214 protein-coding genes, 1 tRNA gene, 2 riboswitches and 6 other annotated features (2 of these 223 running past the window's edge) are annotated in these 230686 nt (G+C 38.4%); of the genes, 42 read left to right on the forward strand and 173 right to left on the reverse strand.

The features are described 5' to 3' along the window. The 4 genes from safA to nadB form a co-directional block, all read right to left on the reverse strand. Window positions 1–850: the 5' portion of a SafA/ExsA family spore coat assembly protein gene (gene safA, locus RRV45_RS16205; RefSeq protein ID WP_315665716.1), read on the reverse strand. The gene continues 1049 nt to the left of window position 1, outside the view; 850 of the gene's 1899 nt are visible here — the first part of the coding sequence; it begins with the start codon at window positions 848–850; the stop codon falls past the left edge of the window. Between the two features lie 207 nt (window positions 851–1057). Then, entirely contained in the window at window positions 1058–2164 is a 1107-nt protein-coding gene (gene nadA / locus RRV45_RS16210) for a quinolinate synthase NadA (RefSeq protein WP_315665717.1), read from the reverse strand. Window positions 2165–2223: 59 nt separating this feature from the next. Then, window positions 2224–3063, reverse strand: coding sequence for a carboxylating nicotinate-nucleotide diphosphorylase (gene nadC / locus RRV45_RS16215; RefSeq protein WP_315665718.1), 840 nt, complete (start codon window positions 3061–3063; stop codon window positions 2224–2226). Next, on the reverse strand, window positions 3032–4621 hold the full coding sequence (gene nadB, locus RRV45_RS16220; RefSeq protein WP_315665719.1) for an L-aspartate oxidase: 1590 nt from the start codon (window positions 4619–4621) through the stop codon (window positions 3032–3034). The genes nadC and nadB overlap by 32 nt, the downstream gene beginning before the upstream one ends. 152 nt (window positions 4622–4773) lie before the next feature. Between nadB and RRV45_RS16225 the strand changes: the two genes are divergently transcribed. Further along, entirely contained in the window at window positions 4774–5916 is a 1143-nt protein-coding gene (locus RRV45_RS16225) for an IscS subfamily cysteine desulfurase (RefSeq protein ID WP_315665720.1), read from the forward strand. A 71-nt stretch (window positions 5917–5987) separates the two neighbouring features. Continuing rightward, on the forward strand, window positions 5988–6524 hold the full coding sequence (locus RRV45_RS16230) for a transcription repressor NadR (RefSeq protein ID WP_315665721.1): 537 nt from the start codon (window positions 5988–5990) through the stop codon (window positions 6522–6524). 42 nt (window positions 6525–6566) lie between these two features. On the opposite strand, the gene pheA is transcribed toward RRV45_RS16230, so the two are convergent. The 28 genes from pheA to RRV45_RS16370 all read right to left on the reverse strand — a co-directional run bounded on the left by pheA (window position 6567) and on the right by RRV45_RS16370 (window position 31830). Further along, window positions 6567–7445: a prephenate dehydratase gene (gene pheA, locus RRV45_RS16235; RefSeq protein WP_315665722.1), complete on the reverse strand. Its 879-nt coding sequence runs from the start codon at window positions 7443–7445 to the stop codon at window positions 6567–6569. A gap of 139 nt (window positions 7446–7584) precedes the next feature. Continuing rightward, complete coding sequence (locus tag RRV45_RS16240; protein ID WP_315665723.1) at window positions 7585–8040, reverse strand: ACT domain-containing protein; 456 nt, start codon at window positions 8038–8040, stop codon at window positions 7585–7587. 27 nt (window positions 8041–8067) lie between these two features. Further along, entirely contained in the window at window positions 8068–9354 is a 1287-nt protein-coding gene (obgE, locus tag RRV45_RS16245; RefSeq protein ID WP_315665724.1) for a GTPase ObgE, read from the reverse strand. Between the two features lie 80 nt (window positions 9355–9434). Continuing rightward, the gene (locus RRV45_RS16250) at window positions 9435–9977 is read right to left on the reverse strand and encodes a sporulation initiation phosphotransferase B (protein ID WP_315665725.1); all 543 of its coding nucleotides are present in this window, start codon (window positions 9975–9977) and stop codon (window positions 9435–9437) included. A gap of 147 nt (window positions 9978–10124) precedes the next feature. Next, on the reverse strand, window positions 10125–10418 hold the full coding sequence (rpmA, locus tag RRV45_RS16255) for a 50S ribosomal protein L27 (protein WP_315665726.1): 294 nt from the start codon (window positions 10416–10418) through the stop codon (window positions 10125–10127). After that, a complete protein-coding gene (locus tag RRV45_RS16260) occupies window positions 10419–10763 on the reverse strand; it encodes a ribosomal-processing cysteine protease Prp (RefSeq protein WP_315665727.1) in 345 nt (114 codons plus the stop codon). A gap of 10 nt (window positions 10764–10773) precedes the next feature. Beyond that, on the reverse strand, window positions 10774–11082 hold the full coding sequence (rplU, locus tag RRV45_RS16265; protein ID WP_066292891.1) for a 50S ribosomal protein L21: 309 nt from the start codon (window positions 11080–11082) through the stop codon (window positions 10774–10776). Between the two features lie 13 nt (window positions 11083–11095). Continuing rightward, window positions 11096–11187, reverse strand: a sequence feature (ribosomal protein L21 leader region). Between the two features lie 49 nt (window positions 11188–11236). Continuing rightward, window positions 11237–12709: an Rne/Rng family ribonuclease gene (locus RRV45_RS16270; protein WP_315665728.1), complete on the reverse strand. Its 1473-nt coding sequence runs from the start codon at window positions 12707–12709 to the stop codon at window positions 11237–11239. A 95-nt stretch (window positions 12710–12804) separates the two neighbouring features. Then, complete coding sequence (locus tag RRV45_RS16275) at window positions 12805–13671, reverse strand: M50 family metallopeptidase (RefSeq protein WP_315665729.1); 867 nt, start codon at window positions 13669–13671, stop codon at window positions 12805–12807. Further along, the gene (locus tag RRV45_RS16280; protein WP_315665730.1) at window positions 13664–14440 is read right to left on the reverse strand and encodes a M23 family metallopeptidase; all 777 of its coding nucleotides are present in this window, start codon (window positions 14438–14440) and stop codon (window positions 13664–13666) included. The genes RRV45_RS16275 and RRV45_RS16280 overlap by 8 nt, the downstream gene beginning before the upstream one ends. A gap of 161 nt (window positions 14441–14601) precedes the next feature. After that, entirely contained in the window at window positions 14602–15405 is an 804-nt protein-coding gene (gene minD / locus RRV45_RS16285) for a septum site-determining protein MinD (protein ID WP_315665731.1), read from the reverse strand. Window position 15406: 1 nt separating this feature from the next. Further along, complete coding sequence (minC, locus tag RRV45_RS16290) at window positions 15407–16084, reverse strand: septum site-determining protein MinC (protein ID WP_315665732.1); 678 nt, start codon at window positions 16082–16084, stop codon at window positions 15407–15409. Window positions 16085–16403: 319 nt separating this feature from the next. Next, window positions 16404–16919, reverse strand: coding sequence for a rod shape-determining protein MreD (gene mreD, locus RRV45_RS16295; protein WP_315665733.1), 516 nt, complete (start codon window positions 16917–16919; stop codon window positions 16404–16406). After that, window positions 16916–17800 carry a rod shape-determining protein MreC gene (gene mreC, locus RRV45_RS16300; RefSeq protein ID WP_315665734.1) on the reverse strand — a complete coding sequence of 295 codons (885 nt, stop codon included), beginning with the start codon at window positions 17798–17800 and terminating at the stop codon, window positions 16916–16918. The genes mreD and mreC overlap by 4 nt, the downstream gene beginning before the upstream one ends. Window positions 17801–17933: 133 nt before the next feature. Beyond that, window positions 17934–18950, reverse strand: a complete 1017-nt coding sequence (locus RRV45_RS16305) for a rod shape-determining protein (RefSeq protein ID WP_315665735.1) — start codon at window positions 18948–18950, stop codon at window positions 17934–17936. Window positions 18951–19118: 168 nt separating this feature from the next. Further along, on the reverse strand, window positions 19119–19808 hold the full coding sequence (gene radC, locus RRV45_RS16310; RefSeq protein ID WP_315665736.1) for a RadC family protein: 690 nt from the start codon (window positions 19806–19808) through the stop codon (window positions 19119–19121). 55 nt (window positions 19809–19863) lie between these two features. After that, on the reverse strand, window positions 19864–20439 hold the full coding sequence (locus RRV45_RS16315) for a Maf family protein (protein ID WP_315665737.1): 576 nt from the start codon (window positions 20437–20439) through the stop codon (window positions 19864–19866). A gap of 362 nt (window positions 20440–20801) precedes the next feature. Next, window positions 20802–21881, reverse strand: coding sequence for an SPOR domain-containing protein (locus tag RRV45_RS16320; RefSeq protein ID WP_315665738.1), 1080 nt, complete (start codon window positions 21879–21881; stop codon window positions 20802–20804). A gap of 117 nt (window positions 21882–21998) precedes the next feature. Then, window positions 21999–22754 (reverse strand): pilus assembly protein PilO, encoded by a 756-nt coding sequence (locus RRV45_RS16325; RefSeq protein WP_315665739.1) that lies wholly within the window; start codon window positions 22752–22754, stop codon window positions 21999–22001. Then, window positions 22751–23380, reverse strand: coding sequence for a fimbrial protein (locus RRV45_RS16330; protein ID WP_315665740.1), 630 nt, complete (start codon window positions 23378–23380; stop codon window positions 22751–22753). The genes RRV45_RS16325 and RRV45_RS16330 overlap by 4 nt, the downstream gene beginning before the upstream one ends. A 2-nt stretch (window positions 23381–23382) precedes the next feature. Next, window positions 23383–24360 (reverse strand): type IV pilus biogenesis protein PilM, encoded by a 978-nt coding sequence (gene pilM / locus RRV45_RS16335; RefSeq protein ID WP_315665741.1) that lies wholly within the window; start codon window positions 24358–24360, stop codon window positions 23383–23385. Window positions 24361–24381: 21 nt separating this feature from the next. Continuing rightward, window positions 24382–25137, reverse strand: coding sequence for a prepilin peptidase (locus RRV45_RS16340; protein WP_315665742.1), 756 nt, complete (start codon window positions 25135–25137; stop codon window positions 24382–24384). A gap of 32 nt (window positions 25138–25169) precedes the next feature. Next, a complete protein-coding gene (locus RRV45_RS16345) occupies window positions 25170–25619 on the reverse strand; it encodes a type IV pilin protein (RefSeq protein ID WP_315665743.1) in 450 nt (149 codons plus the stop codon). A gap of 106 nt (window positions 25620–25725) precedes the next feature. Continuing rightward, window positions 25726–26931, reverse strand: coding sequence for a type II secretion system F family protein (locus tag RRV45_RS16350; protein ID WP_315665744.1), 1206 nt, complete (start codon window positions 26929–26931; stop codon window positions 25726–25728). A gap of 1 nt (window position 26932) precedes the next feature. After that, window positions 26933–27973, reverse strand: coding sequence for a type IV pilus twitching motility protein PilT (locus RRV45_RS16355; RefSeq protein WP_315665745.1), 1041 nt, complete (start codon window positions 27971–27973; stop codon window positions 26933–26935). An 11-nt stretch (window positions 27974–27984) separates the two neighbouring features. Then, window positions 27985–29646 (reverse strand): GspE/PulE family protein, encoded by a 1662-nt coding sequence (locus tag RRV45_RS16360; protein WP_315665746.1) that lies wholly within the window; start codon window positions 29644–29646, stop codon window positions 27985–27987. Between the two features lie 23 nt (window positions 29647–29669). Continuing rightward, on the reverse strand, window positions 29670–30974 hold the full coding sequence (locus RRV45_RS16365; protein WP_315665747.1) for a VanW family protein: 1305 nt from the start codon (window positions 30972–30974) through the stop codon (window positions 29670–29672). 31 nt (window positions 30975–31005) lie between these two features. Continuing rightward, entirely contained in the window at window positions 31006–31830 is an 825-nt protein-coding gene (locus RRV45_RS16370; protein ID WP_315665748.1) for a hypothetical protein, read from the reverse strand. Window positions 31831–32049: 219 nt separating this feature from the next. Between RRV45_RS16370 and RRV45_RS16375 the strand changes: the two genes are divergently transcribed. From RRV45_RS16375 to RRV45_RS16385, 3 genes are read left to right on the forward strand one after another with little or no spacing between them, the layout of a single operon-like run. Further along, window positions 32050–32478 carry a prepilin-type N-terminal cleavage/methylation domain-containing protein gene (locus RRV45_RS16375; RefSeq protein ID WP_315665749.1) on the forward strand — a complete coding sequence of 143 codons (429 nt, stop codon included), beginning with the start codon at window positions 32050–32052 and terminating at the stop codon, window positions 32476–32478. A 10-nt stretch (window positions 32479–32488) separates the two neighbouring features. Next, on the forward strand, window positions 32489–32929 hold the full coding sequence (locus tag RRV45_RS16380) for a type II secretion system protein (protein ID WP_315665750.1): 441 nt from the start codon (window positions 32489–32491) through the stop codon (window positions 32927–32929). Next, on the forward strand, window positions 32926–34194 hold the full coding sequence (locus RRV45_RS16385) for a hypothetical protein (RefSeq protein WP_315665751.1): 1269 nt from the start codon (window positions 32926–32928) through the stop codon (window positions 34192–34194). Before RRV45_RS16380 ends, RRV45_RS16385 begins: the two co-directional genes overlap by 4 nt. Window positions 34195–34269: 75 nt before the next feature. On the opposite strand, the gene RRV45_RS16390 is transcribed toward RRV45_RS16385, so the two are convergent. The 3 genes from RRV45_RS16390 to RRV45_RS16400 all read right to left on the reverse strand — a co-directional run bounded on the left by RRV45_RS16390 (window position 34270) and on the right by RRV45_RS16400 (window position 40130). After that, on the reverse strand, window positions 34270–35985 hold the full coding sequence (locus tag RRV45_RS16390) for a sensor domain-containing diguanylate cyclase (RefSeq protein WP_315665752.1): 1716 nt from the start codon (window positions 35983–35985) through the stop codon (window positions 34270–34272). A gap of 84 nt (window positions 35986–36069) precedes the next feature. Further along, on the reverse strand, window positions 36070–37377 hold the full coding sequence (locus tag RRV45_RS16395; RefSeq protein WP_315665753.1) for a bifunctional folylpolyglutamate synthase/dihydrofolate synthase: 1308 nt from the start codon (window positions 37375–37377) through the stop codon (window positions 36070–36072). A gap of 107 nt (window positions 37378–37484) precedes the next feature. Then, a complete protein-coding gene (locus tag RRV45_RS16400) occupies window positions 37485–40130 on the reverse strand; it encodes a valine--tRNA ligase (RefSeq protein WP_315665754.1) in 2646 nt (881 codons plus the stop codon). 60 nt (window positions 40131–40190) lie between these two features. Continuing rightward, window positions 40191–40468: a binding site (T-box leader), on the reverse strand. A gap of 245 nt (window positions 40469–40713) precedes the next feature. Here RRV45_RS16400 and RRV45_RS16405 point away from each other — a divergent pair. Then, on the forward strand, window positions 40714–40905 hold the full coding sequence (locus RRV45_RS16405) for a hypothetical protein (RefSeq protein WP_315665755.1): 192 nt from the start codon (window positions 40714–40716) through the stop codon (window positions 40903–40905). A gap of 14 nt (window positions 40906–40919) precedes the next feature. On the opposite strand, the gene ysxE is transcribed toward RRV45_RS16405, so the two are convergent. The 8 genes from ysxE to hemA all read right to left on the reverse strand — a co-directional run bounded on the left by ysxE (window position 40920) and on the right by hemA (window position 49743). Continuing rightward, window positions 40920–41981, reverse strand: coding sequence for a spore coat protein YsxE (gene ysxE, locus RRV45_RS16410; RefSeq protein ID WP_315665756.1), 1062 nt, complete (start codon window positions 41979–41981; stop codon window positions 40920–40922). Between the two features lie 108 nt (window positions 41982–42089). Then, complete coding sequence (spoVID, locus tag RRV45_RS16415; RefSeq protein ID WP_315665757.1) at window positions 42090–43205, reverse strand: stage VI sporulation protein D; 1116 nt, start codon at window positions 43203–43205, stop codon at window positions 42090–42092. A 147-nt stretch (window positions 43206–43352) separates the two neighbouring features. Beyond that, window positions 43353–44642 carry a glutamate-1-semialdehyde 2,1-aminomutase gene (gene hemL, locus RRV45_RS16420; RefSeq protein WP_315665758.1) on the reverse strand — a complete coding sequence of 430 codons (1290 nt, stop codon included), beginning with the start codon at window positions 44640–44642 and terminating at the stop codon, window positions 43353–43355. Window positions 44643–44812: 170 nt separating this feature from the next. Continuing rightward, complete coding sequence (hemB, locus tag RRV45_RS16425) at window positions 44813–45790, reverse strand: porphobilinogen synthase (RefSeq protein ID WP_315665759.1); 978 nt, start codon at window positions 45788–45790, stop codon at window positions 44813–44815. A gap of 25 nt (window positions 45791–45815) precedes the next feature. Then, window positions 45816–46604, reverse strand: a complete 789-nt coding sequence (locus RRV45_RS16430) for a uroporphyrinogen-III synthase (RefSeq protein ID WP_315665760.1) — start codon at window positions 46602–46604, stop codon at window positions 45816–45818. Further along, window positions 46601–47536 (reverse strand): hydroxymethylbilane synthase, encoded by a 936-nt coding sequence (gene hemC / locus RRV45_RS16435; protein ID WP_315665761.1) that lies wholly within the window; start codon window positions 47534–47536, stop codon window positions 46601–46603. The genes RRV45_RS16430 and hemC overlap by 4 nt, the downstream gene beginning before the upstream one ends. A 14-nt stretch (window positions 47537–47550) precedes the next feature. Then, the gene (locus tag RRV45_RS16440) at window positions 47551–48384 is read right to left on the reverse strand and encodes a cytochrome c biogenesis protein (protein WP_315665762.1); all 834 of its coding nucleotides are present in this window, start codon (window positions 48382–48384) and stop codon (window positions 47551–47553) included. A 12-nt stretch (window positions 48385–48396) separates the two neighbouring features. After that, window positions 48397–49743 carry a glutamyl-tRNA reductase gene (gene hemA, locus RRV45_RS16445; RefSeq protein WP_315665763.1) on the reverse strand — a complete coding sequence of 449 codons (1347 nt, stop codon included), beginning with the start codon at window positions 49741–49743 and terminating at the stop codon, window positions 48397–48399. Between the two features lie 239 nt (window positions 49744–49982). On the opposite strand from hemA, the gene RRV45_RS16450 reads away from it, so the two are divergent. After that, entirely contained in the window at window positions 49983–50468 is a 486-nt protein-coding gene (locus tag RRV45_RS16450) for a LiaI-LiaF-like domain-containing protein (protein WP_315665764.1), read from the forward strand. A gap of 32 nt (window positions 50469–50500) precedes the next feature. Here RRV45_RS16450 and RRV45_RS16455 read toward each other — a convergent pair whose 3' ends face one another. The 16 genes from RRV45_RS16455 to ilvB all read right to left on the reverse strand — a co-directional run bounded on the left by RRV45_RS16455 (window position 50501) and on the right by ilvB (window position 70805). Further along, window positions 50501–51238, reverse strand: a complete 738-nt coding sequence (locus RRV45_RS16455; RefSeq protein ID WP_315665765.1) for an amino acid ABC transporter ATP-binding protein — start codon at window positions 51236–51238, stop codon at window positions 50501–50503. 15 nt (window positions 51239–51253) lie between these two features. Next, window positions 51254–51901: an amino acid ABC transporter permease gene (locus RRV45_RS16460; protein WP_315665766.1), complete on the reverse strand. Its 648-nt coding sequence runs from the start codon at window positions 51899–51901 to the stop codon at window positions 51254–51256. Between the two features lie 67 nt (window positions 51902–51968). Then, window positions 51969–52751 carry a transporter substrate-binding domain-containing protein gene (locus RRV45_RS16465; RefSeq protein WP_315665767.1) on the reverse strand — a complete coding sequence of 261 codons (783 nt, stop codon included), beginning with the start codon at window positions 52749–52751 and terminating at the stop codon, window positions 51969–51971. Window positions 52752–52990: 239 nt separating this feature from the next. Continuing rightward, a complete protein-coding gene (gene yihA / locus RRV45_RS16470; protein WP_315665768.1) occupies window positions 52991–53572 on the reverse strand; it encodes a ribosome biogenesis GTP-binding protein YihA/YsxC in 582 nt (193 codons plus the stop codon). Then, window positions 53569–55896, reverse strand: a complete 2328-nt coding sequence (gene lon, locus RRV45_RS16475; RefSeq protein WP_315665769.1) for an endopeptidase La — start codon at window positions 55894–55896, stop codon at window positions 53569–53571. Before lon ends, yihA begins: the two co-directional genes overlap by 4 nt. Before the next feature lie 250 nt (window positions 55897–56146). After that, window positions 56147–57814: an ATP-dependent protease LonB gene (lonB, locus tag RRV45_RS16480; protein ID WP_315665770.1), complete on the reverse strand. Its 1668-nt coding sequence runs from the start codon at window positions 57812–57814 to the stop codon at window positions 56147–56149. 367 nt (window positions 57815–58181) lie between these two features. Next, window positions 58182–59447: an ATP-dependent protease ATP-binding subunit ClpX gene (gene clpX / locus RRV45_RS16485; RefSeq protein WP_315665771.1), complete on the reverse strand. Its 1266-nt coding sequence runs from the start codon at window positions 59445–59447 to the stop codon at window positions 58182–58184. A 442-nt stretch (window positions 59448–59889) separates the two neighbouring features. After that, a complete protein-coding gene (gene tig, locus RRV45_RS16490; protein ID WP_315665772.1) occupies window positions 59890–61173 on the reverse strand; it encodes a trigger factor in 1284 nt (427 codons plus the stop codon). 161 nt (window positions 61174–61334) lie between these two features. After that, entirely contained in the window at window positions 61335–62363 is a 1029-nt protein-coding gene (locus RRV45_RS16495) for a tetratricopeptide repeat protein (RefSeq protein ID WP_315665773.1), read from the reverse strand. 92 nt (window positions 62364–62455) lie between these two features. After that, window positions 62456–63049, reverse strand: a complete 594-nt coding sequence (gene leuD / locus RRV45_RS16500) for a 3-isopropylmalate dehydratase small subunit (protein ID WP_315665774.1) — start codon at window positions 63047–63049, stop codon at window positions 62456–62458. A gap of 25 nt (window positions 63050–63074) precedes the next feature. Further along, complete coding sequence (gene leuC, locus RRV45_RS16505; RefSeq protein ID WP_315665775.1) at window positions 63075–64487, reverse strand: 3-isopropylmalate dehydratase large subunit; 1413 nt, start codon at window positions 64485–64487, stop codon at window positions 63075–63077. 262 nt (window positions 64488–64749) lie between these two features. Beyond that, complete coding sequence (gene leuB / locus RRV45_RS16510; protein WP_315665776.1) at window positions 64750–65862, reverse strand: 3-isopropylmalate dehydrogenase; 1113 nt, start codon at window positions 65860–65862, stop codon at window positions 64750–64752. Between the two features lie 58 nt (window positions 65863–65920). Beyond that, window positions 65921–67462, reverse strand: a complete 1542-nt coding sequence (locus RRV45_RS16515) for a 2-isopropylmalate synthase (protein WP_315665777.1) — start codon at window positions 67460–67462, stop codon at window positions 65921–65923. Then, window positions 67449–68471 (reverse strand): ketol-acid reductoisomerase, encoded by a 1023-nt coding sequence (gene ilvC, locus RRV45_RS16520; protein ID WP_315665778.1) that lies wholly within the window; start codon window positions 68469–68471, stop codon window positions 67449–67451. The genes RRV45_RS16515 and ilvC overlap by 14 nt, the downstream gene beginning before the upstream one ends. Before the next feature lie 97 nt (window positions 68472–68568). Continuing rightward, the gene (gene ilvN, locus RRV45_RS16525) at window positions 68569–69087 is read right to left on the reverse strand and encodes an acetolactate synthase small subunit (RefSeq protein WP_315665779.1); all 519 of its coding nucleotides are present in this window, start codon (window positions 69085–69087) and stop codon (window positions 68569–68571) included. Then, a complete protein-coding gene (gene ilvB, locus RRV45_RS16530; protein ID WP_315665780.1) occupies window positions 69084–70805 on the reverse strand; it encodes an acetolactate synthase large subunit in 1722 nt (573 codons plus the stop codon). The genes ilvN and ilvB overlap by 4 nt, the downstream gene beginning before the upstream one ends. A gap of 81 nt (window positions 70806–70886) precedes the next feature. Then, window positions 70887–71140 (reverse strand) — a binding site (T-box leader). Window positions 71141–71551: 411 nt separating this feature from the next. Between ilvB and RRV45_RS16535 the strand changes: the two genes are divergently transcribed. The 3 genes from RRV45_RS16535 to RRV45_RS16545 all read left to right on the forward strand — a co-directional run bounded on the left by RRV45_RS16535 (window position 71552) and on the right by RRV45_RS16545 (window position 73438). After that, a complete protein-coding gene (locus tag RRV45_RS16535; protein WP_315665781.1) occupies window positions 71552–72148 on the forward strand; it encodes a cupin domain-containing protein in 597 nt (198 codons plus the stop codon). A gap of 52 nt (window positions 72149–72200) precedes the next feature. Continuing rightward, window positions 72201–73031 carry a protein-glutamine gamma-glutamyltransferase gene (locus RRV45_RS16540; protein WP_315665782.1) on the forward strand — a complete coding sequence of 277 codons (831 nt, stop codon included), beginning with the start codon at window positions 72201–72203 and terminating at the stop codon, window positions 73029–73031. Window positions 73032–73225: 194 nt separating this feature from the next. Next, window positions 73226–73438 (forward strand): YjcZ family sporulation protein, encoded by a 213-nt coding sequence (locus RRV45_RS16545; protein ID WP_315665783.1) that lies wholly within the window; start codon window positions 73226–73228, stop codon window positions 73436–73438. A 249-nt stretch (window positions 73439–73687) separates the two neighbouring features. On the opposite strand, the gene RRV45_RS16550 is transcribed toward RRV45_RS16545, so the two are convergent. The 13 genes from RRV45_RS16550 to RRV45_RS16610 all read right to left on the reverse strand — a co-directional run bounded on the left by RRV45_RS16550 (window position 73688) and on the right by RRV45_RS16610 (window position 85405). Next, window positions 73688–73761, reverse strand: a tRNA-Arg gene (locus tag RRV45_RS16550). A gap of 292 nt (window positions 73762–74053) precedes the next feature. Continuing rightward, window positions 74054–74563: a metallophosphoesterase family protein gene (locus RRV45_RS16555; RefSeq protein ID WP_315665784.1), complete on the reverse strand. Its 510-nt coding sequence runs from the start codon at window positions 74561–74563 to the stop codon at window positions 74054–74056. After that, window positions 74560–75171: an XTP/dITP diphosphatase gene (locus tag RRV45_RS16560; protein WP_315665785.1), complete on the reverse strand. Its 612-nt coding sequence runs from the start codon at window positions 75169–75171 to the stop codon at window positions 74560–74562. The genes RRV45_RS16555 and RRV45_RS16560 overlap by 4 nt, the downstream gene beginning before the upstream one ends. Before the next feature lies 1 nt (window position 75172). Then, window positions 75173–75943 (reverse strand): ribonuclease PH, encoded by a 771-nt coding sequence (gene rph / locus RRV45_RS16565; protein ID WP_315665786.1) that lies wholly within the window; start codon window positions 75941–75943, stop codon window positions 75173–75175. A gap of 97 nt (window positions 75944–76040) precedes the next feature. Further along, window positions 76041–77105 carry a GerMN domain-containing protein gene (locus tag RRV45_RS16570; protein WP_315665787.1) on the reverse strand — a complete coding sequence of 355 codons (1065 nt, stop codon included), beginning with the start codon at window positions 77103–77105 and terminating at the stop codon, window positions 76041–76043. A gap of 158 nt (window positions 77106–77263) precedes the next feature. Beyond that, window positions 77264–79399, reverse strand: a complete 2136-nt coding sequence (recQ, locus tag RRV45_RS16575) for a DNA helicase RecQ (protein WP_315665788.1) — start codon at window positions 79397–79399, stop codon at window positions 77264–77266. 390 nt (window positions 79400–79789) lie between these two features. Further along, window positions 79790–80584, reverse strand: a complete 795-nt coding sequence (gene racE / locus RRV45_RS16580; protein ID WP_315665789.1) for a glutamate racemase — start codon at window positions 80582–80584, stop codon at window positions 79790–79792. Window positions 80585–80594: 10 nt separating this feature from the next. After that, on the reverse strand, window positions 80595–81053 hold the full coding sequence (locus tag RRV45_RS16585; RefSeq protein ID WP_315665790.1) for a MarR family winged helix-turn-helix transcriptional regulator: 459 nt from the start codon (window positions 81051–81053) through the stop codon (window positions 80595–80597). A 186-nt stretch (window positions 81054–81239) separates the two neighbouring features. Beyond that, the gene (locus RRV45_RS16590) at window positions 81240–81464 is read right to left on the reverse strand and encodes a helix-turn-helix domain-containing protein (protein WP_057771856.1); all 225 of its coding nucleotides are present in this window, start codon (window positions 81462–81464) and stop codon (window positions 81240–81242) included. Window positions 81465–81607: 143 nt separating this feature from the next. Further along, window positions 81608–82075 (reverse strand): acyl-CoA thioesterase, encoded by a 468-nt coding sequence (locus RRV45_RS16595; protein WP_315665791.1) that lies wholly within the window; start codon window positions 82073–82075, stop codon window positions 81608–81610. 120 nt (window positions 82076–82195) lie between these two features. Beyond that, complete coding sequence (sdhB, locus tag RRV45_RS16600) at window positions 82196–82957, reverse strand: succinate dehydrogenase iron-sulfur subunit (protein ID WP_315665792.1); 762 nt, start codon at window positions 82955–82957, stop codon at window positions 82196–82198. Window positions 82958–82976: 19 nt separating this feature from the next. Then, window positions 82977–84728 (reverse strand): succinate dehydrogenase flavoprotein subunit, encoded by a 1752-nt coding sequence (gene sdhA, locus RRV45_RS16605; protein ID WP_315665793.1) that lies wholly within the window; start codon window positions 84726–84728, stop codon window positions 82977–82979. A gap of 68 nt (window positions 84729–84796) precedes the next feature. Continuing rightward, complete coding sequence (locus tag RRV45_RS16610) at window positions 84797–85405, reverse strand: succinate dehydrogenase cytochrome b558 subunit (protein WP_315665794.1); 609 nt, start codon at window positions 85403–85405, stop codon at window positions 84797–84799. A 385-nt stretch (window positions 85406–85790) separates the two neighbouring features. Between RRV45_RS16610 and RRV45_RS16615 the strand changes: the two genes are divergently transcribed. Beyond that, entirely contained in the window at window positions 85791–86246 is a 456-nt protein-coding gene (locus tag RRV45_RS16615; RefSeq protein WP_315665795.1) for a YslB family protein, read from the forward strand. 50 nt (window positions 86247–86296) lie between these two features. On the opposite strand, the gene RRV45_RS16620 is transcribed toward RRV45_RS16615, so the two are convergent. The 13 genes from RRV45_RS16620 to zapA all read right to left on the reverse strand — a co-directional run bounded on the left by RRV45_RS16620 (window position 86297) and on the right by zapA (window position 101480). Continuing rightward, window positions 86297–87526, reverse strand: coding sequence for an aspartate kinase (locus tag RRV45_RS16620; RefSeq protein ID WP_315665796.1), 1230 nt, complete (start codon window positions 87524–87526; stop codon window positions 86297–86299). Window positions 87527–87696: 170 nt separating this feature from the next. Continuing rightward, a riboswitch (Lysine riboswitch) is annotated at window positions 87697–87876 on the reverse strand. 64 nt (window positions 87877–87940) lie between these two features. Further along, window positions 87941–89713 (reverse strand): excinuclease ABC subunit UvrC, encoded by a 1773-nt coding sequence (gene uvrC / locus RRV45_RS16625; RefSeq protein ID WP_315665797.1) that lies wholly within the window; start codon window positions 89711–89713, stop codon window positions 87941–87943. A gap of 70 nt (window positions 89714–89783) precedes the next feature. Beyond that, complete coding sequence (gene trxA, locus RRV45_RS16630; RefSeq protein ID WP_315665798.1) at window positions 89784–90098, reverse strand: thioredoxin; 315 nt, start codon at window positions 90096–90098, stop codon at window positions 89784–89786. A 201-nt stretch (window positions 90099–90299) separates the two neighbouring features. Then, complete coding sequence (locus RRV45_RS16635) at window positions 90300–91277, reverse strand: electron transfer flavoprotein subunit alpha/FixB family protein (protein ID WP_315665799.1); 978 nt, start codon at window positions 91275–91277, stop codon at window positions 90300–90302. 40 nt (window positions 91278–91317) lie between these two features. Then, window positions 91318–92091 carry an electron transfer flavoprotein subunit beta/FixA family protein gene (locus RRV45_RS16640; RefSeq protein WP_315665800.1) on the reverse strand — a complete coding sequence of 258 codons (774 nt, stop codon included), beginning with the start codon at window positions 92089–92091 and terminating at the stop codon, window positions 91318–91320. 200 nt (window positions 92092–92291) lie between these two features. Beyond that, on the reverse strand, window positions 92292–93065 hold the full coding sequence (locus tag RRV45_RS16645) for an enoyl-CoA hydratase (RefSeq protein ID WP_315665801.1): 774 nt from the start codon (window positions 93063–93065) through the stop codon (window positions 92292–92294). 39 nt (window positions 93066–93104) lie between these two features. Beyond that, the gene (locus RRV45_RS16650) at window positions 93105–93692 is read right to left on the reverse strand and encodes a TetR/AcrR family transcriptional regulator (RefSeq protein WP_315665802.1); all 588 of its coding nucleotides are present in this window, start codon (window positions 93690–93692) and stop codon (window positions 93105–93107) included. 234 nt (window positions 93693–93926) lie between these two features. Continuing rightward, a complete protein-coding gene (locus RRV45_RS16655; RefSeq protein ID WP_315665803.1) occupies window positions 93927–95630 on the reverse strand; it encodes an AMP-binding protein in 1704 nt (567 codons plus the stop codon). A gap of 370 nt (window positions 95631–96000) precedes the next feature. After that, window positions 96001–96408 (reverse strand): DUF350 domain-containing protein, encoded by a 408-nt coding sequence (locus RRV45_RS16660; protein WP_315665804.1) that lies wholly within the window; start codon window positions 96406–96408, stop codon window positions 96001–96003. An 18-nt stretch (window positions 96409–96426) separates the two neighbouring features. Then, complete coding sequence (locus tag RRV45_RS16665; protein WP_315665805.1) at window positions 96427–98781, reverse strand: endonuclease MutS2; 2355 nt, start codon at window positions 98779–98781, stop codon at window positions 96427–96429. Between the two features lie 55 nt (window positions 98782–98836). Continuing rightward, the gene (gene polX, locus RRV45_RS16670; RefSeq protein ID WP_315665806.1) at window positions 98837–100567 is read right to left on the reverse strand and encodes a DNA polymerase/3'-5' exonuclease PolX; all 1731 of its coding nucleotides are present in this window, start codon (window positions 100565–100567) and stop codon (window positions 98837–98839) included. Between the two features lie 103 nt (window positions 100568–100670). Continuing rightward, on the reverse strand, window positions 100671–101213 hold the full coding sequence (locus tag RRV45_RS16675; protein ID WP_315665807.1) for a CvpA family protein: 543 nt from the start codon (window positions 101211–101213) through the stop codon (window positions 100671–100673). A gap of 3 nt (window positions 101214–101216) precedes the next feature. Continuing rightward, a complete protein-coding gene (zapA, locus tag RRV45_RS16680; RefSeq protein WP_315665808.1) occupies window positions 101217–101480 on the reverse strand; it encodes a cell division protein ZapA in 264 nt (87 codons plus the stop codon). A gap of 126 nt (window positions 101481–101606) precedes the next feature. On the opposite strand from zapA, the gene rnhC reads away from it, so the two are divergent. Continuing rightward, window positions 101607–102548: a ribonuclease HIII gene (rnhC, locus tag RRV45_RS16685; RefSeq protein ID WP_315665809.1), complete on the forward strand. Its 942-nt coding sequence runs from the start codon at window positions 101607–101609 to the stop codon at window positions 102546–102548. A gap of 37 nt (window positions 102549–102585) precedes the next feature. Here the strand turns inward: rnhC and pheT are convergent, their stop codons facing one another. The 3 genes from pheT to RRV45_RS16700 all read right to left on the reverse strand — a co-directional run bounded on the left by pheT (window position 102586) and on the right by RRV45_RS16700 (window position 107354). Next, window positions 102586–105000, reverse strand: coding sequence for a phenylalanine--tRNA ligase subunit beta (gene pheT, locus RRV45_RS16690; protein ID WP_315665810.1), 2415 nt, complete (start codon window positions 104998–105000; stop codon window positions 102586–102588). 47 nt (window positions 105001–105047) lie between these two features. Further along, window positions 105048–106085, reverse strand: coding sequence for a phenylalanine--tRNA ligase subunit alpha (gene pheS / locus RRV45_RS16695; protein ID WP_315665811.1), 1038 nt, complete (start codon window positions 106083–106085; stop codon window positions 105048–105050). Between the two features lie 55 nt (window positions 106086–106140). Further along, window positions 106141–106421 (reverse strand) — a binding site (T-box leader). Window positions 106422–106601: 180 nt separating this feature from the next. Continuing rightward, window positions 106602–107354 (reverse strand): TrmH family RNA methyltransferase, encoded by a 753-nt coding sequence (locus RRV45_RS16700; protein WP_315665812.1) that lies wholly within the window; start codon window positions 107352–107354, stop codon window positions 106602–106604. Window positions 107355–107472: 118 nt separating this feature from the next. Between RRV45_RS16700 and sspI the strand changes: the two genes are divergently transcribed. Next, window positions 107473–107679 carry a small acid-soluble spore protein SspI gene (gene sspI / locus RRV45_RS16705; protein WP_315665813.1) on the forward strand — a complete coding sequence of 69 codons (207 nt, stop codon included), beginning with the start codon at window positions 107473–107475 and terminating at the stop codon, window positions 107677–107679. A gap of 52 nt (window positions 107680–107731) precedes the next feature. Here the strand turns inward: sspI and RRV45_RS16710 are convergent, their stop codons facing one another. After that, complete coding sequence (locus tag RRV45_RS16710; RefSeq protein WP_315665814.1) at window positions 107732–108817, reverse strand: M42 family metallopeptidase; 1086 nt, start codon at window positions 108815–108817, stop codon at window positions 107732–107734. A 72-nt stretch (window positions 108818–108889) separates the two neighbouring features. Then, complete coding sequence (locus RRV45_RS16715) at window positions 108890–109381, reverse strand: dUTP diphosphatase (RefSeq protein WP_315665815.1); 492 nt, start codon at window positions 109379–109381, stop codon at window positions 108890–108892. 127 nt (window positions 109382–109508) lie between these two features. Between RRV45_RS16715 and RRV45_RS16720 the strand changes: the two genes are divergently transcribed. Next, window positions 109509–109925: a sigma-w pathway protein ysdB gene (locus RRV45_RS16720; RefSeq protein ID WP_315665816.1), complete on the forward strand. Its 417-nt coding sequence runs from the start codon at window positions 109509–109511 to the stop codon at window positions 109923–109925. Window positions 109926–109955: 30 nt separating this feature from the next. On the opposite strand, the gene RRV45_RS16725 is transcribed toward RRV45_RS16720, so the two are convergent. The 24 genes from RRV45_RS16725 to citZ form a co-directional block, all read right to left on the reverse strand. Next, a complete protein-coding gene (locus tag RRV45_RS16725) occupies window positions 109956–110525 on the reverse strand; it encodes a TVP38/TMEM64 family protein (RefSeq protein ID WP_315665817.1) in 570 nt (189 codons plus the stop codon). A 69-nt stretch (window positions 110526–110594) separates the two neighbouring features. Further along, on the reverse strand, window positions 110595–110867 hold the full coding sequence (locus RRV45_RS16730; protein WP_315665818.1) for a DUF1294 domain-containing protein: 273 nt from the start codon (window positions 110865–110867) through the stop codon (window positions 110595–110597). A 180-nt stretch (window positions 110868–111047) separates the two neighbouring features. Further along, entirely contained in the window at window positions 111048–111407 is a 360-nt protein-coding gene (rplT, locus tag RRV45_RS16735; RefSeq protein WP_315665819.1) for a 50S ribosomal protein L20, read from the reverse strand. 25 nt (window positions 111408–111432) lie between these two features. After that, window positions 111433–111633: a 50S ribosomal protein L35 gene (gene rpmI, locus RRV45_RS16740; RefSeq protein WP_315665820.1), complete on the reverse strand. Its 201-nt coding sequence runs from the start codon at window positions 111631–111633 to the stop codon at window positions 111433–111435. A 15-nt stretch (window positions 111634–111648) separates the two neighbouring features. Further along, window positions 111649–112152 (reverse strand): translation initiation factor IF-3, encoded by a 504-nt coding sequence (gene infC / locus RRV45_RS16745; RefSeq protein ID WP_315665821.1) that lies wholly within the window; start codon window positions 112150–112152, stop codon window positions 111649–111651. A 151-nt stretch (window positions 112153–112303) separates the two neighbouring features. Next, window positions 112304–112432, reverse strand: a sequence feature (ribosomal protein L20 leader region). Window positions 112433–112683: 251 nt separating this feature from the next. Next, window positions 112684–114615, reverse strand: a complete 1932-nt coding sequence (thrS, locus tag RRV45_RS16750; RefSeq protein WP_315665822.1) for a threonine--tRNA ligase — start codon at window positions 114613–114615, stop codon at window positions 112684–112686. A 327-nt stretch (window positions 114616–114942) separates the two neighbouring features. Continuing rightward, entirely contained in the window at window positions 114943–115818 is an 876-nt protein-coding gene (ytxC, locus tag RRV45_RS16755) for a putative sporulation protein YtxC (protein WP_315665823.1), read from the reverse strand. Window positions 115819–115995: 177 nt separating this feature from the next. After that, window positions 115996–116925 carry a primosomal protein DnaI gene (gene dnaI, locus RRV45_RS16760; RefSeq protein WP_315665824.1) on the reverse strand — a complete coding sequence of 310 codons (930 nt, stop codon included), beginning with the start codon at window positions 116923–116925 and terminating at the stop codon, window positions 115996–115998. After that, window positions 116925–118346: a replication initiation and membrane attachment family protein gene (locus tag RRV45_RS16765; protein WP_315665825.1), complete on the reverse strand. Its 1422-nt coding sequence runs from the start codon at window positions 118344–118346 to the stop codon at window positions 116925–116927. Before RRV45_RS16765 ends, dnaI begins: the two co-directional genes overlap by 1 nt. A 130-nt stretch (window positions 118347–118476) precedes the next feature. Next, a complete protein-coding gene (gene nrdR / locus RRV45_RS16770) occupies window positions 118477–118938 on the reverse strand; it encodes a transcriptional regulator NrdR (protein ID WP_315665826.1) in 462 nt (153 codons plus the stop codon). A 151-nt stretch (window positions 118939–119089) separates the two neighbouring features. Beyond that, entirely contained in the window at window positions 119090–119470 is a 381-nt protein-coding gene (speD, locus tag RRV45_RS16775; RefSeq protein ID WP_066292566.1) for an adenosylmethionine decarboxylase, read from the reverse strand. Between the two features lie 325 nt (window positions 119471–119795). Further along, window positions 119796–120827, reverse strand: a complete 1032-nt coding sequence (locus RRV45_RS16780; RefSeq protein WP_315665827.1) for a glyceraldehyde-3-phosphate dehydrogenase — start codon at window positions 120825–120827, stop codon at window positions 119796–119798. A 174-nt stretch (window positions 120828–121001) separates the two neighbouring features. Beyond that, on the reverse strand, window positions 121002–121601 hold the full coding sequence (gene coaE / locus RRV45_RS16785) for a dephospho-CoA kinase (RefSeq protein ID WP_315665828.1): 600 nt from the start codon (window positions 121599–121601) through the stop codon (window positions 121002–121004). Between the two features lie 19 nt (window positions 121602–121620). Next, window positions 121621–122256, reverse strand: coding sequence for a sporulation membrane protein YtaF (ytaF, locus tag RRV45_RS16790; RefSeq protein ID WP_315665829.1), 636 nt, complete (start codon window positions 122254–122256; stop codon window positions 121621–121623). A 375-nt stretch (window positions 122257–122631) separates the two neighbouring features. Further along, window positions 122632–123459, reverse strand: a complete 828-nt coding sequence (gene mutM / locus RRV45_RS16795; protein ID WP_315665830.1) for a DNA-formamidopyrimidine glycosylase — start codon at window positions 123457–123459, stop codon at window positions 122632–122634. Between the two features lie 155 nt (window positions 123460–123614). Then, window positions 123615–126245, reverse strand: coding sequence for a DNA polymerase I (gene polA / locus RRV45_RS16800; protein ID WP_315665831.1), 2631 nt, complete (start codon window positions 126243–126245; stop codon window positions 123615–123617). A 300-nt stretch (window positions 126246–126545) separates the two neighbouring features. After that, window positions 126546–127481, reverse strand: coding sequence for a protease modulator HflC (locus RRV45_RS16805; protein ID WP_315665832.1), 936 nt, complete (start codon window positions 127479–127481; stop codon window positions 126546–126548). Continuing rightward, complete coding sequence (gene hflK / locus RRV45_RS16810) at window positions 127478–128443, reverse strand: FtsH protease activity modulator HflK (protein ID WP_315665833.1); 966 nt, start codon at window positions 128441–128443, stop codon at window positions 127478–127480. The genes RRV45_RS16805 and hflK overlap by 4 nt, the downstream gene beginning before the upstream one ends. 219 nt (window positions 128444–128662) lie before the next feature. Beyond that, window positions 128663–130432 carry a two-component system histidine kinase PnpS gene (pnpS, locus tag RRV45_RS16815; RefSeq protein WP_315665834.1) on the reverse strand — a complete coding sequence of 590 codons (1770 nt, stop codon included), beginning with the start codon at window positions 130430–130432 and terminating at the stop codon, window positions 128663–128665. Between the two features lie 2 nt (window positions 130433–130434). Beyond that, the gene (locus RRV45_RS16820; RefSeq protein WP_315665835.1) at window positions 130435–131145 is read right to left on the reverse strand and encodes a response regulator transcription factor; all 711 of its coding nucleotides are present in this window, start codon (window positions 131143–131145) and stop codon (window positions 130435–130437) included. 173 nt (window positions 131146–131318) lie between these two features. Then, a complete protein-coding gene (locus RRV45_RS16825; RefSeq protein WP_315665836.1) occupies window positions 131319–131795 on the reverse strand; it encodes a MaoC/PaaZ C-terminal domain-containing protein in 477 nt (158 codons plus the stop codon). A 173-nt stretch (window positions 131796–131968) separates the two neighbouring features. Continuing rightward, window positions 131969–132907, reverse strand: coding sequence for a malate dehydrogenase (gene mdh / locus RRV45_RS16830; RefSeq protein WP_315665837.1), 939 nt, complete (start codon window positions 132905–132907; stop codon window positions 131969–131971). A 122-nt stretch (window positions 132908–133029) separates the two neighbouring features. Next, window positions 133030–134301: an NADP-dependent isocitrate dehydrogenase gene (gene icd, locus RRV45_RS16835; protein ID WP_315669067.1), complete on the reverse strand. Its 1272-nt coding sequence runs from the start codon at window positions 134299–134301 to the stop codon at window positions 133030–133032. 192 nt (window positions 134302–134493) lie between these two features. Next, window positions 134494–135612 (reverse strand): citrate synthase, encoded by a 1119-nt coding sequence (gene citZ, locus RRV45_RS16840; protein WP_315665838.1) that lies wholly within the window; start codon window positions 135610–135612, stop codon window positions 134494–134496. An 878-nt stretch (window positions 135613–136490) separates the two neighbouring features. Between citZ and ytvI the strand changes: the two genes are divergently transcribed. Continuing rightward, a complete protein-coding gene (ytvI, locus tag RRV45_RS16845) occupies window positions 136491–137606 on the forward strand; it encodes a sporulation integral membrane protein YtvI (protein ID WP_315665839.1) in 1116 nt (371 codons plus the stop codon). A 49-nt stretch (window positions 137607–137655) separates the two neighbouring features. On the opposite strand, the gene RRV45_RS16850 is transcribed toward ytvI, so the two are convergent. The 8 genes from RRV45_RS16850 to dnaE form a co-directional block, all read right to left on the reverse strand. After that, entirely contained in the window at window positions 137656–138042 is a 387-nt protein-coding gene (locus RRV45_RS16850) for an FxsA family protein (RefSeq protein WP_315665840.1), read from the reverse strand. 12 nt (window positions 138043–138054) lie between these two features. Then, the gene (pyk, locus tag RRV45_RS16855; RefSeq protein WP_315665841.1) at window positions 138055–139815 is read right to left on the reverse strand and encodes a pyruvate kinase; all 1761 of its coding nucleotides are present in this window, start codon (window positions 139813–139815) and stop codon (window positions 138055–138057) included. Window positions 139816–139832: 17 nt separating this feature from the next. After that, a complete protein-coding gene (pfkA, locus tag RRV45_RS16860) occupies window positions 139833–140792 on the reverse strand; it encodes a 6-phosphofructokinase (RefSeq protein WP_315665842.1) in 960 nt (319 codons plus the stop codon). Window positions 140793–141122: 330 nt separating this feature from the next. Next, on the reverse strand, window positions 141123–142100 hold the full coding sequence (gene accA, locus RRV45_RS16865) for an acetyl-CoA carboxylase carboxyl transferase subunit alpha (RefSeq protein WP_315665843.1): 978 nt from the start codon (window positions 142098–142100) through the stop codon (window positions 141123–141125). Beyond that, a complete protein-coding gene (gene accD, locus RRV45_RS16870; protein ID WP_315665844.1) occupies window positions 142094–142963 on the reverse strand; it encodes an acetyl-CoA carboxylase, carboxyltransferase subunit beta in 870 nt (289 codons plus the stop codon). The genes accA and accD overlap by 7 nt, the downstream gene beginning before the upstream one ends. 150 nt (window positions 142964–143113) lie before the next feature. Continuing rightward, window positions 143114–143674 (reverse strand): FadR/GntR family transcriptional regulator, encoded by a 561-nt coding sequence (locus RRV45_RS16875; RefSeq protein ID WP_410489387.1) that lies wholly within the window; start codon window positions 143672–143674, stop codon window positions 143114–143116. Between the two features lie 69 nt (window positions 143675–143743). Beyond that, window positions 143744–144982 carry an NAD(P)-dependent malic enzyme gene (locus RRV45_RS16880; RefSeq protein ID WP_315665846.1) on the reverse strand — a complete coding sequence of 413 codons (1239 nt, stop codon included), beginning with the start codon at window positions 144980–144982 and terminating at the stop codon, window positions 143744–143746. Window positions 144983–145272: 290 nt separating this feature from the next. Continuing rightward, the gene (dnaE, locus tag RRV45_RS16885) at window positions 145273–148635 is read right to left on the reverse strand and encodes a DNA polymerase III subunit alpha (RefSeq protein ID WP_315665847.1); all 3363 of its coding nucleotides are present in this window, start codon (window positions 148633–148635) and stop codon (window positions 145273–145275) included. A gap of 216 nt (window positions 148636–148851) precedes the next feature. Here dnaE and RRV45_RS16890 point away from each other — a divergent pair, with 216 nt between their 5' ends. Then, window positions 148852–149184, forward strand: a complete 333-nt coding sequence (locus RRV45_RS16890) for a YtrH family sporulation protein (RefSeq protein ID WP_315665848.1) — start codon at window positions 148852–148854, stop codon at window positions 149182–149184. Then, on the forward strand, window positions 149184–149684 hold the full coding sequence (gene ytrI, locus RRV45_RS16895) for a sporulation membrane protein YtrI (RefSeq protein ID WP_315665849.1): 501 nt from the start codon (window positions 149184–149186) through the stop codon (window positions 149682–149684). Before RRV45_RS16890 ends, ytrI begins: the two co-directional genes overlap by 1 nt. 75 nt (window positions 149685–149759) lie before the next feature. Here the strand turns inward: ytrI and RRV45_RS16900 are convergent, their stop codons facing one another. Continuing rightward, entirely contained in the window at window positions 149760–150695 is a 936-nt protein-coding gene (locus RRV45_RS16900; protein WP_315665850.1) for a DHH family phosphoesterase, read from the reverse strand. 133 nt (window positions 150696–150828) lie between these two features. Here RRV45_RS16900 and RRV45_RS16905 point away from each other — a divergent pair, with 133 nt between their 5' ends. Then, window positions 150829–151122 (forward strand): YtpI family protein, encoded by a 294-nt coding sequence (locus tag RRV45_RS16905; RefSeq protein ID WP_315665851.1) that lies wholly within the window; start codon window positions 150829–150831, stop codon window positions 151120–151122. 131 nt (window positions 151123–151253) lie between these two features. On the opposite strand, the gene RRV45_RS16910 is transcribed toward RRV45_RS16905, so the two are convergent. From RRV45_RS16910 to RRV45_RS16920, 3 genes are all read right to left on the reverse strand, one after another. Next, complete coding sequence (locus RRV45_RS16910; protein ID WP_315665852.1) at window positions 151254–152570, reverse strand: CBS domain-containing protein; 1317 nt, start codon at window positions 152568–152570, stop codon at window positions 151254–151256. A 99-nt stretch (window positions 152571–152669) separates the two neighbouring features. Next, window positions 152670–152912: a hypothetical protein gene (locus RRV45_RS16915; RefSeq protein WP_315665853.1), complete on the reverse strand. Its 243-nt coding sequence runs from the start codon at window positions 152910–152912 to the stop codon at window positions 152670–152672. A gap of 167 nt (window positions 152913–153079) precedes the next feature. Further along, window positions 153080–153760, reverse strand: coding sequence for a metal-dependent hydrolase (locus tag RRV45_RS16920; protein ID WP_315665854.1), 681 nt, complete (start codon window positions 153758–153760; stop codon window positions 153080–153082). Window positions 153761–153930: 170 nt separating this feature from the next. On the opposite strand from RRV45_RS16920, the gene RRV45_RS16925 reads away from it, so the two are divergent. Then, window positions 153931–155028, forward strand: coding sequence for a M24 family metallopeptidase (locus tag RRV45_RS16925; RefSeq protein ID WP_315665855.1), 1098 nt, complete (start codon window positions 153931–153933; stop codon window positions 155026–155028). Between the two features lie 68 nt (window positions 155029–155096). Here RRV45_RS16925 and ptsP read toward each other — a convergent pair whose 3' ends face one another. The 6 genes from ptsP to RRV45_RS16955 all read right to left on the reverse strand — a co-directional run bounded on the left by ptsP (window position 155097) and on the right by RRV45_RS16955 (window position 161029). Continuing rightward, window positions 155097–156812: a phosphoenolpyruvate--protein phosphotransferase gene (ptsP, locus tag RRV45_RS16930; protein ID WP_315669069.1), complete on the reverse strand. Its 1716-nt coding sequence runs from the start codon at window positions 156810–156812 to the stop codon at window positions 155097–155099. Further along, window positions 156812–157078, reverse strand: coding sequence for a phosphocarrier protein HPr (locus RRV45_RS16935; RefSeq protein ID WP_315665856.1), 267 nt, complete (start codon window positions 157076–157078; stop codon window positions 156812–156814). The genes ptsP and RRV45_RS16935 overlap by 1 nt, the downstream gene beginning before the upstream one ends. 50 nt (window positions 157079–157128) lie before the next feature. Beyond that, window positions 157129–159003: a PTS fructose transporter subunit IIABC gene (locus tag RRV45_RS16940; RefSeq protein WP_315665857.1), complete on the reverse strand. Its 1875-nt coding sequence runs from the start codon at window positions 159001–159003 to the stop codon at window positions 157129–157131. Next, complete coding sequence (gene pfkB / locus RRV45_RS16945) at window positions 158975–159931, reverse strand: 1-phosphofructokinase (RefSeq protein WP_315665858.1); 957 nt, start codon at window positions 159929–159931, stop codon at window positions 158975–158977. The genes RRV45_RS16940 and pfkB overlap by 29 nt, the downstream gene beginning before the upstream one ends. Further along, window positions 159928–160680 carry a DeoR/GlpR family DNA-binding transcription regulator gene (locus RRV45_RS16950; protein ID WP_315665859.1) on the reverse strand — a complete coding sequence of 251 codons (753 nt, stop codon included), beginning with the start codon at window positions 160678–160680 and terminating at the stop codon, window positions 159928–159930. The genes pfkB and RRV45_RS16950 overlap by 4 nt, the downstream gene beginning before the upstream one ends. A 184-nt stretch (window positions 160681–160864) precedes the next feature. Further along, window positions 160865–161029 carry a hypothetical protein gene (locus tag RRV45_RS16955; RefSeq protein WP_315665860.1) on the reverse strand — a complete coding sequence of 55 codons (165 nt, stop codon included), beginning with the start codon at window positions 161027–161029 and terminating at the stop codon, window positions 160865–160867. 111 nt (window positions 161030–161140) lie between these two features. Here RRV45_RS16955 and RRV45_RS16960 point away from each other — a divergent pair, with 111 nt between their 5' ends. After that, window positions 161141–161593, forward strand: coding sequence for a universal stress protein (locus RRV45_RS16960; protein WP_315665861.1), 453 nt, complete (start codon window positions 161141–161143; stop codon window positions 161591–161593). Between the two features lie 181 nt (window positions 161594–161774). Next, window positions 161775–162041: a YciI family protein gene (locus RRV45_RS16965; protein WP_315665862.1), complete on the forward strand. Its 267-nt coding sequence runs from the start codon at window positions 161775–161777 to the stop codon at window positions 162039–162041. 43 nt (window positions 162042–162084) lie between these two features. On the opposite strand, the gene argH is transcribed toward RRV45_RS16965, so the two are convergent. Together argH and RRV45_RS16975 are read right to left on the reverse strand one after the other, a co-directional pair. Next, the gene (gene argH, locus RRV45_RS16970) at window positions 162085–163461 is read right to left on the reverse strand and encodes an argininosuccinate lyase (protein ID WP_315665863.1); all 1377 of its coding nucleotides are present in this window, start codon (window positions 163459–163461) and stop codon (window positions 162085–162087) included. After that, entirely contained in the window at window positions 163458–164666 is a 1209-nt protein-coding gene (locus RRV45_RS16975; RefSeq protein ID WP_315665864.1) for an argininosuccinate synthase, read from the reverse strand. Before RRV45_RS16975 ends, argH begins: the two co-directional genes overlap by 4 nt. Before the next feature lie 228 nt (window positions 164667–164894). Between RRV45_RS16975 and RRV45_RS16980 the strand changes: the two genes are divergently transcribed. Next, window positions 164895–165209 carry a hypothetical protein gene (locus RRV45_RS16980; protein WP_315665865.1) on the forward strand — a complete coding sequence of 105 codons (315 nt, stop codon included), beginning with the start codon at window positions 164895–164897 and terminating at the stop codon, window positions 165207–165209. 63 nt (window positions 165210–165272) lie between these two features. Here RRV45_RS16980 and RRV45_RS16985 read toward each other — a convergent pair whose 3' ends face one another. From RRV45_RS16985 to sppA, 10 genes are all read right to left on the reverse strand, one after another. Further along, entirely contained in the window at window positions 165273–166196 is a 924-nt protein-coding gene (locus tag RRV45_RS16985) for a S41 family peptidase (protein WP_315665866.1), read from the reverse strand. Window positions 166197–166310: 114 nt separating this feature from the next. Next, the gene (locus RRV45_RS16990; protein ID WP_315665867.1) at window positions 166311–166823 is read right to left on the reverse strand and encodes a MogA/MoaB family molybdenum cofactor biosynthesis protein; all 513 of its coding nucleotides are present in this window, start codon (window positions 166821–166823) and stop codon (window positions 166311–166313) included. Further along, complete coding sequence (locus RRV45_RS16995; RefSeq protein WP_315665868.1) at window positions 166820–167662, reverse strand: EcsC family protein; 843 nt, start codon at window positions 167660–167662, stop codon at window positions 166820–166822. Before RRV45_RS16995 ends, RRV45_RS16990 begins: the two co-directional genes overlap by 4 nt. A 205-nt stretch (window positions 167663–167867) precedes the next feature. Beyond that, window positions 167868–169058, reverse strand: a complete 1191-nt coding sequence (locus tag RRV45_RS17000) for an acetate kinase (RefSeq protein WP_315665869.1) — start codon at window positions 169056–169058, stop codon at window positions 167868–167870. A 128-nt stretch (window positions 169059–169186) separates the two neighbouring features. Next, entirely contained in the window at window positions 169187–170173 is a 987-nt protein-coding gene (locus RRV45_RS17005; RefSeq protein WP_315665870.1) for a class I SAM-dependent methyltransferase, read from the reverse strand. Between the two features lie 132 nt (window positions 170174–170305). Further along, window positions 170306–170806, reverse strand: a complete 501-nt coding sequence (gene tpx, locus RRV45_RS17010; protein ID WP_315665871.1) for a thiol peroxidase — start codon at window positions 170804–170806, stop codon at window positions 170306–170308. Window positions 170807–170964: 158 nt separating this feature from the next. After that, complete coding sequence (ytfJ, locus tag RRV45_RS17015) at window positions 170965–171429, reverse strand: GerW family sporulation protein (protein ID WP_315665872.1); 465 nt, start codon at window positions 171427–171429, stop codon at window positions 170965–170967. A gap of 18 nt (window positions 171430–171447) precedes the next feature. Then, a complete protein-coding gene (locus RRV45_RS17020; RefSeq protein ID WP_315665873.1) occupies window positions 171448–172137 on the reverse strand; it encodes a DUF2953 domain-containing protein in 690 nt (229 codons plus the stop codon). Between the two features lie 102 nt (window positions 172138–172239). After that, complete coding sequence (locus RRV45_RS17025; protein WP_410489388.1) at window positions 172240–172629, reverse strand: RDD family protein; 390 nt, start codon at window positions 172627–172629, stop codon at window positions 172240–172242. A 152-nt stretch (window positions 172630–172781) separates the two neighbouring features. Next, complete coding sequence (gene sppA, locus RRV45_RS17030) at window positions 172782–173792, reverse strand: signal peptide peptidase SppA (protein WP_315665875.1); 1011 nt, start codon at window positions 173790–173792, stop codon at window positions 172782–172784. A gap of 331 nt (window positions 173793–174123) precedes the next feature. Between sppA and RRV45_RS17035 the strand changes: the two genes are divergently transcribed. Continuing rightward, window positions 174124–174924, forward strand: a complete 801-nt coding sequence (locus RRV45_RS17035; RefSeq protein WP_315665876.1) for an NAD kinase — start codon at window positions 174124–174126, stop codon at window positions 174922–174924. A 62-nt stretch (window positions 174925–174986) separates the two neighbouring features. On the opposite strand, the gene rarD is transcribed toward RRV45_RS17035, so the two are convergent. From rarD to RRV45_RS17065, 6 genes are all read right to left on the reverse strand, one after another. Beyond that, window positions 174987–175919, reverse strand: a complete 933-nt coding sequence (gene rarD, locus RRV45_RS17040; protein ID WP_315665877.1) for an EamA family transporter RarD — start codon at window positions 175917–175919, stop codon at window positions 174987–174989. Window positions 175920–176008: 89 nt separating this feature from the next. Further along, window positions 176009–177616: an amidohydrolase gene (locus RRV45_RS17045; protein WP_315665878.1), complete on the reverse strand. Its 1608-nt coding sequence runs from the start codon at window positions 177614–177616 to the stop codon at window positions 176009–176011. A gap of 78 nt (window positions 177617–177694) precedes the next feature. Beyond that, window positions 177695–179281, reverse strand: coding sequence for an acyl-CoA synthetase MbcS (mbcS, locus tag RRV45_RS17050; RefSeq protein ID WP_315665879.1), 1587 nt, complete (start codon window positions 179279–179281; stop codon window positions 177695–177697). A gap of 197 nt (window positions 179282–179478) precedes the next feature. After that, window positions 179479–179679 (reverse strand): alpha/beta-type small acid-soluble spore protein, encoded by a 201-nt coding sequence (locus RRV45_RS17055; RefSeq protein ID WP_315665880.1) that lies wholly within the window; start codon window positions 179677–179679, stop codon window positions 179479–179481. Between the two features lie 125 nt (window positions 179680–179804). Beyond that, entirely contained in the window at window positions 179805–181010 is a 1206-nt protein-coding gene (gene thiI, locus RRV45_RS17060) for a tRNA uracil 4-sulfurtransferase ThiI (RefSeq protein WP_315665881.1), read from the reverse strand. Window position 181011: 1 nt separating this feature from the next. Continuing rightward, a complete protein-coding gene (locus RRV45_RS17065; RefSeq protein ID WP_315665882.1) occupies window positions 181012–182154 on the reverse strand; it encodes a cysteine desulfurase family protein in 1143 nt (380 codons plus the stop codon). Window positions 182155–182477: 323 nt separating this feature from the next. Here RRV45_RS17065 and brnQ point away from each other — a divergent pair, with 323 nt between their 5' ends. Continuing rightward, window positions 182478–183815 (forward strand): branched-chain amino acid transport system II carrier protein, encoded by a 1338-nt coding sequence (gene brnQ, locus RRV45_RS17070; RefSeq protein ID WP_315665883.1) that lies wholly within the window; start codon window positions 182478–182480, stop codon window positions 183813–183815. Between the two features lie 66 nt (window positions 183816–183881). On the opposite strand, the gene ezrA is transcribed toward brnQ, so the two are convergent. Next, window positions 183882–185567 (reverse strand): septation ring formation regulator EzrA, encoded by a 1686-nt coding sequence (gene ezrA, locus RRV45_RS17075; RefSeq protein WP_315665884.1) that lies wholly within the window; start codon window positions 185565–185567, stop codon window positions 183882–183884. Between the two features lie 241 nt (window positions 185568–185808). On the opposite strand from ezrA, the gene hisJ reads away from it, so the two are divergent. Further along, window positions 185809–186600 carry a histidinol-phosphatase HisJ gene (gene hisJ, locus RRV45_RS17080; RefSeq protein WP_315665885.1) on the forward strand — a complete coding sequence of 264 codons (792 nt, stop codon included), beginning with the start codon at window positions 185809–185811 and terminating at the stop codon, window positions 186598–186600. 32 nt (window positions 186601–186632) lie between these two features. On the opposite strand, the gene refZ is transcribed toward hisJ, so the two are convergent. Continuing rightward, window positions 186633–187268: a forespore capture DNA-binding protein RefZ gene (refZ, locus tag RRV45_RS17085; RefSeq protein ID WP_315665886.1), complete on the reverse strand. Its 636-nt coding sequence runs from the start codon at window positions 187266–187268 to the stop codon at window positions 186633–186635. A gap of 262 nt (window positions 187269–187530) precedes the next feature. Between refZ and RRV45_RS17090 the strand changes: the two genes are divergently transcribed. Beyond that, entirely contained in the window at window positions 187531–188010 is a 480-nt protein-coding gene (locus tag RRV45_RS17090; protein WP_315665887.1) for a GAF domain-containing protein, read from the forward strand. Window positions 188011–188175: 165 nt separating this feature from the next. Here RRV45_RS17090 and megL read toward each other — a convergent pair whose 3' ends face one another. From megL to RRV45_RS17105, 3 genes are all read right to left on the reverse strand, one after another. Continuing rightward, window positions 188176–189366, reverse strand: coding sequence for a methionine gamma-lyase (megL, locus tag RRV45_RS17095; protein WP_315665888.1), 1191 nt, complete (start codon window positions 189364–189366; stop codon window positions 188176–188178). Between the two features lie 119 nt (window positions 189367–189485). Then, complete coding sequence (locus tag RRV45_RS17100) at window positions 189486–191399, reverse strand: sensor domain-containing diguanylate cyclase (protein ID WP_410489304.1); 1914 nt, start codon at window positions 191397–191399, stop codon at window positions 189486–189488. 63 nt (window positions 191400–191462) lie between these two features. Then, on the reverse strand, window positions 191463–192059 hold the full coding sequence (locus RRV45_RS17105; RefSeq protein ID WP_315665889.1) for a hypothetical protein: 597 nt from the start codon (window positions 192057–192059) through the stop codon (window positions 191463–191465). Window positions 192060–192404: 345 nt separating this feature from the next. On the opposite strand from RRV45_RS17105, the gene rpsD reads away from it, so the two are divergent. The 4 genes from rpsD to RRV45_RS17125 all read left to right on the forward strand — a co-directional run bounded on the left by rpsD (window position 192405) and on the right by RRV45_RS17125 (window position 196292). Then, window positions 192405–193007 (forward strand): 30S ribosomal protein S4, encoded by a 603-nt coding sequence (gene rpsD, locus RRV45_RS17110; protein ID WP_315665890.1) that lies wholly within the window; start codon window positions 192405–192407, stop codon window positions 193005–193007. Window positions 193008–193171: 164 nt separating this feature from the next. Continuing rightward, a riboswitch (cyclic di-GMP riboswitch) is annotated at window positions 193172–193275 on the forward strand. 132 nt (window positions 193276–193407) lie between these two features. Further along, window positions 193408–193788, forward strand: coding sequence for a hypothetical protein (locus RRV45_RS17115; RefSeq protein WP_315665891.1), 381 nt, complete (start codon window positions 193408–193410; stop codon window positions 193786–193788). Window positions 193789–193860: 72 nt separating this feature from the next. Beyond that, the gene (locus tag RRV45_RS17120) at window positions 193861–194532 is read left to right on the forward strand and encodes an EAL domain-containing protein (protein ID WP_315665892.1); all 672 of its coding nucleotides are present in this window, start codon (window positions 193861–193863) and stop codon (window positions 194530–194532) included. A gap of 68 nt (window positions 194533–194600) precedes the next feature. After that, the gene (locus RRV45_RS17125; protein ID WP_315665893.1) at window positions 194601–196292 is read left to right on the forward strand and encodes a methyl-accepting chemotaxis protein; all 1692 of its coding nucleotides are present in this window, start codon (window positions 194601–194603) and stop codon (window positions 196290–196292) included. A gap of 88 nt (window positions 196293–196380) precedes the next feature. Here RRV45_RS17125 and tyrS read toward each other — a convergent pair whose 3' ends face one another. Next, entirely contained in the window at window positions 196381–197637 is a 1257-nt protein-coding gene (tyrS, locus tag RRV45_RS17130) for a tyrosine--tRNA ligase (protein ID WP_315665894.1), read from the reverse strand. Window positions 197638–197713: 76 nt separating this feature from the next. Next, window positions 197714–197934, reverse strand: a binding site (T-box leader). 287 nt (window positions 197935–198221) lie between these two features. On the opposite strand from tyrS, the gene RRV45_RS17135 reads away from it, so the two are divergent. Next, window positions 198222–201110 (forward strand): transglycosylase domain-containing protein, encoded by a 2889-nt coding sequence (locus tag RRV45_RS17135; RefSeq protein ID WP_315665895.1) that lies wholly within the window; start codon window positions 198222–198224, stop codon window positions 201108–201110. A 66-nt stretch (window positions 201111–201176) separates the two neighbouring features. On the opposite strand, the gene acsA is transcribed toward RRV45_RS17135, so the two are convergent. Further along, window positions 201177–202895 (reverse strand): acetate--CoA ligase, encoded by a 1719-nt coding sequence (gene acsA / locus RRV45_RS17140; protein ID WP_315665896.1) that lies wholly within the window; start codon window positions 202893–202895, stop codon window positions 201177–201179. A gap of 369 nt (window positions 202896–203264) precedes the next feature. Between acsA and RRV45_RS17145 the strand changes: the two genes are divergently transcribed. The 3 genes from RRV45_RS17145 (at window position 203265) to RRV45_RS17155 (ending at window position 205920) form a co-directional block, all read left to right on the forward strand. Beyond that, window positions 203265–203897, forward strand: a complete 633-nt coding sequence (locus RRV45_RS17145; protein WP_315665897.1) for a GNAT family N-acetyltransferase — start codon at window positions 203265–203267, stop codon at window positions 203895–203897. Window positions 203898–204103: 206 nt separating this feature from the next. After that, a complete protein-coding gene (locus RRV45_RS17150; RefSeq protein WP_315665898.1) occupies window positions 204104–204754 on the forward strand; it encodes an acetoin utilization AcuB family protein in 651 nt (216 codons plus the stop codon). Further along, window positions 204751–205920 carry an acetoin utilization protein AcuC gene (locus RRV45_RS17155; protein ID WP_315665899.1) on the forward strand — a complete coding sequence of 390 codons (1170 nt, stop codon included), beginning with the start codon at window positions 204751–204753 and terminating at the stop codon, window positions 205918–205920. The genes RRV45_RS17150 and RRV45_RS17155 overlap by 4 nt, the downstream gene beginning before the upstream one ends. A 98-nt stretch (window positions 205921–206018) precedes the next feature. Here the strand turns inward: RRV45_RS17155 and RRV45_RS17160 are convergent, their stop codons facing one another. Then, window positions 206019–208184: a cell division protein FtsA gene (locus RRV45_RS17160; protein ID WP_315665900.1), complete on the reverse strand. Its 2166-nt coding sequence runs from the start codon at window positions 208182–208184 to the stop codon at window positions 206019–206021. Between the two features lie 320 nt (window positions 208185–208504). On the opposite strand from RRV45_RS17160, the gene RRV45_RS17165 reads away from it, so the two are divergent. The 4 genes from RRV45_RS17165 (at window position 208505) to motS (ending at window position 212669) form a co-directional block, all read left to right on the forward strand. After that, complete coding sequence (locus tag RRV45_RS17165) at window positions 208505–209578, forward strand: bifunctional 3-deoxy-7-phosphoheptulonate synthase/chorismate mutase (RefSeq protein ID WP_315665901.1); 1074 nt, start codon at window positions 208505–208507, stop codon at window positions 209576–209578. Window positions 209579–210035: 457 nt separating this feature from the next. After that, entirely contained in the window at window positions 210036–211034 is a 999-nt protein-coding gene (gene ccpA, locus RRV45_RS17170) for a catabolite control protein A (protein ID WP_315665902.1), read from the forward strand. Between the two features lie 68 nt (window positions 211035–211102). Further along, window positions 211103–211921, forward strand: coding sequence for a flagellar motor protein MotP (gene motP, locus RRV45_RS17175; RefSeq protein ID WP_315665903.1), 819 nt, complete (start codon window positions 211103–211105; stop codon window positions 211919–211921). Then, window positions 211911–212669, forward strand: coding sequence for a flagellar motor protein MotS (gene motS, locus RRV45_RS17180; RefSeq protein ID WP_315665904.1), 759 nt, complete (start codon window positions 211911–211913; stop codon window positions 212667–212669). Before motP ends, motS begins: the two co-directional genes overlap by 11 nt. Window positions 212670–213032: 363 nt before the next feature. Here the strand turns inward: motS and ytxJ are convergent, their stop codons facing one another. From ytxJ to RRV45_RS17225, 9 genes are all read right to left on the reverse strand, one after another. Continuing rightward, the gene (ytxJ, locus tag RRV45_RS17185) at window positions 213033–213362 is read right to left on the reverse strand and encodes a bacillithiol system redox-active protein YtxJ (RefSeq protein WP_315665905.1); all 330 of its coding nucleotides are present in this window, start codon (window positions 213360–213362) and stop codon (window positions 213033–213035) included. A gap of 68 nt (window positions 213363–213430) precedes the next feature. Continuing rightward, window positions 213431–213901, reverse strand: coding sequence for a YtxH domain-containing protein (locus RRV45_RS17190; RefSeq protein WP_315665906.1), 471 nt, complete (start codon window positions 213899–213901; stop codon window positions 213431–213433). A gap of 16 nt (window positions 213902–213917) precedes the next feature. Further along, a complete protein-coding gene (locus RRV45_RS17195; RefSeq protein WP_315665907.1) occupies window positions 213918–214397 on the reverse strand; it encodes a DUF948 domain-containing protein in 480 nt (159 codons plus the stop codon). 280 nt (window positions 214398–214677) lie between these two features. Further along, complete coding sequence (gene murC, locus RRV45_RS17200; protein WP_315665908.1) at window positions 214678–215979, reverse strand: UDP-N-acetylmuramate--L-alanine ligase; 1302 nt, start codon at window positions 215977–215979, stop codon at window positions 214678–214680. Window positions 215980–216261: 282 nt separating this feature from the next. Continuing rightward, complete coding sequence (locus tag RRV45_RS17205) at window positions 216262–217359, reverse strand: nicotinate phosphoribosyltransferase (RefSeq protein WP_315665909.1); 1098 nt, start codon at window positions 217357–217359, stop codon at window positions 216262–216264. A gap of 91 nt (window positions 217360–217450) precedes the next feature. Then, window positions 217451–220114: a DNA translocase FtsK gene (locus tag RRV45_RS17210; protein ID WP_410489389.1), complete on the reverse strand. Its 2664-nt coding sequence runs from the start codon at window positions 220112–220114 to the stop codon at window positions 217451–217453. A gap of 222 nt (window positions 220115–220336) precedes the next feature. Beyond that, on the reverse strand, window positions 220337–221143 hold the full coding sequence (locus tag RRV45_RS17215) for a DUF1444 domain-containing protein (protein ID WP_315665911.1): 807 nt from the start codon (window positions 221141–221143) through the stop codon (window positions 220337–220339). Window positions 221144–221235: 92 nt separating this feature from the next. Further along, window positions 221236–221553: a thioredoxin family protein gene (locus tag RRV45_RS17220; RefSeq protein WP_315665912.1), complete on the reverse strand. Its 318-nt coding sequence runs from the start codon at window positions 221551–221553 to the stop codon at window positions 221236–221238. Continuing rightward, window positions 221540–222571: a PTS transporter subunit IIC gene (locus RRV45_RS17225; protein WP_315665913.1), complete on the reverse strand. Its 1032-nt coding sequence runs from the start codon at window positions 222569–222571 to the stop codon at window positions 221540–221542. The genes RRV45_RS17220 and RRV45_RS17225 overlap by 14 nt, the downstream gene beginning before the upstream one ends. A gap of 689 nt (window positions 222572–223260) precedes the next feature. On the opposite strand from RRV45_RS17225, the gene RRV45_RS17230 reads away from it, so the two are divergent. Then, entirely contained in the window at window positions 223261–224832 is a 1572-nt protein-coding gene (locus RRV45_RS17230; RefSeq protein ID WP_410489390.1) for a methyl-accepting chemotaxis protein, read from the forward strand. 92 nt (window positions 224833–224924) lie between these two features. Here the strand turns inward: RRV45_RS17230 and RRV45_RS17235 are convergent, their stop codons facing one another. Continuing rightward, window positions 224925–225434 (reverse strand): hypothetical protein, encoded by a 510-nt coding sequence (locus RRV45_RS17235; RefSeq protein ID WP_315665915.1) that lies wholly within the window; start codon window positions 225432–225434, stop codon window positions 224925–224927. 273 nt (window positions 225435–225707) lie between these two features. On the opposite strand from RRV45_RS17235, the gene RRV45_RS17240 reads away from it, so the two are divergent. Beyond that, the gene (locus RRV45_RS17240; protein ID WP_315665916.1) at window positions 225708–226154 is read left to right on the forward strand and encodes a YtoQ family protein; all 447 of its coding nucleotides are present in this window, start codon (window positions 225708–225710) and stop codon (window positions 226152–226154) included. 38 nt (window positions 226155–226192) lie between these two features. On the opposite strand, the gene RRV45_RS17245 is transcribed toward RRV45_RS17240, so the two are convergent. Both RRV45_RS17245 and RRV45_RS17250 read right to left on the reverse strand, forming a co-directional pair. After that, window positions 226193–226696 carry a DUF84 family protein gene (locus RRV45_RS17245; RefSeq protein WP_315665917.1) on the reverse strand — a complete coding sequence of 168 codons (504 nt, stop codon included), beginning with the start codon at window positions 226694–226696 and terminating at the stop codon, window positions 226193–226195. Between the two features lie 60 nt (window positions 226697–226756). Continuing rightward, window positions 226757–227830: a M42 family metallopeptidase gene (locus RRV45_RS17250; RefSeq protein WP_315665918.1), complete on the reverse strand. Its 1074-nt coding sequence runs from the start codon at window positions 227828–227830 to the stop codon at window positions 226757–226759. 165 nt (window positions 227831–227995) lie between these two features. Between RRV45_RS17250 and RRV45_RS17255 the strand changes: the two genes are divergently transcribed. Further along, window positions 227996–228310: a PepSY domain-containing protein gene (locus RRV45_RS17255; protein ID WP_315665919.1), complete on the forward strand. Its 315-nt coding sequence runs from the start codon at window positions 227996–227998 to the stop codon at window positions 228308–228310. Window positions 228311–228372: 62 nt separating this feature from the next. On the opposite strand, the gene RRV45_RS17260 is transcribed toward RRV45_RS17255, so the two are convergent. Together RRV45_RS17260 and trmB are read right to left on the reverse strand one after the other, a co-directional pair. Continuing rightward, complete coding sequence (locus RRV45_RS17260) at window positions 228373–229218, reverse strand: YtnP family quorum-quenching lactonase (protein ID WP_315665920.1); 846 nt, start codon at window positions 229216–229218, stop codon at window positions 228373–228375. Between the two features lie 105 nt (window positions 229219–229323). Continuing rightward, complete coding sequence (gene trmB, locus RRV45_RS17265) at window positions 229324–229962, reverse strand: tRNA (guanosine(46)-N7)-methyltransferase TrmB (protein WP_315665921.1); 639 nt, start codon at window positions 229960–229962, stop codon at window positions 229324–229326. Window positions 229963–230150: 188 nt separating this feature from the next. Here trmB and RRV45_RS17270 point away from each other — a divergent pair, with 188 nt between their 5' ends. Further along, window positions 230151–230429 (forward strand): YtzH-like family protein, encoded by a 279-nt coding sequence (locus tag RRV45_RS17270; protein ID WP_315665922.1) that lies wholly within the window; start codon window positions 230151–230153, stop codon window positions 230427–230429. 167 nt (window positions 230430–230596) lie between these two features. On the opposite strand, the gene RRV45_RS17275 is transcribed toward RRV45_RS17270, so the two are convergent. Then, on the reverse strand, window positions 230597–230686 hold the 3' portion of the coding sequence (locus RRV45_RS17275) for a phosphotransferase family protein (protein WP_315669071.1). The gene runs 699 nt beyond the window's last position; 90 of the gene's 789 nt are visible here — the last part of the coding sequence; the start codon falls outside the window, past its right edge; it ends in the stop codon at window positions 230597–230599.

Consider the following 230686-nt stretch of genomic DNA (forward strand, 5'->3'; position numbering starts at 1 on the left):
ATGGATACATTGGCTGATAAAACCCTCCTTGTTGTTTATGAACATTCGATTCACTTTCAATTGATTCAGGGCTTTCATGGGCAATTGGTTTAACTTGTGGAAGGATGTTTACTGGTTTGGGCGGGAGCTGTGGTACCGGCTTCTGTGCCGCTAAATTCATGTAGTAGTTTTGGTCTGATTCAGGCATAATGGGCTTTGGCATTTTTGGAGCGTATGGTTTAATGGGCATCTCTTCTTGTGGTGACACCATTTTTGGTAATTGCTTTGGTGTTTCCATCTGTGGTGACACCATTTTTGGTAATTGCTTTGGTGTTTCCATCTGTGGTGATACCATTTTCGGTAATTGCTTTGGTGCTTCTGCCTGTGGTGATACCATTTTCGGCAATTGCTTTGGCGCTTCTGCCTGTGGTGATACCATTTTCGGCAATTGCTTTGGCGCTTCCACCTGTGGTGATACCGCTTTTGGCAATTGCTTTGGTGCTTCCACCTTTGGTGATACCGCTTTTGGCAATTGCTTTGGTGCTTCCATCTGCGGCGCTTCTTTTATCGGTATTTCTTTTGGTGCTTCAACTACAGGCAATGTCATTGGTTTTTCTTTAGCAAAGGGGTGTTCTGTAATAGGCATTTCCTTTTTAGCACCCATACTGATTTTTGTTTCCGGCATGCCTCCTATTGGAGCTTCTTTTTTGATGGATCCTCCAGATCCAGGTACTTTTATTTTCATGCCGGGCATAATCATATCAGGATTACTGAGCTGTGTATTCATCTTTTTCAGCTCTTCAAAATTCACGCCGTACTTTTTGGCGATCTTCCAAAGAGTATCCCCTTTTTGTACGATATGGATCTTCACTCTGAATTCCCTCCTAGTCAAATGTCCATATAGTGTATGTCAAAGTGGGCAAATTGCTAACAATCTACACAAAAACTTATGCGATTATTATCAATAATATGATTAGAGACCTTTTTTACAACGAATTTAAATATTTTTTTTATAGGTATTTGTTAAACTTTCTTGTTGTTTGACTTTAATATAAAAGAAAACCCCCGAAACGGAGGTTTATGATTGGATTAGCATTCTTTCTAATGCAAGCTTTGCATTTGCTGCAATTGCTTTATCTACTTTTATTAGGTTATGCTCTTCACTTTGTTCAATCGTCTCCAGACACCAGACAAGATGAGGCAAATCGATACGATTCATCGTCAGGCATGGACACATATGAGGATTTAACGAGATAATATGTTTATCCGGATGCTGCTTAATAATTCGGTTGACAAGATTCATTTCTGTTCCAATTGCCCAGGATGAACCTTTCTCAGCTTTATTAATCGCATTAATAATATAATTGGTCGATCCTGCCATATCTGAAAGAGCCACTACTTCTCTTGAACATTCAGGATGGACGATAATTTTCATACCTGGATAAGTACTGCGGACATCCTCGATATTCGCGACTGTGAAATTCTCATGGACGGAGCAATGCCCCTTCCAGAGGATAACCTTTATATTCTCGATCGGACCTTCATACTCAAGGGTATCACTGATCGGATTCCACACAGCCATTTCCTCAAGGCCAATACCTAAATTATAGGCCGTATTTCTGCCTAAATGCTGATCAGGTAAGAATAAGATCCTGGATTTTTGTTCAAATGCCCATTGAACCATTTTTTCTGCATTCGAAGAGGTAACTGTAGCGCCGCCGTGCTCACCGACAAAGGACTTAATGGCAGCAGTTGAATTCACATATGTTAATGGAAGGATCGTTTCTCCAAAAAGGTTGATTAACTTTTCCCATGCTCTTTCTGTTTGGTAAATATCCGCCATATCCGCCATTGAGCAACCTGCTCGCATATCAGGAAGATAAACCTTTTGACTTTCTGTAGTCAAAATATCAGCAGTTTCTGCCATAAAATGAACACCGCAAAAAACAATATGCTCTGCCTCTTTATTTTCCTCAGATAATTGAGCGAGCTTCAAGGAATCTCCAGTTGCATCTGCAAATTGAATCACTTCATCCTTTTGGTAATGGTGACCCGGAATAAACAACTTTTTCCCAAGTTTATTTCTAATGGATTTTACTCTATTCTCTAGTTCTTCTGTTGTCATATTTCGATATTTCTCTGGAAGAACATTTGACCCCTTTTCAAGCGTTTGAAATATATTCATCTCTTTTTCCCCTTTGCGGTATTTATCTATAATAGTTGTTTGAAATATCTTCTATTGATTTACTCCCCAACCTTAACCTTTACACTGATATCTAATGATTTAGCTGAATGGGTTAAGAAGCCAAGTGAGATATAATCAACTCCTGTATCACTGTAGCTAGAAAGATTGTCAAGTGTAATTCCGCCAGATGCTTCTGTAACTATCCCTTCAGGCACGTATGGAATCCATTCCTTTATTTCTTCAGGCTGTCTATTGTCAAACATGATAACGTCCGCACTAGCTGCAGCAGCCTCCATTACTTGTGCTTTAGTTTCGGTCTCTACCTCAATCTTAACCATATGACCAATATGTGAACGAACAGCTGAAACTGCCTTTTCAATCGAGCCAGCGAAGGTGATATGATTGTCTTTAATCATCACAGCATCATAAAGTCCGTAACGGTGGTTAAAGCCACCTCCACAGCGTACAGCGTATTTTTCCAGCATTCTTAGGCCCGGCGTTGTTTTTCTTGTATCACAAATTTTCGTATGAGAACTATTTAATTCGGAAACAGCTTTATTAGTAATTGTTGCAATACCACTCATTCGCTGAATAAGATTAAGAATGACTCTTTCACCCTTTAGTAAATGGGCTACAGTTCCTTCTGCTGTTGCTAAAACTTGCCCATTCTCAATGGTTTCCCCATCCTTTATCTTCATTTCGACTTTAATTTCGTTGTCCAGAATGGAAAATCCAGTCCGAATAACATCCTCCCCGCAGAAAATTCCATGATCCTTAGCAATAAAAACGATTTCCCCTTTTTCCTCTTTTCCGAAAATAAGCTCACTCGTAATATCCCGATCACCAATATCCTCCAAAAAAAATTGCTCAAGTTGCAAGCGCAGCTTTAATTTGTTCATGCTTATCATCCTTTTCAGTTTTTCGGCGATGGATTATTTGCTTTCGCAGCCAATCCCGATCATTTTCACACGGATAATCCTGTCTGAAATGTCCACCGCGGCTTTCTGTTCTTTTTAAAGCTGAATCTGTTACAAGCCATGCAGTTATTAGCATGAATATCATTTCGATTTCTTCAATTGATAAGTTATCAATATTCCCATCCAATTGCTTATTGATATGAAAGCTTTCAAGCCATTCCTTCTGCCTAGAGAGGCCATCCTTCGTGCGCATAATTCCGACATTCTCCATCATCAATTTTTGGATGCTAGCTTGAGAAGGCAGTTGTTTTGTTATACTCATTGGAATCGATGATTGTCCATATGATTTCAAAGAAACTGAATGCAATACTGGAGAAGTATTAATCCATTCAGCGAGTTTTTTTCCGATGAATAATCCTTCCAGCAAGGAATTACTTGCAAGTCTATTTGCTCCATGGATGCCTGAACAAGCTGCTTCCCCAATTGCATAAAGCCCTTCTAAACTGCTCCGTCCTAATAAATCCGTTATGATACCGCCCATTAAGAAGTGACTGCCTGGAACTATAGGAAGAAGCCCTTCCTTTATGTTGATCCCATGTTCCTCACATAAAGCAGTTATCGTTGGAAAACGTTCTTCAAATCCCTTTACAGAAGAAATATCCAGAAAAACGGGCTCTCCATTTTCAAGATAGTGGTAAATGGTTTGAGATACGATATGTCTCGGTGCTAAATCACTTAATGGATGGATGCTTTCCATAATCGATTTGCCAGCCTTTGTTACAAGGCGTCCTCCTTCACCACGAACTGCTTCTGAGATTAATCCAACCGCTTTTCCGTTAATATGAAGCAAGGTCGGATGGAACTGGATAAATTCCATATCAGTGATCTCGGCACCTGCCCTATAAGCAAGAGCAATTCCATCTCCAGTAACTGTGTCAGCATTCGAGGTATAAGCAAATAGCCGTCCACAGCCTCCCGTTGCTAAAACAATATGTTCACCAAAAAAGACTTCTGTTCTTCCATCTGGATATTTCCCTTTGACACCGATGCATCTCTCTCCAGCATCATCCATTAATAAGTCAAATACAAAAACATTTTCCATAATGGTTATATTCTGGTTTACATTTGCAGTCATAAATTGAATGAGATTTCTCCCGGTGGCATCGCCTCCACTGTGAACTATGCGATGATCACTATGTGCTCCTTCCATCCCGAGAAGGAGTTCCCCATCCGTTCCTATATCAAATGAACAGCCTTCAGCTATTAAGCCATTTATTAATGCTGGGCCTTCTTCCGTTATTTTCTTTACCGCCTCAGGATCATTATGAAATCTTCCCGCTTCCAACGTATCCAGATAATGCTTATCTGGATGATCCATTTTCCCTACTGCCGCGGCTACACCTCCTTGAGCGAAAAATGAATTACTATTATAAACATTAGACTTTGTGAGAATAATCACATTTAAGTCACAGCGAAGACTCTTTGCTAATTGCAAAGCCGATATCCCGCTGCCAATAATGATGACATTGCACTTTTTCATATTTACCTCCTGTTTTTACAGGTGTCTTGACACTTATATTTACATAGATTTAAAATTATGACAAGAGTTTTTATAGATTTTGTTAAAGATTAGCAGCTCTATCATTTATAATTTCAGAGAATAAGAGAATATGACTATGGAGTGATCTAGGGATGAAATATTTTGATTATGCTGCTAGCTGCCCTCTCGATAAGGAGGCAGCTGAGACATTTGTAAAGGCAGCAACCCAATATTATGGAAACTCACAAAGCCTGCATGATACAGGGAGTGACGCCAGCAGCTTATTAGAAAATTGCCGAAGTGGATGGGCCAATTTACTTCAAGTTCAGAAGGAGGGAATTTATTTTACGAGTGGGGGCTCTGAAGGTAATTTCCTTGCGGTTCACGCACTGTTAACAGCGGCGAAAAAAAAGGGCAAGCATATCATAACTAGCATGGCAGAGCATTCGTCCATTCATAGCACGTTAGAAAAATTAGTCAATGATCATCATTATGAAGTATCAGCAGTCCCCTTAGATTCTAATGGAATAGTTGATTTGAATCAGTTAAGATCAACAATTAGGGAGGATACCGTGCTAATAACCATTCAACATGGAAATTCTGAGATAGGCACCCTCCAGCCTCTTGAAGAAATTAGTATGCTCTGCAAAAAGAATCAAATACTGTTCCACAGCGATTGCGTACACACATTTGGGAAAACGGATTTTAGTAAAATGGCTTTATTGGCCGACAGTCTCTCTATTTCTGGACATAAATTTTTCGGACCTAAAGGAACTGGGGCTGTTTATATAAATCCCCATTTACATTGGATGCCCTACTACCCAAAAACATCTCATGAAAGAGGCTTTAGGCTAGGTACTGTTAATGTCCCGGGTATTGCAGCAATGACCGTAGCTGCCCAAAAGGCTGACAAGAATTTAGAAAATAACACAAATCATTACCAGCAGCTGCGGAAGACCTTATTACATGCCCTTGAACCTATACAGGATCAATATATTATTTATGGCTCTGATCATAATCAACAGCTCCCTTCAACGATTGGAATGAGCTTGAAAGGCATAGAAGGTCAATATGTGATGCTTGAGTGTAATCGGATGGGCTTTGCCGTTTCAACAGGAAGTGCTTGCCAGGTTGGCATGCAAACAATATCTAAAACGATGAATGCCATGGGAATTGCAGGGAAGGAAGCGAAAGAGTTTATTAGAATTTCCTTTGGCTGGAATACAACAGAAGCAGACACAGAAGCATTAGGGAAAGCCCTTGTGAGAATAGCACAAGAATTTCTTCCGAGTTAAGCAAATTTAATATTACAGAACTTATATGTTAAAATGTATCATTATCGTCATATAAAGGGAGATATTGAAAAATGAAGGATCAGAAAAAGGTACTCGGTGAGGAAAGAAGAGAACTGCTGCTCGAGTTATTAAAGACAAATGGCGAACCGATAACAGGCAATGAGCTAGCAGCTAGAACAAACGTAAGCAGACAGGTCATTGTAGGGGATATTACATTGCTTAAAGCAAGAGGAGAGCCTATCATTGCTACAAGCCAAGGATATATGTACTTAACACAGGCTGCCATCTCCACTTCTGTTGAACGAACCGTAGCAAGCTCCCACACTCCCGAAAGAACAGAAGAAGAGCTGAATTTGCTAGTGGACCATGGAGTAACCGTAAAGGATGTGCGCATTGAACATCCTGTATATGGAGATTTGATTGCTTCTGTAATGGTTTCAAATCGAAAGGAAGTCAAGCAATTTATTGAAAAAATAAAGGCAACAAATGCTGCCTACCTATCAGAGCTTACAGAAGGCATTCACCTCCACACCCTCCAAGCGGCCTCCGAACATAAACTCGATGAAGCAGTCGATGCTTTAAAAAAAGCTAATTTTATGGTGGAATAAGAAAAAGGATCCCAATGACCGGGATCCTCTTTATAAGATAGCTCATATATAGTGAACTCGGCTTTTTTCCATGCCGAGCTGAAAGTATGGATAGCTTCCGAGAATTTTCACTTTACAGTCTAATGCTTCTAGTTCAGCGACTACTCCTGGAATAAGTACATCATCCTGCTTCATATCCACATCGATAATAAAGAAGTAATTACCAAGACCCGTTTTCATTGGTCTCGATTCAATCTTAGAAAGATTTAGTCTTCTCCAGGCAAAAGCTGAAAGAACCTGATGAAGAGCTCCGGCACGATCATCGGGCAAAGTAATCATGACGGTCGTTTTGTAGCCCTTAAATGATGCCTTCTCTTCCCGCAAATGCACATCGTTCTTCGATAGAACAATAAATCGAGTATGGTTATAGCTTACATCGTGAATATCCTCACGTACAATTTCAAGACCATATTCCTTCGCCGCAAGCTCGTTAGCAATGGCTCCCGCTTTAATGTCTGGATGTTCCTTTACAAACTGAGCTGCTGCAGCGGTTGATGTTGTTTTTTCACACGGCGTCCCCTTTAGCTCTTTATGCAGAAATCTATGACATTGAGCTAAAGCATGAGAATGGCTGTATACAACACCAGTTTCCTTCCAGTGATCTTTATTTGCCGGATGAACCATAAAATGCTGCCTAATCGGACAAGTGATTTCCCCAACGATTGGCAGATCTACTTCATGAACTAAATAATCAAGTGTAATATTAACCGATCCCTCAAGTGCATTCTCTAGTGGTACTACTGCTATTTCAATGTCATCCTCTATTAAAGCATCAAAACAATCAGGAATTGTTAAATAGGGTACAGCCTGTTCTTCGGGAAACATTTCCCGTACAGCGATGTCAGTAAATGTTGCTTTTGGACCCAAATAACCTACTTTCACGAATATCTCTCCCTTACCTACATACAATCTTTAATACTAATACTTTACCACTTTACATTAAGAATGTATGTAATCAATTTTGATTGTTTTGAAAAAAGGCCCATAAAAGAAAAAATCAAGGCCGGAAGAGGTACATAGATTATGCACCTGAACCGAGTACCTCAACTTTTTCTACAAACTCTAGTTTTCTTAAATTTGCGAGCAACTCTTCAATTTCCATAGCCATCTCTGTAATATTTAAGCTCAGGGTCACGTTTGCCCTTCCCATTAAAGGGATCGTTTGGTGAATCGTCATTACATTACATCCAGAAGAGGCAACTACAGCAAGTAAATGGGATAAAGTACCTGAACGATCTTCCAGATAGAAAAATAAAGTAATTAATCTTTCTTTGACCACAGTATGGAAAGGAAAGACAGTATCCCTGTATTTATAAAAGGCGCTCCTGCTCAAATCCACCTTTTGCACTGCATCCCAAACGGATTCTGCCTTCCCTCTCTCAATCATTTCTTTTGCATCTAACGTTTTTTTCATAGCCTCAGGAAGAACATCCTCCCGAACGAGGTAAAATTTCTTATCGAACTTCTCCTGTCTCATACCTACACTCCATTAAGCCTGAAGAGATTATTCTATAAACTCAAACTCATATTCAAGAAGCTTTACCGTATCCCCATCTTTTGCCCCTTTTTCGCGGAGAGCTTCATCAACACCCATTCCACGAAGCTGTCTTGCAAATCGGCGGACAGACTCATCCCGAGTAAAGTCCGTCATCTTGAAGAGCTTCTCAATAGCGTCTCCTGAAACAATAAATGTGCCAGCTGAATCCCTTGTAATGACAAATTCAGTTTCTTCCGCTTCATGTTTATATACTACGCGATGGACACCTGTTTCGACCTCATCATGCAGCGGGAATTCAGGTGTTTTTTCGATTTTATCAGCAACAGCAAATATTAAATCTCTTAATCCCTGCCTTGTAATTGCCGAAATCGGGAAGACCGGATAATCTTCTTCAATTTGCTCTTTGAACTTTTGAAGATTTTCTTCTGCTCCAGGCATTTCCATTTTATTTGCTACAATAACTTGGGGTCTTTCTGTTAAGCGCAAATTATATTCTCGTAGTTCTTTATTAATGGTTAAGTAATCTTCATAAGGATCTCTGCCTTCTGTAGCCGCCATGTCGATGACGTGAACGATTACACGGGTACGTTCAATATGTCTTAGAAATTGATGGCCAAGACCGACTCCTGAGTGTGCCCCCTCGATTAATCCCGGCAGGTCTGCTAGGACAAAGCTGCGCCCGTCTTCTGTTTCAACCATACCTAGATTTGGAGCAATAGTTGTAAAATGGTATTCTGCAATTTTCGGTCTAGCTGAAGATACAACAGATAATAGCGTTGATTTTCCTACGCTTGGAAAGCCAACAAGCCCAGCATCAGCCAAAAGCTTTAATTCAAGAATAACTTCTCTCTCGATTCCCGGCTCCCCATGCTCTGATAATTCCGGTGCTGGATTAGAAGGAGTGGCAAACCTTGAGTTTCCTCTTCCTCCTCGTCCGCCTCTTGCAATCACAGCTCGTTGGCCATGCTCTGTCAGGTCAGCAATTATCTCATTTGTTTCTACATCTGTGACAACTGTACCAGGGGGAACCTTAACAATCATATCTTTAGCATTTCTGCCATGCTGGTTTTTGGACATGCCATGCTCCCCGCGCGTAGCCTTAAAATGGCGCTGATAACGGAAATCCATTAGTGTACGCAGCCCTTCGTTTACTTCAAAGACAACGTCTGCACCCTTACCGCCATCTCCGCCTGCAGGCCCTCCCTTAGGAACATATTTTTCGCGGCGGAAGGCAACCATGCCATTGCCTCCATCTCCGCCTTTAACATAAATTTTTACCTGATCGACAAACATATTATTCCTCCCGTCTTAGCTGTTTCAATTTCATAAAACAGCAAGAACTGTTTGTATTCCTTATGTACAATGATGATGGTCTATTTACTAGGGGAAACAAAAAAATCAAATGATAGTTCTTGTTCAGTCCAGCTTTGAATGACAATTTCCGGAAAAGCTGATCCTTTTGTCTCCAAAAATTGCACTAGCTGAATCTTATTTAATATTATCCCTCTAAAATCAAAAAAGAAACGGGTTCCGTCTATTTGCGGATCAATTGTAACGGATAAATGATTCTCATTAAATGGCTTAATGGCTGAATTCAAATGTTTAAAGAAGGAACTAGTCCAATTTGTCAGCCAATCATCATCCAAAAAACCGCTCACTGAACTTTCCATTACATCATATTCAATTTGAAATGAATGATTTTCCCAATTATATGTAAGAAGCAAGGAGGCGAATTGAGGAATATTCAAGTTAGACAGCTTAGCTTCAGCTTGGGCATCAACAACAATTTCATTAATTATTTCTTTAGCCCGGTCAATTTTATTTAATGCCAAATTCCCTTTTATTAGTTGGATTTTGTTTAACCAGTCGTGGCGTGCGAAACGCAGCACCTCGATTACATCCCAATCTGTTTTCATACATGCACTCCTACACAGCATATTAAGTTTCAGTAAACTGCTTGCTGTTAGTATATCAAAAAACCAGGCAGACGTAAGCAAAATATACACTATTTAAACCAAAAAGAAAACTCTAACCATTTAGGCTAGAGTTATCTTAAGCATTCCTTATGCTTCTTGAGCTGCAGGATATACGCTAACTTGTTTACGATCACGGCCAAGGCGCTCGAATTTAACAACACCGTCCACTTTCGCGAAAAGTGTATCATCTCCACCTTTACCAACGTTTACACCTGGATAAATTCTAGTACCGCGTTGACGGTAAAGAATTGAACCACCAGTTACGAACTGACCATCAGCACGCTTAGCACCAAGGCGCTTCGCGATAGAATCACGGCCGTTCTTCGTTGAACCTACTCCCTTTTTAGAAGCAAATAACTGAAGATCTAATTTTAGTAACATTTATTCCACCTCCTGCTTTTTGAAGGTCATTTTTATATGCTGCCCGTATTGCTCTTCAATCGTCTGCAATGAGACAACCATTCCTTCTAAAAGAAGTTGAATTTTCTCATTTGTTTCTTCCGGCAAATGTTCCGGAATGACACAGCGGAGAAAACCGTCCTCTTTTTGCTCAATTTCGGGTGTAATGCCGATTAAAGCATGCACCGCATTAATTGCGCCAATCGATACGGCTGATACGCCTGCACAGACAATATCATTCCCTCTTTCAGCAAAAAAGGCATGGCCGCTTATTTCAAATGACTGAATTACTCCGGACTCTTTACGATTCACCGTAACTTGAATCATATTAATCGCCTTAAGCGTTGATCTTTTCAATCACAACTTTAGTGTATGGCTGACGATGACCTTGCTTTTTGCGATAGTTTTTCTTCGCTTTGTACTTGAAAACAATAATTTTCTTCGCACGGCCTTGCTTTTCAACTTTAGCTGTAACAGTAGCTCCTTCAACAACAGGGCTTCCTACTTTTACATTGTCTCCGCCAACGAAAAGAACTTTATCAAAAGTTACTGTTTCGCCTGCTTCTGCGTTTAGCTTTTCGATGTAGATAGCTTGACCTTCTTCTACACGTACTTGCTTACCACCAGTTTCAATAATCGCGTACATGAACTGCACCTCCTCTTAGACTAAGACTCGCCATCGTCAGGCGTCTCACATCACTTGAAAGTAATGCAAAAACTTATGACCTGTTCTGAGCGGTTGTAGCACGGGTGCGCTACAAACATAACATGAAAATCCTATCATAAATCGCCCTAAAATGTCAATTAGATTCTAGCTTTTTTATTAATTCAGCAAATGTTCCAAATTGCCGAATCTCATAAAATGGATTTATAGAATGACTGTTGCTAAAAATTATCTTTAGACCGAGCAATTCCTCCATCCTTTTCTTGTGGGCATTATTTTCTCCTGAGAAAGTCCTCTGAACATCCTGTGTAGCTTCAATTAAGGCAGCCTCATAGTCCCCGCCTCTATGCTCCCACAGTTCTCTTTCCAGACGAAAAGCGATTGTTTCTGGACTTAGTACCCGCCCTGTCCCCTCACAGCTAGTGCATTTTATTGTTAAGGCTTCTGACAGGGCAGGCTTGGTCTTCTTCCGCGTTAATTGCAGGATGCCGAGCGGGGTAAAGCCAATTACGTTTGTCCGTCTCTCATCTTTTCTTAGTTCTTTTTCCAGCAGGCTGAGAATCCGATGACGATCTTTCTCCTTCTTCATATCAATGAAGTCGATTAAGATCATACCGCCAATATCGCGTAGGCGAATTTGTCTAGCCGCCTCCACTGCTGCCCATTCATTTGTTTTCAGGATCGTGTCGGAAAGCTCGTGTTTTCCCGAGTATTTCCCTGTATTCACATCGATGACTGTTAAAGCCTCTGCCTCGTCAAAAATTAAATAGGCTCCATTATCTAGCCATACAATTCTCTTTAATGCTTTTTCAATTTCATGTTCAAGCCTAAAAGCAGAAAAAATATTCTCTTTCCCACTATAAAGCTGTATGGAGCATGGAAATTTTTGCTGAATTTCAGCCTTCAAAGCAGAATCATCAACAATGATTTCACTTATTTCAAGTTTCTCTACATCCTCAGAAATTTCATCAATCAATGAATTTCGCTGGAGCACATTTCCTGGTTTTTTTAAAGCACCAGCAGTATGAAGGAGTTCCCTGTTTTTTTGCCGAAGCTCTTCAAGCTCAGCTATTAATTGTTCTTTCGGTGTATTTCTTGATGATGTTCGAAAAATTAGCCCTTCTTCTGGCTCCTTTATTTCATGGCCGAGCTCACGCAGCTTTTCTCTTTCTAGGCTATCTTCAATTTTTTTTGACACAGCAACATAACGTCCTAGGGGCATGTAAATTAAATGATTTCCTTGCAGCTCAATAACACCAGATAGACGCGGCCCCTTTGTTCCTGCTGCATCCTTTTCCACTTGAATGAGAAGCTTCTCCCCTTGATGCACATAAGCGGAAATGCTCTTAGAGTCTTTTATATTTTTATCCCCTTCTGCCTGTATAAATGAAGCCAGCTTATCCCGATGTAAATATCCGCTTTTTTCCTCACCAATTTCAATAAAGGCTGCGTTCATCCCAGGAAGCACCTTTTCAACAATGCCTAAATAAATATTGCCTACAGCAGATTGCTGCTTAGGCTGCTGAATATATAGTTTTTCTACCATGTTATTTTTTACTAAAGCATAGCGTTTTTCCCTTGTTAAACTGTTTATAATTATTGTATACAAATTAGTTCCTCACTTTGAAATAAAAGCTTTGTTTAACCTTATTGATGAAATTGTCTTTGATCCTTCACGTTAGTCATACAGGCTTTTTCATAGACCTAATACATATAGAGCAAATCCCCAATTCGGGATGTAACCATTTTTTCCGTAAAATAAGCATGTAAAAGCTCGTTTTCGTCCATTGAACCCTTTTCTTTCCCGTTTTTTTCGATAATAATTGGATGCTTAAATCCTCGCTGAAATTTCTCGAGCACATGCATGACCATTTCATCCTCTTCCACTACAATCGGCTTTAACTGACGAAAGTCACTATTCTTCCCATAATACCTCTCAAGCAGAAACCGCATGAAGACGTACCGGCTTTGCTTCCATTCATGATACAGGGAAAATAGCAAAAAGGCGATAACTACCCAAATATTTAAATTGATTGGTGAAAAAGTTAAGATAAAAACAGAAAATAGCACTGTACAAGCAGCAGAAATTAGCAAAACTCTTCGATGCGCATTTGGAAATGATTGATAGATGGATAAGAGGAGAAAAACAAGTTTTCCTCCATCAAGCGGCCAAATGGGCAGCAGATTAAATAAGAGGATCATTAGATTATACTGAATGAACAGCTCGTACATGCCTTCTGAAAGAAACGAAAGCTGATAAAGAAGGTAGGCAGCGCCCATCATCCAAAGATGCTGGAGAGGACCTGATAGAATAACGACCAGTTCTTCCTTTAATGGTCGATTTCCATGCTCCTCCATTTCTGCAACCCCGCCAAATGGCAGCAGGGCAATCCGTTTAATCCTCCACGAAAAAAAAGACGCCGCTGCCGCATGCCCCATTTCATGAATAAAAATTATAAGCAAAAATAGAGACACTTCTATAAAGTGTGCGGTCATAACAGCTAATCCAATAACGACCCATAGAAGCGGGTGAATATGAATATATTTTATCAATCCTGCAAATTTATTCAAATGGGATCACCTGTATTGGGTCAATAAAATCATCACCCTTTTTTATGGCAAAATAAAAGGAACCCTTCTCTCCATCCTCCATCGCAGTTGACTTACCCAATTGGGTGCCTTTTTCAGCATATTCCATAAGATTCACGTTAATTTCTTCTAAATTTCCATACCATGATTCACTATTATCAGCGTGGCTAATAATCACGGTTTTTCCAAAGCCGTCCTTTTTCCCAGCAAATTTAACCAAACCTTCACTCATAGCGACTACAGCGGCATCCTTGCTCGTTTCAATCGTAATTCTTTGCCCATTTTCCTGAAAATCCTCAAGAATTCTAGCTGCAGCCGGTAAAGCATACTCTGTTTTAGGAGTTAATTCCTTTTTCCCTTCCTTCTCATCCTTAATTGGTAAAAGGGCAAGCGGTTTTCCGAATTTCTCTTCATACCAATTCGCGACAGCAACAAATTGAAAGTCAGTCTCCATCGTTTTCGTGACAAAGTTCCTCGCAGTTTCAAAGGTTCCAGCGCTGTTTTTGAACATAATGGCAACTATTAAGAATAGGCATGCAGAGGCAAGTATTTTAAATAAGAAATTTTCTTTTCGGAATAAAGGATGAGAGCCTTCTTCTCCTCTGCCGTCATAGGAAGAAATCCTATCAAAGCCATATCTTTCTTCATCTTCCGTCCAAAGATTTTGTTTTTTTATCGGTTTCGCCATGCGCTCTCGTTCTTTTTTTCTTCGTTCCATCCGTCTTCGAATTTCGTCAGCTCGTGATCTCATACGCCCCCACCATTCCCTTACGATTTCTTTGTACAAGTCTATGAGTTGTCCATAGGGAGTATGACTTGAAAGTTTCGTTCATATCAAGGAACTTTAAGTGGGAGTGCTGTCAAATGACTTGTTAAATCAATATAAAAAAGCCAAGGAATAATCCAAGGCTTTTACTTTACACCAAAAAACTTTTTAATTTTCGAAAAAACACCTACGTGATCTTCCTCTAGGGGCTGAAGAGGAATCGATTCTCCTAAAATTCGGCGGGCTATGTTTCTATAAGCTATTGATGCTTTGCTGTTTGGATTTAACGCAATCGGTTCTCCATGATTAGAAGCTTTAATAACTTCATCATCATCTGCCACAATACCTATTAATTCAATAGACAGATGAGCGGCGATTTCATCCACATCGAGCATATCCCCGTTTTTCATCATTTGACTGCGGATCCTATTAATGACTAGCTTTGGCGCTTCAACATTTTCCTCTTTCTCTAGCAGGCCAATGATGCGGTCTGCGTCACGAACAGCTGAGACTTCAGGTGTTGTCACAACAATTGCTTTGTCAGCTCCTGCAACAGCATTTCGATATCCATGCTCAATACCTGCAGGGCAATCAATAATAATATAATCGTAGTCTTGTTTTAATTCATTGATGAGGATCTTCATTTGTTCTGGATTTACCGCAGTTTTGTCACTTGTTTGTGCGGCAGGCAATAAATAAAGCATATCTTCAAACCGTTTATCTTTCACAAGTGCCTGATGAATTTTGCATCGACCCTCTAATACATCAACTAAATCATAGATAATACGATTTTCAAGTCCCATCACCACATCTAAATTACGGAGGCCAATGTCTGTATCGACGAGACAAACCCTTTTTCCTTGCAGAGCTAAAGCTGTTCCAATATTAGCTGAAGTTGTCGTTTTTCCAACTCCACCTTTACCTGATGTAATGACAATTGCTACTCCCATCCTATTGTCCCCCTTCCAATCTCGTAATATTTGGTCTTAGATGCATCAACACTTGCAATCTATCTACTGTTATTTGATCTAGTTCATTTATGTAAGCACATTCCATTTCTCTTTTTTCCTGGTCTTGATTTTGATCAGGAGCTCTTGTAATACAAGAGGCAATACGCAATTGTGAAGGCTTCATGCTAGATGCTGCAACGATTGCTTCTTTATTACCATAAAAGCCCGCATGTGCTATCCCCTTTAAGGTCCCCATTATAAAAATATTTCCGCCTGCAATAACGGTCCCTCCAGGATTCACATCTCCTACGAGAAGTAGATCGCCTGGTACATGCAATACTTGTCCAGACCTAATAATTCTAGCAATTGGTATTATTTCGGTTGCTTCTTTTAATTTTGCTGCTTCTTCTTTCGTTATTACATTGGAAATGATTGAATCAACGACAAGGTTTTTCTTTTGCCGAATAAGCTCTTTAACCTCTTCTTCCTGCTCGTTCGTTAAATATCTGTTGCCAACCTGAACCTTTACTGTGATTAGGTGATCTTCACGTGATCTCGAGCTTTCCGAAAGCTTAATATCCAACTCTTTTTTTAAATCTTCATAAGAACAGGAATCATCGAGATGGAGTGTTAATCCATCCTTTGTCCCTTTAATCGTTACATTTTGGAATTTCTTCATGTCAAGATGTTCACCTCTAGAAAAGCGCAAGCGCCTTTAGCTGCCATTATGCAGGAGAAATATTGACAAATTAGTCAGTTTCCTAACATTCTCCTTACATTTTTAGCACCTGTATATTCTACTTCATTTACTAACGCAAGGCACGCCTAATATAAGGATACTCCTTTAGCCATCATCAAAAGAGGTATCCTCTTATCATTAGGGTTTAAAAGATTTTTCCTTTAAATAAAAAGAATTCGACAGAAATACTAGAAAATCCTTTTTCTGATAAGAATTCATTGATAAAAAGTGTGGAATTTTATTTTTACAAAAAACAAATCTATATGTCCAAACTGGCTACTAACTTATCATAATGCTTTTTAAGCGGATAAGCTGCAATAATAATGAAAATTAAATTAAAAATTGCTGTTGGAAGAAAACGAAGTGACAGAAAAGTAGAAAATGGCATGTTTGTCCGATGAATAAGGAAATACATTTCATAAACGCCTAATTCCAAAAGCAGAACCCCAATCATTGCAACACACGAAACAATGACAATATTCGTTTGAAATATTTTCATCAGCTTTAAAATAATATAGGAAACTAATGGAAACATAAATAAATAAATCCCGATGATTTCGGTATATACAATATCAAAAAGGAGTCCAACAAAGAAGCTATAAATGATTCCATACTTTTTTGGTCCATAAACCGTTAGAAAAATTAAGGCAACCATTAAAAACCTAGGAGCAATAATATAGGATTCCCCAAAAGTTTTTTCAGGCATTAACTCAACAAAAATGCTTTCTGCAATGAAAAACAAAATGAATAAAAGAGGAAGAAGAAATTTTCTCACAGTTCCTCCTCCTTATCATCTATCATATCTTCCAAGTCAGGCTGTAAAGACTTCCTATTTACAACCATCACATGCTCAATATCATATAAATTTGCCCCTGGCTCCACATAGGCTGTTAAAGTCAGGCCATATTCAGCAGGAGCAACTTCAACTACCTTTCCGATTGGGAGATTCTTTGGGAACACCCCGCCCTTGCCGGAACTGATGACATTTTGCCCCTTTTCTACCTTTGCATCGAATGGAATTCTTTTCAGTAATAGAAGACCTTTATCTTTGTCATATCCCTCAATCAGGCCATAATAGCTGTTTCCATCTGCCTGAATTTCAGCCGAAATACGATTAGTCGGATCCATCGCACTTAATAGCTGTACTGTAGAGGTTAAAGGCTGACTACTTTTTACCTTCCCGATTAAACCATTTGCGGTAATGACAGCCATATTTTGTTTAATGCCATCCTTAGATCCTTTATTGATAATTAGAAGATCAGTCCATCTATCCGGGTTTCTTCCAATAACAGTAGCTTGTATCGGATCAAATTCACTTAATGATTCCTTTTTATCGAGAATTTCACGAAGCTCGGCATTGTCCTTTTTTAGCATTTGTACATCCGCTTCAAGGCGTGCGAGTTCATCCAGCCGCTTTTTTAACTCTTTATTTTCCGTATATGTATTTTGCAAGTCTTGCAAATTTTCAAAGAAACCAGCAACATAATGAGTTGGACGTGAAATGGCTGTTTGAATCCATCCAGTTGTATCCTTGACAAATTGCTCTGGCCAGCTTAATTTTTCACGTTCTTTTAATGAAAACCCAATCAATGCCACGAGAATAATGATGCTAACAAGCAAAATAATCAGGCGTTTATTCAGAAAGAATTGTGGCATTCTTAACACCTCAATTTACTATTTGTATAAAAATAACTAGGAGCTTAATATTTACACGTAAGTCTAAATCCTTTAAAAATCACACGATTGGAGCCCAGTCACTATTTTAGGTGAGTGGGCTTCTATCATGTTATTATCGGGAATCCCTTGATTTATTTTTAAATAAATCAATGTGATCCAGTGCTTTTCCCGTACCAATCGCTACACAATCAAGCGGATTTTCTGCAATTAATACCGGCATTTTGGTTTCTTCACTAATTACCTTGTCCAAGTTTCGAAGCAAGGCACCTCCGCCAGTTAAAACAATCCCGCGATCCATAATATCAGCTGCAAGCTCTGGAGGTGTTTTCTCCAGCGTTACCTTAACAGCATCAACAATAGCATAAACTGTGTCATGCAGAGCTTTAGAAATTTCCTCTGCCGTAATTTCAATCGTCTTAGGAAGTCCTGTTAAAAGATCACGACCGCGAATTTCGAAATTTTCAATTCCGTCCGGGTCACCTGCTGAACCAATTTCGACTTTAATCGTTTCAGACGTACGATCACCGATTAAAAGATTATAATGTTTACGAATGTAATTAATAATTGCTTCATCCATATTATTTCCAGCAACACGAACAGACTGGCTAGTTACAATGCCGCCTAAAGAAATGATTGCTACCTCAGTTGTTCCCCCGCCAATATCAACAACCATGCTGCCTGTTGGCTCCCATACAGGAAGATTTGCCCCGATTGCAGCTGCAAATGGCTCCTCTATTGGGTAAGCATCTCTTGCTCCTGCTTGACGTGTAGCATCTATAACGGCACGCTGCTCAACTGCGGTAATTCCTGACGGTACACAAACCATCACATAAGGCTTTCCTGAGAAAAGGCCTTTGCTTTTATTTGCTTGCTTAATATAGTATTTCATCATGACGGCTGTTGTTTCATAATCAGCAATTACCCCATCCTTCATAGGACGAAGTGCCACGATATTCCCTGGTGTCCGGCCGATCATGTTTTTTGCATCATTTCCGACAGCCACAATATTTTTTGTGTCCGTTTGCAATGCCACAACTGAAGGCTCTCTGACAACAATCCCTTTCCCTTTTACATAAACAAGTGTATTAGCTGTTCCTAAATCAATTCCTAGATCCTTTGTACCAAACATCGTTTGTATCTCCCTTTCTGATACGAAATGCGAAAATTGACAGAGCCAGCAGATGGCTGACTGTTACATTTATTTTCAAAAAAGTTACTTTTCGAATAGGTGATTATATTCATTCACGTAAAAAAGCATAAACAATATTATAGCTTATCGTCAAATAAAAACATAGTGTTATAAATACCCTTTTTCCTTCAGACTCACAAATTTATTTTCACCAATAATGAGATGATCGAGCACTTCAATACCAATTATCTTTCCGCATTCAGAAAGTCTTTTCGTCACCTCGATGTCCTCTCTGCTTGGAGCAGGATCTCCGCTAGGATGATTATGGGCACAAATGATTGAAGCAGCCGAACGCCGGAAAGCTTCCTTGAACACCTCCCTTGGGTGCACAATCGAGGCATTTAGGCTGCCGATAAAAACAGTTTGCTTGTGAAGGACTTGATTTTTGGTGTTTAGATAGAGGCAAACGAAATGCTCCTGAGAAAGGAAACGCATGTCGTTCATGACATATTTTGCCCCGTCCTCTGGAGAGCGGATTGTATAACGGTCGTCATAAGATAAATTGGATATTCTCCTGCCAATTTCAACGGCTGCCAAGAGTTGAATGGCTTTTGCTGTACCAATGCCCTTTATAGAAGTGATTTCATCTAAAGATGCATCCTTTAAAAGTCTTAAGCCTTCGAAATGGGTTAGCAGACGGTTGGATAATTGGAGCACCGATTCATCTTTTGTACCAGTACGAAGAAGGATGGCAACAAGTTCATGGGTAGATAAACTTTGAGGTCCATTTTGGATAAAACGTTCCCTAGGTCGTTCATCCTGCGGAAAATCCTTAATCAATAAGCTTTGTGTTTCCATAGTTCCATTTCCTCCCTTTCACTTGGGTGTAAGGGAGATTAAGATGAATTTGAAATTAAGAAGCTGGAGGGAAAAATCCAGCGCTCCTTAATTCTCGAACTGTCTTTGATAGAGGTAGGCCAACAACAGAGAAGTAATCGCCATTAATTTCCTTAACTAGGACGCTGCCGAAGCCTTGAATCCCGTAGGCTCCTGCCTTATCAAACGGTTCACCGGTGTCAATGTAAGCATTTATTTCTTCATCTGAAAGCTCCCAAAACACCACATCTGTTTTTACATAGAAAATTTTCTCTTTTTCCGGTGCAATTATGGATACCCCTGTAAAGACAGAATGGATATTACCCGATAAACTTTTTAGCATCGAAAATGCTTCAGATCTATCCTTTGGTTTACCTAGCACTATGTCTTCCAGAACAACTACCGTATCTGCACCAATGACAAATGACTCTGGGTTTTGTAAGCTTACTGCCTTTGCTTTTCTACTGCTGAGCTCCATGACAATTTCACCCGGTGTTAATGCCGGGTCAAAGCTTTCATCGACATCACTGCTGGATACTTCAAAGGTTAAATGAAGATTTTCAAGAAGTTCTTTTCGTCGTGGAGAAGAAGAGGCTAGTATGAGGTTTTTCATATAATCACCTTACCTTAAATTTGTATCATATTCGGGAGATACACCTATATCGTACCAAAATTCGGCAGGACAAACAATTTTATAGCGGCAAATATTAAAACTTTCTATTCTTTAATGAGACTAGGTGCTTTACCTCGTTACCTAACCAAAATAAAAAAAGAGTCTGTCGAATATATAGCCAACAGACTCCAATAATTTGTGTTATTTCCCAGAAAATATTCGATAAAGGGTGGTTAATGTCGAAAAATAGTAGTTTGCTTTTAATATTGGCTAAGGTTTTTAATAGGCACTTAACAGTATTGAATCTTTTATCCGAAACACCCAAATATCTACTTAAGTTATGTACATGTAAATATGTACTTTTACATCGATTGATAAACTGAAAGGAATTCGAGCAAATGCTGTTGAACCTTTGTTAAAGCTGTAATATCTTTTGACTCTTTATATGCCAATAATTGTTGATGGGCATGAGTTAGCTCATTATTTAATGAAAGAATCCCCTTGTTTTTTAGTTGATCTTCTTTAATCGACTTTATGCTTTCCATTTGGGCTGCTATTTTATCGATAATAGCATCTGATAATGTATGGGTCCTCGCCGCTTCCGATGCCCCCTCAGCTATAGCTTGATAAATGGCAGGCGCAGCATCGATTACTTTTTTCTCCTCTGGAAGAAGCCCCTCTAGTGATTTCTCCTCTAATGTGACAGGCTTTGCAAAAGCTTCATAACCTTTATCTTTAAATTGATTTCCTATTTCCTTCGCGTCTTCAATACTTGAGGAAACACTTAAATAAAGTACGGCTTGTCCATTTATTTCAATTACCTTTGAAGGAATTCCTTTTTGTATATGATCCTCTTCAATTTGCCTTGCCGCTTCAATATTAGAAAATACACCGCCTTGAATAACAAAGGTTGATAGAGGCTGTAAAACACCTGTTTCTGTATCTGCAGGTTGTTTAATATCTTCCTCTACGGCTGGCTCGGCAGTTACAGGCTGTTCAATTTCGGCTGAATTTTCAGTTATGACTAGCTTTAGCATAATAAATCCAAAACCTGTCCCTAGTAAAATAGCGAAAAACACTGTAATGAATATGGACGTTAGAAATCCCTTATGCCCATTCTTTTTAAAGCTTTGGCCAAATGTTCTAATTCCCTTTTTATTAACAGTTTTCGTTTTTGTCGCTATATTATACTCTCTTAAATCAGGTTCAATCGCGTCCTCTGGAAGGATCCAATCAAAGCTATCATCTTCAGTCGTTTCCTTAGCTGCTGCCGATTCCTTAAATGATAAATCGTCCCATTTTTCTGTTCTGTTTTCCTCTCGTAAACTCTCAATTTTAATATCCTCTATATGTTTTTCTTCCACAAGGTTTTCTTCATAAGACCGTTGCTTGCCATTTATTTTTATCGTAATCGTTCTACCTTTTTCCGGGCCTTCCACCATTCGTCCCCCTTCCATGTCGATTGCTGATTAAGTTTCATCCTAACATATCGAAAAAAAAAAATAACAAGACTTTTGTCGTCTTGTTACGGGGGATTTTCGTCAAATTTTTTATAGTTATTATTTAAGTGGAATTTCAATAACTTGACCTGTTTTGATATTTCCTGACATACTAAACGGGTTCTTTTTATTACTTGTATTTGGAACTTCCATTTTTGGCAGCTGATCAATTAAATCAGTTAATGTTGGCATGTAGAAGGCTGATATGGTGATTTCTGTCTCAATAGCCAATTTCTCTTGATCTGCAGAAATGATTTCGTCCTGTCCATAAATTTGCAGATTTTCAACAATAATAGTTCTAGTTTCTGATTCAAGTGATTGTATGAATTTTTCCAAACTAAAATAATCGGCGGACTTAACGGTTAGAACGACTGTTGTTTTTTTCATTCCTGCAGGCATTGGAATGCTTGGTTTTTCATCGGCCTTTTCTGCTGTTTCTTCATCGTCTGTTTCCTGTGTTTCTTCAGCTGATTCTTCTTCCAATTCGCTATCAGAAAAATCCATATTTGAAACAAGACTCCCTGACACAGTTTCTGCCTTTTCAATATCAAGTAGCAGCTGTTCTACTAACGGCTGCACAGGGATTTCCTTTTGGAGGGCTTCTGTGCTTTCGAACGTATCAGTTCCAGTTTCTTTAATTTGATTTTCTATAACTGAAAGCAATTGTTCTTCTGTTTGCAATTCCCTTTGCTTATTAGCTAATGTGGTCTTTAATGGCTGGATATATAAAAAGTAGAGCCCGGTAAATAGTAATATTAATAGGATGATTCCTGTTATCCCGATGAGCTTTCCTTTTTTCGATGATAGAAGGGTCATGATTCTTCCCCTCCTTCATTGAAAGCCTCTTTTTTTAGGACAGACCGATTTAACATTACTTCATATTCAGCAAAATAACGCGGAAGAATTTGCTGCTCGTCTAAATCCAGCTTTTTTTCTTCGGCTTGATTGCTGTTTTTCTCTGTCAAATCGATTGTTGCCAGTTTAAGAATCATAGCCTCTTCCACCCAGTATGAATCAAGCAAGTTTTTTAAATAATAGGAGGCTTCCCGGCTTGTATCAAATTGCACGAGTACAACAATACTACCTGTTTCTTCATAAGAAAGGGTTTGGATAAATCCCCTTTCAGGCAATAAAGCAGTTAATTTTCTTAATATAGGGACTGTTTTAATCGGGTAATCCTGAGCCCAATTAACAGCCTTATTTAGTTCTTCAACAGAATTTAAGGATTCTGCATCCATCATTTTCGCTTGTTCCGCAGCAATTAATTCCTGTATCACATTCTGCTGCTGTGTTATCGTTTCTATTTTCCCCTTATAGCCTTGTCCAAGCCAAATAGTCACCCCGATGCCGATTAACACGATAAAAGCGAGTATCCCCATTAACAATAAAAGAGATGTATTTCTCGGTTCCTTTTTTGGAAGTAAGTTAATCTCAACGAGCATGCTTACACCTCTTTCAATGCAAGCCCCAGAGTTAGATAATGTGATCGAGGCAAATTATCTTCTGTTGCTAAATGAATGATTTGATGTGGAATTTCAAACCTCGTTTGTATTTCTTTTTCGATTAGATCAAGGTATGGATGGTCGCCATTTAACAATATTTTAGACACATGCTGTTTTCCTTGATTAATCGAATAACGATAGAAGTCCATAAACTTACTAATCTCTTTATAGATGTCTTCCAATTGAAAAGACAATTCTTCTAATTCTCCATTAAATTCTATCTCCTGCATTCCTATCTTACTCGTTCTATACGTCCATTGATCTTCATCAAAATCAATCATTAAGTGATGCATAAAAAGAGGAAGCTGGTTTTCAAAGATACATAGATTGACCATATTTAAGTCAAAATGGATCATTAATAGCCGTTCATCCTTCGCAGGCATTCCTAAACGATCATAAAGCCGGTATAGGGACAGTGGAGAGATATCCGCTGCCACTGGGGCCAATTTTATATTCGTAAATAAAGAGGAATAATCTAATATGTTTTCTTCCTGCGCAGCAAATATTAATACTTCCTTGTTATCCTTATTTTTATTTACGATATACGTATCAAAAACAGGTTCATCAAACGGGAGATGTATACTAGTGCCAAGTTCCAAATATAAATATCCATTGATTTCATCATCCTTAACATCCACAGGTATGTTAGCCTTACGGATAATCACGAATGAATCCGGAACGATGAAACGAACGGAACGCTTTTGAATTTTCCAATCAGTTATACACTCTTCAAGTATTGTTTCTAAAGTGTCATGATCAATAATTTTCCCGTCTCGAACAATCCCAAACGGAATAAACCGCTCTCCCCATCTGTGGACGCTAAGCGGATTCGATTGCTTCAATTCGACAAACCGAATCGAATAGTCATTAATAACGATATTAATGATACGGTTTTTTCGCGAAAAAAGGGAAAGTGCCATCGAATAAACCCCTAACTAAATTCAAGATGCCAATAACTTAAAGTAACTTTGGATAATAAAATCACCATAAAAATAAGCGGTCAATGTTCCTGCAGCGATAAATGGACCAAATGAAATTGGATTTTTCCTTTTCAGTTTTCCGATCAATAACCCAATTATACCAAAAACCGCCCCGTACAAGGTTGCTAGAAAGAAAGATAGCAGAACGATTTTCAAACCAACCACTAGTCCTAACAAAGCAAAGAGCTTAATATCCCCGCCGCCCATTCCACCTTTGCTAATAATGGCAATCAAAAGCAGAAGAAAAAATCCGACAGCCGCTCCCAATACGGAATCCCACCAAGGATGAAGTGGGATAAAAATCCGTTCCAACAAAAAAAGCCCTGTGAAAAAAAGCAGTACTTTATCAGGGATAATCATATACGTGATATCTGAAACGAAAATAATCATAAATAATGAAATTAATGTCCAGGCGACAAACAGCTCGCTTGACCAGCCAAGGATTAATGGTGCCGCTACAAATAGCAGTCCTGTCAGCAGCTCCACAAATGGGTAAAGAGGAGAAATGCGCGTCTTGCATTGGCGGCATTTCCCTCCTTGGATAAGGTATGACAGAACTGGGATCAGTTCATAAGGCTTGAGCTGATGTTTGCATTTTGGACAGGCTGACCGCGGTGCCACAATGGATTGGTTTTTTGGGACGCGGAGGCCGATGACGTTGTAGAAGGAGCCAAATATTACACCGATTATTAAAATATAGATTAAAAGAAAGTGCATTGGCTAACACTCCTTTATTTTTATTAATTTCTTTAACTATTTGAATGTTTATCGAATTGTTGTGAATTAACCTTATTAAGATCACCCACAAATTTAGTCCCTGATACCTCACCCTTCGCTTGATGTTTTGATGTTGCATCAATAGTAATTTTCCCATCAGGTGTTATAGTCACTGTCCAAGCTGATAGATTTGCATCAGTTATTTCTATATATTCTTTGAATTTTTTGTCAGTATCAGTATCACCATTTGAATACCCTGTGCTAACACTAGGAGTACCATTAGCCGCTATAAATAACTTTCCTGCAGAAAGTAATTGAACAGCATCTGCTTTTGCTGCATCATACTTTGATTTTGCCATAATATTCCCAATACTAGGAACCGCAATCGCCGCAATAATCCCCAAAATAACTACAACTGCCAATAACTCAACCAACGTCAACCCACGCTGATCCTTCAATCTTTTTCCAATCATCTTAAACATACAAATCTCCCTCTCTATTAATTATGTAATATGACATAAGACCTACTTATAATTATACTTGAAGCTAAATAAAATAAAAGATAAAAATGTTAATATTTTGCAAACATTACCCTACCTGATTAAATATATCAAACATCGGCACCATAATAGATGTCACAATCGTTCCGACAATGCCAGCAAGAAATACAATCATTATCGGTTCGATAAGAGACTTGATTCTATCTGTACTGTTTTCTACCTCTTTTTCATAGAAATCAGCTACTTTCCCTAGCATAGCATCAAGGGAACCTGTTTCTTCTCCGATGACAATCATTTGTGTTACCAAGGGAGGAAAGGCCCAGTGCTTTTTCATTGGCTCTGTAATAGATTGTCCCTTTTCAAGAGCGGTTCTAGACTCGCGTATAACTTTAGCGATCACTTCATTATCTACTACCCTTTCAACGATTGTCATTGCCTGTAAAATGGGAACAGAACTAGTAAATAACGAGCTTAATGTTCTTGTCATCCTTGCCAATACTGCCTTTTGAAGCATCTTTCCGAAAATAGGAATTCTCAAAATAAAGTAGTCTAAATAATATTTCGTTTGAAGGTTTTTCCGCAATAAAACAATCGTTATGACAAACCCTATAAAAAGTAAAACAATTAACCACCAAAACCTCTGCATAATCTCACTTGAATTTAAAACTAATCTCGTTATTGCAGGCAGCTCCCCGCCAAAATCTTCAAACATGGCAACAAATGTAGGGACAACTGATACTAATAGGAAAATAACAACCCCTATAGCTACAATACCAACAACAATCGGGTAAGCGAGCGCAGATGAAATCTTCTGCCTTGTATTATGCTGTTTTTCAAAATGTTCCGCAAGTCTGTCGAGCGTTTCATCCATATTACCGCCAGCTTCACCAGCGCGGACCATATTAATAAACATGGGCGTAAAGATTTTTTTATGTTTGGCTGCTGCTTCTGACAATGGATTTCCTTCACGGAGGTCCTGCTCAATATCAAGCAGGGCTTTTTTCAATGCTTTACTCTCCGTTTGAGCAGATAGTATTTTCGTAGAATCAACTACGGAAACCCCTGCCTTTAAAAGTGTTGAAAACTGTCTTAAATAAATGACAAAATGCTGAAGCTTTACTGGATTTCCAATGGAAATATCTTTTGTAAGCATCGATTCAGGGACTTCGGTAATTTCTAAAACCCTGATTCCATCCTCCCTCAGCTTAAACATTGCTTCCCTTTTGGAGGACGAGTTAATAACACCTTCTATTTTTCCTTTGCGGTCTCTTCCGGAATATTTAAACCGAGCCATATTAAATCAATATCTCCTGTAAAAATGGCTCCGCGGTTTCCTTCGAAATTATCCCTGTTTGAATAAGATCCTTGATGCTGCTTTCAAGCGTATGCATTCCTTGCGCACGGGATGTTTGCATAATGCTGACAATTTGATGAATCTTTTCATTTCGTATAAGATTCGCTACAGCCGAATTATTAATTAAAATTTCTGTTGCCGCTTTACGCCCTGCCTGATCTTCTCTACGGAACAATCGCTGGGAAATAACCGCAACAAGAACAGAAGCAAGCTGAATTCGAATTTGTGGCTGCTGTTCAGGTGGAAAAACATCGATAATCCGGTTAATTGTTGCTGGGGCACTTGATGTATGCAATGTACCCAACACTAAATGTCCTGTTTCCGCTGCAGTAATCGCAGTTTGAATCGTTTCCAAATCGCGCATCTCACCAACTAAGATAATGTCAGGATCCTGACGAAGTGCAGCCCTTAGCCCATTCGCAAAATTCCTTGTATCAAAGCCAACTTCACGCTGGTCAATTATAGAATTCCCATGCTTATGCAAATACTCAATCGGATCCTCAAGTGTAATAATATGCTTTCTCATTGAGTCATTCATATACTGGATCATCGAAGCAAGAGTTGTTGATTTACCACTGCCTGTCGGACCTGTAACTAGAACGAGTCCTTGTGGCTTTGCAGCAATTTTCCGTAAAATATCGGGTAATTCAAGTTCATCAATCGTAGGAATTCTTGTAGGAACAACCCGTATCGCCATCGCAATACACGATCTTTGATGATATGTATTTACACGAAATCTCGAAACGCCAGGAATCCCATATGAGAAATCCAATTCGCCCTTGTCCTTAAACTGCTCCCACATATGTTCTGGAATAATCGCTCGTGCCATACCTTCAGTCTCTTCCGGCTTTAATGAATCTTTCCCGTATTTCTTCAGATCGCCATTAATTCTAAAGATTGGCTGAATACCTACAGTTAAATGCAAATCTGATGCTTTTAATTCAAATGCGGCGCGTAATAAATAATCTATTTTTTCCTTCATTCCTCGCACCCCTATTCAAGTATAGCGACTCGTAATACTTCTTCAGTAGTTGTTAGTCCTTGTTTTACCTTAAGAAGACCATCATCAATAAGGAAAATTGTCTTATTTTTAATGGCTAACTCTCTTAATTTAGTAATAGAATCCCCATTCATAATTGTTCTTCTAATATCATCGCTGACGACAAGTACCTCATGAATAGCAATCCTGCCCTTGTAGCCCGTCATATTACAAGATGAGCAGCCGCGCCCGCGCGTGATTTTGTCTACACTCATCCCTCTTTTTGCAAAAATCTCTATTTCTCGTTTAGAAGGTGCATTTTCCTCTGCACAATCTCGGCAAATTCTTCTAACAAGCCTTTGAGCGACAATTCCGCTAAGAGACGAGGCAACTAGAAATGGCTCAACTCCCATATCCATTAATCTAGTAATTGTACCAATAGAATCGTTCGTATGGAGGGTACTCAATACTAGATGCCCTGTAAGGGAAGCTCGAATGGCGACTTCCACTGTTTCCTTATCCCGAATCTCACCGACCATAATAATATTTGGGTCTTGGCGTAGAATAGATCGCAATCCTGCTGCGAATGTCATCCCGATATTGGAATTTACTTGAATTTGATTTACGCCCTCAAGCTGGTACTCAACTGGGTCTTCAATCGTAATAATATTCACTTCTTCACTATTTAACTGATTTAATGCCGCATATAAAGTCGATGATTTCCCAGAACCTGTAGGGCCTGTTAACAGTACAATTCCAGTAGGCTTTTCGATCATCTCCATAAATCTTTTTAAGTTTAATTTATTGAAACCAAGCTTATTAATATCATTTAAAGAACTGCCTAAATCAAGAATCCGCATAACAATTTTTTCCCCAAAAACAGTGGGCAGTGTCGAAACACGCAAATCTACAGGGTGAAAATCAAGATTGACTTTAATTCTCCCATCCTGTGGGACGCGGTGCTCGGTGATGTCCAAGTTTGCGATTATCTTAATTCTAGCAGTTAGCACACTCTGCATATGCTTCGGTAAAACCCGTTCAACCCTTAGTACACCATCTATTCTGTAGCGGACAACAACCTTCGTTTCTTGCGGATCAATATGAATATCACTTGCCTTCATCGCTACTGCAGTCGACAAAATTTGATTCACTAATTTCACTATTGGTGAATCCTGATCAGTAATTTTCTCTTCTTGAACCATCTCAGTTGGCTGATTATCAACTAGTAACTCTTCAAAGCCTTCATCAATGTCATAATACTTATTAATGGCTCTTAAAATATCGTCTTTCGTAGCAATCGCAGTCTCAATTTGAAAGCCAGTTGATAGACGCAGATCATCAATTGCAAAAAAATCCATCGGGTCTGCCATCGCGACAAACAGCTTGTCCCCATCTTTTTTTAATGGAATAAGAAGCTGGCGTTTTGCTGTTTCTTTCGGAATAATATTGAATAGCTTTGTATCAAAAGGATACCGGTACAAGCTAATATGTGGAATACCAAGCTGGAATTCAAGTACTTCAATAAGCTGCTGCTCTGTTATGTATCCCCTTTGAAGCAAGGCATCCCCAAGCTTTTGTCCATCACTTTTTTCCTTTAAAGTCAGAAGGAGCTGATCTTCTGTAATAAGACCAGCATATACAAGTAAATCTCCAAGCCGCTTCCGAATTTGTTTCATATATTATCCCTGCTTTTTCGAAATTATTTCATTTGTTCGTAAGATTTGCCCCAAAGGTCACTATTCGATTCAATTACTCCATTAGTCTCCTTTGCATCGTCAATTTCTGGTTGATTACTGTTTTGAGGACCCTCATCTGTAGACTCACTAGGCGGGCTCTCACTGCCAACTGCATCATTGGTAAGAAGACCATACACATCTATTTGATGAATAGGGGGATAATAATCTTCAGATATCACTTCACTTATTAGGAGAGCCCCTTTTTCATCATAAATCTCACGAATAACTTTAATGAATAATCCTTCTTTTCCTTGTCTCTCAACTACCTTTTCACCAGGTTTTAATAGATTATTATATTGCTTAATAATTTTAGGCTTAAAGCTTTGCTCATCCTTTGTAAGTACAGCATACTTATTTAAAAAGGACTTCCCTTTCAGCGAAAGGATTAACGTATTGTCAATAGATTCCATATTAATTTCAAATGGCACTTCATTCGGATTAGCAAAAATAAGATCTATATTTTTTTGTGAATCTACTTTTGCTTCAAAACCTATTGGGATATATCCCGGCTTTTCAATGCCGATATTTCTTTCAATAATAGCAAAATTAGTCGGCAAAATTAATTGATAGATTCCAGAAGATATGGCATTTATGGCTTCTGCAGACTCGTTCTTAAGTCCCTTTTCTTCTATCAACTCAAGCAGTGAGAACCTTTTATTAGCTGGAATCTCAATTGTGGAAAGTTTATCCAATATACTGCTAAAATAAATTGTATCTGTTTTAACTTGAACCTCTTGAATAACAACATCTTCGTTAGTACCTGAACCTGTAATATAGTCTTCAAGCTTTAATTCAAGTTGCTCAGATTGTAAAAGTGTTGCACTTTTTAACAAGTCTGTCTGTAATTTCTCAAAGTCAATAGATTGGGAATCTATTGCTGGGTAAGAATTCAAGATAGCATCTTCTAGAGTGTACTCTTCAAAATGAACATTAACCAAATTCTCTTGCCCATTTTGTGCTGTATTAACTGATTCCATAACATTAAAACGAAACAAAGCATTGTCTAACTGGATCTGACTTTCTTTAAAACGAATATTTATAACCATATCATCTAACCAAATGGTCAGCTGCTCGTCTACCGCTCTCATCGCCTCTGATTCAGTTTTGTCTGAAATATTAACATTTCCAACCATTGTATTCTCATCAAAGGTGTCAATGTTATTTAACATCAAATTAAAGGCGGAAGCTCCATAGTGTGAGAAGGCGAAGATAAAAAAAGTACAAAGGAAAAGCACAATAAAAATTTTAACGCCCTGCTTGTTTTTCACCTAGCCGACTCCCCTTTGATCTGCTTATCACTTACTTATGAAATATAAGTTCTTCTATCTCGATTTCTTCATTCAAATCGGATTTTTCCTTGTTAACTTTTTCTAATAGAACCTCTTCAGTAAACACAATTTCCTCTATTTCTTCCATGACTGGTTGAGGAACAGGTTCAATTGTATTAGGCATATCTTCTGTTTCCTTATCCCCTATATCATTTCCTTCAAGTAATTTCTCAATTTCCGACATATAGGTGTTTTCAGTTTGATTTCCTGGATACTCTCTATTACTCACGTCTTCATTAGTACTGATATTTGCCACCCGATTCTCAAGAAATGAAACATCCTCATCAAAGTCTAGAGGATCTTCAGGTGTTTTAGTTTCAGTAACTTTTTGTTCATGTAGTTCCTCTCCAGCCTGTTCTTCCTCGTAGGGGGAATATTCTAGTTCCTTTAAGTCATCCTCTTCTTGAGGAATCTCGATTGCTGTAGCTGCCTCATTTAGTACAAGCGGTAAAGTTTCTTTTTCTATGACTATATTTGGTTTCTTATCTTCTCTATGTAAAGTTTCTTTTTCTAAGGAAATAATTTCCTCGTCTACTATTTTAGAATCAACTTTCTTTAAGGCAGTTTCCACTATTCGTTTCTCTAACAAAAGGGATACTAACAAACAAAGCAGAGAAATAATCAATATCGTTTGATACAATGGGAATTGCATATTAGCCAATAGTCCTACATTTGCTAATAAAAATGCAACACCAATTATCCCTAGTTTCCATTTCCATGAAAACCCCATCGGCAATAAAAACATAATGGGCGCAAGAATTAACAACGAAACTATCAAAAATATAACAGTTATCATTCCTCTACACCCCCATGAGAATTATAATCCCAATTTATCACAAAAACCGCAGGAAAAATGTTACAGATTATCAAAACCTACTAAAAAAGACCTAAAATAAAACATATAATGGATGATACATATTGTATAATAAAAGTGGGTATTTAGGAAGATTATTAATGTGTGACTTTTCTAGTATTCCATTAATATGCAATCGACCTCAAAAGGAGGTAATATGTTGTGCATTGTGATAATCAAAAAGGATTAACCTTGGTAGAAGTACTACTATCTATTGTTATTTTGACGATAATCCTCGGTACTATTATTAAATTTTTCCCCCAAATGGGAATGATGAACAAACAGAATGAGATTAAACAGGAGGCAGTGAATATTGCAAAAGAAATATTAATTGATTGGCAGAATAAAGGGGATGACCTGAAGAAATTCCTTACTAATCCGTCTAGTAATGTCCTTCCTGGATATAGCCATAATGATGACAAATATTTTTATTTTAATGAAACAAAAGGAAATTTAAATATTGAAGTAAAAATTAGAAAGAAACCTGATTTAGACGGTTATCCCTCTAAAGCTTATCTCGTTCATATCAAACTTAAAAATAATCAAGGAAAAAAAATAAGTGAAACTTATGGATACATAATTGTTATCTAGGGGGATGGCAATGCTTAAACAAAATCAAAACGGACTTACTTTAATTGAATTGCTTGCAATAATTTCTATCTTGTCAATTGTAGGTGTAATAATATGGAGTGTGTTTTTCCAAGGTGTAAAATATTCTAATAATGCTGTAACAAGAAACCAAATGCAACAGGAAGCTAATATTATTACTACAAAACTGAAAGAAATTCATCTAACCTCTGAAAAATATTCTATTGTTTCTAACAATGGCATAATTGCAGTAACCTATGATGATAAAAATGGTACTTCACAAGAAGTAATTTTTGAAAATAGTAATTTAGAATTTTCATCTACATCCATAAATAATAGAATTCCAAAAGAAACTGATACTCGATTTACTCTTATTGTAACTGACAAGGATTCAGGCAATTCACATTCAATCACCACCCTTCTATACCGACTGAAAGGGGGAAATAATAAATGATCGTTGAAAATGAAAAAGGTTATACACTTGTTGCTGTACTTTTGACCGTGACAATATTTATGCTTCTTGCTTTTTCATTTATGGGACAAGCAGCAAATAGTATGAAACAGAATAAGGCTGTGGAAACGAAATCCCAGTCAGTGGCTCTTGCTGAAATGGGGGTTACTTATTTTCAGCATGCCATCCAAAATATATTTAAATCCAATTATCAATCTATCGTCCAACAGGTTAAATCTATACGTGAGAGCGATAAAATAAAAAGAACAAATGATGAATATACACAAATTGCTATGAATTTAATGAAGGATATAATAAAAAATGAATTAAATCCAACCGCCATTTCAATTGATGATAACCCAGGAGCAAATTTCTCGATACAATATAATAAGAACTCAAATCTTAAACAAGATGGAAAAGTGCTTAAGATAGATTTTAAAAGTATTGGTACCGAAAATGGAAAAATCACTACGATTGAAACTGTTATGAATATTGATTTTAGCGAGTTAATGAGTGACAGTGGGACCGGAGAGACTGGTAATACCGGTGTACAAAATGCTATTTTACCTTCTGGTAATGACATTCCGGACCCAGGAAATTTAAGTGCTTGTGATAATGATAATAAGAAGGTTGATTATTCAAATATTAAATGTCAAGTAAATGGTAGCGATAGCTATGATAATAACGATCAATTAATCTTTAATAATTCTATTTTTAAGGTTACCGGTGCACTTTCTCTTCCTCAAATGAACAAGGACATAATTAATTCTACATTATATGTACTTGGAAGTATGACTACTGGGAATATGAATAGTCTTACCCATTTAAAATTACATGTTAATGGAGCTGGTCATTTTGGTCACTTTAATGGAAGCGGATTAACTGATTCAATAATTGAGATTGGTGGAAATGCTAAATTTGATAATATGAAACTTTTGCGGTCTACTATTTATGTTGGTGAATATAAAGCAAATTTTGGACAAATTAACGGAATGGAGAACTCTGTAATTTTCGTTAATTCTGATACAGATATAAAAGGTCTCGATATTGGAAGTAACTCCACAGTTTGTGTTAATGGATTTCTAAAAATCGAAAATAATTTTAATAGCAATTCAAATAGTAAAGTCTATGCTAAAAATAGCAATAACAATAATGTAATAAAAGGTGATGCGGCTTTTAAAGATGGTGGTGCGTGTTCGAGAAAATCTGGATCTCTAATATCTTGGGGCGATCTCTCGATATATGCGGACTATGATTATAAATATTAGCTCAACTTTCCCACATATTATTAACACAAATTTTTATCACTATTATAAAGACCCCCAAAACCTTGGGGGTCTTTCCTATTTCACATACTCCGCCACCCGGTTCCTGCCCGCTCTCTTCGCTCCGACATACAACGCTCGGTCGGCGTGGCGGATTAGGGCAAGCGGTTCATCGGCATCTTGAGGGGCTGATGCCACTCCGATGGAACCAGTGATATGAACTTGCTGTGGTTGGTCCCGTTTATCGATATGCTGGGTTAGGAGGAATGGATGGTTAGCGATGGCTTGTCTGACTGTTTCAGCAATTTTTACAGCATTGCTTTTCTTAACGTCTGGGAGAAGGATCACGAACTCTTCTCCACCATATCGTGCAACCATGCCCTTATCGCCGATTAAATCCATTAGGACATCTGCTAACTGGCAAAGGATTTCATTCCCGCTTTGATGCCCATACATATCGTTAACAGCTTTAAAGTGGTCAATATCAAGGATGATCAGGGAGATTTCTTCCCGCACATTTTGCAATATTTTTTCGAATTCGGTGCTTAAAAAGTTCTCAAAATAGCGATAATTGTAAAGCTTAGTTAAAGCACAGCGTTCACTTTGTGCTTTTGTTTTTTCATAATTTCTTGCATTTTCGAGTGCTATGGCAAAGTGGGAGCATAGAATATCAACGATCATTAGCTGAGATTTTTCATAGGCCCTTTTCCCAGAAGATGCTAAGAATAGTACCCCAACGGCCTCGCTATTACGGACAATCGGCATACTTAAAACGCTTTCGACCTTGTCAGGCATATAGCCTTTCACAATATTCTTCCACTCTTTTTGCGAGCTGAAAAGTGCCGCTTTCTTCTGTTGCCAAACAAGGCCGCTAATCCCTTCACTTTTCCTGAGCGGCTCCATTTTAGAACATTTTATTACTCCCTTTTCAACCTGACGAATGATTTGTAATTCCTCATTATCAATGATATCGAGAATATAGGCATAATCGACAGGCAGCATTTCTGTCAGCTTCTGAATAAATAAATCCAGTACCTCATCTACATTTAATCTTTCTGCCAGCTGATGGCCGATTTCTGTCGCGCTTTGCAATAATTTATTTATTTTTCTGCTAGAGTAATATAAATTCAAAATAACTGAAAGGCTGGCAAATGGAATTCCGACAAAAATAAGCGCAACGAGTCCCAATTCTTTATATAGAATAAAAAGTACAAAACCCATCGGGAAAGTAATAATTGTTGTAATAGTTTCCCAAATAAAATCAATTCCAAATGTCTCCCGTTTCCCATTATAAAGAACCAAATTAATGATCCAAATAAAGAAATGATTGAAAACATAATAGAGAATCGGATAAATAGGGATCAGCCAAAAAGAATGATCGATGTCCGCTAATCTTGCACCAGGGCTGCCGCCAAGCATGTAATAAGTTGCACCGCTCAGGAAAGAAACGAACATAAACATAAGTGAATTTAAAGGAATCCGAAAAAATTGTTCTTTTGGTAATTTAACTCTTATGAATAAAACAATTATCGTTAACTGAAGAATAATCAATTCAACAAACAAGCCGAATGTTAAAAATACAGCCCAGGCGACCCACTGTATTAAAAAAATAGGTGATCCGTTTATAATCATTGGAGTTGCTGCTACAAAGAACGCAAGAATTAGAAAAACGATAATGTCAATTTCATGTCCAGCTATATGAGGCGGGTATAATTGATAGATTAGCCATAGACTGGGTGGGAATATGAAGAGCCACAGCCCCCAAATCATCTTTTTCTTTATAGCACTTATCATTTATACCCCTCCTCTCTAACTTTTATAGGATAATAGTAATAGTAATATGAACATCTTATCAAATTTTCAAAATAATGTCACATATCATTTTTCTACTTTTTCTGCTAGAAAAGGCTTCATTTCCGATAAAAAGTAAAGAGAGCCTGTTATTACAAGAATATCGTTTTCCTCCAGTGTACTGACATTTTCTTCAATTTCTTTCTTCCAATCAGGATTAAAGTGCTTATTCTTATTTCCGCTTAATTCAAATAACGCCTTGGCTTTAGCAGCACGTGGGTAATCGAATTCAACAAATGTGATTTTGTCAGCAATTGCATCTAAATTCCCAATCATTTTATCCAGTTTTTTATCGGCAAGAGCTGTAAAGATAAGGTTTATTTTTTTATCACTAAAACGCTTTTTAAGCTCACTTACTAATGCTGCGACTCCTTCTTCATTATGAGCGCCATCAATAACAATGACAGGATCTTTAGACATCATTTCAAATCTGCCTGGCCAGTAAGCCTTTTTTAAACCGCTGTAAAGATGCTTATCCTCGATTAAAAAGGAATAAAACTTATTTAATACTTCTGCTGCCATTACCGCTAATGCAGCATTCTCTGTCTGATGCGTTCCTGCCATCGATATTTCGAGATTGTCCCATTCTTTAAATGGTGTTTTTTGCGTAAATACTTCACCAGTTTGGCTTGATTTGTGATCTTTAATGACTATCTGGTTTCCAAGTGAATAGACAGGTGCTTTCATCTCTGCTGCTTTTTCAAGGATTACTTCTAGAGCTTCCTTCTGCTTAACAGCTGTGATCACACTTATACCTGGTTTAATAATTCCTGCTTTTTCAAAAGCAATCTCCGCATGTGTATCTCCGAGTATGCCTGTGTGGTCAAGACCGATGTTTGTAATGATGGAGAGAATCGGTAAAATAACGTTAGTTGAATCAAATCTGCCACCGAGTCCTACTTCATAAAGGACAATATCAACTGGGTTTACTCGTCCAAAATATTGAAAAGCCATGGCTGTAATGATTTCAAATTCAGTCGGACCGCCAAGCTCTGTCTCCTCTAATTCTAGGGAAAGGGGATAGATGTCATTAGCTAACCTGACAATGTCTTCATCGCTTACTGGCACCCCATTGATCGAAATTCTCTCATTAAATAGTTCGAAATAGGGTGAGGTAAACGTCCCAACCTCATACCCTGCCTCCTGAAGGATCGAGCGCAAATAGGTAACAGTTGATCCTTTGCCATTTGTTCCGCCTATATGTACAGCTTTTACCCTTCTCTCTGGGTGTTCCAGTTTTTCCATCATCCATTCCATTCTTTTTAGCCCTGGCTTAACTCCAAGCCTGAGCCTAGAGTGAATCCAAGAAACAGCCTCTTCATAAGTTGTGAACATGTTTACTGCCTCCAAAGTATGACGTAGTATTATGTATTTTTATAAACCAATTCTCAAATATCAAGAGGAAGACGAACCCAAACAATTGGATTCGCCTTCAATCAAAATTATTCCCCTTTTAATTCTTTAATGCGGGCTTCTACAGCAGCTCTTTTTTCACTGTAATCCTGCTCTTTTGCCTTCTCTTCTTCAATTACCTTTTCAGGAGCCTTTTTGATAAAGCCTTCATTGCTAAGTTTCTTTTGAACCCGTTCTACTTCTTTATCTAGCTTCTCCCATTCCTTCTGCAGACGGACGACTTCTTCCTCGATATTGATTAACCCTTCAAGTGGAAGATTAATCTCGGCACCTGTAACGATAGAAGTCATTGCCTTGTCTGGTGTATCTACTTCAATTGCAACAGTTAACTCTTCTGGGTTACAGAATCGTTCAATGTAACCGCGGTTATTTTCTAAAGTACGAAGAACAGTCTCGTCTTTAGCCTTTAAAATCATTTTGATTTTCTTGCTCATTGGCGTGTTTACTTCTGCACGGCTGTTACGAACGGAACGAATGATTTCCACTAGCAGCTTCATTTCGCCAGCCGCCTGATGGTCTGTGAAATCAGCATTTGCTTTAGGCCATTCGGCAACTGTAATTGACTCTCCTGCGTGAGGAAGGTTTTGCCAAATTTCCTCCGTGATAAACGGCATGAACGGATGCAGCAGACGCATTGTGTTGTCTAGTACATAAGCTAAAATCGAGCGTGTAGTTTTCTTAGCTCCTTCGTCTTCACCGTAAAGCGGAAGCTTCGCCATTTCAATATACCAGTCACAGAAGTCATCCCAGATAAAGTTGTATAGGACGCGGCCAACCTCTCCGAATTCGTAGCGGTCTGATAATCTTGTTACCGTTTCGATCGTTTCATTTAATCGAGTTAAAATCCATTTATCTGCAACTGATTTTTCACCAGTTAAATCGATTTCATCGTATGTCAGTCCATCCATATTCATTAAGGCGAAACGGGATGCATTCCAAATTTTGTTCGCAAAGTTCCAAGTTGCTTCCACCTTTTCCATGCTGAAACGCAAATCATGTCCTGGTGAGCTTCCCGTTGATAAGAAATAACGAAGAGAATCTGCGCCGTACTTATCAATAACATCCATTGGATCTACTCCGTTGCCGAGGGATTTACTCATTTTGCGTCCTTCAGCATCACGAACTAAACCATGGATTAATACATCTTTAAATGGTCTTTGATCCGTAAATTCAAGCCCTTGGAAAATCATACGAGATACCCAGAAGAAAATAATATCATAGCCTGTAACAAGACAAGCAGTTGGATAATAGCGTTTGAAATCCGCGGATTCAACATCCGGCCAGCCCATTGTGGAGAATGGCCATAATGCAGAGCTAAACCATGTATCTAATACGTCCTTATCTTGTTCCCAGTTCTCGATATCTTCTGGTGCCTCATGTGCAACATATACTTCACCAGTTTCTTTATGATACCAAGCTGGAATGCGATGTCCCCACCAAAGCTGACGGGAAATGCACCAGTCACGAATATTTTCCATCCAGCGAAGGTACGTATTTTCAAATCGATCCGGAACAAAGTTAACTTTTTCTTCCTTCGATTGTAGGGCAATGGCCTCATCTGCTAATGGCTGCATTTTTACGAACCACTGTGTTGACAAATAAGGCTCTACTACGGCGCCGCTGCGCTCAGAGTGGCCAACTGAATGCATATGTTCTTCAATTTTGAAAAGTACCCCTTGCTCTTGCAGATCCTTAACAATTTGCTTACGGCATTCGAAACGGTCCATATCCTTATATTTTCCCGCTCTTTCATTCATTGTGCCATCTTCATTCATGACAAGAACTCGTTCAAGATTATGGCGATTTCCAATTTCAAAGTCATTCGGGTCATGCGCTGGTGTAATCTTAACTGCACCTGAACCAAATTCCATATCAACATAATCATCACCAACAATTGGAATTTCACGTCCAACAATCGGAAGCTTAACTGTTTTACCAATTAAGTGCTTATAACGATCATCTTCAGGATGAACAGCTACTGCCGTGTCACCTAACATTGTTTCTGGACGTGTTGTCGCAATTTCTATATGTCCTGAGCCATCTGTAAGCGGGTATTTCATATGGTAGAACGCACCCTGAATATCTTTATGGATTACCTCGATGTCAGAAAGTGCCGTCTTAGTTGATGGGTCCCAGTTGATAATATATTCGCCCCGGTAAATTAGCCCCTTATTATACAATGTAACAAATACTTCACGAACAGCCTTTGATAAGCCTTCATCAAGTGTAAAACGCTCACGGGTATAATCTAAACCAAGTCCAAGCTTAGACCATTGCTGGCGGATATGGCTGGCGTATTCCTCTTTCCATTTCCAAGTTTCTTCAACAAACTTTTCACGGCCTAAATCATAGCGGCTTTTTCCTTCTCCGCGAAGCTTTTCCTCTACTTTTGCCTGTGTAGCAATCCCAGCGTGGTCCATCCCTGGAAGCCAAAGGACATCATAACCCTGCATACGCTTCATCCGCGTTAAAATGTCTTGAAGAGTTGTATCCCATGCGTGACCTAAATGAAGCCTTCCTGTCACGTTTGGAGGTGGAATAACGATTGTATACGGCTCTTTATCCGCATCATCCTTAGCCTCGAAAAATTTCCCCTTAAGCCACCATTCATAACGTCCCTGTTCAATTGATTGAGGGTCATATTTGGTTGGCATAGTTAATTCTTTTGTTTCCATTACACACATTCCTTTCTGATACATTCATTCTCTTGAAAAAACAAAAAACCCCACTCGTCATAAAAGGACGAATGGAGTTTGCTTCGCGGTACCACCTTTTTTTCAACCGAAAATAGAAATGCGGATGCGGCTTTATTTAAAAAGCATCTGCAATCTACATTTGATTGACTCTTAACTAGATAACGGATTTCCCGTCCTTCACTACTCGAAAATACATTCTTTCATGAAAGAAGCTCAAGGGCGACCTTCCAACGGTTCTGCTTAGAAAACCTTTCAGCTAATAGTTTTCCTCTCTTTAAGCAAATGGCCATCGTACTCTTCCCTGTCGTAGCTGTTCATTTATAATTGTCTAGATTTAGCGCCTAGCGCCTATACTTTTCTTTATTCAATATAGTACCTAATAAATAGGATGGACGTCAATCATTATTCCCTATTTATCAATATATTATACGATTGGACTTCATTGGTGCATCAAGTTTGATCAATTTGCCATTTGACAGTTTAGATTAATCCAAATTAAAAAGCACGATCATTGGGGATAACACATAGTATGATATGAGAAATGTTGGAAAGGGGCATGTAAATGAGAAGAAGGTATAATCCTTATACACTGCCGCCGTGGTTAAAAACAATAAGAGGGGCCTGCTCCCAATTCATTATTCCATTTTGCTGTTTTCAAGGAATACGTGTTATTATATTTCCAACTACCTTTGACGTACTATTCCTTGCTGTTTTAATATTTATTGCTGTTGCCTTTCGTCTTGAGTTATTATAGGGCCCAAAATCCTTTTAATTTTGGGCTCCTTCTTGTTGTGCAGCAGCCTCAGCCTGTGCTTTTGCTTCCTGCTTTTGCCTCTCGATCTCTTCCATCCTCGACAATACGTATTCCGTATTTTTTACTCGCCAATATTGCTTTTGATAGTGCAAAAGAATCTTTCGTTCATGATGGCTATAAGGATTTTTATAATATTTCTCAGCTGCACGAATAACCGCTCCTGGATGGGCAAAATAGCTTTGAAATAGCAGCAGTTCATCCTCCTTTAATGGGAAGTATTTCAAATAAGTATAAATCCATTCAATACAATCCTCTGCTCTCCTCGGAAAGGTTTTCAACGTACGTGACAAAAACGGCAGCAAGTCATGCAAAGGTGATCCTTGCTTAGCACGTTCAAAGTTTGAGAAGTAGCCATAGCCTCTTTCATCATATAAAAAATGGTCTGTTGAAATTTTCCCATGAACGGTTACAATTCTCGCTTTTTCATGATCCTTCGTTTTTTCATACCACTCTTTAAGTTTTCTAATTGAGAAATCTAAAGCCTGGTTCATTTCGTTATAGGAAAGGACAAACATTAATTCAAAGGGGGACAAATAGTCTCTCTGTTCACAGGCTTCCATAAATCCTTCCAAAAATTCCTTTTCCTTTTCCCTTTCTAACAGTGTTTTTTCAAAATGCTCAGCTCTATCTTCTTTACTAATCTTTAATTCAGTTGCTGATAAAGTATGGAGTCTAGCTAGTTCACGAAAGAGCTGATGGTGGCGTTCATGGCTTAATTCATTTGCTTCATTCATCATCCAGGGCATGAGGTAATAAAGTTCATTTTCATGTAATACAGCGTACCTTCCATCTAGAGTTGGAAAAACAGGTACGATGCGGTTATAGCCCTTTTGATATAGACTTTGGATTTGCTTGACAAAATCTCCCCCGTGTCTTGGGTCGATTTTTTTTAAGGCAAAAACTCCTTTATTGGAATAGACTTTTTGAATCCTTCCCATTTCCTCAACAAAATGCGGTTCTATTGCATAATGCTTTAAAATTGGAGAAACCTGTCGTAATCGATTCTTTTCATTCATAAGAATCACCTGCCTTTATAGAGGAGCGTAAACGCCAATGTGCTGGAGCTAGACAAATAGAAAAACTGAGCAGGTTCGTATTTACCTGCCCAGCCTGTTATTTAGAAATTATTTGTGGGCAACGGCTACAGGGATATAAAGGACCTGCCCCTCATATATATCTTGACTAATTTCCAAATGATTCACACTAAGCAACCGTTGAACAGGAATTTCATATCTTTCTGCAATGATATCGATCGTATCACCAAGCTGAACGATGCATACCTTAAGCTTAGCCACATCATCCTCTGACTTTCGGGCAAAAAATTCAGTTAAAGACATGCTTTTCTTTTTCGATGGCTTTTTCTTCTTTTTATCAGCAGCTTCCTCTTTTTCAGCAGCCTTTTTGGCTACATGATCAGAGGATTCGTCACTGCTGGATTCTTGATGATTTTCCATCTCAACTTCCTGCATCGGGCTTTCTTCCACATTTGGCATCGAATAGATTTCTTCGGCAGAAGGAGGTTGTTGTTCACTTCTTTGGGCCGAGAAGGAGATTTCTGGCTGTATTTCAATCTTTTCCGCAACAGCCTCTTCCTGAACTACTTCAATTCTTACTGCCTCTTCAGGCTGTTTTTTTGCTTCAGCCTCAAATGGAACAAAAATTGGATTTTTTTCCTTTTCTCCAAATGTCTCTCTTTCCTCTGCTGATTCTTCCTCTGCTTTTAAATTCCAATTTAATTCAGGCGTTGCCTCTTCTATATGATAAGCAGGCTCTTGATCCTCAGTCTCTGTTCTTGGAGGGGCATGCTGCTGTTCCCCGTACAAACCAGAAATAGTAAGATTCGCAGTTAACTTCATACAGCTTCTTTCGGGAAAAACATAATCAAAAGATTCGACTAACACATCAATATCATGAACACTTTCGATTCTATTTCTAGGTATCGTTATGTCTACCGGGAAGAAGTGAGTGAATTCACATACTCCTTCATCTCTTTCTTCGACTACTTGAATAAATTTCGGAGCTGTAAAGGAATCCTCATATTCTATTTCTGCTGTTTCGTGCCGCTTAAATTCACCAGATAGCTCGAGTGCTCCTTGAATCGTTACATATTGATCATTTTCTTGAATAAGAATATCTGGATCAAGTGAAATTGAAATTAATTCAGATACTTCCTGTCCTTTTTGAAACCATACAGATTCCTCTAAAGAAAATCGTAAGCACGATGGGTTTCCTTGAGACAAAGCGACTCCTCCTTTCATAACCTTTACGTTTAATCACTATGTCATTTACACTTTATGAGAATGATAATTTTTTTATGATTGAAAATAACACAGCTCGGCAAAAAACTAATAAAAAAACACCCATCTAAAAAGATGAGTGTCAGGTATTTAGCCTTTAAGCTTTGAAAATGCAATTTCTGTTGCTTGCAGCGTTTTTTCAATATCTTCATCACTATGTGCCGTTGATAGGAAGAGGCCTTCAAACTGTGATGGTGGAAGGAATACTCCTTGATTAGCCATTTCTTGGTAATAGGATGCAAAATAATCTAGGTTTGATGATTTAGCTTTGTCATAGTTAATCACATCTTCATTTGTAAAGAAGAAACCAATCATTGATCCAGCACGATTAAAAGTGTGCGGGATTTCATATTTTTCCGCAGCCGCTTTTATGCCAGCTTCCAATAAATCCCCTTTACGCTGGAATTCTTTATATGAATCTGGAGTTAACTGACTCAATGTTTCATAGCCAGCCGTCATTGCTAATGGATTTCCAGACAAAGTTCCTGCCTGATAAATAGGACCGCTCGGTGCGATTTGCTCCATAATTTCCGCTTTTCCGCCATATGCACCAACTGGTAGTCCTCCGCCGATTACTTTACCTAGACAAGTAATATCTGGTGTAACATTGTAATAGCCTTGAGCACAATGGTAGTCAACACGGAAGCCTGTCATAACCTCGTCAAAGATTAAGAGGGCACCATATTGACTTGTGATGTCTCTCAAGCCTTCCAAGAAGCCTGGAAGCGGCGGAACAACTCCCATATTCCCAGCAACAGGCTCTGCAATGATACAGGCAATGTCTTCACCAAATTGTTCAAATGCATATTTAACACTTTCTAAATCATTATAAGGGACAGTAATGGTGTTTTTCGCAACACTTTCTGGAACACCTGGGCTATCAGGAAGTCCAAGTGTAGCGACCCCAGACCCCGCTTTAATAAGCAGGGAATCGCCATGCCCGTGGTAGCAGCCTTCAAATTTCAAAATTTTATTTCGCCCCGTATAGCCGCGTGCAAGTCTTAAAGCACTCATTGTTGCTTCTGTACCTGAAGAGACCATGCGGACGACCTCAATTGAAGGTACTCTCTCCTGGACTAGCTTGGCTAAGTCATTTTCTTGAACAGTCGGTGCACCGAAGCTAGTTCCCATTTCAGCAACCTTTTTAATTGCTTCCACAACTCGATCATTCGAATGTCCGAGTATCAGGGGGCCCCAAGATAAAACATAGTCAATATATTCATTGCCATCAATATCATAAATTTTAGAGCCTTTTCCTCGTTCCATGAAAATTGGATCCATCTTAACGGATTTAAAGGCACGAACTGGTGAGTTGACCCCGCCTGGCATTAATTTACTTGCTTCCTTAAAAGCCTGAATAGATTTTTCGTAAGAGCGCATTTAATCCCTCTTCTCAATTTAATGTATTTCTGAATTCCACTTAGTCTTAACTCCCTTGAATCTGTATTCTTACCATGAAGGGCGTTATACAGCTCCTTTAACTACCTTCAGTCCGAACTTCTTGCACTGAAGGGCGTTTTATAGCGCTTCATTCATAGGAGTGAATTTTATTATTTGTTTCGAAGCCATCTAGCGGCGTCTTTAGCGTGATACGTAATAATTAAATCACAGCCGGAACGCTTCATTCCGACTAACATTTCCATAACAATTCTCTCTTCATCAATCCAGCCATTTTGAGAGGCTGCTTTCACCATGGAATATTCTCCGCTCACATTATAAATAACTAGTGGGAGATTAATATTATTTTTCACATCACGGACGATATCGAGATAAGGCATTCCGGGCTTTACAATTATAAAATCTGCGCCTTCCATTAAATCGGATTCAGCTTCACGCAGAGCCTCCATGCGGTTTGCCGGATCCATTTGGTAAGCTTTACGATCACCAAATTGAGGTGTACTGTCAGCCGCATCACGGAATGGGCCATAGAATGCTGATGCATATTTCACGGCATAAGACATAATAGGTACATTTTCAAAGCCAGATTCATCTAAGCCCGCACGAATCGCAGCAACAAATCCATCCATCATATTTGATGGAGCAATAATATCTGCGCCTGCTTTTGCTTGACTGACAGCGGTTTGCACTAATAAATCAAGTGAAGCATCATTTAAAACTTGTCCATTCTCAATTACACCGCAATGCCCATGGCTCGTGTACTCACATAGACAAGTATCTGCAATAACAATTACTTCAGGAAACTTTTCTTTAATTAATCTAGTCGCCTCTTGGACAATTCCATGATCGTGATACGCCTGGTTGCCGCATTCATCTTTTTCAACTGGGATTCCAAAAAGCAGCACAGATTTAATCCCTAATGAAACAACCTCATTCATTTCTTCTTCTAGATGATCTAATGATAAATTGTAAATTCCTGGCATTGAGGAAATTTCTCTTTTAATATCTTTTCCTTCAGCAACAAAAATCGGATAAATCAAGTCGTCTGTAGTTAGATGGTTTTCACGAACTAAAGCTCTCATGTTTGGACTTTGGCGAAGTCTTCTATGTCTTGTAAATTGGATATCCATCAGAATCACTCCTTTTTTTGAAAAATTACATTTTCATGTTTACGTATTCAATAATACTTTCGAGCATATGGTCAGATGTATAGATGGCTGGCTCACAGTGGACATCTAGTCCGTATGATTTTATTCTATCCTTTGTAATAGGGCCAATCGTGCTAATAATACTATTTTCAAGCCTATGAAAAAGCTGATTTTCCTTCATCACTCTCATAAAATGATCGACAGTAGAGGGACTTGTGAAGGCAAGGATATCAATCTTTCCTTTAGAAAATACCTCTATTAATTTTGTTCTGCTTTCATCAGGAAAGAAGGTCTCATACATGATTACTTCGTCCACATTCGCGCCTTTTTCCGTTAAGGATGTATAAATAATATTTCTAGCTAGATTCCCTTTAGGGATTAAAATATTCATCCCGGCTTTCACAATTGGCAAGAAATCCTTAACAAAACCTTCCGCTACATATTCATTCGGAATAAAATCCACTTCTATTCCTGCTTTTAGCAGACAGGCTTCTGTTCTTTTTCCAATAGCTGCGATTTTAGGCAATTTCATTTTTTCCGGAGAGTCAATAAAAGACAGAAAAGTCTCAACCGTGACATTGCTCGTAAAAATAATCCAATCATAAGTATGTAACTGATTAATAATCTTAATAATCTCTTCCGAAACATTTACAGGCTTAAAAGCGATGAGAGGAATTTCAACAGGAATTCCTCCATAGCCTTTAATTAAATTTGAAAAGGTTTTTGCATGCTCTTTTCCTCTTGGAACGAGGACCGACATCCCCTTTAGAGGATTGCCCTCGCCTCCACCGGTCATTCGCGATCCAGCTCCTCTTTCACCTGATCGATTAAATCTTTAGCTCCCTGCTTAATTAAGCGATTAGCCGCTTCAATTCCGACTTTCTCAGGATCTAAGCCTTTCACTTGTTCTGAGTAGATTATTTTTCCATCTGGAGATCCGACTAGGCAGGTTAACACAATTTCTTCGTCTCCGTTAAGCTCTGCAAAGCCCGCAATTGGTACCTGGCAGCCTCCCTCCATTTTGTGAAGGAATGCTCGCTCTGCTCGAACCGTTGCATCTGTTTTCTTGCATGTAAATTTATCTAATAAGCCACGAAGCTCTTCATCATCGCCGCGGCACTCAATTGAAAGTGCTCCCTGCCCGATTGCAGGCAAGCAAATATCTGGGTCTAACAATTCTGTCACGACGTCACTTGCCCATCCAAGTCTCTTTAACCCGGCGGCAGCCAAAAGAATCGCATCATAATCATCTGTTTCAAGCTTGGCAAGTCTTGTATCTATATTTCCTCTAATCCATTTAATTTCTAAATCTGGACGGCGAGCAAGCAGCTGTGCCCCTCTGCGCAAGCTGCTCGTTCCGATTACAGCCCCTGGTTTAAGATCAGCGAAACGAATATGGCCTTTGGAAATTAGCGCATCCCGGTGATCTTCTCTTTCAGGAATACTGCCGATTATGAGCCCTTCAGGAAGAACTGCGGGCATATCCTTCATACTGTGGACAGCCATATCAATTTCTTTATCCAGCATGGCCTGTTCGATTTCTTTCACAAACAAACCTTTCCCGCCGACCTTTGAAAGCGTCACATCTAATATGCGGTCCCCTTTAGTAACAATTTCCTTCACTTCAAAATCAAAGGATGGATCAATCGCCTTCAATTGATCGATAACCCAATTTGTTTGTGTTAATGCAAGTTTACTTCTACGAGAACCAACGATAATTTTTCTCATGACAGCCTCCTAATTTACGAATACCAGAAATGGAAAGATGATAGTGAACCGAATAAAAAGAAGTTAATCAAAACAATTAGAAAGGAAGCAATATTCCATAATGCTAATTGCTTCCCAGCAAGCCCCTTGCCTACTTTTAAATAAAGATAAATGCTGTATGCAGCAATCACAATAAAAGAACCGACTACTTTAGAATCGTACCAATTCATATCTGGGACCTTAAGATATGCCCACTGAACACCTAAGATTAAGCTGATCATCAACATGGGAACACCGATTACATTTAATACATATGAGGTTTTATCCAGCTTCGATAAATCAGCAACCCTTAATAGCCGTGGGCCCCATTTCTTTCTTTTCAAAAGATCGTACTGAATTAAATATAATACGGAAAATACAAAAGACAAGGAAAATGCCCCATATGACAATATAGCAACGGTAATATGAATAAGCAGCAATTCAGAAATCAGCTTTTGTGCCATCACATGTGACTCATATTGAACAGGAGCAAATGTGTGTATGGCCATTATGATAAAACCAAGTACATTCGCAAAAAAGACAAAAAAATCGACTCTTAGTAAACGGTTGAATGCTAATGACAAGGTAATAAGCACCCAAACATAGAAATATAATCCTTCAAAAATTGTGAGGACAGGAAATCTGCCTGTTTGTTTCATATACAAAAAGAGAAAGACCGTTTGTAAAAGCCATACAAATGCAAGTAACCAGAAGGCAATTCGGTTTGCCTTCCGGTTATGATGTAAGAAATCAATAAAGTATAGTAAGACACACAAGGCATACAGAACGACAGTGGCTTCGTGCAGCCTTGTCATATAAATATCGATCATATCCAAGTACTCCTACGATTGAAAGGAAGCCTGTGACATATGAGCGATAGAGTTTTGTGATTCGGCTGTTTGTGTGATTATCCGCTCGGAAACAAGTTCTTCGATATTAAAAATTTTTATAAATAAATCTAACGACTTATCAGCATCCTTACCCCCAGCCATTTCCTTCGCCTGTAAAATAGGATCCTTTAATAGCTGATTAATAATGCTCTTTGTATGTTTATTTAATACCTTTTTATCTCGTTCACTTAAGTTTGGCAGCTTTCTTTCAATACTTTCCATTGTTTCAGCTTGAATGGCTAATGCTTTTTCCCTTAAAGCAGAGATAACGGGAACGACACCAAGTAAATTCAGCCATTGTTTAAATTCAATAATTTCCTGCTCAATCATGAGCTGAATGGTTTCAGCTGCCTTCTTACGTTCCTGCAGATTTGCTTCAACAATACCTTCAAGGTCATCTATATCATATAAGAAGACAGTATCTAACTCAGCGAGGGCTGGGTCCAAATCACGCGGCACTGCGATGTCAACCATGAATAAGGGCTTCCCTTTTCGCATCTTTTCAACGCCTGTCATCATTTCCTTAGTGACAACAAATCCTTTTGCACCAGTGGAACTGATTAGAATGTCCGCTTCAATTAATGAGCACTGAAGTTCTTGAAGAGTTTTCGCCTGGCCAGCGTAACGGCCAGCTAAATCCTGCGCTTTTTCAAACGTACGATTAATAACGGTTACCTTACTTGCACCGTTTGCATGCAGATTTTGAATAGCAAGCTCGCCCATTTTACCGGCGCCCAGAATAAGCACATGCTTATTCTCTAATGAACCAAATATCTTTTTTGCCAGCTCCACAGCTGCATAGCTGACAGAAACAGCGTTGGCACCAATTTCCGTTTCAGAATGAGCACGTTTAGCCAACGTAACTGCTTGTTTAAATAAATGATTAAACACCGTTCCAATCGTATGATCTGCCTGTGCCTGCAGAAAGCTTGTACGGACCTGTCCCAAAATTTGAGTTTCCCCAAGGATCATGGAATTCAGCCCGCAAGAGACATTAAATAAATGCTCAATAGACCCTTCCTGCTCATAAATAAACAAATAAGGAGAAAATTCTTCTTTTTCTATTTTAAACCACTCTGATAAAAATTCTTTAATATAGTAACGGCCTGTATGAAGCTGATCCACTACCGCATAGATTTCAGTCCGATTACAAGTAGACAGAATAACATTCTCAAGGATGCTTTTTTTATTCTTAAGCGTTTTCATAGCATCTGGTAATTGAGAAGGGTTAAACGTCAATCTCTCCCGAATTTCAACAGGGGCCGTTATATAATTTAGACCAACAACGACTATATGCATTTAAATTGACACCCCCAAATTAATTGCACAATATTATCTTAATTGTAGCACTTATTTCCCGTTAAATTATGCGAAAATGTGAACAGATCTTGAACTCCTATGATAAAATATTCATTGAATTCTAATAGATTCGTTCAAGAAATTTTTTTCTGTATTTATATTCGACAAAATACTCCCTTATGTACAGTATCAAAAATTACTAATAGATTCAAGTGAACCTTATTGGAAGCGGTGTAAATATGAAAAATCAGAGAATATTTCCTGGAATTATCTTAATTGGCTTCGGAGCTTACTTCTTTCTCCAGCAATCTGATATCACTCTTTTTCAGCCTTTTTTTACATGGCCAAGCCTATTAATCATCATTGGGATCGCTTTTTTATTCCAAGGCTACGGAGCAAAGGATTATCATGCCATCTTACCTGGAGTCATCTTAACGGGCTTTGGCTTGCATTTCCATGTCGTAAACCGTCTTGAAATATGGCCAGATCATATCGGAGCATTTATATTAATTATTGCTTTAGGTTTTTTACTTCAGCACCAAAAATCTAGAACCGGTTTATTTCAAGGACTACTATTTTTAATTTTAGCTTCCTTGCTATTATTTTATGACCGGATTGTTGTATGGTTTGGTTTATTGGAAAACGGTGTTTCAACCGCCTGGAAGTTTTGGCCTGCCATCTTTATTCTTGCGGGTGTTTATTTCCTGTTTTTTAAAAAGAAATAGAGGACAAGGTTATTATTCCCTGTCCTCCATGTTTATAATACCGAATCTAAGAAGTGTTTCGTACGGGTTTCCTTTGGATTAGAGAATAAGTCCTTCGGATGTCCAACTTCGACAATACGGCCTTCATGCATATAGACGGCCCAATCAGCAACCTCTCTTGCAAAGCCCATTTCGTGTGTGACGACAACCATTGTCATTCCCTCTTCAGCCAGCTTCTTCATTGTGGCAAGAACCTCGCCAACAAGCTCAGGATCAAGAGCAGAAGTAGGCTCATCAAAAAGCATGATTTCTGGCTTCATCGCTAATGCCCTTGCAATCGCTACCCGCTGTTTTTGTCCGCCAGACAGCTTCGAGGGGTACACATTTTCCTTATCTGAAAGACCTACTTTTTTCAATAATGCTTTTCCTTCCGTAATAGCCTGCTCTTTAGAAAGTTTTTTCACATATATGGGAGCCTCAATAACATTTTCGAGTACTGTTTTATGCGGGAATAAATTAAAATGCTGAAATACCATTCCTACACGTGCCCGAACCTTATTGAGATCATGTGTTTCCTTCTCAATTTGTTCGCCGCCAATTACAACTAAACCACTATCCTTAAACTCCAGGAAATTGATGCATCGAAGAAGTGTGCTTTTCCCTGAACCGCTGGCGCCGATTAAACAAACCACTTCACTTTGCTTAACTGTCATATTAATATCCTTTAATACGTGCAAATCTCCAAATGATTTATTTAACATGTCAACCTTTATCATAACCTGATCGCTCATATCATAACTCCTTTCTTAATCGCTGCTAGCCATTCTTTTCTCGATAAACCTGACAATAATGGAGAAGAATAGAACTAATACTAAATAGTAAACAGCTACAATGAGCAAGTAGCTCATATAGTCGTATTTAATTGAACCTTGTGTAGTGGCTACATTAAAGAGTTCGTACATTCCAATAAAGGATGCAAGAGAGGAATCCTTTAGGGCAATAATAAACTGATTACCAAGAGGCGGGAGTGCTCTGCGAATGGCCTGTGGAAGAATTATTCTCCTCATAGCTAAGGAAACCGTCATACCAAGAGAACGACCGGCTTCCATTTGCCCATGGTCGACAGACTGAATCGCCCCGCGGAAAATTTCAGCAATATAAGCACCGTTATGAAAGGCTAGTCCAAGAACAACAGCCCAGAAATCCGGCATATTGATAGAAGTTAACCCAAAGTAGAAAATAAAGATTTGTACAACGAGCGGTGTTCCACGTACGAGAAAAATATAAGCATCCGCCACCAACTCTAATACCTTTACTTTTGATATTTTTAAAAAGGCAAAAAAGAGGCCGATAAATATAGCGATAAAAATGGATATAATCGTGAGTTGGAAGGTAAGTACCATCCCTTTTAAGAAAATGGGGTATGTGTCCATGAATTTTGTAAATAAGTCCATAGGCTTTCCTCCTTCAACTAATAATTCTATTAATAAATAGAGGATGACTCAGTCATCCTCTGTATGCTTATTCCTTCTCGGGGTCTTTCGTAATGTCATCACCAATGTACTTTTTACTGATTTCGGTTAATGTCCCGTTCTCATGTAATTTTTCAAGTGCTTCATTTATTTTTTTCAGAAGCTCTTCATTTTCTTTCGCAACGGCTATTGCTTGTTCACTTTTTCCTAGCAATTCTTTTCCAACGATCTTCATTCCGGCACCTATTGCCTCTTTACCTGTAATAAAATCAGTGATGACGGCATCATGCTTCCCTTTGCTCAATGCTTCAAGCGCTACGACATCACTATCATAAAATTTAATATTATCTGTAACAGGCTGGGCGACATCTGCGTAGGTAGTTCCTTTAGCTACAGCAATTTCTAATCCTTTTAAATCATCAATAGTTTCAACCGTACTGTCAGGACGCACATAGATTTGCGGTCCAGAATAGTAGTATGGAATCGAGAAGTTTACGGCTTCTAACCGCTCTTCCGTGATTGTATGACTAGCAACCGCAGCATCAAAGCGGCCAGATTTAACCCCTTCAACGATGCCTCCAAACTTAAACTTTTTCTGAACAGGCTCTAGCCCAAGTTCTTTTGCTACCGCTTCTCCTACCTCAATGTCAAAACCGCTCATCGTTCCATCCGCATTCGTCACACTAAATGGATTAAATTCACCTGATGATGCGTAAGTAAACTTTCCATCCTCGACTAGTTTAAATCCCTCTTTAGATGCATCCTTAGACCCACAAGCAGCAAGAACAATAATAGAAATGAATAAAAGTAAACCTTTCCCTAAATGCTTCACTATCAGAAATTCTCCCTTCTTCTTCTTTCAAATTTTTTTCTATTTACCTAAACATATGATAAGAATTCTCTTAAGATTCATATTTTCTGCTAAATGTATCATAATCAATTTATTTCGCTCGCTTCTAGCAGTCTAAAGCTTTTATACTTTTATATTCTATTACTATATTAAAATTTGCTATATCTCATTCTTATAGCACAATCAAAAATCCCGGTGCATTTCTGCATCGGGATTGGAGCTTACATATAGCTTTTGAGAACCGACCAGGCTTCATCCTTCCCTTGTCCAGTTTCGGACGAAAAGAGAATCAGATGATCATTTGGATCGAGGTCTAGTGTTTCTTTCGTTATTTTTATATGCTTCTGCCATTTCGATTTCGGAACCTTATCTGCCTTCGTGGCAATAATGACACATGGGATTTCGTAATGCTTTAGGAAATTGTACATCATGATATCATCCTCTGTAGGAGGATGACGTAAATCAACTATCTGTACAACAGCTTTTAGCTGCTCTCTAGACGTTAAATACGTTTCAATCATTTTTCCCCAAGCTTCCCGTTCCTTTTTAGAAACTTTAGCGTAGCCATAACCTGGGACATCGACAAAATGCAATATCTCATTAATTAGGAAAAAATTTAACGTTTGTGTTTTTCCAGGCTTAGATGAGGTCCTAGCTAACGCTTTTCGATTTAACATTTTGTTAATAAACGATGATTTCCCAACATTGGATCTGCCTGCTAAAGCAAACTCCGGTAAAGCCTCACTAGGATATTGGTCAGGCTTTACCGCGCTAATGACGATGTCTGCTGAAACTACCTTCATGCTTCTACACCACCAGTCAATGCATGCTTTAACACTTCATCTACGTGGGAGACAAGCACAAATTCTAACTCGCCTCTGACACTCTCAGGTATATCATCAATATCCTTCTCATTATCCTTTGGAAGAATGATTTTAGTTAGACCCGCTCGATGAGCACTAAGTGTTTTTTCTTTAACGCCGCCAATTGGCAGGACGCGCCCACGTAATGTGATTTCCCCAGTCATGCCTATTTCTTTGCGAATTCGCTTGCCAGATAGTGCCGAAACTAATGCGGTTGTAATTGTAATACCAGCAGAAGGTCCATCCTTAGGAACAGCTCCTTCAGGAACGTGAATGTGGATATCATACTTTTCATGGAAATCTTCTTCAATTCCTAACTCACTAGCTTTGGAACGAACATAGCTAAAGGCTGCTTGAGCTGATTCTTTCATGACATCCCCAAGCTTCCCTGTGAGGACAAGCTTGCCTTTCCCAGGTGACAGTGACACTTCGATTTGCAGTGTATCCCCGCCAACCGTTGTATATGCAAGCCCTGTTGCCACACCCACTTGATCCTCAAGCTCAGCTTGCCCATAGCGAAAAATCGGTTTTCCTAGGAAGTCTTCTATATTTTTTTCCGTAATGATAACCTTTTTCTTCTCACCTGAAACTATAATCTTCGCTGTTTTCCGGCAAATGGTAGCCAGCTGTCTTTCAAGTCCGCGTACACCCGCTTCTCTTGTGTAATAGCGGACGACTTTTTGAATCCCGTCTTCGCGAATTTGAAGCTGAGATTTGGTGAGGCCATGCTCTTTTATTTGTTTCGGTAACAGATGGTCTTTAGCAATATGAATTTTCTCAAGTTCTGTATATCCGGCAATTGTGATGATTTCCATCCGGTCTCTTAAAGGTCCAGGTATAGTAGCCAAATTATTGGCTGTTGCGATAAACATGACTTTAGACAGATCATAGGTTTCCTCTATATAATGATCACTAAAATTATGATTTTGTTCAGGGTCTAGGACTTCAAGCATGGCTGAAGACGGGTCCCCCCGGAAGTCACTTGACATTTTATCAATTTCATCTAGTAAAAATACTGGATTGATTGTTCCTGCTTTCTTCATTCCCTGAATAATACGGCCTGGCATAGCACCTACATACGTTCTTCGATGTCCCCGAATTTCAGATTCATCGCGAACGCCACCTAGTGAAATACGGACAAAATTCCGATTAAGTGACGTAGCAATGGAACGTGCCAGGCTTGTTTTTCCTACTCCAGGGGGTCCTGCTAGACAGAGTATTGGCCCTTTTAACGAATTCGTCAGCTTTTGAACAGCTAAGTATTCCAGCACACGTTCTTTCACCTTTTCAAGGCCGTAATGGTCATTATTTAAAATACGTTCAGCTTTATGAATATCTAAATCATCTTCTGTTGCCTTGCTCCACGGCAAGGAAATCAGCCATTCAATGTAATTCCGGATAACGCCGCTTTCCGCAGAGCTTGAAGGAATTTTTTCATATCGATCAAGTTCTTTGAGTGCGGTCGTTTGAACATGCTCCGGCATGCCGGCTTTTTCAATTTTTTCAGTGAGGTCGGCAATCTCGCCTGTCTTTCCTTCTTTATCCCCAAGCTCTTTCTGGATGGCCTTCATTTGTTCGCGCAAATAATATTCCTTCTGTGTTCGTTCCATTGATTTCTTTACGCGCTGACCAATTTTCTTTTCTAAATTTAATACTTCTTTTTCATTATGAATGATTTCGATAACTTGATTCATCCGCTCTTTGACATCAAAGGTTTCTAAAATGTCCTGTTTTTCCTTTAGCTTTAAAGGCAAATGGGATGCAATAATATCTGCCATGCGACCAGGCTCTTCAATATCCGAAACCGCTGAATAGGTTTCCGCTGATACTTTTTTCGATACCTTTATGTATTGTTCAAAGTATTCCAGCATGGTCCTCATTAAAGCTTGATCTTCTGTATCCTTTGTTGTTTCCTCTTCGAATACTTCTATTTTGACTGCGTAGTGGTCAGGGTCATCTTTAAATTCGAGGATTTGCGCTCTTTTTAATCCTTCTACTAAAACCCGGATGGTCCCATTAGGAAGTTTAAGCATTTGTTTAACACGTGTTAATGTTCCAATTTGGTATAAATCCTCTTCAGCCGGTTCATCTATCGAAATTTCTTTTTGCGTAGTCAGGAAAATTAAATGGTCATCTACCATCGCTTTTTCAAGGGCCAGTACCGACTTTTCACGTCCAACATCTAAGTGTAGGACCATTGTTGGGTAAACTAGCAGACCCCTAAGCGGCAGGAGGGGGACGATGATTTCTTTCTTTTTCGCCATAACCTAGGAAGCACCTCCAAAATACATATCTTAATTAGCTTAAAATTGCTAATATTTTCTTTGTACAATTCTAACTTATTTGCGCAGCAGTGTCTAATTTAAAAGCTAAGCAGCCTCAAAGGATCAATACACCCTGCTATTCAGGCTGATGCGGATATTTCTCGTGTCATCTTAGCTCCGCGTATCCGTATTCTCAGCATAAAGAAAACTCCGGCTATCATGCTGGTAACAATAAGCCGAAGTTGACCATCTAAATGCTTTCTTTTTTTGCCAATTCAATTGAAGCAGTGATGGATTGTTCCAGGTGAAAATTTTTCTTTAAGGCTAGTTCAAAAACTTCATTTAAATGGCTTACAGGAACAATTTTGATTCCGGTTATTTCTTTTAAAATGGATTGCATATTATCTTTTGGGATAATCACGGTTTGAGCACCAGCCTTTTTCGCTGCCTTCACTTTTGGATAAACACCGCCAACTGGTTTTACATGCCCATGTATACTGATTTCCCCTGTCATTGCAACGGTATGATCTATTGGATACTTATATATCGCAGAATAGATTCCTGTAGCCATCGCTATACCTGCTGATGGACCATCAATTGGAACGCCTCCGGGAAAATTAACATGAATATCATAGTCGCTCGCAGGGACTCCCATCGATCGGAGAACGGTAATAACATTTTCAATGGATCCTCTTGCCATACTTTTTCTGCGAATGGATTTTCCTTGTCCGCCAATACTTTCCTCTTCAACAATTCCTGTAATATTGATACTGCCCTTTTCTTTAGCAGGAATGATGGTTACCTCAATTTCTAGAAGAGCACCTGAATTTGGACCATATACAGCTAGACCATTTACTAAGCCCACTTCAGAGCTCGTGTTTATTTTTCGTTCCATTCTCGGTGTCAGCTGACTCGATTGAATCACCCACTCAATATCCTCATCTCTTATGTAATTTCGATCTTCTGTAATGGCAAGACCTGCTGCAATTTGGATCATATTGACAGCTTCGCGGCCGTTCCTTGCGTAAGAAGAAAGTATCATTAATCCGTTCTCGCTAATGGCCAGATTCACTTTATCGGCTGCCCTTTTGCCGACATCAGCGATTTCTTCTTCGGCCAGCTCCCTGAAAAATACTTCCATACATCTGGATCGAATGGCTGGAGGAATTTCACTTGGGGTTCTTGTAGTTGCTCCAATTAATCGAAAATCAGCGGGAAGTCCATTTTTAAAAATATCATGAATATGGTTTGGAATTTGGGTATTTTCCTCATTATAATATGCACTTTCCAAGAATACTTTCCGATCCTCTAGCACTTTTAAAAGTTTATTCATTTGGATAGGGTGAAGTTCTCCAATTTCATCAATAAATAGGACGCCTCCATGTGCATTTGTGACAGCCCCCTGTTTCGGTTGAGGAATTCCTGCTTGTCCCATGGCTCCTGCACCTTGATAAATGGGATCATGAACGGATCCAATCAACGGGTCTGCAATCCCTCTTTCATCAAATCGGGCAGTAGTTGCATCTAATTCGATAAATACGGATGATTGTTTAAAAGGGGATTTTGCCGTTCTTTTTGCTTCTTCTAACACCAATCTTGCTGCGGCTGTTTTTCCTACCCCTGGAGGACCATAAATGATCACATGCTGCGGGTTTGGGCTGCATAATGCTGCTTTTAATGATTTAATTCCATCCTCTTGACCTACTATGTCTGCAAAGCTTGATGGCCGAACTTTTTCTGCTAAAGGCTCAGTTAAAGAGATGGATCTCATCTTTTTCAATTGGTCCATTTCTTTTCTTGATTCTCTATCAATTGATACTTTCTGTGTGCGTTGATTTTTAAGCAAATTCCAGAAATATAGACCAATCACAATTCCAAAAAACAATTGAATAAATAAGGCGATCCCCGTCCAACTCATACTTTTCCCTCCTGCAATCTAGTTCTCGGTGATATATGCTAGTATCTCCCTGACTGAGTTGGAATAAACAAGATTTTACTGTAAAAAGCTGGGGGGATTTTGAATATCTAGTTCGGATTTTTCATTGCCCGGTAGAGCTAAATTTTGACTTTTGCGGTAAATAAACGGCATCTTTATTGCCAGTAAAAGCCTTATTTAACCATGTGCGGTTAATAGACTTTATTCTCATTGACCAGCAAAAGCCTACTACCGCCTTCTAAGGTAAATGAATTGTCTTAGAATAAAATAATGAAAATCTCTAGGTAACATTAAAAGCCAAACCTGTTGAGGTTTGGCTTTTAATAAGACGTTGACCACTGCTTTTGCCTTAAGCTGAAGTTTTTCTTTCTTCTTTTATGATTGTGCCGTCTTCAAGAATTAGCTTTGGTGATGAATTCTCTGTGATTGCTTCCTTCGTAATGATACATTTTTTAATATCATCACGTGAAGGAAGGTCAAACATGACATCCAGCATAATTCCTTCAATAATAGAACGAAGTCCGCGAGCACCTGTTTTGCGCTCAATGGCTTTTTTCGCAATCTCCACTAGTGCAGCCTCTTCAAATTCAAGCTCAACGTTATCAAGCTCAAGCATTTTTTGATATTGCTTTACTAATGCATTTTTTGGTTTAGTTAGAATCTCGATTAATGCTTCTTCATCCAGCAAACCAAGACTTGCAATCACTGGAAGACGGCCAATAAATTCTGGAATTAAACCAAATTTCAGTAGATCTTCTGGAAGCACCTTAGTCAGAAGTTCTTTTTGGTCTACCTCAGTATCTTTTGTAGAAGATCCAAAACCAATAACCTTTTGACCTAGACGGCGCTTGATAATTTGTTCGATGCCATCGAAGGCACCTCCACAAATAAATAAAATATTCGTTGTGTCAATTTGAATAAATTCCTGATGAGGATGCTTGCGTCCACCTTGAGGCGGAACACTTGCCACTGTCCCCTCTAGGATTTTTAATAATGCTTGCTGAACCCCTTCACCGGAAACATCTCTAGTTATAGAAGGATTTTCAGATTTACGGGCAACCTTATCAATTTCATCAATATAAATAATGCCTTTTTCTGCTTTCTCGACATCATAGTCTGCTGATTGAATGAGTTTTAGTAAAATATTTTCAACATCCTCACCAACATAGCCTGCTTCCGTAAGTGATGTTGCATCAGCAATAGCGAATGGCACATTTAAAATACGTGCTAATGTTTGCGCCAATAATGTTTTACCGCTTCCAGTTGGTCCAATCATACAGATGTTACTTTTGAAGAGCTCTACATCATCGATTTTACTATTGGAATTAATCCGTTTGTAATGGTTGTACACTGCTACTGATAATGATTTTTTTGCCTGGTCCTGCCCAATTACGTATTCATCAAGAATGTCACGGATTTCAGCTGGTTTTGGTACATCTTTAAACTCAACTTCCTCTTCAGTTCCAAGCTCTTCTTCAACAATTTCGGTGCAGAGCTCTATACATTCATCACATATATATACACCTGGACCGGCTACAAGCTTTCGCACTTGATCCTGCGTTTTTCCACAGAAAGAACACTTTAATTGTCCTTTTTCATCACTAAATTTAAACAATTCCTTCACCCCTTAAAAAACTTCCATTTGGTATTATTTCTGCGAATCTTATGCAAACAGTTACGTATTTAAAGCCCCTTCTTTACATTCAACTTTTTGTTATGTATTGCATTGTAACATATTTTCACAATGGACTGGAAATGAAAACACTTAGGAACTGTCGGCTCCGCTTTTCTTTGTCCAGCTTCCGCTTTTCTGTTATGTATGGCTGTCGCAAAGAGGATTCACATTTTACTTATGTTAAAAATTATATTCCTAATAAACTAAGCTTAACCATTATTGATCAATTTAAATCGAGAGAATTTATCCAATTCCTTCATATGTAGGTTATTAAAAGACATTATGTAGCAATATGATTAATTATGTATGTAATTATATGTTTATTGTATAAAACAAGGCACGAATAGTTCGCGCCTTGTTCATAATTTGAAAGTGTTACTAATTATATAGTTTTGCTATTTTCTACTAAGAACTCAATTGCTTTTTTAATTTGAAGATCAGATTTTAGTCCTTCTAGGCTTCCAAGAGCTTTTTGGATGTTTTCAACTGACATGTTGTACATTTCAGCCATTTTATTAAGCTCTGCAGTTACCTCTTCGTCTGTTACTTCAATGTTTTCTGCTTTCGCAATTGCTTCAAGAGTTAAGTTAACACGTACGCGGTTTTCAGCTTCTTCTTTCATTTGCTCGCTAAGTGCAGCTTTATCTTGACCAGAGAATTGGAAGTAAAGCTCAAGGTTCATGCCTTGCATTTGAAGACGTTGTTCGAATTCATTCATCATACGGTCGATTTCTGTATCAACCATTACAGATGGAAGCTCGATTTCAGCATTTTTTGTAGCTTTTTCAACTACAGTATCTTGAACAAAATGCTCAGCTTCATGCTTCTTGCTATCAACTAAACGAGCTTTAATTTTTTCTTTAAGAGCATCTAAAGATTCAACTTCTTCATCTGCATCTTTAGCAAACTCATCATCTAGAGCAGGAAGTTCTTTTGTTTTGATTTCGTGAACTGTTACTTTGAACACAGCCGGCTTGCCAGCTAATTCTGCAGCATGGTACTCTTCAGGGAATGATACTTCAACATCCTTAGATTCGCCAGCTGCAGTGCCTACTAATTGATCTTCAAATCCAGGAATAAATTGACCTGAACCAAGCTCAAGAGAGTAGTTTTCAGCTTTTCCGCCTTCGAATGCTTCTCCGTCAACAAATCCTTCAAAATCCATTACAACTGTGTCGCCGTTTTCTGCTTTTCCTTCTTCTCTCACAACAAGCTCAGCTTGTTTTTCTTGCATAGATTTAAGCTCGTTATTTACGTCTTCTTCCGTTACTTCTGTATCGAATTTTTCTACTTCAAGTCCTTTGTATTCGCCAAGCTTTACTTCAGGCTTTAAAGTTACTTTTGCTGTGAAGATTAAGCTCTTGCCTTTTTCGATTTGTTCTACATCGATTTCTGGGCGATCTACTGGCTCAATTCCAGTTTCTTCGATTGCACCTGCATATGCCTCAGGCAGAAGAAAATCAATTGCATCTTGGTAAAGTGATTCAACACCGAAACGCTTTTCAAACATTCCGCGAGGCATTTTCCCTTTACGGAAGCCTGGAACATTAATTTGTTTAACGACTTTTTTAAATGCAGCGTCTAAACCTTCGTTTACCTTTTCTGCATCTACTTCAATTGTAAGAACTCCAAGGTTCCCTTCTAGTTTTTCAAATTTAGCAGACATATAATTATTTCCCTCCAACAATCTATTATCATTTCATTCGTAACGAATTGGTATTGATACAGCTCGATTCCCAAGCATTATCATTTTTTTACACAATAAATACCATTTACATATACAACCATTATATTATAACATACAGGCCCTAGCTTTCAACAATGAAGCTAATAATTTAGGGATGAAATTTCTTCTATTTTCTTTAAAAATGCTCCTGCATTACCTATCTCTTTCTCAGTAACATTGTATCTTAAAGCGGTCTCCTTGATAGAATAATTAAGTCCTTGATACTCCGCTGCAAGATGATGATAGGCAGCACCCCATACATCCTCACTAAAAGGCTTAAGCTGAAATGGGTATAGAATAAACAAATGGCGCTCTATCAAACTTTTGATATGTTCAAAGAGAATAGGGTCTTCATGTTCGAGCTGCTTGGCTACGATGTTTAGCAGTTTATCCATCTGACTGTTATGCTGGGCACCTTGGAGATTAGATGGCTTTACTATAATCCTTTCCCCAAGCTTTTGTACGATAACATCTTTATCATACTCATGTTCAATTAATACATTTAATAGCATGGTTTTAAAGAACGGCTGTCCTTCACTCGACTCCAGATAAGCTTTAATTTCATTTATATAAGGCTTTAAATTTCTATTAGTTAGCATGGAAGCCATTTGGATTTGCCCATGCTGATCTTCTATAGAAAAAAGGTCTATTTTCATATCCAAAGGTTCATCCCCAGTAGGGTCATCAGTATGAATATTTGGGGATGATTCAGCCATTCTCTTGCTAAATTGGAGCATACGTGTAAAATGCTCAATTTTATCTTCAGGTATTTCTTTTTCTTCTATTAATATTTCAATCGTTTTTACAATTTCATCATACTGATGCAATTGCACGAGAATCATTAAATAGAGGTCAATTATTTGAATGTAATCTCCAATGCCCTTTTGAAGCATGGTATTTGCTAATTCCTTTGCTTTCGTTAATTGCCCGGACTCAAAATAAGCAAGAACGAGGCCAATATGTATATCACTATTTTCTTGTTCTAACGTCATCGCCTCTTCAAGAAAATCAACTGCCTCACGGAACCTTTTTTGCTGCAGGCTTTCAAGTCCTTTTTCCAAAAGTCTCTTTTCCAGTCCAGGAAAAAGGAGTACTTTATCATTTAGTTTTTTCCGATTCCGTTTTTTCATATTTGTCACGCCGCTTCGTTTTTGAAGTTAGTGTAGCATGATTATGGACGAAAAACAAAAAGATTCACAGAATAGACTGTGAATCCTCATGTTTAGCGAACAACTTGCAAAGATTTTTCATATTCAGCTATTTTTTCATCAAGCTGAAGGGTAATTTCAATTTCATCCCAGCCATTCATCAACATCTTCTTCCAATAATCATTAATTGGAAAAGATGTCGAGAAACCATGTTCGTCAGAGATCGTTTCCTGTTCTAAGTCAATTTTCAGCTGGAACGCTTGAGATTTTCCTTTGGCTAATAAATAGGATACTTCTTCCTCTTTGAGTTGAATTGGAACTATTCCATTCTTTAAGCAGTTTTGATGAAAAATATCAGCAAATGAAGGGGCAATGACTGCTTTAAAACCATAATCTAAAAGGGCCCAAGGAGCATGTTCCCTTGAAGATCCACACCCAAAATTCTCATTGGCAATTAATATGGTTGCACCTTCGTTTTCCGGACGATTCAATTCGAATTCTGGATTAGGCTCTCCATCCTTCAAAAATCGCCAATCATAAAATAGAAATTGGCCAAAACCTGTTTTTTCAATTCTTTTTAAAAATTGCTTAGGAATAATTTGATCTGTATCCACATTGGCTCGGTCAAGAGCTGCTGCTTTTCCTTCTAAAACTTTAAAACCGCTCATTCATTTTCCCTCCTTTTCTCAATGCTTAAACTGTTTCTGCAGTAATTAATGTACTAACATCAACGAATTTTCCGTAGATCGCAGCAGCTGAAGCCATAGTTGGACTGACTAAGTGCGTCCTTGCTCCAGAACCCTGTCTGCCTTCAAAATTCCGATTGGAGGTTGAAGCACAATGCTCTCCGCTAGGAACGATATCATTGTTCATACTTAAACACATGCTGCAGCCGGAATCACGCCATTCAAATCCAGCCTGCTTGAAGATAACATCCAATCCTTCTGTTTCTGCTTGCTTCTTCACTTGCTGTGAACCAGGAACGACAAGTGCTCTAACATTCGGGTGCACTTTCTTCCCTTTAGCAATACTAGCAGCCTGGCGCAAATCCTCTATTCTGGAATTTGTACAAGAGCCAATAAAGACATGCTGAATCTCGATATCTTCAATTTTTTGACCTTCCTGTAATCCCATGTATGTTAATGCCCGTTCAAGTGATTTCTTTTCAAGGTCTGTTTTGCAATCATTCATGGTCGGGATTCGATCACTCACTTTTGCAGTCATGGCTGGATTTGTTCCCCAGCTCACCATAGGAGCAATATCATTTGCATCAATAACGATGACACGATCATATTCGGCATCAGCATCTGAAGCAAGCTCCTTCCACTTTGCCACAGCTTCAGAGAAATCCTCGCCTTTTGGAGCATATCTTCTTCCCTGAATATAATTAAATGTTGTTTCATCAGGGCTTACAAGTCCGGCACGTGCCCCGCCCTCAATGGACATATTACAAACTGTCATTCTTTCTTCCATTGTCATTCTTTTGATCGTATCTCCGCAGTATTCAATTACATGGCCTGTTCCGAAATCAATTCCGTATTTCGCCAGCACATAAAGAATTACATCCTTTGCAGATACGCCTTTTTTAAGCTCACCGTTAATTTCAAGCTTTAATGTTTTCGGCTTTGCTCTCCATATTGTTTGAGTTGCTAAAACATGCTCTACCTCGCTAGTCCCAATTCCAAACGCAATGGATCCAAAAGCTCCATGTGTAGAAGTATGACTATCACCGCAAACAATGGTCATTCCTGGCTGGGTTAAACCAAGCTCTGGTCCGATAACATGAACAATTCCTTGATCGGGGCTATCAATACCTGCTAATTGAATGTCAAATTCAATACAGTTCTTTTCTAAAGTCGACATTTGATTTAAGGCAACAGTATCATTGATTTCATAACGATTATCAGTTGGGATATTATGATCAACGGTTGCAAATGTTTTATCAGGTCTTCTTACCTTCCGATTCTTCATACGTAAACCCGAAAATGCTTGTGGAGAAGTAACCTCGTGGACTAAATGCAGGTCAATATATAATAGATCAGGTTTCCCCTCTTCCTGATGGACAATATGCTGTTCCCAAATTTTATCAATAATTGACTTTCCCATTTTTTCCTCTCCCTTCAAATAGGATTTTTAAAAGAAACACGACCAAATCTGGCCGTGTCAAATTCGCTTTTACTTTTCTATCTGTCTAGCTCCAGCGCCTAGGGGCTAGCCGACTAAATTCGCCACGGCCTGATGTCTTCGTCGGCACTAGTACGTCCTGTACGTCGGAGGCCATAAGTCAATCCGTCAGTAAGGTTAAAGTACAACCTTCCTGTCGGATCGCCTTATGCTTGTCGCCCCTGGTCAAGGCGCTTCCGCTTTTCTATGCATAAGCACCCATGATGTTTAAAATAGCTTCATTATCAAGCAATGTTGCTTTAACTTCTGCAACCATTTCAGTTGTTGAAACTTGTTTCTTTCCGACCGACATGATGTCTCCTGTGCGGTATCCGGCTTCAAGCACTTGATTTACAGCATGTTCAATCGCTTCTGCTTCCACAGTCATTCCAAATGAAAGTCTTAGCATCATTGCTGTTGAAAGAATTGTTGCTAGTGGATTAGCAAGATCTTTCCCTTCGATATCCGGAGCTGATCCATGGATTGGTTCATATAGATATGGCCCTTCCGGTGATAAACTTGCTGATGGAAGCATGCCTAATGAGCCAGTAAGAACTGAAGCTTCATCACTTAAGATATCTCCAAACAAATTCTCAGTAACTACAACATCAAATTGTGTCGGCTTTCTAATAAGCTGCATAGCTGCATTGTCTACTAACATATGCTCGAGAACGACTTCAGGAAAGTCCTTTGAGATTTCTTCGGCTACCTCTCTCCACATTCGGCTCGATTCCAAAACATTAGCCTTGTCAACGGAAGTCACTTTTCCCTTGCGCGATTTTGCAAGCTCAAAAGCAAGCTTAATCACTCTTTGCATTTCTTCCCTTTTATAAAACAATGTATCTACAACGGCATCTTCGCCATCTCTTGTAATACGTTCACTTGGCTTTCCAAAGTATAAGCCGCCTGTTAATTCCCTAACCATCATCATATCTACGCCTTCAATAACTTCTCTCTTAAGAGAAGAAGAATCTGCAAGACTTTGATAATAGGTAGTAGGTCTTAAATTGGCATATAAATTTAAATCCTTACGAATCTTCAATAAACCGCGTTCAGGCCGGAGGTGGGGTGGCTGGCTTTCCCATTTAGGACCGCCAACTGCCCCTAGTAAAACCGCATCGCTTTGCTTGCATAGTTCAACTGTCTCATCGGGCAGCGGTGTTCCAACCGTATCAATTGCTTCTCCACCGATTTTTCCATATTGAAAATGAAATTGGTGACCGAAACGCTCTCCAACAGCCTGTAAAACTTCAATTGCTCCTTTTACTACCTCTTTGCCGATTCCGTCTCCTGGTAGTACAGCGATACGTTTCTCCATTTTTATCCCTCCGTTTAGTATTTATGATTTTCTAGTTGATGTAAGACAAACCTATTATTTACTGAGTTAAACTAAGTTCACGACCCATATTCTTCATATATATAACTCTGTTAATGGCATTTAAATATGCCTTTCCTGAAGCCTCCAGCACATCTTGTGCCAGTCCGCGACCGCTTGTCTCGATATCCAAATATTTCATTTTTACATAAACCTCTGCTAAAGCATCTCTGCCTGCGCCGACTGATTGGATTCGGTAATCTAACAGATTAATGGATCCATCTACACATTTTTCAAGCGTATTATAAAGCGCCTCGATGCTCCCTGCTCCGGTTCCAGCTTCTTGAATGATTTCCTTGTTAATTCCCGTCAATGTGACTGTTGCTGTAGGGATTTGATTTGTACCATATTGAACTTGTATTTGATTCAGTTCGTAGAAGCTCACTTCTTTAGATAACTTCTCATCAAGTACAAGTGCAACTAAATCATAGTCAGTCAATTCCTTTTTACGGTCAGCCAATTCTTTAAAGGAAACAAATAATTTATTAATTTCTTCATCAGGAACAGCCAATCCTAGTTCATTAAGGCGATTTTTAAAAGCATGCCTTCCTGAATGTTTTCCTAGTACTAAAGAATTTGATTGTACTCCAACTAATTCTGGAGAAATAATTTCGTAAGTTGTTTTTTCTTTTAGTACCCCATCCTGGTGAATACCAGATTCATGTGCAAATGCATTTTTACCGACAACCGCTTTATTAGCTGGAACAACCATTCCAGTCAGTTTGCTTACGATACTGCTTGAGCGGCTAATCTCCTGAAGATTCAAGCGAGTTGAAGCTTGGTAGAAATCCTTACGAATATGCAAGGCAACTGCAATTTCCTCAAGAGCTGCGTTCCCAGCTCTTTCACCAATTCCGTTGATCGTTCCTTCAACCTGCGTTGCTCCGTTTTCCACAGCTGCCAATGAGTTAGCAATTGCCATCCCAAGATCATCGTGACAATGAGTAGATAATGAAACCTTATCAATAGAAGGAACATGTTCTCTTAAATATTTAAATATTTTTCCGTATTCTTCAGGTGTGCCGTATCCAACCGTATCTGGCAGGTTAATTACGTGAGCTCCAGCCTGGATTACCTTTTCTACAATTTCGGCTAAGAAAGGCAGTTCCGTTCTAGAAGCATCTTCCGCTGACCATTGAATAACCGGGAACTTTTTAGCAGCATATTTAACTGATTGAACTGCCCTCTCGATTACCTCTTCTTTTGACATCTTTAATTTATATTGACGATGAATCGGTGATGTAGCAAGAAAAGTATGCAGTCTAGGCTCAGCACCATCCTTCAGTGCCTCCCAAGCAGCGTCAATATCAGAAATGACGCCGCGGGCAAGACCTGTTACGGAACAGTTTTTTACCATTTGAGCAATTTTTTGTACAGATGTGAAATCACCTTTTGATGCTGCTGGGAAGCCGGCCTCGATAATGTCGACATTTAATCTTTCAAGCTGTCTCGCAATTTCTAGTTTTTCAGATAGGTTAAGATTGACACCAGCCGATTGCTCTCCATCTCTCAAAGTTGTGTCGAAGATTTTAATTTTTTGCACTGCCAACAACTTCTTTCTTCTTGCCTTGGTTAATGAACGGCATCATAGCTCTTAATTCTCTACCTACTTTTTCAATCAAATGTTCGTTTTCTCTAGCCTTGATAGCAGAATAAACAGGACGGTTTGTTTGGTTTTCAATGATCCAGCCTTGTGCAAATTTGCCATCTTGAATATCTTTAAGAACAGCCTTCATTTCCTCTTTCACCCTAGCATCTACAATTCGAGGACCAGTTACGAAATCGCCCCATTCTGCTGTATCAGATACTGAATATCGCATTCCAGCCATTCCGCCTTCATACATTAGGTCAACAATTAGCTTTAGCTCGTGTAATGTTTCAAAATAAGCAAGTTCTGGCTGGTAACCAGCTTCAACTAATGTTTCGAAACCAGCTTTTACAAGTGCTGTTAAACCACCGCAAAGTACTGCTTGCTCTCCGAAAAGATCTGTTTCTGTTTCCTCTTTAAAAGTTGTTTCTAATGCGCCAGCACGCAACGATCCGATCGCTTTTGCATATGCTAAAGCAAGTTCTTTTGCTTCGCCTGTTACATCCTGGTAGATAGCGAATAATGCTGGAACACCTGCATCTTGTTCAAACGTTCTTCTAACAAGGTGGCCAGGGCCTTTAGGAGCAACTAGCAACACATCACTGTCTGCAGGAGGTACGATTTGGTTAAAGTGTACGTTAAAACCGTGAGCAAACATAATTGCTTGGTTTGTTAAATTAGGCTCAATTTCTTCTTTATATACTTTTGTTTGCTGCTCATCTGGCAATAGAATCATTACAATATCTGCCTGTGCAGTTGCTTCGCCTACAGGGTATACTTGGAAGCCATCTTCCACCGCTTTATTCCATGACTTTCCTTGGCGAAGACCAATTACAACTTCAACACCGCTGTCTCTCATATTTTGTGCATGTGCATGACCTTGTGAGCCGTAACCAATTACTGCTACTTTCTTTCCGTTTAAATATGCTGCATTTGCGTCTCCGTTATAGTACATTTTTGCCATTGTTAATCTCCCTTTCTTCGTCTAAAGTTTATTTTTTATTTTGAATTTTTTGTTTACTATACAAGTTTAATAAGGTGGAATGGTTAGCACCATTCTCTTAAACAATTGAAATTGTCTTCAGATCTTTTGCTGATCTCTGTGTTCCCCTAGGGAAGGCTGTTGTTCCAGTTCTCGCTAATTCCTTTATTCCGTATGGCTTAATTAGCTCGATAAAGGCTTCAATCTTCTCAAATTCACCAGTAATTTGAATAACTAAGCTATCCTTGCCTACATCAATGACAGTGGCCCTAAATGGTTCAATAAGTGAATAAATTTCGCTTCTTGTTTGTGCGGTTGCAAGAACTTTTACTAAGGCTAATTCCCTCGCGACAATAGATTGATCACTTATATCTACTACCTTTAATACATCAATTTGCTTGTTCAGCTGTTTCGTGATCTGTTCAGCTTCACGATCACTTTCAACATGGACAACACATGTGATTCGAGAGACGCCTTCATGCTCTGTCAAGCCAACTGAAATACTTTCAATGTTAAAGTTCCGTTTAGAAAATAAGTTTGTAATTCTATTTAATACTCCTGGATGGTTTAGTACTGTCATGCTTATTGTTCTTTTCAAGGCTTAGCACCTACCATTTCATGCAATCCTTTTCCTGGTGCGATCATTGGATATACATTTTCATTTGGATCGATTCTGAAATCTAACAGAACTGGTTCACGATCATTTAACACTTCGTTTAAAATCTTCTCTGCTTCTTCCTCTGATCTAATCACATACCCTTTAATATCGTATGCCTCAGCCAGTTTCACGAAGGAAGGCTGAACTGAGATTTTACTATGAGAAAAGCGCGATTCATAGAAGATTTCCTGCCATTGACGAACCATTCCTAAAGAGTGGTTGTTAAAGATGCAAATCTTAATTGGAAGATTAAATTCTCTAATGACTGCGAGCTCTTGGGTAGACATTTGGAACCCTGCATCTCCTAGAACAGCGACGACACATGCATCAGGGTCAGCAAACTGGGCGCCAATACTTGCCGGAAGACCGAATCCCATAGTTCCTAATCCTCCAGAGGTAACCCATCTATCTGCTTGATTAAAGCGATAATATTGTGCTGCCCACATTTGATGCTGACCGACATCTGTAACAACAATTGCATTTCCAGCTGTTTTCTCGAATAACATCTCCATTGTTTTCTGAGGCTTTAAATTGTCTTCGGTAGACACTCCGTAATAATACGGATATTCCTCATTCCATTTTTGGATCTGCTCACGCCACTCTGTATTGACTGGCGGTTTTCCATTTTGCTGAACTAATTGCTTTAATGCCTCTTTTGCATCGGCTACAATCGGAAGAGCTGTCGGCACGTTTTTGCCAATTTCAGCTGGGTCAATATCGATGTGAGCTACTGTAGCTTTTGGAGCAAAATGCTGTAGATTACCTGTTAATCTGTCATCAAATCGTGCTCCGATATTGATTAACAAATCACATTCACTTAGTCCCATATTTGCTGCATAGCATCCATGCATTCCTGCAAGTCCAACGAAAAGTTTATTATCAGCAGGGAAACCGCCTAAGCCAAGCAATGTATGGATAACAGGAATTTGTTGCTGTTCGGCATATTCCTTTAACTCTTGAGAAGCTTTAGCATGCAGCACCCCAGCTCCTGCTAGGATGACTGGTTTTTTGGCACTGCTTACAGCTTCAGTTAATTTACGAATTTGTAAATAGTTAGGCTGTAAGGTCGGCTGATACCCTGGTAAATTCATTTCTTGCTCTTCTGGAGGATTTGATACAGAAGCCGCAATATCCTTTGGAACATCTATTAACACTGGACCAGGTCTTCCGCTGGATGCAATATAGAAAGCCTCTTTCACAATCCTTGGAATGTCCTCAATATTTCGAATTTGATAGTTATGCTTTGTTATTGGTGTTGTAATGCCTAGAATGTCCGCTTCCTGGAAAGCATCTGAACCGATGACACTAGTAGCTACCTGACCTGTAAATACGACAAGCGGCAAGGAGTCCATCATAGCGTCTGTTAAACCTGTCACAATATTTGTCGCACCTGGTCCTGAAGTGGCGATTACAACCCCTGGCTTTCCGGAAATCCTCGCGTAGCCTTCAGCGGCATGAATTCCGCCTTGTTCATGTCTAGGTAAAACATGGAGGATTTTTGAATGATAAATTTTGTCATAAATCGGTAGAACTGCTCCTCCTGGATATCCAAAAATGATTTCTACCTTTTCCCTTTCCAAGGCTTCTAATAACAGATCAGCACCTGTGACTTCTCTCGTCTCAAGTTTTGATTCTGTATAGGCAGCTTCCTGCAACATTCTAATAAAACCTCCTCTTTGTTCCTTACATAATTCAATAAAAAAAGCCCTTCCATCCCACATAAACCTACTTATCGCAGGTAAAGGGATGAAAAGGCTTTAGAACCTATTCCACGGTACCACCCTAAATTCACGCAAAAGCGTGCACTTATGAACAGTCAAGCTGTTCGTTTTGATAACGGGTGGGCAACACCCGACCAACTCTACTTGAAAAATCTTTCAAGCTGGTGCTCTGAGGTGAGTTCACTTTATGCTGGAATTACCGGCTTTCAGCGCCCGCCGGCTCTCTGTAAATCCCATCACATAAAACTACTTATCCTCTTCTTCGCTTTAATCAATATTACTCGATTTTTTAATGCTTTAAACCGTTGAATTTTCAGGTTAAAAAAACTTGTTTTAAGAAATAATTTATCAACTAAAGTGTATGTTTAGCTTTTGTTGAGCTTTTTATTTTCTTATATTGAGGACTATCTTACGCTCATTTTACTAAACCGTCAACACCCTATTTGCAAATAATTTGATAATTTTAATTACTCTGATTTGATGTATCCGCTTTCATCGTTGATTTACAAATGTTCTTTCATGATTCAAATTTTTTTACTTTTTTTTGAACATTAAGATTCAAAAAATTGAATACTCCCTATCCTGATAAGCTACTCTAATTTATTTAAGTCACTTAAATTTAAGTACATTCCCAAAACAAGAGCATAGGATAATTTGAGAAACTGTGAAGGGATTGAGAAAAAATGTACTATGTTCCTAATATGTATCCAAATCATTATCCTTATTATGTTAATATTCCAATGTATAACAATCAAAATCAAACTGTTAACTGGACTTCTCCTAATGAGATATATGGAAACAGATTTAATTCTTATTGCGCTTTAGATGATGTTGGAAGTAGTTTGAGAACAGATTATGGTGCAAAACCATTTGTCGTTAATATCAATGAGGCAGCAAAGCAAAACAATACGTATCGTTCCGCTTTATGGACAGGAACACATTTACAAGTTACTTTAATGAGTCTCAATGTTGGCGAAGATATTGGTTTGGAAATCCACCCTCACCTTGATCAATTCTTACGTGTTGAACAAGGTCAGGGGATTGTTCAAATGGGCAAAAGTAAAGAAAATTTAAATTTTGAAAGAAGAGTCTTTGATGACTCGGCAATTATGATACCTGCTGGGACATGGCATAATCTAACCAATACTGGGAGTATTCCACTAAAGCTTTATTCAATCTATGCACCTCCACAACATCCACACGGGACAGTTCATGTAACTAAAGATGATGCAATGGCTGCAGAGGAAGGCCATGGTCATAGGTATGGGAATTACCTATGAGTAACAGTAATTTTATATACTTTCAAGGTATTGTAACTCTGCGGAGGATTTTATGATACAAATATCAGGGGTCCCGTTTCACCTTAATGAAACGTGGCAGTTTGAAAGTATTGAAAAAACAATCATTCAACATATGCATAATGATCCCGTTTTTTATTCTTATTATTCCGTGGATGAACTTTTATTTGAAATCAAAGTACGAAAAAATATTATCAAAAGTGCAAACGAAATGAATCAAAGCCAAGCTCAGTTTAGAAGCTTTGAATATGCCCGCTGCAACCCTAAATACTGGCAATTAACTATGGCAGGCGGGTTCCTCTTAAGACCTGATGTGCGACCTGCTGATGCAATTCTGGACATTTATCGGAACAGTTCACTCTATGCATTTGAATGTGCAACTGCTTGTGTAATCATCTATTACCATGCCATTTTGTATAGTATTGGCAGCAGTTTATTTAATTCTCTCTTTCAAAATCTTTATCTTTATAGCTGGCATACTGATCCTGACCTTGGAATATCTACCTTTTATTCAAATCATTTTTTACCCGGTGATGTTGTTTACTTTAATAATCCTGACTTTCATCCACAAACACCATGGTTTAGAGGCGTTAATGCTGTTCTTCTCAACGATGGCAGATTTTTTGGACATGGATTTGGCATAAGTACTGCTGAACAAATCATTCAAATTCTTAATGAAAAGAGAAAACCCGGCAGTCATCAATCAGCTTATTTGACACAATTAGTGACAAGACCTTCTTTTACCGCTTTAGCCAGATTGGCAAATTGGCAAACAAGTAGCAGAGCATACAAAATGCAACGACCTATCGTGCACCATAACAAAAGTTCCGTATCGTATGTACAATATCTTAATTATCTAATTTGAATATGTTGTAAGCTCAAAAGTTAGATAGTTAGTAAATGTTTTTTTGCTTTTATCAAATAGCAAATCCAATTTAAATGTTTTTTGGTCATCTTACAATCCCTGACACCCACCCATTTTTTTTTAGACGGGCTCCAGTTTCATTTCTGTGAGTATTATATAGTGAAAGACCTAATTACACGAAGGGAAGTGTCAAAATGTATTCTAACGTAAACGCACCTCCGACTCTTGGTGCTAATGTTCCTCCTTATCCTACCTATACGGCTCCCGCTTTTGATTATGGCTATCCGTCTCCTGCCTTTGGTTACGGCTATCCTTCTAACCGGTGCGATGACTTTATCTTAATTGTAGTGTTATTTATTTTATTAATCATTGTAGGTGCAGTTTGTTGTAACTTTCATAAATGCTAACTTAATTCCGCTTCCTTAAAAAAATCCTGTGCAGTACAATACACTGACAGGATTTTTTTATTGTGATTATTTTATTCTAACTGAATATCTGCTTCAGGCATCTAAACTTATGAACATACAAAAACCCCCTATACCGTAAAGTGGTTAAGTCAAAAATCGATGTAATTTGCTTACATGACCGTTGTACTGACTGTTTTCACTTTACAATATAAGGGGTTGATGCAGCGCTTTTTTACCGCTAATTTTTAGCGTCCCAGGAGAGATTCGAACTCCCGACCGTACGCTTAGAAGGCGTATGCTCTATCCAGCTGAGCTACTGGGACATATTTAATATTAATCAATTAATGAGTAGTAACTAAACTGTATGCGTATGATCCTGTTCCTTCCTCTGAGAGATTATTCGAGAATGGTTGATGCGTCGGAACAAAGCTACATTGAAGATCATTCAATGATGTTTACGCTTAGCTGAGCTACTGGGACATATTTATGATTTATTTCAACGACAAGTTTTATTATATTAGGCTAACAATGAAAAGTCAATATAAAAAGTAAAATATTTTTTTATTTAGGGGAAACTAATCTCCCCCCCTAAATACTATATGCTTCATAAACCTTTTACGTTAGTAAAAACTTTTGGGACAATTCGCTAATTTCGCCAAGCTTTAAATCATATACACTCAAATTAATTTCATCTTTTTCGATGTCTATTATAACATACGTTCTCTCTTTTCGTCCTCTCGGCTTACGAATGCTCCCTGGATTAATAAAAAGAATACCATCAATCATTTCTGCCCCTAGATAGTGGGAGTGTCCAAAACAAACAATCCTGGCACCGAGCTCTTTTGCTCGATAGCTTAAATTCAATAATGTAGATTTCACTGAGTATCGATGGCCATGGGTAATGAAAACCCTATGACCACCTATATCCTCAACATGTTCCTCTGGAAAGGTATTATCAAAATCACAATTTCCACGCACAGCAGTAAAGCCCTCTAAGCCAGGATGATCTGATATTAATTCTGAATCCCCACAATGAATTAGTTTATCAATTCCAGTGGAATGCTTTTTTATTTCCGTTAATTCACCTGTCAAACCATGACTATCACTAACAATCAAAATTCTCATGGGTTTTCTGCCTTTTGGAGGAGGGCAGGCAGCTTGGTTTCTAATTTTCTTAAGGCCTGAGCCCTATGGCTAATTTCCGCCTTTTCTTCTGGTTTTAATTCGGCCATCGCTTTTCCCTTGTCAACTACATAGAAAATTGGATCGTAACCGAAACCATTTGAACCCCTTTTTTCTCGCAAAATAAATCCTTCACATGTACCTGAAACCGTAAATGTGTCAAGACCTGGTACAGCAACAGCCAATGCACAGTAAAACCTAGCATGTCGGCCAGTATCGGGTATTTCCTCTAATTCATCCAGCACTTTCGCCATATTGGCTTCGTCACTTTTTTCTTCTCCTGCATATCGGGCTGAGTAAATACCTGGGCGGCCGTTGAGCGCATCAATAGCAAGGCCGGAATCATCTGCAATTACGATTTTATTTAGTGCCTTAGAGACACTTTCTGCTTTTAAAATCGCGTTCTCTTCAAAGGTACTCCCTGTCTCTTCAATGTCATCTATCTCCGGAAAGTCTATTAAGGTTTTAACTTTATAGCCAAGCGGCATGAACATACGCTCAAACTCTTTTGCTTTTCCTGCATTTTTGGTAGCGATAATAACTTCTTGCATTCTACGCCTTCCCCTCTAAGCTTTCTTTTTTTGCATTAATTTTACTCATAATTTCTTCACCAAGTGCCTCTTTCTGCATCTCAAAAAGGGAGACTATTCCGTTTTGTGCCGCTTTTAATAGCTCCTGAAGCTCACTATATGAAAAGGTAGCCTCTTCCCCTGTTCCTTGTAACTCTACGAATTCCCCATTGCCTATCATTACAACATTCATATCAACTAGAGCTTTAGAGTCTTCAATATAATTCAAGTCTACGACTACTTGTTTATTTTCTAATATGCCTACACTTGTGGCTGCTAAAAAGTCTCTGATTGGATAGCTTGCTAGCTTTTTGCTTTTTGCAATTTTATCTAAAGCTATGGCCATGGCAACAAAGGCACCTGTTATCGAGGCGGTCCGTGTGCCTCCATCCGCTTGGATCACATCACAATCCAGCCAGATTGTTCTCTCACCGATTGCCTCAAGATCGACAACTGCCCGAAGAGCACGTCCAATTAATCTCTGAATTTCCATTGTCCTTCCTGAAATTTTCCCCTTTGCCGCTTCACGAATATTCCGTTGTTCGGTTGCTCTTGGAAGCATCGAATATTCAGCTGTAATCCACCCTTTCCCTTCTCCCCTCATAAAAGGAGGGACCCGTTCATCTATACTGGCAGTACAAATGACCTTTGTATCTCCAACGCTTATTAGCACGGATCCTTCAGGATGCTTTAAATAATTTGTTTCAATATGTATAGGTCTTAATTGCAGCAGTTCTCTTCCATCAGCACGCATAAGTTAATTTTCCTCCCTTATTCAAAAAACAATAAAGAAGAGGGGGCATATCGCCTCCTCCTTGATTGTCATTATATAGTATATCAAAAAACTTTTTTTAAAAACTACCTGTGTTGACTTTTTGCGGACGTGTCACAGGCTCAGTCATTTTCTCTCCTGTTTCACTAATCACATCTGACTTGCCATTTACTGTAATGGCCACACTTTCAATTCCTTTTTGTTCAGTTAATGATAGAACAAGGGCATTTAACAGATGCTTAGAGATTATCTTTTCCTCAAAGCTGCTGAATACAGACTCATTGAAGTTAAGAGTCACTTTCCCATTTTCAATCTTTGGCTCATCTAAAAGCTTTACATCTGACAAGAAATCGCTATCAAGATTAGAGTTAACGTTAGGGCCTTTAACTAGTTCGTTTACAACTGCGGTTAAATTGTTTTTCTCATTATTTGAAACTCTCTTTGTCACTGGAACATAGTAATATGAATCCTCTTCCCCGCCAATATAGTAGACAGTAACCGGCTTCGTGTTGCGAATGTCGATGACATCGGTTATATCCAGATTTATGCCATTAGATCGGCTGTAAGCCTCGCCGATAGGAGTGCTGTTAACAGGCATTTCATTAAGCTCATGACCATTCAATTTAAACTTTACTTTATCAATCGAATCAAATTGAGTTAAGGTCCATGTGACAGATTGAAGGATATTCAATTCCTCCTCTGCCTGGTATTCCTTAAATTCTTTAGAGAAGTTAACAGTTGCCACCTTATCCTTTATATCAACCGATAATTTCGTATCAACAGGCAGAACAGCCATGAATCCATTAGGCAGCATTTCTGTTACTGGACCATCCTTTACTAAATGTTCTAGAGCCTGGGTTGCAACCGATTCTGTTTTCGGCAGATTCAAGGTTTGAGGGACAACTAAGCCATCTTTATTAATTAAATAAAGCTCCGTTTGCACAGTATTTGTAACGGCTTGGTCACTTCCTGCAGTTTCCATATCCGTTTGATCCTCTATAGACGTTTGATCTTCTTCATAGGCAACTGATTTCGGCGGATCAATTTGTTCTTTTCCGCTTCCTCCAAATAACCCGCAACCTGATAAAAACACCGATGAGACAAAGACAGCCGAAACAATCGTTGCTTTTTTATTTATAGACATATAATCCCTCCAAAGAACAGTTTGTACTAACATGTATACGAGCCTGTTTGCAAATTAGACCGGCTAGTTGAAAAAAATTTCGGCTTTTTTTGTAGAACTGTCTTTGGATGGATTATTCTATTTTGTTAATTGGCAGTAAGCTTTTTCTTGTAAACTACTTAAGTGCTTTCATTTTTCGCTAAGACTGCTTTAATGGTGAAATAATCAATATCATGGTTGAGTTCATCTTTTATTGGTTTAAGTTTTTCCTTCCCTACTCTTTTTACGGCCTCCATAATGATTTGCTCTGTCTCTTCATTGAAAATATCAGACCATTGCAACGTATTTCCTTCTTGAACAGCACGAATGATATGGTTCTGGATGGTAACAGATGAAAAATTACGCCTTTTGGCAATTTCATCTATCGTAAGTCCTTCCGAATAATATTGGTAAGATAATAAATAGCTAGGCGTATCGTTTATCTCCCTTTCCCCTGAACTCTTTTCTACCTGCTTTACTGCTTCAGCTTTTATATTGTGATCATTTATAAAATTCTTAATTTCTTCAATGAATAAGTCACCATATCTATCAAACTTTACTTGCCCAACCCCCTTAATTCGGAGCATTGCCTCCCGATCAACCGGAAAATACTGGCTCATTTCCTTTAATGTCGTATCTGCAAAAACAACATACGGAGGAACCTTTTCCTGATCCGCAATCGATTTCCGCAATGTCCGCAGAGCTGAAAATAAATCACTATTTTCTTCTGCTTCCACAATAGGGGCTTGGATTGTCTTTTTCATATAAACATTTTCTTGTTTCTTTATTACTGGTACGACTCTCTCGGCAAGTCTGACCACTGGGTATTTACTATCTGTCAATGTTAAGTACCCTTCTGCCAGTAAGTAATTGATGATATCAGAGATTTCTTTTTCCTTATAGCGATGAAGTAATCCATATGTCGTTAGTTTATTAAATTGAAATTCGCGAATCCTTTTATTTTGGGATCCTTTTAATACCTGTGCGGTTAAGGTGACACCAAATCGTTCTCCCATTCTTTTAATACAGGAGAATATCATGAGCGCTTCCTCTGTTATATCGAACTGCTCCCGCTTGTCCAAACAATTACTGCATTTTCCACAGCCTGCATTCTCATATTGTGAATCAAAATATTCAATTATATAAGCTTGCAGACATTTTTCGGTATGACAGTAGTGGACCATCTGCTTTAATTTATTATATTCTTGTTCTCTTTTCTGAAAATCAAGATTGGATTCCTCAATAAGAAACTTTTGAAGCTGAATATCCTGTGGTGAAAATAATAAATAACAGGAGCTCTCATCTCCATCCCTTCCAGCTCTGCCGGCTTCTTGATAATAAGCTTCGATATTACGCGGGAGGTTATAATGGATGACAAAGCGAACATTGGACTTATCAATCCCCATGCCAAATGCGTTAGTCGCTATCATTATATCTGCCTCATCAAAGACAAACTGATTTTGAGATTCTTTACGTGCATCCTCGTTCATGCCAGCATGATATCTAGCAACAGAGAGATTTTTTCCTTTAAGGTAACTGTAGAGCTGATCTGTTTCTTTCCGGCTTGACGTATAGATAATCCCAGATTCTTTCGGGTGATTATTCAAATATTGGGTAATAAATTCTCTTTTGTTTACTCCCTTCATTACGTGAAACGCAAGATTTTCCCGCGCAAACCCTGTAATGAAACTATCAGATTCATGAATATGCAAGAGATTCCGGATATCATCCGCAACATCCTTTGTGGCTGTTGCTGTTAATGCCGCAACTACAGGTACTTGATTAAGTCTGCTTAGGTGATAAATAATGGAGCGATAGCTTGGCCTGAAATCATGGCCCCATTGAGAAATACAATGTGCCTCATCAAAAACGATCATCGATATTTCCAGAGAATTAAGCATGTCTATAAAGCTGTCTGATTCGAAGCGTTCTGGAGCAACGTAAATTAATTTATACTTACCCGCAAGAATATCAGCTATTCTTTCTTTATATTCCTGCATATTAAGAGAGCTATTAATAAATGTCGCTCGTATATCTGCAGTGATTAATGCATCAACTTGATCTTTCATTAAGGAAATTAAAGGTGAGATGACAACGGCAGTTCCTGGGAGAATTAATGCGGGAATCTGAAAGCAGAGGGATTTGCCTCCTCCAGTTGGAAGGATGCCGAGCGTATTTTTATGCTGTAACAAATTGTTGATGATTTCTTTTTGTCCGAAACGAAAGGTGGAATATCCAAAGTATTGCTTTAAATAGTTTTCTGCCTGAAGGGCCAAAATTGATCACCTTATTCTATTATATTTGTTTTAATCTTATCATTTTTTTATAGGCTTGGAAATGTATTGCTAGTAAATGAAACAATAAGTGTTATTGATTATGTGGAGATATGAGCAGGGAAAAATAGCGTTTATGATAGTTAAAGAAATTCATCGGACACTAAATACCTTATTTTCATTAAATGACTCTAATTTAAGGGCTAAGCGGACACAGAGTTTGCTATTTACGAAAAAGCCTAGAAAATCACTGCATTTTCACAACATAAGGGAACCTCTGTCCGCAAACATAAGAAATTAACCCCTTTTGCAACAAATAACGGAACTTGTGTCCACCATGCCTCAGATAAGCTTATACTGTCTTTCAAATAGGAAAAACCCCCGTTAGGAGGTTTATATCGTAACTTTATTTACATGGCAAACAGGAATGGCCAGCCATTCGGAAGCAATTTTTCTGAAAATATCTGTCGATCCTGTTGTGAAAAAATGATGGGTCGGCTCGTCCTGACACCTATTTAATAAGCCTTGATGATAAAGAATCGTACTTACCTCTCTTGCTGTTTCGTCTCCTGAACTAATTACCCTGACCCCATCACCTACTGCCTTTTGTACTAGCGGCTCCAGCAGCGGATAATGTGTGCAACCCAAAATAAGTGTATCCAATCCCTTATTTCTTAACGGCTGCAGCGTTTCAGTTACGATTCTCTCAGCTAAAAGACCTTCATATTCCCCACTTTCCACAAGTGGGACAAATTTAGGACAGGCTAGACTATGAATCTTGACACGGCTATTAATTTGCCTTAGGGCCCTTTCATATGCACCGCTCTTTATCGTACCTTCTGTGCCGATGACACCGATGGTTTTATTTATTGTGTTCTTTATCGCCGTTCTTGCTCCAGGTGATATCACTCCAATTACCGGTATGGACAGCTCATTTCTAATTTCATCTAGGGCAACAGCTGTAGCTGTATTACAGGCAATTATCAACATTTTAATTTGTTTGCTTAAAAGAAATCTCGTCATTTCCCAAGTAAATGCTTTAACTTCTTCACCTGGCCTTGGACCATAAGGACATCGTGCCGTGTCTCCTAAATAAATAATTTCCTCATTTGGAAGCTGCCTCATCACTTCCTTAGCTACAGTCAGGCCTCCGACACCTGAATCAATAATACCTATCGGATTTTCCAATCAAACCGCCTCATTCTTTGCGCATATCTTGGTGTAATCTTGTTAAGTTCGCTTTCAGGAGCTGAACCTCTTCATCTGTGAAATTAACGAGTACCTCTTTTAAATATAATTGCCGCTTTTTAATACACTCGTCAATAATCCTTTCTCCCTCGTCTAAAAGATGAATTCGAACAACCCTACGGTCATTAGGGTCTTTAACCCGTTTTACAAGATTGTTTTTCTCCATACGATCAACAAGATCTGTCGTTGTGCTGAAAGCAAGATACATTTTATTCGACAGCTCGCCAATTGTCATATCTCCCTCTTCAAAAAGCCATTGGAGGGCGATAAATTGCGGTGGAGTAATTTTGTAATCGCTTAAAATTTCACGGCCCTTTTGCTTAATAATGCCTGATATATAGCGCAGTTCTTTTTCAATAATTGATACTGTATCTATTTCATCAACTGCTTTCACATCTTCTAAATCCATTACATACAACTCCTATATTGCTATTTCTATTCCATCAGATGAATATAATCCACAAGCTCTATTGCATTTATTTTCACCTTTTTTCAGCTAAATTTCAAGGCTGAATTAAAATAGGAGCTATAGATAAATTAAATTTGCAAAATAAATAATATAAACCGGCATCCAATAAAGGATGGCCGGTCTTAATTAAAGTTCTAGCTCTCCCATTCGAAGGAGCTCTACAACAGCTTGTGATCGCCCCTTAACACCAAGCTTTTGCATGGCATTCGAAATGTGGTTCCGAACCGTTTTTTCGCTTATAAACAATTCACCAGCGATTTCTCTCGTTGTTTTATCCTGTACTAACAGTTCGAATACTTCTCTTTCTCGTTTGGTGAGTAACGGCTTATGAGTAAATTCGTTCTCCTTCAAGTATTGTAACCCTCCTTGCCTTTCGCCAGCTATGAACCGCGGGATGGGTATATATTTAGTCACAATATCTTATGTAAGGGAGAGGACTTGAGTGACACCAATTCCTTACTGTAGAAGGTTTTATTTTAAAAAAGTTATTAATATTATTTAATAAGCTTCATAACATGATTTAGAAGCAATGTTTTCATTTCTTCTGTCCATGGATAGCCTTTCCCTGTTTTCTTTGAAATTTGGACCATCGTCCCCCTTCCAGTAAAACAGACGGAGCCATCCTCTTTTTTTCCCATATAGTGAAGATCTACTGAGGATGTACCGATTGAAGCAGCCTTCACATATACCTTAATATGTTCATCAAAAAAAACTTGCTTTAAAAAATCGCACTGCAAATCAGCTACAACGGGAATGGTTTCATTTTTCGGATTAACCCAATCCTGCATAAAACCGATGTTTTTGAAAAACTCGATTCTTGCAACTTCAAAATAGGTAAAGGGAACCGTGTTATTTAAATGACCAAACATATCTGTTTCGGAAAATCGGACCTTAACGGGATGAAAAAATTCAAAACCTTCTTCCCACGAAGGAAAATCCTTAATATAGCTAATTCTGTTCACGTAAGCTCCTCCATTCTAATCAAAATGAATACCCATTCATTTATTCTACCATTATATAACTAGCAGAATGAATTGGAAACAAAAAAACCCTCTTCAAGGAGAAGGGGGTTTTTTCGTTTATTAAACTTGATCGCTTCCGAAGAAGTTTTTGAAAGATTGTAATGTAGCTGCACGGTTTACAGCAGCGATTGATGTTGTAATTGGAATTCCTTTTGGACATGACTGCACACAGTTTTGGGAGTTCCCACAGCCTTGCATACCGCCATCTTCCATAAATGCATTTAGACGTTCTGCTTTATTCATTTCCCCTGTTGGATGGGCATTAAATAGACGTACTTGGTTAAAGACAGCAGGTCCCATAAAGTTTGATTTGCTGTTTACGTTAGGACATGCTTCTAAACATACACCACAAGTCATACATTTAGATAATTCATATGCCCATTGACGCTTTGGTTCAGGCATACGTGGTCCTGGACCAAGATCATACGTACCATCAATAGGGATCCAAGCTTTTACCTTTTTCAATGAATCGAACATACGGCTGCGGTCGACTTGCAAGTCTCTTACAACCGGGAATGTACGCATTGGCGCTAAGCGGATTGGCTGTTCTAATTGGTCAACTAGGGCCGAACAAGATTGGCGCGGCTTGCCGTTTATAATCATTGAACACGCACCGCATACTTCCTCAAGACAGTTCATATCCCATGCTACTGGTGTTGTATTGTCACCTTTCACATTAACAGGGCTGCGGCGTATTTCCATAAGTGCTGAAATAACGTTTAAATTCGGACGGTACTCCACTTCGAACTCTTCATCATAAGGTGCAGAATCTGGATTGTCTTGACGAGTTATAATAAAGCGAATTGTTTTTTTGTCACTCATCACTTACTCTCCCCTTCTCTTAATGTTTTTTTGTATAGTCACGTTCACGTGGTTTAATTAATGAAATATCAACTTCTTCATAATGGAACGCTGGTGCTGACTCTTCACCAGTAAATTTCGCCATCGTTGTCTTTAAGAATTCTTCATCATTACGTTTAGGGAATTCTGGTTTGTAATGAGCGCCTCGGCTTTCATTACGGTTATAAGCACCGATAGTAATGACACGAGATAAATGGAGCATATTTTTCAGCTGGCGAGTAAATGCAGCTCCTTGGTTACTCCATTTTGCTGTATCGTTAATATTAATGTTTTTGAATCGTTCCATTAACTCAACGATTTTTTCATCAGTTTTTAATAATTTGCTATTTTCACGAACAACTGTCACATTATCAGTCATCCACTCACCAAGCTCTTTATGAAGAACATAAGCGTTTTCTGTTCCATCTAAGGACAGGATGTCATTCCATTTTTCTTCTTCTTCTTTCACATGGCGATCAAATACAGAAGAAGAAATAGAATCAACGCTTTTCTCTAGACCGTTAATATATTTAACTGCATTTGGTCCTGCAACCATACCTCCGTAAATAGCGGAAAGCAGGGAGTTTGCACCTAAACGGTTTGCACCGTGCTGCGAATAATCACATTCTCCTGCAGCAAATAAACCAGGAATGCTCGTTTGTTGTTCGTAATCAACCCATAGTCCACCCATAGAATAGTGAACAGCTGGGAAGATCTTCATCGGAACTTTACGTGGGTCATCACCCATGAACTTCTCGTAAATTTCAATGATACCGCCAAGTTTAATATCAAGCTCATGGGAATCTTTATGAGATAAGTCAAGATACACCATGTTTTCTCCATTGATTCCTAACTTTTGATTGACACACACATCAAAAATTTCACGTGTTGCAATATCACGCGGAACTAGGTTTCCATATGCAGGATATTTCTCTTCAAGGAAATACCAAGGCTTTCCATCCTTATATGTCCACACTCGTCCACCTTCACCACGTGCAGATTCGCTCATAAGACGAAGCTTATCGTCTCCAGGGATTGCAGTTGGGTGGATTTGAATAAATTCACCATTCGCATAATAAGCTCCTTGCTGATAAACAATAGAAGCAGCCGATCCTGTATTGATCACGGAGTTCGTTGATTTACCGAAGATAATTCCAGGGCCGCCTGTAGCCATGATAACTGCATCTGCTGCAAATGTTTGAATTTCACCAGAAGTTAAGTTCTGTGCAGAAATTCCACGGCAAACTCCATCATCATCAATAACGGCACCCAAGAATTCCCAGCCTTCGTATTTCGTTACAAGTCCTACAACCTCTTGACGACGAACTTGCTCATCCAATGCATATAAAAGCTGCTGCCCTGTTGTAGCTCCAGCAAACGCAGTACGGTGATGCTGTGTTCCACCAAAGCGGCGGAAATCGAGTAAACCTTCAGGTGTACGATTAAACATAACACCCATACGATCGAATAAGTGAATAATACCAGGTGCTGCTTCACACATTGCTTTAACTGGCGGCTGGTTCGCTAAAAAGTCTCCGCCGTAAATAGAGTCATCAAAGTGAATATATGGTGAATCTCCTTCACCCTTTGTATTTACAGCTCCGTTAATACCGCCTTGGGCACAAACAGAGTGAGAACGTTTAACCGGAACTAAGGAAAACAACTCAACCGGAGTCCCTGATTCTGCAACTTTAATTGTTGCCATTAAGCCGGCTAGACCGCCGCCGACAACGATTACTTTACCTTTAGCCATAGTGACTCACTCCCTATTACTTTGTAAAACTAAAGCATAATTTTTATCCGAACATTTTCTATTATTAATTAAACAAATGCTGTAATCGCACGAATACCTACAATTGATAATAAAATAAAGATAACAATTGTAGCGTATGTAGTTATTAATTGTGAACGAGGAGAAATTGTAATTCCCCAGCTTACACAGAAAGACCATAATCCATTAGAAAAGTGGAAAATTGTTGAAATAACGCCTACAATATAAAACCAGAACATAAATGGATTCGAAAGAATATTCTCCATCATTTGGAAATTAACATCTGCACCGAATGCAGCTTGTACACGAGTTTCCCATACATGCCATGCAATGAAAATAAGTGTAATAACGCCAGACACACGTTGCAGCATGAACATCCAGTTACGGAAAAATCCATATTTGCTTACATTATTTTTTGCTGTAAAAGCAATATAAAGCCCATAGATGGCATGAAATAATAAAGGCAAGAAAATAATAAATGTTTCTAAGATAATTCTAAACGGCAGACTCTCCATAAAACCTGCTGCCTTATTAAAAGACTCCTCTCCCCCTGTTGCAAAATGATTGACTACTAGATGCTGAACTAAAAATAGCCCTACTGGTATAACACCTAGTAATGAATGCAATCTGCGACTTAAAAACTCTCGATTACCCGCCATGATTTACCCCCCTAATTTTTTGCAAGATGTATGGTGTCGTTACTTCGTATATAAGAATTTTCACCAAAACATCAATTCGAAAATGGCATATCATTTTCTTACAATTATGTGACATGTCCATTTTACTCCCAACATCTTAGAGCGTCAAGGAAACGATTACATAAAATATTTTAAATATTAAAATCATAAAAATATATTAGTATTGTATATTTTTCCCTATTAATTATGTATTAACCATTATTATTAAGTGTTAACACTTTTGGTTTAATATATCAAAAAAGCATTAATCTTCCACTGCAAAACAGTCCGCTTTTTCGTCATTCTATATCTAAATTTCTTCTCATTTGTATATAATAGAAGAATAATAGAAAGAGGGGATTTAAGCTTGAATGAAACAGCTACAGAATTAAGACCAATTGAACAAAAAAACGAGTTCATTTCTGTCTTTGGATACGAACTTATTAGAGAAGTTCTTTTACACGACATATTAGGCGATGATACGCCTGAAATATTATATTGGGCTGGAAAAAGCCTTGCACGTAAATATCCACAAGAGTCAATATCTCACATGATTGATTTCTTCAAGCAGGCTTCATGGGGAAACCTAGTCCTAAAGAAAGAATCAAAAAGTGAAATGGAATTTGAGCTTTCTAGTTCTTTCATACAGGAGCGATGCAAAAAAAATAGCCGATGCACTTTTCAGCTCGAGGCAGGGTTTATTGCTCAACAAATTGAACTTCAATCTGAAGTCATTTGCGAAGCATATGAACATCCTAATAAAAGAAAAGGAAAAGTTCAGTTTACAATAAAATGGGATAAAAAGGACAAAACCGAATTTTAACTTTAAATAATGATAAAGAGGCTGTTCATTATGACAGCCTCTACTCTATTTTATGATTCAATTGGTATACCAGATAAATGAAAAGCCTCGTGAAGGGCCTCAACAGCCTGTACCATTTTTTCTTGTCCAATAACCGTTGAAACCTTAATTTCCGATGTACTCACCATCTTTACTTCGATGTCATTGGAGGCCAGCACTTCAAACATCTCTGCTGCTACCCCTGGGTTTGAAACCATTCCTGAACCAATAATTGAAACTTTGGCAAGTCCTGTCTCTGACTCAATTCGGCTATAGTTTAATTTCATCTTACAGTTTTCTAGAACCTTTATGGCGTCATCGAGATCTTGATTTTTAATCGAGAAGGATAGATTAGTTGATTGCTCTGCCAGTGTACTTTGAATAATAATATCAACATTTATATGATTTTTTGCTAATTCAGAGAAAACTGTCGATAAGCCAATTAAAGAATTCGGCAACCCAATAACAGTGACTCTTGTGATTTCATTCTCAAATGCAATTCCGCGTACAACTAGATTTTCCTCCATATTTACTTCCTCCTCAATAATAGTGCCCGCTTCTCTTTCACTGCTTGAACGAACCTCAATTGGAATATTAAAGTTTTTTGCAAATTCTACTGCCCTAGGATGCAAAACGCCAGCTCCTAAATGGGCAAGCTCAAGCATTTCATCATAGGATACCGCCGATAATTTTCTTGCGTCTTTAACATAGCGCGGGTCTGTCGTAAACACTCCAGTCACATCTGTATAAATATCGCATTTATCCGCTTTTAAAGCCGCGGCTATTGCGACTGCCGTAGTGTCTGACCCCCCACGCCCTAATGTTGAAATGGCTCCGTCTTCCGTAATTCCTTGGAACCCCGCAACTATAACAATCCTTCCTTGGTTAAGCTCACTCTTCAACCTTGAAGTATCAATATCCAATATTCTTGCATTTCCATGTACTGACTCTGTTTTGATTCCAGCCTGCCAGCCTGTTAAGGATACAGCAGGAAAGCCCTTTTCTGATAAAGCCATTGCTAATAAAGAAATCGTCACCTGTTCACCAGTAGTTAAAAGCATGTCCATTTCTCTTTTGCTTGGAGAGGAGGAAATTTCCTTTGCCAAACCGACAAGATGATCTGTAGATTTTCCCATTGCGGATACAACCACAATAACATCATTGCCCCTATTCTTTTCCTCGATTACACGATTGGCAACGTTTCGGATCTTTTCTACATTAGCAACAGAAGTTCCACCAAATTTTTGGATGATAAGTCCCATGTTTTCCCCTCTTTCTTATTTTGCAAATTATTGAATTAGCAGCTATCCTTCAATTGCCTTTATAAATTATGCAGAAAATGCCCGATTGATTGGATTTTTGCATAAAAAAAAGCAATGAGATCCTATCTCATTGCTGTGTTTATAAACGTATAAAAAAATACGATTTTACACAGTGAGATAGCTCTCCAAGACGGTTTTGTCTTGACAATCTTACATTTATTCAATGCAAGACCAGCGAAAAAAGTTATGAGACTTTGTCCACTTCGGCAAACATTCCCTTTCAAAGCTTTTCATTGAAGCTCATTCTTCTCCAAGCTTTTACTATTGAAGTTCGCACCTCTACCTTCACTTTAATACTATAAAGTGATATTAAATTTTCAGTAATTATAGCACGTTCAATTTCTTCTCACAATACTATTCCTGTAATTTTCTTTTTAATTCTTCCGCAATATTTGCAGGAATACCGATTTTTCTAAATTCCTCAATGCTAGCCTCTTTCATCTTTTTGACGGACCCAAAGGTTTTTAGCAGCTGTTTCTTGCGCTTTTCCCCAATCCCAGGGATTTCATCAAGCACTGACTGAAAGGCGTTTTTTCCTCTTAGCTGACGATGGAAGGTTATGGCGAAACGGTGGACTTCATCTTGAATTCTTTGCAGCAAATAGAACTCCTGACTGTTACGCCCAAGAGGAATCATTTCTAACGGATTCCCGTACAAGAGCTGTGAAGTTCTATGCTTCTCATCCTTAACTAGGCCAGAAATAGGAATATCAAGATTTAATTCATTTTCCAATACATCTCTTACTGCTTCAACATGCCCTTTTCCTCCATCAATAATGAGCAAATCTGGAAGGGGCAGGTTTTCTTTTAATACTCGAGAATATCTTCTACGTACTACCTCGCGCATAGAATCATAATCATCCGGACCCTGCACGGTTTTTATTTTATATTTACGATATTCTCTTTTCTCTGGCTTGCCATCAATAAAAACAACCATGGCAGATACTGGATCTGTTCCTTGAATATTTGAGTTATCGAAGGCTTCAATTCGATGAGGGGTATAGATCCCTAGCTGGTTCCCCAAATTTTCAACCGCTTTAATGGTTCGTTCTTCATCCTTTTCAATAAGGGAGAACTTTTCTTGAAGGGCAATTTTAGCATTTTTACAAGCTAATTGGACTAAATCCTTTTTCTGGCCTCGTTGCGGTTGGATTGTTTTTACTTCTATAAGCTCTTCAGCCATATTGGAATTAACCGTATTGGGCAGCAATATTTCCTTAGGCTTAAAATGATTAGCCTTTAAATAGAATTGACCTAGAAAAGTTAACATTTCTTCATCGGGCTCATTGTAAATTGGAAACATCGAAACATCCCGTTCGATTAATTTACCTTGTCTAATAAAGAAGACCTGAACACACATCCAGCCTTTGTCGACAGCGAACCCGAATACATCTCGATCTGTAAAGTCTGTAGTTGTAATCTTTTGCTTTTCCATCGTTGCTTCAATATGAGCAATTCTATCCCGAAACTCCTTTGCCTTTTCAAAGTCAAGTTCTTCGGCAGCGGCTGTCATTTTTTGTGTTAATTCAGCTTTTATTTCCTTGTAGCCTCCATTTAAGAAACGGGTGATCTCATCAACCATTGTTTTATATTCTTGCTCGCTTACTTCATTTACACAGGGAGCTAAACATTGTCCTAAATGATAGTAAAGGCAAACACGGTCAGGCAAGGTTGTACATTTTCTTAATGGATAAATTCGGTCAAGCAGCTTTTTAGTTTCATTTGCAGCATGGACATTTGGATAAGGCCCAAAATATTTCCCCTTATCTTTTTTGACCTTTCGGGTAGTTATGAGGCGGGGATGTCTCTCGGCAGTTAGTTTTATAAATGGATAGGTTTTATCGTCCTTGAGCATAACATTATATTTAGGATCGTACTTTTTAATTAAGTTCATCTCAAGAATTAATGCTTCCATATTAGAGGATGTCACAATATATTCGAGGTCTTCTATTTCATTGACTAATCTTTGTGTTTTTCCGTCATGTGAACCAGTAAAGTAGGATCTGACACGATTTTTTAAAACCTTTGCCTTTCCTACGTAGATGATAGTTCCTTGACGGTCCTTCATTAAATAGCACCCCGGCTGATCGGGCAACAGCATTAATTTATTTTTAATAATTTCATTCATTTTATTATCACTTCCGAATAGAAATGCGTAAGGGGCCGACTAAGTCAGACCCCTTACAAATCTAATCTTATTATGCATGTTTTGATAGAAGTTCTGCAAGAGCTTCTTTAGGCTGGAAGCCAACCACTTTGTCTACAACTTCTCCATCTTTAAAAACGATTAAAGTAGGGATGCTCATGACACCATATTTTCCTGCAGTTTCTTGGTTCTCGTCTACATCAAGCTTGACGATTTTAACTTTATCGCCCATTTCTGTATCAAGCTCTTCAAGTACTGGAGCAATCATTTTGCAAGGTCCGCACCATGGTGCCCAAAAATCTGCCAATACAACTCCTGAACCAGTTTCAGTAGAAAAAGTTTGATCTGTAGCGTTTATAATAGCCATTGATATGCCTCCTATTTTTAAGAAAATTAATAAATATAACGACAGTATACCATTGTTTATTCCCTCATGCTAACGATTTGCTTCGAACGTAATTTCCCCTAAATTTTCTATAACTATTCATATCTCATTTTCATTTTGGGATTATTCCTATAATGAAAACAAGCGGCATTTTGCCGCTCATTTTTCGCTTATATCATAGGCTTATGCATTTATTAACAGTTTCTTAAACTCTTCTGTAAGCATTGGAACTACCTCAAACAGGTCCCCAACAATCCCATAGTCTGCAACTTTAAAAATATTTGCTTCTGGGTCTTTATTTATTGCTACAATGACTTTGGAGTTTGACATACCTGCAAGATGCTGAATGGCTCCGGAAATTCCGCACGCAATATAAAGGTCTGGTGTAACAACCTTACCTGTTTGGCCAATTTGCAATGAATAATCGCAATAATCAGCATCACAAGCACCACGAGAAGCTCCAACTGCTCCATTTAGAACTTTCGCAAGCTCTTTTAATGGACCAAAGCCTTCCTCACTTTTAACTCCACGCCCTCCAGCGATTACAACCTTTGCTTCAGAAAGATCGACTCCTTCGCTTGCTTTGCGGACAACCTCTTTAATAATGGTGCGAAGATCTTTAATGTCAACAGATAGAGTAGAAACGTCTCCAGACCTAGATTCATCCTTTTCAAGCGGGCTAATATTATTCGGGCGAATAGTAGCGAAAATTAAACCATCTGTAACAATTTTCTTTTCAAAAGCTTTTCCTGAATAAATTGGACGAGTGAATACTAAATTGCCTCCTGCTAATTCTAAGGCTGTTACATCGGAAATCAATCCAGAGCTTAATTTAGCAGCAATTTTTGGAGCTAAATCCTTCCCTAAAGCTGTATGACCAAAAATCAAGCCATCCGGCTTTTCTGCATCAATGACAGCCATAACAGCCTGTGAATAGCCATCAGATGTATATTGCTTAAGTTTTTCATCTTCAATGGTTACGACACGGTCCGCACCATATTGGATTAATTCTCCGCCTAAAGCGCTTACAGAATCGCCAATTAAAATTCCTACAACTTCTCCGCCTTCTGCTGCCGTTTTTGCCGCAGCTACTGCTTCAAAGGATACATTACGCAATGATCCATCACGGACTTCACCTAAAACTAAAACTTTTCTAGCCATTATGCTTTACCCCCTGCGTTCATATTCTTGTATATTCCGATCAGACTACTTTTGCTTCTGTATGAAGAAGTTGCACTAGTTCTTTGACTTGATCTGCAAGCTCGCCTTCGAGGATTTTTCCAGCCTCTTTTTTAGGTGGCAGATAGATTTCAATTGTTTTTGTCTTTGCCTCAACATCGTCTTCTTCAAGATCAAGATCATCAAGCTCTAGCTCATCAAGCGGTTTTTTCTTCGCTTTCATAATTCCTGGCAATGATGGATAGCGAGGCTCGTTTAAGCCTTGCTGAGCTGTTACTAATAAAGGCAGGCTTGTCTCGATTACTTCGGAATCCCCTTCGACATCACGAATAACTGTTACATTGCTGCCCGCAATATCGAGCTTTGTAATCGTTGTAACATAAGGGATGTTGAGAAGTTCAGCTACTCGTGGTCCAACTTGACCTGAACCGCCGTCAATCGCAACGTTTCCAGCAATAATTAAGTCAGCATCCTTGTCTTTTAAGTATTCAGAAAGGATTTTTGCAGTTGTATATTGATCACCGTATTCTAGGTCATCTTCTGTATTAATTAACACAGCTTTATCAGCACCCATAGCAAGGGCCGTACGAAGCTGTTTCTCAGTTTCTTCATTTCCGACAGAGACAACAGTTACCTCTCCGCCATTTTCATCACGGACCTGAATGGCTTCTTCGATTGCATATTCATCATAAGGATTAATGATAAATTCTGCTCCATCTTCGTTTATTTGACCACCTGAAATCGTAATCTTCTCTTCTGTATCAAAGGTTCTTTTCATTAAAACATAGATGTTCATAATATCCCTCCTAATAATAAAAGCGTATGACCTCGAGCCCCCAGGCACAGTAGGCAGATAGTAAAATCGTAAGTGCCGAAGCAAAAACATTTTATTACTTCTAAAAATTAAGATAATTTATTTCATACAGAATGTTCACCCTGTACATGCTTATTATAATAGATTGCTAGAAAAATTGTTATCGGAAAAAATTATTATTTCTATTTTCCAATAAATTTTGGTTCTCTTTTCTCGATAAATGCAGAAATCCCTTCTTTTCCATCTTCTGAGACGAATACATCTCCGAACAATTTTGCTTCCATCTTAACTCCTTCAAAGTATTCTTTAGTTTTAGGGTAATTTAAAAGATCGATAGCAGCCTTAATGGAAACTGGGCTCTTCTTGGCAATTTTCTTTGCCATGTTATAGGCATTTTCTAAAAGCTCGCTTTCAGGGTAAGCATGATTGGCAAGACCATACTGTACTGCTTCCAAACCCGTAATAGGATCACTTGTAAATAGCATTTCGGCAGCTTTAGCTGTGCCAACAAGTCGCGGAAGACGCTGTGTTCCTGCAAATCCTGGGATTAATCCAAGCTGAAGCTCAGGAAGTCCAAGCTTTGCATTCTCAGCAACTAGTCTGAAGTGACAACCCATAGCTAGCTCTAGTCCACCGCCAAGTGCGGCACCATGAATAGCAGCGATGATAGGCTTAGGGAATGTTTCCATTCGTTCAAATAATTTCTGGCCATAGGTTGAAAGACTAGAAAAATCATTTCCAGATTCAATTGTTGTAAATTCTTTAATATCTGCACCTGCTGAAAAGAAACAGCCTTCTCCGTGTATTAAGATGACCCTAATTTCGTCATTTGCTTCAATTTCATCTAATACGGCGGATAACTCTTTCAATACTCCTGAAGAAAGAGCATTTGCCGGAGGACGTTCAATCGTAATAGTAGCTACCATATCCTGATAAGACCATTTTAAAAATTCCATATTTCATCCATCCCCTTTTCTTTCAATACTATGCAATGGCTAATGACGCGCGGCACAGCCATTGAGAAGTAGTTGATGCACTGGGCCTGCTAACGAGGGCAAATCATATTTTTGCTCATTCATGACCCAGGTTGTAACTGTCTCATCCATCGTGCCAAATATCATTTGGCGTGCTAATCGGGTATCTAAAGCGGCTGAAAACTCCCCGGTTTCCTTTCCCTCTATTAGGATTTTTTCCACTAAAGAAAGAACACCTTTTAGAACTTCATTGATTTTATGACGGATTTCCTTATTGGACTGTCTTAGCTCCAATTGAGTCACGATAGCAAGATGGCGATTCTCAGAAAGCATATTAAAATGTGTTTCAACCAATACTAATAATTTCTCCGCAGCTGATTCTTTTCCTGCAATTTTTTCTTTATATTTCTCAACAAAGTATCCCATTTTTTCTTGAAAGAGAGAAATGAGAATATCTTCTTTATTCTTAAAATATAAGTAAATCGTTCCGTCAGCAACTCCAGCCTGCTTGGCAATTTTGGAAACCTGTGCTTGATGGTAACCATTCTCTGCAATGGCTATGACTGCAGCATCAATGATTTGACGATACTTAGGTTTATTTTTTTTCACAGTGTCCCTCCTTCCAAGAATGTGTAAGCTGATTTTAGTATAAGGGGCGATTAATTGCTAAATGATAATGAATGAATCATCATTCATATTTTTATAATAGTGCCACAATTCCGTTCTGTCAAGAATCTGTTGTGCAGTTTTTGATGGACGGATTTATTATGTCATTTATTTAATAATGGTACAAGCCTATTTCGTCAAAAATAAAGAGCCGAAGTAGAAGCTCGGACTCAAAAATTAAGCCTGCTTTTCCTGATCATCAGTTAATTTCTTTTTCTCTTCATCTATCAGTGCTCTTTTTAATATTTTTCCAACGGCTGTTTTTGGAAGCTCGTTACGGAATTCGTAAAGTCTTGGAACCTTATAGGCCGCAAGATATTTTCGAGCAAACTCATTTAACTCTTCTTTATTTGCAGTTGCCCCTTCTTTTAAGACGATGTAAGCTTTAACAGTTTCTCCACGATATGGATCAGGTATACCGGCTGCTACAACTTCCTGCACGGCAGGGTGCTCATAAAGGACTTCTTCAATTTCACGCGGATAAATATTATAACCTCCAGCGATAATCATATCCTTCTTACGATCAACTACATAGAAATAGCCTTGATCATCCATATATCCGAGATCTCCAGTTAATAACCAGCCATCCTTTAGGGATTGGGCTGTTTCCTCTGGACGATTCCAATATCCCTTCATAACTTGAGGTCCATTTACAACAATTTCACCAACCTCACCTGGCGGAAGAAACTCTCCTGTCTCCAATGATAGAATTGCAGCATTAGTATCAGGCCAAGGTACACCTATGCTTCCCTTCACACGCGGGCGGTCCCAGAGGAAATTCGAATGAGTAACCGGTGAAGATTCTGTTAAACCATAGCCTTCAACAAGCTTCCCGCCTGTTATCTCTTCAAACTTTTGCTGAACCTCTACTGGCAGAGCCGCTGATCCGCTTATACATGAATCAATAGAGGAAAGATCATACTTCTTTAAATCTGGGTGGTTTAATAATCCGATATAAATCGTAGGCGCCCCAGGGAAAAGAGTCGGCCGCTGTTTTTGAATCGTCTTTAGTGTTGTCTCTACATCGAATTTTGGCAGCAATACCATTTTGTGTGCTTCCATAACAGATAAAATTAAAACGGTTGTCATTCCATAAACATGGAAAAATGGCAATAATCCAAGAACCACTTCCTGACCCGGTTTACATTTATACAGCCAAGCCTTACACATAGAAGCATTCGCTACAAGGTTCCGATGCGTTAGCATAACCCCTTTTGGAAATCCGGTTGTTCCCCCTGTATATTGTAATAATGCTAAGTCCTCTTCAAAATCAAATTCATATTCCTTCAGTGTTTTTGTTGGCTGCTTTAGAATTTCAGTTAATAAATGGTTGCTTCCTTCATGCCTGACATTTACAACGATTCCATATTGTTTTTTTTGCACAAATGGGTATAGCAAGTTTTTCGGAAATGGAAGGAATTCTTTGATAGCGGTTACAATAACATGCTGTAAATCCGTTTGCTGTTTAACCTTTGTTACCCTTGGAAATAAAATGTCCATTGTTATAATGGCTTTTGATCCAGAATCCTTCATTTGGTATTCAAGTTCCCGTTCTGTATACAAGGGATTTGTTTGTACAACAATTCCTCCTGCCATTAAGATTCCGTAATAACTAATAACAGCCTGCGGAATATTCGGCAGCATAATAGCGACTCTATCACCTTTCTCAATTCCGAGTTCCTGAAGATAGGAAGCAAGCTTTAAAGACAATTCATAAATTGTTCGATAAGTAAATTCCTTTCCCATAAAATGAATCGCAATTTTCTCTGGATGATCATCAGCCGCTTTTTTTAAATAGTCTTGAACCGGCTGATTCGGATATGTCAAAGATGAGGGTATTTCTTCCGGATACGTTTGAAGCCATGGTTTATTCGTTACCAATATATTCCCTCCTTTTTAATCGTTAAATATTTAGAACATTCAAATTGTTCATTCTTATTATAATATAATGAAGTTTACATGACAATTAGAATAATAGGTTATTGTATATTTTTAACATGTCCTCATAAGCAATTAATTTATTATGTAAGATTTAATATAGTTATCATGTTTCAATTCTAGAAAGTGAAGAATTAAAACTTATGGTAATACAAAAGAACGCAAAAAAATCGCCACATCACTATGGCGATTAGAAAACTATACTAAAAAAATATTAAGCGATAAATAATAAGTATATAGCACCAATTACAATAAACAACCCACAAAGAACAAATAATACTTTTGCTAATTTCTCCACTTAGTTCCCCGCTCCTTAAGATAAACCTGCCCCGATAATGTACGACAATCCAATCGAAATAACCATGGATATGAATCCAACTGCTTTATTATTATTTTCAATTTCTTCATCAATCCTGTATTTTGGTGTAAGGAATTCGAATATAAAATAACCAATTAACAATAGAAAGAAGCCGAAAACTCCCCAGCTGATCATAGTGAAAAGTGTATCATTATGCATAATGGAATGTCTAAAAATATTGGCAATCCCAAATATCTTTCCCCCAGTTGCCATAGCAACCGCTACATTCCCGTTTTTGATTTCTTCCCAGTTCCGATATTTCGTGACCAATTCGAAAACAGCTAAGAATACAATCATACATAAAACGACAACACTGTAATACCCCGCTGTTTGCACAAATTCATTTTCCCAAAATTGGTTCATTTTTTCTCTCCCAATCTGTTATTTAAGCTCAACGACCGTTACACCTGATCCGCCCTCGCCTGCTTCGCCGAATCGGATTTTTTTGACTGAACGATGATTTCTTAAATATTCCTGTACACCCTGTCTAAGAGCCCCAGTTCCTTTTCCATGTATGATGGAAACACGCGGATAAGCAGCTAGCAGTGCATCATCGATATATTTCTCCACTCGAAGCAGAGCATTTTCATATCGTTCCCCTCGCAGGTCTAGCTCAAGACTAACATGAAAGTCTTTACCCTTTACAGTTGCCATTGGTCTTGTTTCTACTGGTTTTGGACTCTTAATGAACTCCAAATCCTTTTCATTCACCTTCATTTTCAAAATCCCAATTTGTACTTGCCATTCTTTTTCAGATGTCTTCTCAATCAAAGTACCCTTTTGGTCAAAGCTTAGAACCTTAACTTCATCTCCAGGCTTTAACACATGTTTATCTTTACTTGCAATTAGTTTTTTCGGCTTTTTAATTTTTGGCGCTGCCTCTTCCAGACGTCTCTTCGCTTCAATTAATTCATGCTCTTTTATTTCTGCTGCTTTTTCGATACGCATTTTTCTTAAATCACGGATAACTTTTTCTGCTTCAGCTTTCGCCTGATCAATAATAGCTTCGGCTTTTTCTGCCGCCTTTTCATGCAGAGTATCTTTCTGCTCATAAAATTCGATCATTTGCTTTTGCAAATCTTTATGAAGCTTTTCAGCACTTCTTAATAGCTCATTTGCTTCTTCCCTGTCTGCTTCAGCCTCTTTTCTGCTTTCCTCCAACGATGCGATCATATTCTCTACCTGGTTGCTGTCCGCACTAATATAGGAGCGTGCTGTATCGATCACATCATCTTGCAGGCCAAGCCTCTTGGAAATTTCAAATGCATTGCTTCGGCCGGGAACGCCTATCAGCAGCTTGTATGTCGGGCTAAGTGTATCAATATCAAATTCTACACTCGCATTGATGACTCCTTCCCGATTATAACCATATGCTTTTAATTCAGGATAATGAGTCGTTGCAATAACTCTTGCTCCTCGTTTATATACATAATCTAATATGGAAATAGCAAGAGCGGCCCCCTCTTGAGGGTCTGTTCCTGCACCTAATTCATCAAAGAGAACAAGACTGTTAAAGTCCACCTTATTTAGAATGTCAACAATATTCACCATATGAGAGGAGAAGGTACTAAGACTTTGTTCGATAGATTGTTCATCGCCAATATCTGCATATACAGCATCAAAGACAGCAATTTCAGATCCATCTAAGGCTGGGATTTGCAGTCCAGCTTGAGCCATTAGCGTACATAAGCCAACTGTTTTTAATGTGACGGTTTTCCCTCCGGTATTTGGACCTGTTATAACAATGGTCGAAAAGTCTTTTCCTAATGAAATGTCATTCGCTACTACAACGTCAGCAGGAATAAGCGGATGACGCGCCTTAAATAGTGATATTCGGCCCTCATTATTTACCTTAGGCTTTGATGCTTTCATCCGGTTGCTGTAACGCGCTTTTGCAAACATAAAATCTATTTCGGTTAGAACATCAACAATTTCTTCTAGCTCAGAACTATTTTCTGCTACATTGCTTGAAAGTTCTATTAGAATCCTTTCAATTTCCTGCTGCTCTTTCACACGAATTCCCTGAAGCTCATTATTTAATTGAACAATCGATTGAGGTTCAATAAATAACGTTTGGCCTGAAGAGCTTTGATCATGGATGATTCCACCATAATGGCCTTTGTATTCCTGTTTAACCGGAATAACAAAGCGATCATTTCGAATCGTAATAATGGCATCTGAAAGCATTTTCTGTGCATTTGACGAACGAATCATGCTTTCTAATCTTTCTCTTACCCGGGATTCTTTCGTACGCAATTGATTTCTAAGAGAGCGAAGTGTATCACTTGCACTATCCAAAACTTCTCCGTTATCATCGATTGCATTTCTGATCGTTGTTTCCAAATCAGCTAGGACGACAATTCGACTTACATAGCTGATTAGGATGGGCAAACTCTCATTTTCATCTTCAAAATCTTCGATAAATCTTTTAATTTGTCTGCTCCCATGAACAGTGCTAGCTACTTGTGTTAATTCATGCGGGCTTAGCATTCCGCCAATGATTGACCTTTTGACATGCGGCCGTATATTATATATTCCGCCTAGCGGGACGTTTCCTTTTATTCGAAGCACCTTTACAGCTTCATCTGTTTCTTCCTGCCACTGCTGAACTTTTTCAAAATTGACTGATGGCAATAATTGCTCTGCTTTTCTTCTTCCTAACTCAGATGATACATGCTCGAGTAATTGTTCTTTTACTTTATTAAACTCCAGCACTTTAAAAATTCTTTCCTGCATGAGGATGTGACCTCCTATTCGAAATGCAAAAGGGCCGCTGAAGCTAACAAATAGGCTAGCTTCCTATCTTTCCCTTGTTGTTTAGTAAATCCAGCAGCTCCCCGATATCCATAGCGTTAAGGACACTGCTTTTCTTAATCCAGCCTTTTTTTGCTGATGACACACCGATAGACATATGTTCCAATGTGTCCATCTTATGGGCATCCGTATTAATAACTATTTTCACTCCAGCTTCTTGAGCCTTGCGAATATATTGTGGCGCAAGGTCGAGCCTGTTTGGATTTGCATTTAATTCCAAGACGGTATTCGTTTCTTTTGCTAGTTCAATCAATAAATCGATATCCACTTCATAGCCATCTCTCCGGCCAATCATTCTGCCAGTAGGGTGAGCGATGATATCAACATGTGGATTCTCCAAGGCTGTTTTTAACCGTTCCATTATTTTCGCTTTTGGCTGTGAAAAGGCAGAGTGAATAGATGCGATGACGATATCCATTTCCGCAAGCAGTTCATCATCATAATCTAAAGTTCCATCAGGCAAGATATCCATTTCAACACCTGATAAAATAGTTATATCATCATAGCGCTCGTTTAGTCGTTTTATCTCTTCTTTCTGCTTCCTCAGACGTTCAGGAGTAAGGCCATTTGCTACCTTCAAATATTGTGAGTGATCCGTTATTGCTACATATTTATAGCCTCTGGCACGACAGGCTTCAACCATTTCTTCAATCGTATGGGCGCCATCACTCCAAGTCGTGTGCATATGCAGATCCCCATTTATATCAGAAAGAGTGATTAAATCCATGTCAGCAGAATACTCATCTACTTCCTTTCCATCTTCCCTGATTTCAGGAGGAATATAAGGGAGTCCGAAATGGGCATAAAACTCTCTTTCTGTTGTAAAAGTAGCAACCTCACCCGTTTCATTATTTTCTACTCCATATTCGCTAATCTTTTCCCCGCGTTCTTTAGCAAGCTGGCGCATTCTTACATTATGTTCCTTGGAGCCAGTAAAATGATGAAGAGTAGTGGCAAATTCCTCAGGTGTAACTAGACGAAAATCAACAGATATATCATAGCTATGTCCGAGAATAATTGAAACCTTTGTATTCCCTGCCGCAATAGTCTCCTTAATCAGTGGAAGAGCTAATAGTTTTTCCTTTACAGCCGCAGGTTTAGTCGTTGCAATAATAAAATCTAAATCCTTTATAGTTTCTCTCACTCTTCTTAAGCTGCCTGCCCGTGAAAAATTTTCAACTTCACTCATATCATTTAAAACAGATTCGATAGAATCTGCAATCGGAAGCATATAGGCTAGTGGAAGACGTTCTGGTCTGCCCCCCACTTGATTTAATGCAGCGAGAAGCTTTTCTTCTGATTTTTCCCCAAATCCCGCAAGAGCCCGTACTTGTTTATTTCGGCAAGCTGTTTCCAAGTCAGCGGCATTTTCAATCCCTAGCTCTTTATGCAGCTTCGCAATTTTTTTGCCTCCAAGACTCGGCAATTGAAGCAGCGAAATTAATCCTTTTGGAACTTCTTCCTTCAGTTCGTTCAATACAGTTGAATGTCCTAACTCTATATACTCCTCAATGACTGCAGAAGTTCCCTTTCCAATCCCGGAAATTTTCGTAAAATCTTCTATTTCAGTTAAACTTTGATCATTTGCCTCTAAAGCAGCGGCCGCTTTACGGAATGCTGCTATTTTAAAAGGGTTTTCTCCCTTTAGCTCCATATAAATCGCAATCGTTTCTAAGAGCCGTGTAACATCTTTTTTATTTACTTCCATCTATTACCACCTGCTTTTTTTGTAAACTTGTAATATGAATATTGTTTCCTATAATAATTAGTTTTTACCTGCTTAAAAAGAAAACTTCTCTGCCTTAGAGAAGTTAAGAAGCCATGTATTCAATCCACATCTCCTTTATAGATTGAGAAAATATCGGAGTATTTTTGACAATTCCCTTTGCCATAAAGGAATCATTTATGGCATTCTGTATGGAATCTACTGGTACTAATGCAGCTATGTATAATAGAATAAACATGATAAGATATATTTCTATAAATCCTAATATTCCGCCTGCCCATACATTTAATTGCTTTAAAACCGGCAGATGTGTAACGAAATCAAGCATACTTCCGATCATATGCAGGACAATTTTTACCGCAAAAAAAATCACGACAAAGGCAATGGCGCGATAGTAAGCATCTTCAAGATTGACCTCATCAAATAGCATTCTTATTGTTGAATTGCTTTGGAGATTTGGGTAAGGAACCCATAAGGTTAATTTAGGGGCCAGCTTTTCAAAATACATATGAGCAACAATAAATGCAATAATAAAGCCGACTAAATGGATTAATTGCAAAATAAAGCCCCTCTTTAAGCCAACGAAAAAACCTATTATTAAAAAAATGAGTATAGCAAGATCTAGCATGACTTATTCAGTCCTTTTCTCTTTTAATTCAATTTCAAGCCTTTCTAGACGGTCCTTTAGCTTGATATAATCATTAACCGCATTGACAGCCGTTAAAACGGCTAATTTACTGCTGTCGAGATAAGGATTCTTGGAACTAATTTCACGCATTTTATCATCAACCGTTGAGGCAACAAGTCGAACATGGCTATGACTCTCAGTTCCGATAATTATATATTGCTGACCATATATATCTACACTTGTACGGTTTTTTTGTTCTTCTGACAATCGTCATGCCTCCATTCCGTTAGAATCCTAATCAATATCATAACATGAAACATAAAATCGTGGGAAGTAGAAGCATGACAAAAAAACACAGAATATGTAAACTCCTATAGGAAAGGGGCAAAATGTATGAGCAATGTTGTTCTTGTTAAAGATTTAAATGAAATTGGTGAGATGAAAATATATTATCATCGCTATCTTTCTGATAAAAATCCACCTGGCAGTATCTTTGCCGCGAAAACACCAGCCTGTTCTATTACCGCCTATAAATCCGGAAAAGTATTATTTCAGGGTAGCGGCTGCCAGGAAGAATCAGCCAAATGGGGACAGCCTGCCAAACAATCTGAATCTCCCAAAAAGGGCAGTTCCAATTTAACTCACTTGCCAAAAAATATTAGCACGCTTTCTGTTATTGGCTCAGATGAAGTTGGGACAGGGGATTATTTCGGACCTATTACAGTAGTTGCTGCCTATGTGAACAAGGAACAAATTCCATCGCTAAAGGAATTAGGCGTGAAGGATTCGAAAGACTTAAATGATGAAAAGATTGTGAGCATTGCCAAGGAAATTAAAGATATTATCCCTTATAGCCTATTAACATTGCACAATGAAAAATATAATAAACTACAGCAATCAGGGATGTCACAGGGCAAAATGAAAGCTTTGCTTCATAATCAAGCCATTGGGCATCTCTTAAAAAAAATTGCCCCGGACGTTCCAGAAGCGATTTTAATTGATCAATTTGCTAAAGAAGAAGTGTATTATTCATACCTTAAAAAAGAGTCAGTCGTCCAAAAGAAAAATGTTTATTTTAGTACGAAAGCAGAGGGCATTCACCTGGCAGTAGCAGCTGCATCGATCCTAGCAAGGTATGCATTTATCAAGCACTTTGATAATTTAAGCAAAGCTGCTGGGTTTACCATCACAAAAGGTGCTGGGGCAAAGGTCGATGAGGCGGCTGCGAGGATTATTCATGAAAATGGGCTAGAAAGTCTGCCAGCATTCGTCAAGCTTCATTTTGCTAATACGGACAAGGCCAAGCGATTATTTGCTTTGAAATACCGCAAATAAAAAACTAGGGATGCCTAAATTGGCATCCCCTTGTCTTTTACCCTCTTAATACCGCTCCTGCTTGTTCCTTCACTGCCTGTAAAACTTTGTCATGAGCTTTCACAACATCTTCATCTGTTAACGTACGTTCAGGATCAAAATATTTTAGTGAGAAGGCAATGGATTTCTTCCCTTCCTCCATACGGTCGCCTTCGTATAAATCGAATACCTGAACTTCTTTCAATAATACTCCGCCAGCTTTCTTAATGATGCTTTCCATTTCTCCAGCAGCAACTGCTTTATCGACAACGAGCGCGATATCGCGTGTGATAGACGGATAGCGTGGAATAGATTGATAATGTAACGGTGCTGTCTCCGCTTCTAAAATTGCCTTTAAGCTTAGCTCAAATACATAAGATTCTTTCAAATCATATTCCTTTTCCACTGTTGGATGCGTTTGGCCAACAAAACCAGCTACCTCGCCATTCAAGATAATTTCCGCTGTTCTGCCGGGGTGCATTCCATCTCTTTCGGCTTGTCGATACTCAATTGCATTTTCTAAACCGAGACTAGCAAATAATCCCTCAAGAACTCCTTTTACAACAAAGAAATCAACTGGCTTCTTTTCTCCTTGCCATGGATGGCTTTGCCATAAACCTGTTATTGCACCAGCAAGATGCTCGCGTTCTTCTGGCAATACGTCCTTGCCCTCTGAAAGGAATACATCTCCGATTTCATAAACAGCAAGACTATCATTTTGTCGTGCTGCATTATATTTTAAGACATTTAGCAGCTGTGGAATGATGCTTAGTCGAAGTGTGCTATGATCTTCACTCATCGGCATCGCCAAGCGAATTGGCTCTCGCGTTTCTAATGCATATTGTGCAGCTTTCGCTCCGCTAGTCAGTGAATACGTGATAGCTTGATACAGCCCAGCCCCTTCAAGGTATCTGCGCACGATACGGCGTTTATTTTGATAAGCTGTTAGATGTCCCGGCGTTGAAGAACCAATAGGAAGAGTTGACCCAAGATTATCATAGCCAAATAGTCTAGCTACTTCTTCAATTAGATCTTCTTCAATCGTGATATCACCACGGCGAGTTGGAGCAGTAACAATAATGGAATCGCCGTCTACGCTTGTTTCAAACTGAAGCCTAGCAAAAATATCCTCAACGTCTTTCATTGCTAATTCCGTTCCAAGCACCCGATTAATTTTATCTAATGTTACGGAAACGACAGCCGGTTCAACCTTAAGTGTATTGGCTTCTACCGAACCTGCTAACACTTCTCCGCCAGCATATTTTTCAAGCAGATGTGCTGCTCGCTCCGCCGCTGCTCTTACCCGGTTTGGATCTACACCTTTTTCGAAACGTGCACTTGCCTCGCTTCGTAAACCATGATCTTTAGATGCTTTTCTGACTGTTGTCCCTTTAAAAAATGCAGATTCTAGAAGGACAGTTTTTGTATCGGATTGAACTTCAGAATTTAATCCCCCCATTACACCCGCAAGAGCAACTGGCTCTTGGCCGTTTGTAATAAGAAGATGGTCTGAAGTTAACTCTCTTTTTGCTTCGTCCAGTGTTTGAATGATTTCTCCATCCTTTGCACGGCGAACGAGAATTTGCTTTGACCCTAAACGGTCATAGTCGAACGCATGAAGCGGCTGGCCATATTCGAGCAAAATATAGTTCGTAATATCAACAACATTATTATGCGGACGAATGCCTGATGCCATCAGTCTTCCTTGCATCCAAAGAGGAGATGGCTTGATTTGTACATTTTTAATAACCTTTGCAATATATAGCGGGTTATCTTCAGGTGCTTCCACATCAACAGTTATATAATCAGAAGCCTTTTCTGATGACTCAGTATGATCTGTTTCTGGAAGCTTTACTTCTCTTCCTAGAATTGCCGCCACTTCATACGCAACTCCTAGCAAGCTTAAGCAATCTGAACGGTTTGGAGTTAAGCCAAGCTCTAACACTTGGTCATCACGATGTAATAGTTCAATTGCATCTGTACCAACCTCGGCCCCTTGATGGAATACATAAATGCCTTCTGAATATTCCTTTGCCACAAGCTTGCTTTCAATGCCAAGCTCCTGAAGGGAACAGATCATTCCATTTGATTCCTCTCCGCGAAGCTTTGCCTTTTTGATTTTGAAGTTGCCTGGCAGAACGGCGCCAACTGTTGCAACAGCAACCTTTTGCCCCTTATCAACATTGGGAGCACCGCAAATGATTTGTACAGGCTCTTCCACACCAATATCGACTAAGCATTTATTTAATTTATCCGCATTCGGATGCTGCTCTCTTTCAAGAACATGCCCAACAACAACACCGCGAATTCCTTCATTTAGGACTTCTACGCCTTCAACCTCAATACCGCTTTTCGTAATTCTTTCTGCAAGTTCTGCAGGAGTAACACCTGATAAATCAACATAATCCTGCAGCCATTTATATGAAACAAACATGTTTTATCCTCCTGTATCTCATTTTCTAGCCCTTCAGCAGCTAATATCTATTCATTAATAGAGAATTGTTTTAAGAAACGCACATCATTTGTATAGAAATGACGAATATCATCAATGCCATATTTCAGCATTGCAATTCGCTCTACACCCATACCGAATGCAAACCCTGTGTATTTCTTTGAATCAAAGCCTGACATTTCAAGTACATTTGGATGAACCATTCCAGCTCCTAATATTTCAATCCAGCCGGTTTTTTTGCAGATGTTACAGCCCTTTCCGCCACATTTAAAGCAGGATACATCCACCTCTACTGAAGGCTCAGTGAATGGGAAGAAGCTTGGACGTAAGCGGATTTCTCTGTCTTCTCCGAATAATTTCTTCGCAAATAATTCTAATGTTCCCTTTAAATCACTCATGCGAATGTTTTCATCCACAACTAGGCCTTCAATTTGCATAAACTGATGGGAATGTGTAGCATCGTCATTATCGCGTCGGAACACTTTTCCAGGGCAAATAATTTTTACAGGACCTTTCCCTTTATGCTTTTCCATTGTTCTCGCCTGTACAGGAGATGTCTGGGTACGAAGAAGGATTTCATCTGTAATATAGAAGGAATCCTGCATATCGCGAGCTGGGTGATCCTTTGGCAGGTTCAGAGCTTCGAAATTGTAATAATCACTTTCCACTTCAGGTCCTTCAGCAATTGTATAACCCATCCCAATAAATAAATCTTCAATTTCCTCAACAATGCTTGTAAGCGGGTGATGATTTCCTGTTTTCACAGGACGGCCAGGCAGAGTAACATCAATTTTTTCTCCGGCTAGTTTTTCTTGGACAGCCGCCTCTTCTAAATGAGATTGTTTTGTCTCAATTTCAACAGCAATCGCATCGCGCACTTCATTCGCTAGTGCTCCCATGATTGGGCGTTCTTCGGCAGATAATTTCCCCATGCCTTTTAATACTTCTGTAATTGGCCCTTTTTTTCCTAAATAGGAAACTCGAATATCATTTAGTTCTTTTAAATCAGACGCTTGACTGATTTTGTCCAACGCTTCGGTTTGCAGTTCTTTTAAACGCTCTTGCATCTAAAAAATCCTCCTTTAATTCTGTTTTTTTCCAAAATAAAAAACCTCTATCCCATAAAGGGACGAGGTTTTGGATTCGCGGTACCACCCTTTTTAATACAAAAAGCAGGTTGTGGACAGCTTTATGTATTCGCTTCATTCGGATAACGGCAATAAGCCGGAACATCTTTACACCGAAAAGCGGAAAACGGCTTAGCAAGCCTAGCTTTTTAGTGGTCCCGATGCCAACTCAGGAGGTGAAATTTCTCTTGCTTTCCCTCTGAAAATGCTCTCAGTCTAGGCATTCTCTCCCTGAAAAGTTACCTGCAAGCTACTTGTCTCCATCATTGTTTTATAACAATATAATTTTCCTGTAATTATAGTATATTCCGCGTATAGTTTCAAATTTTTTTGCAAAAATAGGCGGTTAATTGGTTGGGCTTGGATATTTTGTTCTAGATATTCATTCGAGTTGTCCTTCATAGCCTCGATGACGGACAGTTTACTCCAAATATATACTCGATTTGTCCTTCATCACTAGTTTCTCAAATAATAAAGAAGAATCCCTGTTGCTATCGCAACATTTAGCGATTCGCTTTTTCCATAAATGGGGATATAAAGATTGTCGGTTGTTTCAGATAAAATCGATTTTCTTACTCCGCTTCCTTCATTGCCCACGATTAATGCAAATTTCCCCGTAGTCTCAATGTCTGTATACTCTTTGGCATCTTCCAATGCCGTGCCGTACACAGGGATGCTTTCCTTCTTTAGTTTACTAATCCAGTCATTCAGTTTTCCTCTCATAATCGGAAGGTGAAAATGACTGCCTTGAGCGGAACGGAGTACCTTCGGATTGTAAATATCTACACTTCCATCCCCAATAATTATAGCATCCACACCAGCAGCATCAGCTGTTCGAATCATCGTCCCTAAATTACCAGGGTCTTGAACCGCATCAATGAGCAAATATTTATTTCCATTAAATTGATCGGTGTTAAACTCTGGCTGACGGCAAATGGCGATGACCCCTTGAGGTGTTTCCGTATCAGATAAACTCTGAATAATGTCACTCGTCACCAACGTTACTGGGATATCGCCATAATCCCAAGAAGGCGGCAATCCTGTATTTTCACTGACCACAATTTCTTCAATACGACCGCTTAATATTGCTTCTTCAACAAGATGAAAGCCTTCGACTAAAAAGGTTCCTGTTTTGTCTCTTTCTTTTTTCGTTAAAAGCTTTTTCCATTGCTTCACTTGAGGGTTATTAGCAGAGTGAATATACTTCACACTCCTCACTCCTTTATATTTTGCTTCAATTTTCTTATTATAGCCCAATTAAAATACATAATAAATCCAAAAAATGAAATCATAATAACGATTCGATTATACGGAAGGAGTGCTGTCAATGAATTTAAACTTAAGAAACGCAATTATACACAATGTTACAGGCAATTCACAAGACGAATTAAAGGATACGATTGTAGATGCTATTCAAAATGGAGAGGAAAAAATGCTCCCTGGATTAGGAGTATTATTCGAAGTGATTTGGAAGAATTCCTCTGAGCAAGACAAACAGGAGATGCTTCAAACATTGGAAAATGGATTGAAATGAATAGTGGAAACGAAAAAAGATGACCAAATTGGCTCATCTTTTTTCTTTGCTATTATTGAAACGTAATCTTTTCAACTGTTTCTCTATCAAGTCGCTTAATGACCTCTGAAATTAGGTTTACAGCATTTTCATAGTCATCACGATGAAGCATGGCTGCATGTGAATGGATATATCGTGTTGCGATTGTGATGGAAAGTGCAGGAACTCCATTATGTGTTAAATGAATGGCACCTGAGTCCGTTCCGCCGCCTGGGACTGCGTCAAACTGATATGGGATATTCAGTTCATCAGCGGTATCTGTCACTAGATCACGCAAGCCTTTATGGGAAACCATGGATGCATCATACAGAATGATTTGCGGTCCTTTTCCCATTTTGCTTAGTGCTTCCTTTTCGGTAATTCCAGGAGTGTCTCCGGCAATCCCTACATCCACTCCGAAAGCAATGTCCGGCTCAATTTTCTGAGCAGATGTACGGGCGCCACGAAGTCCAACCTCTTCTTGAACCGTACCTACACCATAAACAATGTTTGGATGTTCAGCATCTTTAAGTGACTTAAGAACATCAATGGCAATCGCACAGCCAATGCGGTTATCCCATGCTTTTGCGAGCAGCATCTTTTCATTATTCATCACTGTAAATTCAAAGTATGGAACAACCATATCACCAGGTTTCACGCCCCACTCCTTCGCTTCTTCCCTGCTAGAAGCACCGATATCAATAAACATATCTTTAATGTCGACTGGTTTTTTTCTTGCTTCTGGAGAAAGAATATGCGGAGGCTTTGAACCAATTACCCCAGTTATATCCCCTTTGTTTGTCACGATTGTTACACGCTGGGCAAGCATTACCTGTGACCACCAGCCGCCAACTGTCTGAAAACGAAGAAATCCTTTATCATCAATATTTGTAACCATAAAGCCTACTTCGTCCAGATGGCCAGCAACCATAATTTTCGGGCCGCCCTCTTTCCCAACCTTTTTGGCGATTAAACTGCCAAGTCCATCAGTTGTCACCTCATCGGCATATTCACTTATATATTTCTTCATGACTTCACGAGGTTCACGCTCATTGCCAGGAATTCCTTTTGCATCAGTTAAATCCTTTAGCATTGTTAACGTTGCATCTAATTTCGTCATTATTTCGACTCCCTTAATATGTATTCGGCTATATTATACTAAAATTCCCTAGTAATAAAAAGAAATACCAATTTAATATCCTTGACGCTGCCTTTCATAATTAACTTCATTTTTATCAATATAGGCTTTCTCTATCTCCTCAGCATTGAAGCCTAATAGCTCCCCTAATTGTATGTATGCGTGAAACATTTCCTTATAATCCTCTAATGCCTTGCTGTTTTTGAATATACTTACGAGTTCAAACACATGCAAAAACTGATCATTGACAGACACTTTTGTTTCATGCTGTCCCAAATACTCACTTTCCCCTTCAAACCCGCACTCTATTCCCAGAGAAAGAATAAAATGAACACCATCCACAAACTCTTCTAAAACAGTTTCATGAGGAGATGAGGGCTTTAAACTCCAAAATTTGAAGCACCTAGTTTCATTCGCAAGTTCTCCTAATTCTACGAGGAGCGCCAGCACTTTACGATCAACTAAATTTTCATTGTGCAGTTGATGTTTTGTTTCAATATGCTTATCTAGTCCTTCTTGCATTGCAAATAATTTTTGATAATTCATTTTACACCATCCTAATTATGTCTTTTAAAAAATAGTTATAAAAAAATTATAACAAAATCACAAAAAGTTGAAACTTTTTCATGTAGTTATTCGTAATGAAAGGAAAATACAATTGGAGGGGCTTGTTATGATGTGGCTAATACGCTTCCTGCTATTTGCTCTTATTATTTTTCTTATATATAGCGTGTTTAAATATTTATTAAATCCAAAACGGAAGCTCGAACTGGCCCATGAGCAAAAGCGGTATTATTTCTTAGATGATCAAGACAATGTTCGCAAAAACTTTTTGATTACTTATAAAGGGGTTTTATTTGAAGGGGAAAAATATTTAGGGACAACTGAAAATGCATTTGAGGTTATCTCTATCTTTATCTGGCCCAGAAATCTCGCCTCACTACAAGGGATGGTGCGGGAAGATTTACAATTTATCGAGAGAAAAGTATATGAAAATTACCCAAATGCAAAGATCGACTGGAAAAGTCCGATCAAAGAGTTTATGGAAAAGAGTAGAGCACCTGAAACACCATTCAATGATCACAGTTAAAAACGTTCGGTAATCTCCGAACGTTTTTCTTTATACTGCTTTAAAGAATTCTCGCCACTTAATCACCGTTACCTTTTCCCTCAATAAGAAAACAAGGACTCCTAGTGAAAGTAAGATTATGAGAATCATCGATGGAGTAAACCTGCTAATAAATTCCCCAAACACTGTATAAAAAATAGCTAAAGGCAGATTTGTTAACCATGAATTCTTAATGTAATCCTGAAAGCTTTTGTTCCGTTCAATTAAGCAAAAATTCAATAAATGATAATGAATAAAGGGGATAAGTCTTAGCACAGCCACTTGACCAACACTCAAATTCCGATACTCCCCAAACCAACGTTTTTTTAAGTTTGATAGTTTTGCATGTGTTTTCGGCATCCGGTTAATAAGTAAATAGAAAAGAATACTGCTTAACATTAGACCGATTAACGAGAATAAACTGCCAAAAAAACTGCCAAATAAGATTCCTCCAGTTAAACAGACTAGGGGAACAGGAATAAAGAAAAATTGTCTTAAAATATGAAATAATATAAAGGCAATGGGGGCTAAAATCCCGGCTGTTTCAATCATCACAAATAGCAATGATAATTGATCATTCAACTTCACTCACCCTCTTTATGCTGAATTCCTTGCTGTCTTCTTTTACAGCTTATTGAGGGAATCTGGCAGTTATGACAAAAGATTAAATGCATATAGGAGGAGTCCTATTTCAAGGAGAGATAGCACCGGCAAGCCGTATTTAAACTGGAAATGCTTTGTTTTGTGACGAAAGGTTTTCATCCCTAGCGTCATGCCGATAGCACCAAAAAATAAGGCAACAAGCCATAATGTACTTTCTCTAATTCGGTATTGATGATTTTTAGCTTTCTTCTTATCAATCATCATCAAGTAAAAGCCAACTAGATTAATCATGATAAACAAGGTTATAAATATCTTTAGCATTATTCCTACCTCCAAAAAAGAAAAGCGTAAGCACCTTGGTCACCCCCGACAAGCACAAGACGAGCCTCCCAGAAAGGTGTTCTATACCTTTCTGGGAGGATTGGCTTGTGACCTCGAGGGGGTAGGTGCTGGAGCTAGACAAAGAAAAGCCATTCTCGCAATTGAGAATGGCTGCTATAATTACTTGCTAAGGTTTTGCTTAGCAACAGATGCTAATTCTGTGAATGCTTTTTCGTCAGCGATTGCTAATTCAGCAAGCATTTTGCGGTTTACTTCGATGCCAGCAAGCTTTAAACCGTGCATTAAACGGCTGTAAGAAAGACCGTTCATGCGAGCTGCTGCGTTAATACGAGTAACCCATAGTTTGCGGAAATCGCGCTTTTTGTTGCGACGATCACGGTAAGCATACATTAAAGATTTCATTACTTGTTGGTTAGCAACTTTATATAATGTATGTTTTGAACCGAAATAACCTTTAGCTAATTTAAGAACTTTTTTACGACGTTTGCGAGTAACTGTACCGCCTTTTACACGTGGCATATGATTTCCCTCCTAATATCGGATATTACTTAAGATTTACTAATAAGAAACGGATGCGTTTGTAATCGCCTGAAGAAACAAGAGTTCCTTTGCGAAGCTTACGCTTTTGTTTTTGAGATTTATTAGCGAACAAGTGGCTTGTGTAAGCGTGGTTACGCTTAAGTTTTCCAGATCCTGTTCTTTTGAAACGCTTAGCAGCGCCGCGGTGAGTTTTCATTTTTGGCATTTGGAAGTCCTCCTCTTACTTTTCGTTTTTAGGTGCTAGCATCATGAACATACTGCGGCCATCCATTTTTGGATGTGATTCTACAGTAGCTACTTCTGTGCATGCCTCAGCAAAGCGAACTAATACACGATGACCAATTTCCTTATGGGTAATGGCACGTCCTTTAAATCGAATCGATGCTTTAACTTTATCGCCTTTTTCAAGGAATTTAATTGCATTGCGAAGCTTTGTATTAAAATCATGCTCATCAATAGTCGGACTAAGACGAACTTCTTTAACACTGATAATCTTTTGATTTTTACGAGCTTCTTTATCTTTCTTCTGCTGCTCGAACTTGAACTTTCCATAGTCCATGATACGGGCTACAGGAGGTTTTGCATTCGGTGCAACAAGAACAACATCAAGATTAACTCGTGCAGCAATTTCAAGTGCTTCGTTTTTTGACTTGATTCCTAATTGCTCGCCGTTTTGGTCAATAAGACGAACTTCACGGGCGCGAATGCCCTCGTTTAACAACATATCTTTGCTAATAGTTAGACACCTCCAAGGTTAATATGCGAACACAACATTTGGGTCAAGAAGGCATTAGATGCCTATTGCACCGGACGAAAGCTACATTCGCAAGAATACATAACATATCTGTTCCAAAGAGAAGCAGATCTGTTTAAATCCAATAAAAAAAGTGTGGATGACAACACCCACACTTTACGTACAAAATTTAAACAACCATGTTTACGTAAAACCTGCCAACTGCTCTTTGCGTCAATCAGGTGAGAAGCGGGTGCTTCTTCTTTTCCTCAAATTGTATTCAATTACCTTAGCAACTATATCACAAAAGATGTTTTCATGTCAAACGATCATTTCAGTTGCAACGAAGAAAATTGTAACAAATGTATCGGAAACATGCAATACATTTTTTGAATTTCCAATATTTTAGCAGAACATCCCGGGAATCGCAGATATATTCGGAATGTCGCCGATATATCCGGAATGTCGCCGATATATCCGGAAAATCGCCGATATATCCAGAAAGTCGCTGATATTTCCCTCTTATCGTTTAACTTCTTCCTTCAATCCCGCAATAAAATCTGCAAAAGGAACTGTTTCAGATTTTTGCTCTCCATATTTTCGGACATTGACTGCCTTTTCAGCTACTTCATTATCGCCGACTACTAGCATATATGGAGTTTTTTGCATTTGGGCTTCACGGATTTTGTAGCCAATTTTCTCATTTCGATCATCAAGCTCTACACGGAACCCCTCAGCTTTTAATTGTTCAAGGACTTCTTTTGCATAATCATAATGAACATCTGGCGAAACAGGGATGACTTGAACTTGAACAGGTGCAAGCCATGTTGGGAATGCCCCTTTATACTCTTCAATTAAGAAGGCAACAAAGCGCTCCATTGTTGAAACAACGCCGCGGTGAATAACGACTGGACGATGCTGTTTTCCATCTTCCCCGATATAAGATAAATCAAAGCGCTCAGGCAATAAGAAGTCTAACTGAACTGTTGATAAAGTCTCTTCCTTGCCTAAAGCAGTTTTCACTTGTACATCTAATTTTGGGCCATAGAAAGCTGCTTCCCCATCAGCTTCAAAATAATCAAGTCCAATCTCATCCATTGCTTCTTTCAGCATCGCTTGTGCTTTTTCCCACATTTGGTCATCATCAAAATACTTTTCTGTGTCTTGCGGGTCGCGATAAGACAGACGGAATGAATAATCATTGATCCCGAAGTCTTTATACACATCAAGCACCAGTTGGACAACACGCTTAAATTCTTCTTTAATTTGGTCAGGACGGACAAAGATATGAGCGTCATTCAGAGTCATTCCACGTACACGCTGAAGGCCTGATAATGCTCCAGACATTTCGTAGCGATGCATCGTTCCAAGCTCAGCGATGCGGATAGGAAGCTCACGATAGCTGTGAATGCCATTTTTATATATCATCATGTGGTGAGGGCAGTTCATCGGACGAAGAACAAGCTGCTCATTATCCATTTCCATGACAGGGAACATATCCTCTTGGTAATGATCCCAATGGCCAGACGTTTTGTACAGCTCAACGCTTCCCATCACTGGTGTATAAACATGGTCATAACCTAAACGAACTTCCTTATCAACAATATAGCGCTCCACGATGCGGCGAATAGTTGCTCCTTTTGGAAGCCATAGCGGCAAGCCTTGTCCTACTTTTTGTGAGTTAGTGAAAAGATTTAATTCTTTCCCGATCTTACGGTGGTCACGCTCTTTCGCTTCTTCTAGCAAGCGCAAATGCTCAGCTAAATCTTCCTTTTTAAAGAAAGCTGTACCGTAGATGCGCTGCAGCATTTTATTGTCGCTGTTTCCACGCCAGTATGCACCAGCAATGCTTAGAAGTTTAATTTCCTTCAGCTTGCCAGTAGATGGCACGTGAACACCACGGCAAAGGTCAACAAACTCTCCTTGCTCATAAAGAGTCACTGTTTCATCTGCAGGGATTGCTTCAATCAGTTCTAGTTTGTATTCATCATCGATTTCCTTGAATAATTGGACAGCTTCATCTCGGCTGACTTCCTTGCGAACGATTTCAATGTTTTCATTGATGATCTTTTTCATTTCTTTTTCGATAAGCGGCAGATCCTCCGGAGTCAAGGATTGCTCCATATCGATATCGTAGTAAAACCCGCCTTCGATAACCGGACCTACACCAAGCTTAACATTTTTAAATAAGCGCTTAATCGCCTGTGCCATTAAGTGGGCAGAACTGTGGCGAAGAACCTCTAATGCCTCTGCACTGTCCTGAGTAACGATTTCGACAGCTCCATCTTCCTCAATTGGACGGCGCAGGTCGTACATTTCGCCATTAAATTTACCTGCTATTGCCTTCTTCTTAAGTCCAGGACTAATAGAAGCAGCGATATCTTCTGTTGTCGTCCCTATAGGAAACTCCTTTACAGCCCCATCTGGAAACGATACTTTAATTAAATCTGACATAGTAAATCCTCCTATTTGGATAAAAATAAAAAAACCCGCCCCTAAAAAGGGACGAGTTGTTATTAACACGTGGTTCCACCCTACTTCTCATTTCACAGGATAAGTAAAATGACTTGTAGCAATTTAACGGCTTGTGACCGTCAGCTCATTTCCGAGCTGAAGTTCAAAGGTGGTAAGCATTCAATTCGTGTTAGGAAGGTTCCAGCCTTGCCTTCCCTCTCTTGAAACCGTAATAGAATACCCATGTCCTTATCATAACTTATACTTATTGCATTTCATATTATGTACGTATTATAGATTGTTATTTCAGGAAAATCAAGGGCATCTTTATATTTTTTCATCAGCGGTATACGTCAGCATACCTTTGTTTTTATAAAAATCACTAGTTGAGCTAATCAGGAGTCTTTCTTCAAAAATATTTTGTATCGTTCTAACGAGCGCCTGTTCCTTATCCTCGGTATAAAGATAAATAATTGCTGGTGCAATGGAGAGCAATGGGGCAATTGTAACTGAATCCACATAAACAGGGTGATTAATTAGAAGCTTTCTGTCAATCATACGCACTAAATCCCCACGTTTCATTTCAAAATAATTTTCATTAAAAAAATGAATACCATCATCAATTAGTAAATGAATATGGTCTAGCTTCGCTTCTCTCCCTATTAAGAATTCCCTTAATGTTTGAATAAACATTTGGTACTCTTGCTCCATTTTGTATTCATCTATTGAAATCTCTACATATTTAGCCATTTGGTCCATTAAAGGCCGCATCCTAAACTTTACAAATGAATCGAATGAAAAGGTGATATCCTCATGGAAAATTTCATTGATCGAATGTTTAATATTTCCCTCCATATCGAGATCATCTAGAAAAGAAGAAAGATCCTCTCTATTTCCCTCTAAGATGGAATGAATAATCCCAAGGATTTGCTGCTGTTCCTCTTCATCCTGATAATAATAATGTTCAGCCATAATTCTACGGAACCAATCATCTTGTTTACTCGTAATAATAAACTTATAGAAAACTTCTTTTATTATTTCTAGATCCTTTTTCATTTGTGGCTCGATATGGATTCGAACTATATGGTGATCTTCAATTTGAAGAATATTTTTATTGGAAAGTGCGGAAGAAGCCAAATAATATTGTAAATATCTAAAAAGAGCTTTAGCATCTTCAGTCTTCTGGAAAGTGATTTCGATCAACCAAATCCCCCCTTTATATAGTATTCTGTTTTAAATGTATATGGGGAATTTGGACAAAATAGAAGTACCGACAAGAATTCATATGTATGTTTAGGATATTTTGTCCTCGTAAAAAAATAGAGCCATCCTGAAGAAAACAGGACAGCTCTGCTAAAAAATAAATTAATTGAAATGACTCTAAACTCTGCGGTTCCTTCCTTCCACGACAACTGGTTCCGCTAAATATCTAATCCTCTCCATGATGCGCCGCGCTTTCATTTTCTCTTCTTCTCCTCTCTGACTGTAGGATAAATGATGTTCCAATCCCTGAAAGTCAAAATTAGAAGTAAAGAAAGTAGGCAGGCTTTCGAGCATTCGAAATTGCAGAATCGGTCCCATGACCTCATCTCTCGTCCAGCTAGACATCGTTTCTGCACCAATATCATCAAACATAAGGACAGGCACTTTTTTGATCGTCTCAATCTTTTCATTAAGAGTAGAATCAGCAATGGAGCTTTTCAGTTCCCTTAAAAGTTCGGGAACATACACAATCATTGATGATACTTCTTTCTTAGCCAATTCATTAGCAATAACTCCAAGTAAGTATGACTTTCCAACTCCGAATTTCCCATAAAAATACAAACCCTTCTGTCTAGAGTCAGGTTTATAATTCATAATAAATGAAGCTGCCTTCTGTACTGCATCAATTCTTTCATCATCCTCGTAAATCGAATCAAAGGAAGCCTCAAGGATATCTCTTGGAACGTACAAGCTTTGAATTAATTTTTCATTTTTGCGTTTCTCATCGTCCATAACCTTTCGAGGACATTTGTCGTAATGTAATTCAATGCTGCCTCTTCCTATAACAAGCTTTGGATGATAGCCCTTCATGAAATTCACACATCCATCTAAGCTAGGACATCTATTGCATTCCTTACTCTGATTAGAATATTCATAAAGCTTTGCCATGCTTTTTTCAATAATATTACCTGTTAATTCGTCTTCATGGCTTTTCAGGAAGGCCTTTACATCTGGATGATTCAACGTTTCTCTCCGCTGTTTCTCATATCTTTTCTGAAAATCCTCTTTGCCGGCCAAACGTTTTAATGTATCATTAATTCTCTCCATTATTCAGCCCCCTTGCCTGAACGTAATTTCTTTAAAGTTTCCTGCAGCTCTCTTTTCTTCAATTGAATATCCTCGTCATGGTCTTTATTAACGGAGGCCAGATCTGGTGCTCCTGTTTCCTCGAACCAGTCTGGAAGCATCTCTGTTCGGATTGGTTTCTTTTTCGCGGACGAGCTGGATGCTCTCTTTTTACTTCCGTCTCCCCATTCTATATATTGTCTATGTTCATTTTTGGCCAGTTCCATTGCTTCTTTTGCCGTTTTTATTTGTTTTCTAGCCCAATGACTTGCAATCTTTTCTACATATCCTTTTGTAAACTTCATATCTGACTTGAGCAATACAAATTGAATTAAGACGTTTACTACACCTGGTAATAGTTTTTGATTAAACATAACGTCTTCAATAATTTTTAAATCAGCTTTGGAAGGCTCGGCCCCTCCTGAGAGATCTTTTAATACCTGCCTCGGAGATGAAACTTCTAATGCTCGCAGCAATTTTCCTTCCTTCGTTTCCGGATCCTTTAATTGCGTTCGCTCGGCAATAGGCTGTACTCGGTCAACAAGGGATGGGAGCTGATCCTGATGCTGAAATTGGTACCAATCACGTGCAGATTTTCGTAAATTTTCAATATTGATCTCATTTTCTTCTGTAATCGCGCTCATTACGATATTCTTCATTTGAATCGGATCAATGCCGTATAAAAAAGCAAGATTACTGATGGCACCTTTAACTTTTTTAGTGAAGGCCGCTTTTGAAATAAGCGACTCATTCAAGCCAGCTTCTAATAGTGTAAAGTTAAATGTATCATGGTTTATTTGAATAGGGTCCTGCTCGTTCCTGGCAATGAACTCCTGCCCCTCAGAGGCAGTCAGCGATTGTTCGGCTTCTAAATCATAAGTAATATAGTTCATATGGCTTGTCATATAAACATCTTGAAATGACTTCGTTACTTCTTGATAATTTTCCTTAGAATTCACCTTATCTTCTGAAAAAAAACGTTTTAGTCTAGAAAATTGATTTTTTCCAATTTTTTTGTACAAAAATATATTAAGCATCCCATCTAAGAAAAATTGTTCTGGTGTAAGCGGAGGAATTAATTCATAAATAAAGGATCGGGAGTCTTCATCTTTTTTTTCATAAACCTTTAGCAGCCCTATGCCTTCTAGTTTAATCCGTGCCCTGTAGATGTCATTCAATCCTAGATCCATAAAATTCATTAGGCTATGATGTGTATTCGAGCTTGACCATAAACGATTTTCCTCTAGTTCAGACCATAAAGTCATGTATAAACTGAAACAGGTAGTGCCTATTAAAGGCTGATACAAAAAGGTCAGCACTTTCCGGTCGTATTCATGCAAGAGCCCGCTTGAGGCAACTGCATATCTATCAATCGGCAGCATTTCCTGCCAATGCTGGACCATTGTCATCATCCTTTCATTAATAAGTTCACAAGGCTGATTTCGCTGCAGGCATCCGCTTTCCGCTCAAAGCGGTAACGAAGGCCTCACTTAAAAAGAGCTAAAGATTCCTTTAGCTCAAAACGTGCCCCTCTTATTCCTTTTCTTTCTTGATCAATTCTTTCAATTCATCAATAAAGACATTGATATCTTTAAACTGACGATAAACTGAGGCAAATCTAACGTAGGCGACATCATCGATTTTAGCCAGCCTGTCCATGACCATTTCACCAACAGCTTCACTTGGAATTTCAGAGACACCATTACTGCGGAGTTCCTTCTCAACACTTGAAGTAATTTCTTCTAGCTCTTTCAAGGCAACAGGCCGTTTTTCACAAGCTTTAATAAGACCCCGTAATATTTTATCACGGCTAAATTCTTCCCTTGTTCCTTCTTTTTTGACGACAATAAGCGGAATTTCCTCAACCTTCTCAAAGGTAGTGAAGCGATATCCGCAGGCTTCGCATTCCCGTCTTCGCCGAATAGAACGGTAGTCATCAACAGGACGAGAATCAAGTACACGTGTATTGTTATTTTGACATGAAGGACATTTCATTCAATCAGCTCCGGATTCTTTTCATTCAAAATGCTCAGGTACTATTATTGTACTATTTTTTAGATAAAACCCCAATAGTAATGAGTGCAAAAATGTGCAAATAAAAAGAGGTGTAATAAATACACCTCTGGATTTTCATGCCTTTTAGTTTTTATAAAGCATTAGCTTGCGCTTGTTTAACTTGAACTGGACCCATCCCGCGCGGAATTTCGATATTCTCACACGTTTCTGCACCTAACGCCTCTGCAATATAGTTTGCAGCAATGCTAGGGTCAAGATCTCCACACGTATATACATCAATGCTGGCATAACCATGCTCAGGAAAGCTGTGAATAGTTAAATGCGATTCAGAGATGATAACAACTCCGCTCACACCCTGTGGTGCAAACTTATGAAATGCCACCTCTCGAATTTCAGCACCTGATTTTAATGCTGCATCCACAAAAGTACGCTCAATAAAATCCATATCATTTAACTTTTCAAAATCGCATCCCCAAAGTTCTGAGATTACGTGACGACCCATCGTTTCCATATTCAAATTTCCCCCTTTAACAATGATAATGACATTCTACATTTCCAGATAACTACCACGGGGGAAAGTTAGTCCAAAGAGGTCCTAACCCTTTAAGTAGCTACTATAAACAAAATAATAGAAGTTCACGAGGACTAGTATACTTTGTTTATTTTCTTTTTGCAATACGAATTCTAGAAATTTGTTAAAGGGTCAACTAAGTCCTGATAAAAATACGCCCAAAAGGGGGAATGACATTCGATTTTACAAGAGATAGATATGATTTTAAAAAATATAGGCCTGCCAATTTGGCAGGCCTAAATAAAGCTGCAAAGCGCGCTTTCCTTTACCCTACATTTACTGCAGAAGATTTACGAAGCTCCTGTGCAACATATTTTGTTAGATCTACTACTCGGCAAGAGTAGCCCCATTCATTGTCATACCATGCTAAAACCTTCACTTTATTCGTTCCAATGACCATTGTAGATAACCCATCAATGATAGCAGAGTGCGGATTAGTGTTAAAGTCGATAGAAACTAATGGCTCATCTGTAATATCCAAGATACCTTTAAGAGCACCCTCGGAAGCTTGTTCAAATGCTGCATTGACTTGGTCAACAGTTACATCAGATTTAAGATCCACTACAAGGTCAACAAGAGAAACGTTTGGCGTTGGTACACGTAAAGCCATTCCATGAAGCTTGCCTTTTAAATGTGGAAGTACTAATGTTAACGCTTTAGCTGCACCTGTTGATGTTGGAATAATAGATTGTGCACAAGCACGTGCACGGCGTAAATCCTTATGTGGATTGTCAATATTATTCTGATCGTTTGTATAAGCATGAACTGTAGTCATTAATCCATTTTCAATGCCAAATTGCTCGTCAAGTACTTTTGCAACAGGCGCTAAGCAATTAGTTGTACAAGAAGCATTTGAAATAATATCATGCTCTGCAATGTTTAATGCGCTTTCATTCACACCCATAACAATCGTGACGTCTTCATTTTTTCCTGGAGCTGTTAAAATAACTTTCTTAGCACCCGCTTCTAAATGAAGAGCTGCTTTATCGCGAGAGTTAAATTTACCAGTTGCTTCAATGACAATATCTATATTTAATTCTTTCCAAGGAAGCTCCTGCGGATTACGATTGCTTAATAATTGTACACGCTTGCCGTTGACAATTAGTGCTCCATCTTCTGGAATTACTTCTCCTTCAAATCGGCCATGATTTGTGTCATATTTAATTAAGTGTGCCAATGTTTCAGCTGGATAGCTTGCATTTACGGCAACCACATCAAGTTTATCATCAAGAATGGCTTTTCTAAATACCATTCGTCCAATTCTTCCAAAACCGTTAATTGCAATTTTCGCTTTCATTTTACGGCCCCTTCCGCATAAGTGTTATACTTAATATCCTAATCAGATGTTATTAGTATAACATATTAGTAGACATTTGTAATGATTAAAATGTGGAAAATAAATGTTTTAAAATTCTGATTTATCGACAAATTGATATTTACTGAATTGCAAAGAAAAAGAGCCCTAAGGCTCCTATATAGCATTCCATTTTTTCAATATCTCAATAAGCTGCTGCTCCGTTTCCATTATGGTTCCGTTATTATTAATGACTGCATCTGCAAGCTGAACCTTTTCCTTAAGCGGCATTTGCGAATTAATTCGTGCCATTGCATCTGCTTTAGTAAACTGATTACGCTTCATTAACCGATCCAATTGAACATCCTCATCCACAAATACTAAAATGGTTTTATCAACCATATAGGTCAGCTTGCTTTCGAATAATAATGGAATATCGAGAATGACAAGGTTCTCACCATTAGCTATTGCTTGTTCCTTCTTCCATACCATTCTTTTTCTAACTGCGGGATGAACGATACTGTTAAGCCTCTTACGCTGCTGCTCATCATGAAAAATGATCGACCCTAATTTTCCTCTGTCAATCGATCCATCTTCAAGCAGGACTTGTTCACCGAAATGGGAAATAATTTCATTATAAGCTTCTTCTCCTTTTTCGACAGCTAAACGCGCTTCTACATCTGCATCAATGACTGTAATACCTTTTTCAATTAAGATGGAGGAAACAGTAGACTTTCCACTTGCAATTCCTCCAGTTAGGCCGACAACTATAGACATCTCATTTCCCTTTCTTACATTATATTTTCCAAATCCCAATTAGTATTAGTAGTATCCCTGGTACAAAGGAAAATTTCTGTACCCAATCACTTTTAGAGAAAACGGCCCCTACTTTTCGGCCCATATATACAAACAGTGAACTCATGACAGCCACTGTTATCGCTAGATAATATGGAGAATAGCCTAACATGGCTGCACCAATCCCAGCTCCGAAAGCATCAAGGGATAACGCAAGACCTAGCATTAATGCCTCAATCCCCGTTATCGTACCCGACTTATCAAAATCTGCAGCCATTGGTTTTTGTAAAATTTGAATAACTAAACCAAGCGATTTAATTTCAAAATTGACAATCGTTTTTTCATGTGGAAGTACATCTCTGGACTTTCCCGAACGGAAAAATTGAAAAAGCACCCATGCTCCTAGTCCAATAAGTATGATTCCCCCAACACTTTCCGCAAAAGCAGGTGAAAAAAAACCAATAATAAAACGACCGATTGTCATCGCAATCACTAATGCGATTGCGGAACAGAAAGCGATGATTCCAATTGATTTCAATGGGATGCTCATTTTTCGTAATCCGTAAGTTAATCCTACACTAAAGCTATCTAGACTAACAGCAAATGCTAGTATAAGAAGTGATATTGTATGCATCATTTGGATAGGACTCCTCCCTCGTATCAACACGTAACCTGTTGCTACCTGTCAAATCGCTAAGATAGTATATGGGAGAAGCCTATCCATTGTTAACAAGAAAAGCGGAAGCACTAAGGAACATCGACTAAGTACCGCCACGTCCTGTGGCGAACATCGATGTCAGCACATCCTGTGCAAGTCCGACAAGCATAAGACAGGCCAGCGAGAAGGTTGTACTTTAACCTTCTTGATGGACTGGCTTATGACCTCGAGGTCGACAAAAACGCGATGTCCTGTCGCATTGTCGACACTAGTACGTCCTGTACGGCGGGGCTAGCCGCTGGAGCTGGACAATTCTCTTACTAAAGAAAAACTCGCCGTAATGGCGAGTTTACATTATTTTTTTTGGCAAGAGGGACAAAATACGGTTCCGCGCCCGCCGGAAATAATTCTTTCAAGCTGACTGCCGCATACTTTACAATCTTCCCCTTTCCTGCCATAAACTAAAAGCTCGAGCTGAAACATTCCAATTTGGCCTTGGGAGTTAATGTACGAACGGATTGTACTTCCCCCTTTGTCAACAGCTTCAGACAATGTAGCTATTATTTCTTTATGAAGTCTTGTTAATTCATGTTTGGTTAAAGTGTCAGCAATTCTCTCAGGGTGGATCCGCGCCCGGAATAACGCTTCATCGACATAAATATTTCCTAGACCAACGACTACCTTTTGATCAAGCAGAACTGCTTTAATATTTCTTTTTGTCCTTGAAAGTTTCTTAGCCAATTCTTCTTTTGTAAAACCATCAGAAAATGGCTCCGGACCTAATTGAGAAAGGGGAAGATGGACGAATTCTTCACCTTTTAAATATAAATGCATCGTACCAAATTTTCGGACATCCTTATAGCGAAGCTCAGTACCATCTGTGAAATGGAAAATAACATGAGTATGCTTATCCACATCATCAGACTGCTGAAAAAGCCCATATTTTCCTTCCATTCGCAAATGAGAAATGAGCGCAAAATCCTGAGTATAAAGAATAAGGAATTTCCCTCTTCTACCTGTACCGGTAAACGTCTGTCCAATTAATGCATCTTTAAATTGGGGTACTTCCTCAGGATGCTTCACAATTTTCGGCCAGAAAACTGAAACATGGTCAATCGTCTTGTTCATAATTAATTCATCCAAAGTACGGCGGATCGTTTCCACCTCTGGCAATTCAGGCATCGAACCACCTCCTTCTATTAAAAGCTTTTCTACTTGTCTAGCTCCAGCGCCTACCCCCTCGAGGTCACAAGCCAATCCTTCCAGAAAGGTAAAGAACACCTTTCCGAAAGGCTCGTCTTGTGCTTGTCGGGGGTGGACAAGGCGCTTCCGCTTTTCTACTTCGCATCAAACCATGTAGGTCCATAGGAGTAATCAACCTTTAATGGAACCTTTAATTCAATGGCATTTTCCATTACTTCAGGGACGATTTTCTTTAACTGCTCAATTTCATCTTCTGGTGCTTCAAAGATTAATTCATCGTGAACCTGAAGCAAGAGCCGTGATTTCAGTTTTTCTTGCTTTAAACGATAAGCCATATCGATCATTGCCTTCTTGATGATATCGGCAGCGCTTCCCTGTATAGGTGTGTTCATCGCCGTGCGTTCGGCAAAGCTTCGAAGATTAAAGTTTCGGTTCGTGATTTCTGGGAGATATCTCCTGCGATGCAGCAAGGTAGATACATAGCCTTTTTGTTTAGCATCATATACAATATCATCCATATATTGCTTAACACCTGGATAGCTCTCTAAATATCGATTAATGAATTGACCTGCTTCTTTCCGTGTAATTCCTAGACTTTGAGAAAGCCCATAATCACTTATTCCGTACACTATTCCAAAGTTTACAGCTTTTGCATGTCGGCGCATATTCGAAGTAACTTCCTCTGCCGATACGTGAAAGACCTCCATAGCGGTAATTGTATGAATATCCATATCATGATTAAATGCTTCAATCAGCTTTTCATCACCAGCAATATGAGCAAGTACTCTTAGTTCGATTTGTGAGTAATCAGCTGCAAAGATCACCCAGTCCTTTTCAGAAGGAATAAATGCTTGTCGAATCCTTCTTCCTTCCTCTAATCGAATAGGGATATTTTGAAGATTAGGATCTGTTGAACTTAGCCTTCCTGTTTGAGTAAGAGCCTGGTTGAACCTCGTGTGAACCTTCTCATTTTCTTTGTTTACAATATTTAGCAAGCCCTCAATATAAGTGGACTGCAGCTTGGCAAGCTGGCGATAAAGGAGAATTTCCTTAATAATATCATGATCCTGCTCAAGCTTTTCAAGAACATCAGCAGAAGTGGAGTAACCCGTTTTTGTCTTTTTATAAACAGGAAGACCTAATTTATCAAATAAAATAACTCCCAGCTGTTTAGGGGAATTAATATTAAATTTTTCCCCGGCTAATTCATGAATACATCCTTCAATATCAACAAGCTTTGAAAGAATCTCATTTCCCATTGCCTGTAAACGCTCAAGATCCATTTTAATCCCTGTCGATTCCATATCAGCTAAAATAAGAGAAAGCGGCAATTCTAGATCATAGAATAAGCCATCCTGCTGATTTTCCTTAAGCTCTCCATCTAGCTTGTCCTTCAAGAATAAAAGGGCATCTGCCTTTCTTGATAGATGCTCAGCAAGCTTCGACTCTTCAGGGATCCTTCGCTTTGCACCTTTCCCATAAAAAGCTTCATCTGATTGAATGGAAGTATAGCCGTGAGCTTTTGCTGCAGAACTCACATCTTCAATCGTTTCAGATGGATTGATTAAGTAGGCTGCAATAAGTAAATCAAATGTTACCCCTGATAAATGGATTCCATGATGTCGGAGGGAGACTTCTGATCTTTTTCCATCGTATACGATTTTCTTTTTTGTTTCATCCTCAGCCCATTGTTTAAAAATCGGAGACGCTAATGCCTCCTCAGCTGAAATAAAGAATATTCCTTTTTCATTTCCTACCGAAAATCCAATAATATCAGCATAATGATAATTATCTTCTAATATTTCTACATAAAAAGAATTTATATCAGAAAAAACATCCTCTGTTACCTCTTGAATAATGGTAAACTCTATTTCCTCTAAATCTCCTTCTTCAACACCATCAAAGTCACCGAGCTTGTCTAATAAAGAGTTAAAACCAAGCTCTTTATAGATTCTGATAACCTCGTCTTTTTCAAATCCTTCAAATTCAATTTCATTTAGCTGTATGTCAACCGGGGCTTCTCTTGTAATCGTTGCGAGCTCTTTACTCATTATTGCCTGGTCTTTAAATTCCTCCAGCTTTTCCTGCAGTTTTTTCCCGCTCACTTTATCGATTGATTCGAGAAGGTTTTCCAATGTTCCATGCTCTTTTAATAATTTCAAAGCTGTTTTCTCTCCGACTCCCGGAACTCCAGGAATATTATCGGAGCTATCTCCCATTAATCCTTTCATATCGATAATTCTTTCTGGTGTGATTCCATACTTATCAGCAATATGAGCAGGGGTGTATTCCTCTATATCAGTAATTCCTTTTCGCGTAATGGCTACTGTTGTTTTCTCTGAGCTTAGCTGTGTTAAGTCTTTGTCTCCTGAAATTACCTTTACTTCAAAGTCATCCTTCTCTGCCTGAAGTGAAAGTGTTCCGATAATATCATCTGCTTCATAGTTTTCCAGTTCATATCTTGGAATCTGATAGGCATCCAGCAGCTCTCGAATGAACGGAAATTGCTCTGATAACTCGGGTGGCGTCTTTTGTCTTCCGCCCTTATATTCACTAAATGTCTTATGGCGGAAAGTTGTTTTTCCTGCATCAAACGCAACAAGAATATGAGTAGGTTTTTCATCCTCAAGAATTTTTGATAACATCATCGTAAAGCCATAAACTGCATTTGTATGTATGCCTTTATCATTATTCAGCAGCGGCAAAGCAAAAAAAGCCCGATAAGCAATGCTGTTTCCATCAATCAACACTAATTTTTTCTTCAAGTACAATCCACCTCTTTTTTACCATTACATAGCATTACCAAAAAAAAACCGTTATTTCCTTTCTTCATTTTACCATGAGCAAACAAAGAAAGAAAAATAACGGTTTTTAATCAATTTCGGCTCGGCGAAATTGCGCCCAGATTTTTATCGAGCTGGCTCGATAATTCCCCTAAAAAAATCTGAGGCATCGCCGGAGGCTTAACTTCATTCAGCCGGAGTTTGAATCTCCACTGAAATAGATACCTTTTTTCATTCATCCCCCATATATAGAAATGGTAGATGAAAACTGAATGAAGTTAATTAATTCGTGTAACCCATTAATAGACGGGCATATGGTGAATCTGACGGCAGAACGATAACTGTTTCACCGTTGATTGTCTTTTTATATGACTCTAATGTTCTATATAAGGAGTAGAAGCTAGGATCCTTTGAAAATGCCTCATTATAAATTTTGGCAGCTCCTGATTCCCCATCAGCTCTAATTTCTTCTGCATCAGCCTGTGCTTTTGCCAAAATCTCTCTTACTTGTTTATCGGTATCGGCAATGATCCGATTTTTATTGGCATCCCCTCTAGATAAATATTCTTGTGCTGTTGATTCACGTTCAGATATCATCCTCGTATAGACAGACTGTTCGTTTTCTGCCGGCAGATCGGTACGTTTCATTCGCACATCTATCACGACAATACCATAATTATCCTTTGCCAGAAGCTCGTTAACCTTTTCCGTAATTCGATCATTTAATGACCCTCGGGAGGATTTCTCATCATTAATAATCTCTTCATAGTTTAGCTGGCCTAGCTCTGTACGTGTAGTGGAATAAATAAATTCCTCCATTCTTGTTTCAGCACTTTCAAGTGTTCTCGCATTGGCAATCATCTTCTTGGGGTCTTCAATTCGCCAAACAGCATAGTTATCTATAATAATCCGCTTTTTATCTCTCGTATTAATTTCAGCTTCTGATACATCATACGTTAACTGATATTTTGGCAGTGTAGAAACACTTTGGATAAATGGAATTTTATAGCTTAAGCCAGGCTCACTTTCAATTCTAACAACTTCACCAAATTGGCGAATCACTTTATACTCTCCCTCTTTTACAATAAAGAGGTTGCTGAGAATGATTCCAATTATAATTAGCAGAATAACTAAGAAAATACCACTTTTAATATAGCTTCGCCATTGGGTGTTTTTTCCGCCGTGCTCATTAATATTAATTACATTATTATCACTCATTGTTTATCTTCACTTCCTTCCTCTGTTTGTACAGGCTGTTCTTTCTCAAGAGGCCTGATTGGGAAGTATTTCAATGTGTTTCCATCATCGTTCATAATATAAATTTCTGCACCTGGAAGAACCTGTTCAAGTGTTTCAATAACAAGTCGTTCTCTAGTAATGTCTGGATTATTCTTATATTCTGCGTAAATTTTATTGAAGACCGCTACATCCCCTCTAGCTCTTTCAAGACGGGCAGCTTTTTCCCCTTCGGCTTTCGAAATCAACGCATCCTTCTCACCTTGTGCTTCATTCATTCTTTTATTTACATACTTTTTTGCTTCGTTTTCTTTAGTATTGGCAGTTTCTCTGGCATCTGTTACATTTGTAAATGCCTTCCGAACTTCATCATTCGGCAGCTCTACATCTTGAAGCTTTACAGCCAAAATGGATAATCCAATATCATATTTTTCAATTAAAGAGCTTAATAGATCCCTTACATCTGCTTCAATTTTTGCCTTCCCAGATGTTAAAGCATCATCGATTTTGGAGTTTCCAATAATACTCCTTAAAGAAGCTGATGTAGCGTCATATAGAATTTCTTCTGGATTATTTGAATTGTAAAGGAATTTTTGTGGATCGGTAATTTTCCACTGCACAACGAGATCAGCGAGGACGATATTTTCATCCCCTGTAATCATTTTTGTCTCTTCTGGAAAATCCTTCATCTTGCCGTCTTTTTCCTCAAATCCGAATTGAAGACTGAATGTTTCTTTTGAGACTTTTTCTACGCTTTGAATAGGCCATGGCAATTTGAAATGGAGACCTGGTTCTGTAATTCCTTCTTCAACCTTTCCAAAGGTTAAAATTACGGCCTGATCAGATTCATCCACCGTATACCAAGTAGTCAAAGCGGTGATGCCCAAAATAATAATTAGCAGCACGAGGCCAGTTACTGTATATATTCTTTTTAAGCTGACCATACTCTCTCCCCTTCCTGTTACACTTTCTTTACAATTAATACGTTTCATTTGCCTAAAGGTTTCATATAAATTGCAAAAAAGACGAGAGCGGGGTTTGCTTTCGCCTTTTTCGTCCTTTGGATGAAGGGGTTCTTCAAACATGATTCTATCAAGCAATTATTAAGGTAACATTTGCTAATTGTTAAGAACATGTAAAATAACGACTTACCCACTTCATCATTAACCAGTTGGTAATTTCTTGTTCAGTTCAATAAAAAACGTTGTCCCTTCCCCAATCTTACTTTCGACCGAAATAGATCCTTTATGCGCTTCAACTAAATGCTTGACTATGGCTAACCCTAAGCCTGTTCCGCCGGAATTACGACTGCGGGCTTTATCTACCCGATAGAACCTCTCAAATATTCGCGGGATTTCTTCCTTTGAAATACCGATGCCTGTATCCCTTACTTTAATGAAAACCTTCGCTTCAGATTCTCTTAATGATATTGAAACACTTCCGCCATTTGGCGTATAAGTAATAGCATTATTAATTAAGTTCAAGAAAATTTGTTTGAGCCGGTCTGCATCGCCATCGATAAGTATTGGATCGTTTTCTTTATCCATCGTTAAGCTAATTTCTCTTTCTGCAGCTTTTTGTTCTAAAATCGCTATCACTCCTTCAAGAGTATCTGCAATATTGTACCGCTGTGTAGAAAGAATAAAATTTTGCTGCTCGATCTTGGATAAATCTAATAAATCGTGAATAAGAGTCTGTAATCGGTCGCTCTCCTGAAGAATAATTTTCAAAAACGCTTCTAATGATTGTCTATCTTCCATTGCTCCATCTAAAAGTGTTTCCGAAAAACCTTTAATGGACGTAATCGGCGTTTTCAATTCATGTGATACATTTGCAACAAAGTCCCTCCTCACTTGTTCAAGCTTCTTGATATCTGTAATATCATGAAATACTAAGAGGACACCCTTCCACACATCATTGGTCCCGATAATAGGCACCCCATAAACCTCAAAATGTCTCCGTCCACTTTTTAATGGAATAATAATTTGCTGTTTTACTTTCTCCTCAGTCATAAAAATTTCTTCTATTAGAGAAACGATTTCGCCATACTCTATTACTTCATAATAAAGCTTATTCATATGCTCAATGGGATTAACATTGAAAATTTCTTTATACGTACGGTTGAGCATACTGATAAATCCTTTGCTATCAATCAAAATCAATCCGCTTCCCATATTTTCTATAAGAACTGATAGCCTATCCTGCTGCATTTCTTGGGTTTTTCTCATCTCTTGCAGATTTCTTGCTAGCACATTAATGGAAGCACTTAGCATACCGGTTTCATTATCATGGTCTTCGTAAGTACGAGCGCGGTAATTTCCCTTTGCTAACTCAATCGCTGTTTTTGTTGCAGCCTCAATAGGCTTTGTATATCTTGCTGTCATTCTTGACCCTAATAACAAAATAAAAATAAAAGAAATACTCAGAATGATCGTTAGCAGCTTCCATATTTGTTTATAAGCATCATTTATTTCAGTCATATGGGTACTTAGAAAAATAAATCCTTCTTTTTTCCCTGAAAGAGTGACTGGATACCAATAATAATGTAAATCGTACACTCCAGCATCTTCTACTAGGTAATGGTTCATGTCCCTATAAGCAATCATTTCATTAATAATCGATTGATGCTGCCTGGCGCTCAAATCCATTATTGGGCCGCTATCATGAATGATATTACCAGACACATCAACAACCGTTACTCGTGCATCAAGCATTCTGCTATATTTATTTATTTCTTCCTTATTGATCGATTGAATACCGCCTTCATCTTCAATAAAGGTCGATAACAATACACTTTCCTTATTCAGCCGCTCATCAAATGCATTTAGGTAATAGCTTTTAAAAAGCTGCCCTAATAGGAGATCGATTCCAATTAAGACAGCAAATATTAAAGTAATAAGACCAAACAGAAGCCGTGAGCGAAATTTTGCCATTCTCATTTAGGCTCCTCAAGCTTGTATCCTAATCCGCGAATGGTTTTGATATAAACGGGCTTTTTCGTATCAATCTCAATTTTTTCTCTTAAGTGACTAATATGAACGTCCACAATCCGAGTGTCTCCAGCAAAGTCATAGTTCCATACCGCACTTAATAGCTGATCTCTAGTTAATACTCGTCCCTTATTCTTCGCTAAATATAAGAGGAGTTCAAATTCCTTTGGAGTTAATTCAAGAAGTTCATCATCAAAATAGGCTTCATACTGGTCAGGGAAAATCTTTAAGCCTACAATTTGGATACACTCTAAATCTTCCTCAGCATTTTCTATTGACTCTGACAGAATCTTCGTCCTTCTCAAAATAGCCTTGACCCTCGCTACAACTTCTCTCGGACTAAAAGGCTTAGTCATATAATCATCTGCGCCTAACTCCAGTCCTAAAACTTTATCAAATTCATCATCCTTAGCAGTCAGCATTAAAATCGGTGTCATGACCTTTTTTTGCCGGAGCTCCTTACATACCTCGATCCCATCCATTTTTGGAAGCATAAGATCGAGTACAATTAAATCAATCTTTTCTGAAATGGCTAGATTCTTTCCTGTTTCTCCATCCATGGCAGTGATAACTTCATACCCCGCCTGTTTAAGATTATACTCCAATAATGTAAGAATGGACTGTTCATCATCAACAACTAAAATTCTTTTACTCATGCTAGCCTCCGTTTAAAATCGGTATTCCCCTTAAATATTCTAATAAAAACCCCTTACTTCATCCTACTATTAATATATAACGCCAATGGAAATGTAACAAGAATAACAACCTTTTTATAATTTCGGGAAAAAGAAAAAGACATACACTCTGCATATGTCTTTTCGAAGAATGATTAGAAATTTTCTAGTGTGTCCCCATCCATTACCTGAATACGATGAGGAGGGCATACTAGTAATGTTCCATTTATGACTACTTCATCATCTTCATTTGTTCCATGTACTGTAATTTGAATAGTATGGCTGCTTTTACTAACTTCTGTGACCTCAAACAGGAACTGGATTGTCCCATAATGAAAAACAGGTTTAACATATTCAATTTCCTGCTTTAAAATATGGGATCCCGGGCCAGGCAAATACTTAGAAATAGCTGAATTGATAATGCCATTCAGCATAATACTTGGAACTATGGGCTTTTTATAAGGTGTTTGTGACGCATAGTCATGCTGAATATAAAGTGGGTTCGAATCATTTGTAAGACCCAAATAAAGAAGTAAATCCTTATCTTCAATTTTTTCTGTTAACGTTAATTTCTCCCCTACATTTATTTCTGCAATTTCTCTTCCAAGTTTTCGCTTTTTCCCCAGTAACAATTTGGGCACCTCCAAAATTATGTAAACGTTTTCATCAATACAACTAATTACTGTCAAATTATTTCGTTTTTTTTAACATTATACCACCTTTATCCACCATGATAAAGTTTCAATAAAGGACTATATTTATTTTAAAAAATTCGGAGGACATCCCTCCGAATTTCCATTGTTAATTATACTAATACATCCATTACGCTGCGTACAGCTTGGGCTGATTTATCAAGTGCTGCCTTTTCATCTGCAGTAAGTTCAAGCTCGATCACTTTCTCGATTCCATTAGCTCCAAGGATAGTCGGTACACCTAGGTAGATTCCTTCATATCCATACTCACCCTCGAGGTAAGCAATTGTTGGAAGAATACGCCGCTGGTCTTTAAGAATGGCTTCACACATTTCAACAAGAGAAGCTGCTGGAGCGTAATAGGCACTGCCGTTACCAAGAAGATTAACGATTTCTCCGCCGCCTTTACGAGTCCGTTCAACGATTTGTTCAAGACGATCTTTCGGAATTAATGTTTCAAGCGGGATGCCCCCAGCATATGAATAACGAACTAAAGGAACCATATCATCGCCATGTCCGCCAAGAACGAAACCAGTAATATCTTTAACGGAAAGTTTTAATTCTTGAGCAATAAACGTACGGAAACGAGCTGTGTCAAGAACGCCAGATTGCCCGATTACACGGTTTTTAGGGAACCCTGATTCCTTGAAAATCGTATAAGTCATGGCATCAACTGGATTGGTTAACACAACGATGAAACAGTTAGGCGAGTATTTCGCAATCTCAACCGCTACACTTTTCATAATTTTCTGGTTTGTTTGCACCAAATCATCGCGGCTCATTCCAGGCTTACGGGCAATACCAGCTGTCACAACAACGATATCAGAATCTGCTGTTTCTTCATAGTTCGAGGTTCCAGTAATATTAGCATCAAAACCTTGAACTGGACTTGCTTCAAGCATGTCTAAAGCTTTACCTTTTGTAGGGTTTTCCATTTGCGGAATATCAACTAATACGACATCTCCAAGCTCTTTTTGAGCAAGTAAAAATGCAGTTGTTGCCCCAGTAAATCCACTGCCAATTACGGAAATCTTTTTGCGTTTTAATGACATTAGAGTTCCTCCCTTGGAATGTTCAGGTATTTTTAATATGTAAAAAGGAGGCTGCAACTAGACGGTACTAAAAGCGCTTATTAGCCTTTGAACCTTCATTGACAGCCTCCACTATATATATATTACTCCATATTGTTAATTAATTCATCTCCGAATTCAGAACATTTAACTTCTTTAGCACCATCCATTAAGCGGGCAAAGTCGTAAGTAACAACTTTAGATGCAATTGTTTTTTCCATTGATTTCACGATCATGTTTGCTGCTTCATTCCATCCTAAGTGCTCAAGCATTAATACACCAGACAGAATAACAGATGAAGGGTTCACTTTGTCTAAGCCTGCATACTTTGGAGCAGTACCGTGTGTTGCTTCAAAAATAGCATGTCCTGTTACATAGTTAATGTTTGCTCCTGGAGCAATTCCAATGCCTCCAACTTGAGCAGCAAGGGCATCAGAAATATAATCACCATTTAGGTTCATTGTCGCAACTACATCGAACTCTTTTGGACGTGTAAGAATTTGCTGTAAGAAGATATCAGCAATAGCATCCTTAACGATAATCTTGCCAGCCGCTTCTGCATCAGCTTGTGCTTTGTTAGCAGCTTCAGTGCCTTCAGCATCTTTAATGCGGTCATATTGAGCCCAAGTGAATACCTTATCTCCGTATTCTCTTTCAGCAAGCTCATATCCCCAATTCTTAAAGGCGCCTTCAGTAAATTTCATAATATTGCCTTTATGTACAAGCGTTAATGATTTGCGGCCTTCTTTAATTGCATACTCAATTGCAGCACGCACTAAACGGCTCGTTCCTTCTTCAGAAACCGGCTTAATGCCAATTCCAGAAGTCTCAGGAAAACGGATTTTATTAACTCCTAGTTCATTTTGAAGGAAAGAAACTAATTTCTTCACTTCATCTGAGCCTTTTGCATATTCTATTCCCGCATAAATATCTTCAGTATTTTCGCGGAAGATCACCATATCTGTATCTTGTGGACGCTTAACAGGTGACGGTACACCTTCAAACCAGCGAACTGGACGCAAGCATACATAAAGGTCTAATTCTTGGCGAAGTGCAACGTTTAAGGAACGGATACCGCCGCCAATTGGAGTTGTTAAAGGACCTTTAATAGCAATTAAGTACTCATTAATAATATCTAAAGTTTCAGATGGAAGCCATTCGCCTGTTTGATTAAACGCTTTTTCTCCAGCTAATACTTCTTTCCAGACAATTTTGCGCTCGCCTTTATATGCTTTTTCTACAGCAGCATCTAATACTCTTGAAGAAGCAGCCCAAATGTCTGGACCTGTTCCATCTCCCTCAATAAAAGGAACTACTGGATTATTTGGTACATTTAATACACCATTACTTACCGTGATTTTTTCACCTTGCATGATTTTCCCTCCAATTTTTGAAAAGCATTGACAAATCCCCTGGCTAATCACCTATTTAGGGTATCAAAGCTATCTATCAGAATCAAAGGTTAGACGGCTTAACGCCCCTAACCTTTATCTGTTCTATTTACTACAGAATTTTCCACTTTGGAAATATTCCTGTGTTTATCACATTATTTTTCTGTTACCCAAAGCTTATCCTCTTTGTTCGATAGGAACATATTTCTGCATTCCTGGGCCTGTATAATCTGCACGAGGGCGGATTAAACGATTGTTATCATATTGTTCTAAAATATGAGCCAGCCAGCCCGACACACGGCTTACTGCAAAAATTGGCGTAAATAGATCATGATCAATACCTAAGCTATGGTAAACAGAAGCAGAATAGAAATCAACATTTGGCGGAAGGTTCTTCTCACCCGTTACGATGTTTTCAATTTTTGTTGACATTTCAAACCAATGCGGTTCACCTGTCAGTTCTGTTAATTTCTTAGACATGTCTCTTAAATGCTTTGCACGCGGATCGCCTTTACGATATACGCGATGTCCAAAGCCCATAATTTTTTCTTTCTTTTCAAGCTTGCCGCGAACATAAGTTTCAACGTTTTCAAGTGTACTAATTTCAGTAAGCATTTTCATAACCGCTTCGTTAGCGCCTCCATGTAATGGGCCTTTTAAGGCGCCGATTGCGGCTGTAACACCTGAATAAACATCCGATAAAGTCGCTACACAAACACGTGCTGTAAATGTGGAAGCGTTTAACTCGTGATCTGCATGAAGAACAAGTGCCTTATCAAAAGCTTCAATGGCAATGGCTTCAGGCTCTTTCCCTGTTAACATATATAAGAAATTAGCAGCAAAGCCAAGATCTTTTCTTGGAGCAATTGGGTCTAAACCTTTTCTAATTCTTGAAAATGCTGTTACAAGTGCAGGCATTTTTGCTTGCAGACGAACAGCTTTATAATAATTAGACTCTTTATCCATCAAGTCAGCTTCTTCATCATATAACCCTAAAAGAGAAACAGCAGTACGTAAAGCAGCCATCGGGTGTACTTTATCAATAGGATACATTTTGAAATGCTCTAATACTTCTTTTGTCAATTCCATATTATCTGCTAATTGGTTTTTTAATTCCTCTAATTGTGATTGGTTCGGAAGCTTTCTATGCCAAAGCAAATATATTACTTCTTCAAAACTAGCATTTTCAGCTAAATCATCAATATCGTATCCTACATATGTTAGTGTATCATCAATGATAGAACTAATAGATGATGTTGTAGCAACTACCCCTTCAAGACCGCGTGTAACTGTCATATTGACTCTCTCCTTTACATAATATGATTTCCCCATACCCATTTGTCTGTTAATTAAGTTCTAAACTAAACCCCATGACTCTTTTATCAGGTACATCTGATATATGGGCAGCAACTTCACCCTTTAAGTCGACAAATGTCGAACTACAGACCAGTTATACAATGATAAAAAGGCAACCTGCTAAATCTCTTATTCCGTGAATAGATTTCATCAATATTACACTATCGATTTGAGCGAATGCTCGGTAAACGAGCAGAATGAAAATGCTTACATTTCCATTCTATAATAAATATATAGAAATAATAGTAGAAATATAAAAAAATTTCACTTTTATTTCTTAAAGGTTTGTAAAAGGTTGCGACTTCAAGTCCTATTATAAACAATTATCTGACATTTGTGAATGGAAACGCAACGAAAAATAAGAAAAAATTAATATTTTTTTATAAATCGATAAGTTTTTCTTATTAAGCATTATTAATATTTCTTATATTTTGGGTATAATTGGTATTAACGAGGTTCATATCAGGAAATTGAGAATTATTAATACTTATTGCATCGCAACAAAAACGTACAAAGTTAGTCATTAGTATGGATTGATTTATTGTAATGACCAAATATTAACATCGCTATCTTGAATATTATCCTAACATAATTTTAGTATTATTAGTAATAAATTTACTTTTATTACTTTTTTCTACTTTTTGAAGTTTACTGTATTTAAAAGATGATATCATATTATGAAAATGGTAGAATATTCTGCATAGAATTATCTTTTCCATTAATTTTATATTGTTATTTTCTTTTAGAAATGAAACTTTTATCTGTTATTTAAGTAAATACTATTAGGTTTTTACGTAAATCCATAAGGAGGTACCTGCTTGAACCCAGTATATATTTATCGAACGTTGAGATTAATATTCGTTATCGGCTTTGCTCTTTTGCTTCTTGTAGGTTTTTTCTATATTTCAAAAGTGACCTACCCGTTCCTTATTGGTTTTGCCATTGCTTTTCTTATTAACCCGCTCGTTAATTTCCTCCAGAATAAATGGAGAATACCTCGTGCGCTGGCGGTGCTAATCAGTATTGTTCTGATCATCGCTTTATTTGCAGGTCTGATCACACTATTAATAGCAGAGATTGTATCAGGAGCAGATTACTTGGCGAAAGTCGTTCCAGACCATTTGGAAACACTAATTGATTATGTTGAACAATTCTTTGCAGGACAAATCATTCCATTTTACAACCAGATTACAAGCATGTTTAATAGTCTTGATACAGGCCAGCAAGGGACAATTATGGAAAATATAGAGAATGTCGGCAAGAAAATTGGGTCAACTCTTGGGGCATTTATTCAAAACTTCTTTGGCAAAATACCAAATATTTTATCCTGGTTCCCAAATGCAGCCACTGTCTTGATTTTCTCGTTGCTTGGCACATTCTTTATTAGTAAAGATTGGTACCGGCTTTCTGCAATGGCAGGCAAACTGCTTCCAAATCGAGCTAAAACAAGCGGAAGAACGGTTTTTGCAGATCTTAAAAAAGCCCTATTTGGTTTCGTGAAGGCTCAAGCAACACTTATCTCCATTTCCACAGTCATTATTTTAATTGGATTATTAATTTTGCGGGTTGATTATGCAATAACAATTGCACTAATTGCTGGTATTGTTGATATTATCCCTTATTTAGGAACTGGATTAATTTTTGTTCCATGGATCATTTTTGAAGCAGTTGCCGGAGATTTAGGTACAGCTATCGGATTAGCTATTTTATATACGATTGTTCTCGTTCAGCGTCAAATTATGGAGCCAAAAATACTTTCCTCCAACATAGGACTTGACCCGTTAGCTACATTAATTGCTTTGTTTGTTGGATTTAAATTAATTGGATTTTTAGGCTTGATTCTAGGTCCAGTTACACTCGTCATTATTACAACGTTGCATAAAGCAAACGTATTCCATGATTTATGGCTATTTATTAAAGGGAAGGAAGAATAGTACGTAAAAAGGTCATTCCAGTGCGGAATGACCTTTTTTTGTAATTTTTCTATCTAATAATTGTAACCGTATTTTTGTCCATCCATTTTCGAAACCATTTCATCATGAGCTTTTTGAAAAAGCTTCTTGTTGGGGGAGCTAGTAGAAGAAGCCCTGATATATCAGTTATAAATCCAGGTGTTAGAAGCAATGTTCCTCCTATTAACACTGAAATCCCATCGAGAATCGCTTCTCCCGGCATTCGGCCATAATTCAGCTGCTCTCTTGCTCTCCTTATCGTTTCAAGGCCCTGTTTCTTTGCTAAATATGCACCCAACACTCCAGTAAATACAATCATTCCAATTGTTGGCCATACCCCTATAAGATTCCCTGAGAGGAGAAGGACCCCAATTTCTGCAGCAGGTACTATAATAATCAATAATAGTAAATATCTCATGATCTCACCATTTTAGAGAACACTTGCATGTCCGTTATAAATAACACCCCGATTGGAATCGACTGTAATTTCTTGTCCATCTTTCAATAAAGTTGTTGCGTTTTCAACTCCAACGATAACAGGGATGCCGATATTTATACCGACTACTGCCGCATGACTCGTTAGCCCGCCTTCTTCTGTAATAAGTGCACTGCACTTTTCGATAGCTGGCACCATTTCTCGATCCGATCCAATCGTTACTAAAATGGCTCCTTCCGTTACTTTTGCATTCGCTTCCTCTGCATTTCTCGCAACAACAACTTTTCCAAATGCAGACTTTCTTCCAATTCCTTGGGCCTTTATTAATATATCCCCAATGACATGTATTTTCATCAGGTTGGTCGTTCCTGCTTCACCTACTGGAACACCTGCAGTAATGACAACTAAATCACCCGAAGACACAATCCCGCTATTTAAGCTTTCTTCTACAGCAGTATCTAGCATGTCATCTGTTGTTGATGCCTTTCTCCCAATTTGCGGATAAACTCCCCAAACAAGAGCAAGACGTCGGGAAACATAATCATTTGATGTAACAGCAACAATCGGTGCTTTAGGACGATACTTTGAAATCATCCTTGCCGTATGACCACTTTCAGTTGGAGTGATAATCGCATGAACATCAAGGTTAAGTGCAGTATGTGCAACAGATTGGCCAATAGCATCGGTCATATTATGTTTATTGTCTTTACTGCGTGAGGAGAGAATTTCTTTATGTGCTAAAGCTGTCTCTGCACGCGAAGCAATATTATGCATTGTTTGCACAGCTTCAACAGGATATACGCCAGCAGCTGTTTCCCCTGAAAGCATGATAGCATCAGTACCATCAAAGATGGCATTCGCTACATCACTTGCTTCAGCTCGAGTAGGACGAGGGTTCCGTTGCATAGAGTCAAGCATCTGTGTTGCTGTAATGACAGGCTTTCCTTGTGCATTGCATTTTTTGATTAATTGCTTTTGCACTAAAGGAACCTCTTCAGCCGGGATTTCGACACCTAGATCTCCTCTAGCAACCATAATTCCATCAGATACTTCAAGAATTTCATCGATTTTATCGACTCCTTCTTGGTTTTCAATTTTTGGTATAATCTGTATATGCGAAGCTTGATTGTCTTCTAAAAGCTGTCTAATTTCAAGAACATCAGATGCTCTTCGAACAAATGATGCAGCAATAAAGTCAATCCCCTGTTCAATTCCAAAAAGAATGTCTTGAGCGTCCTTCTCTGTTATACCGGGTAAATTCACAGAAACTCCTGGAACATTTACCCCCTTTTTATTCTTTAGAATTCCACCATTTAAAATGATCGTGTGAATTTCTTTTGAAGTCTGATCAATTTTTTTCACTTCAAGAGCAATCAAGCCATCGTCAAGCAATATTTTAGAACCAACCTCAATATCATTAATTAACTCGTCATATGTAACAGAAAACTTCTCCGATGTCCCTTCTACTTCATTCATAGAAATAATGATTTCATTTCCTGCTTTCAACTCAATTGCATCATTTCTCATATTATGTGTACGAATTTCTGGACCTTTCGTGTCTAAAAGAATGGCAATCGTTCTATCCGTCCGTTTAGCTGCCTCCCGAATATTTCGGATTCGCTGACCATGCTCTTCGAAATTTCCGTGAGAAAAGTTTAAACGTGCTACATTCATCCCAGCTTCAATTAGCTGTGTTAATTTATCTACACTCTCACTGGCTGGCCCAATCGTACATACGATCTTTGTTTTTCGCATGATGTTTCCTCCTCTTATTAAATCGAAAGTTCCTTTGATAATCTATAAATTCCAAGATCCACTGCGTGCTTAGTACTAAGAACCATGTGTAAATCATGGTCAACAACGAGGTTGTTTTCAATTCCGACAGCACGTCCCCCTTTTCCTTCTAGCAAGAGCTCTACCGCATACGCTCCGAGGCGACTGGCGAGAACACGGTCAAATGCTGTTGGAGAGCCGCCGCGCTGCATATGTCCTAAGACAGAAACTCGGGTATCAAAATTCGTGGCCTCCTCCAATTCTTTAGCAAATTCCATTCCCGTTGTCACACCTTCTGCCACAATGATAATACTATGCTTCTTTCCCCTTGTATGTCCCTTTATTAGCCTAGCAGCAATTTCATCCATATTATATTTCTCTTCTGGAATAAGTATTGTCTCTGCTCCGCCAGCTAATCCTGCCCAAAGAGCAATGTCTCCTGCATTTCTTCCCATGACTTCGATAATAAATGTACGTTCATGAGAAGTAGCTGTATCGCGAATTTTATCAATAGCGTCAATAACCGTGTTAATAGCCGTATCAAAACCAATCGTATATTGAGTTCCTGCAATATCATTGTCTATCGTTCCCGGCACACCAATACATGGGAAGCCTTGCGAAGATAGTGCTCTTGCACCATGATAGGATCCATCTCCCCCAATTACGACTAATCCTTCAATCCCAAGTTTCTTTAACTGGTCGATCCCTCTTTGCTGACCGTCTTTTGTTTTGAATTCCTCACATCGAGCAGAGTAAAGGATCGTACCACCGCGATGTATAATATCTCCAACAGAACCTAGCTCCAGTTTCTTAATATTGCCGCTGATGAGCCCCGAATATCCTCCTAAAATCCCAAAAACCTCGATATCATGATAAATAGCTTTTCTTACTACAGCACGAATAGCAGCGTTCATGCCTGGAGAATCTCCTCCACTCGTAAGCACTCCAATTCTTTTCACACGTTCACCTCAAATTCTATTTGAAAAAAATAACTACTCCCAATTCAATAAAGAGAAAATCAAATTCACTAATAGAAAGGGAAATATTAGAATTCACAAATTGGCATACATTTAAAATACCATGAAGACATTGGTATCACAACTGAATTAGAAAAACGGAGCGCCTTCAGAACAATGAATTGACAATTGTTCCTGCGATTATTAATCGCTGAAGCTTTCCTTTCTACTCACCCTCGTCAAGCATAAGACGAGCCCCTTGGAAATGTGTTCTTTTCCTTCTGTAAAATTTCGATCTGTCAAAAAAAAAGAACATGCTGTAATAGCACGTTCTTATTTTACCCCGATAAATTCCTTTAAATTAGAAAACTCACCAATGGATTTATACTTATCATATCGATGATTGATTAATTGATTCTCTGTAAATCCTTTAAGCTCTTTCAATGAGTTAAGGAGGTTTCCATCAATGAATTGAGCCTGCTGCTCTAAATCTTTATGTGCCCCACCTTTAACCTCAGGAATAATTTCATCAACGATTCCTAATTCTTTAAGATCGGGAGCTGTTATTCTCATGCTCTCAGCTGCTCTTTTCGCTTGTGTGGCGTCCTTCCATAAAATCGCTGCAGCACCTTCAGGGGAGATAACCGAATACGTTGAATTCTCAAGCATATGAATATGATTTCCTACACCTAGTGCTAAAGCTCCTCCGCTTCCGCCTTCTCCAATAACGATGCAAACAACAGGCACCTTTAAGCTAGCCATTTCAAATAAATTTCGGGCAATTGCTTCACTTTGCCCTCTCTCCTCGGCTGCTTTACCAGGATAAGCCCCCTTCGTATCAATAAAACAAATAATCGGGCGTCTAAATTTTTCAGCCTGCTTCATAAGCCTTAGAGCTTTACGGTATCCCTCAGGATGAGGCATTCCAAAATTCCTGCGGATATTTTCTTTCGTATCCTTCCCTCTCTGATGACCAATTACAGTAACCGGAAGCCCTTTATATTTAGCAATTCCGCCAACTATCGCCTCATCATCTGCAAATGTTCGATCTCCATGGCATTCAAAGAAATCAGTGAATAGACGTGAAATATAATCCAGGGTCGTTGGACGGCCAGGGTGTCTTGCGATTTGCACACGATCCCAAGGTTTCATATTTTCATATATCTCTTTTTCTAATTTCTCTAACCGTGCTTCTAATTTTTCAATTTCAGCAGATAAGTCCACATCTGCATTTTTCGTAAATTCCTTTAGCTCCGATATTTTCTCCCTAAGCTCAATAACCGGTCTTTCAAATTCAAGGACTCCTACCATTCGAGGTCACCTCCTTGTTCATGTATCGATAGAATTGTGGCAATTTGTTCTTTCAAATCTAACCTTGAAATAACGGCATCCAATTGTCCGTGTTTTAATAAAAATTCAGAGGTCTGAAAATCCTCCGGCAGTTCTTCCCTAATTGTCTGCTCAATGATTCTCCGTCCCGCAAAGCCTATTAATGCCCCTGGTTCTGCCAGATTATAATCACCGAGTGATGCAAAGCTTGCAGAAACCCCTCCAGTTGTCGGGTGTGTCATAATGGAGATAATTAATCCGCCATTATCACTAAATCTTTTTAGAGCCACACTAGTTTTTGCCATTTGCATAAGGCTAAGTACTCCTTCCTGCATTCTGGCTCCACCTGAAGCTGTGAAGATAATGAAAGGTACTGACAATTCATCTGCTTTTTCAATTGCTAGAGTAATTTTTTCTCCAACAACTGATCCCATACTGCCCATTCTAAACGTTGAATCCATAACAGCAACGACAATCTGATGTCCGTTAACTGTACCAATTCCAGTAACAACGGCTTCGTTAATACCCGATTTTTTCCTGTCCTTTTCAAGTTTTTCAATGTAATCAGGGAAATTCAATGGGTTTTCAGAAATCATTCCCGCATTCAATTCTTCGAAGCTGCCCTCATCAAGAAAGCTATCTAACCGCTCTCCTGAATCCATAGTATGATGGTATTGGCAATGCAAGCAAACCTTTACATTCTTCATTAATTCTTTTGTATACATGATTTTTTTGCAGTTCGGACATTTCGTCATAATTCCTTCGGGAACATCCTGCTTGGCTGCTTCCGAAGGAATTGTCGCGTATTTCTTCTTTTTTGGTTTTGTAAAAATCTCCTTAAGCAAGGTGAAACCTCCCGTTCTATAAATAACAGCGTTTCTTTTAATAACAGAAGTGGTCAGACCACTAATGACAAAAATAAATGAGTGCAGGAAAACTTGTCTATCTTTACAAATATAGAGTAAAAGAGCTACAAAATTTGCAAAAAGCTGTCGTTAATCATTCGACAATTTTCTTAACTCTTTATAGGCTTTCCTAACCTCAGATTCTTTTCTTATTAAAAGTTTATCGACTACATTCATATATTCCTGCTTGTCTGCTTCCATTTTGAATATTTTCAAGGAATTATAATAGTCTTTCAATATCGTCCATATTCGTAGAAGCAAATGATTATCAGCAAGGTGTACAATTTTTAGGAAAAAATCTTCATCCGTAAATGATGAGGTTTCTGCCCACTTTTTTAAGTCCTGCAGCTTATCCCTTGATTTGACCAGTACTAGCGACAAGCAGTCCATTTCAATCAAAAACTTTGTCTCCGCAATGTCCGCTTTCGCTTTTTCATCCTGAAGAATAAAGGTACTGATTAGTTGAACAAGCTGATGACCTTTAAAATCGCGAATGAAGGTTCCTTCTCCTCTTCTAGTTTCAATTAATCCTAGAAGCTCAAGTGCTCTTAGCGCTTCACGAACGGAAGAGCGCCCAACTAATAGGCGCTCACACAATTCTCGTTCAGAAGGTAATTTATCTCCAGCCTTTAGACCCTCTTGTTCGATCATCAGTCTTAGCTGTTTGACAATTTCCACATATATCTTTGAATCTTGCTTACCTAAATCCACGTTAAAGGTTCACTCACTTTTCCCAATAACTGCAAGTTTTCGTGTTTTCTCTTTGACAGCTTCCGGATCAACTTTAATTCGAGCTACCCCAGTCTCCATCGCTGCTTTTGCTACTGCAGCAGCAACCTCTGGTGCAACCCTAGGGTCAAAAGGACCTGGAATCACATAGTCTGCATTTAGTTCATCTTTTGTTATAAGATTGGCTATCGCTTCTACTGCTGCTATCTTCATCTTTTCATTAATGTGTGTCGCCCTTACATCTAAAGCACCACGGAAAATTCCTGGGAAGGCGAGAACATTATTTACCTGATTAGGGAAATCGGATCTTCCCGTTCCAATTACGGCAGCACCTGCTGCCTTCGCTTCATCAGGCATAATTTCTGGGGTCGGATTCGCCATTGCAAAAATAATCGGATCTTGGTTCATGGAACCAACCATATCTGCTGTCAAGGAGCCAGCTGCAGAAACTCCGATGAACACATCTGCACCTTTAATGACATCTGCAAGACTTCCTTGAACCTTATCACGGTTCGTAAATTTGGCGACATTCGTTTTTATATCATTCATCCCATGCGAACGGCCTTCATAAATCGCACCCTTAGTATCGCACATAATGATATCTCTTACTCCATATGTGTAAAGGAGCTTAATAATAGCTATCCCCGCAGCACCGGCTCCATTTGCGACAACGCGGATTTCATTCATTTTCTTTCCTGTAATCTTTAATGCATTAACAAGTCCAGCAACAGTTACAATAGCGGTTCCATGCTGGTCATCATGAAAAACAGGGATATTTGCTTCTTTCTTTAATCTTTCTTCAATCACAAAGCAATTTGGGGCAGCAATATCCTCTAAATTAACGCCTCCAAAAGTAGGCTCAAGTAATTTAACCGTTTCAACGATTTTATCAATATCCGTTGTATTTAGACAAATTGGAAATGCATCTACACCAGCAAAGCTTTTGAATAGGACAGCTTTTCCTTCCATAACAGGCAGTGCGGCCTGGGGGCCTATGTTACCAAGTCCAAGGACAGCTGTACCATCTGATACGACTGCTACCATATTGCCTTTCATTGTATATTCGTATACAGATTCAGGCTTATCATAAATCTCCTTGCAAGGCTCTGCAACTCCAGGTGAGTATGCGAGACTTAAGTCTCTGGCATCTCTCACTGGTACTTTAGACTTCGATTCAAGTTTACCTTGGTTAACTCTATGCATATGAAGAGCTTCTTCACGTAAAGTCATGCTCTTTCCACTCCTTTGGATTGCTTATGAATTTGGCAGCACTATACGTATGTAAAAACAAAATAAAACTTCACGTATACAAGTTCTATTACAGATGACATCATTTCTTTATGCGATGTTCTAAGCAGTCAGCTAGTAAAATTCAAATTGTTGTTCTTTAATTGATATAATCTTTCTATCGACCAATTGTAGAAATCCTTCAGACTCTCGGTGGTCAGACCAATTTCTCTTTTAACAAATATACCATATTTGTTGATGATGTAAAGTAATAACATGAGTCAAGAAACATACTATTTTTTTAGAATTACATGTTGATCTCCAAGGATTCCCTTTAATTTTATAATAAATTCTTCAGTAGGATTGACTAAATCTTCCTCTCCTAGACGAATCCTTTTTTTCGTGCTTTCATAATATAAAATAATTTGCACTTTTCCTTCATTTTCATTAAACAATTTCTTTAGATAATGAAGGGTATCCGGATTTTCATTTTCTTTTGTAATCTTTAAATATAAAACAGGATCCTTTTTCTCTTCTCTTTCGATAGCTGCATGGACTTCGTCACATGCTTGGACAATAAATTGACGCTTTCCATCCTTTTCTTCCAGCTTACCTTCTATAAATAGAATATTTCCTTGCTTTAGAAATACGGAAAACTTGCTATATGTATCAGGAAACACAACCGCCTCCATTTCATCTGTTTGGTCACTGATAGTTAAAAAGGCCATAGCAAGATTTTTTTTTGTTCTAATTTTCTTCACATTTGCCAAGTAAACCACTGCACGGACTCGGTTCGTACTACCCTGCAATTGATATAATTGAAATGCGTTCAACATTGGCAGATGTATTTCATATGCGGCAACAGGATGGTCTGATAGATACACCCCCAGTACTTCCTTCTCAAAAGCCAATTTATCCTCCGAACGAATTGGGTCTACTTGTGTATACTTTGGTTTCGGAAAAAAATCACCTTCTGAAAAGAAATCAATTTGTTCATCCTCAATCTTCAGTAAATTCGCATGTTCCACTGCCGGATCAAGACTCGCAAGCAAGACAGCCCGGTCTTGACCAAATTCATCAAAGCTTCCAGAATGCACTAATGCCTCCAAGATCTTTCGATTAATTGCTTTGGCTGTCACTCGGATTGAGAAATCAAATAAATCATCGAACCGTTTATTCTTTCTCGAACGAAAAATTTCCTTAAGTGCAGAAGCACCAATTCCTTTAATTGCAGCCAAGCTATATCTAATAGCATCTTTTTCAACTAAGAATGAGTATCCGCTCGTATTAATGGAAGGAGGAAGAATCTTAAGATTCATTTGCTTGAGCTCCCTCACATATTGTGAAATCTTTTCTTCATTTCCAATTACGGATGTAAGCAGTGCCGCCATAAAGTGTAGTGGAAAGTGTGTCTTTAAATAGGCAAGCTGATAAGAGATAAAGCTATAGGCAACAGCATGGCTCCGGTTAAAGCCATAATTGGCAAAGCGAACGATTAAATCATATATATCATTGGCTGTTTTCTCATCGTAGCCGTTCTTTAATGCACCATTTACAAAATGTGTTCTTTCCCTGTCAAGTACTTCCTTTTGTTTTTTACTGACAGCTCTCCTTAGCAAATCAGCCTCTCCTAGTGTAAACCCCGCCAATTTAGCAGCAATTTGCATGATTTGTTCTTGGTAGACAATCACCCCATATGTATTCTCTAAAATGGGGATTAAATCGGTGTGGGGGTATGTTACCTTTTGTTTTCCATGCTTTCGATCAATAAAAAGAGGAATATTTTCCATTGGACCTGGTCTGTACAATGCATTAACGGCAACAATATCTTCAAAGCTGGACGGACGTAGCTTTTTTAATACCTTTCTCATTCCTTCAGATTCCAGCTGAAAAATTCCAGTTGTCTCCCCTTTGCTTAATAATTCAAAGGTACTAGAATCATCAAGGGGAATCGCTTTAATATTTATTCTCTGACCGGTCTTTTTTTGAATTGACATTAAAATGTTTTCAATCAGGGATAAATTTCTTAACCCTAAGAAATCCATTTTTAATAAGCCGATTTCTTCTAAATGCTCCATTGAATACTGTGTCAAATACACTCCGTCATGCCCATTTTGAATCGGTATAACATTCACTAATGGTTTTTCACTAATAACGACTCCTGCAGCATGGGTAGATGTATGTCTTGGAAGCCCCTCTAGCTTAAGCGCTGTTTCGAACAGCCTCTGATTTAAGCTTGACTCACTCACAAACCTTCGTAACGGCTCTGATTCCTTATAAGCATCCTTTAAGGAAATCCCTAATTTAGAAGGTATTCTTTTCGATAAGCTATCTAATTCTTTCGGATTTAGTCCAAAGGCTCGTCCTACATCCCGTAATGCCGCTTTTGCTGCTAAAGTTCCAAATGTAATAATCTGAGCCACGTGAAGTTCACCGTATTTTTGTGAAACATACTTGATTACTTCATCTCTGCGATGATCGGGAAAATCAATATCAATATCCGGCATCGATATACGTTCAGGGTTAAGGAAACGTTCAAAAAGAAGCTTGTGCTCTATTGGATCGGCATCTGTTATATACAATACATATGCTACGATTGATCCTGCAGCCGATCCCCGGCCTGGACCTGTTAATATGCCATTTTCCCTTGAAAACCTCATAAAATCCCAAACAATTAAGAAATAATCGCTAAACTTCATTCTTTTTATGATCTGAAGCTCATAAGCTAGTCTTTGCTTATGCTCATCTGATACGTTTGTATATCTTTCATTAAGCCCTTTCAGACACACAGCCTCAAGTAGTTCATCAGCAGATAGATTATCCTCAACCGGATACTTTGGCAAGTGCTGCCCATTGAGTTCGATCATGACATTACATTGGTCAGCAATTTTTAATGTGTTTTCCAGGGCATCCGGATATTCTGCTAATAACTCAGCCATTTCTTCTGCCGTTTTTAAATAGTACTCATCGTTCTTTAATTGCTCCCTAGTTTCATCCTGAAGCTTTTCTCCATTCTTAATGGCCATGAGGCACTCTTGTGCAAATGCATCCTCTTTTGAAAGATAATAAACTTGGTTTGTTGCTGCTAGTTCAATGCCTGTTTCCTTTGAGAAACGGACTAAACTTGGATGAATTTTTGTTTCCTCTGCAAGCCCGTGATTTTGGAAAGACAGATAAAAATCGCTCTCCCCAAACAATTCCTTATATATACTAGCTGCTTCGATTGCGTTTTCGTATTCATCAGTTGCTAAATAATGTTCAATTTCCCCCTCCACACCAGGACTAATTCCGATAAGACCTTCTGAATAGGCCTTGAGCCATTTTGCTGGAATCCCTTCAAGAGATTTCGTTTGAACAACACTTGTTATTTTTAATAGATTTTGAAAGCCAATCTGATTTTTTGCCAGGAGGACAATTGGATAGGATAAAGAGGGCTTTAACTCACTAACAACATCAACCGTCAATCCCAATATCGGCTTAATCGATTGTTTTAAGCACTCCTTATAAAAGGCTACAGCCCCATACATGACATTGCGGTCAGTCAATGCTAATGCTGAAAAGCCCTTTTGTCTTGCATCTTTGACGAGCTGCTCAACAGCTGCTGTGCTGGTCAACAAACTATACGCACTATAGACATGAAGGTGAATAAATGACAATTTGTTCACACCCTTAATTCTTCTCTTCTTATATTATAGGACTGTTCATGGAAAAAGGAAAATACGTTCTTTTTTTATAAGATCTAATAAAAATTTATAGTAGAGGATTAAACATATTTCAGAAAGTTTGTCCATAGAATGGTAGAAAACGTATTGATTTTAGCTGAGATAAGAAAGGCGTAAGCACCTTTATTTCAGCGGTAAGGAAGGATGATTATGAAAATCCAGCCCTATTTCGCAACATTATTTGATAGTTATTTTATTGCTCTCGGGGTAGTCATTGGCGGTTCGATTATTGGGAGCTTTTCAGCGTTTCTTACAGGAAAGCCACCTTTAACAGAAGCTTATCGAATCTCTAACATTATTAGAATTTGGGCAATTATTGCAGCAATTGGCGGAACATTTGATACCCTTTATAGCTTTGAAAAAGGTGTATTAGATGGTCAAACAAAAGATTTATTCAAACAATTCTTATTAATTCTTTCTGCTTTTGGAGGAGCTCAAACTGGTGCTATGCTTATCATCTGGCTAACTAAGGAGCATATATAATGAGGATTCCACCGTACTTTTCTAGACCAGTCTGGCAGCGCTTCTTTGCTGGAATGGCCATAGGTGGAATAGTCAGCTGGTTTATTTTTCTATATATATTTGGCGAATGGAATGAGAAATACAGCAAGGAAATACAAAAGCAAAGAGAAGATATTGCTGATCTAACAAATGATATAAAAATCTGGCAGGAAGACTACAAAGAACTAAATAAATTAAATAGTCAAAAGCTTATCGTTCAAGATATTAAAGTAAAAATCCAAAACAGCGATAAATATAAACTAGATTCATTTAGTGTTTTTGAAATTGAAGATGAAATAATTGAAGATATTAAAATGATGAAGGCAAAGGATATTGAAACCATTTATAAAAGCAGTGATTTAATCAAAAAAATTATTGAGAATAAGGTTTTTAAAGTGAACGAAAAGCGTTATCGTGTTGAAATTAGACAAATGGTGATCTATACAACCTTATCTATTAAAGTGGATATTAAGCTTGATTAATAAATTTCAAGGGTCAGATCCTTCTTGCAAAATCATTTGCATATGGGAGCTGACCCTTTTCTTGCTATTTGCCTTCTAGCCCATACATGCTTCTTCTAAGTCCTTGATAACCAGATCCATATCATTCCAAGAGTAGATCGAGGCTCCTGCGGCAAGCGGATGTCCTCCTCCATTGTAATTTCTGGCAATATCATTAATGATTGGACCTTTTGAACGGAGGCGAACTCTTATTTGGTCCTCCTCCTCGATAAAGAACACCCATGCCTTAATGCCTTTAATAGACCCTAGAGCCCCTACTAGAAGCGAGGCCTCTGATGCCTTTACTTGAAATTCCTCTAATAATTCCTTTTTTAGAACCATTGAAACAGCACCATGTTTTTTCACTTCAAAGTTTTGAAGAACGTATCCATTTAACTTAACAACATTTGGCGATAATTCATACATTTTGTCAAACAACTCTGGCCGTGAAAAATTGTAGTGAATAAGCTCACCAGCATAGGCAAAGGTTTTATCTGATGTGCTCGGGAAGAGAAAGCGTCCTGTATCCCCTACAATTCCTGCGAATAATAATCTAGCTGCTTCATCAGACATTTTTAAGCCCTTATCCTTGCCAAAAAGGTAAAATTCATAAATCATTTCACTGACTGAGCTGGCATCTGTATCTATCCACATCATGTCCCCATACGGGTCAACATTTGGATGATGGTCAATTTTTATTAATTTATCCCCTAAGTGGTATCTGTCATCACAAATCCGTTCGGCATTTGCCGTATCACAAACAATGACTAAAGCCCCTTCATATGCATCATTTGGGATATCATCGAGTCTCCGAAGATAGTAGAGAGTTTCTTCTTCTCTTCCAACGGTATAAATTGTCTTTTCGGGAAATGATGCTTTTAGAATTTCAGCTAGGCCTCCCTGAGATCCATATGCGTCTGGATCTGGACGAACATGTCTATGGATGATAATGGTTTCATATTCTATTATCGTGTTTAATATTTTCTCTTTCATTGTCTGCTCCTTTATGATCATCTAATTTTATTTTACTCCTTATAATAAAGAAAAAAGAGCATGCTCTGGCATTTTTTCTGATAAAAAGTTAAAATAGCTTCAGAGTAATGAAAAAATGGAGGTTTAATTAAACATGCCAGCGTTAGTTATATTAATTACAATCGCACTTTCATTTTATCTATATTACAAAGTAAAATTTGTTCGCTGTAAGAAACCAGCTGAGAAAAAGTGGATATCTTCTAAATCTAGTATGGCTTTAGGTGTTTTTATCGGACTGTATGGATTAAACCAGTTTTTCCTAAATGGAAATACAATTACTTATATTGTCGGTGGAGTCTTTTTTCTACTAGGTGTCTTTACTATTTTTAGCGGCCTCAAAGCCTATAAATATTATTTGCCGATTGCCGCGAATGAAGCTAAAGAATAAAGTTTTTTTAAAGCCGCTCCTTAATGGAACGGCTTTCTTCTTTGTCTAGCTCCACAGGGAAGGCTTCGGCAGCATAAACTTCGCACGACTAAACGCTAGCTTTTAGGAAGAGCGCCTATCCGCTTTTCAAGTTATCTCTCAATCAATTGGCACATCATCATGGCCTTCCCAACGAGAACACCCTCATTGTAGACTTCCACATCAACTTTCCCGAATTTTCGTCCAACTTCTAGTACACGTGGATAAATCTCTAGCATACTCTCAATTTGTACGGGTTTAAGGAAATAAATAGTCATATTCTCTACAACTAAGTCACCTTTTTTATAATTCCTCAGCACTCGATTGGCCGCTTCTGAAACGATAGTTGTAAACACCCCATAAGAAATGGTACCGAGATGATTGGTCATCTGCGGTGTAACTTCGCAGCGGTACACATCTTCTCCTTTTGTCTTCCCCCTCATTAGCACAAGTTGATTGGTAACAATATCATCAATCGTTTCACCGACTTGGGGCTGACGCTGAATCATTTGGAGTGCCTTTAACACATCTTGTCTGGTAATGATGCCCTCCAGCCGATTCGAATCATCAACTACCGGGAGGACTTCAATTCCTTCCCAAACCATCATATGTGAGGAGGAAGCGACACTTGTTTGCTTCCCGACAGTCATTGGGTTTTTGGTCATTAGCTTATCAATAGGAGTTTCAGGGTCATGCCCCATAATATCCTTAGATGTAACCATACCAAGTACCTTTAAATTTCTATCGACTACTGGGAACCGCCCATGATTGGTTTCTTTATTATAATTCAGCCAATCTGAAACTTTATCAGTTGGTTTGAGGTATACCGTTTTTTCAAGAGGGGTTAATATATCCTCTACAAGAACAATCTCCTTTTTAATCAGCTGATCGTAAATAGCCCGGTTAATCATTGTTGCTACAGTAAATGTATCATAGCTGCTTGAAATGATCGGGAGCTGTAATTGATCAGCGAGCTTTTTTACATGTTCTTCGGTATCAAAACCGCCAGTAATGAGTACAGCTGCACCTGCCTTAAGGGCAGATTCATGTATTTGCGTTCGATTTCCAACAATAAGCAGACTGCCTGCATCAGTGTACCGCATCACGGCATCTAGTTTCATGGCCCCGATTACAAATTTACTCAATGTTTTATGCAAACCGTCTCTTCCGCCTAACACTTGACCGTCAACAATATTAACGACCTCAGCAAAAGTGAGCTTTTCAATGTTCTCTTTCTTCTTCCGCTCTATTCGAATCGTACCAACCCGTTCAATCGTACTAACATACCCTTTGTTCTCTGCATCCTTAATAGCCCGGTAAGCTGTCCCTTCACTGACACTTAATGCCTTGGCGATTTGTCTAACTGATATTTTTTCCCCGACAGGCAATTCATCGATATATTGCAAAATTTGTTCATGCTTTGTAGCCAAGACGTTCACCCTTTTTCTATAATTCCTATATCTTCATTATAAGGTTAAAAACGCCTTTATTTCAATTCGATGTGACGAACGACCTAAATATTCTTAATATTATCGATGGTAAGCTCTTGATCTCTTTCTTTCTTCTACTTGTATACTAGATCTTGAAACTGCTTTCTTAGGTGAGTATAGCAGTGCTGTTAAATTTCCGGCAACGACAATAAGTGCAAAGGCTAGCCAGGTAATGGCAAATATACCTTCTAAACCATCGCTGAAAATGTTTAGTCTTGGTAACGCAAAATAAAGAAAGAACCCACACAAGAGCAGACATAATAAATATCGATTTTTTTTCATTTCTATTTCCCTCCTAATGATCATTCTTCATTTAAATGTATGCGGACATGCTTGGAAAATGTATGGATTTCTTTTGCTTTGGAAGGGGGATATAGTGAAAAACATTAACACCTTTTATGCGAGCGACTATAAAAAAACAGCGCAGCTTAAATCAGCTGCACTGCTTTTTACAATTGAATCGAATCTCCCGCCTGAAGTACCTGAACAACACCTGGTTCAACCATTTCCGCAAATTTATATGGGTCCTGCTTTATAGGCGGGAACGTATTATAGTGTATCGGTACAACTTTCTTGGCACTCAACAAGCCCGCTGCATAGGCTGCGTCCTCTGGCCCCATAGTAAAATTATCTCCAATTGGCAAAAAGGCAAGATCAATCGGGTGGCGGTCACCTATTAATTTCATATCGGAGAATAGACCTGTATCGCCTGCGTGATAAATCGTTTTATTTTCAATAGTTATAAGTACTCCCGCTGGCATACCTAAATAAATGATTTCATTGTTATCTGTCTCTAGTCCAGTTCCGTGAAAAGCAGGTGTCAACTTTACCTTTCCAAAATCAAACTGATAAGCTCCACCTATACTCATTCCGTGAGTATTCACACCTTGCCAGCTTAAATAGGTTGCAAGCTCAAAGTTGGCAATAACGAGAGCATCATGCTTTTTGGCCAGTTCCACAGTATCTCCAAGGTGATCTCCATGTCCATGGGTCACAACAATGACGTCAGGCTTAACATCATCCACCTTTAAATCTGTTAATTCGTTTCCTGTTATAAATGGATCTATGAGAATTGTTTTCCCTTGTGATTCAATTTTCACAACAGAATGTCCATGAAATGATACTTTCATTTCTCTTCCCCTTTCTACTATTTCGTTATGTAAATGATTCAACGAATGTTTCCATTTTCCTTCTTCCTATACACTACCCTATTTTGAAGTCTTCTAAAAGTTTACTTTTACCCATTAAGTTGCTAATCTTTTAATATTAGCTAATTGCTTTAATTACAAGGAGGATAATCATGAATAGCAGATTACAGAAATTATCCAGCTGGATGAAAGAAAATAATGTACAGGTTTGCTTTGTGACTTCACCTGAAAATGTTTTTTATTTTAGCGGTTTTTTAAGTGACCCTCATGAACGCCTTTTGGGATTAGCCGTTTTTCAAGAAGAAGAGCCTTTTCTCGTTTGCCCTGCATTGGATAAAACTGATGCAAAAAATGCAGGCTGGAGCAATGAGATTATTTCTTACAGTGATATTGAAAATCCGTGGGAAATGATACATAAAGCAATTTTTAGCCGCGTGAAAACGGTTGAGAATATAGCTGTCGAAAAAGAACATATGAATGTTGAACGCTTTGAAATTCTTACTGGAATGTTTAATGGAGCACGATTTACTTCCGCAGAGGAAAAGTTAAGAAAGCTTCGGATGGTGAAAGATGAAAAAGAGTTGAGCATTATTCGCGAAGCTTGTGCATTGGCAGATTATGCGGTTGAAGTGGGATGTGCTGAAATACAAGAAGGGAAATCAGAATTAGAGATCATTGCAGCAATTGAATTTGCCTTAAAGAAAAAAGGCGTTACCCAAATGTCCTTCTCTACGATGGTATTAACTGGAGTAAATGCAGCTTCTCCCCACGGAACTCCAGGATTAACGAAAATTAAAAAGGGAGATTTCGTCCTTTTTGATTTAGGCGTAGTTGTGGATGGCTATTGCTCAGATATAACTAGAACTGTTGCTTACGGAGATATCAATGATAAGCAAAGAGAGATTTATGATACGGTTTTAAAGGCACAGCTGGCTGCGGTTGAAGCAAGTAAGCCTGGGGTTCCGTGCTCCGAAGTTGATTTAACAGCCAGAAAGATTATTGCTGAAGCTGGTTACGGCGAATATTTTCCACATCGACTAGGACATGGCCTGGGGATCAGCGTCCATGAATATCCTTCCTTAACCGAGACAAATCCGCTTCTGCTAGAAGAAGGAATGGTTTATACAATTGAGCCTGGCATCTATGTTCCTGATGTTGCTGGGGTTAGAATTGAAGATGATATTTTTGTGACAGCTAACGGGGTAGAAATTTTAACAAAATTCCCGAAAGAACTGCAGATAATTAGATAAGAGTACTAAAAAAGCTGTCACTTATGACAGCCTTTTTAGTTTATTATATAGAGAGAGGGCAGATTATTTTAAACGAATGAGTTTTTTATATAATGATATACTTCATCTGCTGTGGACATGGAAAGAATGAATTTGATATGGTTTTCAATGACAGATTTTGATAGCCTGCTTATTTGAGAGCGTGCCTTCAAGATAGATGCTGCACTCATTGAAAATTCATCTAATCCTAGAGCAAGCAAGATAGGAATGGCGATTTCGTCTCCTGCCATTTCTCCGCACATCCCTACCCATTTTCCATCCTTATGTGCAGCATCAATCACATTTTTAACTAGTCGAAGAATAGCTGGGTTATATGGCTGGTACAAATAAGAAACGCGCTCGTTCATACGGTCTGCTGCCATGGTATATTGAATTAAATCATTTGTTCCAATAGAAAAAAAGTCTACTTCTTTTGCGAAAAGGTCCGCCATTACTGCTGTTGATGGAACTTCCACCATCATCCCTACTTCGATATTGTTAGAAACCTCTACACCTTTTCTAACAAGCTTCATTTTTTCATCTAATAATATAGCTTTTGCTTGCCGGAACTCTTCTAGGGTTGCGATCATCGGGAACATGATTTTTAAGTTTCCGTAAATGCTCGCACGCAAGAGGGCCTTTAATTGCGTTCGAAAAATGTCTTGGGCTTCTAAACATAAGCGAATCGCTCTAAATCCTAAGAACGGATTTATTTCTTTCGGCATTTCAAGATATGGCAGCTCCTTATCTCCGCCAATATCTAATGTACGAACAACTACAGACTTTCCATTCATCGAATGTAAAACAGCTTTATAGGCTTGGAATTGTTCTTCTTCTGTTGGAAGTGTTTCACGCCCCATGTATAGGAACTCAGTGCGATATAATCCAATCGCTTCAGCACCATTTTCCAACACCGCACTTATATCATCAGGGGTTCCGATATTTGCCCCAAGCTTTACATACTGACCACATGCGGTCACGGTTTGCTTATGAACAAGCTTTGCCCATTCTCCTTTTTGTAACTCGCAGGCAGCTTTTTTCTCTTGGTAAGACTCTACTATTTCCGTACTTGGGTTGATAATGACTTTTCCATTAAAGCCGTCTACAATTAGCATATCACCATTTTTGATCGTTTCTGTAATTGTTTTTGTCCCTACGACTGCGGGAATTTCGAGTGATCGAGCCATAATCGCCGAATGCGATGTTCGGCCTCCAATATTTGTCGAAAACCCTTTAACAAATTGTCTATTTAACTGTGCAGTATCGGACGGTGTTAAGTCATCAGCAATGACAATCACTTCTTCCGCAATTAAGCTTGGATCTGAAACACTCACATTTAATAAATGGGAAAGGACGCGTTTAGTTACATCACGAATATCCGTTGCACGCTCTTTCATATACTCATTATCCATAGCTTCAAACATACTAATAAACATCATTGCTACTTGATTTAAGGCATATTCTGCGTTTAATTGTTCATCAGTTATTTTTTCTTTAATCGGATTCAAGAGCTCAGGGTCATTTAACACGAGAAGGTGGGCTTCAAAAATTGCTGCTTCTTCCTCGCCTATTTCATAACGAGTATGTTCTTTAATTCTCTTAAGCTCTTCTTTTGATTTTTTAAGAGCTTGCTCAAAACGTAATACCTCTGCATCCGTATTTGATATTACATTTTTCTCTATCGTTAATTCAAGTTTTTCTAGCAGAAATGCTTTTCCAATGGCAATACCGTTTGATGCGGCTATACCAGGTATCTCGTTAGTGATCATTCTGCCAAACCTTCTTTTAGAATAACAGCTTCTATCATATTTACTGCTTCAACTTCATCTGAACCATCCGCTGTAATTTTGATTGCAGCATTTTTAGGAATTCCTAAAGACAGGACCCCCATAATAGATTTTAAGTTTATTGCTTTTCCCTTATACTCTATCTTGATATTAGCAGCGAATTTGCTAGCTGTTTGTACTAATACGGTTGCCGGTCTTGCATGAATGCCTGCATCTGCTGCAATAATAAAATTTTTCTCGGTCATGTTTATAACAACTCCTTTAATGTATATCGTGAAGCTATTTTTGTAATATATTAATTTTGTTTAAGTGGATTTTTCAATAAGCCTATTAGTAGTGCGGAAATGAAAGCACCAATAATAATGGCAAGTAAATATAAAAGCCATGAGCCTTCAACGAATGGTACGACAAATACCCCACCATGCGGTGCCCTTAATCCGATATGCGCCATCATTGAGATGGCTCCAGCTACTGCTGAACCTATCATTAGAGAAGGTATTACACGAATTGGATCAGCTGCAGCAAAAGGGATCGCACCTTCTGTTATGAATGACAAGCCCATAATATAATTAGTTTTCCCTGATTCTAGTTCCTGCTTCGTGAATTTTCCTTTAAAAATAGTAGTGGCGAGAGCAATCGCAAGTGGCGGAACCATCCCACCGGCCATAATCGCAGCCATCGATTCGTAAACACCGCTTGCTAGCAGGCCTGTTCCAAAGACATATGCCGCTTTATTTACTGGCCCCCCCATATCAAATGCCATCATTAACCCTAGGATCGCCCCAAGTAATACAGCATTTCCAGTTCCGAGATCTGAAAGCAAATTTGTAATTGCAGTGTTAAGTGCTCCAACAGGTTTATTCACTACGTAGAGCATTAGTATTCCGGTCAAAGCAATGCTAAACAACGGATAAAGTAAAATTGTTTTTATGCCATCAAGGGAAGAAGGCAATCTCGAAAAGGACTTCTTCAAACCAATTACTAAATATCCTGCAAGAAAACCTGCGATAATTCCACCAAGAAATCCAGCCCCTCCGCTTGCAGCCATCATTCCTCCGACAGCACCAGGTGCAAATCCAGGCCGATCAGCAATACTCATCGCAATAAATGCAGCTAGAATAGGAATTATTAATCCAAATGCATTGCCTCCTCCAATTGTCATAAGTGCCTCAGCAATTGGGTGGTAAGAAGGATCATCGGGATTGGATGCATTGTAACCGAACATGAAGGAAATTGCGATTAAAATACCGCCACCTACAACGAATGGCAGCATATTGGAAACACCATTCATTAGATGCTTATAAACCCCAACCTTTTGTTTCGTACTCTTCCCCTCAGGTGAACTGGTATTTTCATTTTTGCTATGATAAATGGGAGCCTCCTGTTTAAGGGCTTTTTCAATCAGCTCTTGTGGTTTGCGAATTCCGTCTGCAACAGCTGTTTGCAGTACATGTTTTCCGCTAAACCGCTCCATTTCTACTTTCGTATCTGCTGCGACAATAATAGCTTCAGCATTTTCAATTTCTTCTTTAGTCAAAACATTTTTTGCGCCACTCGAACCGTTTGTCTCAACTTTAATGTCAACACCCATTTCAGCAGCCTTAGCTTTTAATGAATCGGCTGCCATATAGGTGTGCGCAATCCCTGTAGGGCATGCTGTAACAGCCACGATAAATCGTTTACTTTCTGAGATGCTTGCGTTCTCCTCCTCATCATCCTCATCATAACTATCGATAATAGCCAGAACTTCCTGGGCACTTGCTGCCTCGATTAATTTCTTACGGGCATCATCAATCATTAATATTGAGGATAGACGAGATAGAGCTTCCAAATGTGTATTATTAGCGCCATCTGGTACTGCAATCATAAAGAATAAGTGTGCAGGTTTACCATCAAGCGACTGAAAATCAATACCCTCTGCTGATTTCCCGAAGGCAATCGCCGGCTCCTTAACTGCCTCAGTTTTTGCATGCGGGATCGCTATGCCATCACCAATTCCCGTTGTACTTTGACTCTCCCTTTTTAGAATTGCTTCCTTAAATAAAATTCGGTCATTTAATTTACCTGCTTTATCGAGTGCATCGATTAGACTGTTAATTGCATCCTGCTTTCCAGTTCCGTTTATAGAAAGAAGAATCGTCTCATTTGTTAACAATTCCGTTACTCTCAATTTTGTTCTCCCCTTTTTTTAGTAGGCGGATAGAAACATACGGCAGCAATTCCTCCACCTTTTCTTTTGAACATAGACCAATTGAAAATGCTGTTGCGCTGCCAGAGGCTACGCTATAACGAAATGCTTTTACAATATCCTTCTCTTTTTCAAAAGCTGCCAAAAATCCTGCAACTAATGAATCACCCGCTCCAACTGAACTCTTTACTTCCCCTGTTGGAACTGAAGCAACATAAGCTTCGTCCTTCGTAATTAACACAGCACCTTTTCCTGCAAGTGAAACGATTACATTTTCAGCACCCATACTAATTAGCCTTTGTCCATAAGGAACTACCTCTTCCACATCTGAAAAGGAAGTATTAAATAATTCACCAAGTTCATGATGATTTGGCTTGATTAAAAAAGGTTTATATGGGAGGACTTTTTTTAATAAATCACCTTCAGCATCAACAACAAAGGAAGCCCCGTTATCTGAACAAATCTTCACAAGTTTTTCGTATGTTGTATCCGGCATTGTTGATGGGATGCTTCCCGCAAGGACTAGAAGGTCCCCCCTCGAAAGCTCACTGATTTTTTTTTGAAGAGCCAGCCAATTATCATCAGTAATTGTTGGACCATTTCCGTTAATTTCCGTCTCTTTGTCTGTTTTAATTTTAATATTTATTCTTGTATCTTCTTCTACTTTGATAAAGTTAGTTTTAATGCCTTCTTTTTGCAAATATTCCTCTATATAATTGCCTGTAAATCCACCGATAAATGCAATCGCATGACTGTTTACCCCTATTCTTTTTAACACTCTTGAGACATTAATTCCTTTTCCACCTGGAAATTTCGCTTCATATGCCGTCCGGTTCAACGCCCCTATTTCTACATTCTCAAGCCCGACGATATAATCAACCGATGGATTTAATGTCAATGTGTGTATCATGCTGTCACAACCTTTATCTTTGTTTTGCTAACATATTGTTCTTTATTTTCAATATTTAATTGATCAGTAATAATAGATGCTTGGTGGAGATCAGCTATTTTGGCAAATGAAATTTCCGAAAACTTAGTCTGGTCTGCAAGAACATAAGCTTCCCGAGATATAGTAATAGCCATTTGCTTAATCATTGCTTCCTCCTGGTCTGGGGTCGTAAACCCCGCCTCGGGATGAATCCCATTTACACCCATAAAGCACTTATCAAAACGATAATTTTCAAGACTTGCAATTGCTCCTCTGCCGATGATTGCTTTTGTTTTTGCCTTTGTATACCCTCCAATCAAATAGGTATGGATTTCTTTTGCAAGTAAAGCATCAACATGCGTGATTCCATTTGTTACAACGACAATATCCTTTGTAGATAAAAATGGGATCATCTCTGTTACTGTTGAACCAGCATCCAAAAAAATACAATCACCTCCCTCAACTAAGCTGGCAGCATATTGAGCAATTCTGCGTTTTTCTTGAAGGTTTTTGAATGATTTTTCTGTCATGCTCGGTTCTTGCAGCTTTCCTTGAAGTCTTGCAGCACCACCATGAATTCTTTTCAAAAATTTCTCTTCCTCTAATTGACTAAGATCTCGTCTAATCGTAGATTCAGATGTATTAGTAATTTCAACAAGTTCATTGATCTTAATAACGTTTTTGGCTTTTAAAAGGTTTAATATTACTTGATGGCGTTCAGGTGTTAACAATAGATCACCCCTTAATTCATATTTTTATTAATTTCATTGTACTGAAAACGATTTCAAATATCAATCAATTTCCTTCAAAAACATCCATAATTAATCATTAGCAGGATGCCTTTTCTAGTTTTTAATTATTTTAGGCACAAAAAAAGCTGTCGTTGAAGATTTTGACAGCTTTTGGAGCATTAAATTATATTTTTCCCTCAGTTTCCTTTTCGGCATCTAAATTAAAATTCGCATTCGCCTGATCGATGACACCACTATTATAGGCATCCATAATTTGCTCGCTTACCTCGTTTTGTCCTTCTTCGTTGAAGAAATAATTTGCTTGTGCTTTTGGGTCACGCTTTTCCATCCTTCTAACAGCTCCTTAAAATTAATTTAATGAACTGTCTTATTGTTCGATTTTTTGTTACAGATATACACATTTTGGTATTGTATAATAAAGGAAAAGGAGGAGATATTCATGGGGATGAAATATAAAAATATATTAGTAGCTGTAGACGGTTCAACAGAGGCTGAATGGGCATTTAAAAAAGCAATTGAAGTAGCCAAAAGAAATGATTCACAAATCACTTTAGCCCACATCATCGATACACGGACTTTCTCCACGGTCGAGGCGTATGACCGGACAATTTCCGAAAGAGCAAATATGTTCGCAAAAGAGTTAATGGAAAAGTATAAGAGTGAAGCAATGGAATCAGGAGTTGCAAAGGTAGAGTATGTAATTGATTACGGTTCTCCAAAAGTTATCATTCCAAAGGATATGGCTAAGAAACAAAATGTCGATCTCATTATTTGCGGGGCTACGGGAATGAACGCCATGGAAAGATTCCTAATCGGCAGCGTATCTGAGAACATTGTTCGTTATGCGAAATGTGACGTGCTCGTAGTTCGTACGAGTAAAGAAGAAGAATAAATTTTAATCATGATGCAAGGATCAAATGTCCATGCATCATTTTTTCTGTTTAACACTCCAAATCTTCTACTAGTTTGTTTTTCTCAAGCCCTGCATCTTCTAATTCACCAATAAATTATTTGACTTTTCCAACAATTCTTTCAATAATATAATAAGACTACAGTGGAAGGAGACGATAATAGTGAATTATTTCATCGCCATAATGAAAACCATTAACCCTGCTAAGGACGAGGCCATCCGGAAAGAACATATTGATTATCTGAATGATTTAATTGAAAAAGGAAAAATTATTGCGAAGGGTCCCTTTACTGACCATTCAGGAGGTTTAGTTATTTTTCGTGCGGAATCTATCGAGGAGGCTCAGCAGCTTGCGAACCGTGATCCAGCTGCTATTGAAAAGACTCGAGAATTTATTTTGAAAGAGTGGAAAAGTAACATACATGTATAATAAAAGGAGTGCGGACACGAGCCAGCACTCCTTTTTCTACTTACTAATTCTCTATTATTTCCTTGGCTTTTTCAATTGCAATCATAATTTGCTTAAAGCCTGTTCCACCAGCACTATTCCGTCTCTTCACAGCTGTTACGGGGTCAAGTACCTCATAAATATCATTTTCAAATAATGGATGGGCTGCAACAAATTCTTCTAATGATAAATCAGCTAGAAAACAACCTTTATTTACGCAGGTTAGCACAAGCTTCCCTACAATTTCATGGGCTTCTCTGAAAGGAATCCCCTTGCTTGATAAATAATCAGCAAGCTCCGTTGCATTTGAAAAATCAGTTTTCGTTGCCTTCTCCATTTGATTCGCATTAACTGTCATCGTACGGATCATACCAGCAAAAATCTTAAGGGAGCCTGTTACTGTCTTAACAGTATCGATCATGCCTTCTTTATCCTCTTGCATATCCTTATTGTAAGCAAGCGGAAGTCCTTTTAACACTGTTAATAACCCCATTAAATTCCCGTAAACCCGGCCTGTTTTTCCGCGAATCAACTCAGCCATGTCAGGATTTTTCTTTTGCGGCATGATACTGCTTCCTGTTGCAAAGCTGTCATCAAGCTCGATAAATTTGAATTCTTGGCTGGACCAAAGAATGAATTCTTCACTTAATCTAGATAAGTGCATCATTAAAATCGAACTGCCAGATAAAAACTCTAATATGAAATCACGGTCACTTACAGCATCAAGACTATTTTCGTAAATCCCTTCAAATCCCAGCAATTCTGCACTTAGATGCCGGTCGATTGGGAATGTTGTTCCTGCAAGCGCTCCAGCTCCAAGCGGGGACACATTAATTCTCTTGATACTTTCAGTGAAACGCTCTTTATCACGCTCAAGCATCCAGAAATAAGCCATTAAATGATGGGCAAATGAGATTGGCTGAGCTCTTTGAAGATGAGTATAGCCTGGCATCACTGTTTCAACATTTGCTTCTGCTTGCTCTAATAATGCTTCCTGCATTTCCTCAATCAGCTCAATAATAATTTGAACCTGTTTGCGTAAAAATAGATGCATATCAGTTGCAACCTGATCGTTACGGCTCCTTGCCGTATGAAGCTTTCCGCCAACTGGGCCAACTAATTCCGTTAAATAGCTTTCTAGATTCAAGTGGATATCCTCCAGCTTAACAGAATAAGAAAGTTCATCATTTGCTGCTTTTTCTTTTAACTGTTCAAGGCCGTCTTTAATCTTGTTTGCTTCTGCCTCTGAAATGATTCCGCATTTGGCAAGCATGGTGACATGGGCGATACTGCCTTCAATATCTTCCATAACTAGTTCTTGGTCAAAGGAAATTGATGCACCAAATTCGTCTACCCATTCCTCTGCTGATTTTGTAAAACGACCGCCCCATAGTTTTTTCACACTGTCACCTTCTTGTTTTGCTGGACAATGGTTTGAACCTTTGTCGGTAAGCCCCATAGCTTAATAAAACCAACTGCTGCATTGTGATCAAATTCATCATCAGATGTATAAGTAGCAAGCTTTTCATCGTATAAAGAATATGGAGATTTTCTTCCTTCAACAATAGCATGACCTTTAAATAACTTCACACGAACTGTACCAGTTACAAAAGTTTGAGTTTCTTCTAAGAAAGCAGCTAATGCTTTTCTTAATGGAGAGAACCATAAACCTTCATAGATAAGCTCTGCAATTTTCTTTTCAATATTTGGTTTAAAATGAGCTACTTCTTTCACAAGTGTTAAATCTTCAAGCTCTTTATGTGCTTTAATTAATGTCATTGCTCCTGGGCACTCATACACCTCACGAGATTTAATTCCAACTAGACGGTTTTCCACATGGTCGATACGTCCAACACCGTGTTTTCCAGCTAATGCATTTAATTCTAAAATTAGCTCTGCTAATTTATATTCTTTTCCATTCAAGCTGACAGGAACACCCTTTTCAAAGCCGATTTCAACTACATCTGGTGTGTCAGGTGCATTTTCAAGGCTTGAAGTGAGCTCATACGCTTCTTCAGGCGGTGCAGCCCAAGGGTCTTCGAGAATCCCACACTCATTGCTTCTTCCCCAAAGATTTTGGTCAATTGAAAAAGGAGAATCTAGATTAATAGGAATTGGAATATTCTTTTGTTTGGCATACTCGATCTCTTCCTCACGAGACCATTTCCATTCACGTACAGGTGCTAATACTTCAAGATCTGGATTTAATGCATGAATAGCCACCTCAAAGCGAACTTGGTCATTTCCTTTACCTGTACAACCATGAGCTACAGCTACTGCCCCTTCCTTCTCAGCTACTTCTACAAGCTTTTTCGCAATAAGTGGACGAGAAAGTGCAGATATTAGCGGATAAACACCTTCATATAATGCATGTGCTTGTAGGGCCATTAATGCATATTCATTAGCAAACTCTTCTTTTGCATCAATCACATAGGATTCAACAGCACCAACTGTTAATGCTTTCTGCTGGATGAAGTTTAAATCCTTGCCTTCACCTACATCTAAACAGCAAGCAACTACTGAATAACCTTGCTCTTCCAACCATTTAATTGCTACTGAAGTATCTAAACCGCCTGAATAGGCAAGAACAACTTTTGGATTTGTCATGTTAAAATTCCTCCTGATAGTTATGAATATTTATTCATCAATAGTAATGTTTATTCATTTATAATGATTTATATTATCATAATTTCATCCAAAATCAATACTTTTGCAAAAAAATGTATAAAAATTAATCTGTTTTTTTCTGGGGGGATAGGTATTTATTTGAAAGACATGGAATGAAATTTGGGATTATAGTAGAATGTAAGCATAATAGATATGGAGGATTTCTAAATGGTGGAGTATTTTTCACACAATGAACGGCTTGGCATCTCGATTCCTTCATTTGATCGGGAATGGGACCAATACCCAAATGATATAAAGGAGCATATTTTATATCGATGGGAGAGTATAAGGGGAAGAATTCCTGATCGAATCGCCGAACTTGAGGATTTAATAAATACAAAGCAGGCTCAGCTTAATGATGAAGGAAATTTCATTAAATCTTGCGAACTGAATAGCGAAATTTCTGAGCTCGCCTCTATTATTAACGATTTATGGCTTTGGTATAGGACTCACCAGGACATTTCTGAAAAAGCTCATTTATAAAAACTATGTAAAAACTAAACAGCACCTAACCACTTTTTTCTAAAGGTCTAGGTGCTGTTTTTCTTATTGCTTTTGACTTGCAAGAAAATCTATTGCTGTTTCTAGTTGCTTGGCTTTATCCATAACCTCTATATCAGGGGCTAGCCCATTTTCATCTAATTTCTTCGAATTCGGTCCTTCCATGACCGAACTAATAAAGACCATTCCTGATTCATCGTTAAAGGTTCTTATAGAAAGCCCAATGTTTTTTCCATATGTATGTGTTCCAATTTGGGTTACATGTTCTAAGTTTTCTTTTAAAGAGACGATTAATAATTCCGATGAACTTGCCGTTCGATTGTTTGTTAGAACAACAATGTTTTGAAAGGTAACGGGACTTTTATTATTGGAATAATATTTTTCAGTGTCGTCTCTAGTTTTAAGCTGAAATAAAAGTGTGTCTTTTTTCATAAACATAGTAAGCACCTTCTCAAGCTCTTTAAAACTTCCTCCGGTATTATCCCTTAAATCAATAATTAAATTATCATATTTACTAAATTCCTGTATCAAGGAGGTTAACTCCTTATATGTGCCGCCTTCTTGGAAGGTAGTTAGTTTCAAATAGTATGTCGATTTGTCTATCGGTTTTCCAGCTATTTCTTCAGCCAGATTTTTATTTTCTTCATTATAGCCCTGAAGCCATTCCTTATCTAAAAAGGAGTTAAACTCTTTATTTTTATTGATTTCAAATTTTGCTAACTCCTCAAGGACAAGTGATATTGTAAAATTATCAAAATCTGTCTGTAAATCATCTTCATAGGCATCCCCAAGCCGATCCTTTAATACTTTTTGTAAATTTTCCTCATCATAGTAGTCATAAATAATGTCCTGCTTAAGAGCATTAAGCTTATTCTCCCCTTTTAATATATCTACTAAAAAAAGAATGACAAGGATAGAAAAGAAACTTGCCACCCCTGCTACAATATTTGTCTTTGTCTTTTTTTTCATATAGCTCCCCCGTCAACACAAAAACATTCTCCATTCATTCCATAGCAAAAAGTAGCACAGCTATTAATCCCTCTCTGTGCTACAAAATAAGTATAATTCCATTCCCCTTACCCATTACAAATCCTTTTTCAATTCCCTAACCACATGGCCAAGCTCAGGTAAAATCAGTTTATTCATGGCTAAGCGTACAGCACCAGAAGAGCCTGGTGTTGAAAATACAGCCTTATTTCTAACAACTCCTGCAACGGCCCGAGAAAGAATGGCTGCTGATCCAATATCCTCTTGGTAGCTAAGCATTCTAAATAACTCCCCAAACCCATTAATTTCTTTATCGAACAATTCCTTGACGGTTTCAATCGTTATATCACGGAAGGCGATGCCAGTTCCTCCATTCGTAAGGACGACATCAATGTCTGGATCATCACACCCTTTTAGGACTTCCTTTCGAAGCTCATCTCCATCATCTATTACGATTACATAGTCCTTTACAATATGGCCTTCCTCTTGTAAAAGTTCAATCATTAGCTTCCCGCTTTTATCAGTTTCCTTATTGCGTGTATCACTAACGGTAATCACTTTACAGGTGACCTGCTTCGGAGCTTCCATCTTATGTTCAATTGTACTCAAGTGGATTTTCCCCCTTTCTTATACAAGTATCGATATTGATAATATTTGTGAGCAAACTCGGTTACTTTTCGTGTTAGCTGATAATTTGTACCGGCACCAATAGCTATACTAATTAACGGAAGTCCTTTGATAGACTTATTTCGAAACATGTATATCGCCAAGCCTTTTAATAACTGTTTTACAGGCTGCTCCAACCAAGAGACATTTGCAATTTCCTCTACACCCTCATAAAAATAAAAATCCTGTTCATTGTGCAATTCACTGATTAACTCTTCCCAAGCCCTCATTTGCATGCGTGATGGAAGTGTGGCAGCATGAAATACTTTAAGAGAACTCATCATTTCATAAGGGGTATTTACTTCTATACCATATGTCATCGCAATGAGCTGAACAACTCTCAAATTAATGACAGCCATCGCGGGAATATCTGCACCAAGCATAAGTGAACTTCCTGTCCCAGCTAAGCCACCTTGGGCAAAGGAATATAGCCGGTGGCGGGCAATTTGCTGCTGGGCTATGTATTGAAGCTGATCAATCGTTAATAATTGTAAGTCTCCCACGCTCTCGATTTGTAAATTAAATACTCTGCCTGCCTGCAGGATCCTTTCTTTTGCATCTATTTGCAACTGAGATCCTTGAATTAAGGCGTGAAGATGAAACATCCAATTATCCATTGAAGTAAATACCTGCTGCTGAATATTCTCTGGAAGTAAAGCAAAGGATTTCTCCATATATTTTTCATAAGTTAATTCAAAGTCATTTGATTCATAGTTGTAAAGTTTGTGTTCCCACTCTTGAATTTCGGACCAGACCTTTTGTTCCCGTTCGGTCAATGACATGCAGATTTCCTCCATTCAATATTCTATTTTTATTGGTTGTATTAAACAATATTGCTGACGACAGTTCGCCATATATGCACATGTTCTCTAAGTTATTCGTCCCGAATAAACCCGGTTCACACGCACACATATGGCTAAATCTACAACATCACTAATTTAGCCATTTAATTTAGTATAGCATAACCTAAGTGGGAAATTCTTCTATTTATATATGAGCAAGTCTTACAACATCCCTCGCTATCATCACTTCCTCGTTCGTGGGAATGACTAGCACTTTAACTGGAGAATGTGGGTAGTTGATAAAAGCTTCCTCTCCGCGCACTTTATTAAGTGCAGGATCCCAATAAACTCCCATAAACTCTAAACCTTGAAGAATACGTTCACGAATGACGTCACTATTTTCTCCAATGCCGGCTGTAAAGATAATCGCATCAACGCCAGACATACGTGCCGCATAAGAACCAATGTATTTATGAATTTTATTTGCAAATACTTCTAGTGCTAATTTGGCTCTTTCGTTTCCTTCTGCCGCTTCCATTTCAATATCACGAATATCACTTGAAAATCCGGATAATGCCAGCATTCCGCTCTTTTTGTTTAGAATATCCAGCACATCATCAGCTGTTTTATTAGTTTTTTCCATGATGAATGGGATTAACGCAGGATCAATATTTCCAGAACGGGTTCCCATTGTCACACCAGCTAAAGGAGTAAATCCCATTGAAGTATCAATCGACTTTCCGCCTTTAATTGCTGCAATACTTGCTCCGTTCCCTAGATGGCATGAAATCAAACGCAGCTGACTTAAAGAACGTCCAAGCATGCCGGCAGCACGCTGGGATACATACTTATGAGAGGTGCCATGGAAGCCATATTTTCTAATTCCATATTTTTTATAATATTCATAGGGCAGGCTGTACAAGAAGGAGCTCTCAGGCATAGTTTGATGAAAAGCAGTATCAAACACAGCCACTGCCGGCACCTTTGGCAGAACTTGCTTGAAAGCATTAATTCCTGCAATATTAGCTGGATTATGGAGGGGAGCTAGTTCTGAATATTCTTCAATTTTCGCCTGAACCTCATCTGTAATAATCGCTGAATCTGAAAATTCTTCTCCTCCATGTGCAACTCTATGGCCAATGCCCTCAATTTCATTTAATGAATGAATAATTTTTAACGATGTTAATTTATTTAGCAAAAGAGCAACAGCCGCATCATGATTAGGAATAATCGCTGTTTCCTTTATTTTTTTGCCATTTGCAAATATATTAAATACCCCTGCACTCTGCCCAATTCGCTCTATTAAACCTTTCGTGATAACCTCTTCACTCGGCATGTCAAACAGCTGGAATTTCAATGAAGAACTTCCGGCATTTATCGCTATAATTTTCGCCATCTTTCAACCGCTCCTTTATCTTGGCTCTTATAGGTCTCCCTTATTTTGCACTATAGTCGCTATTAATATCTCTTATTTTCCCATTGAAAACAACATGAAGAAAGAAGCTGGGAAAATCAGCTTCTTTTCTATTTATTTTCTTTATACCATCCATCAATTTTTAACAGTATTTTCTCAACCTCATTTGTTTTGGACAAGCTCGGAAGATTGGCAAGCAGCACTTGCTTTGGCGGCTTTACGCCATCGCCTTTTTTCTGAAGAATAAAAATGCTTTTGGCTGCTTTTTCATTTTTAAAGAGAGAAAGAGGCAGCTGCAATAGCCCTTGGATGTTTGCATGCTTCTTAATAAATCCGTGAAGCTTAGGCGCCTGCTCACTTTCAAATAGACCATTTGGAACGATTAAAAATAAATATCCGCCTTCTTTAACATGACGAATACTCTGTTCAATAAATAAGTGATGAGCATATGTATGGCCTTGATCGGCTTTTATTTCATAGTCTGCTGCTCTCAGGTCGTTCGGATAATACCCAACAGGCAGATCACTTACGATAGCATCAGCCTCATCTATAAATAATGGCTCCAAACTATCTTGATTGAAAAGTCGAAGTGGATGCTGCTGTAAATTGGCGTTTACATAACTAAGCCTTATTAAAATATCATCGATATCAATCCCAGTAGCATGAATTGATTTATTTGGCTGCTGATTGATTACAGTCGTTAAAAGGTTGCCAGTTCCAACTGCAGGATCAAGTAATCGGTATTCATTGTTCTGCACAAACTTATTTACAAGATAGCCAATTAGCAGTCCAACAGCATCTGGTGTCATCTGGTGATTGGGCTGTATCATCTCGTTCATCCCTTTAAGTATCGCGAGCTGAAAGGACTTCCGAATTTCTTCCTTAGTAAAATGGTCCATTTGAATTGATTCATAGCCTTTTTTTAACCTTTTTGCCGTTAATTCACTTAACTCTTCCTGTATGATACTTTCATGAAACATATTTTCCCCTGTTTCAGCTAATGCTTCTAAATATGTACAAGACAGCTCTTCTTTTATCATTATTGCTGTTTCATTAAAAACTGTAAACAATTCCTCAACCGGAGTCGTTTTATTCATTATAAATCCTCCCGATTCTTTCTCTGTCCTATTGTACAGACCTTTTTGCAGATTAACAAGATTAAGCAAAGTAAAGCAAAAGCGCCCTAGATTATCCAGGGCGCTTTCTGTTATACACTTTCAAAATTTCTACTACCTCGCTGCCTTTGCAGCTTCTACCGCAGCTTCATAGTTTGGATGGTCAGTTGCTTCGCTCACATATTCTGCGTAGGTAACTGTGTCATTTGAGTCTACTACAAATACTGCGCGAGCTAATAGACGCAGTTCCTGAATTGCAACCCCGTATGCTTCACCGAAGGAAAGGTCGCGATGATCAGAAAGAGTTTGAACATTTTCAATTCCTGCTGCTGCACACCAGCGTTTTTGTGCGAAAGGAAGGTCTACGCTAACAGTTAAAATCTTTACATTATCTAATTTCGAAGCTTCTTCATTAAAACGGCGAGTTTGTGCGTCACATACTCCTGTATCAATGGAAGGAACGACACTGATTAAACGAACTTGGCCTTTAGAGTCTGCCAAAGTCACAGCTGATAAATCATTGGCAAGAACCTTAAATTCAGGAGCTTTATCTCCTACTTTCACTTCATTTCCTAAAAGTGTTACTGCGTTTCCTTTAAAAGTAATATTTGCCATCTTATTCATCTCCTTAAACAATATATGTACATTGTAAATATATCCTCTTAACTAAAGATTTGCAATTTTATTGACTTTATTTATTCCTTACTTTAACCATTAAATGTAGCCAAAAAAAAGTTAACCTTCCTGAAATTTCGGAAAGTTAACTATGTGAACTAAATATTTAAATCCTGCTTTGGCCCGTCATATTCATTTGTTTGGGTTTGATTGTTGCTTCCCTGGTTATTCTTGTTATTAAACATTTGCTGAATTTTGTCTACTGCCTGAGGAGCAAGATCGAGTATTCGCTCGTATAAATGAGTACTTTCATCAAGGTGAACCATCTTCACTCCGTTTGAATTTACGATAAGAAAGGCAATTGGTGTAATGGAGACTCCCCCGCCGCTTCCTCCCCCGAATGGATGACCGCCAGATTGTCCCTGCCCGCCGCCATTTGATTGTCCTTCTAGCTTAAATTCGCTCCCGCCAGCTGCGAAACCGAATCCAACCTTTGAAACAGTTAAAATCACACTGCCATCTGGTGTTTCAACAGGGTCACCGATTATTGTATTAACATCAATCATTTCTTTCAGATTTTCCATGGCAGTTGTCATTAGTCCTTGAATTGGATGCTCAGACATATACTGCGCCCCCCTTTTCTATATTGATTTGGTTTTATTATTAGATAAGGCAGATAAGGGCTTTGATTTAAAATTAGGTCTTCCGCCTTTCCAATATTTAAGCAATTTTATTCCTGCTAACATAGCATGTCCGATTCGAAAATAAATAATACATGAAATGGTTGTCTTGGATAATGCAAATTGAAATTGAGGAGTAATGCTTAAGATAGGACTAGCCTTAAGCTTCATATAGTGACTGATTATGCCTACAATACTCCCTTTAATGGCCCAAAATGCACCTGTAAGCATTCCTGTGTAAGCAGCATCTCCAACCCCTATAGCTGTGTGCCATTCCACCTTTTGGATCGTAACCTTTCTCAGAAACTTCTTAATAATTTTATGAAGGGATACTACTTTTCTAAGTAGCTCTTTCATATCATGGAAACTATTTAGCAGATCATCAGCATCAAATTGTTTCGTATCTTTCTTAACCGATTGATCTTTCGTACCCTTCTTTTGTTTAACCACAATAGTTGGTGAATTATCATCAATTTTAATTAGCGGAAGTTCTACTTTATATCTAATCAGACCGAACCAGGCCCTGAATTCAACTTTTAAATGATCATCATCATTATGATGGTCATAATGAAAATAAACCTTTAATTTCGTAATAAGAATGATAATAAAAATAATGACTAGTATCCCAAATGCAATAAGAATCCATTTCAAAATCGAGTCACAACCTTTCAGCCTATTATTATTTCCGCCAAAAGGAAAAATAAACCTGCAGGCTTTAAACAGCCATGCAGGTTTATTTAAGGATATTCAACATTATTTTTCATGAATAACAGTCGTGTCTGTAAAAAGATCATGCAGTCCTTGTTTTTTTGGTAAAAAAGCAACAATTATGTACCCAATCATAATCGTAGCTGAAATGAATCTTCCAATCCATTCTCTAAAGAGAATTGTACCCCATGTTAGTTTTTTTCCCTTTAAATCAACTACCTTTAAGCCAAATGCCATTTTTCCTAACGTTTGATTAAAGAATCGCGTCATTAGAACAAAATAAGCATAAAACGTAATTGCAGTTGCAATCGAAATCGGCGCAAAGGTATTAAATTCTGTAAGCGGAATATCTAATAATCGAAAGATAGGATTGATCAGGATGCGATCAATACTGCCAATGACAATTAAGTCCAGCAAATAAGCCCAGAATCTCATCCAGAAGCCAGCAAAGCGAACGGAAACAGGCTGGCCCTTTTGCTCATTTATATTTTGATTGTCCTCTGATTCAGGCTTTTTCAACACTGGTTCTTCGCTGTTTCTATTATTTACATTCAATTCCTCATCAAATTCATTCATCTTTGCACCTCCTATTCTGCATATAAATACATGAGACGCGGTGAATTAGGCTGTGATAAAAGCTTCATCAGCCCCGCCATTTCGATATCATTGCCCATAAGCTTTTGTGCTCCCATGCTAAATATTGAACCAAAACCAAGGTTTTCAGTATATCTCACAACCTGTGCACCCTTTAGTTTATGATCCTGTTTAAGGGTTTCAATGACATCATCCAAGTAGCCAAATCCATCAATTAAGTTTAATTCCTGCGCTTGTCTTCCGTCATATATTCTGCCATCAGCAATTTCTTTTACTTGGGCAACAGGAATATTTCGTCCTTCAGAAATGACCTTTACAAATCCTTCATAGGAATTATCGATCATTTTTTGAAGGATTTCTCTTTCTTCGGCTGTCATTTCTCTTGAAGGACTCATGATGTCCTTATATGGCCCGCTTTTAATAGTAACAAAGTCAACACCATACTTTTCGGCTAAGCCAGCATAATTGACACCTTGCATGATGACTCCTAAAGAACCAGTTAACGTTTCAGGGCTAGCGAAAATTTTATCAGCCGGCGCTGAAATATAATATCCGCCTGAAGCCGCCATAGATCCCATTGAAACATAAACTGGCTTCTTCGTTTCCGACTGGATTTCTTTGATCTTATCATGTATTTCTGCACTTTCAACGACCCCGCCCCCAGGAGTGTTGACCCGTATGACAACTGCCTTTACCGTTGAATCGTCCTTAATCTGCTCAAGCTTCTTCATAAAACTCTTATGGTTGTAGCCTGCAGATGTAAAAATAGAAGTCGCTTCTCCTGTATCTTGAATCACTCCATCTAAATCAAGGACAACAATTTTCTTCATTTGATTGCCCTCATCCATTATTTCTTCAACAAAACCGGCATTGCTTGAAGCAAATAAATCAGTAATGGAAGTCTCAAAGTCTTTAAATGCCAGTCCCGTTAAAAAATTCGTCACAATTGAAAAAACAAATAATACACCCGCAATCCCTAATGCGGCCCATCGTTTACCAGTCATTGATTAATCCTCCCCTTAATTGAAATGCGGAAGCGCCTTGGTCACCCCCGACAAGCACAAGACGAGCCTCCCAGAAAGGTGTTCTTTACCTTTTTGGGAGGATTGGCTTGTGACCTCGAGGGGGTAGGCGCTGTAGCTAGACAGTTCTCGAATTCGAAAAAGCTAATTTTTTTCATTATCTTTATACAATCCAGTCTTTCATACGTATAAAACTTTAAAAACGTTTCAAAAAAGTGTAAACTGAGTCGAGAAACATTACCTATCATACCAAATTTTTCAATGCTATTGTTTAATATGAACTTAATTATCTCTATTTTTTGGAGGAATACACATGACTACTCGTAGAAACGTCTTTTTTTATTATAATAATAATTCTGAAATGAGAGAAAGGGTTGAACCCCTTTATGAGCTTGCACAAGCCCATCACTTCAATGTTGTTACGGATTACAAAAAAGCAAACTTAATTGCAAGCATTGGCGGTGATGGTGCGTTTTTGCAGGCTGTTCGGAAAACAGGCTTTAGAGATGATTGTTTATATGTCGGAATATCTACCTTGGATAGTCCTAGTCTGTATTGCGACTTCCATATTGATTATTCAGATCAAATGAGTGAAGCGATGACAAATGAAAAGATTGAAGTCCGCCGATATCCAACTATTGAGGTATCTGTTGATGACCAAACCTCCTTCTATTGTTTAAACGAATTCAGCATACGCTCAGCCATTATTAAAACATTTGTATTAGATGTGTTTATTGATGATTTTCATTTCGAAACGTTCCGAGGCGATGGAATGGTTGTGGCAACGCCGACAGGGAGTACTGCATATAATAAATCATTAAGGGGTTCAATTGTAGACCCGCTTCTTCCTTGTTTGCAAGTCAGTGAAATGGCTTCCTTAAATAATAACCGCTACCGGACACTTGGTTCGTCCTTTATTCTAAGCGGCGACAGAAAATTAACATTTGGGGTTGTGCAGGACGGGAATGATCATCCTACAATGGCAATGGACAATGAGGCATTAAGCATTCAGCACGTAGAGAAAGTTGATATTAAACTTAGTGGTAAAATCATAAAAACAGTCAAATTAAAAGATAATTCATTTTGGGAAAAGGTACAGAGAACATTTTTATAAAGAAAATTTGAGGAGCTGCCCCCATGAACAGCTCCTCAAAAATATTATTTTTCTTATTACTCTTAAACTCCTAAACTATTTCCCTTATTTCTTTTTGAATTAAATAAAACAAAAAGCTTTGTCTTAGATAATGAATAAATTGTAATCGCAGACCAAATAAAGATAAATGAAATTAAATGTATTTTCGTAAAATGCTCATGATAAACGAATACGCCGAGAATCAATGAAATAGTAGGTGCAATGAATTGTAAGAATCCCATAGTGGACATCGGTATTTTTTGAGCGCCCTTCGCAAAATATAAGAGCGGGATTGCTGTAGCCGCTCCAGCTCCAATCAGGAGTATATCAGTTCCAATTGATACAGATAAGAACGATTGCGTCCCTTTTACGAAAAGAACGGCCATATAAACAAATGCTATTGGGGTTACCACTAGTGTTTCTAGAGCCAACCCAATAGAGGAATCTACCTTTATCATCTTTTTGGATAGTCCATAAAGGCCAAAAGAAAAAGCAAGAAGAATAGATATCCATGGAAAGCTTCCATAAGAAATAGTCAGAACAAGAACGCCAATTGTCGCTAACGCAAAAGAAAGATACTGTGCGTACGATAATCTTTCCCTAAAAACAATCATCCCCAATAATACACTAACCAATGGATTTATATAGTAACCAAGGCTAGCTTCAATAATCTGATCTGTATTAACTGCCCATATGTAAATAAACCAGTTACAGCTTATTAACATAGACGCTATAATAAGTGCAGATAATTGTTTTTTATTCGTACGGAAGTTTTTCAGTATTTGAAGAAATTCTTCCCACTTTTTTGTTACAAGCAGAACACCGACCACAAAGAAAAAGGACCAGAAAATTCTGTTGACCAAAATTTCGTCCGCGTTTACTTGATGTAGAAGCTTCCAATAAATCGGCAATAATCCCCAAATGATGTAGGAAAAGCCAACATAAAAGACACCTATCTTTATATCATTATTTTTCATTTTTATTCCTCAATTCTTTCTAGTATCGAAATATTACTATTATAATTCGTACTGAAAGATTCTGGCAATCTTTTAATTTTACCCATTTATTATTTGTTCGATGAATCAAAGACAATTTTTCCGCCAATTATCGTTTTTGAAACTGTTATATGAGGTATAGAATGTAAGTCAATATTAAAAATATCCTCTTTAAAAATAGTAAAATCAGCTAAAAACCCCTCTTTAATTAATCCTCTATCATTTTCGTGACAAGCAGCATAGGCACTTCCCTTCGTGAAAAGACTAACAGCCTCGAAAACAGATAGTGCTTCCTCTGGAAAATAAACCGTTTTTTCCGAATCATTGACGTTTGTCCTAGTAACTGCTGCATGAATGCCTAAAAGGGGGCTTAATGGTTCGATTGGTGCATCTGATCCCCCAGCACACGAAAGACCTTCCTTTAATAACGTCCTCCAAGCATATAAAAATTTATCCTGTTTCTCGCCAACTCGATCCATCACCCATGGAAAATCAGAAGCAAGAAATCTAGGCTGAATATCTAAAATAAGCGGCAGCATTTTTGCACGGTTAATTAAATCCATCCGAAGTATTTGGGCATGTATGAGCCGATCACGTCCAACTCCTCTCAATGGGAACTTCTCTATGGCATTCAAAACCATTTCAAATGCTAAATCACCGATCGCATGAACAGCTACTGGCAATTCATATTCTCTTGCCTTCTTAACAAGTTCATCTAATTGATCCTGTGAAAAGATTGCAACACCAGATGTGGAAGGATCATCAGCATACGGATGACTTAGCAATGCTGTACTGCTGCCTAATGATCCATCAGCAAAGATCTTCATTGCTCCAAATTCAATCCATTCACTACCGCTCAGAAAGCTTTCTCCAGCCTCCTTCATATCATCTACAACGAGGTGATGAACTAAAAGATGAGCCCGAAAAGGATAGCCTTCTTCCTCAATAACATCCTTAAAGGCTTGTAATGTCCTCTCATACCCGCCAAAATAGCTTAGATCCTCTGTATGTACACCTGTTAATCCTAATTTGTAGGCACTTTGAATAGCCCTGCGAATGTAGCTTTTTAGATTGGCAGCAGATACTTCTGGGAGCACACGATATAACAATTCTTGAGCCTCTTCCTTTAGCAAGCCGTTAAGCCTTCCGTTTTCATCCCTTCCTATCACCCCTCCTTCCGGATTAGCTGTATTTTCATTGATATTTGCGGCTTCGAGTGCTTTAGAATTTGCGACAAGTGCATGTCTGCAAACCCTCTTAAGAAAGACGGGATGATCCGGAACAATTGTATCTAATTCGTATTTAAAGATGGGTGTAGCTCGAGGCCCCCATAGATTTTCATTCCAGCCATCACCGATAATCCATTCTCCTTTTTCAATTGTTGAGGAATATTGCTTTACTGCCTGCAGAGCTTCCTCTTTCGATTGACAATTTGTTAAGTCGAGCCGATTCAACTTTTCTCCATATCCAATAAGATGCATATGGCTATCAACAAATCCAGGGAGCATCGTTTCACCATTTAAATGAATATTACTGTCTATTTCTTGGTGGAATCTCTCCTTCAAATCCGCAAAAGTCCCCACAGCAACGATGCGGTTTCCTTTCGTATAAAGGGCTTCCACCTTATGATTTTCCTCTAATAAAGAATAAATATTTCCACCGTACCAAAGTGTACCCATGTTTCTGTTTACCTCCCTATTAAAAATGCAGGCGGTATTTCGCCTGCATGAATGATTGATCCCACTTAAATGTTGTGTTTATTTTTTCGCAGCTGCTTCCATTTCTTGCTTTCGAAGTTCAACCCGGCGGATCTTGCCAGATGTTGTTTTTGGAAGCTCAGCTAAAAACTCGATTTTACGAGGATATTTATATGGTGCTGTAAGGCTCTTCACATGCTCTTGAAGTGCTTTCACAATTTTTGAATCGTCTTCATTTATCCCATCCTGTAAAACAACAAAGGCTTTGACAATATTTCCACGAACCTCATCGGGACTAGCAACGACCGCACACTCCTTCACAAAAGGATGTTTGACAAGGGCATCTTCGACCTCAAATGGCCCAATTGTATAACCGGAACTAATGATGATATCATCTCCGCGGCCTTCAAACCAGAAATAGCCCTCTTCATCCTTCTTTGCTTTATCGCCGGTAATATAATAATCTCCCCTTAACTGCATGGCGGTTCTTTCAGGATCTTTATAATAATTTTTAAATAGGGCTGGTGTTTCAATATGAACAGCGATATCTCCCACCTCGTTCACTCCGCAAGGTTCGCCGTTTTCATCGATAATTTCTACACTATTGCCTGGTATAGGTTTTCCCATAGAACCAGCCTTTAAATCCATTCCTTTTGTGATTCCAACAAGCAATGTATTTTCTGTTTGGCCATAGCCATCACGAACGGCCACATTAAAGTGCCTCTTAAAGGTGTCAATCACTTCACTATTCAAAGGCTCTCCTGCTGAAACAGCACTTCTTAAGTTCGGGAGCTTGTATTCATGAATATTATCTACTTTTGCCATAATTCGATATTCTGTAGGCGTACAGCATAGAACGTTCACATCACATTCCTGAAGGAGCTGCAAATATTTCTTTGCTTCAAATTTTCCATTGTAGACAAAGCCGGTTGCCCCAGAGCCTAGTACGGAAAGAAATGGACTCCATATCCACTTTTGCCAGCCCGGACCTGCTGTTGCCCACACGTTATCACCTTCTTCAATACAAAGCCAGTTTGGTCCGGCCGCTCGCAGATGTGCATATGCCCAGCCATGAGTGTGTACAACGCCTTTTGGATTTCCTGTTGTCCCGGATGTATAGGAAAGAAACGCCATGTCTCCCTTACTTGTATCTGCCAATGGCAGCTCGTCTGAAGCAGTTTCCATTTCCTTATTTAAATCGATCCACTGCTCTTTCGGATTTCCAATCACAAACTTCGGTAAATTCTCTATTTCCTCTACCTGTTCAAATTGATCGACATATGGATAATAACTAACGATCCCCTTTACATCACCATGTGTAATTCGATATTGGAGGTCTTTTGTTCGAAGCATTTCAGAGCTAGGTATTACGACTAATCCCGCTTTTAAAGCTGCTATGTATACTTGATAGGCTTCAATCAGCCGAGGAACAATGATTAAAAGAACATCGCCTTTTGTAAGTCCATGCTGAAGGAAAACATTCCCGATTTTATTTGCATTTATAAGCAGTTCTTTATAAGTAACCTCTTTTTTCTCCCCAAGTTCATTTTCCCATTTTAACGCAAGCCTGTTAGTATTACTTGCGAATTGCTCTATTTCGGATACTAGATTGTACTTCTCAGGTGCTAATAAGTCTTCACGCTTCATCAAATCTCCTCCAATAGTCGGTCTAATCTAATACTTTGCTCAAGATGCTTCTTTAAAAATTATTATACTAAATTATTTTGGAATTTTGAAATTATTTAATACCTGCTTTAGGTTTTACCTAGACGGGCAGGGAAAAATAAAATAGGAGCAGGATGTATGTATCCTGCTCCATGTAGCCATATTATTTATTTTTTAGATTATGATTGGAAACCGCCTAATTGCTGTTCAGCCATTTGTACTAAACGCTTAGTGATTTCTCCTCCTACAGAACCGTTAGCGCGAGAAGTTGTATCTGCACCAAGGTTTACACCAAACTCGTTTGCAATTTCATACTTCATTTGGTCAAGAGCTTGTTGTACTCCAGGAACTAGAAGTTGGTTTGAACTGTTGTTTGCCATGTGACTTCACCTCCTTGTGAGTATAGAATGTGTAGAATCACATGGCCATATTCAATTATTTATTTGGTAATTGTTACACCTTCTGGCAGATTAAGAGAGTCTTATCAGCCAACGGTTATATTGCATTAAAATAAATCTTCTAGCATTTCCTGCTTTAAAGATTCCGGTTTAATACGGATTGTTTCCGTATTTTCAACAGCCTTCCTAATAAAAGGCTCAAAATCTGTAAAGCTTTCATAGTGTTGGACCTTCTCACGTTTTGGTTTTGTTTTTGGAGAAGAAGGAACGAACACTGTACAGCAATCCTCGTAAGGCTGGTTTGATATTTCAAATGTATCAATCCCATTGGCAATATCAATAATTTCAGCCTTATCCATTGTAATTAACGGTCTAATGATCGGTGTGTTGGTTACATCATTTATAGCATACATACTTTCAAGTGTTTGGCTGGCAACCTGCCCAAGACTTTCTCCGGTAATGATAGCCAAGCCATTATTATTATTTCTTATTTCATCTGTAATTCTTAGCATGAGTCTTCTTGTTGTAGTCATGGAATAATTCTCAGGGATCTGCTGTTGAATAAGCTGCTGAATTTCAGTAAACGGCACGATATGAAGGACAACCTCACCGCTTATATTAGCCAGTTTTTCCGATAAATCCAAAACCTTTTGTTTCGCTCTCTCGCTCGTGAAAGGCGGACTATAGAAGTGTACTGCTTCTAGCTCTATACCCCTTTTCATGGATAAAAACCCGGCTACAGGGCTGTCGATTCCACCTGACAGCATTAGCATGGCTTTTCCGCTAGAACCGATCGGAAGACCGCCAGCACCCGGTATCGTTTCACATGAAAGATAAACACCTTCATCCCTGATTTCAATTTGAAGATTGATATCCGGATTTTTTACATTGACCTTTAAATCCTCTACATTTTTTAAAAGATGGGTGCCAAATGTATGATTAACTTCATTTGTATCTTGAATAAAGGTTTTATCTGCTCTTTTTGTAGTAATTTTGAATGTTTTCCCTGGCTCGTAAATTTTCCGAAATAGCGACAGGGCTGCTACTTTCATTTTTTCTAAGTCTTTTTCCGTTTTTACCGCAGGGCTGAATGATTGAATTCCAAACACATGCCTTAAACGCTCGATAATTTCTTCACCGTTTTCTCCATTTAATAACACGAACATTCTTTCTCTATTTGCTTCAATTTTTATTTTTTCAAAATTACGAAGAACCCTTTTAATATTTCTCCGTAATTGATCAATAAATAACTTTCTGTTTCTTCCTTTTGTTGATAATTCTCCATATCGAATAAGAATACGATCATAATTCATTTTAGTTCATTACCTTTCTTAGCCTAGCAACGGCTTCGTTTACTGCCTTCATAAATTGCTCTGCCTCATTAAGTGTATTATCATAGGATAAGCTAATTCTAATAGCGCTCAACGCCTCTTCCTCAGGAATGCCCATGGCGATTAATGTCGTGCTTGCCTTTTGCCTTTTTGAAGAGCATGCACTTGTAGATGAAACGTAAATATCCATTTCCTCCAGAGCATGAATGAACACTTCAGCCTTAAATCCTTTTATTGAAAAATTAATAATATGAGGAGCCGACTGGCAAATAGGGGTATGAATAGTAACCCCTTCTATCATTTCCAGTTTGTCTCTTAAAAACTCCTTAATTTTTACCATATTATTTATTTGCTCTGTTTGCTGTAAAAATGTTAGCCTAAGAGCCTTTGCCATCGCAACCATACCTGGAACATTTTCAGTGCCACTTCTAAGCCGCCATTCCTGTCCTCCGCCTGTAATTAATGAAGAAATCTTTACCCCATTTCGTACAAACAGTGCTCCAGTCCCCTTTAGGCCATGAAATTTATGACCTGATATTGTGCATAAATCCACTCGGCTTTCACGAATATTCAAAGGCACTTTCCCAATACCTTGAACAAAGTCGACATGAAAAAGGATTTTAGAATATTGCATGAGAAGCTGTCCGATTTCATGAATTGGCTGAATAGAGCCTATCTCGTTGTTTACGTGCATAACGGAAACTAATATGGTGTCATCGCAAATCGCTCTTTCAATATCCTCTACCTTTACAATCCCGTTTTGGTCAACAGGAATATAGGTGACCCGAAAGCCCAGGCTCTTTAATTGCTCTATGGATTCTTTTACTGAAGGATGTTCAATTTCGGTTGTTATTAAGTGCCGGCCCCTGCCTTTATGCATGAGAGCTGTCCCTTTTATCGCAATATTATTACTTTCAGTCCCCCCGGAAGTAAAGTATATTTCATTTTTTTGGACATCTAAAAGCTTGGCTATTTGTTCTCTTGCTTGGGAAAGCAGCTTCTCCGATTGAGCACCTAGCCCATGCAAAGAAGATGGATTGCCAAAGTACTCTGTGGAAACCTTTATAAAGGAATCTAAAACCTCACTGTAAGGCTTAGTCGTTGAACTATTATCAAAGTAAATCATTTTCTTTCCTCCCAATAATAAACGGATGGCAACTGTAAATCTTAGCATAAATATGTGTGAATGAAAATGAATCTTTTCTATATTATCGCAAAAAATAAATATTACGTGTAAAAGCATTTTATGGTTGTGAATTTTTTTAAAAGGTTAAGATTGCTTATTACCCCAATATTGTGACTTCTTGTTGTTTCGACATTTTTTTTAAACCCTATGTTAATATGTAAATGTTTCAATAATTAGAAAGAATCATGTTTTCAAATGAATGAATGTATTACTATCAAGTCTAATATTCTGAAAATTACGGTATCTATTCGGGGGATGAAATAATGAATTCTAATTTATCTGCGAAGCAAATCATGGCAATTGGTCTTATGCTATTTGCTTTATTTTTTGGTGCTGGCAATATGATTTTCCCTCCTTTTCTTGGCCAAGATGCGGGAACAAATGTATGGACTGCTATTATTGGATTCTTAATAACAGGAGTAGGCTTACCACTCGTTTCCATTATTGCGATTGCAAAAAATGGTGATGTCCAAACATTGGCTAGCCGTGTTCATCCAGCATATGGTGTAGCTTTTCCAGTGGTCATGTATTTAGTGATTGGGCCTTTATTCGCGATTCCGCGAACAGGGACAGTTTCATATGAAATTGGGGTTATTCCGTTTCTTTCTGAAAACGCTGACAATAGCAGGTTGCCATTGCTTTTCTTCTCGATTATTTTCTTTGTAATTACGGCATGGCTAGCAATGAATCCAACAAAATTAGTTGACCGCATTGGAAAAATATTAACGCCTGCCTTACTGATTATTTTAGGAATCATTGTAGTCAAAAGCTTGATTACTCCTATGGGCGAACCTCAGGCACCAATTGGTCTATATGCAGATGGTCCTATCTTTAAGGGGTTTGTAGAAGGATATTTAACAATGGATACAATTGCTGCCCTTGTATTTGGAATTATCGTCATTAGCGCAATCAAAGGACAAGGTGTCACAAATAAGAAAACATTAACTAAGATTTGTGTGCAATCTGGATTGATTGCTGCAGCAGGCCTTGCCGTTGTTTATCTTGCTTTAGCTTATATTGGATCGACTGCCCCAGCTGCCATAGGGGTACAAGAAAACGGAGGCGCTATTCTTTCTGGTGCAGTCAAATACTTATTTGGATCATTCGGTTCTATTATTCTGGCTTTAGCCATCGTATTTGCATGTCTAACAACTTCCATTGGGCTTGTATCGGCATGCGGAGAATATTTCTCTAAGCTCCTGCCGCGCTTTTCTTATAAATCCATTGTTATTATCTTTTCCATTTTTAGTACAGTCATTGCGAATGCTGGGTTAACACAGCTTATTAAATTCTCTGTCCCAGTTTTAGTTATTATTTATCCATTAGCAATAGTCCTAATCTTATTATCATTTTTGCATAATTACTTTAGAGGCTATTCTATTGTTTACATTTGTTCAATAATTCCTACAGGTATTATTAGTCTAGTGGATGGTTTGAACACAGCCGGATTAAACGTTTCAGTCCTAACTGAAGCATTAAGTGTTCTTCCTTTGTATTCTCAAGGGATTAGCTGGGCTTTACCAGCAATCATTGGAGCAATTATTGGGTATATTATTGCGATGATCTTTAATGCACCGAAGAATACAGTATCCAGTCATTGATTTTTAGATTTATTAAGATAAATAATGATGAAGAGGTGTCCGTAATCGAACACCTCTTCTTTATTTCTATTCACTTATTAATTCTTCAATTTTCTTCATTGCACTTGGATCAATTTCCTCTATCGCTGTTGCTGCCTGCTCTAAAGCAGTCTTGTAATCAAAGCCTCTAAACGAAGCCTCTGCATCTTGTAACCCTTTTGCAACTGAAGGATATCTTCTCCGGTAACGGTTTCCGTACTGAATGACTTTTTCAACAAGCATGACAGTTTCAATCATATCATTCGTTGTATTGACAATTTTCTCTACTGTTAGAACTGCAACCTCTAAATATTGCTGGATCGTTTGAATATTTAGCGGCTTTTCATCTAGCTTCATAATGACATTTCCAATGCTTTCTTTCGCATCTTCCATTAAATATAAATAGTCCTGAGGAAGTCCTGGAATATTGCTTTTTGAAACAAGCCTTGCTGCTTCGGCCAAGTTTTTCCTTAAATCATCAATGCTTTCACGAGCAGCCATTTCATCTTTTCTTAATGCCTGCAGCTTTTCTGCAAACTTAACATGCTCTTCCTCAATTTCTTCCAATTGTGATTTAATTCCTTCAAGCTCCGTTTTTAGCAATGAATGGGCTGTGTTTTCTGAAATAATCTTGTGTTCCAGAACCTCATAGCTTTTATTCAATTGGATTAACTTCTTTTCCAGCTCTGCCTGAATGAACATATCCTTTTCTGAGAGATGATAGCTTTGACGGACAAGCTCCATTTCTTCCTTTAACTGCCTATTTATTTCTTTATTCGTAAATAGCATATTCCTAGTTGGATCATCCTGCTGCCCAATATAATGCTTCGCATGAACCTCAGCCTCAAGCAGTTCATAAAGGAAATCAATGCTTCCTTTAATTTCTTCTATTCCTTTATGTACATCTGTCAAATCAGCTGTCTCGATGAGACTTAAATATGCTGATGTTTCATTTTCAAGTCTGTTTATTTCTTTGTCAAATTCGATATGGTCAAGGATATAGCCCTGTTCAACCATTTCTTTATATCCTTCACTCAATTCTTTCAATTGTGATGGGATTTTTGATTGACACTCTACAAGAAATTCAGGGATCCTCTCCATTTTTAATTTAACTTCATCCAACTGAGCCTGAATGGTTAAAACAATTTCCCGTGCTTCCAGATAGTTGCCATTTTCTGTTTTTTCATCAAATACTTCAAATTTTGCAAAGGTTTCATCTAGTTGCTGCTCAAGAATATCTGCTGTTTTACCATATGTGTGATGATGTGCCAGCAACAATTTCTTACTCTCTCGATATAAATCCTTCAACTCTTGAATATCTGATCTATTCTTTTCTTCGCTTCCAACTAGCTCATTTAATTCGTTTAATAACTTTTTAATGTTTTCTTCAATCTCATTTAAAAATTTTTCGGTAGTCTGCTGTACTTCTTTTGCTTTCCTAAAGCGATATTTATCGATATACTCCTCTGCATCGAATAAATATTCTTCAACATTTGGAAGCTGGGCTGTAACAATATCATCCCACTCGGTTCTCCAGCGTTCAAACAATTCTTCCGTTTGTCCAGTCATATTTAATTGCTTAACTTTCGACATTTCATCAAGAACAGGGCGATTCACAATATCCATCTTCCATGTTTCTAGCCGATCTATTTCTTTATAATATTTCTTCTTTAATATGTATCCTGTTAAAAAAAGCACGATTACTATGACGATGCCGCCAATAATGTATTCCATTCTCCAAAAAGCCCCCTGTTCTATACCGAGCCAAATCCTTCTATAATAAACTTTAAAATAATGTTCAGGTCAATGTTTTTATGATACCATGTATACGACAATTTTTGACTATTAATTTCAATATTTTATCTAAATTAGTGTGAAAAACATCAATTGTATTCTTTATTGAACACTAAACTTGTCATTTTTTCAAATATTTTGCCTTTTCTTGAATTTTACAGAAAGAAGGTTTAATTATCCAATGGAAAAAGATGGACATATTCACACCCCCTTTTGTCCTCATGGTACAAAAGATCCGCTTGAGGGCTATGTCGAAAAAGCAATTTCTTTAGGGTTTAAGGAGATATCATTTACCGAGCACGCACCACTGCCTGAGGGATTTGTTGACCCTACACCGGCGAGGGACAGCTCCATGAAATTGGAAGAGATTGAAACGTACTTACATGAAATATCTAGGGTAAAGTCAATTTTCAGCCACAAAATCAAAATTAACGCAGGTCTTGAAGTAGATTTTATCGAAGGATTTGAAGAAGAGACACGTAGATTTCTTACCCAATATGGACCGTTTTTAGATGATGCCATATTATCTGTTCATTTTTTAAAGTATGGGGATGAATATGATTGTCTCGATTACAGCCCAGAAGTTTTTGGACAAATGATTGAAAAATATGGATCTATAGAGGCTATTTACGAAGCTTATTTTCATACAGTTCTTACATCCATTCATTCTGACCTAGGTCCTTTCAAACCAAAAAGAATCGGACATATGACATTAGTGAAAAAATTCCAAAAAAAATTTCCCGCGCAGAGGGATTTCTCTGAACTGATTCAAGATGTACTTTCAGCAATCGGTAAAAAGGGATATGAGCTCGACTATAACGGTGCAGGATTTTCTAAACCTCTATGCAGGGAGCCCTATCCGCCTAACTGGGTTGTAAAAGAAGCCATGAAAAAAGGGATCCCGCTTGTTTATGGTTCTGATTCACATCAAATAAAGGATCTTGGGCATGGGATGGATCGTATGCTTTTTTAGGGGAAATCTCATTTAGATTTCCTTCCTGTTTTTTATTTTACAGCAAGATAAATCGGTGGTTCATATGACCGCTTGCATATTACACCATCAATCCAGCAGAAAACTTCACGCACGTATTTTTCAGCAAAATACTTCTCGTTTGGCATCACATGCAAAACCTCAGTCATATATTGGATATTCAAAAAAGGCATGCTTAATAGCCCCTTTAATTGGAGAATCATATAATCCGGAGAAAGAGTGCGGAACTCCCTCGTTTTCATTCCTCTTTCAAACACTTTACTTAAATAAAACCTCTCTTTCATCAAGTAGGTCGACATAATTTCACGAACAACTTGAGAGTCAATCGATATTTCCCTCCATATTAATCTTGTTAAATACATATTTTCAAATTGATAGTACATCACATTTTCGGTAATTTTCCTCAAACTGCTCGCTGCACCCTGGTCGAGGTTTGCAAATCCCTCTTCAATCTGCTCCACATATCCTTCAAAGAAAATTGTAAAGCAATGCTCTAGCAATCCGAGTTTATTATCGAAGTAATAAGCTATATTTGCTGTGTTTACCCTTGCCCTTTTGGCAATATCCCGAACTGATGTACCATCAAATCCATTGGCATTAAATAGATTGATTGCTGCATCAACAATTGCCTTTTTCACATCTCTGCTCATGTTTTCACCTTCTTTATTATTTTTTCGGCTTTATTAAAACAACATTTTCATCATGATATTTAGCATAAAAAACATAGATAAAAATCCTTAGCAAATAGACAGCAACAGCGAAAAATTGTCAAATAACGTGGATTTCTTGTTATATATAAACATTCTTGTTAAAATCACCATATCCTTTATAAATATCTCGACAAAGTAATGGCTATTTCTTCTGATTTTGCAATATTCTTAAAAACATTGATAGAAAGCAGGGTGCATTAAGTTGTTTAACGTCGAAACTTACCGCGGGACTCGTGAGGAAAACTATAAACTAGTGAAGAAGCAGCTCACTGCGTTGCTTGAAGGAGAAAGGAATGCAATTGCAAATTTAAGTAATGCTTCCGCTCTGTTAAACCAATTTTTAGATCGGATTAATTGGGTTGGATTTTATCTAATGGAAAACGATGAGCTTGTCCTTGGTCCTTTTCAAGGACTTCCAGCATGTGTTAGAATTCCAATTGGAAAAGGCGTTTGCGGTACATCAGCAAAACTTATGGAAACTGTCCGTGTTGAGGATGTTCATTTATTCCCTGGCCATATCGCCTGTGATGCTGCATCTCAATCAGAGATTGTTATTCCACTCATTAAAGATGGCCAGTTAATCGGTGTGCTGGATATTGATTCACCTGAAAAAAATCGCTTCGATGAGCTTGACCAAAAGGAGCTAGAAGACTTTGCACGAATATTAGTGTCCTTTTTATAAGAAAAGCGGAAGCGCCTTGCCCACCCCCGACAAGCACAAGACGAGCCTCTCGGAAAGGTGTTCTTTACCTTTCTGGGAGGATTGGCTTGTGACCTCGAGGGGGTAGGCGCTGCAGCTAGACAATTCTCAAATTCGAGTAAAGTTAATCTCATCGCGTTTTTGCTCTTATACTACTTTTTCCAACGCCAGTTCAAGGTCATCACGAATGTCTTGCCAAGATTCAAGGCCGACAGACAGTCTCAACAGCGTATCATCAATCCCCATTTTTTCGCGGGATTCTTTAGGTACAACTGCATGAGTCATTGTCGCCGGATGCTGAATTAATGTTTCTGAATCTCCTAGACTTACGGCGATTTTAATGAGCTTTAATGCATTCATAAAATCTTGAGCTGTTTCCTTTTCTCCTTTCAAAGTAAAGGAAATCATTCCGCCTGGTCTTCTCATTTGCTTCTTTGCGATTTCAAATTCTGAATTATGTTTATGTCCGGGAAAATATACTTTGTTTATCTTCGGATGTGAAAATAAGAAATCTGCTAGCTTCTCTGTATTATCACAATGGCGATCCATTCTGACTGCTAATGACTTTAACCCCCTTAGTAACAGCCACGCATCAAAAGGAGAGATAATTCCGCCAATATCCTTTTGCGTTGTCAAGGCCACTTCCCCGATGAACTCCTTTGTCCCAATTACAAGGCCTGCAATCACATCTCCATGTCCACAAATATATTTAGTTGCACTGTGGATGACGACATCACATCCAAGATCAATTGGATTTTGTAAATAGGGGGAACAGAACGTATTGTCTACAACAACCGGAATTCCTTTTTCTTTTCCAATCTCAGCAACCATTTGTAAATCTACAAGCTTCATTGTTGGATTAATGGGTGTTTCCACATAAATACATACCGTTTCTGGAAGAATAGCTTCAAGCAGCTTCTCCCTTGTATCCATTGCAGAAAAGTCGTGACTGATTTTGTATTTATTTTTCATCATCTGAAGCAGTCCAAATGTGCAGCCATACACACCTTGGGAGCATAAAATATGATCACCTGTTTTGGTCAATGCAAACAGAACAGCTGAAACAGCAGCCATTCCAGAACCAAATGCAAGGGCAGCTTCGCCATTTTCTAATGCAGCTATTCTTTCTTCAAGCATTTTTACTGTCGGGTTCCCAAGTCTTGAATAGACAAAGCCTTCTTCTTTTCCAGCAAAGCGCCTTTCCCCTTGCTGGGCTGTTTCAAATGCAAATGTTGATGTTTGGAAAATAGGCGGTGCCAGACTGCCGCAATATTTTTCTGCTTCATATCCTTCATGGATGACCTTTGTTTCAAAACTCACATCTTTTTTCTCTTTCATCAAAATCTCCCCTCTTCAGTGAATGCTCTCATCATAAAATAAAAAAAGTTCTCTTTACAGGATATGCATAATATGAAGGTTTTGAATGCTTATTTAATTAGGAAAAAAAGACCTCGCCATTAGTATGGCGAAGTCTTTTCAATAACAATATCACTTTCTTGAACAATGACTTTATTTTTTCCTGTTTGCTTAGCAACATATAACGCTTTATCAGCACGTTTAAATAATGAAGGATACGTATCCTCTTGTCCCCTGCTCCAATGTGATACTCCACATGAAATGGTCACCTTAGGGTTGGAACATTCATACACTCTTGCAACAAGCCTTTCAGCTATTACCACACCTGCAATTAAAGATACTCCTGGCAAATAAATAGCAAGTTCTTCCCCGCCCCATCTTGCACCTATATCAGTTCCCCTAATATTGGCATTTATCAGTCCTGCTACTTGAATGATAACCTCATCTCCAACCTGATGGCCATATGTATCATTGATGGTCTTAAAATTATCAATATCAATCATAATAAACGTTCCTTCATGATCCTCGTTCATTGATTGATATATTTTTTCATCAAGGTAATTTCGGGAATAAAGCTTCGTTAAATGGTCTGTTACAACCATCTTTTCAAGTTCCTCTCTAAGCATTGAGTTTGTAATAGCAAGAGTAGAGTGGTGGATCAATGACTGCAGAAGCTTAAACGTTTCAAAAGAGAAATGATAAGACGGCTCACTCATAGCAAGTACAAACCCCTTAAGGACTCCGGATTGGGTCATAGGAACTGCCATTATTGATTTAAATTGCCTTATATCTGATTCTAATGGCAATTGAAAATCACCGATAAAAAGGGACTCAACCTCTTTATCAATTCTACCCTTTATATATTGAATATAGCTTTCTGCGCCAGTTGTCTGGAAGAAATCCGTACTGCCATTTAATACTTCTATTTGTTTTCCACCTTTAGTATATAAGATGAAACCAACTTCTTCTGCACCAAAAGAGTCCGAAATCTGCTCAGTCATATACGCCATTGCTTCTGTTAATCTTAAATTAGAGTTCAAGCGATGAGAAGTTTCATTGATTAATTTAAGATCTGTTATTAGACGCTTTGATTGCTGGTAAAGCTGAGCATTTTCTAATGCGCTGCCAGCTGTATTTGCTAAAAGGGTAATAAACTCAATTTCACCATCTGGAAAAACAATGGTATTAGGTGCAATTACTTGCAATACCCCATAAACGCCCTGTTTCCCTTTCAATGGTGCATATAAAACAGATTTTTTCATTTGAATGGAATCTTCAAATTGAATATTGCCTGTTACGTATGCCTGCATAGCCGCAATATTTTCACTGTTGTAGTCTAAATCCTTTATAGGAAGGTCTTCAAGCATATGATTATCATGTGAAAGAAGGAGATAGTAAGTGAATGTTGGATAGACCTCCTGGAGCGTATGAATAATCTCACCGAGGACATCGTCCATATTCATTGTAGAATGAAATTTTTCTGTAACACGGAATAGCTGTTTATACCGTCTATCCTCAGATACTTTATTAATCAGTGATTGTACATTTTCAAGGAATTTTAAACTGTGATGACTTATTCCTTCGAGAACTTCATCAGAAAGAGAGATCATCCCAGCTTCTTGCTCCTTCAAAGCCATAATTCCAATAAAGGAATTCTTTTTCTCCAAGACTAGCATTAAATCATATTCTTCAAATCCCGGCAAATTACGATAAAACGATTTAAATTGACCAACCTTATTTATTATTTCATCCTTAGAAATATTTGGACACTTTACTTGTTCTATATTGCAAAGTGTTGAGGTCTCTATGAGTAATTTCTTTTTACAATTATTAAAACTAAAAAAAGTAGCTTCCTTGGCATTTAATAAGGTTTTGATGGCGAAGAGCATATTTTTCAATACATCATCATATACCAAAAAGCCATTTTCTGTATCTACGATATCAAAAAAATTACTTTTCAACTTCAATATTAATTCATGCTCATTATTAGCCATATACTCATCACCTATTTTCATTCCCGTTTCCCATATACATCCATTATATATGTAAGCAGACAAAAGTTCTTAATTATTTTTTGACTATTGCGTTTCAACTGCTCCAATACTTATACCCGTTTTTGTTAAAACTAACCATAATAAACCATCATTTGTTAAAGCATGAATTTCAATTGGGTTTCCTAAACGATTATCCCAATTAATAGACTGATTATTATTAATTAGTATTTTTGAAGTATCACTATTATATACAAATGAAACCTTGTATTGGCTATGATTCCTCTTAAACTTATGGTCTCTATTCTCAGTTTTTAAACCTTTGGAAAAATAAGTCCACTTCCTGTCTATATGGGCCCAAATCCCATTTTCAAATCGATCGGAAAATAGTTGGTCAGGCGCATCGTTTAGCTTAATCCTATGTAATGTTTTAAACTTATAGCGGTTGGTTCTTTCTATCTTATAAATAGCTAATATATGCTCATTATTTTTATTTTCATAGAGCGCAACAATCGGGGCATCGGTTTGGACTGAGCTTGTCTTTAGAACTAGTGCTATTGGATCCTGCACCATTGTTTCTAATGGCTGTTTATCATATCGCAGAAAAAACGCGTAAACTATAACAAACATAAAAAAACCGATTAACATAAATCGGATAAACTTTTCTTTTTTCGTTTCATTCACTTGTATCACTCTTAAAACGTTTTCATTTTTACTTACTATATTATATCATATCTAAATGATGGAGTAAGTAAAAAATAAATGCTTTCATACCCGTTTCCGAAATACTCCTTGACTTTTCTTAATGAAAAATCATATAATATTATTTGTGTAAAATATTGCAGCCTATGTGTACTGTTTTATGAAATCATTTTGTTCCTCAATTAGCTTTTCGAAGCTTTTCTGAAGAAGGGGTACTGCGTAACCCTTAGCTGCTAGGGCGAAGGTACATGAAAACAAAATGACCATAACTTATAGCACATCTGTTTTTATTTTACCAAAATAAAAACATTAAAGGAGGAGTCTTAAATGGCTCGTTATACTGGTCCAAGCTGGAAATTATCTCGTCGTCTTGGAATCTCTCTAAGCGGTACAGGTAAAGAATTAGAAAAGCGTCCTTACGCTCCTGGACAACATGGTCCAAACCAACGCAAGAAATTATCTGAGTACGGTTTACAATTACAGGAGAAGCAAAAGCTTCGTCATATGTATGGCGTAACTGAGCGTCAATTCCGTAACTTATACGATAAAGCTGGTAAAATGGTTGGTAAACACGGTGAAAACTTCATGATTCTTTTAGAATCACGTCTTGATAACGTTGTTTATCGTTTAGGCTTAGCGCGTACTCGCCGCCAAGCTCGCCAACTTGTTAACCATGGTCACTTCTTAGTTGATGGCAAGCGTGTTGATATTCCATCTTACCGCGTTGCACCTGGTCAAACAATTAGCATTCGCGAAAAATCTCGCAATCTTGACATCATCAAAGAAGCTATCGAAGTGAACAATTTCGTTCCTGATTTCGTAACTTTCGATGCTGACAAATTAGAAGGAACTTTCACTCGCTTACCAGAGCGTTCTGAACTTCCAGCTGAAATTAACGAATCTCTAATCGTTGAGTTCTACTCTCGTTAATTAACTTTAACCCTAGAGCGTTTTATAACGCCGCTAGGGTTTTTCTTTTTTTGTTAAAAATTTGAATAAATGCATCAATTTGCAGTTATTGTATTATTTTGTTGAATTATGTTGAATTTTGTATTATTTTGTTCTATTATTATTTAAGTAAGTAAGAAGTCCTAATATGTAAAAGGCAAACTATTTGAAAGAATAGGACGCAAAGCCCTTGGGTCTAAGGTTTTAGGTAATAAAAAATACCTACTGCTATGATTGCCAGGTTACCAAATTCTCGTTTATTTTCCATGAAATTTTTGGCTATTCTATTTGGAATAGCCTTTTTTTATTTTCTATCGGAAAAAGCTTATTACTTAGCGCTTTATTGTTTTGGCAAAAAAAATTAAAAGTGAGGTGAACTTTTATGAATGTTGAAGATTTAATTGCTGATATCAATAAATATATGGAGCAATTAGACTTTGTCACTGCACGAAAACTTATTGAAGAAAATCTAAATGTATTAGAAAAACATAGGATCTCACTGAAGAGCAATGCAAGAGAATTACTTAAATTCCTTATAGAAAGAAATCATTCAGGGTATCAGCCTATATCCAGACAAGACATGGCAACATTAATCGCCATTAATACATATGCAACTAATTTTGATATTAGAGGCTTAAAGCTAATTATTAAGGATAGAGCAAAATTGCTTTTGCGAACAGATATACTCGAATATTTAAACAAAGATGCAAAGGCTATATTAGATGGAATGGGTGTAATAAATACAGAATTACCTAATAAATAAGCTAATATTGTGTAGGAAGAAGGGTGTAAAATAGATTTTCGGTCCATTACAACAATAACGCAAGAAAAATTATTGTACAGTGAATATCAGCCGCTTTTGAATAGCAGCAATGATACTATTTTTGCACATGAAGCTTTAATGAGAACTACACCACGAATGAATCCTCTAATTGTGCTTGAAAAGGCTAGAGATAATGGGATTTTATTTGAGCTAGACACGTATTGCATTAAGAATGCAGTCATTCAATACCCTAGCTTTTATTTAAAATCTCATTTATTGTTTATAAATATTTTGCCCACAACAATCGTCCATCACGATTTTGAAAGTTTCATAAATAAACTGCTCCATCTATTTCCTACTATTAGAGGGCAGATCGTTTTTGAAATAAACGAGGAAGCTATCCAAAAAAATATATGGGCACAACAAATTTTTATGAGCCGTCTGTTGTTTTTAAAATCGAATGGCTTCCAAATTGCATTTGACGATTTACCGGTTACAAAAGACTCTTTTAAAATGATAGAAATTATTTCACCTGATTTTGTAAAGCTGGATCACACGAAATCAAAAGGCCTATCAGTATCAATCGAAAAACAGGCACTAGTCTCTCTCTTTTTAGAATTCACAAACAAAGAAATAAAATTAGTGCTAGAAGGCATTGAAACAAAAAATGACCTATTAGCGGCAAAACAATTGGGTGTACCTATACTTCAGGGCTACTATATATCAAAACCGAAACGGCTATAGTAATGACAATTTAGCCTTATATAGTTATGTCTAAAAAAGATGAATATATTGAAAGTTGGGGAAAAGAATTGAAGAATTTATTAAGCTTCAAAAGTATTAGAACGAAAATATTGTTTGGATTTTCATTAGTGATTTTTCTCGTGTTAGTATTAGGAGGATTTAGTTTTTATGAAATCAAAACAACGAATAGAGACACAGAAATCATCGTTGACCACGAGGTCCAATTATTAATTGCAAACGAGCAAATGTCTAGTACTTTGGCAAATAGAATATCAACTGCACGAGGCTATGTACTATATGGCGGTGACTACAAAGAACGCTTTAACGAGTATACTGAGAAAGGAAAGCATTATGAACAGGTAGTTAGAAAGATCGGTGCATCTCAGGAATTTGATGAACTTATTAACCGTACTGTCGAATGGAGACAGTATGTATCAAAGGAAGTATTTGAAGAATACGAAAAAGGAAATATCGACATCGCAAGGCAAAATCTAGCGAAATCAGATTCAACCGTTCGTGAGCTTATGGCTGGATATGAAAAATTAGCGAGTGATAGTCAAGATTCTATTAATAGAAAAGGGAAAGAAATTATAGCTAGCGGAGAAAAAACAGTCCTTTACATAACGGTTGTCATTCTTTTGGCTGTAGTTGTAAGTATTACAGTAGCACTAATAACCTCCAATGTGATTACAGCCCCAATAAAAAAGGTTATGGAAAGAATGAATCTCATTGCTAGCGGTGATTTAAGCCTTGAACCGTTAATAAATCATTCAAAAGACGAAGTTGGCCAGCTAGTAGCTTCTACAAATGAAATGAATAATAATGTTCGCCAATTATTAAGTGAAATTAACCTAGTCTCTGAATCTATTGCGGGTCAGAGTGAAGAGTTAACGCAATCAGCAAATGAAGTAAACGCTGGATCCCAACAAATTGCGACTACCATGCAGGAATTGGCAACTGGCACAGAGTCACAAGCTGCCAACGCAAGTAATTTATCCTCCATCATGGGCTCGTTTTCAGCCACAGTTCAAGAAGCGGATGCAAATGGGGATCTTATTCTACAAGCGTCCAATGAGGTATTATTAATGACTGGCGAAGGGAGCCAGCTAATGGAGTCTTCCTTCAATCAAATGACAAAGATTGATCAAATTATGCAGGATGCAATGCAAAAAGTGTACGGCCTTAATACCAGTTCACAAGAAATTTCTAAATTGATTTCTGTCATAAAGGATATAGCCGACCAAACAAATTTATTAGCTTTAAATGCTGCTATTGAATCAGCAAGAGCTGGAGAACATGGCAAAGGTTTTGCAGTCGTAGCTAATGAAGTAAAAAAGCTCGCAGAACAGGTTTCTGCATCTGTTTCTGATATTACAAACATCGTAACAGGCATTCAGGATGAATCAAATACAGTAACTACATCTTTACAAACAGGATATGAAGAAGTTGTCCAAGGAACTAGCCAAATTAAAACCACTAGTGAGACCTTCGAAGGCATTAGTGCAGCTATAAATAACATGTCGAAAAATATTCAAACTGTTAATGAAAATCTAGCTGCCATCACTTCGAATAGTGAAATCATGAGCGGATCAATTTCCGAAATTGCAGCCATTTCTGAAGAGTCAGCTGCTGGGGTCGAACAAACCTCTGCTTCATCCCAGCAAATCAGCAGCTCAATGGATGAAGTTGCCAGCAGTTCAGAAGAACTTGCAAAACAAGCTGAAAAGCTAAACGGTTTAGTTATGAAATTTAAGTTATAAAATATACAGAATTTAATAAGCCCTAGAAATTATGCTTTTGTAATTTCTAGGGCTTTTATTAAATCTTTATTGCTGATGACTTAATGAATTAGTATTTAATTAAGAAATATTTCTTCTTCCCGCGGCGAATGATGGTAAATTCATTCTCAATTCGGTCTTTAACCGTCAGGACATAGTCTGTTGCTGTCACTTTTTCACCATTAATTGAAACGGCTCCGTTTGCAATATCTTCGCGGGCCTGGCGCTTAGATGGCGAGATTTTTGCATCCACAAGTAAATCAACAAGGCCGATTTCCTCGCCAGAAGAATGCTCGTAAGATGGGACATCCTTAAATCCTTGTTTAATTTCTGTTCCAGAAAGATTGCTTACATCTCCACTGAATAACGCCTCTGAAATTCTAATTGCCTGACTTAAAGCTTCTTCCCCATGAATAAGACGTGTCATTTCCTCAGCTAAGGCCTTTTGTGCTTTACGAAGATGCGCCTCTTCTTGAACAGATTGTTCTAGTGCTTCAATTTCTTCTTTTGAAAGGAAAGTAAAGTATTTCAAGTATTTAACAACATCCGCATCAGCAGCATTAATCCAGAATTGGTAGAACTCATATGGTGAGGTTTTTTCCGGATCTAGCCACACAGCGCCACTTTCCGTTTTGCCAAATTTAGTTCCATCAGCCTTTGTCACAAGAGGAATTGTCATCCCATATGCTTTCGAGCCTTCTCCTGTCATTTTTCGGATCAGTTCAAGACCTGTAGTAATGTTGCCCCATTGGTCACTTCCGCCAATTTGGAGCTTACATTGATAATTCTCATATAAATGTTTGAAATCCATTCCTTGCAGGATTGTGTAAGTAAATTCTGTAAAAGAAATCCCTGTTTCAAGTCGTGACGCAATCGTATCTTTTGCAAGCATATAATTGATTCCTACATGCTTCCCATAATCTCTTAGGAAGGTGATAATATTCATCGGCGCAGTCCAATCATAGTTATTTACCATGATCGCTCCGTTTTCTCCTTCGAAATCAAAGATCATTTTTAATTGTTTTGTTAGACAGTCTACGTTGTGCTGCACGGTTTCAACTGTTTGCAGTGTTCTTTCTTCAGTCATTTTCGGATCACCAATTAAGCCTGTTGCTCCCCCGACAAGTACAATCGGACGATGTCCATGATTTTGAAATCTTCTTAATGTCAGAAACGGCAGCAAATGCCCGATATGCATACTGTCACCTGTTGGATCCATCCCGCAATATAAAGAGATTTTCTCCTTATTTAAAGTGTCCTTCATTCCTTCTTCATCTGTTTGCTGGTAAATAATCCCTCTCCACTGTAAATCCTCTAGTAAGCTCATTGTTTGCTTCCTCCTTATTTGTTAACCCGTCTTTTATCCACTTTCAAAAAAAAACAAAAAACGCCCCTGCATAAACTGCAGGGACGCTTTAATTGCGCGGTACCACCCAAATTGAGGACAATTATCCTCCACTCATTTCTGATAACGGACCTCCCGTTCACTGCTATAACTGATAGCTCAGGTTGACAGTGAATGCTCAGGGAGGTAATTCATCCTTCTATGTGTACCGGCTCACAGCAGCCGCCGGCTTTCTGAAACAGAGATAGAAGCACTACTTATTCCCATCAAAGCAATAGCTAATTTATTTTAATGTCTAGCTCCAGCGCCTACCCCCTCGAGGTCATAAGCCAGTCCGCCAAGAAGGTTAAACTACAACCTTCCCGTCGGCCCGTCTTATGCTTGTCGGGGGTGGGCAAGGCGCTTCCGCTTTTCTATTAATATAATAGCATTTTTATCATATGAGTTTAGAAATGTCAAATGTTCGGACAAAAGAAAAAAGGGAAATTTAGAAAAATAGCGAACCAATGACTAATGGATAGCCTGTTTATGCTATAATGTATGTGATTTTAGGGGGATTGATACGAATGAAAGAAAATCAAAATATAAAAGATAAATGGAAGTCGTGGTTAGGCTTGCTAACTAATAAAAAAGCGGCAAAAGGTGCCAGTATCTCCTTTCAAGTTGCTTGGAATCTTATTTTATTATTTATTATTATCATTGTCATTGTAGGCTCCTTTGCTGGTGGTGTCGGAGCAGGATATTTTGCTTCACTCGTTAAGAATGAGAAAATTCGTCCTTATGAAAAGATGAAGAAGGATATTTATAACTATGAAGAAACATCCGATTTGTATTTTACAGACAATGTTTACCTTGGAAAGCTTCGAACAGATTTGGACAGGGAAGAGGTCAAGCTTGAGAATGTATCCCAGTATTTAATAGATGCAGTGATTGCGACAGAGGATGAATATTTTTATGAGCATGATGGAGTTGTTCCTAAGGCAATTATGCGTGCTCTCTTTCAAGAAGTAACGAATTCCGCAGTTCAAACAGGGGGAAGTACACTTACACAGCAATTAATAAAAAATCAGCTGTTAACAAATGAAGTATCTTTTGAAAGGAAAGCGAAAGAAATTTTACTTGCCCTTCGCTTAGAAAAGTTTTTTGATAAAAAAGAGATTTTGGAAGCCTATTTAAATGTCTCCACCTTTGGCAGAAATTCATCTGGCAGAAACATCGCTGGTGTTCAAGCAGCAGCTAAAGGGGTTTTTGGAGTGAATGCAAAGGATTTAAATATACCCCAGGCCGCTTTTATTGCAGGACTTCCTCAAAGCCCATTTGGCTATACCCCCTATACACAGGGCGGGGAATTGAAGAAGCCTGAGGGCATTGAGCCAGGTCTTACAAGGATGAAAACGGTTTTAAACAGAATGTATGATGACGGAAGGCTGACACAGAAGCAATATGAAGATGCATTAGCCTATGATATTACTAAGGATTTTATACCTCGTGTTGAAAGTACTGTAGAGAAGTATCCGTATTTAACATTTGAGATAGAGAAGCGGGCTAAAGAGATTTTGGCCGGCATCCTCGCCAAAGAAGATGGCTATACTGAGGAAGACTTGAAGAATGATAAAGAGCTGGAAAATGAATATAAAATATTAGCCGATCGAAATCTTCGTCAAAACGGTTATCAGATTCATACAACTATTCATAAGGGTATTTACGATGCGATGCAAGTAGCAAAAGATAATTTTGCCCTTTATGGAAGCGATAAAATTGAAATAATCGAAGACCCTGAAACGAAGGAAAAGAAAGAAATAGTAGAGCCTGTTCAGGTAGGTGCCATTCTCATTGAAAACAGCACTGGCAAAATCCTATCCTTTGTTGGCGGAAGAGACCATAACCTTAAACAGGTAAACCATGCAACAGATACTTTAAGATCGAACGGATCAACAATGAAGCCTCTCGTAGTATACGCACCCGCATTGGAGCTGGGAGAGGTCGCGCCGGGATCTGTTATTCCCGATGTAGAGGTGTTTCTGGACCCTCATCGCCCAAATGTACCGTACCCAAATAACTATGATAAAAGATACAGTGGACTGGTCTCTGCGCGCTATGCTCTAGCGATGTCTTATAATGTTCCTGCCATGTTGACGTATCGGACTATTATTGATAAGCGGCCAGCTCAATACCTAGAGAAAATGGGCTTTACTTCTGTTATCGAAAATGACTATACAACCAACTCGCTAGCTCTTGGCGGAATTACAAATGGGGTAACCGTTGAAGAGAATGTAAATGCCTTTGGCACCTTTGCAAATAGCGGAAACTTTGTGGATGCTTACATGATTGAAAAAATCATAGATAAGTCTGGAAAAATTATTTATCAGCATGAAGTAAAGCCGGTTGAAGTTTTCAGCCCGCAAACTGCTTATTTGACCATTGATATGATGAGAGATGTGATCAATCAAGGGACAGCAGGTTCTTTAAAAGGCCGGTTAAAGTTTAGTTCAGACTGGGCTGGTAAAACTGGTACAGGTCAGGATTTAAAAGATTCCTGGTTTGTAGCTATTAATCCAAAAATTAGCTTCGGTGTCTGGAATGGATATGACACTCCAAAATCATTAGAGCTTAGATATAAAGGAGTCCATCACGGTCCCCGTAACGTATATTTATGGGCTGATCTTATTAATGCTGCCTATGATGCAGCTCCTGAGCTAGTGGCAACGAATCAGCAATTCCAAATGCCTGGCGGAATTGTTCGAAGATCCTATTGCGCTGCATCAGGTCTTCTCCCTTCAGATGCCTGTTCTAAAGCAGGGCTCGTTACAACAGACTGGTATAATGCGAAGTTTCTTCCTACACAGGCTGACGATAGTTTTGCAGATGGAAAGTATGTCCTTATCGGAAATAAAAGATATCAGGCTTTGGATAACACACCAGAAGAATTTATCCATTCAGGTGTAGCAATTAGCCCTAAAATTTTTGAAGATAAGTATGGTATTTCTATCAAAGATGTATCACAATTAATACCGAATAAAGATAAATGGCAAGGCCTTTTAGTAGCTGATTCTAAATTAGAGGAAAACGGAAAGGCTCCTGGTGCACCGTCAATTAGTCAATCAAACTCGACCATCGTTTGGGGTACACATGCTGAAAATGATGTAATTGGCTATAGGATTTATCAAAAATCAGGAGAAAGTGTGAAAAAGGTTGGCAGCATCTCCGCTGGTGATTCGCTTTCTTTTCAAGCACAGAATGGAGAGTTCTATGTAACTGCTGTTGATATTGCAGGAAAAGAATCTGCTCCATCCAATATCATTCAAATTGGGCAGCCTGCTGAAACACCGACTAATACCGAAAATCCAGCCCAGCCTCCTAAAGAGGAAAATCCTAAGGATCCTCCTGGTGACGGTAACAGTAATGGCGATGGAAATGGAGGTAATCCTGAAGCACCGCCAACAGAGGAAATATAGATTTTTATAGAAAAAGAACCGTGCGCAAAAATGGCACGGTTCTTCTATTTTGATTTCGCACTATGATTAGTCTTCCAGAGTGGAAAGGTCACCAGTAGGTAAGTTTAGCTCCCAAGCCTTTAAGACACGGCGCATAATTTTTCCGCTTCTTGTTTTCGGAAGTTTATCTCGAAATTCTATTTCGCGTGGAGCAGCATGAGCAGCAAGTCCTTTTTTCACAAATTGACGAATATCTTCAACTAGCTCATCAGATGCTTCATATCCATCCAGCAACGCAATGAAGGCCTTAATAATTTCACCGCGAACAGGATCCGGCTTCCCTATGACACCAGCTTCTGCTACAGCTGGATGCTCTAATAGCTTGCTCTCCACTTCAAATGGCCCTACCCTTTCACCAGATGTCATAATAACATCATCCACACGGCCTTGGAACCATAAGTAGCCATCTTCATCCATATATGCTGAATCACCCGAGACATACCAGTCACCAGGCATGAAATAAGATTCATATTTCTCTTTATTATTCCAAATCGCATGCATCATGGCTGGCCAGCCCTTTTTAATTGCAAGGTTGCCCATGCGGTATGGAGGCAGTTCATTTCCTTGATCATCAACAATGGCAGCTACAACCCCTGGTACAGGCTTACCCATTGATCCAGGTTTAATTTCCATGCAAGGATAGTTGCAGATTAATAAAGCTCCTGTTTCAGTCATCCACCACGTATCATGGATTCTTAAATGGAATACCTTCATTCCCCACTTTACTACTTCAGGGTTTAAAGGCTCTCCAACACTAACAATATGGCGCAGACTGCTTAAATCAAACTTCTTAACAACCTCGTCTCCAGCTCCCATCAGCATCCTAAATGCTGTAGGTGCACTGTACCAGATGGACACCCCATACTCTTCAATCATCTTATACCAGGATTCCGGGTTAAATCTTCCACCAACAATTAAATTAGATGTTCCTGTTAGCCAAGGTCCAAACATTCCGTAGGAAGTTCCAGTGACCCAGCCTGGATCTGCCGTACACCAGAAGACATCTTCTTCCTTCATATCAAGAACCCATCTTGCCGTATGGTATTGCTGAATCATGGCATTATGGACATGTAAAACACCTTTCGGCTTACCAGTAGAACCGGAAGTATAGTGCAGGATCATTCCATCTGTCCGTTCTACCCATTCAATAGAAAGTTTATTGCTAGCTTCTGCTAATTTTTTATTAAAATCAATATAAGGCCCTTCTTCTTCAATTCCTTCTCCTACTAGAAAAATAGTTTTTAGAGCTGGAAGCTCATCGACAGGAACACGTTTTAGTAATTCAGGTGTTGTAATAAGAACTTTCGCTTCACTATCCTCTAAACGGTCTCGAACGGCTCCTTCCATAAACGCTTCGAAAAGCGGACCGACAATCGCACCAAGTTTAATCGTACCCAATGCTGCAAAATAAAGCTCAGGTGAACGCGGCATAAAGATGAACACTCGATCTCCTTTTTCAACATCACCGTATGTTTTTAATACATTACCTGCTTTATTAGAAAGCTCCTTCATTTCCTTAAATGTATATTTTTCATTTCTTAAGCCTTCACGGAAATACAGAGCAATTTTATTTTTTCGGAAGGATTCTGCATGGCGGTCGATAGCCTCATAAGCCATATTGATCCGGCCAGTTTCATGCCAGGAGAATACTTTCTCACCTTCTGCCCAATCAAACTGATTGTACGTTTCTTCGTAATTTTGTAAATTATAATTCCCTTGTGTTGCTGGTATGGCTTCCACTTTCATATACCAATATCCCCCTTTAATAATTCCAGCCCGGCTCTTTAATCAATCCAAAAACAACTGCATTGTACATAAGAGAGCGAATGCTTTGATAAGTTTGTTATTATTATAGTATAAGCATTATCTTTTCTCAATTTTTAAAATATTCAACTAGATAATTTTCATACCGTTATAAACATAAGGAAGCGAGAATGAGTAGAAGTTACTAGTAATGCAAATTGATATTTTATTCATATAGTAGTTTCTGTTCATCGTGAACAAATCTTTCACAAATTGTTTTCGAATAATACAGAAAATAAAATCAAGTCGCTTAAAAATAACTAATTTTATGTATAATAGAATTAATAATGAATGTCAATAGGCGGTGAACAAATGGAACATCGAAAAACATATAATGCTAAAGAATTAAAAACTCCGAAAGGCAGTTTAATTATTGAAGGACCTATTTCCCCTGAGAAATTAGCAGACTTAGAGTTTCATAAGGACTTAGTAGCTTTTCGGCCACCCGAGCAGCAAAAAAAGGCGCTTATTGAAATAGCGGGGCTTCCAGAAGGAAGAATTATTATTGCCAGGTACAGAGATACAATTGTCGGATATGTTACATACGTATACCCTGATCCGCTCGAACGATGGTCAGAAGGGAAAATGGAAAATTTAATCGAACTTGGCGCTATCGAAGTAATCCCTGAGTTTAGAGGGACTGGTACCGGTAAAAGCCTTTTAAAGGTGTCCATGATGGACGATGCAATGGAAGATTATATTATTATTACAACTGAATATTATTGGCATTGGGATTTAAAAGGCACAGGGTTAAATGTATGGGAGTATCGAAAGGTCATGGAGAAAATGATGAATGCAGGCGGACTGGAATGGTATGCAACAGATGACCCAGAAATCAGTTCTCATCCAGCTAACTGTTTAATGGCAAAAATCGGCAAAAGGGTCGACCTTGACTCTGTTCAGAAATTTGACCGCCTCCGGTTTATGAATCGTTTTATGTATTAATAGAAAAGCGGAGAGTGCCTGCTTAAAAAGGGAACGCAGACTAAGAACGCCACGTCCTGTGGCAACGTCTGCATGACCCGCATCCTTCCGGCCTCAAGCATAAGACGAGCAGACAAGAAGGTTGCACTTTACCTTCTTGACTGTTTGGCTTATGACCTCGAGCCGATGGCACTCGGAGCTAGACATAGAAAATGGGGGATATAGAAATGATTGTCGAGGAAATTATGCGGACGGAAGTTGTGGCATTGTCGAAGGATGATAGCATAGCAAAAGCTATCAAACTAATGGACGAGAAGAAAATTCGCCACCTGCCTATAATTGATGAAAATCAGTACTTAATTGGATTAGTAACGGATCGAGATATACGTGATGCCACTCCTTCCATTCTTTTTGAAACCGAAAAATTTAAAGAACTTTTACAAAATCCTTTAAAAATGATCATGAAAACGGATATTATCACTGGACATCCCCTCGATTTTGTTGAGGAAGTATCTGGGATTCTTTACGAGCACCGAATTGGCTGTCTTCCAATTTTAAAGGAAGATAAGCTTGTTGGAATTGTCACAGAAACAGATTTACTAAGGACATTGGTTGAATTAACAGGTGCCCATCAGCCAGGCTCGCAAATAGAGGTAAAAGTACCAAATAAAGCTGGAATGCTTTATGAAATAACGACTGTCATTCGAAATCGTAAAGCAAATATTCAGAGTGTGTTAGTATATCCCGATAAGAAGGATGAAAAATATAAAATTATCGTTCTACGAGTCCAAATGATGAATCCTCTATCCATCATTAAAGATTTACAAGATGCTGGTCATCAAGTATTGTGGCCTAATGATCCGGGGCAGTCATCATGACTCAAGATTCTGTTTTCGTTTTTTCAGAGGACCTGCTGGACTATAAATTCAGTGAGAACCATCCTTTTAATCAATTAAGGATCAAACTTACACTCGATTTACTTATGCAATTAAATGCTATTGAAAAACATCAGATCATTTCTCCGAGAAGAGCAACGGATGATGAGCTGGAGCTTATACATGATCCCAATTATGTGAACGCAGTCAAATTGGCAGGCAGCGGCCAGCTTTCACAAGAAATAGGTGAGAATTACGGACTTGGAACAGAGGACACTCCCGTATTCCCCAAAATGCATGAGGCAAGCTCCCTGCTAGTTGGAGGCACTTTAACAGCTGTTGATCATGTGATGGCCGGCCATGCTAAGCATGCCCTTCACCTTGGGGGAGGTCTCCACCATGGCTTTAGGGGAAAAGCTTCAGGCTTTTGTATTTATAATGATAGCTCGGTTGCCATCAAATACATTCAGGAAAAATACAAAGCCCGGGTTCTATATGTAGATACGGATGCCCATCATGGTGACGGTGTGCAATGGTCATTTTATGATGATCCTAACGTATGCACACTTTCTATCCATGAAACTGGCCGATACTTATTTCCCGGAACAGGAAATGTCAATGAACGGGGTCAGGGTAAGGGATATGGCTATTCCTTTAACATACCTGTAGATGCATTTACTGAGGATGATTCCTGGCTAGACATTTATCGTACTTCCATTAGAGAAATTGCTGAGTTTTTTAAACCGGATGTAATCTTAACACAAAACGGTGCTGATTCTCATTATTTAGACCCGCTCACACATCTATCATCAACCATCAAGATTTATCGTGAAATTCCGAAGCTGGCTCATGAAATAGCCCATGAATATTGTGATGGCAGATGGATTGCTGTAGGTGGAGGCGGTTACGATATATGGCGGGTTGTTCCGCGTGCATGGGCATTAATTTGGTTGGAAATGACGAATAATCACATTGCCACTGGAGAACTGCCAATGGAATGGATGAATAAATGGAAGGATGCTTCACCCGTTCCGCTTCCAATACATTGGGATGACCCCGCTGACATGTACAAGCCTATTCCAAGGAAAACAGAAATTACAGAAAAAAATAAACAAACACTTGAAAAGGCCTTATACCCTATAAGAAATCAAAGTAAAAAGACAAGCTAAAGAGGCTTAATCATGAAAGGACACAAAAGCTATAAAAACTTATAAAGCAATAAAAAGAAACAGTCCAATTTGCATATGAACTGTTTCTTTTTATGTTTTTAATTATTTTGGGCTGTTGTTTTAACTGGCCAAATAATTTTTAAATCATCTCCTGGTTCTATCGTGCTGTGAAAGGTGGCTTGATTCCCATTTACAAGTAAGACAAAGCTTCCATTTGAATCAGAGGGTATTTCAATATCCACATGCCCGAATAGATCTTGAAAAATGAATGGCTCCAATCTTCCTTGTTCAATCATTAAATGGTCCCCATCCTGGATTAAATCATCCTCCAGTAAGGATACTCCTCGCCTTTTTACAATGGAGACAGGTTTTCTAAGGTTAATTTTCTTGTCATTAAAGGAGACGGGAATGTTTTGTGACAGCATGATTTGTTTATGCTGGGCAAATTCATGTACAGAAATAGCCGCCTTTTTTTCAATAACAATATGATCCCCATTTTCAAAACTATGATAGGATTTAATTTCAATTCCGTTGCGGTATATTTTTCCTGAAAGAGGAAAAATAAAGGTTTCTTTTTCATTTAAATTAACTCGGAAAGGCCTAATTTCATCAAGAAGTTCATGTAAATTAAGAGAAACGAGCAAATCTTCAATTGTTTCAGGAATTTTGCATATGATCGTATCACGGTCTTCTACAAGCTTTTCTGGTGAAACAGCAGTACCGTTGCAAATTAGTGAAGCTGTAACAATATAATGCTTTTCATTTATTTTGATTTGTTTCGTTGGAATTTCATCGATAAGATCTTTTATAAGCAGCTCTGCCTTATGGCCATTCTTGCCTTTCTCAACAATCAGCTGATCTCCGTTCTGTATGTCACTTTCTAGTGAACATGGACTGTCATTGCATAGAATTAAAGGAGCTTCTCCATGGCCGCCAGGAATTGTGATATTTTGTCCGTTTACATTTACAATCATGGCTAAGCCAGGCTTTCCATATAATTTGTTTATCTTTATCCCCGCAGCAAGAAGACAGTCGCCAACAGTCAATTTTTTTACTTCGAATAATCGAACGGGCTGATCATTCACATAAACTGTTTTGTATTGAACAGGCGATTTATGCGCAGCTATTGCAATTCCTATTGGCGTAACGAGCTCAGGTCCCTTTGTTATATGCTCTGATAAAGTCAAAGATTGAATCGCATCAATCCCTCTAATTGCTACCCTGTTTTCTGGAAGATTCAATTTCTCCGCCACCCGTTTTGGCAGCTCTGGTGTTTGGCTCCCACCACCTACAAGCATCACTGCTTTTGGTGGCTGCTGGTTGTTTAAGCTTAGTATTTCCTCGCATATTGATGCAGACAGCTTCTCAAGTGCAGGTGAGATTCTTCCAATGATTTCATCCTTTTGGATCTCTGTTTCGAATCCAAGTATGTCTGTTACCATGATTGAGTCATGGCTAAGCAACTCTCTTTTTGCCTTTTCTGCCAAAGGAAAATCCAACAGGAGCTGGTCACTGATTGCTTCTGTAATCTCATCCCCTGCTAACGGAACCATTCCATATGCAATGATTGTTCCAAGATCTGTAATCGCAATATCAGAGGTCCCTGCCCCGATATCAACTAATGCTACATTTAACCGGCGCATAGATGGGGGAATTAAAACATTAATGGCCGCAATGGGCTCAAGTGTTAAAGCTTCCATTTCAAGTCCAGCACGATGAAGCGCCGATAGCAGTGATTCAACAACAACCTTAGGCAAAAAGGTAGCAATAATTTCGACAGAGGCTTCTTCCCCCTGCTGGTCAATCAAACTTCCGATTTCTTCCCCGTCTAACCGATAATAAAGAACAGAATAACCGACACAATAATAGTAGGTTTTGTTTGATTGATGTTTCTCAGCTACAAATGCTTGTGCCTGCTGAACAGCACTTAATTCTAAATGGAGGATATCCTCTTTTTGAATTAATGGCTTGCCGTTAATATCGATGGTTACTTTGGCACGTTCTGTCTTTAAAGCACGGCCAGCGGCAGCGACACAGACTTTTTTTAAGGGGCCATGCTTTATTTCAAGTTCTTCTTTAATTTCGGTAATAATTTTGGACACTGCTAATACATCATGAATTTGACCATCAAGCATGGCACGTTCTGTATGTTCTTTGACTAAAATATCAACAACATGGTATTTGCCTTCCGATTCATCTAAAATGATTCCATTTACTGAACGGGTGCCTATATCTAAAGCAAACAGCTTCTTTTGTTCAAGCAAGTTTACACACCTTCTTTGGTATTAAAAAAGTTAACCAATTGAATTTTTAGTACTTTATTACATAAAAGCGTTTAATTATTAAAGAAATAATTAGTGACATGTCAGAAAAATTCATATATAATAACTCTAATTATTAAAAATGTACCACATATTAACGAGGCGATAAAGAAGAATGAGTAGAAACATGCAAAGGATTAGAAAATAGTATTTTGAAAATATTATTTATTCCGTTATTATTAATCGCATGAGGATGAATAAAAATCATCCATCCCCATTCGTATCGAACTCTAAATCAGATTTAGGAAGGGAAGGGACAGGAAATGAGTAATGAACTTAATCAGTTGAGAGACCGTGTAGACGAACTAAATTTACAACTTCTTTCATTAATTAATGAAAGAGCCAAATTGGTTCAGGAAATTGGAAAGGCGAAAGAAACACAAGGTGTTTACCGCTATGATCCTGTCCGTGAGCGACATATGCTCAACTTAATAAAAGAGCATAATGACGGCCCTTTTGAAAACTCAACAATTGAACATGTGTTCAAGGAGATTTTTAAGGCGGGATTAGAGCTCCAAGAGGATGATCATCGTAAAGCACTTCTTGTTTCAAGAAAGAAAAAGCCTGAGAATACGATTGTTGACTTAAAAGGAGCAAAAATTGGTGATGGAAATCAGCATTTAGTATTTGGTCCTTGTGCAGTTGAATCGTATGAACAGGTTGCAACAGTTGCTGATGCTGTCAAGTCTAAAGGACTTAAGCTTCTTCGCGGGGGAGCGTATAAACCAAGAACATCCCCATATGATTTCCAAGGACTTGGACTTGAAGGTCTTAAAATCTTAAAAAGAGTTGCAGATGAATTCGATTTAGCTGTCATTAGTGAAATTGTTAGCCCTAATGATATTGAAACTGCTGTTAATTATATTGATGTTATTCAAATCGGTGCACGAAACATGCAGAATTTCGAGCTCTTAAAAGCTGCAGGTGCTGTCAATAAGCCTGTATTGCTGAAACGTGGAATTTCTGCAACCATTGAGGAATTTATTAACGCCGCAGAATACATTATGGCACAGGGCAATGGACAAATCATTCTTTGCGAACGCGGAATTCGTACGTATGAGCGTGCTACGCGCAATACTCTTGATATTTCTGCCGTACCGATTCTAAAACAGGAAACACATTTACCTGTATTAGTTGATGTTACGCATTCAACAGGAAGACGTGATTTACTCCTTCCAACAGCAAAAGCAGCATTAGCTATCGGTGCGGATGGAATTATGGCTGAAGTTCATCCAGATCCTGCTGTGGCTTTATCTGACAACGCCCAGCAAATGGATTTAAAACAGTTTGATGAGTTTATGAAAGAACTGCAATCTTCTGCTTTTGTTCGAGTATAATACCCGAAAAGCCTTCTGCTAATTGTCAGAAGGCTTTTTTACGTCTAGCTTCTGCAGTTGTTTGTTAAACATCTGTAAAAAAATAGCTACTTGACATTGCGGCATTCCTCAGTCTGTCGTATGATAAGATACATAATTATCGCAGATTAACGGGCTGTAAGATTCCAGCCCAAGAAATTATTGAAATAAAAAATTTTAAAGTGTGAGATCTAACAGCCCGTAAAGGCCCGATAATAGGAACATAGACTAAGAAAGCCACGTCCTGTGGCAACGTCTATGTGACCCACATCCTGTGGGCCGCAACTAACATTCAGTGGGGAAGAAGAACCCCCACTGAATGTAGTTTCACTAATGATTGTGTAGCAACTCACAAACATAGTGGTGAGTAGGTTATGATTGCTTGTTGTAAACTAGTAATTAATAAGTAACTTTGCCAATTTTTTAAGGAGTGATATAGATGAATGTAACCATTTATGATGTTGCAAGAGAGGCCAACGTTTCCATGGCAACGGTTTCCCGGGTAGTAAACGGAAATCCTAACGTAAAGCCCGCAACAAGAAAAAAAGTATCAGAAGTTATTGAAAGGCTAGGCTATCGGCCGAACGCTGTTGCGCGCGGACTAGCAAGTAAAAAAACAACAACGGTTGGGGTTATAATTCCTGATATTTCAAATATCTTTTTTGCCGAGCTGGCGAGGGGGATTGAAGATATTGCCACAATGTATAAATATAATATTATTTTAAGTAATTCAGATCAAAATTTAGATAAGGAACTTCATTTAATTAATACAATGCTTGGAAAGCAAGTAGATGGAATTGTATTTATGGGTGGAAATATAACCGAGGAGCTTGTACAGGAATTTGAAAAGTCACCTGTGCCAATAGTGTTAGCGGGTTCAATCGAAGAAACAGAAAGAATTCCTTCCGTTAATATTGACTATGAGCAGGCAACTTATGATGTAATTATGACCTTTATTAATAAAGGTCATAAAGATGTAGCCATTGTTTTAGGGCCTTCTCATGATCCTATTAATAGTGTGAAAAAGCTTGAAGGCTACAAACGCGCTTTGGCAGAGAAAGGTTTGCCATTTAAGGAGGACTTAGTAGCAGAAGGTGACTACACATATGATTCAGGAATTGAAGCATTTGAAAAGCTGCTTGAAGCTGGGACAAAACCAACTGCGATTTTTTCTTCTTCAGATGAAATGGCGCTCGGCCTTGTCCATGGCGCTGAAGATCGAGGCTTCAACATTCCAGATGATTTTGAAGTAATCAGCTCTGATAACACAAAATTGTCATTAATGGTTCGTCCTCAGCTAACGACAATCGTACAGCCGCTCTATGATATTGGCGCCGTAGCGATGAGACTATTAACAAAATATATGAATAAAGAAGAAGTAACAGATCATATCATTGTACTCCCACACCGCATCGAAGAACGAAGCTCAACAAAATAATGAAATTGCCGATAAAATAGAAAAGCGGAAGCTATTCATTATTTTGAGAGGATCGGGAGAGGGACTTTATGAAAAAGTTTGACGTATTAACGCCAATTGGGTTAGTTGTCGGTGTAGTTATGCTCATTTTTGGAATTGTGACAAATGGAGGGATAACGGGCTTTTTTTCTTTCATTGATCCAGCCTCCTTGTTAATTGTATTAGGTGGAGTCATCGCGGGGCTGCTAATTAACTTTCCAGTTAAGGATATGAAGCATATTTTCACAGTTATCAAACAAGGCTTCAGTCAAAACGAGCAGAATTTAGATCAACTGATCAAGACATTTGTCACCCTATCAGAGCGTGCACGGCGTGAAGGGCTGCTTGCATTGGAAGTTGAAATAGAAAAAGTTAAAGATCCTTTTATTCGCAAAGGTGTATTGCTGGCCGTTGATGGAATTGAGCCTGATATGATTAATGATATTATGAGCGCAGAAATAACAGCAATGGAAGAAAGGCATCGGAAAGGAAGAAATATTCTGGAGAAGGCCGGCGAGTACGCTCCCGCCTGGGGGATGATCGGGACACTGATTGGTCTGGTTTTGATGTTAAAAAACCTAAATGATCCTTCAAGTTTAGGTCCAAATATGGCTGTTGCGCTCCTAACAACTCTTTATGGAACATTGTTCGCAAATCTAGTATGTTTACCACTTGCGTCTAAACTTGCATTAAAGACTGATCAGGAGGTTTTCCTAAAGCAAATAATTATTGAAGGCGTTATAGGTGTACAAGCCGGTCAGAACCCTAAGCTGCTTGAGGAAAAGCTCAGTGCTTTCTTGTCTTCTAAAGAGCGCCAAAAAGCTGCAGAGTTAATAACCTCTGGGGAGGCACTAAACGATGAGGCTTAAAAGAAGGCCGCCTAATGCTCGAAAAGGCGCGCCCGCCTGGATGGTCACATTTTCTGATTTGGTTACATTAATACTAGTATTTTTTATTTTACTATTCTCCATGTCGCAAATTGATATGATTAAATTTAAGGCTATAACTGAATCCTTTAGGGAGCAATTTTTTGATTTCTACCCTTCTGTTGTTCCACTCGATAATCCTTCAGCCTTGGATACTTCGATGCCAGTAGTGAATGACAAGGAAAAAGACAAAGATGCTGATGTGGCTGATCAATCTTTAGAAAATTTATTAATTGAAGTACAGAGTTTCTTAGACAAAAATGGGCTGGATGATGTCGTTCTTGCTAACCGTACAGAGCGTGGTGTTGTTCTTGTTCTCCAAGAAAAGGTTCTTTTCGCACCTGGACAAGCAGACGTTATTGGCAATGCTTACCCGTTCCTTGATAAGGTTGGAGAATTATTAATTAAACTGCCCAATTTGGTCAAGGTTGAAGGTCATACAGATGACCGTCCAATGAACAGTTTTCGGTATCCCTCCAATTGGGAGCTATCTGCTGCGCGGGCGAGCAGTGTAATTAACTACCTCATAGAAAATCATCAGTTAGATAGCAGCAGATTTATTGCGGTAGGTTATTCAGATACAAGACCAATCGTGTCTAATGATACACCAGAAAACAGACAAAAGAATCGCCGTGTGGAAATTGTTATTTCCGACCCGAAATATAGTAAAGATGAGCTTGTTACGAAATAAAAAACTCTTTCGGTAACGAGTTCATTTCCGAAAAACATATTCAAATAGTAATAATGGCTATGAGAAAGAATTTAAACATAAAAAATGCTCAGAGATCCGTTATACTCTGTGCATTTTTTTATTGGGCTTAGGACCCATACTTTTAGGGCTGTGGACTTTATTAAAGGACACAGGATCCTTTATTTGCATAAATACTAGCGTATGAGAGTTTAGAGGACACAGGATCCTTTATTTGATAAAAAACAAGGAGATAATGACGACTTTTCATCAAATAAAGGAACGAGTGTCCGATACTGCCAAAAAATAAGTTTATTTTCACAAATAATGGAACTAGAGTCCCCCCACCCACGAAAACGGATCTTTTTATTTATGTTCTTTAATTGCATTCGTTAACGAATCATAGGTAATTTTCCAGTGTGAAGCATGCCAAATCACTTCGCCGTTTTTAAATAGAAGTACTTGAGGTGACTCATGTTTAATATTAAACTTCTCCGCAATTTGATTTGACAGAGAGCGGTCTTCTTGAACGATCAGATAATAAATTGGCAGGTTCTCATGTTCACTAGCAAAGCTTTCATACTCTTCATAGGCAGCCTGGCTAATAGGACATGTGGAGCTATGCTTTAAAACTATAAATTGCTCTGCAGCTTGTAAATTCTGTTCAAAATCTTCACTTCCATTAAACTTTTTCACTTTACTGTCCTCCATTTTTAAAAATAACAGCGAAGTCATGATACCACCCCGCTGTTTTTTAAACAATTTTAATGATTATATTTATATTCAGTCTCATCAAAAGCTTTTTTCGTTTCTTCTAGCTTTTTCTGGACCTCGTCATTATTGACACCTTGATGATTGCTAACAGCTGTCTTGTTTTCTTCTGTGCTGGCAGTCAAATTTTCTATTGGCTTTATGTTTTTCACCTTATTTACCAATTCAATGGACTGCTTGGATACGGATTGGGCAAGAACATTTGACTTTTCCTTGGCAGCTCCTGCTAACTGAGTGCCCCTAGACATGGCTGTTTCACGTATTTGTCCTGTTTTTTCTTTTATAACACCAGCTTGTTCATTAATATTAGTTCTTAATTCCTTACCAGATTTAGGTGCAAGGAAAAGTGCCGCAGCCGCACCAACCATTCCACCAATAAGAGCGCCTATCAAGAAATCCTTCGTATTAATATTTTCCTCTGATTTTGCTTGACCCTGTTCATGACTTCTCTCTTGACTACTCATACCCTTCTACCTCCTATTAATTTCTTTCTCTAATCCATCTTTTCTGAGGTACATGCTTATCGGCTGTAACTTCTTCTAATTGGGATTGTTTTCTCATTTTCCACTTATCTTTAAGCTCCATAAGAATTTGACTCCATTGTACTACTTGAGAAATTCTATCTTTATTCTCCTCTAGCCCATTATCGATAGAACGTGAAATCTTTTGAATGGACCCGTTGAAGCCGCGGACTGAATCCCCTACTTCCTTAACAGCATCTACAACACTGCCCAGGCTTTCTGATTTTTGCTGTATATCTTCTGCTAGCGCATTCGTTTTTTCGAGTAATGCCGTGGTTTCTCTTGTAACTCCTTCTAACTGGCCCTCTAAGCCTATTAACGTTTTCGAAACACTATCAAGTGTAACCTGAAGAGACTTTAATGTCTTTGATAGGTAAATGACGAGAACGAGAAAAGCAATGGCGATGACTGCTATACTTAAATACATAATGATCTGCACTTTGATGACCTCCATTTGTCCTAGCTATTTATCTTTTTCCCCAGTTGCTATTAACATAAACCCCCTAATCTATATTGAATTCCATTTAATAGATCAATTTCCTGCTAGTAAATCTATGTATATTGGACATTTTAACATAATTGCCCAATGTTAAAGTATATTAATAAACAAAAAATTCGAATCGGGATACAATAAAAGACCAAATCACATCTACGATTTGGTCTGCTAATTCATATGCTAACCACAAAAACTGAACTCCTTAGTTTAAGTGGCTGCATTTTTACATTAATAATTGATTTTCATAAGCTTCCTGAAACTTTTGAATATCTCCGGCACCCATAAAAATAAGAACGCTATTTTCATGTGTCTTTAAGATAACTGTATTATCTTCAGTTAAAATGTTAGCACCAGGGATTTTTTCCTTCAAATCCTCTATTGATAATTTGCCGTGGTTCTCTCTTGCGGAACCAAAGATTTCACATAAATAAACCTTGTCAGCCAAATTCAAGCTTTCGGCAAAATCCTCGAGAAATGCCTGTGTTCTCGTAAAAGTATGTGGCTGAAAAACACAAATGATTTCACGATTAGGATACTTTTGACGCGCTGCATCAATAGTTGCTTTAATTTCTGTTGGATGATGGGCATAATCATCAATGATTATTTGTGTATCGATCTTTTTTTCTGTAAATCTTCTTTTAACCCCACTAAAGGTTTTAAGATAGCTTTGAACGATTTCAGAATCTAATTCTTCATAGTGGCATAAGGCAATAACTGACAGTGAATTTAAAATGTTATGGTCCCCGAAGGCAGGAATAGAAAAGGTTTCAAAAAACGTATTTCTTACAAATACATCAAAGGTTGTTCCTTCTGTTGATTTGATAATATTCCGTGCTTGAAAATCATTTTCTTCGCCAAATCCATAAAACAGGACAGGTACTTTTGCTTGAATTCGCTGCAGTTGTTCGTCATCACCACATGCGAAAATCCCCTTATTCACTTGCCATGCCATTTCCTGGAACGCAGAAAAAACATCCTCAATGTTGGCAAAGTAATCAGGGTGATCAAAATCAATATTCGTCATGATAGCATAATCAGGGAAATACGATAAGAAATGCCTTCTGTATTCACAAGCTTCGAAAACAAAATACTCAGCATTCTCGTCCCCACTTCCCGTTCCATCACCAATAAGGAATGAAGTTGGTTTTGCGCCTTTCATAACATGTGCGAGCAAGCCTGTAGTAGAAGTTTTTCCATGAGCGCCTGTAACGGCAACACTTGTAAAATCCTTCATAAAATCGCCAAGAAACCGATGGTAACGTATAACAGGCAGTCCAAGATTCATTGCTTCTTCAATTTCTTCATGAGTATCCGGAAAGGCATTTCCAGCAATAATGGTCATTCCAGGCTTTATATTTTCCTTTTGAAAGGGAAGGATCTTTATTCCAGATTGCTCAAGGGCCAGTTGTGTAAAAAAGCGTTTTTCATAGTCTGAGCCTTGTACTTTATAATTCATATCATGCAGTACTTGCGCCAAGGCACTCATTCCGGACCCCTTAATACCTACGAAATGGTAAATAGTCATATAAAGAACCTCCAACCATCGTATATCTGTAAAACAGTATATGACATTCATCTAGTTTTGCGCATATCCCAATTTAGGACATGATTTGGTCAAAGAAATATATTTTTTATTTCTAAACCTAAGTTTGTAAGTCATCTTTTACGTTATATTGAATCATATTCAAACATTATATCACTATTTATTTTTAAAAACTATGTAATGAAATCCCAGTTTGAAACGGTAAGTTTGATTCATTTTGAAGCTCCATGTGCCGCCTATGGTCATGGAGCTTATAACTCTTTTCTATTCAACCTTTTCTAGTCGTGGATTTGGACGATAGCGTCTTCCGGCTTTAGCAGCATGCTTTCCATTAATTAGAACATTATCACCTGTAAATCCAATATTAATCTTTAATAAGCTGCTTCCAACTCCATACATGTCTACTGGAACACCCTGCTCTTCAAACTCCAGAATCCTAGATTCATTAAATCCGCCGCTAACGACAATTTTTACATGATTGAAGCCTTCATCATCCAATGCTTTTCTTAGGGCAAAAATTAATTCTGCATTCACCCCTCGAGGATCAAAGGTTCCTAATACATGCTGATTTCTCAAGAAATACTGATCAATCATCGTGCGGGAAGTATCAATCCGGACACCCTTCAAGTCCTTTCCAAAGACTCTTGCTACCTTTAGGGAGTCTGTAATGGCATCATTGTTATAATCAACTAAAGAGACTAGCTCATCTTCCGGGAATGTTTCCTGATATGCCTTTGTTGCAGCAACGATATCCCCGTTAAACATCTGAATAAGAGCATGGGGCATAGTGCCCATTCCTTGTTTGCCCCACCATTCATTCATGGCATGGGTTGCTTGAGCAGTTGATCCTCCAATATAAGCTGCATAGCCGTCCCCTGCTTGTGTTGTATAATGATCATCACGATCACCCATGAAGATTACTGGCTTTTGCGTTCCTGATACACTTGCAGCCTTGACAACATTATATACGTGTGTAGCGACTGACGTCCGTCTGGAAAGAATTCCATCAATCACTCCTTCTAAATAACCAAAACTTTCATATTTCCCTGTAATCGTTAGTACAGTTTCAAATGGCGCAATTTTGTCGCCATCCTTTAATGAATATATTTCAAGTTCGTCTGGATTATCAGCAAATGTTTTAAGAAGTGCAATAACTTCATCTGTTCCACACAAAACAGCATGTTCTTTTTGAAAAAATTGCATCGTTACAATAATATCTTTATGATATTTATTCACAATCTCTCTAGTCTTTAAAAAGTAAACCGCAGAAAACCAGCCATCTCTAATCCGCTCATCAAATTTAAAAGTCTGGTTAGTTAAGCGTTTTATTTCCCCTTTTACTTTAAGTTCAATTTCCTTCATCCGTAAGCTCCTCACATACCGTTCATATTCCCTAGGTTGTATATTTATTTATTTATATTATTTTAAACATGCAAGTAAAGAATACCATGGATTAATTTATTGTACTAGAGTCTAAAAGTGATTCAAGCTCCTCGGCTGTTATAAGCACCTCTCTTGGCTTACTTCCTCGTGTCTCCGAAATAAATCCCTGTTTCTCCATCATATCGATGAGGCGTGCAGCACGATTATAGCCCACTTTGAATCTCCTTTGAAGACTAGAGGTGGACGCAGCCCCTTGATCGATTACAAATTCACATGCTTCATAAAACAACTCGTCTTCTTCCTCTATAACCTGTGCCTTTTTTAGCAGTTCTTCTTGTTCAAATAAATATTCCGGGTCACGTTCCCTTCTAACATGGGCCACTACATCATCGATTTCCTGATCAGAGACATATGTGCCTTGAAGACGAACAGGCTTAGATGATCCATTTTCTAAGAAAAGCATATCTCCACGTCCAAGCAGCTTTTCAGCTCCGCTAATATCAATAATTGTTCGAGAGTCAATCTGTGAGGAAACAGAGAAAGCAATTCTCGTTGGAACATTTGCTTTTATTAAACCGGTAATGACATCTACAGATGGTCTTTGTGTAGCAATAATTAAGTGAATTCCGCAAGCTCTCGCCTTCTGAGCAATCCGGCAAATCGCTTCCTCAACATCTGCAGGAGACATCATCATTAAATCAGCAAGCTCATCGATAATAATGACCATGTATGGGAGCTTATCTGAATATCGCTTATGCTCTTCAGCGAGCTCATTAAAGCGGCTAATATCCCTTACCCCTGTATGAGCAAATAGCTCATAGCGGCGTTCCATTTCATCCACTGCCCATTTTAATGCTGCAGTAGCCGCCTTGACATCCGTAATAACTGGACTCACGAGATGCGGAATTCGATTATAAGGGGCCAGCTCCACCATTTTCGGGTCAATTAATATGAGCTTCAGTTCATCAGGTGTTGCTTTATATAAAAGACTGACAAGAATCGTATTAATACAAACACTTTTTCCAGACCCGGTTGCACCGGCAATTAGGCCATGCGGCATTTTTCGCAAATCAGTTACTATCGGATTGCCTGCTATGTCTAGTCCTAGAACGGCAGTTAATGGCGAACTGCTGTTATGGAACTCGGGACTATTAATAATTTCACTAATAAATACAGGTCTGCTCGTCTTGTTAGGGACTTCGATTCCAATGGTATGCTTGCCCGGGATAGGTGCTTCAATTCGGATATCCCTTGCTGCAAGGCTTAATTTAATATCATCAGATAAATTAGTAATCTTGTTTACCTTTACACCTGGCTCTGGCTGCACTTCAAATCTAGTAACAGACGGACCTTGGGTAACATTTACAACATGAGCATGAACATTGAAGTTTTTTAAAGTTGAGTTTAGCAACTCCTTCTGTTCGATAAACCAATCTGAAGATTCCTCCTGATGGACTGGTGACAAAAGCAAGCTTTTGGCCGGGAATTGATAATAGGCAAGCTCCTCTTCTTTTTCTGCAGCTGGTGCGGCTTCTTGAGTGGCAGAGACTATTTCTTTCTCTGCATGGTCAACAACTTCCTCTCTCTTTGGAGGAGCAAATGGCCTTACTTGATTAGCGAGCTTTTGTTTATCATTTTTGAGCATGATAACGTTAAATGGGATATGCTTTCTTGTTGATGAAGACTTATCCTTTTCTTCTGCCTCTATTTCTCGTGAGGTAATGGAAATTTCTTCACGGACTGCCTCAGTTGTTATTTCCTGCACAACTGGCTGCATCTCTTCCATTTCATCTTCATCAATTTCATCCAAAGTCTTCTCTTGTTCATCGGAAATTGGATTAGTCTCTTTTTTCTCGTCTATCTTTATTTCGTGAGCATTTTCTAACATACTCCCTACTTCTAGTTCCTTATTATCTTCATGAATTTCATCCAAAGTCTTCTCTTGTTTATCGGAAATTGGATTAGTCTCTTTTTTCTCGTCTATCATTATTTCGTGAGCATTTTCTAACATACTCCCAACTTCTAGTTCCTTATTATCTTCATGAATTTCTTCCAAGTTAATGCCTTGTTCAATAGAATTTAGAATAAGCTCAAGTTCTTCAATCTTTATTTCTTGATCATATTCTAACTTACTCTCTATTTCTAGTTCCTTATTTGCTTCCACTTCATATGAATTATCTGTATGAGGTACCTCTGCTGCATGCCGATTTTCCCTGAACAGATTAGTTTCTTCTAGAATTTCTTTATCTTCGGATAAGGGTTCATTAACCGGATTGAAGTGATCTTTAACTGGCTTCCGAACAGATGACAGCTTATTTTTTATATCGTCATAAGTTATGCTGCTTAACTCATGTTTAACCTTTACCTGCTTTGTTCGTTTAATAGGTTCTATAGTCTTTGGACGTTCAAATCCATAGATGGGCGATGGAGTTTCTGTTGGCCGAAAAGGACCTTTTCTTTGCGGTACTTCCCTTTTTTCTTTTACCGTATGAACTTTCTTCTCCTGGATCATAGACTCATCTCTCTTGACTCTATGATCGGGAGTACGTGAAGCTTGGCCCCCTTCTTCCTTTCTCAATCTAGGCTCTCTTTGTTTAGAACCATGTTTTTCATCGGGAATCAGAGGAAAACGAAATTGTCCTTTCGGATATTGGTATACTACCTTAGCATTAACATCTTTAGAAGTTTCTTTTTGATTGTTTATATCAGATCTGTCTCTATGATCTTGAGTCATATATTCTTGTTCATAATCAGTCTTATTTTCTTCATTCTTAAACATTTGAAATAGTTTTTTTATCCAACTCAATTTATACCAACTCTTTCTCTAATTGTATCCTTTCCATTTTAACAGTATTTCGCGAAAATTGGAGAAAAAATAAGAGATTGAGTCTATTGGGGCAATTAATTCAAGTAAAAAGGACCACATTTTAGTGGTCCTCCGTGAAAAATATATCTGCTATTTCTTTTTCGTTTGGCCCAGGATAAATATTGGCTCTAGCTCACCGTTTTCATAGAGAAAGGATAGAGCTGTAATAGGCACCCTGCCGCTTGCAAAGAAGCTCATTGTCATCTCAGAGAGAATGTCATAGCCGGTGTCATTCATAATATCCGCAATAATTAGCACATCCTGATGCGGAACTGCCACAGCCATTGTGCCTTTAATTTGCTTTGCCTTTTCTTTCAGAAAGGCATCATTTAAAATTCTGCTGGCATCATAGCCATCATTTTTATTTAAGAAATAAAACGTATTGCCAGCAACTGTGTCACTTTTTAAATCGGTTGACAGCGAGCGCACGTTAAATAAAGCAATTTCCTTTATTCGTTCGGGAACCCAGCCTTCTTTTTGAATGAGTCTAAAATCGATTAAGCGGTAGGTAGTGCCTAGATCCAGGGCATAATAAATTCTTGTCTCTGCAGTATGGTCATCTGTTAGAAATGGAATTTCTTCCTCAGATTCAATTGGAAATGAAGTTGAACGAATAACTGGGAAGATGTTTTTTTCATACCCTGATAGCTGAACCGGGTTCCCCCCGTCCATTGCTTGTAAGCCTTCCTCCACATAATATACAACCTCATCAATTGCGTTTTCCTTCTGAAGCTCCCATTTTGCAATAATTCCTGGTAAAGAGATTGTGATCCCCTTCCCAGTTTGCTTATTTTCGATGCGAAGTTCATCTTTTTTCCTATCGAATGAAAAAGTACGATTTGCATGGGCTAATCGCTTTTCCAATTCCTTCTTCATTTTTAAACTATCCATTTTCATTACAGGTTCCTCCTTGTAGGAACTTATTACGAACAAAGGGGCCGGACCCCATTTTATTGGAGGCGACCCCTTACGAATCAGTCCATCAAATTTTACTGCTCTAGTTTTTCAATAAAATTCTCGATTTCTTCCTGGGTTTTTCGGTCTTTGCTTACAAATCGGCCTAATTCCTTTCCATCCTTATAGCCAATAAAGCTCGGTATTCCAAATATATCTAGTTGTCCACAAAGATCAATAAAATCATCACGGTCTACATATATAAATGTATAGTCCTGATATTTCGCTTCAACTTCAGGCAAGATTGGTTCAATCACACGACAATCTGGGCACCAATCGGCAGAAAACATGAAGATATGCTTTCCATTATCTCTTAGCTGTTCAAATTGTTCCATAGATTCAAGCTTTTTCATTTCCTTCTCCTCCAGTGTGGATTTTCATATCGCCAAATCGAATCCAGCCTTTTTTTCTCATATATTCAGATAATATCAAACTTAACACAGCAGGACCAATAATATGCAATAGTAAAACTTTCAAGATTATATCTAGCCCAAATCCCATCGTTGTAAACGTCATAATTTGACCAACTAAACCACTTGTTCCCATCCCGGCACCAGCAGCGTTGCTTTCCATCATCCAAATGGTTGTTCCAATTGGGGCCAGCACCGCTCCTGCTAGTGTTGGCGGAATAAGAATGAGCGGATTCCGAATAATATTCGGCACTTGAAGCATAGAGGTTCCAATGCCTATAGCAAGTAAACCGCCCGTTTTATTTTCCCGAAAGCTGCTGACAGCGAAACCTACCATTTGAGCCGCACACCCAATTGTCGCGGCTCCTGCGGCCAAGCCGTGAAGATCAAGCATCATTGCAATGGCCGCCGAGGAGATGGGAGCAGTTAGAGCCAAGCCCATTAAAACTGCCACAACAATGCCCATAATAATTGGTCGTTGCTCTGTTCCCCAAACAATCATACTTCCTAAGCCCTTCATTAAATAATTGATTCCTGGTCCGATTAGGGTTGCAACTGCATAGCCAGTAACAATTGTAACAAGTGGAGTAACGATGATATCAATCTTTGTTTCCTTGCTGACAAGCTTCCCAATTTCCGTTGAAATTAAGGCTGCCGCAAAACTGCCGGCAGGGCCACCTAATGTTGCACCTGCAGCTCCGCTCACAATAGCTGAAAATAGGACCAGCGGCGGGGCCTTCAGACCAAATGCGACAGCTACCCCAATAGCGGGGCCGTGTAAACTCATCGCTAGTTTGCCCATTTCAGTTAAATACTCTATTCCTAATTGGTCACCAACAGTTTTTACGATTAATCCTATTATTAATGATGCGAATAGTCCAAGTGCCATGCTGCTTAGGGCATCTATTAAATATACCTTTGCGGAAAGGCTAACTCCTTTTCTTTTTAAAAAGGCCTTCATCTCATTTTTCCCCCTAGATGTTTTTTCTTCATCTTTTAAAATAACACATGTAAAGACACATGTAACTCCTTTTTTCTATTCCTCTAGCTTTCCTATCACATATTGTCATAATAGGGAAATAGTTCTATAATTAGGTAATATTTTAATTTTTCGTACATTTACCAACGAGTGAGGTGGACATTTTGAAAACCATTCGCGGCAAACTGGGACTAGTTCTGCTTATGACTATTGGAGGTCTTATTTTATTACTTTCTTTTAATTTTATTCTTCAAACGATTCAAGAAAAAGGTAGGGAAAAAGAAGCTGCCTTACTTTCAATAGTTGATGGAAGCAAGTATATTATGTATAACCTTGCGATGACTAGAAAATATGAGCAGCAATTCTTAAGAGCACCAGATCAGCTTGGTGCAGAACTTGTTATGCAAAGTATTTTAAGAGTGAAATCCGAATCAAGTAGAATGAGTGAAAAACAAGAAAATGAGAAGATTAAGGATCAATTTAAAACGGTCATTCAAAATACTGATTCTTACTTGGAGAAATTCACTATTTTATCGGAAATGTACAAGCAAATTGGCTATAGTGATGACAAAGGCCTTAAAAGGGAAATTGCCATTACGGCAAATCAAATAAGCAGTCTGACTAAATTGCTAAAAAACCCTAGTATTGATGAACAGTTTTTACTGATGAGGATGTATGAGAAACAGTATCTAGCTACGAGAAATGAAGAATCGTATCAACAATTTATTCATTCTGGCGAAGTGTTTAAGAGCGAATATGAAGCAAGCGAAAATCTTAGTAGCAGCTCTAAAGCTTACCTAGAAAGATGGCTGACGGAATACAAGAATGCTTTAAATGCTATCCATACCTCTTTTCAGCAAACAGAGGAATTTATCATCCTGTTTGATGAAGAAGCTAGGTCAATCGAACAATCAGCTGGTGAGGTCCAAAGAGGCGTTATTGCTAATCAGCAAAGCCTGCATAGCGAATTGAAACAACAAAATGCATATTATACATATTTAATCTATGCAATAAGTTTATCTCTAGTTATCGCATTGGTTATTGGAGGATTTTTGCTATCAAAGGGAATTACTAAGTCTATCACTCTTTTAAAAGCAGGTGCTGAAAGAATTGGTGATGGAAATTTGGGTTATCGAGTTTCAACAATTGCAAAGGATGAAATGGGTGAGCTTGCTCATACATTTAATAGAATGGCTGAAAGGGTCCAGCACTCCTTTATCCGAATTCTAGAATCGTCAACCCAGCTTCAAGCATCTTCCGAAAATCTGGCCGCGATTTCAGAGGAAACAACAGCACAGGCAAATGAGGTTGATGCGGCAATTAAACAGATTGCCATTGGAGTAGAGAGTCAATCCTCTCACCTTGAAGAGAGCAGAAAAGAGATAAAAAAAGTTTCTGAAGCGATTTATCATACTGAAAATTTAAGCCATGAAATCTTAGAAGAGGCCGCTCTAACTGAAGAGGAAGGGCATAATGGAATTCATACCGTCCAACATCTACAGAACATTTCCGATCAATTCCTAAACCTCGCCAATCACGTAAATGAAAAGGTTAGTGAGGCTGCCCAGCAGTCCAGTCATATTAGCTCGATTGTTGATACGATACAGGCCATAGCAGATAATACGAATCTATTAGCCTTAAATGCGGCAATTGAAGCCGCTAGAGCAGGTGAAGCTGGAAAGGGATTTGCGGTTGTTGCTTCTGAGGTAAGAAAACTAGCAGAACGTTCAAAACAAGAGGCACAGGAAATTCACTCACTTGTTTCCTCAATGAATCAAATTATGGAGAAGCTACTGAATGAAACTGAGCATTTTAATGAATATAAGCTTCTTCAAGGTGAATCTGTCCAAAAAACAAAACTGGCTTTTGAAACAATCGTTGGGCATGTGAATGGGATCCATAATAAAATCAATACAATCGGTTCCTCTGTAAAAGATGTACAAGCTACAAACCATGTATTGAACGAAAGGATCCAAGAGGTCTTTACCGTTTCCCGAGCCTCTACAGCAGCTTCTGAGGAAGTGGCAGCATCAAGTGAAACTCAGCTCGAGGCCATTTTGAAGGTGAACTTGGCGGCAACTGAACTTAGTATCATTGCTGGTGATCTTAAACTAGAGGTGAACAAGTTCAAGCTTGATCCAGCTGATGAGAAGTTATTCGAGACTGTGGCGAAAAGCCGTCCAAATTATTTTAAAAAAATCATAAACAACCTAAAATTAAAAGCAAATAGAAAACGCAAATAAAAAAGCTAAGCATTCTGCAAGGTTTCCCCTTGAAAGAGTGCCTAGCTTTTTTACCTTAGAAGGATAATAACACTGAGGGTATTAACCTTTTTTTATTTCATCTCGACTGACTGAATAATTTCAGCCATATTACCTGCTTCAGCTGATAGATTTTTGGTTTTCGATTGAGTTGTAATCTTAACCCCGCCTGTACCTATAATCAATTCATTTAATTTTTTGTCCGTACTTTTAATCAATAAATAACCATGATGCCCGTTTTTTGTAGATAATGTTTCTTTAAAGTCATATTCCTTTTGCTTTAAAGCTGCTTCATAAATAACTTTACTATCAGGACCTTCATGAGGATTATAAAATAGAATATACTTCTTCGAACCATTCTTCAAAATTATATTATTTGGTGTCTCTTTGTCCACTTCAAATCCGAAAGGCAGATAGAACTTTATATCTTCATTTTCATTATTTGTTGCTTTTGGATCCTTTTTAAACGCTTCACCAACAGCATCCTTTGCAGCAGTTTGCTCTTCTTTTAACGAGGCAGAACAAGCACTTAGCAGTAAAACAACAATAAACAAGAGCAAGGCAGCTTTTAAATGGTTTATCATACTTTCTTCCTCCTTGCTAGGAAAGTGCAAGCGCCTCGGTCACCCCCGACAAGCACGTCCTGTACGTCTGGGGTAGGCGCTGAAGCTAGATTTAGGAAAAACTATCATTCTTTTCTATCATACATTTCCTTGCAATCATCTGGCAACCCTAATACTTTGAATTAAAGGAAACTAATTGGATTTAATGGTAAAATATATCATAGAGGTTCATGGTGGGGGTTTTTAACTAAATGATCATCGAACACTCAATAACATTTTTAAGGAGGAATTTACATGGAATTAACAGTATACTTAGCAGGGGAAATTCACTCAAACTGGCGGGAAGAGCTAAAAGATGCTGCGAGGTCTCATAAACTTCCCCTTCATTTCGTTGGTCCGATGGAGAATCACGACAGATCTGATTATATAGGGGAAGAAATACTCGGCAAACAGCCTAATGCTATATTCCGCGATGAAGCAGCTTCAAGAATTAATAATTTAAGAACACAATTACTAATGCAAAAATCTGATCTTGTTATTGCCCTTTTTGGAGAGAAATATAAACAGTGGAATACAGCCATGGATGCAAGTGCTGCCGTTGCTTTAAACAAGCCCCTTATCATCATCCGCCCCGATGAGCTACATCATCCCTTAAAGGAGCTTTCCAACAAAGCCAATGTTACTGTTGCAACAGTTAGTCAAGCTCTTAAAGTTCTAGCATATATTTTTGATGAAAAGTAGGATGTTTAGAAGGGGCTGCTAAAGCAAAGGTCAGCCCCTTATTTTTTCCTATATTCATACTGGCCAGCTAGAAGCTTTACAACATGTCTAAACATTTCAGTTCGGCTGATTTTTCCGTTTGTAAATATTCCCACAGCTCCTTCTTTTTTGCGTACATCTTCCTTTTCAGTAAAGCTCTCCATAACCGGACCCAATTCTTCCCCTTCAAGCAATCTATCCGCAATCGCTTTAGGCAGTGGTATGCGCGCACCTCCAGCAATAATCGGGGACTTGTCCTTTTCCGCAAGTGCTCCCCAATTGCATAAAAATAACCCATATTCCGTTTCTTGAACTCCACCCTCAAGCCCAATACCAATATCCCCGTTTCCTGCTTCTAATGCACTATACGCTCTATTGATTGCCCCTCTAATTGTTTCTTCATCTGAGAAAGGCTGATCACTCACACCAGACGGAACATTTACCGAAATAACTTGATCATGTTGAAAAACGGATTGGACTGCTGATACCTTTACTGGATTATTCGAACCAATAACTATTTTCATGACTTTAACTCCTTTAAGTTGAATGAAAAAGAGACACCAACTAGGCTGTCTCTTTTTTATTTACGAATTTTGACGAATAGATTCAACCGTTGTGCGGTCACAGGATTTAACAAGCTTAATCAGCAATTCTTTTGCAGCTGCATAATCATCCACATGAACTATGGAACCATGAGTATGAATATAGCGTGAGCAAATACCAATAACTGCACTTGGCACCCCTTCATTGGAAAGGTGAACACTGCCGGCATCTGTCCCGCCTTGGGAAATAAAATATTGGTAAGGAATATTGTTTGACTCTGCTGTGTCTAGGATAAACTCTCGCATTCCACGATGAGTAACCATCGAACGGTCGTAGATGCGCAGAAGCGTTCCTTTTCCTAACTGGCCGAACTCATTTTTATTTCCTGACATATCATTTGCCGGACTTGCATCCAATGCGAAGAAAATATCTGGTTTAATCATATTTGCTGCTGTTCTCGCACCGCGAAGGCCAACTTCTTCTTGAACCGTAGCACCTGAATATAATGTATTAGGCAGCTTTTCATCCTTAACTGCTTCAAGAAGTTCTACTGCCAAGCCACAGCCATAGCGATTATCCCATGCTTTTGCAAGGATTTTCTTTTCATTCGCCATTGGAGTAAATGGACAGATTGGAACGATTTGCTGACCAGGCTTAATTCCGATTTTCTTGGCATCTTCTCGGTCATCCGCACCAATATCAATTAACATGTTTGTGATTTCCATCGGCTTACTGCGCTTAGCCTCATCTAATAGATGTGGTGGAATGGATCCAATGACTCCAATCACAGGACCATTATCAGTTATAACCTGAACTCTTTGAGCCAATAGAACTTGACTCCACCAGCCTCCTAATGTCTGAAAACGCAGCATGCCATTATCCGTAATGGAGGTAACCATAAAGCCTACCTCATCCATATGACCCGCAACCATTACTGTTGGGCCATTTTCGTCTCCTTTTTTCACCCCAAAAATACTTCCAAGCTTATCCTGTACAACTTCATCTGCATATTGGCCAAGCTGTTCCCGCATAAATTGGCGAACTAAATGTTCATTTCCAGGTGCTCCTGGAAGCTCAGTTAATGTTTTAAAAAGTTGCAGCGTTTTTTCGTTCATGAGATTGCTCCTTTATTTATTTCCTTATATTTTATGTATGCTTCTATTATTTTACAGAACTTTTCGATTGCTTACCACTAATTCAGTTTTTGTCCAAGCTATTTCTTTGATAAGATAGTACAGAGATACAATTTGTTACGTTATTTTACAATTGGGGGGATGCTTATGAACTGGAAATCATTTTTATTAGGTGTTGGGGTTGGCTTAGCAGGCGGGTATGCCGCAAGAGAACTGCTTAGTCAAAAAACAGTCGTTTCACCTGAAAGAGCATTGTCAAATGCAAAGACTGCATTTAAGAATGAGGGGCCCGTTAGCGGATCTTGGATTCATATGCAAACGGAGCCGTATCAAAAAGATCATCTTAAGTATGATGTATATCGGGGCGGGATATCCAGATATACGGGCGAAGAGACAGAACAATATGAGTTTATTGCTGACGCCAAAACAGGAACGATTCTTGACGCGTATAGGCTCGCATAGATTTAGTATGGTATTAATAAAAATTTGCACCTCTCTTAATAAAAATTAGAGGTGCAGCTTTCTTATTTTTTACGAATTCTATCCAGTTTATTTATTAATTTGCCGTCTTTATCCCATTTGACTGCTCGATAATAAGCATCATGGTAAAAAGTAAACCAGGCGTTGTTTTCCAAGCCAAAATGGATCCATTTATCTTTTGCCCAAATCGAATTCATTGGATAGTCATCATAGGCTAACACCCATAAGACGTTTTGGTGTGCATGGGTTGGCATAATGTCTCCCATATGGATGAGAAAATCATCTCCATCTTCAATAATAATAATTGAGTGCCCATCACTATGTCCTCCTGTATGAACCATTTGGATAGAGCCCAATGACCATTCCTTATCAAAAGTAGTGACCTGATCTTGAATAGGCTCCCAATTTTCCTTCCAATATGTATTACGAGAACGAATATTTGGGTTTCTCATTTCATCCCATTCTGTTTTCGAAACAATGATTTTGGCATTTGGAAAAACCGAGTTGTACGTTTCGTTGTTCGGACTAGTAAGGCCACATGCATGATCAAAATGCAGATGGGTCATTAGGACATAATCTATTTCTAAAGGTTTAATATTTAGTTCTGCTAATTCCTTCACTACTTGTGATTCCTCAAGTGCGCCAAAATTACGTCTTTGTTTTTCCGTTAATTTCCCATTTCCTAATCCAGAATCCACTAAAATATTTTTTCCTTCTGCCTGGATCAAAATAGGATCTGTACGGAGTTCAATTTGATTTTTTTCATTACAAGGATATTTTTTAGACCACAGCGGCTTTGGAACGACTCCAAACATCGCTCCTCCGTCTAGGAAATTTACTCCGCCACGCAGCCATGTCAGCTTTGTATTTTGCAATTGCAATGTTTCCATGAATTCCCCTCCTGTATTGCATTTATTTTACCATTTGTGTTTTATTAGTAGAAATATTTCGAATCTTGATCTCAAAGAAAAAAGCTTACCAAGTGATAAGCTTTTTTAACGATACTGGACTTCACATCGATAGATGCGATTTCCTTTTTTTGAAAATTTCTCTTCATATTCTGTCATAATATTGCCTTCAACCCCACTATTATGAAGATCTAAGCTTATATTCTTAAGAAGCAGTCCATATTCAGAAAAACTCATTAACGAGAATTCAAACAATCCTTGATTATCAGTTTTAAAATGAATTTCGCCATTTTTCACAAGAATTTCCTCGTAATTTTTTAAGAACGTTTTATAGGTTAATCTTCTTTTCGCATGGCGAGTTTTCGGCCAAGGATCTGAGAAATTCAAATACACTCTATCCACTTCTCCCGCCTCAAAAAACTCCCGAAGGTCGGCTGCATTAACATTCATCAGCTTTACATTAGGCAACTCTTCTTCAATAATTTTATCAAGCGCCGTCACAATGACACTATCCTGCAATTCAATCCCAATATAATTAATATTCGGGTTCGCCTTAGCCATTCCTGTAATAAAGCGACCTTTTCCTGTACCGATTTCTATATGAAGAGGCTGAATATTATCGAATACATCCTGCCATTTACCTTTATTTTGTTCAGGGGCAGCCATGACATATTGAGGGTATTGTTCAAGTTTTTCCTTTGCCCACGGTTTATTTCTTTGTCTCATAATAGACACTCCTATTAAATAATATCGTTCAAACCATAACATGCATTTATTGAGCTTTGCAACAATTACATGCGGATGCTCGGCAACTAGAATATTAGACCATGCATAAATAAAAAAGGGAATTCACAACCTAACAGTGAATTCCTTTGATTTTTATCCGCTGCTAATCTTTACAGGGAGGGTTCACGATGCCGATCAGCCATCAAGATAAATTAACTTTATTGAAAGATATATTAAACAATCATCAAATGGATTGCTGTGGAACCGTTTCTGAATGTGAACAATTAAAAAGGCTTGTTAAATCAATCATGGTGCAGCCAGGTCTTGATCAACATACACAATCGATATTGGAAGAAATTTATTATTACAGTCAGCACGGAAGTCAGTCGGCTCAATTAGACAATCATATTGAAGCCCATCAATCTGAGCTCTCACAATGGGTGAATGAGATTAATCAATTCTCGTAGTCTTTACCGAAATGCGGAAGTGCCTTGATCAGAGGCGACAAGCATAAGGCGGGCTGGCGAGAAGGTTGTACTTTAACCTTCTTGTCAGACTGACTTATGACCTCCGACGTACAGGATGTACTAGTGCCGACTTTGCCACAGGACGTGGCGTCTTAGTCGGCGAGCCTCTAGGCGCTGGAGCTAGACAGAATTCCGTTTAGAAATTGGAGCCATTTCTCCATCTCCTGTAACCGGAGTTTGTTTTTATGCCATTGAAT

This window comes from Bacillus sp. DTU_2020_1000418_1_SI_GHA_SEK_038 (assembly GCF_032341175.1).
GTDB lineage: Bacteria > Bacillota > Bacilli > Bacillales > Cytobacillaceae > Cytobacillus.

Excerpts from the sequence above, each read along its gene's own strand:
- nadA (WP_315665717.1), bottom strand. The coding sequence starts at position 2,164 with ATGAATATATTTCAAACGCTTGAAAAGGGGTCAAATGTTCTTCCAGAG.
- nadC (WP_315665718.1), bottom strand. The coding sequence starts at position 3,063 with ATGAACAAATTAAAGCTGCGCTTGCAACTTGAGCAATTTTTTTTGGAG.
- nadB (WP_315665719.1), bottom strand. The coding sequence starts at position 4,621 with ATGAAAAAGTGCAATGTCATCATTATTGGCAGCGGGATATCGGCTTTG.
- RRV45_RS16225 (WP_315665720.1), top strand. The coding sequence starts at position 4,774 with ATGAAATATTTTGATTATGCTGCTAGCTGCCCTCTCGATAAGGAGGCA.
- RRV45_RS16230 (WP_315665721.1), top strand. The coding sequence starts at position 5,988 with ATGAAGGATCAGAAAAAGGTACTCGGTGAGGAAAGAAGAGAACTGCTG.
- RRV45_RS16240 (WP_315665723.1), bottom strand. The coding sequence starts at position 8,040 with ATGAGACAGGAGAAGTTCGATAAGAAATTTTACCTCGTTCGGGAGGAT.
- obgE (WP_315665724.1), bottom strand. The coding sequence starts at position 9,354 with ATGTTTGTCGATCAGGTAAAAATTTATGTTAAAGGCGGAGATGGAGGC.
- RRV45_RS16250 (WP_315665725.1), bottom strand. The coding sequence starts at position 9,977 with ATGAAAACAGATTGGGATGTAATCGAGGTGCTGCGTTTCGCACGCCAC.
- rpmA (WP_315665726.1), bottom strand. The coding sequence starts at position 10,418 with ATGTTACTAAAATTAGATCTTCAGTTATTTGCTTCTAAAAAGGGAGTA.
- RRV45_RS16260 (WP_315665727.1), bottom strand. The coding sequence starts at position 10,763 with ATGATTCAAGTTACGGTGAATCGTAAAGAGTCCGGAGTAATTCAGTCA.
- rplU (WP_066292891.1), bottom strand. The coding sequence starts at position 11,082 with ATGTACGCGATTATTGAAACTGGTGGTAAGCAAGTACGTGTAGAAGAA.
- RRV45_RS16280 (WP_315665730.1), bottom strand. The coding sequence starts at position 14,440 with ATGAGATCACGAGCTGACGAAATTCGAAGACGGATGGAACGAAGAAAA.
- minD (WP_315665731.1), bottom strand. The coding sequence starts at position 15,405 with ATGGGAGTAGCAATTGTCATTACATCAGGTAAAGGTGGAGTTGGAAAA.
- minC (WP_315665732.1), bottom strand. The coding sequence starts at position 16,084 with ATGAAGAAATTCCAAAATGTAACGATTAAAGGGACAAAGGATGGATTA.
- mreC (WP_315665734.1), bottom strand. The coding sequence starts at position 17,800 with ATGCCACAATTCTTTCTGAATAAACGCCTGATTATTTTGCTTGTTAGC.
- RRV45_RS16305 (WP_315665735.1), bottom strand. The coding sequence starts at position 18,950 with ATGTTTGGTACAAAGGATCTAGGAATTGATTTAGGAACAGCTAATACA.
- radC (WP_315665736.1), bottom strand. The coding sequence starts at position 19,808 with ATGGAAACACAAAGCTTATTGATTAAGGATTTTCCGCAGGATGAACGA.
- RRV45_RS16315 (WP_315665737.1), bottom strand. The coding sequence starts at position 20,439 with ATGAAAAACCTCATACTAGCCTCTTCTTCTCCACGACGAAAAGAACTT.
- RRV45_RS16320 (WP_315665738.1), bottom strand. The coding sequence starts at position 21,881 with ATGGTGGAAGGCCCGGAAAAAGGTAGAACGATTACGATAAAAATAAAT.
- RRV45_RS16325 (WP_315665739.1), bottom strand. The coding sequence starts at position 22,754 with ATGACCCTTCTATCATCGAAAAAAGGAAAGCTCATCGGGATAACAGGA.
- RRV45_RS16330 (WP_315665740.1), bottom strand. The coding sequence starts at position 23,380 with ATGCTCGTTGAGATTAACTTACTTCCAAAAAAGGAACCGAGAAATACA.
- pilM (WP_315665741.1), bottom strand. The coding sequence starts at position 24,360 with ATGGCACTTTCCCTTTTTTCGCGAAAAAACCGTATCATTAATATCGTT.
- RRV45_RS16340 (WP_315665742.1), bottom strand. The coding sequence starts at position 25,137 with ATGCACTTTCTTTTAATCTATATTTTAATAATCGGTGTAATATTTGGC.
- RRV45_RS16345 (WP_315665743.1), bottom strand. The coding sequence starts at position 25,619 with ATGTTTAAGATGATTGGAAAAAGATTGAAGGATCAGCGTGGGTTGACG.
- RRV45_RS16350 (WP_315665744.1), bottom strand. The coding sequence starts at position 26,931 with ATGGCTCGGTTTAAATATTCCGGAAGAGACCGCAAAGGAAAAATAGAA.
- RRV45_RS16355 (WP_315665745.1), bottom strand. The coding sequence starts at position 27,973 with ATGAAGGAAAAAATAGATTATTTATTACGCGCCGCATTTGAATTAAAA.
- RRV45_RS16360 (WP_315665746.1), bottom strand. The coding sequence starts at position 29,646 with ATGAAACAAATTCGGAAGCGGCTTGGAGATTTACTTGTATATGCTGGT.
- RRV45_RS16370 (WP_315665748.1), bottom strand. The coding sequence starts at position 31,830 with ATGATAACTGTTATATTTTTGATAGTTTCGTTGTTAATTCTTGCGCCC.
- RRV45_RS16380 (WP_315665750.1), top strand. The coding sequence starts at position 32,489 with ATGCTTAAACAAAATCAAAACGGACTTACTTTAATTGAATTGCTTGCA.
- RRV45_RS16385 (WP_315665751.1), top strand. The coding sequence starts at position 32,926 with ATGATCGTTGAAAATGAAAAAGGTTATACACTTGTTGCTGTACTTTTG.
- RRV45_RS16390 (WP_315665752.1), bottom strand. The coding sequence starts at position 35,985 with ATGATAAGTGCTATAAAGAAAAAGATGATTTGGGGGCTGTGGCTCTTC.
- RRV45_RS16395 (WP_315665753.1), bottom strand. The coding sequence starts at position 37,377 with ATGTTCACAACTTATGAAGAGGCTGTTTCTTGGATTCACTCTAGGCTC.
- RRV45_RS16400 (WP_315665754.1), bottom strand. The coding sequence starts at position 40,130 with ATGGAAACAAAAGAATTAACTATGCCAACCAAATATGACCCTCAATCA.
- RRV45_RS16405 (WP_315665755.1), top strand. The coding sequence starts at position 40,714 with ATGAGAAGAAGGTATAATCCTTATACACTGCCGCCGTGGTTAAAAACA.
- ysxE (WP_315665756.1), bottom strand. The coding sequence starts at position 41,981 with ATGAATGAAAAGAATCGATTACGACAGGTTTCTCCAATTTTAAAGCAT.
- hemL (WP_315665758.1), bottom strand. The coding sequence starts at position 44,642 with ATGCGCTCTTACGAAAAATCTATTCAGGCTTTTAAGGAAGCAAGTAAA.
- hemB (WP_315665759.1), bottom strand. The coding sequence starts at position 45,790 with ATGGATATCCAATTTACAAGACATAGAAGACTTCGCCAAAGTCCAAAC.
- RRV45_RS16430 (WP_315665760.1), bottom strand. The coding sequence starts at position 46,604 with ATGACCGGTGGAGGCGAGGGCAATCCTCTAAAGGGGATGTCGGTCCTC.
- hemC (WP_315665761.1), bottom strand. The coding sequence starts at position 47,536 with ATGAGAAAAATTATCGTTGGTTCTCGTAGAAGTAAACTTGCATTAACA.
- RRV45_RS16440 (WP_315665762.1), bottom strand. The coding sequence starts at position 48,384 with ATGATCGATATTTATATGACAAGGCTGCACGAAGCCACTGTCGTTCTG.
- hemA (WP_315665763.1), bottom strand. The coding sequence starts at position 49,743 with ATGCATATAGTCGTTGTTGGTCTAAATTATATAACGGCCCCTGTTGAA.
- RRV45_RS16450 (WP_315665764.1), top strand. The coding sequence starts at position 49,983 with ATGAAAAATCAGAGAATATTTCCTGGAATTATCTTAATTGGCTTCGGA.
- RRV45_RS16455 (WP_315665765.1), bottom strand. The coding sequence starts at position 51,238 with ATGAGCGATCAGGTTATGATAAAGGTTGACATGTTAAATAAATCATTT.
- RRV45_RS16460 (WP_315665766.1), bottom strand. The coding sequence starts at position 51,901 with ATGGACTTATTTACAAAATTCATGGACACATACCCCATTTTCTTAAAA.
- yihA (WP_315665768.1), bottom strand. The coding sequence starts at position 53,572 with ATGAAGGTAGTTTCAGCAGACATCGTCATTAGCGCGGTAAAGCCTGAC.
- lon (WP_315665769.1), bottom strand. The coding sequence starts at position 55,896 with ATGGCGAAAAAGAAAGAAATCATCGTCCCCCTCCTGCCGCTTAGGGGT.
- lonB (WP_315665770.1), bottom strand. The coding sequence starts at position 57,814 with ATGAGTTGGACGGGGATCGCCTTATTTATTCAATTGTTTTTTGGAATT.
- tig (WP_315665772.1), bottom strand. The coding sequence starts at position 61,173 with ATGTCTGCTAAATTTGAAAAACTAGAAGGGAACCTTGGAGTTCTTACA.
- RRV45_RS16495 (WP_315665773.1), bottom strand. The coding sequence starts at position 62,363 with ATGAAAAAACGGAATCGGAAAAAACTAAATGATAAAGTACTCCTTTTT.
- leuD (WP_315665774.1), bottom strand. The coding sequence starts at position 63,049 with ATGAGCGGTTTTAAAGTTTTAGAAGGAAAAGCAGCAGCTCTTGACCGA.
- leuC (WP_315665775.1), bottom strand. The coding sequence starts at position 64,487 with ATGGGAAAGTCAATTATTGATAAAATTTGGGAACAGCATATTGTCCAT.
- leuB (WP_315665776.1), bottom strand. The coding sequence starts at position 65,862 with ATGGAGAAACGTATCGCTGTACTACCAGGAGACGGAATCGGCAAAGAG.
- ilvC (WP_315665778.1), bottom strand. The coding sequence starts at position 68,471 with ATGGCAAAAATGTACTATAACGGAGACGCAAATGCAGCATATTTAAAC.
- ilvB (WP_315665780.1), bottom strand. The coding sequence starts at position 70,805 with ATGTTGCAGGAAGCTGCCTATACAGAATCAAAACTTGAGACGAGAGAA.
- RRV45_RS16535 (WP_315665781.1), top strand. The coding sequence starts at position 71,552 with ATGTACTATGTTCCTAATATGTATCCAAATCATTATCCTTATTATGTT.
- RRV45_RS16540 (WP_315665782.1), top strand. The coding sequence starts at position 72,201 with ATGATACAAATATCAGGGGTCCCGTTTCACCTTAATGAAACGTGGCAG.
- RRV45_RS16545 (WP_315665783.1), top strand. The coding sequence starts at position 73,226 with ATGTATTCTAACGTAAACGCACCTCCGACTCTTGGTGCTAATGTTCCT.
- RRV45_RS16555 (WP_315665784.1), bottom strand. The coding sequence starts at position 74,563 with ATGAGAATTTTGATTGTTAGTGATAGTCATGGTTTGACAGGTGAATTA.
- RRV45_RS16560 (WP_315665785.1), bottom strand. The coding sequence starts at position 75,171 with ATGCAAGAAGTTATTATCGCTACCAAAAATGCAGGAAAAGCAAAAGAG.
- rph (WP_315665786.1), bottom strand. The coding sequence starts at position 75,943 with ATGCGTGCTGATGGAAGAGAACTGCTGCAATTAAGACCTATACATATT.
- RRV45_RS16570 (WP_315665787.1), bottom strand. The coding sequence starts at position 77,105 with ATGTCTATAAATAAAAAAGCAACGATTGTTTCGGCTGTCTTTGTCTCA.
- RRV45_RS16585 (WP_315665790.1), bottom strand. The coding sequence starts at position 81,053 with ATGGATTTAGAAGATGTGAAAGCAGTTGATGAAATAGATACAGTATCA.
- sdhB (WP_315665792.1), bottom strand. The coding sequence starts at position 82,957 with ATGAGTGACAAAAAAACAATTCGCTTTATTATAACTCGTCAAGACAAT.
- sdhA (WP_315665793.1), bottom strand. The coding sequence starts at position 84,728 with ATGGCTAAAGGTAAAGTAATCGTTGTCGGCGGCGGTCTAGCCGGCTTA.
- RRV45_RS16610 (WP_315665794.1), bottom strand. The coding sequence starts at position 85,405 with ATGGCGGGTAATCGAGAGTTTTTAAGTCGCAGATTGCATTCATTACTA.
- RRV45_RS16620 (WP_315665796.1), bottom strand. The coding sequence starts at position 87,526 with ATGGGACTTATCATCCAAAAATTTGGTGGAACTTCTGTTGCTAATGTA.
- uvrC (WP_315665797.1), bottom strand. The coding sequence starts at position 89,713 with ATGAATGAAATTATTAAAAATAAATTAATGCTGTTGCCCGATCAGCCG.
- trxA (WP_315665798.1), bottom strand. The coding sequence starts at position 90,098 with ATGGCTATTATAAACGCTACAGATCAAACTTTTTCTACTGAAACTGGT.
- RRV45_RS16635 (WP_315665799.1), bottom strand. The coding sequence starts at position 91,277 with ATGGCTAGAAAAGTTTTAGTTTTAGGTGAAGTCCGTGATGGATCATTG.
- RRV45_RS16640 (WP_315665800.1), bottom strand. The coding sequence starts at position 92,091 with ATGAACATCTATGTTTTAATGAAAAGAACCTTTGATACAGAAGAGAAG.
- RRV45_RS16645 (WP_315665801.1), bottom strand. The coding sequence starts at position 93,065 with ATGGAATTTTTAAAATGGTCTTATCAGGATATGGTAGCTACTATTACG.
- RRV45_RS16660 (WP_315665804.1), bottom strand. The coding sequence starts at position 96,408 with ATGAACCAATTTTGGGAAAATGAATTTGTGCAAACAGCGGGGTATTAC.
- RRV45_RS16665 (WP_315665805.1), bottom strand. The coding sequence starts at position 98,781 with ATGCAGGAAAGAATTTTTAAAGTGCTGGAGTTTAATAAAGTAAAAGAA.
- polX (WP_315665806.1), bottom strand. The coding sequence starts at position 100,567 with ATGGAAGTAAATAAAAAAGATGTTACACGGCTCTTAGAAACGATTGCG.
- RRV45_RS16675 (WP_315665807.1), bottom strand. The coding sequence starts at position 101,213 with ATGCTAGATCTTGCTATACTCATTTTTTTAATAATAGGTTTTTTCGTT.
- rnhC (WP_315665809.1), top strand. The coding sequence starts at position 101,607 with ATGAGCAATGTTGTTCTTGTTAAAGATTTAAATGAAATTGGTGAGATG.
- pheT (WP_315665810.1), bottom strand. The coding sequence starts at position 105,000 with ATGTTTGTTTCATATAAATGGCTGCAGGATTATGTTGATTTATCAGGT.
- pheS (WP_315665811.1), bottom strand. The coding sequence starts at position 106,085 with ATGCAAGAGCGTTTAAAAGAACTGCAAACCGAAGCGTTGGACAAAATC.
- sspI (WP_315665813.1), top strand. The coding sequence starts at position 107,473 with ATGAATTTAAACTTAAGAAACGCAATTATACACAATGTTACAGGCAAT.
- RRV45_RS16710 (WP_315665814.1), bottom strand. The coding sequence starts at position 108,817 with ATGACGAAATTAGATGCAACGTTAACAATGCTAAAGGATTTAACTGAT.
- RRV45_RS16715 (WP_315665815.1), bottom strand. The coding sequence starts at position 109,381 with ATGAATTATCAAAAATTATTTGCAATGCAAGAAGGACTAGATAAGCAT.
- RRV45_RS16720 (WP_315665816.1), top strand. The coding sequence starts at position 109,509 with ATGATGTGGCTAATACGCTTCCTGCTATTTGCTCTTATTATTTTTCTT.
- RRV45_RS16730 (WP_315665818.1), bottom strand. The coding sequence starts at position 110,867 with ATGCTAAAGATATTTATAACCTTGTTTATCATGATTAATCTAGTTGGC.
- rplT (WP_315665819.1), bottom strand. The coding sequence starts at position 111,407 with ATGCCACGTGTAAAAGGCGGTACAGTTACTCGCAAACGTCGTAAAAAA.
- rpmI (WP_315665820.1), bottom strand. The coding sequence starts at position 111,633 with ATGCCAAAAATGAAAACTCACCGCGGCGCTGCTAAGCGTTTCAAAAGA.
- infC (WP_315665821.1), bottom strand. The coding sequence starts at position 112,152 with ATGTTGTTAAACGAGGGCATTCGCGCCCGTGAAGTTCGTCTTATTGAC.
- thrS (WP_315665822.1), bottom strand. The coding sequence starts at position 114,615 with ATGTCAGATTTAATTAAAGTATCGTTTCCAGATGGGGCTGTAAAGGAG.
- dnaI (WP_315665824.1), bottom strand. The coding sequence starts at position 116,925 with ATGGAGAGAATTAATGATACATTAAAACGTTTGGCCGGCAAAGAGGAT.
- RRV45_RS16765 (WP_315665825.1), bottom strand. The coding sequence starts at position 118,346 with ATGGTCCAGCATTGGCAGGAAATGCTGCCGATTGATAGATATGCAGTT.
- nrdR (WP_315665826.1), bottom strand. The coding sequence starts at position 118,938 with ATGAAATGTCCTTCATGTCAAAATAACAATACACGTGTACTTGATTCT.
- speD (WP_066292566.1), bottom strand. The coding sequence starts at position 119,470 with ATGGAAACGATGGGTCGTCACGTAATCTCAGAACTTTGGGGATGCGAT.
- RRV45_RS16780 (WP_315665827.1), bottom strand. The coding sequence starts at position 120,827 with ATGAAAGCGAAAATTGCAATTAACGGTTTTGGAAGAATTGGACGAATG.
- coaE (WP_315665828.1), bottom strand. The coding sequence starts at position 121,601 with ATGTCTATAGTTGTCGGCCTAACTGGAGGAATTGCAAGTGGAAAGTCT.
- ytaF (WP_315665829.1), bottom strand. The coding sequence starts at position 122,256 with ATGATGCATACAATATCACTTCTTATACTAGCATTTGCTGTTAGTCTA.
- mutM (WP_315665830.1), bottom strand. The coding sequence starts at position 123,459 with ATGCCTGAATTGCCAGAGGTGGAAACGATCCGCCGTACTTTGGATGAA.
- RRV45_RS16805 (WP_315665832.1), bottom strand. The coding sequence starts at position 127,481 with ATGAGTGATAATAATGTAATTAATATTAATGAGCACGGCGGAAAAAAC.
- hflK (WP_315665833.1), bottom strand. The coding sequence starts at position 128,443 with ATGGTCAGCTTAAAAAGAATATATACAGTAACTGGCCTCGTGCTGCTA.
- pnpS (WP_315665834.1), bottom strand. The coding sequence starts at position 130,432 with ATGGCAAAATTTCGCTCACGGCTTCTGTTTGGTCTTATTACTTTAATA.
- RRV45_RS16820 (WP_315665835.1), bottom strand. The coding sequence starts at position 131,145 with ATGAGTAAAAGAATTTTAGTTGTTGATGATGAACAGTCCATTCTTACA.
- mdh (WP_315665837.1), bottom strand. The coding sequence starts at position 132,907 with ATGTCATTAAAACGCAAAAAGATTTCCGTAATTGGCAGTGGATTTACT.
- citZ (WP_315665838.1), bottom strand. The coding sequence starts at position 135,612 with ATGACAGTTACACGCGGTCTTGAAGGGGTAGTTGCTACAACATCATCT.
- RRV45_RS16850 (WP_315665840.1), bottom strand. The coding sequence starts at position 138,042 with ATGAGATATTTACTATTATTGATTATTATAGTACCTGCTGCAGAAATT.
- pyk (WP_315665841.1), bottom strand. The coding sequence starts at position 139,815 with ATGCGAAAAACAAAGATCGTATGTACGATTGGGCCAGCCAGTGAGAGT.
- accA (WP_315665843.1), bottom strand. The coding sequence starts at position 142,100 with ATGGTAGGAGTCCTTGAATTTGAAAGACCGGTTATTGAGCTTAGGGAG.
- RRV45_RS16875 (WP_410489387.1), bottom strand. The coding sequence starts at position 143,674 with ATGATCGAACAAGAGGGTCTAAAGGCTGGAGATAAATTACCTTCTGAA.
- RRV45_RS16880 (WP_315665846.1), bottom strand. The coding sequence starts at position 144,982 with ATGACTTTACGTGAAGAAGCTCTTCATATGCATAGAGTTAACCAAGGT.
- RRV45_RS16890 (WP_315665848.1), top strand. The coding sequence starts at position 148,852 with ATGAAAATCCAGCCCTATTTCGCAACATTATTTGATAGTTATTTTATT.
- ytrI (WP_315665849.1), top strand. The coding sequence starts at position 149,184 with ATGAGGATTCCACCGTACTTTTCTAGACCAGTCTGGCAGCGCTTCTTT.
- RRV45_RS16900 (WP_315665850.1), bottom strand. The coding sequence starts at position 150,695 with ATGAAAGAGAAAATATTAAACACGATAATAGAATATGAAACCATTATC.
- RRV45_RS16905 (WP_315665851.1), top strand. The coding sequence starts at position 150,829 with ATGCCAGCGTTAGTTATATTAATTACAATCGCACTTTCATTTTATCTA.
- RRV45_RS16915 (WP_315665853.1), bottom strand. The coding sequence starts at position 152,912 with ATGAAAAAAAATCGATATTTATTATGTCTGCTCTTGTGTGGGTTCTTT.
- RRV45_RS16920 (WP_315665854.1), bottom strand. The coding sequence starts at position 153,760 with ATGAAAGTATCATTTCATGGACATTCTGTTGTGAAAATTGAATCACAA.
- RRV45_RS16925 (WP_315665855.1), top strand. The coding sequence starts at position 153,931 with ATGAATAGCAGATTACAGAAATTATCCAGCTGGATGAAAGAAAATAAT.
- RRV45_RS16935 (WP_315665856.1), bottom strand. The coding sequence starts at position 157,078 with ATGACCGAGAAAAATTTTATTATTGCAGCAGATGCAGGCATTCATGCA.
- pfkB (WP_315665858.1), bottom strand. The coding sequence starts at position 159,931 with ATGATACACACATTGACATTAAATCCATCGGTTGATTATATCGTCGGG.
- RRV45_RS16955 (WP_315665860.1), bottom strand. The coding sequence starts at position 161,029 with ATGGAAAAGCGTGACCCAAAAGCACAAGCAAATTATTTCTTCAACGAA.
- RRV45_RS16960 (WP_315665861.1), top strand. The coding sequence starts at position 161,141 with ATGGGGATGAAATATAAAAATATATTAGTAGCTGTAGACGGTTCAACA.
- RRV45_RS16975 (WP_315665864.1), bottom strand. The coding sequence starts at position 164,666 with ATGACAAATCCAAAAGTTGTTCTTGCCTATTCAGGCGGTTTAGATACT.
- RRV45_RS16980 (WP_315665865.1), top strand. The coding sequence starts at position 164,895 with ATGGTGGAGTATTTTTCACACAATGAACGGCTTGGCATCTCGATTCCT.
- RRV45_RS16985 (WP_315665866.1), bottom strand. The coding sequence starts at position 166,196 with ATGAAAAAAAAGACAAAGACAAATATTGTAGCAGGGGTGGCAAGTTTC.
- RRV45_RS16995 (WP_315665868.1), bottom strand. The coding sequence starts at position 167,662 with ATGTCATTGACCGAACGGGAACAAAAGGTCTGGTCCGAAATTCAAGAG.
- RRV45_RS17000 (WP_315665869.1), bottom strand. The coding sequence starts at position 169,058 with ATGGCGAAAATTATAGCGATAAATGCCGGAAGTTCTTCATTGAAATTC.
- RRV45_RS17005 (WP_315665870.1), bottom strand. The coding sequence starts at position 170,173 with ATGAATAAAACGACTCCGGTTGAGGAATTGTTTACAGTTTTTAATGAA.
- tpx (WP_315665871.1), bottom strand. The coding sequence starts at position 170,806 with ATGGCAAATATTACTTTTAAAGGAAACGCAGTAACACTTTTAGGAAAT.
- ytfJ (WP_315665872.1), bottom strand. The coding sequence starts at position 171,429 with ATGTCTGAGCATCCAATTCAAGGACTAATGACAACTGCCATGGAAAAT.
- RRV45_RS17025 (WP_410489388.1), bottom strand. The coding sequence starts at position 172,629 with ATGAGATTCTGGGCTTATTTGCTGGACTTAATTGTCATTGGCAGTATT.
- sppA (WP_315665875.1), bottom strand. The coding sequence starts at position 173,792 with ATGACTGGTAAACGATGGGCCGCATTAGGGATTGCGGGTGTATTATTT.
- RRV45_RS17035 (WP_315665876.1), top strand. The coding sequence starts at position 174,124 with ATGACTACTCGTAGAAACGTCTTTTTTTATTATAATAATAATTCTGAA.
- rarD (WP_315665877.1), bottom strand. The coding sequence starts at position 175,919 with ATGAAAAATAATGATATAAAGATAGGTGTCTTTTATGTTGGCTTTTCC.
- RRV45_RS17045 (WP_315665878.1), bottom strand. The coding sequence starts at position 177,616 with ATGGGTACACTTTGGTACGGTGGAAATATTTATTCTTTATTAGAGGAA.
- mbcS (WP_315665879.1), bottom strand. The coding sequence starts at position 179,281 with ATGAAGCGTGAAGACTTATTAGCACCTGAGAAGTACAATCTAGTATCC.
- RRV45_RS17055 (WP_315665880.1), bottom strand. The coding sequence starts at position 179,679 with ATGGCAAACAACAGTTCAAACCAACTTCTAGTTCCTGGAGTACAACAA.
- thiI (WP_315665881.1), bottom strand. The coding sequence starts at position 181,010 with ATGAATTATGATCGTATTCTTATTCGATATGGAGAATTATCAACAAAA.
- RRV45_RS17065 (WP_315665882.1), bottom strand. The coding sequence starts at position 182,154 with ATGATTTACTTTGATAATAGTTCAACGACTAAGCCTTACAGTGAGGTT.
- brnQ (WP_315665883.1), top strand. The coding sequence starts at position 182,478 with ATGAATTCTAATTTATCTGCGAAGCAAATCATGGCAATTGGTCTTATG.
- ezrA (WP_315665884.1), bottom strand. The coding sequence starts at position 185,567 with ATGGAATACATTATTGGCGGCATCGTCATAGTAATCGTGCTTTTTTTA.
- hisJ (WP_315665885.1), top strand. The coding sequence starts at position 185,809 with ATGGAAAAAGATGGACATATTCACACCCCCTTTTGTCCTCATGGTACA.
- refZ (WP_315665886.1), bottom strand. The coding sequence starts at position 187,268 with ATGAGCAGAGATGTGAAAAAGGCAATTGTTGATGCAGCAATCAATCTA.
- megL (WP_315665888.1), bottom strand. The coding sequence starts at position 189,366 with ATGAAAGAGAAAAAAGATGTGAGTTTTGAAACAAAGGTCATCCATGAA.
- RRV45_RS17100 (WP_410489304.1), bottom strand. The coding sequence starts at position 191,399 with ATGAAAATAGGTGATGAGTATATGGCTAATAATGAGCATGAATTAATA.
- rpsD (WP_315665890.1), top strand. The coding sequence starts at position 192,405 with ATGGCTCGTTATACTGGTCCAAGCTGGAAATTATCTCGTCGTCTTGGA.
- RRV45_RS17115 (WP_315665891.1), top strand. The coding sequence starts at position 193,408 with ATGAATGTTGAAGATTTAATTGCTGATATCAATAAATATATGGAGCAA.
- tyrS (WP_315665894.1), bottom strand. The coding sequence starts at position 197,637 with ATGAGCTTACTAGAGGATTTACAGTGGAGAGGGATTATTTACCAGCAA.
- RRV45_RS17135 (WP_315665895.1), top strand. The coding sequence starts at position 198,222 with ATGAAAGAAAATCAAAATATAAAAGATAAATGGAAGTCGTGGTTAGGC.
- acsA (WP_315665896.1), bottom strand. The coding sequence starts at position 202,895 with ATGAAAGTGGAAGCCATACCAGCAACACAAGGGAATTATAATTTACAA.
- RRV45_RS17145 (WP_315665897.1), top strand. The coding sequence starts at position 203,265 with ATGGAACATCGAAAAACATATAATGCTAAAGAATTAAAAACTCCGAAA.
- RRV45_RS17150 (WP_315665898.1), top strand. The coding sequence starts at position 204,104 with ATGATTGTCGAGGAAATTATGCGGACGGAAGTTGTGGCATTGTCGAAG.
- RRV45_RS17155 (WP_315665899.1), top strand. The coding sequence starts at position 204,751 with ATGACTCAAGATTCTGTTTTCGTTTTTTCAGAGGACCTGCTGGACTAT.
- RRV45_RS17165 (WP_315665901.1), top strand. The coding sequence starts at position 208,505 with ATGAGTAATGAACTTAATCAGTTGAGAGACCGTGTAGACGAACTAAAT.
- ccpA (WP_315665902.1), top strand. The coding sequence starts at position 210,036 with ATGAATGTAACCATTTATGATGTTGCAAGAGAGGCCAACGTTTCCATG.
- motP (WP_315665903.1), top strand. The coding sequence starts at position 211,103 with ATGAAAAAGTTTGACGTATTAACGCCAATTGGGTTAGTTGTCGGTGTA.
- motS (WP_315665904.1), top strand. The coding sequence starts at position 211,911 with ATGAGGCTTAAAAGAAGGCCGCCTAATGCTCGAAAAGGCGCGCCCGCC.
- RRV45_RS17190 (WP_315665906.1), bottom strand. The coding sequence starts at position 213,901 with ATGAGTAGTCAAGAGAGAAGTCATGAACAGGGTCAAGCAAAATCAGAG.
- murC (WP_315665908.1), bottom strand. The coding sequence starts at position 215,979 with ATGACTATTTACCATTTCGTAGGTATTAAGGGGTCCGGAATGAGTGCC.
- RRV45_RS17205 (WP_315665909.1), bottom strand. The coding sequence starts at position 217,359 with ATGAAGGAAATTGAACTTAAAGTAAAAGGGGAAATAAAACGCTTAACT.
- RRV45_RS17210 (WP_410489389.1), bottom strand. The coding sequence starts at position 220,114 with ATGACTCAAGATCATAGAGACAGATCTGATATAAACAATCAAAAAGAA.
- RRV45_RS17215 (WP_315665911.1), bottom strand. The coding sequence starts at position 221,143 with ATGAAAATGGATAGTTTAAAAATGAAGAAGGAATTGGAAAAGCGATTA.
- RRV45_RS17220 (WP_315665912.1), bottom strand. The coding sequence starts at position 221,553 with ATGAAAAAGCTTGAATCTATGGAACAATTTGAACAGCTAAGAGATAAT.
- RRV45_RS17225 (WP_315665913.1), bottom strand. The coding sequence starts at position 222,571 with ATGAAGGCCTTTTTAAAAAGAAAAGGAGTTAGCCTTTCCGCAAAGGTA.
- RRV45_RS17230 (WP_410489390.1), top strand. The coding sequence starts at position 223,261 with ATGTATGAGAAACAGTATCTAGCTACGAGAAATGAAGAATCGTATCAA.
- RRV45_RS17235 (WP_315665915.1), bottom strand. The coding sequence starts at position 225,434 with ATGATAAACCATTTAAAAGCTGCCTTGCTCTTGTTTATTGTTGTTTTA.
- RRV45_RS17240 (WP_315665916.1), top strand. The coding sequence starts at position 225,708 with ATGGAATTAACAGTATACTTAGCAGGGGAAATTCACTCAAACTGGCGG.
- RRV45_RS17245 (WP_315665917.1), bottom strand. The coding sequence starts at position 226,696 with ATGAAAATAGTTATTGGTTCGAATAATCCAGTAAAGGTATCAGCAGTC.
- RRV45_RS17250 (WP_315665918.1), bottom strand. The coding sequence starts at position 227,830 with ATGAACGAAAAAACGCTGCAACTTTTTAAAACATTAACTGAGCTTCCA.
- RRV45_RS17255 (WP_315665919.1), top strand. The coding sequence starts at position 227,996 with ATGAACTGGAAATCATTTTTATTAGGTGTTGGGGTTGGCTTAGCAGGC.
- RRV45_RS17260 (WP_315665920.1), bottom strand. The coding sequence starts at position 229,218 with ATGGAAACATTGCAATTGCAAAATACAAAGCTGACATGGCTGCGTGGC.
- trmB (WP_315665921.1), bottom strand. The coding sequence starts at position 229,962 with ATGAGACAAAGAAATAAACCGTGGGCAAAGGAAAAACTTGAACAATAC.
- RRV45_RS17270 (WP_315665922.1), top strand. The coding sequence starts at position 230,151 with ATGCCGATCAGCCATCAAGATAAATTAACTTTATTGAAAGATATATTA.